This window comes from Paraburkholderia sp. MM5482-R2 (assembly GCF_050436125.1).
GTDB classification, from domain to species: domain Bacteria; phylum Pseudomonadota; class Gammaproteobacteria; order Burkholderiales; family Burkholderiaceae; genus Paraburkholderia; species Paraburkholderia tuberum.
The window spans coordinates 459832-690517 of the sequence record NZ_JBNDLP010000004.1 but is presented as its reverse complement, the minus strand read 5'-3'; the positions used below and the strand labels follow the sequence as shown (position 1 = coordinate 690517).

The window sequence follows — 230686 nt, the reverse complement described above, 5'->3', positions numbered from 1 at the left end:
CCGTGTACACGCCGTTGTCCGCGCTCTCCACTTCGACGTTGGCCACGTTGTGGCTCGTGCGCGTGTCGGGCATCGTCGCGCTCGAACGCTCGGTCTTGATGCGGAACACGCGGTCTTCGAGGCCCTGGCGGTTCGGATAGTAGATCAGCGAAATCTCGCGCTGCGGATCGGTGACGAGCTTGTCCTCGTCGTCCCACGACGGCATCCAGAACGACGCGTCCGGGTGATAGCAGGCGAGCCACTCGTCCCATTGCTCGTCGTCGAGCAGACGGCTTTCGCGAAACAGGAAAGCCTGAATATCGGTGATGGCGATGTTGCTCATGCACGGCTCCCCGGCGCATTCAGCGCCTTTTTCATCGTGTCGATCCAGTAGCGGTGCTGCACCGTGTAGAGGCCCTCGTCCTCGGTCTTCACACCGCTCATCACCGGGTTGAGGCCGATCTTTTGCGCGGCTTCGTCCGCGCCGTCGATCCAGTGCTTCGAACCGCGGCACATGTCGTTCCATTCGACCGCGCGGCCCGCGTAGCCCAACTGGCAGGCGCGGAATTCCTCGAGGTCGTCGGGGGTGGCCATGCCGCTGACGTTGAAGAAGTCCTCGTATTGACGGATGCGGCGCGAGCGCGCTTCGTCGGACTCGCCCTTCGGCGCGATGCAGTAGATCGTCACCTCGGTCCTGTTGACCGACAGCGGCCGCAGCACGCGAATCTGCGAGCCGAACTGGTCCATCAGATACACGTTCGGGTAGAGGCACAGGTTGCGCGAGTTCTGGATCATCCAGTCCGCGCGCTCGGTGCCGCAGCGCGCGGCGAATTCCTCGCGGCGGCTGAAGTTCGGACGGTCTTCGGGATTCGCCCAGCGCGTCCACAGCAGCATGTGACCGTGCTCGAACGCGTAGAAGCCGCCGCCCTGACGGCCCCAGCTGCCGGCATCCATCGCGCGGATCTCGTCTTCGCGCGCGTTCTCTTCCTTGCGATGATTGGTCGTTGCCGCATAGTTCCAGTGCACGGCCGACACGTGATAACCGTCCGCGCCGTTTTCGGCGGTCAGCTTCCAGTTGCCTTCGTACGTATAGGTCGACGAGCCGCGCAGCACTTCGAGACCGTCTTCCGACTGGTCGACGATCATGTCGATGATGCGCGCGGCCTCGCCGAGGAATGTCTCGAGCGGCGGCACGTCATCGCTCAAGCTGCCGAACAGGAAGCCGCGATAGTTGCCGAAGCGCGCGAGCTTCTTCAGGTCGTGCGAGCCTTCCTTGTTGAAGCAGTCGGGATAGCCGGCCTCCGCGGGGTCCTTGACCTTCAGCAGCTTGCCGCTGTTGTTGAAGGTCCAGCCGTGGAACGGGCACGTATAGGTCGCCTTGTTGCCGCGCTTGTGGCGGCACAGCATCGCGCCGCGATGCGTGCACGAGTTGATGAACGCGTTCAGCTCGCCCTGACGATTGCGTGCGATCACGACCGGCTGACGGCCCATGTAGGTCGTGAAGTAATCGTTGTTGTTCGGAATCTGGCTTTCGTGGGCCAGGTAAATCCAGTTGCCCTCGAAAATGTGCTGCATTTCGAGTTCGAACAGACGCTCGTCGGTAAACGCGCTGCGATGCAGGCGGTAATCGCCGCGCTCTCGGTCTTCCACGAGAAAGTCGTCGATGTTCTTCAGTTGCGGAGTGTGATCCGGGTAGATCGGAATCATGCCTGTCTCCTGGTTCGGACTGTTGGTATGCGTGCGACGCACGCGTATAGGGAGCGGCCTGCCTGCCGGGAGGCCGGTGGCCGGTTGGTCTTTCACGTCGGGGAGCGGAGGCGGTGCGCCTCCGTATGGCGTCAGGCCGTGGCGCGCAAGCGCTCGACCTTCGGCACGGGAGGCGGGACCTGGTGCCTGAGGGAATCGGTGGAATCGGTGGACAACCCTTGCATCGGGGTTGCGATATCAGCATGTCTCATTGCTGCTCCTGAACTCTTTCTAGGTCTTGGATTCCATGCGCGCGAGGATTTGCCTGCGCCGTCTCCAGGGGCCGACCGACGCTTCAGACCGGGCCGAGTTATCGATGCTCGGGAGGTATAATTTTGTGGGGCGTCTACGGTAACTGAAGGATAGTTCCACGCCATTTGCATCGTCCAACACTGATTTGGTATCGCGACGATACTTAAAAGGTATTTCTATGGAACTGCGCCATCTGCGCTACTTCGTGGCCGTCGCCGAGGAATGCAATGTCACCAAGGCCGCCAAACGTCTGCATATTGCGCAGCCGCCGCTGAGCCGGCAGATCCAGCAGCTCGAAGACATCCTTGGCGTGCAGTTGTTCGAGCGCAACTCGCGGCCGCTGAAGCTGACCGAGGCTGGCCGCTTCTTCTATTCGCACGCCGTGCAACTGCTCGCGCAAACGACGGAAATCGAGGCGATGACGCGGCGCGTCGGCAAGATCGAGCGCAGTTTGTCGGTGGGCTTCGTCGGCTCGACGCTGTACGGCATGCTGCCGAAAATCATCCGGCGCTTTCGTACCGAGAACAGCACCGTCGAGCTGAGCCTGCACGAGATGTCGACGATGGATCAGATCAAGGCGCTCAAGGAAGGCCGCATCGACGTCGGCTTCGGCCGCATCCGTCACGAAGACCCGAGCATCCGGCGCGTCGTGCTGCGCGAAGAACGGATGATCGTCGCGCTGCCGCTCGGCCATCCGCTGATCGCCGCGAAGCCGGTGCTGTCGCTGCACGACCTGACCGGCGAAACGTTGATCATTTTCCCGAAGGCGCCACGTCCCAGTTACGCGGACCAGGTGCTCGCCGCGTTTCACGATCGCGGTCTGAAGCCGCAGCGGCTCTACGAGACCCGCGAATTGCAGATCGCGCTCGGCCTCGTCGGCGCGGGCGAAGGCATCTCGATCGTGCCGGCGAGCGTGTACGGCTTGCAGCGCGGCGACGTCGCCTACAAGGACCTCGACGATCAGAACCTCGTGTCGCCGATCATCATGAGCATGCGCATGCTCGACGAATCGGCCGACATCCAGCGAATGCTCGAACTGATCTATGCGCTGTACGACGAAGAGCACATGACGTATCTGCCGCCTGCGCATCAATAGCGCGGAATACCCGGTTCGCGGCCGGACGTCCAGACAGCCATCTGACCAAGGTGGGCTTGCCGGCCGCAACGTGTCGAATCATGTCGTGTTCCTGCAGCGGGGCAAGATCGAGGAGCAAGGCGATCCGCATGAGGTGCTGACGAATCCGCATAGCGAGCGGTTGCATCAGTTTTTGGCGGGGCGGTTGAAGTAGTTGCGATGGGACACAGCAAGTCGTCCGTCGCCGGCGAGCGTCGACTACGGGTTCGACACAACCCACGCGTTCCCGTCGACCGCGATCTTCACCGCATCGAGGTTCGCCCCCGCGCACGGTCCCTCGATACAGCGTCCATCTTCGAAGCGGAACAGCGCGCTGTGATGCGCGCACATCAACACCTGCGCGCGATAGCACAGCACCTCGCCACGTCCGATGCACCGGACGCACCCGTTCGCGCACTTCGCGCATGCCGGACTTGTCGGTCGCGAAGACCGCGAAAAAACGTGCCATCGTCATCAACTCCGATCGAGGATGAAGTCGTAGCGCGCTTCGCGGAACGGTCCATCGAAACCGAAGCGGCGCGCGAGTTCGTGATCCGCGGAGCACTCGCGATAGTCGACCATCAGCGAGGGCTTCACGCCGAACACCGCGTCCGAATCCAGATACGGATCCTCGCGATCGAACACATGCGTGACCAGTGTCCGATGCCCCGGCGCATCTATCATGAAGTGCAGATGCGCGGGTCGCCACGGATGCCGTCCGGTCGCTTCGAGCATGCGGCCGACCGGGCCGTCGGTCGGAATCGGATAGCTGACCGGCACGATCGTCGAAATCGCGTAGCGGCCTTCGGCGTCGGTGCGAAAACGTCCGCGCAGATTGCCGTGCGGCTGCTCGGTGTCCTGCCCCGAGTACATGCCGTTATCGGCGGTCTGCCAGACGTCGAGCACCGCGTTGGCGACCGGCTCACCGTCCGTCGACAGCACGCGCCCATGCACGAGTGCGGGCGTGCCCGGCGTGAACGCGATGTTCTCGCCATATGCGCGCTCGGGCATGCCGCGAATATAGAACGGACCGAATACGGTGGTGTCGGTCGCGCCCGTCGCGAGACGGTGATTGATCGCGTCGACGAGCATCGATACGCCGAGCGTATCCGACAACAGGATGAATTCCTGACGCACGAGGTCATCGCACATCTTGCCGGTGTCGGTCAGAAAGCGAATGGCCGACATCCATTCGGCCTCGGTCGGCTCGACTTCACGCACGAACGCATGCATGTGCCGCACGAGGCTTTGCATCAGCGTGCGCAGCCGTTCGTCGGGCGTGCCCGCGAAGCTTGCTACCACCTGCTCGGTCAGGGCCTGCTCGGCTTCTTTGCTGTCTGTCGACATGTCTTCCTCCATCGATTGTTCTGGCGGCGCTGCGTTGGCCGATGCTCAGGCGGGTTCAGCGCCCTGCCACGCACGTTGCAGCGGCGCGCGGATCGCGTCGCGCGCCACGGGACGCGGGTTCGCATACGGATTCTTGCACGCGAGATCGGCCGCTTCGTCGAGTCCCTGCTCGGGCATGCCGATCTGCGCGAGCGCCATCGGAATGCCGAGCGCGCGTGCGACGCGCGCAAGCGCATCGGGCGCGGCGCTGTGGGTGTAGTGTGCCGTATGCGGCAGGTTAAACGTACCGCCCAACGTATGACACAGCTTGTGATGGGAAGTGAATGCTGTTTCGCTGCTAATCGCTGAATCTGTCAATCCGTCACGCTGGATCGCGCAGGTACATGGCTAGCCTGAAAGGCCTGGTTTCCTATCAGCATGGCCCATGCCGTCCGTGCATTCTTTGCCGCGAGCGCCACGGCAGCGATGTTTTTGTGTCGACGTTTGAATGTACGAATGAACGGATTTGGATGTCATAACCGACATGCTAAACGCGCCATACATCAAAGGCCGGTTGCTGATCGTCGCGATGTTCGCGTTGCCCGCGTTCGTGTTCACCAACGGCTGTAAGTCGACGGCGACGGCGACACCGTCCGCGACCGCGCCGGGGGCAATCGCCACTGACGACGCTACGCTCGCCCGCCGGGTGAAGCAGGCGCTTGTCGCGGACCCCGCGCTACGATCGTTACCGATGAGCGTGGCAACGTATCGAGGCGTCGTGCAGTTGTCGGGATACGTGGATTCAGAGGCACAGATTCTGGAAGCACTTGCGGTGACCCACGGCGTGCCGGGGGTGCAATCCGTGAGCAACGATCTGCACCTCAAGCCGCAATGACATGCGTTCGCCGGTAGACGGATGACACGAGAGTAACGCGGCACAGCGCACTCAAGCGAGCGCGGTCTCACAGCCGAAAACTCGGCGCGAGACCCAGGGCCGCTTCTGGAGTTCTCCGGACTTCGCTTTGGTCCGGTTCACAACGATAGCGGGCCGCGCAAGATCATCTTCATATCCCGCTCCTCGTACCGATCAGCTTCTGCGTCACATCCAGTTCCACGATCGACCCTCCGTGGCTCGGTCATGCCTCGGCTTTCAATATATCGCACGTGATATTTCACCCAACAGGCCGGCTGCGAAACTGGTGTTCGACAATCGACAGGTATGCTGATTGCTCATGTTATGACGAGGCGGTTTGCGATTGACCGGTTCACCGTCACTTTGCCACCGTCTGATTGGGTCTCGAAAGGAGTTTCGATCGTGTCGCTCTCTCGCCGTCATTTCATGATACTTGCCGCATCCGTTGCCTCAACGACGGTTCTCTCGACAAAGTCAAACGCGGACGCGCCGGTGCTGTCCGAAAACGATCCGACCGCACTGGCCCTCGGATACAAGATGGACGCATCGAAGGTCGACAAGGCGAAATTCCCTCGGTACCAGACAGGGCAGACCTGCGCCAATTGCCAACTGTATCAAGGCAAACCCGGTTCCACGAATGGGCCGTGTCCGACCTACGGGGGCAAGCTGGTCGACGCAAAAGGGTGGTGTAACGCCTACGTGAAAAAGGCGTAATTTACACGCCGTCGTTGTGCTTCATCGTAGCTCGCGCCGATAGCCGCGTTCCAGTGCGCCGTTATGACAAGGAATAACAAGCTAGCCTCCGTTCAGCACCATCTCACCTGGTCATATCCAACAGGATCGACCGTCTAGTCCGGCCACTTGCGGGTTTTGGGGCGAAGCCCGAGTGTGATGGCAGCATGGCGCCCGACCGTTAGTTGCGCATCCGACAGGAAGACGTTCGGTCATCTGCGCCAACGTATCGGAGGCCGCAGTTCGGCGCGAAGCGGACGAAGTTCGCCGGTCGGATGGCTTTACACGTGTGTCTGGTCATCCCTTGCCGAGCGGCGGCCGACTCGGGAATCCCGCCATATTGCTTAGCTGGGCCAGTTCATTCGCCGCCTCGCGCAGCAGCATCGAGTACTCGTGAATCTTCTCGGTCGTCAGCCGCACCCGCGGACCGGCCAAACTGATGACGCCGACGCAACGCGAGCCGCTCACCACGGGCACCGCCACCGCTGACATGCGCGGGGCAAACACCTCGTCGATCATCGCGTAGCCACGCACGCGCGCAGCGTGCAGGAAGCCCAGCAGCGCCTTGAGCGTCGTCGGCGCATTGGGTCCAAACTCATTGGGCTGTCCAAAACCCTGCTTCAAAACCAGTGCCGCCGCCTGTTCGTCAGTCATTGTCATCAGCCATGCGTGTCCGGTCGACGTGCATGAAAGTCGTGCTGCCTGGCCCATGTCAGGATCGTAGCGAAAGCCGATGCGCTGTCCGTCCGCCTTCCCCACCCAGATGATTGCTTCGCCGTCCACCAACGACAGCCGCGCCAGTTCACCTGTCTGCGCAGCGACGCGTTCGATGATCGGCTGGGCGATATCCGCGATGCCCGTCAGGCTCAGGAATTCCAGCCCGTTCGACGTCATACGCATTGTCAGAATGTAGCGGCTGTGATCGACCAGTTGCCTGACATAGCCGCCTTCGATGAGCTCGGCGAGCACGCGGTGGCACGTGCTGCGGGGCAGGGACAAAGCGTCGGCAATCGCCAGAAGACCCGCGCCTTCGGCTTGCGTCGCCAGGAAATCAAGAATTCTCAGGCCGTTTTTGAGCGACATTTCGCGTGATTTTCATTATGTGCAATGCAGTTCCGGTGCGGAACGCCTCGCTTTCCGAGCGCAAACAATAGCACTTGTTCGTCGCCAGAACGAACGGTTCGACATATGAGGAATTCAGGAGACAACATGTCATTTTTTGCTGATTCAGGCCTTGCCGCGGAACAACAGTCCGCGCAGGCTCACTTGATGGCGCGTCGGGCGGTGGCAGGCGCAACCGTCGGAACGGCGCTCGAATGGTTCGACTTCGCGCTGTATGGTGTGGTCGCGGCCACGATCTTTCCAAAGCTGTTTTTCCCATCGCTGGACCCGACCGCCTCGCTGCTCGCGTCGTTGGCTAGTTTCTGGGCAGGGCTGGCCGCACGCCCGTTAGGCGCGGTGATCTGCGGGATGCTCGGGGACCGTTGGGGACGCCGCAAACTGATGCTTATCACCGTGTCGGTAATGGGAGCTTCATCGTTCCTGATGGGGCTGTTGCCCACTTACCACCAGGTTGGCATCCTCGCGCCGACGTTGCTGGTGACACTGCGCATCATCCAGGGATTCGCGCTTGGCGGCGAGTCGACGGGCGCGCAACTGATGGCGGTCGAGCATGCGTCTGCTAACCGACGCGGTTGGTATTCGGGCCTGCTTGGCATCTGCTCGCCACTCAGCCAGATTCTCGCCAACTTCTCGCTCTTTACACTGGCCGCGTTGCTTTCATCGGACGACTTCGACTCCTGGGGATGGCGAGTCCCGTTCCTCGCAAGCTTTGTGCTGGTGCTGCTGGGTATCTACATCCGCAGGAAGGTTAGCGAGACACCGGCCTTCGAGGCGCTCAGGAAGACTGGCTCGCCCACACGCGCTGCCAATCCGCTAGGCACCGTTTTCAAATATCACTGGCGCACCGCGCTTCGCCTGACGCTGTTCTTCTGTGGCCCGGCCGCACTGTTTTATCTGATCGTGGTTTTCTCGCTCAGCTATCTGACGAAACACCTCGGCGTACCCAAGCAGACCGGTTTCATGCTGCTGATGGTTGCGAATGTCTGTGCCATCGCGGGAGCGCTGGCGGGCGGTTATCTGAGCGATCGGATCGGACGCAAACGTGCGCTGATGATCGGCTCGTTCTGCACGCTGATCTGCTGCCTGATCTACTTTCCGATTCTCAACCAGAACTCGATCGCCATGACGATGGCCGTGATGGGCGCCTTCCTCGGCTTCACACAGTTCCAGAGCGGCATCCAGCCGGTGTGGTTCGCCGAGTCGTTTCCGACCGATGCGCGCTACACGGGGTCCGCACTGTCGTACTCGGGAGCCAACCTGCTCACCGGCGGCCCGATGCCAATCGTCGCCGTGGCGCTGCTCAATGCCTTTAACGGTTCCCCTTGGGCCATCGTAGCGGTCTGCGGCTCGCTGAACCTGATCTCCTTCCTGATGATCGCAATATCTCGGGAAACCAAAGACACGCCCCTGGAACGCTCTTCTACACACTGACACCATGACTCGCAAACTCTACATCCTCAATGGCTCCAACCTGAACATGCTGGGCGCGCGGGAGCCTCATCTTTATGGCAGTACTACGCTGAAGGACATCGAACAGAACTGCCTCGCGCTGGCCGACGCCCTCGAGTTCGACTGCGTATTCCGACAGACGAACAGCGAAAGCGAGTTGATCGACTGGATCCAGGAAGCATTCTTGCAGGACGCCGCGCTGATCATCAATCCAGCCGGCTTTTCATTCGGTCGGATTTCGGTGCTCGACGCAGTCAAGCTCATCCGCCGACCAGTAGTGGAATTGCATATCACCAACATTCACCGACGCTCGGAGGAATATCGTCACTCGACGATTTCGGTGGCGGCTACCGCGGTAATTTGCGGGGCTGGCGCAAACGGATACTTGCTAGCAATCCGCGCGATTGACGATCTGTGGGGCAACCAGACCTGAGCCGGCTCCTCTATCCATGAAGCACGCGGGCTCCTCGATGGAGCCCGAGTTCGGCTGGGGCGTCTTCTACGCAGTGGTGGTTGCCACGTTCGCCTTCCTCATGTTCTTGCGCGAGCGGCGCGTGAATCGCGCGATCGACTCCGAACTGATAGGGCTCGACATCAAGAACTGGCTGATGTCGGCGTGCGTCAGCGCGGCGCTGTTGCTGGCGTTTTCGATTGCATGGCTGCTCGAACGAATCGGGCACGGCCACCTGACACCGTACATCGACCCCGGCGTGCTCGCACTACTGACGCTCGTCCTGATCCCGATGCCGATCGGAACCGTGATCGGCGCGGTCAAGGAAGTGTTGCTGATCACGCCGCCGGATCTGGAGCGCGGGCTGCGCGACCTGATGCAACAACTGACCGCCGACTACGGCTTCGTCAAGCACTCGCACTACGCGACGCGCGTCGGCCGCGGCCTGTTCGTCGAGGTGCATATCGTGTTGCCCGAGGCGATGGAGCACGCCGGCGTCCGCCCGCTCGATCAGATCCGCGACAGGATCTCGCGCGCAATCGGCGAATCGGGCCCGGACCGCTGGCTGACGGTGGCGTCCACGCGCGACCCGCGCTGGTTGTAACTTTCGCGACTAGTCCCCGAACGGGTTGTTGGTGTCCTTCACTTCGGTACTGAGGTTGTATTCCGCACGCATGGCCTTGAGTACGCCCTCGATGTCGCGCTCGAAGCCGATAGCGTTACCGAAGTGGGCCATATTCCAGTTGCAGCCTGTCTTGTCAGCCTCTTGCAATTGCGGCCGCGGCACGCGAATCTTCACGCCATCCTCGACGATTTCCTGCAGTCGATGGAGTCGCCGACTGACCTCCTGCTGAAGCTGCGAGGCATTAAGCGTCTTGCGTATCATCCAGGTCTCCTCCCGGTTGCTCGAGCCAGTCTAACGCAAGTGATGCGTTTCGCGACCTGGCGCTGAAATGCGAAGCGCCAGAGAGAAAGCAGGCGTATCGGTTCGTGGGGGTGCGTCAGCCAGCGCCGACGCGCGAAAGTCTGGCGGCTTTAGACGACGTTGGTTGTGCGTCGCACCACACATTCGTTCGCTTTCTCTGTCGCCGCCTGGATTGTTTCCCCGATAGCCAGACATACGGATTACGAGGAACATAGGCATGCGCTAAAGGTTGCCAACGTGTAAAACCGGTGGGGGTAAGCATGGGACAACTCGACTTCAGTACCTTCGAGCACGAAGGTTGGGAGCGGGTCGCGCAGGCCTATCATGAGTATTTTGGTGATTTGACCGCCCAGTCGAACCAGGCCATGCTCGAGACCCTCTGCATTCGGCGCGGAGCCCGTTTTCTCGACGTCGCCTGCGGCCCGGGCTACCTCGCGGCGGCCGCCGCGCGCAGCGGCGCGGATGTCGCCGGGGTGGATTTCTCGGTCGCGATGGTCGACAAGGCGAGACGCGTCTTTCCGGCACTTGAGTTCCGCGTCGGCGACGCGGAGGATTTGCCATTTCCCGACGCAAGCTTTTCGGCGGTGGGGATCAGCTTCGGAATGTTGCACTTTGCGCACCCCGAGCGCGCACTCGCGGAGGCGTTTCGTGTACTGCAACCTAACGGCAGAATCGCCTTCACGGTATGGGCGACACCGAACAAGGCGGTTGGCTTCGGCATGGTGTTGAAGGCGATCGAGGAGCACGGGACGACCGACGTACCCGTCCCGCCGGGACCACCCTTCTTCCGATTCAGCGATTGGGAGGAATCGAAGCGCCTGTTACTCGATGCCGGGTTCGTCCAACCGGAGGTGCGGGAGTTGGACCTCACGCTCGTGCTTCGTGCTCCCACTACACCTTTTCATGCACTCCTGCGTGGTGGCGTGCGGGTTTCCGCGTTGCTACACGCGCAGACGCCGGCCGCGCTCGCGTCTATTGAACGGGCCGTCGCACACGAGGCGCAGGCGTATCGCAGCGATACTGGGGACCTGCGGCTTCCGATGAGCTGCGTTCTGGCTTCCGCACTCAAGCCTTAGGGCGAGCGGGTTGACTCAACTCAACTCAACTAGACCGTCGCGGCGAGCTTGAATTCATCGAACCTGGCTACTGGTGGCGATAGTTCCTGGACTTCCAGACGGTCCACCAGAGCTGCATGCGCACCGTCAACCAGCCAATCGCAGATTCGCTCGAGTTCTTCAGCGTGTCCTTGCAACACAGCCTCGACCGAACCGTCCATCCGGTTGCGCACCCAACCCGTGATGCCTCGAGCCGTGGCCTCGTTGATGCAAGCCTGCCGGTAACCCACCCCCTGCACGTGACCATATACCCTGACCAGTCTGGTCCGTAAATCGGTATCGAACTGTGGCGTCATGATGCACGTAACTGCAGGTCGGATAAGACGCAGCGCAATTGCCTCTGGTCGCTGTCAGTCCGCAAACAGAAGCGCTGCTCGACACGAATCGCGAATTCGACAGTCAACCTCCGCGCACCTCGTCGGTTTCGCCTGCCGAGTCTGTCGCCTCCCAATCCGCCTTCGTCGTTGCTGCTGGCGTCACCGGCTTGATACGTGTCCACCACGCGGTATTTGCCGGTGCATGGAAGCGGAACTGCGTGCTCCATGCCGCCCAGAACTCCCGCTGTGCGGCCTGGGACGTCGGGAGAACAAAACCTAACTTCTCAGCGAGTGCCGGCAGATAAAGGTCAAACGCTGATTTGACAACGTCGCCCCAGCTTCTTGCCTCAAGAATCGCAAGCCGATACGCAATTGCCGCAATGGCGGCCGCAATCGCAGCGTTCTGAAAAAGATCCGCCAACAGGTAATTACCGGACAGTCCGTCCGCAAGCCAGATGTCAATCGCTCGCACCAAGGTAAAGATGGACGTAAAGGTACCCAGAACGACGAGTCCGACCAGAAAGTCAACTGGAGCTCTCGAATCCGCAATGATTGCCTGATAGTCCTTTGGGATGACTGCAAGAAGACGCGGCCATACGAATATGCTGTCAACCTTATAGACTTCGCTCGAGTAACCCTCGAATGCACGCAACGTGTTCCCAAAGGCCGTAGGAAGAACGAGATTTTCATGCCGGGGGAAATCACGGGCGTTCCGCTCCTGGTTGCGGTACAGCCTCGCCCTTACGGTGGCTCGGTTCGATTCAGCCTTTCTGTATTCCAACGATTCCTTTGAGGCTTTAAGCCGCTCGATTGTACTGTTCTCTGTAGCGAGTTCCGTACGGAGGCGTTCTATGAGGTCCAGCTGACGATTGCGGCGATTTCGCTCATCGCGCTTCCAGGCCTCGCGATTGAATGGCCATTTGTATCCTTCGAGAACCTGATAAAACCAGTTGTTCAATACCAACAGGATCAGCGATAGGACCCATACGATGATGAGGAAAGAGAACAGGCTTCCAACCTTGTCGCTGTCCGAGGTCGCTTTGTGTAGCAAATCGCAAAATGCCGGGATATCGGCGTTTGCCGCGAGAAAGCCTGTAAAGCCAAGCAGGGCCGGCAAAAAGAAGCCGAGGATAAATGCTTTGTCCAGCAGTTTCGATAGGCCCGAGAGCATCGGAGATTATCCCTTGGCAAGTTCAGCGACGCACTGGCGGTGGGTTGTCGTCATCTGGGTCCTGTTGCGACTGTCCCGGAAGACCTCCGAATTGAAGAGCCCGGTGAACCGCATTCAAATCGATGCTTGCCAGTTTGCTCGGCGGCGTTGCTGAGCCGGAGTCGTCTACAAGATGTTGATAGAGGAAATCGACAACCGCACTGAGGGCATTGAGGGCGCTCGCGTAATCTCGTGCAATCGCCAGGTCGTGGACTTCTACGGCCCGCCTCATCACCAATTCGCGTAGTGGTTCCGGTGCTGATTCGTATTGGCGAGCAAACGCGGCGTTCCGTTTGATCTCTTCAAGCCGGTCGATCGCTTTTGAGGCACTGCGGCGGCCCTGCCCCCTGGGTACATGCGTGGCGCTGCGCCCGACCACTTTTGTCAGCAGTTCGACGATTTCACGAGATGAGTTTTCTTTCATCCTGGCTCTCCAAGGGGAAAACACACTCGCTCCCCAGCCCCGCCCGGTCGTCAATGCTCGAACCGTTACTCGATGTTAGTACAGCTGTTCGGTAGGAGGAAACAGTATATCGGTGCGTACGCCGCAGAAGTGTCACGTGGACTTCGCAACAAGTGAACTATCGCCGGGTTCCTCGCTGCCTCGCACATACGGTTGGTCAAGCGAGCGGCACAGGACAATCCCTGAACGCTTGCCGGGCAATGTTCAGGAACACGCGGGCGCAATTCTCCGCAGCGAAGTGTTGGTTTCGGACCGTCGCTGCCCGGTCAAAGTGTAGGGTGAGTCCCACCACCGAGTCCATGTCGCCACTGTCACGCGAGCATTCAACGCCTACGCAGCCCGTTAGCGGCACGCTTGCCTGACAGCCCCTCCGTCGGCACGGTCTTTGCATCCAGAAACTGCGTCAACCGGAGATAGCCATGATGCGATGTTTTGCGGACTTCGCTCCCAAGCAAGCGCTGCGCGGCAGTGCAGCCGTACTTGCTGCCACCATACTCCTAACAGCATGCGGGACGGGAATGGCGGCATTCGCCGGACTGCTTCCGAAATCCGACGGGGTAGCGACCGCAGTGACCGCTACGCCGTTGGTCGAACTGCAGACCACGATGACGAATCTAATCGAATCCGGTTACGAGGACATTTCCGCAGCTGCTGACTAGGCTCGCCCGCAAGCTCGGCGGTGCCGCGCCACGTGATATCACTGTCGGAACCGACTTCACCGTTCATCAGGTGTTGAACACGGTTCGTCTTCAACTCTGTTCTCTGCCATTAGGTATGCTTCTCTCTGTGTCTTGCGCCCGCCGCGAAGCACAGCCACCAAACACCGGCACAGTCGCTTGCGCACGACCCAATGATCGGTCCGACAGGTACCGTTACGTCACCAGCGGGTAGGCACGGTCGCATTGATTGCGTTCGAGCAATCCCCAACTCCTGGCGGACCACCGCGTACTGCACGAACATAGGAGCGAAACGTGGCAAATATTGACTTCGAGAACCTCTGGCAGTTGTTTCCAGTCACCGACGATATTCCCGATTCCGCCCGCCTCGCGGAGCCGATTCATCAGCGCGTCTCGCTCGTCGATGGAGAACTGAAAGCATGGGATGGCGCCTGCAAGAACGTGCAGTCGCCAGTCTGCGTGCGACAAGCCTCCGGCGACGCTGAACAGGTCGTCATTGGCAGTTATCCGGTCATGGGCGAGGTCGAGAGCGATGCCGCGCTGAACGCGGCCGTGCGAGCCTACGATCACGGCCGCGGTGAGTGGCCAACGATGACAGTCGCGCAGCGCATCGGCTGCATGCAAGACTTCATTCGTCTCATGGCGGCCAGGCGCCATGAGATTGTGAATCTGATCATGTGGGAAATCGGCAAGAGCCTTGCCGATTCGCAGAAGGAGTTCGACCGCACCATCAGCTATATGCAAGACACTATCTCGGCGCTCAAGGAGCTAGACAATAGCAACTCGCGCTTTGTCATCGCCGAGGGAACCATCGGCCAGATTCGCCGCACCCCGCTGGGCGTCGTGCTGTGCATGGGGCCTTACAACTATCCGCTGAACGAAACGTTCGCGACGCTCATTCCCGCATTGCTGATGGGCAACACCGTCGTGTTCAAGCCGCCCCAATATGGCACGCTGCTGTTCTTTCCACTGCTCGAGGCTTTCCGCTCTGCTTTCCCGAAAGGCGTCGTCAACACGATTTATGCACCGGGTGCGGTGGTGGTGCCACACATGCTCGCCTCAGGAAAGATCGACGTGCTTGCCCTCATCGGCTCAAGCAAGGTTGCAGACCACCTGAAAAAACAGCACCCAAAGTCGCATCGGCTACGCGCCGTTCTCGGCCTTGACGCCAAAAACGCCGCGATTGTGTTGGCTGACGCCGACATAGACCTCGCCGTGAAGGAATGTCTGCTCGGTACGTTGTCGTTCAATGGTCAACGGTGCACAGCGCTCAAGATATTGATGGTGCACCGCTCGATCGCCGATACGTTTCTTCAGCGCTTTAACGCAGCGCTCAAAAATCTCAAGGTCGGCATGCCGTGGGAACAGGGTGTGTCCATTACACCGCTGCCGGGGATGCATCGCACGGCCTACATGACTCAGGCAATTGACGATGCGAAAGCGAAAGGCGCGGCGGTCGTGAACGAAGGTGGCGGCGTGTTCTGCAAAACTCTTTTCTATCCGGCCGTGGTGTACCCCGTGAAGGAAGGGATGATGCTCTATCGTGAGGAGCAGTTCGGACCGATCATCCCAGTCGTGCCGTTCGATGACATCGATACACCACTCGAGTATGTCATCACTTCGGACCACGGTCAGCAGGTCAGCATTTTCGGCACCGACGCTGCCCAAATTGGCTCCCTGGTCGACCCGCTCGTCAATCAGGTGTGCCGCGTCAATCTCAACAGCCAGTGCCAGCGAGGCCCAGACGTCTTTCCGTTTGCCGGCCGCAAGGATTCTGCGGAAGGTACGCTATCGGTCACCGATGCGTTGCGCGCGTTCTCGATTCGCTCCATGGTCGCGGCCAAGGAGACCGACCTGAACAAGACGCTGCTCGATACGATGGTCACGAATCATCACTCGAAGTTCGTGAATACCGGTTTCATCTTTTAGCGGCTCGATGGGTATCGAGCTCGAGTCCCGGTGCGGAGATTCAGCGCGCGATGCCGTAAAGGTCAGCGCATCGTGCGCATGGTTGAGTGAACGGGTCCATTCGTCAGTTGGAGCGATTTCGCACGACGTCCGGCCAGTCGATGCCCGTAGAAAAGCATAGGTTTAAAAGCGACGAATATTTGCGACCTGCTCGTATTGTTCCACACCGACTACGGCTCGGTATTCCTGCATCAGCCGGATGAGCGCCTGCGACGCCCTGGAAATCACACCGTAGACTTCCGGCTGCTCAGCGTGCACCAGCGCCTGCCCCAAAGTCATGGCCACGTCAGTCGCCTTATTGCAGTTGAACAGCGAGCAAGTCGTTGGCGAACGCGGGTCGGGCGGAGGCGAACTCCATCAGGTCGAGGAAGCCCTCGCTGACCGCAAACTCATGCAGCGCATCATCGCCGCTGTCAGCTTTGATGCGACCGTAGCTTTCGACCATTTTCAGGTCGGTAATCAAGTACATCATCTCAACCTCTTTCTGTCTGGGAATGCCCCGAGTTGTCGCGCTCATACCTCGACGGAAAGAATGCGCCCCGTCGGGCCGTTGTCGTCTCATGCTTCGGTCCGAAGAGTACGTAGCGTGGCTTAATTCAAGCTTAAACAATGCCAACGATGAGAACGCCTCGCCGCAACGGAGATTCGGCGGCGCCCAATCGGAAAACCTCGGGGAATAGCATTCAATCCGTCGCGAAGCGGTTGAACGCTGGACGGTCGTTTGGCGGGGAGAATAAGTGCCCTCGGGTCACTTGCTCGATGGCGGAGCAAGCGGCTGTTATTGAATGTCAGTCTGCAATCTCCGGCTCGACCAGCTTCGCCAGTTGCGCGAGCGACTCCTGCCAGCCGAGGTAACACATCTCGACCGGAATCATCTCGGGGATGCCTTCCTGCACGATGTTCAGTTCGGTCCCGCACGACACCTGCCGCAACGAAACGGTCGTGTGCATCTGACCGGGCAGATTCGGGTCGTCGAAATGGTCCGAATAGCGGATCTTTTCGAACGGCACCAGTTCGATGTACTCGCCGCCGAACGAGTGCCCCTTGCCCGAGCCGAAGTTACGAAACGACATCCTGTAAGTGCCGCCGACGCGCGCATCCATCTGATGCACGTCGCAGGTGAAGCCATACGGCGGTAGCCATTTCGCCATCGCGGCGGGTTCGAGGAATGCGCGATAGATATGCTCGGGCGTCGTGCGCAAAACACGGTGGAATTTGACGGTTCCGGTAGCCATGATGAGTGTGCCTTTAACTGGAGGGGCTGGACATACTGTCACGACGCGCCCGCGTTGCGGGAATCGACATGCACGAGACCAGGCAAAACCCGTAGACGGTTGACACTCGTTTAGCAGATGCATCGCCCCATACGGACTGCGTTGCGGTCGAAGCGTCCCCGGTCGCCATAGCGTCCCCGTCCTTTTTAGATGATCGATGATTGCAACGCATCAGGGACCGCCGGCCTACGCCGGCCATTGAAGTCCGGATGCATGGCTGCAATCGTTACCTTCAATCCGTTGCAAATGAGAACTTGGCAAGCCGGGGGCGTCCATGCATGGTGTATAGGCAACTTGATGAGCAGGGACTTCAGGCGGCGAGTTTCTGCTGAACCGGTTGATCGTCTTTCACCGGTTCGCCATCCCTGAAGGCAATGCCTTCCAGCAACAGCTTGATCTTTTCACGCGGCGCCAGGCTTTCTCGGCTTCCTCGATCAGCTTGAATGCCAGACCAAGGAAGGTGGGTCGCGACACACAGTTGCGCGTGCGCGTCGTACGGTGTCGCACCGTCGCGAACGTCGACTCAATCGCATTCGTGGTCCGCAAATGCTGCCAGTGCTCAGCCGGGAAGTCGTAAAACGCCAGCAGGCTTTCCCGGTCCTTCTTCAACGTTTCCGTTGCCTTCGGATATTTCGCCGCGTAGACCGTCACGAAACGATCAAACGCGCCTTCCATTCGCCATTCGAGGTCTTTGCCCCAACACTTGCTTCAGCAGTTCAACCTCAAGGCTCTAAACATTAACCCCGCCGTTGCGCTTCGACCTTGAAACCGCCGTTTACGTACGGCCATAAAACATAATTCGTATTACATATAGGCAATACCCGCTGAATGATGGCCGAAACTGACGGTGTGATGCGCCCCCGAGAGCACCCGTGTCCCACTATCCTCATCCTCATGGCAGCGTTGTGCAGCACAGCATTCGAAGACCTCCACATCTCGAATCGGGGAAAAAGATGCAAACGTTCGATGTGTTGATTTATGTTGCTCATACCTTGCGTGCGGGAGAGCGCGTAGGTGTTGCCTCTATTCTCTGCGTCGCCGTCGAGATAATGCTGCCGTATGGCAAGGTGTCGTTTGCATCACGCGCGCGCGGTATTCTGTTTCACATTTGTTATTTGTTTATAGGTGGGCTTTTCTTCGAACTTTATCATTCTGTGATCGTCGCACTGCATATCCGACCGCTTTTCTCGATATCGCTTGACGGCGTATTGGATTCGCCGCGGCCAGTCTGGCGCGCCACCAGCATCGCCCTTGCTATCGCTGGGGCGATACTGATTGGTGATTTGCTGTACTACTGGTTCCATCGCGCGCAGCATACGTTCGGTTTCTTATGGCGGTTCCACCAGGTCCACCATTCGATTCGCGAGATGAATGTGTGGAACTGCAATATGCATGTATCCGAGGAGTTGCTCCGTCCCCTCGTTGTCACGCTTCCAATGGCACTACTGATCGACTTCCATCCTCCATTCCTATGGTCGTTGATTGGCATGGTGATACTCATTCAGGGCACCTTCGAGCACGCCGATACACGCATCAGCTTTGGCCCGATTTCCTATCTGTTCCCAGACAATCGATTTCATCGAATTCATCATTCAGTCGAGTTGCGCCATTACAACCGAAATTTCGCTGCAGTCGTGACCTTATGGGACGTATTGTTTGGGACCGCACACTTCCCGAAGAAAGGCGAATGGCCCGAGGTCGGTCTTGACTACACTGATGAGCCTGACGGTCTGGTTGATTATCTGCTGATGCCATTCACCGTCAGGCTACCCGCCACCGCTGTACAAGACCCATCCCCACGGAGGACGGAGTGATGTCCCCACTCGCAACGACACTCGGATCGCGGCTTGCCGATGCGAAAAACAGGCCATCGGGTTTCGACTACATGCGTCTCGTGCTCGCCGTCCTCGTGGTCGCGAGCCACACCATTAACGTCTGTTATGGTCACAAGTTCACTCAAGCGGTATGGTCCGGGCCTGCACGAGCACCGCTCGCGCTAATCTTGCCAATGTTCTTCGCTCTGAGCGGTTTCCTGGTTGCCGGCAGCTTCGAACGTTGCCGCACGATCGTTTCCTTCTGCGGGCTGCGGGTACTGCGGCTGCTACCCGCATTGGCGGTCGACACGCTGATCGCCGCATTGCTGATCGGGCCGTTCTTTACCACGCTTCCACTTCATCAATATTTCACTGATCCCGAGTTCCGGGCGTACTTCCTGAACATTCTCGGAGACGTCCATTTCGCGTTGCCAGGTATGTTCGCCAACGATCCTTGGCCGGATGCAATCAATCAGCAATTGTGGACGTTACCGTTCGAACTAGCCTGTTACGTCGCATTGACTATTGCGTCGTATGCCGGCATGGCACAACGACCGCATCTTTTACTCGCCGCATCAATTGGTGCGAACGTCTTACTCGTTGCGCTTGCGCACCGTTCCGGTTCGGCTGGTATGACCGTACACGGACCGATGCTCGTTCTCTGTTTCTTCTATGGCGTTTGCGCGTACCAGTTCCGCAACCGGATCGTCTGGAGTTCATGGCTCTGTGTGCTATCTGGCCTCGTCGCAGTGATTTGCCTATCCGTTCGCGGCGCGGATTACTTCGCGGCGCTGCCCGCCGCCTATCTGACCGTCTTTCTCGGACTCACGCAACCAAGACGCCACCGCTTTGTCGCAAGCGGTGACTACTCATACGGCATCTTTCTTTACGGTTTCCCGATACAGCAAACTGTGGCCGCGATGCTTGCCCCGGCCGCCCTCACCTGGTACGTTCATTTTCCGATTTCCCTCGCCCTCACACTTCTCTTTGCAATGATGTCGTGGCATGGCGTCGAAAAGCGTGCCCTGAAACTGCGCGGCTTGCTGGACCGTATCGAAACCGGTGCGTTGCATATCGCCGCCGCCGTGCCGGGGGGGCGATATCTCGTACCGGCGCCCGCGGTCCGAATCACGAAGTCGCCGACCCTCGAATGATCGTCAGAAGGCGGGGAGAGGCAGCCGCAGAGATTCAATCTCGCGCAATTCGTAGCGGCGCTGCGGGGCGTCTTTGCTCATCAAGGTCAGATACGGAGCAGCGAAATACCACTTTTCATCCAATACATCCGTTGGGTAGGGCCTGCGTTTTTTCATGCCGCCAGGATGATATGACTTCTCGTGTCAATATGATCGGTTCTGTGTTTTCGATGTTTGAATTTCCTGAGGGCGACGTAGCAGTAAATCTCGACGGTGGATCAAGCTGATATCCGCGGATTGGCTACCGCATTACAGATGTCCGCCCAATGAGCCTTCCGCTACCTACCACCGCAATTCGGATGAGATCCGTTGCCTACCCTGGTCGCGGGTTACTCGTGTGCCGGGCTACGCCGCCTTCAGGAAACTCCTGCACGTGTCGTTACGGTGGATGCAGACGCAGGGCATTGCTGTACATCATGGCATCTGTGTCTCGCGCGGTATGGCCAGCGACAAGGAGAGCCGGCAGATGTCCCAGATGAATCCGCTGAGTTCACGGGCAACTGCGACTACGGCGATATTCTTCTGCTTGCCGCGCGCGACGAGTTTGCGATAGCGTCGGCACAAGCGCACCTGTGCGTCCCAGGCTCGATCTACAATCGGTTTAGGCAGACCTTCGTGACGACGCTGAATATCGGGGCTCACACGCGCAGGGTGGCGATAGCTCCATGCAGCTTCAACTAGCAGCTTTCTTGCATAACTGTTGCCGCTTTTAGTGATGCTGCCCTGACGACGCTTGCCGCCCGATGAGTGCTCGGACGGCGTCACCCCGAGCCACGCCATCAACTGGCGTGGGTGCACGAAGCGTGAGAGATCGCCCAGCTCGGCGAGCATGCCCACTGCCGTGGTGAACTGGACACCGCGCATTGCCTGCAGGCCCAGGACGGCGGGATAGAAGCGCCAGTTGACGACTGCCTCACGCAGCGCGGACTCCAGCCGGTCACATTGGGCGAGCCGGTCTTCGATCGCGCGACGTAGCTCTTCAAACGCAAACTGCTGCCACGCACTGTCGAAGCTGTATGCGCTCAGCCAGCGTCGGTGCGCCGGCCCCCAGTCGGCAGAGCCGGTGTAGCGCACGCCGTGCGACAGCAGAAAGGCTTTTACCCGTTGCCGTGCACGCTTGAGGTCGTCCTTGGCAATCACCCATGCGCGGGCCAGATCCCGGAATGCTTCATCGTCGATGCTGGGGACGTATACGGCCGACAGGTCGCCGGCACGCAGCGATCGGACGAGCTTGACGGCATCACGTCTGTCAGTCTTGATGTGCTCACCTGGCTTGCGGGGAATCAGCGAGGGCGCGCAGACCATGCACTGGAATTCTTTCTGGACAAGCTGCCGGTAAAGCCCATATCCGCACGGACCGGCTTCGTAGACGATGCTGACGCATCGCGCTTTAGATTGCAGTCTCTTGCACAACCGTTCCACGTCGGCCTGCGTAGTACCGATCTTGCCGAGCAGTTCAACCTCGCCCGAACCAATGGCATAGGCGACCGTGATCGAATCCTTATGAACATCAAGACCCACGTAAAGAGTGCTATCGTGCTCCATGCTGGCCTCCGCGTCGGAAATCGCCGGGTGCGGCACGTCCGCACCGTGCGGCTCTGACAGCAATGCTAACCCGCGTTTGATTCCGTTGCGGCAGGCCAGCCTCTGTCCCGCAGGAAGTCATACTGCCTACCAGGTCTGGCGCGAAGTTCCTGACACGCATCTAAGATGGGTGGTTCCTGTCAGAGCCACAAAGGAAGGTCATGGGCATCGACTCGACACATCAAACCGCCATCAAAGCTTTCGTGTTCGATGTCTTCGGAACCGTGGTTGACTGGCGAAGCGGCGTCGCGCGCGAAGCGCAACCGTTTCTGCAGCGGCACGCGCCGAATCTCGACGCATCCGACTTCGCGGACGCATGGCGACGCGAGTATTCGCCCGCGATGGAAGAAGTGCGTAGCGGACGCAGACCGTATGTGCGTCTCGACGTGCTGCACCGTGAAAACCTCGTCAAAGTGCTGGCGCGTTTCGGCATCGCCAACGTTCCCGAACCGGAAATCGATGAGTTGAACCTGGCCTGGCATCGGCTGGACCCCTGGCCCGATGCCGTCGACGCATTGCGGCGCCTGAAGGCGCGCTTCATCATCGCACCGCTATCCAACGGCAACATTCGCCTGATGGTGGACATGGCGAAGCGTGCCGGTCTGCCTTGGGATGCCATTCTCGGTGCCGAAGTCGTCCGCGCTTATAAACCCTCGCCGCTGGTCTATAGCGAAACGGCGGAAATTCTCGGCATTGCGCGACGCGAATTATGCCTCGTGGCCGCGCATAACAACGATCTCGCCGCTGCCCGGCGCGTCGGCTTGAGCACCGCGTTCGTCGTGCGGCCCACCGAGCATGGCCCTCAACAGGCGAGCGATCTGAAGGCGGACGAGGCGTGGGACTTCATCGTCGACGATCTGCACGAACTCGCGACGCAACTAGGCTGCGCGCGCTGACGCAAACCCACGCAAGGCGACGTACTGCAACAGCATGATCGTCTTGCCGTCGACGATTTCCCCTGCGTCTACCGCTTGCAACGCGGCTTGCAACGGCATTTCGATCACCTCGAGATCTTCCCCTTCATCCTCGACGCCGCCGCCGTCGTTGACCCGCATCGACGCGTCGTACTCGCCGACATAGAAGTAGAGCTTTTCGGTTACGGATCCCGGGCTCATGTAGGCCTCGAAAATCTTGTGGACCTGACCCACGCGATACCCCGTTTCCTCCTCGACTTCGAGCCGGATGCGTTCTTCCGGCGAAGCGTTGTCGAGCAACCCGCCCGGCGCTTCGATCATCATGCCGTCGTGACCGTTCACGAACGCGGGCATGCGGAATTGTCGCGTGAGTATCACGTTGCCGGTGCGCGGACTGTGCAGCAGGATCGTCGCGCCGTTGCCGCGATCGTAGGTCTCGCGGTTCTGCCGCTGCCATGTGCCATCGCGACGCAGGAAGTCGAACGTCACCTTCTTCAGCGTGTACCAGTCGTCGGATAGCAAGGTCGTTCCGACGATGCGAACCCGGTCTTTCGTTGCGGTCATGGCGCCTCCTGTCGACCATGGACAATGATTCATGGTATCGTGCAACTTCGTGCAGTTTCAAGATATTTCATGCAAAGCAATGTTGACGACCCAACGCAAGAAAGCGATCCTCGACGAACTCGCGCGCAACGGGCAGGTCCTGGCAGGCGAGCTGAGCGCGGCGTTTGGCGTGTCGGAAGACACGATCCGCCGCGACCTACGCGAACTGGCCGCGCAGGGGCGCTTGCAGCGCGTCCACGGCGGCGCGTTGCCCGCGTCGGTGGCGCTCGCGTCATTCGAGCAGCGTCAGGACATCGAGACGATCGCCAAGCGGCGCATCGCTCGGCGAGCGGTCGAACTGATCGCGCCAGGGCAAACCGTGATCGTCGACGGCGGCACCACGTCGGCGCTATTGGTCCAGGCGCTGCCGTCCGATTTGCACGCGACCATCGTCACGCATAGTCCGAGCGTCGCCACGGCGCTTGCCGCGCATCCTTGTGTCGAGGTGATCCTGATTGGCGGCCGGCTTTACAAACATTCGATCGTGGCCGTCGGCGCCGCGGCGATGGAAGGCATTTCGCGCATCCATGCCGACCTGTACTTCATGGGGGTGACCGGCGTGCATCCCAGCGCTGGGCTGAGCACCGGTGACTTCGAGGAAGCCGCGATCAAGCGCGCGCTCGCCGCGCGGGCGGCGGAAACGGTCGTGCTCGCGTCATCGTCGAAACTGAACGCCGCATCGCGGTTCGTGATCGGCGAGATCAAACTCGCGCAGACCATCGTGGTCGAGAAGAAGACCCGCGCGGAATTGACGAAGCCGATCGAAGCGGCTGGGGTGACTGTGGTGAGAGCGTAGGGGTGGCGCGCCATGGATCACGCGTCCGTCGGGCGTACGCCGCCCGATCACATCCGCGCATGACGGATAGACATAGAAGGCGCCGGTCGGATGAGGACAATAGAGTCCATCGATCGCATTCAGTCTATCCACCACGAGATCGCGCCGCTGCGATTTTTCGAAGCCGGAGTTTCATCCGCGCGCGGCCGCTTCCGAACAAAGATCAAACAGGCGACTTTTGAAGTGCTAGGATGACGCGCGCAACCCGGCTTGTTCCACGAAGCGACACTGCCGGGTTGCCGACACGATGGTGAAATCGTTGCGTTGTGCAGCCTGATACTCAAGTACAGAGGAGACACTCAATGAAACTTTCGAAGCTGCTTATAAACGCGTTGGCGCTCTCGGCTCTTAGCTTTACCGCGGTCGCGGCTCATGCCGAAGATCTCCTCGACTCGGTCAAACAGGCCGGAGTCCTGAAGATCGGTCTCGAAGGCACCTATCCGCCGTTCGACTCGCGCAACAAGGACGGCGAGCTCGAAGGCTTCGACGTCGATGTCGCGAAAGCCGTGGCGGCGAAACTCGGCGTAAAGCCGGTATTCATTCCGACCGAGTGGAGCGGCATTATCGCGGCGCTGCAGAGCGGCAAATTCGACGTGATCATCAATCAGGTCACCATTACCCCGCAACGCAAACAGGTTCTTGATTTCAGCCAGCCGTACACGTACTCGGCCGCGCAGCTGATCCAACGGGCGGACGACAAGCGTGAGTTCAAATCTCTCGACGAATTCAAGGGCGACAAGAAGATCGGCGTGACGCTCGGCACCAACTACGACCAGATGGCCCGAGCGGTACCTGGCATCAACGTGCAAACTTATCCGGGTGCGCCCGAGAAACTGCGCGATCTCGCCGCCAGGCGTATCGATGCGACGATCGACGACCGGCTGATGCTGCCGTACATCATCAAGAACTCGCAGTTGCCGTTGCGTACGGGCGCGGTGCTGAAAGGCGCCGAGCAGGAAATGGGCATCCCGTTCCGCAAGGACAATCCGAAGTTCGCGAAAGCACTCGACGACGCGCTGACCCAAATGAAGCAGGACGGCACGCTCAAGAAGATCTCGATGCACTGGTTCGGCACGGACGTGACTCAGCCTATCGCGCAGTAATTTTCTCGTTGTTCTCGCGTACCCGCGCCGACCTGCCGAATGGTCGACGCGGGTACGCCGCTTGCTCGCTGAGCGGTTTCTGCCGCGCAATCGCTCGCGATCAACGCTTCCATTGCTTCGAATCACGAAGCAAGCGCGGATACGCCATTACGCGCACCTTCTCCCTCGTTCATCACGTTTCATTCTTCGTGCTGAATGCATGCACGCTCTGCTGCGCCGCAGTTGCCTGATGCTTCGAAAGCGTGCGATGCTTTCGGAGCCATTGATCCGGCCACCTCGTGTCGGACTCGCATGTCGCCGGGAGACGACCGCGAATGGCACGCGATGAGACCAGTGAAATGCCCACAACCTTGGAGGCATCATGAGCATTCAATCACTGTCTCGCAGCCGCAACGCATCAACCGCCCATCTCTTCCCCAGCTCAAGTAAGTACTTCGTGCCGCGGCGTTCGCCGATCACGCTCGGCGTCGCCTGCATCGCCTCGCTCGTCTTCTCATCCGCGAGCTGTCTGGCCGATACCCAGGTGGGCGCCACGCTGCCGCCGGCGCCAGACATTCTGTACGGCGATCTGTTCGTCGCCGTGCAAACCGCGCAGATCTTCGCCGACCAGAAGACGTTTGTCGACGCGACGCCGAATGGCAATCCCGTCGCGATCGTCCAGCTATACGAAACGCAGAAGAACCAGCCCGGCTTTTCGCTGCAGAAATTCGTCAGCCAGTACTTCACGCCGCCGCCCGATCAGAGCATCACGCCGCCGCCGAACCAGAGTCTGCGCGAGCACATCGACTGGCTCTGGGACGGCCTCACGCGCACGACGACGAGCGCGCCCGACTACAGCTCGCTGATCCCGCTGCCCAAACCATACGTCGTGCCGGGCGGCCGCTTTCGCGAAGGCTACTACTGGGATACCTATTTCACGATGCTTGGGCTGCAGGAGTCCGGACGTGAAGATCTCGTCGACGATATGCTCGACAACTTCGCGTACATGATCGACACGTTCGGCCACATACCGAACGGCAATCGCACGTACTATCTGAGCCGCTCGCAGCCGCCGTTCTACTCGTATATGGTGGAGCTCGCGGCGCAAAAGGAAGGCAACAAGGTTTATCAGAAGTACCTGCCCGTGCTGCGCAAGGAGTACGCGTACTGGATGCAAGGCTCGTCCAGCACGCCGCGCGGCGGCGCTACGCACAATGTGGTCGTGCTCAACGATGGCACCGTGCTCAACCGCTACTGGGACGATCTGGACACGCCGCGCGACGAGTCGTACCTCGAGGACGTGCAGACCGCGCAGGCGAGCGGCCGGCCGGCCAACCAGGTCTACCGCGATCTGCGCGCGACCGCCGAAAGCGGCTGGGATTTCAGCTCACGCTGGTTCGGCGACAACCAGACGCTCGCAACGGTGCGCACGACATCGATCATCCCGGTCGATCTGAACAGCCTGTTGTTCCATCTGGAGACGACAATCGCGCGCGGCTGCTCGGAGACACGCGACTTCCGTTGCGTCGCGCAGTTCATCGGCTACGCGGCGCGGCGCGCGGAAGGCATCAACCGCTATCTGTGGAATCGCAACGGCTACTACGGCGACTACGACTGGCAACTCGGCAAGTCGCGCGACAACCAGACACCGGCGATGCTGTATCCGCTGATGGCCGGCGTGGCGTGGCCCGATCGCGCGTGGAAGACCGCCCAGACCGTGCAGAATGTGCTGCTCAAGCAGGGCGGCCTCACGACGTCGACCTATAACACCACGCAGCAATGGGACGCGCCGAACGGCTGGGCGCCGTTGCACTGGATCGCGATTCAGGGCCTCAAGCGCTACGGACGCGCCGACCTCGCGCAACCGATCGGCACGCGCTTTCTCGCGGACGTCGAGAACGTCTACAACACGCAGCACAAGCTCGTCGAGAAGTACGTCGTGGAAGGCGCGGGCGAAGGCGGCGGCGGGGGTGGCGAGTATCCGCTGCAGGACGGCTTCGGGTGGACCAATGGCGTAACGTTGATGCTGCTCGATCTGTATGGCAATGGGCAGTGAGTCCTTGCGGCATCGTCAAGCGAGTGTCGTGCGGCTAGTCCCAATGGAAGCGGAATGATCTGGCTCGCCAATATTGTTCTCGTGCTGCACGCGCTGATCGTGGTGTTTATCGTCGGCGGACTGTTCGCCATCTGGATCGCCCACGGTTTGGGACTCCCGTGGGCGCGCAATCGCACATTCCGGACGGTACATGTTCTCGCCATCGGTATCGTGGCGACCCTTGCGGTGCTCAATGTGCCGTGCCCGTTAACCGTTCTGGAGGATCGTCTGCGCACGGGAACGGTCGGTCCGCAAGGGTTCATACAGCGCTGGGTCAGCGCCTGGCTGTATTACGACTTTCCGGGCTGGGTGTTCGTAGTCGCCTATGTCGCGTTCTTGCTGGCAGTGATTGTTACGTGGTACCGAATTCGGCCACGAGCGTGACGGGCGTTCCGCCGCCCCCCTCGCCGAAGCGATCGACGCCGCCCGGACGGAAATTCCCCAGCCCGCTCCTTTTTAATTCTATTGAGGACGCATTTTCACCGGTTAAATTTACCATTAAGTTAATTTATCAAACGCAATTAATTCCGACGACATAGCCACGAAAATCCGCAGTTCCTCGTCGCCATTCAATGCAATTCGGATAAATCCACCAGCGTTTTTCTGCCCCCCATGCGGCGGCGACCGCGCCAGCGCTCGATCTCAAAGCGCTACTCCCCCACAAGATCCGACTTTATTCTGAATCGCATAATTGCCGCTTGATCCTTGACAAAACCGCATTTCGCATCCTATTTTCACTCTTGCTGTAAGCATCGGAAAGATTCAATTTTAAATTTCTCTTGAAATGTCGAGATAAATCGACAGGGAATCCCTTTATCCATTCAATTAGTAATTTCAGAAAGCGAATGGAAATATTAATGAAAGTATTTTGAATTAATGCACTGCGAAAAGCTGTCCATGCAACCGCTGCGTGCCATCGAGTGCGGTGTGCGGGTTATTCGATCTCCAATGCGCGCGACCGGCGAAAAGCGGCCTTTGTGTAGCGGTATCACTCACCAGGGAACGAGATGAAACCAGACAGAAGGAGTACCGACGATGGTCGCGTCCGTCGTCATGGCCGGCTCGCCGCGCTAAGCGCGCTGACACTCGGAATCGTTATGCTCGCCGGATGCGGCGGCAGCGACGGAGGTTCGTCGGCGTCGACGGTACCAAGCGGCATGGCGCAGGTCGCCAATCAAGCGCAAGCGGCGTCGGCGCCGCAGACGCCATCCGCCAATCAGCCCTACACCGATCTCACCACCTATTCGACGAGTGCGACGTCCGGGATAGCCGCGTCGCTGGTCGCGGAGAAAGCGGCGATCATGCATTACCAATGGACGTCCGGCAGCACCACCGTCAATTACACGACGACCACCGGCCACCTGACCGCAATGGATCTGACGAGCGGCGCACCCGAAGCGACGATGTCCTACGTGGCCTACACGGCGCCGAGCACGAATGGCAAACCGCGCCCCGTGACGTTCGTCTATAACGGCGGGCCGGGTTCTTCGTCGATCTGGCTGCGTCTCGGATCGTTCGCGCCGACGCGCGTCGCGACCACCGATCCGCTGCTGAACGGCACCAGCTGGCCGAACTATCCGCTTGTGAACAACACCGAGAGCCTGATCGACACGACCGATCTCGTGTTCATCGATCCGCCGGGCACGGGCCTCTCCGAAGCGATCCTGCCGAACACGAACCAGACCTACTGGAGCACCGATGCCGACGCGAACATCATGCGCGACTTCATCATCCGCTACCTGACGGTCAATTCACGCAGCAGCTCGCCGATCTATCTGTACGGCGAATCGTACGGCACGCCTCGCACCGACATCCTCGCGCTCGCGCTCGAATCGGCCGGCGTGCAACTGACGGGGATCACGCTGCAGTCTTCGATCCTGAACTACTTCGCGGATGCGATCGAGGCGGTGGCAATCACGGGTTCGCCCGACCAGCTCGCGCTCGAAACCGATACATTGAGCGGCTACATGCCTGGCTATGCCGAGGTCGCGGCGTACTACGACCAGGTATCGCCAGCGCCAGTGAGTCAGGCGACCTACGCGCTTCGCAGCGAGGCGTTCGTGACCGCCAACTACAACCTGTTCAAGAATTATTCGCTGTACTGGACCTTGAGCCAGCTCGGCGCGCCCACCTACGCGGGACCGCCGAACTTCCCGCCGACGTGGCTGGAGAAGTTCTGGGACGCCGAATCCGGTCTCACGTTGCAGGCGATGCAGGGCTACTTCAACATCAATCCGTTCAACCTCACGCTGGTGCCAGGCTCGACGATAGGCCGCTACGATGGTCGCGTGTCGTTGCCCAACTCGGACTCGCGTCTGCAGAGCGACGGCGACCCGTCGGACATCCTGATCTCACTGCCATTCACCAATGCATTGGCGACACAGATGCCGGATTACCTCGGCTACACGGCGCCGAACGCGGCGTACATGCCGCTGAACGACGCAATCATCGAGGTGTGGGATTTCTCGCACGGCGGCCAGCCGCTGCCCGACACGATCCCCGATCTGCTCGGCGCGCTAAAGCTGAATCCGCAACTGAAGGTGCTGGCGGAAAACGGCTTCCACGATCTCGCCACGCCGTTCTTCAATACCGAGAAGCAGCTCGCGCGGCTCAAGACGGTCCAGGGTCTCAACCCGAATCTGCAGGTCAACTTCTTCCAGGGCGGACATATGATTTATCTGGATGACGTGGCGCGCCCGCAGATGAAGGCGGATCTCGCGGCCTTCTATGGTGGCACGCCGATAGCGGGCGCGCTGACGCTCGCGACGCTGCCTCAGCCGTGGGCCGACGAAGCGTCAGCCGCTACGCCGACGAGCGAGGCGCTCGCCGCGGCCGCGCCCTGATCGATGGTGGTTTCGCTTCGCGCGAAACCCTCTGACTACTTTTTATGGCGAATGATCATGTCTTCAATCGATATCTTGCGACGCACTCTGGCGTTGATCGTCCTCGGTGTGATCGTCGGCAGTGCGCATGCGTTGCCGCCCCAGCCGGTGGCGCCCGTGACGCTACCCAACGGCGGACACGGCGTGGACGGTCCGTTCTTTCCTCATAACCGTGCCAACGCGGTCGCGCCGACCACCGGCTCGACGCTGCAGCAGCAGGCTCAGCAGCGTGTGGAGAGCAGACTGGGCGCGAAATCGGTGCTCAGCAACGGCTCGTCGATCACCAAGGCCCAGGCGCAAAGCAATGGGCTCGGCTATATCGCCAGGCATTTTGACGAGATCGATACCGCGCATTCGGGCCGTGTGACGTTGAACGACGTTCGGCAGTATCTGCAGCAGCATCAGCAGTGAGAGTGCGGTAGTCCAGTGGTCCGGGATGACGGCCGGCGCTGCGTCGCGATCGTGCGACGCAGCGCCGGCCGTATGCGGCTGCGCGCCGCGCCCGCGCGGCGGATCGCTCACGCTCACTTGCCCGTTGCCGCCTGGATCATCTTCCATCCATTGCCCGCCGGATCGCGAAAGCCCGCATCGACGCTGCCAAAACGATCCACCGGCTCCTGCGTGAATTCCACGCCGCGCGCCTTCAATTGCTCGTAGCTCGCGCGACAGTCGGCAACGGACAGCACCAATGGCGGCATCGCCCCCTTCGCGACCATCGCGCGCAGCGTTTGCGCGGTCGCTTCATCGTGGACCGGGGGCCCCGGCGCGAACAGTCCCAACTGGAAAGTCGGCTGTTCCGGGTGCTGGACCGTGAGCCAGCGGTAAGCACCGTTGCGCACGTCGGTGTGGACGCGAAAGCCGAGTTTGTCGACGTAGAACGAAAGCGCCGCATCCTGATCGTCGACGTACAAACCGACCACATTGATACCCTGATTCATAACTCCTCCCTCGCTGGTTGAGGGTTCGACTGTATCGCTGGCCACGCGGCGGCGCTTCTCCAAAACTGCGATCGGCAGGTTCGGGCGTTTGCCCGGCCTTCGGCACGCTGGCGCGCCGGTTTCGGCGACGACCGCGCGAATCTCGTCCTCCGAGTAACCGAGCGCGCCGATCGGATCGGTCGGCGACGCGACGCCGCCGGAGGCCGCGAGACGCTAAAGCGCTTCGCAAAGGCAGCGGGGCATCGGTGTCGCGGCGCTCGCGCGTCGAACGCGAGCGCTGCGTCCCTTCTGATCGTCGACGTGCGCGCCGACCACATCGATTCCCTCATTCACGACGTCTCGCTGGTAGGAGGCTCGGCAGTGTCGCCGACCGCGCGGCGGCGCTTTTCCAGAACTGCGGTCGTCAGATCGGGGCGTTGCGCGGCCTTCAGCACGCAGGCGGGCACGCGATCGAGTTCAGCGGGATTGGCGCGTGCCTGCACGCGCATCTCGCTCGGGCTCAGGCCGGTAATGTCGCGAAAGACGCGGCCGAACGTGCCGAGGCTTTCCCAGCCGGTCGCGAACGCAATGTCCGTAATGCCGAGGTTGGTGTCACGCAGAAGCGTGGTGGCCTGTTCGATACGCCGCGTCAACAGATAGCGGTGTGGCGGCACGCCGAAGGCCCGCTTGAACGAACGCGCGAAGTGCGCCGCCGACACGCCGCTGACTTCAGCCAGGCGCCACACCGGCCAGGCTTCGTGCGAGGCCGCATCGATGCGGTCTTTCGCACGCAGCAGGCGACGCAGCAGCGCCGGGTCTTCGAGTGCTTCGGCGCCGCCCGAGACGGGGGTCGGCGGGACTGCAGGGTCGTGTGAGCCGGGCATATGTTCGCGTTAGAACCGATAGCCGATGCCCGGCCGCCGCCGCGCCAAGAACGATCGCGGCCATGAGGAGCGTCCAGGCAGGCTTTGTCATCGAGCGGCAGGCCTCGTGTTGATGGAACGACGCACAAGCTGCGGCCCCTGGCCCTGACCGCAACCCGAGGCCATTGTTGCACGGCTTTGCGTGAACCTCGCGTCAAAGGCCGATCGAAAATTTTTCGATTTATAAGAGATGGCAACGGTGCTGTGGACGATACCGCGAGAACACCGACGCGTTCGGCGGCTACCTGAAGAACGTCGTGTTCGCCTACAACATCAGCACCGGCTGACGACCGGCCAGACGTGGCCGGGTTCTTCGCAGTAAGCAGCAAGCGTTAAACGCTGATGGCAACAGCGTGCGGCGGCGGCAAGCCGCACGCGTCGAGATAGACGTGTTTCATTCGACGGCCCGCGCGGACTATTCCGCACGGGCCGTTTTCATTTCATGCGCCGGGTCGATCATATGTCCGCCATGGTGGGCGCTTCACGCGGTCTGTTCGGTCTTGCCGTAAGTGAGCCGGCCGTTTTTCGACAGCAGCACCGCCACCGGCCGCGTCATTTCGAACTCGGAGAAAATGATCGTCATGCTGGCGGTGATCGGCACCGCGAGAAAGGCGCCCGGCACGCCCCACAAAGCCGACCACACGGCCATGCTCGCGAGAATCGCGAACGGGCTCAGGTTCAGGGAGTTGCCCGTCAGATACGGATCGAGAATATTGCCGATCACGAAGTGAATCGCGGTCAGCGACACCAGCACGACCAGGATCGAATTCAGGTCGCCGAACTGCAGCACCGACATCAGCACCGGGAACACGATCGCGAGCACCGAGCCGATATAGGGCACGTAGTTCAGCAGCGCGGTCAGTATCGCCCACAGCCCGGCGAACTCGAGGCCGACGCTGCGCATCGCGAGCCAGCAGATCCCGCCTAGCAGCACGCCGAGGAACGTCTTCAGCGCGAGATAGGCGCCAATGCGCCGGTTGATGTCGGTGACCACGCCCCGGATGCGCGCCGCGTTGGTCGAATTGGCGGTCATGTTCGTCAGCTTGTCGCCGAACGTCCGGCGCTCGACCAGCAGAAAACTCGCATACAGCACGATCACGAACAGGTCGATGATCACCGACGACAGCGACGCCAGCATGCCGGTCACCATCGCCTGAATATTCAACTGTGTGAGCATGTTCCGCCGCAGCGATTCCCACGTCGGCTCGCTTTCGAGGTGCAGCAGCGTCGAAATCTTGTGGATCATCAGCAGGACCGAGTCCTGGTAGCGCGGCGCGAGCGCGACGAGCGCGTCGTAGTTCTCGACGAGCATGTCGACCGCGAAGAAGATCGCGGCGCCGATCAGGAACATCGAGAGTCCGTAGCGCAACTGGACCGGCAGCCGCGGGCCGATCACCGGAATGCGTTGCAGCAGCCGCGTGAAGTCGACCACCACGTATACCGCGATCGCGCCGAACACGATCGGCACGAAAACCGCGCGCCCGATATACAGCACCCAGCCCACAATCAGCAGCAGCACCACTACATATACGGACGCTTGCAATCTGTCGGTCATTGGTCAGTGCTCCATGAATCCGCAAACAGGTGCGCCAGAGAGTCACCCCAAGGTCACCCGAGGACGAAGGCGATGGCCGGGCACGCGCCCGCCGTGCGATCCCCTTACCAGCCGGTCGCGCGATGGACAGCACTGATCTTCGCACAGAACGATGACAGCTCACATAAAAAGCGCGCCAGATCGCTCCGCCGGCAAACTCCGGGTCGACACCTCCAAATGCGCCAGCAGAATGTCGCGAAACGTCGTGATGCGCCGGATTCGCTCGTGAAACCCATCTGCTACGCTGCCCTAATCGGTTTCGATCTCCTGACGTGATCCGAAGCGAGCGCCTGCGTCACGCGGTGGCAGCGCACGGCCGAATCCATGCAGCGAAGCCGCGCCGCGCGTGCCCGTGCGATGTCCGCGCTATATCTGTGCGTGATGTCCGATTGCACGCATCCTCTCACCTCACGACATGGGAGTACGAGATGCTGCAACGGCTGGGGTCGCGATTCGTCGCAGTGGGTCTGATGTGGACATTGTCCGCTTGTGGCGGTGGTGGGGGCGGCAGCGGCGCCGACCCGGCCAGCACCGGCTCGAACGGCGCGGCTGGCGCGACCACGCCAGCATCGAGTCCCGCGCCCGCGTCGAGTCCGACACCGGCATCGAGTCCGGCCCCAGCGTCGAGCCCGTCGAGCGCATCCGACGCGAGCGCCACGACACCGAAGCTCGCCGCCGCGACGCCGATCACCGACGGCACGACACTCGGCGCCGCCATCTGGCCCGCGGGCGTCACGGCTTCGGGCGCAACCGGTCAGCCCGTCAGCGGACTGAACTGCGGGTTGCGCAGTACCGCGTACACGTACGCGCATCTGTCGATCTACCAGAACGGGCAGCTACTGACGCTGCCACCCAACATCGGCATGGTCGAGCCGACCCTGACCACGCCGACTGGCTGCGCATATCCGGTGCACACGGTCGATTCGAGCGGCAAGATCCATATGGACGCGACGACCGGCGCGACCTATACGCTCGGCCAGTTCTTCTCGATCTGGGGCGAGACGCTGAGTGCGTCGAACGTGGCGGGTTTGACCGCCTCGCCAATCGCGATCTACGTGAACGACGGCGGCACGCTCACGCAATATACGGGCGACCCCGCGAGCCTCGTGCTGAAGCCGCACACCGAAATCACGGTCATGGTCGGCACGCCTGTCACCCAAGTGCCCACCTACACCTGGACCGATCCGCCGCCGTTCGACCCGAACCCGATCACGCTCGTCTTCGGAGGCGTGGTCGGCTCGTCGTTCTGGCCGAACGGCACGACCTCGACGGGCGGCACCGGCACGCCGGTCGACGGCCTGACCTGCGCGCCGGACATGAGCGTGCTGTACCACGTGCACGCGCACCTCGCGATCATCAAGGACGGGCAGTGGCTCGCGTTGCCGATGAACGTCGGCATCCTGTCGCAATGCACGTATGAGATGCATACGCACGACAACACCGGCATCATCCATATCGAAGCGCCGAACCTCAAGACCTATACGCTCGGCGAGTTCTTCGATATCTGGGGCGAGCCGCTGACGAACACGAACGTCGCGGGCATCATGGGCGACGTGGTCGCGTATATCAACGACAACGGCGATTCGCGCCGCTATATGGGCGACTTGCGCAGTATCGAGCTGACGTCGTTGCGCGACATCACGCTGCAAATCGGTACGCCGCCGGTAAGCACGTTGGCGACGTATTCGTGGTACGAACCGCAGTGACGTCGGCCGGAGGCCGCGTCACTTCGCCATGGCGCGGCTTCAACGCGACGTACCCGAATGCCCGATACCGCCCGGCCCGCGCGGCACGATGCCCGCGACGGAGCGCGGCGCCGCGTTCGCGACCAGAATCATCGCCGCGCCGGCGAGACCGCTCGCCACGTGCTTCAACGCATGGCCGGCGATCACGTGATGCGTCAGCTCCCATATCTGCCAATCGAGGCTTTCGAAAATCTTCGCGACCCCATAGAAGACGATAACGAGCGTCCATGCGATCACGCCGTCCACCTTGCGCGTGAGCGTCAGGCCGACGATCAGCATGAGCCCGCCGAACTGAAGAATCGCGTAAGGCCACAGGCTGTTGAACACGAGCCAGTAGCCGACGGTGGCGGGCGACACGACCACCATGATCAGCATCTGCGCCCAGCCGACGCGCTGTCCGCTCCACGACGTCCATAGCATGGCGAGGATGCCGGCGAACACGATGGTCATCGGCAGGCGGTCCCAGACGAGCGTCGCATCGTTCGGCGCCATGTGGTAGTAAGCCGAGCCGAACGCGGTGAAGAGCAGCCCGAGCGCGGCGACGACCATGCCGGGAAATTGCGCCGGCTGGTCGGACGCATGGCGCCGAACCCAACGCAGACAGAACACACCGGCGATCAGAATGACGACGTTCGACAGCACGTCCGCAGCATGGTGCAGCGGCCCCAGCGAGCGTTGATCGGCGAAGTGGTGATACGAGGCCGGCTGCGCGAGCGGCCATATCATCTGCAGCGCGGTGCCCACCACGAAAAGCAGCACGCTAGCAAGCAGCAAGCGGGAGATCTTCACGTTGCTCGACTCCACAGTGGGCGAAACGCTCGAAGGCGCCGTGAACCGGACCCTTTATGACCCTTTGCGCTGACACGGAGCGGATCACGCTCGATTGCATGGAAACCATGCGGTCGATGCGCGGCCGGGTTGGCCCCCGTTCGAATTCGCGCAGCCTGCTCGTATCATCGGACAAAGCGCTTTGCGCAACAAGAGCGTCGGGCGGCGCACCGATGGGCATGCGCTCATAGTATTCTTCTCAACCAATGCAAGTTGCGTGCAAGCATGCGCGCGACACCGTCAGTACAGGCGGTCGAGCGAAGCTTTGTCGAGCAACGCCACGCGATGTTCCGATTCTGGAACCGGCCGGCTCGCGCGACCCAAACGAAGACCTGGACTCCATGCAAGCGCAGATACACCACCCGTCGTTCCCGCATCGCCGATGGAGAGGCGCGCTGTGCGCGCTGCTGTGCGCAAGCCTGCTGGCCGGCTGCGCGCCGTTACCGTCGCTCGAGGGTCGCCAGGCGTCGCATGCGTTGTCGCCCGCGGTGGCGGCCACCACGGATCTCGGTCGCGCGGTCGCGCCCGAGCTGGCCGCGCACGCGGGGCTGGCGGGCATTTATCCGCTGGCGGATGCGCATGTCGCGTTTGCCGCGCGCATGGACCTGATCCGTTCCGCGCAACGCACGCTCGACATCCAGTACTACATCTGGCGCGACGATCTGACCGGCACGCTGCTGCTCGAACAGATCCACGAAGCGGCGGACCGGGGCGTGCGGGTGCGCCTGCTGCTTGACGATCTCGGCATCGCCTCCGCGCTCGACCCGACACTGGCGGCGCTCGACGCGCATCCGAACATCGAGGTGCGCCTGTTCAACCCGTTCGTCGTGCGCAGCCCGAAAATCCTCGGCTTCGTGACCGACTTTTCGCGCGCCAATCGGCGCATGCACAACAAGTCCCTGACCGCCGACGCCACCGCGACGATCCTCGGCGGCCGCAACATCGGCGACGAGTACTTCGATGCCACCGACGGCGTCGTCTTCGCCGACCTCGACGTACTCGCGGTCGGACCGGCCGCGACCGACGTCTCGCGCGATTTCGACCGCTACTGGGCAAGCGCGTCGGCGTATCCGGTCGGGAAGATCCTGCCGCACGAGAGCGTCGATGAGCTGGCCACGCTGGAGCGTAATGCGCAGGCGATCGAGCAGGATCCTGCCGCCGCTGAGTATAAGCAAGCGCTGCGCGGCCCGCGCGTCGTGCAGAACCTGCTCGACGACAAGCTGCCACTCGACTGGGCCAAAACGAAGATGATCAGCGACGACCCCGCGAAAGGCCTGAACAACGCGCCGCCGGAAGCGCTGATTTCCCACCAGCTCCGCGAAGTGATGGGCCAGCCGACGAAGTCGCTCGACCTCGTCTCCCCGTACTTCGTGCCGGCAAACACGGGCACGCAGTATCTGAGCGGGCTCGCCGCCCAGGGCGTCGACGTGCGGGTGTTGACGAACGCGCTCGAAGCGACCGATGTCGTCGCCGTGCATTCGGGCTATATGAGGCGGCGCGTCGAGTTGCTGCAAAACGGCGTGCACCTGTATGAATTGCGGCGCGTGGCGGGCGCCACCTACAAGAAAGAACAGTCGCCGGGGCCGTTCGGCAGCTCCGGGTCGAGCTTGCATGCGAAGACTTTCATCGTGGACTCCCAGCGGGTCTTCGTCGGTTCGTTCAACTTCGATCCGCGCTCCGCGCATCTGAATACCGAGCTTGGACTCGTCATCGACAGCACCGAACTCGCGACGCGGGTCGATCGCAAGTTTCTCGCGCTACTGCCGAGCGTCGCGTACGCGGTGCATCTCGACAAAAACGGCAAGCTGTACTGGATCGAAACCAACGGCGACGTCGAAACCCGCCACGACACCGAACCGAATACGACGTGGTACGCACGGCTCGGTGTTTGGATGCTGTCGATTATGCCAATTGAGTCGCTGCTATAGCTCACAGTTCAGAATCGTCGCAAATCGCGATCTCGCACGGGATCGGGCGTGCGCTGCGTCTCGCGCAACACGCCGTTGGTGTCGAACGCGAAATTGAACAACATGTGGTGGATGTTGCTTTCGATATAACGGTATGACCAGACTTCGCGTTGCGAGAGCCGGAAGAACTGCGTTTGCACGGGGCGGCCGAAATTGATCAGCACATCGTCGCGCGTCCATTTGCCGATTTCCGCGCGATTGAATTCGCTCAACTGCAAGACCTGACGCACGTTCACGATCTTGCCTGAAGCGTCGATATCGGCGGCGACGGTGGTCGAGCCCATCGGCTGGGTCGGCCACATCAGTCGGCGGCCGCCCCCCGGCAGGTCATAGACTTCGCGCGGCGGACCCATGCGGGCGACGATCGCCGCTTGATCCTGACCCGCCTGGAATTGCTGCCACGGTTGCGCGCAAGCCGCGAGCATCAACGCCGTCGCGCACGTGAGCGCGGCGCGGCGCAATGCCAGCGGCACGCGCGCGGTTCGCGCGGCAGCGTTCCGAACGTGGGCGAGGCGGGTAAGCAAGGGTTCCTCCCGTTACGTTCGATCGCACGATCCTTCGCCGCGCAAAAGCCGAGGCGACACGGACCACGCGCCCGCTCGCCCATGGCTGCAGTCAGGTAACCGACGCTTACTGCACGAGCTTCGCGCGCAGACGCGAGTGCTCTTCCCCGGAAATCGAACCGGACGCTTTCAGCTTGTCGAGCTTCTCGATTTCGTCGGCGACACTGAAGCCCACCACATTGCGCAGATCTTCGCGCACCTGCTTGGCCCGCGCCTGATCGCGTTCCGCCATGCCGCGATGCTGCGTGAGCAGATACGCGAAGATGCCGATATACGGCAGGATGATGAGAAAAATCACCCACAGAACCTTGCCCCATCCGGACACGTCATGGCGGCGGAACAGGTCGCTCGACACCGTGATCAACAGCCAGAACCACAGGATAAAGATGAAGATGGAGAAAACGTCGGCCAGAAAATTCGGGAATGTGAAACCATCATTAAAGAAAAGCATTGTTGTTCTCCAGTCATTCCGGTTGCAATTGAAAGGCTTAACGGATTTCGACCTATGGTTGCCCCGCTATGGATGACGCATACGATCAGCACGGCAGCGCCGAAAACCTACCATGACCGCATGTCGATTGCGCACGCGCATTCATACTGTATGAAAGACATGCATGAGTTTCAATGGCTCGTTTAAAGCCGCAAACCCGCTGATCGTCACGTCTTTCATTTGTGCTCCTCACTTCGGGCGCCGCAAATGCATGATGCGGATCTTTTTGTCTTTATAGCTTATCCCGATCGTGTAACGCGAGCAATTTTTAAGGATTCCGTTCGATTGACGATTTCTGGTGGTGTGGCGATCATGCCGCGTGGCATTGAACATGCATATGTGAAAATGATGTCAAAAACCAGCGCTTTGGCCCGCAAAAAAATGCCAAAAGAGGCGTTTGCGATGCATCCATGCAGCCCCTGACCGTCCGGCTATCCGCCTCGTCACGCCGCTGCACGATCAACGACTCGTCATTCGCGATGCAGGTCCCCGAGTGCGAAGCCGACTACTCATGGCGGGACGACCGAACCACGAGCGCCTCAACAGGTGCCGCGGCCGGATCGGTCACCTCGATCGTCATATGCGTGAGCGCGCTTTTCGCTGCAAACGCATCGAGCCACTGCCGGGCGAGGCGCGGCAGCACGTGCTGTTCGATGAAGCCGATCAAAAGACGCGCACCGGTCTCCTGCACGAGGCAGCGCCCGACGATGTAGTCGACCACCTCTGCCGCATAACTCAGCGCGATGCGGTTGTTGTCCGCCATCCGCCGAACGACTCGATCGAGATGCAAACGCACGATCCGCGCGAGCGAATCCGAGCCCAGCGGACGATATGGCACCAGCGTCACGCGTCCGAGGAAGGCGGCCGGAAACGCCTTCAGCAATTCCGTCGAAAGCGCGGAACGCAGACCGTCAAAGTCCGGCGCAAGCATTTCGTCCGCGCATAGGCTCGCGCTCAGATCGGAGCCGACATTGCTGGTCATCAGGATGGTCGTATTGCGGAAATCGATATAGCGACCATCGCCGTCTTCCATGTAGCCCTTGTCCAGGACCTGGTAGAACATTTCGTGCACGTCGCCGTGCGCCTTTTCAATCTCGTCGAGCAACACGACCGAGTACGGACGTCGGCGCACCGCTTCGGTCAGCACGCCGCCATCGCCGTACCCGACGTAGCCAGGCGGCGCGCCCTTGAGTCCCGAGACCGTATGCGCCTCCTGGTACTCGCTCATGTTGATCGTGATGAGGTTCTGCTCGCCGCCATAGAGCGCCTCCGCCAATGCGAGCGCGGTTTCCGTCTTGCCGACGCCGGACGGCCCCGCGAGCAGGAAGACGCCGAGTGGCTTGCGCGGGTCCGCGAGCCCGGCGCGCGCCGTCTGCACGCGCTCGCCGATCTGCTGCAACGCGTCGTGCTGGCCGATCACGCGCGCCGCCAGCGTGGCGGGCAGCACCTGAACGGCGCTGACCTCATCGGTGATCATGCGTCCGACTGGAATACCGGTCCAGTCAGAGACGATGTCGGCGACGATCGCTTCGCCGACTTCCGGGAACACGAATGGCGTATCCGCCTGCAGGTTCGATAACGTCCGCTCCAGCTCGCGCAACGTTTCCAGCGCGGTCGCCGCGCGATCGCGCACTTCGGCCTCAGGTCCGGCTGCGGCGGCGCGCTCGCTTTCGACCTCGCGCGCGTGCGCCAGCGCCTTCGCCACATCGGACTGGGCCTGCCAGGCGGCTTCGACAACACGTTCCTCGAGCTCGAGCGTCGCGATGGTCGCCTTGACGTCGGCCAGCGCAGCCTCGCTGCCGAGCCCGATGCGCACCTCGTTACCGAGCAGCTCGGCTTCGACGCGCGCGGCTTGCAAGCGCTCGCGTATCCGCTGCAATTCGCGCGGCGGCGCATGCTGCGATAGCGCGACGCGCGCGCAGGCGGTGTCGAGCAGGCTGATCGCCTTGTCCGGCAACTGACGCGACGGGATGTAGCGATGTGACAGTGTCACGGCTGCGCGAATCGCTTCGTCGAGAACCACGACGCCATGATGGCTCGCGAGCGTGCGCGCGAGTCCGCGGACCATATCGATCGCGGACGGCTCCTCGGGCTCGGCGATCTGCAGCACCTGAAAGCGCCGCGTGAGCGCCGGGTCTTTCTCGATGTGCCGCTTGTACTCGGCCCACGTCGTCGCGCCGATCGTGCGCAACGTGCCGCGGGCGAGCGCCGGTTTCAGCAGGTTCGCCGCGTCGCCGGTGCCGGCCTGGCCGCCGGCGCCGACCAGCGTGTGAATCTCATCGACGAACAGCACGACCGGCGCCGACGACTTCGCCGCCTCCTCGAGTACCGACTTCAGCCTGGCCTCGAACTCGCCCTTCATGCTCGCGCCGGCAAGCAGCGCACCGACGTCGAGGCTCAACAGCCGCACGTCGGCAAGTTTCGGCGGGACTTCGCCGGCCGCGATCGCGCGCGCGAGGCCTTCGACCACCGCCGTCTTGCCAACCCCGGCGTCGCCGGTCAGCAACGGATTGTTCTGACGCCGGCGCAACAGCACGTCGATCATCGTGCGAATCTCGACTTCGCGCCCAACCACCGGATCGATTTCACCGGCGCGCGCGCGTGCGGTCAGATCCGCGCAAAACTGCGCGAGTGCCGCGCCCTTCACCGATGCAGCGAGCGCACCGGACGCCTCGCCCGGCACCGCCGACGAAAAGTCACTCTGGTCGTACGGGGTGTCCTCCGCTTCGGGGGAGCCGGCAATCCACGCCGGCAACGCATCGTGAAGGCCGTCGACGGCAATCTTGCCGAACTCCGGCGAAATGGCCAGCAGCAAGCGCCGCAACTCAGGCGTCTCGACAAGCGCCGCCATCAGCCATGCGCCGCGGATCCGACCGTCGCCGAATGCCAGCGTCGCGACCACCCACGCGCGCTCGATTGCCGTCTCGACGTGATGCGAAAAATCCGTGAGCGCGCTCGCGCCTGACGGCAGCGCGGCAAGCGCGGTCTGCAGGTCCCGCTCGAGCAGTTCGCGGCTGATGCCGCAGTGTCTGACGATGCGGTGCAGGTCGCTATCGGACTGCGCGAGCAACTGGTGCAGCCAGTGCGCGAGCTCGATATACGGGTTGCCGCGCAGCTTGGAAAACGCCGTTGCGGATTCGATGCTCCTGAAGAGCGTTGCGCCGAGCTTGCCGAACAACGCGTGGCGTGAAATGGACATGATGACGTTGCAGGTAAAGATGTTTGTAGCGGAAAGGCGTGGCCTCGCGTCGGCATCTCGCGCTCCGCGGGCAGGTATCCGAAAAAGCGCGCCGGCCAGACTGATCGAGCGACAAAGGATAGCCGGTCGATCGCTGCGTGTATTTGGGCCGTCGCCCATATTCCGCTCAAGGAGCGCGAAGTAGCATTCATATCTTCCACGCGCCAACCCACATTTTCAGTTGGTGATCCTTTTATTTCTGCGGCGAGAGAGTTTTTACAAATGCGCGCTTTCCAGGCAAATCTCATTCGCCGTTGCATACCGGTCAGGCCATGACTGGATATCACGCACGCTGGGACCATTCGCCCTTCGAAGCAAGCGCGCTCAGGACCTTCGCACGAACGATCCAGTCTTTGCGGCTCGCTCCAACCGTTTCGCGAATCGATCTGTCGGAAATGAGTGAGGCAAGCCAGTGGGCCGTCGCACGCGAGAACAGTCACGCCGGCGTGGAGGGTTCGCCTCGCGCTGGGCCGAGCGCGCATACCGACCTTCAGCCTATGCCCGATTTATTACGGAACCCGCCTCTCGAAATAGCGAATACGTCTGGAGACTTTGTCCAGGCACCACCGTCGAGCGTGAATTCTGCCGCGGACCGGATCGAGCCCGTGCTCATGCAGCCGGACGACTTCAGCGACCTGATCGCACTCGCCGACGAGGACGATAACGATCCGCTGCAGTTGCGGCGCGAACCGAATCCAGCGGAACCCGGCGCACACGACGGCATGGCAAAGCTTCTGGCAGCCGACATCGACGCAGCGGACCCGCTCGCCGCGCTCACGCTGGAATATCGTCACGCGCTGTTGAGCCAGAAGAGCGGCAACGCGCACGAGCCCAAGGCGTCGGCCGAAGATCATGGCGAGTCGATCATCGGCTTACCTCACGATCCGTTCGCCGAGCTTGTCGATCCGTCGCGTGCTGAAGCGTCGGTGTTCGACCTGCTGACGAAGGGGAAGAACATCGACACCCTGCTCGATAGCCTTGACTCGTTCAGTGCCGAGCAGATTTTCGAGGCGGACGAAACGCACGAGATCCTCGCGCTGCTCGCGCCGCGCGGAATTCCCGCGCACCGTGCGAGCAGAACCGCGCAGCTTGCGCGCGAAGAACATCACATGATCAGTATGGACAGCCACATCGCCATGCCTGAATCGATCGAATACGAAGAGCCTGAATTTTCAGATGAAAATAACCGCTGACCTGCCCAAGTCGGACACGCCAACACTTCGCAGCCTGCTCGACGCGCAGACTTACTGCGAACTCAAGGAGCAAACCATCGACAACGTGCGCAAGCATCCGTCGAACGTGCGCGAACGCTGGCTGTTGTTCGAGCTGTTGTGCCTCGACGGTGAATGGAAACGCGCGTTACAACAGCTGCAAACCTGGGCCACGCTAGAGCCGGAAGGCACATCGCGCGCCCAGATGTATCGCGGGCTGATTCGCAGCGAGATGTTCCGCGCCGAGGTGTTCGCGGGTCAGCGCGCGCCGGGCGAGATCAATCCGCTGCCCGAGTGGGTGAAATCGCTGCTGCAAGCCAACGTCAAGCTGGGCGAGGGCAACCTCGCCGCCGCCGACGAACTGCGCGGCGCCGCGTTGAACGCCGCGCCGGCCACGCGCGGCGACAGCACGCAGATCGGCGCATTCGAGTGGCTGACCGATAGCGATAGCCGGCTGGGCCCCGTGTGTGAGCTGACGGTCGCGGGCGGGTATCGCTGGGTGCCGTTCGACTCGATGAAATCGCTGACACTCGGTCCGGTCACCGCGCTCACCGACCTCGTCTGGCGCTCGGCCGTCGTGAACCTACGCGACGCGACTATCCTGCGCGGCTACCTGCCGGTGCGCTATCCCGGCTCGGAAAGTGGTCCCGCCGCCACCCGGCTCTCGCGCGAAACTACCTGGAAAGACGTAGGGGAAACCGGCGTGATCGCGCTCGGCCAGAAAACCTGGAGCACCGACAAGGGCGACGTCGGCCTGCTCGACATCGGCGAATGCCGGTTCAATCACGACGAGCACGTATGACCACCTCCGACGCGCCACACCGGCAAGCCTACATGCCGTCGCTGATCGACCGCCTGCTCGACGATGCGCCCGCGCGGCGCAGCGAGCGGCCGGAGGCCTATGCGCCCAATAGCGAAGGCATGCGCCGCATCATCCAGCGTGATCTCGGCCTGCTGCTCAACACCACGAACCTGGACGACGAAATGGACATCGCGCGCTACCCCATGCTAGCCGCGTCGGTCGTCAATTACGGCATTCCCGCGTTGTCCGGTAGCTACCTCACCAGTCGCAACTGGGAAACCGTCGAGAAGACGGTCCGCAACGCGATCGTTCGCTTCGAGCCGCGGCTGATTCCGGAGTCGCTGCGCATCCGGCCGCTCAATAGCAAGAACCCGGTACGCTACAACCAGCTCGCGTTCGAGATTCATGGCCTCATGCGCTGGTCGCCCTATCCACTGGAATTTCGCATCCAGAGTGCATTCGACATCGAAATGAATCACGTCACGTTCGAGCTGGGCTCCGGCAAGGGAAGTTGACATGGACCCACGATTTCTCGACTACTACAGCCGCGAACTGACCTACATGCGGGAAATGGCCGGCGAGTTCGCCGCCCAGCACCCGAAAATCGCGCGCCGCCTTGGCATGGAGGGCATCGACGTTGCCGACCCCTACGTGGAGCGGCTCATCGAGGCGTTTTGCTTCATGTCGGCGCGCACGCAGATCAAACTCGACGCCGAATTTCCGCGCTTTACGCAGCGCCTGCTCGAAGTGGTCTATCCGAACTATGTCGCGCCGACGCCGTCGATCGCCGTCGCGCAGTTGCGTCCGAGCCTGCGCGAAGGCGATTTCACGAGAGGGCTGAAGGTGCCCCGGCAAAGCATGCTGCGCTCGGCGATCCCGCCCGGCGAGCAAACCGCGTGCGAATTCCGCAGCAGCCAGGACGTCACGCTATGGCCTATCGAGATCGCTGAAGCCCGGCTCAGCGCCGTGCCGCCAGATATCCCCGACACCGATCGCCATCTGTTGCCGCACCTGCAATTGCGCGGCGCGTTACGGCTGCGCCTGCGCACAACAGGCGAAGTGAAGTTCAACCAGATGACAGACTTCGACCGGCTGCCCATTTACATCGGTGGCGACGAACGTATCGCTTCGCATCTGTTCGAGCTGATCCACGCCGGTAGCGTCGCCTCCGTCGTGCGCGCGTACGGCGCGTCGAGAGACGAAGGGCACGTGGTCGCGAAAACACCGGTCGAATTTGAAGGTCTGCAAGCGCAACAGGGTCTGCTGCCGCTCACGTGGAATACGTTTCACGGCCACAACCTGCTTCAGGAATACTTCGCATGCCGCCAGCGCTTCTATTTCTTTGCGCTGACGCAGCTCGCGGCGGGTCTCGCGCGCGTGGACAGCAAGGAGGCCGAGGTCGTGCTGCTGCTCGACCGCCTGCCGGAAGAGCTGGCCGCGCACGTCGACGCAGCGCGTTTCCTGCTGTTCTGTACGCCCGTCATCAACCTGTTTCGCAAGCGCACCGACCGCGTCGAAATCAATCGCGCGCAAACCGATTTTCATCTGCTCGCCGACCGCACCCGGCCGCTCGACTACGAGATTTTTTCGGTGTCGCGCGTATTCGGTCAGCGAGCGCAAACATCGCTCGAAGTCGAGTTCAATCCGCTTTATCAGACGCTGCATAGCGACGTGGGCAACCACGGCCGCTATTTTTCGGTGCGCCGTGAGCAGCGCGCGCTGTCGGCCAATGCACGCAAGTACGGCACCCGTACGCCGTATATCGGGACCGAGGTCTACGTGTCGCTCGTCGATCAGGCGGAGGCGCCGTACGCTGACGACATCCGCTACCTGTCGGTCGAAGCGTGGGTCACGAACCGTGACCTGCCGCGCCTGATCCCGCGTAACGGCAAAACCGACCTCACGATGTCGGACTCCGTGCCGATCGAGGGCGTGCGCCTCGTGCATGCACCGAGCGCGCCGCGCGCGCCGTACGCGAGCGGTGAAACGGCGTGGCGTCTGATCAGGCAGCTGAGCTTCAACTACATGCCGCTCGCCGAACTCGACCACGGCGACGGCGGCCAGGCGCTGCGCAACATGCTCGGCCTCTTCATCGCCCCAGGCGAGCGCGAACAGGCACGGCAGATCGAGGCACTCGTCGGCGCACGCACTGAACCGGTGGTCCGGCGTCTGCCGGGCGACGGACTACTCGTGTATGGGCGTGGCGTGCGCTGCGAACTGACGGTCGACGAAACCGGCTTCTCAGGCATCAGCCCGTATCTGCTCGGCCTCGTGCTCGAGCATTACCTCGCGCGCCACGTCTCGATCAACGTGTTCACCGAAACCGAACTTCGTTCGATGCAACGTGGCCTGATCACCCAATGGCGGCCACGCATGGGCGGACGCGGAGCGGTATGAGCATGGATGGGGCAATGGCGAGCGCCGTCGCGCCAACGCGATCATCGCTCGATCCGCAATCGCTCGACGCGTGGTTCGATCCGGACACGCCGTGGCAGTCCGGCTTCCTGAGCCTGCTGCGGGCGATCGCCGCGCGCAATCCGCTGATGCCGTTGCCGGGCACCGCGAGTCTGCCGCAAGAAGAGCCGTTCCGGATCGGTCAGCAACCCACTCTGGCGTTTGCGCCACGCGAAATCGCGTCGCTCGGCATGCGAGACGGTCGCCTCGACGTGCGGCTGTTCGGGCTCGGCCTGTGGGGGCCGCAGGGGCCGCTGCCGCTGCATATGACGGAGCTGGCTCACAGTCGTGTGGAAAGCCACCAGGATCATGCGCTCGTCGGGCTGGTCGATCTGTTCCATCACCGCGCGCTGTCGCAGTTTTATCGCGCGTGGGCATCGGGGCAAGCCACCGCGTCGCTCGACCGTGCCGGCGACGAAACGTTTTCGTTCTACGTCGCCAGTCTGATCGGCGTCGACCCGGCCGAGGCGGAGCGGTCCTGTCTGCCCACGCACTCGCGCTACAGCGCGGCGGCGCACCTCGTGCGCGAGGCGCGGACTCCGCACGGCATCGCGGCGACGCTCTCGCATTACTTCGGTGTTCCGATGACGATCGAAGAATTCGTGCCGCACTGGATCCATCTGTGCGCATCGGAACATACGAGGCTCGGGGTGCCGGGGCCCGCGGCGATCATCGGTGAATGCGCCCAACTCGGCGAGGCAATTCCCGACCGGCAACACAAGTTCCGGCTCGTCGTGGGTCCGCTCGACCTCGATCAGTATTTGCGCCTCACGCCGCACGGCGAGGACTTGCCGACGTTCGTCGAATGGGTGCGAGCGTTCGTCGGCCACGAATACGCGTGGGAGGTCAAGCTGCTCGTCAACCCCCGCGCGGCGCCACCCGCCTGCATCGGCACGTCGCAGAGACTCGGCTACTCGACGTGGCTCGGTGATTCCCTCGACGACCTGCCGGTCGTCGGCATGGTTTTCGAACCTGAACAGTACAACGACCGACCCCGGAGTTCCCTCGCATGAACGCCAACACTCCCGCCGTCGTGCTGCGCTACGCCGATCTGCTCGAACCGGTCTGCGCACACGCGCCTTGCGGTCCCGATCTCGAATACGATCCGGCCTTCGTGATGCTGCAGGCGGCCGCGGCCCCACGCGCCGAAGCGCAGTACGGCGACTTCGTCGACGTGCCGCCAACGGCCAATTGGGCCGACATTGAACGCGACTGCCGCGCGCTGCTGCTGCGGACAAAAGACATCCGCCTCGCGGTGATCCTGCTGCGTTGCCGAACCCGGCTCGACGGCGCGGCTGGCCTGCGCGACGGACTGGCATTGCTGATGGCGATGCTCGAATGCTATGGCGAAGCGCTCCACCCGCTGCCCGTGTTCGAAGGCGAGCGAGACGCGGCGATGTTCGCCAACGCGATCGGCGGACTCGTCGAACCGGATGGCACGCTGGCCGATGCGCGCGACATCCCGATGCCGAGGGCCGCGGGGCTTCAACTGCATTTGCGCGATATCGAAAAATCATTCGCGACGCCGCGCCAGAAGGACGCGCTCGCCCCTGAATCCGTCGCCCGGTTGCTCAAGGAATTGTGGGGCCGACGCGACGCGGCAATGGCCGCACTAGTCGAAGCGCAGTGTCTGACGCAGCGCATTGGCGCATGGTGCGATGAGATGCTCGACACCGACGCGCCCGATCTCGGCGCGTTGTCCCGAGCGCTGGAGCCATTCGCGCAGCATCGGGTGGGCGGCGGCGGGTCCGCGCCAGCGCCCGCCCGAGCCGTCAACGAGCAGGACAACAAGCAGGACAACGACAGCGTGCGCGGATCGGCGTCGGCAATCGTGGCTACGGCGACGCTACCGCAGTCCGACGCTCCCGCCGATCTGCCAATCACTGCGCCTTCTCCAATGGATCGCTGGAGCGCGCTCGCAGCCATTCAGGAAACACGCATATGGTTCGAGCAAAACGAACCGAGCAGTCCTGTCATTGTTTTGCTACGCCAATCGGAACGAATGGTGGGCAAACGGTTTTCAGAACTCGCCCATATCATTCCCGCCGATTTACTCGCTAAATGGGACGTAGCCGACAGTTGAGGCGATGTGCGCGCATGTGCGACTTTCCCCGCTGTCAGCCCATTCAGTCCGCCGGTCAACCAACAACTTCCAATGAAAAGACTCATTCATTTTCTTATCCTGGTTTGCTTCGCGATACCCCATTTCGCGTTCGCCACCTGCATCCAGTTGAAGCCTTCGCAAATTTCCGAACTGCTGTCTCAAGGCTACATCGCGGGACAAACATTAACGGTCAACATACCGTTCCGGGAAAGCTCGGTATCGATCGATCCGGCGTTACCGGTCGGCTCGGTGATCGCCACGGGCTTGTCGCCGGCGTACGCGACCTATGCGAACTTCGCGGACTGCACCAACGGGGGCGCGGTATCAATGCAGTATTCCAACGCAACGCCGTCCGTTGTATTGGGGGCTACCGTCTATAACACGAACGTCCCAGGCATCGGCTTTCGTTTGACCTATCTTCGTGCAACCGGCGTGAACTCGCCACTTCCGTTTACGCCGTCCTTTCCCGCGGGCGAACCCAATCAGGTTATCTATGCGCGCTTCGGCATTGGCTCGCAATTCGAGATCGAACTGGTCAAAACGGGCGACATCGCAAGCAACGTCAACGTGATACTCAACACCGTGGGAGCCGGCTTCGCCGAGGGTGACGGCAATCGGGTCGTGACCATCACGGGCGGCAGCATCAACGTCAAGGTTCTTCCAAGTTGCTCGGTCAATACCAGCACACTGAACATCGATTTCGGCACGTTCGGCCCAAGCGAAGTATCGACCACAAGCGGGCCAACCCGGCCAGTCGACTTTACGGTGCTCTGCACCGGGCCCACGCCACCGGCTTCGATTACTGCCGTACTTTCCGGAACCCCCGATACAGAAGATAGCAGCCTGTTGAAGAACACCGGCGCGACGCATCTCGCGATTCGTTTGCGGGATGTTTCAACCAACACAATCTTCAGGCCCAACGATCCGACGAGCACCCTCGTCCACACACCGCAGGGCGCGATGCAATCGCCGTTTGCACTCGAGGCGACGGTGCTGCGCGTCGGAACAGCAACGCCGAGCGCAGGCAGGATCCAGGCAACCGCAACAGTCACGATGACCATTCTTTGAATCGACTATTCAACGACGAAGGTCCACCAGAATCAACGCGCATGACCCAGTTATCCGTCACACCGCCGCACTCGATCTTCGTGCAAATCGCGAGTTATCGCGACCCGCAGTTGATCCCCACCCTGCTGGATTTGATCCAGAAAGCTAGAAAACCTGATCTACTACGGATCATCGTCTGCTGGCAGCATGCGCACGACGAGACGATGATCCAGTTCTGGCAGCACGGCTTTGGCAATTGGCGAACCGAGCATACCGACGGTTGGACCATCCAACATCTCAGTCATCGTGAAGCGAAAATCGAATTGATCGACGTGCCCCACATGATGACGCAGGGCGCATGCTGGGCTCGCAATCTGGTCCAACAGCGATACGGCGGCGAGCGCTACACGCTGCAACTCGATTCGCACCACCGCTTCGTCGATGCATGGGACACGCTCGCAATCGAGATGCTGGAGTCTTTGCGCGATGCAAGTCCGAAACCCGTGCTGACCGCCTACCTTCCGATGTACGACCCCGAGAACGACGACGCTCGATCCAGCGACGAGCCGGGGATATTGGCCTATGCAAGGTTTTCCAGGGAAGGGGTGGTCCTGTTTCGCTTGAAGACACTCTCCGACTGGGGAACGCGCATTCGCCCGGTCCGTTCGCGCTTCTTCAGCGCGCACTTCGCATTTGCCGACGGTCACTTTGCCCAGGCGGTCCAGCACGATCCTGACTATTTCTTTCACGGCGAGGAGATTTCGCTTGCCGTCCGTGCGTTCACCCACGGCTATGACCTGTACAGTCCGCACAGGCTGATCGGTTGGCACGAATATCTGCGCTCATACCGCGTCAAGATGTGGAACGACCACAATCACGAGGCCAAGGAACGGGGTGAAATCGACGAGCCTTGGCACGCGCGCAACGAGCGCTCGTTGCAGCGCAATCGTGCTCTGCTCGGTATCGACGGAGAAACGTTGGCTGGCATTGAGTTCGGCAAGTATGGACTCGGAGCGGAACGCACGCTCGCCGATTACGAGGCCTACGCGGGCATCGGCTTCAAGTGGCGCGGTGTCCAGCAGTCGGTATTGAATGATGTTCCACCAGTCGCGGGCACGCAACGTCCCGACGAAGCGACATGGAAAGCTTCTCTGCTACGCGCAAACGACGTCCGTGTGTGCGTACATCAGAATGGATTCGACAGGCATCTGGTCACGCCCGGCGTCGAGCAGGCGCTGCGGGCCGCGACGTCAGGCACCGTCGTGATTTACGGCAACGACGAGACGGTACTGCGCCGCGAGACCGTCGACGGCAGCGGTCTTTCCCGATACCGGAAAAACGGCTGGCTCGACTTCCATGTGATTTTCGAATCAGAACTTGGCCAGCTCCCAGCCTGCTACGTCGTGGAGTTGTTCGACGACGCCGGCAAGGTATTGAGCCGGGTCCGGTGCGCCATCGATGCATGACGCATCCGCGACGACGACGCGCGGAAACGCCTCCGGCGTCGCGCGGCCGACAGGATTGCACCACGTCAGCGGATTCGGCGCGTAGCGATACGGACTGGCTCCGCCTTCGCCGTTGCGATCGGGGCTGATGTAGCGGCCCGCGTGAGGATCATAAAAACGCGCACCGTTGTAGCACAGCGTGGTTTCATCGTCCGCGTATTGGCCGGCATAACGAAGCGGCTGCGCAAACGCGTCGCTGCTTGGCCACTCCGGCGTCACGAGACTGCCCCACGCCCGGTAACGCCCGCGCCATACCACCTGGCCGGTCTCATCCGTGAGCGCGACGGCCGTACCGGCGACGTCAGTGTGATAGTGATAGACCTGCGTGTTCTTGATCGCGCCATCATCGGTGAGGGTCTGGTCCACGCAAGCGAGCGGCGCGAAGCCGGTTGAGCGGTCGGGCTCGGGTTGATACAGGTACGTGCGCAGTTCCATCGCGCGCTGCTGCTGGATCAGTCTGTGTCCTTGCCACAAATATCGCGTGAGCTCGTCCTGTTCCGGCGTCGATGACTGCTGCGCGCGCCGTGACGAAGCGGGTTCGACACGCCTGCCGATACGCCGACCGATTGCGTCATACTGATAGCGCACGGTATAGCCCTTGCGATGCGCAGCGATGACGTGCCCCTCCGCATCCCAATCGAGCGATAGCGTATGGTTGCGGCCACGCCTACGCACCAATTGCCCCCACACATCATAGTCATAACGATGTCCGCGGCACTCCCGTAACCGGTGGTCGGGATACACGGCCGGGAACCAGCTGCCGCCAGGCGTATCGAGCAGATTGCCAGCGGCGTCCCACGTGAAATACTCGATGTCCCCCTTCTCCGACACCGAGCGCAACAGACAGCCACGCCGGTCGTAGTCGTACCACGTCTGACCGTCGGCCTCGGCGCCCGTCCTGACGATCACGTCAGCGAGACTGTAATCGGCTTCGCGCCACAATCCGGCGACAGGTTCTGTCGCGCAGCCCGGCGTATCCACGTCGCGCCCCGTCACCGAACGCCACCACACCGGCAAGCCGAGCGGCGAATAGCCCGTATGCGTGCGCAAACGGCCTTGCGTGCGCGCAACCGGACGCCTCATCGCGTCATACCAGAAGCGCGCAATCTGTCGATCGTCCAGTTCGACGAACGCGACAGCGCCAGTTTCGAAGCGACGCATACGCAACTCCTGCCCCTGTGGCAGCTGAATCGCGACAAGGCGGCCAACGACGTCGTACGTGTAGCGCAGTGTGCCGTTTGCGCCGTGCTCGGCGATCAGACGGTCACCGGCGTCGTGTTCGAAGCGGATCTCATCCGCTCCGATTCCGAGTAGCTCGCCTTCTCGTGTTGGCTCGCGGCTCACGCAGTCGAGCAATCCGCGCGGCGCGTAGCGATACATATAGCGGTTGTGCGCGGTCTCACGCCGGATCAGACGGCCCGCGCGGTCGTAGTCGAACGTTTCGCGACGCTGTTGCGCGCCCGCCTTCCACGTGAGACAACGGACCTGACCGGTATCCGCATAGTCGAAGTTGCGTTCCACGCCATCGGCATCCGTAATCGACAGGCAACTGCTCGCATTCCACCGAAGCAACTGCAACGCGCCGTTCGCGCTTTCGATTCGAACCGGGCGCCCATGCGCATCGTATCGACGCACGATCACGTGCCCCTCTTCGTCGACCGCGCGTACGACATTGCCGCGCCGGTCTCGATACCAGTGCCGGCTTCGGTCACTCGGGCCGACGAACGACGTCCGCTGGCCAGCCGCATTCCACACATGACGCTCGGCCTGTCCGTCCGGACGCGTGATGGTCAACGGTCGGCCGAGGCCATCGCGCTCGATTCGCGTGACCGCGCCGAGCGCGTCGGTCACACTGACCACGTAACCATTGACGTCATACTCGTAGTCCGTCGTGCTTCCGCCAACTCCGGTGCGACGTGTCACCTGCCCCCACGCGTTATGCGCGAAGGTCGTGGCGACCCCCTGCGCATCCGTCGAGCACACGACATCGCCATCGTCACCATATTCGAAACGCGTGAATTCTCCAGACGGGGTTTGATAGTGCAACGGCTGCAAGCGATCGTTGCGTGCCCACATCCACACACGGCCATCGCTCAACGCGACTGACACCGGCTCGCGTGACGCAAACGCATACTGCGTCGAGCGGGTTGCGCCCTGGAGATCCGTCTCACACGCGACGCGTCCGAGCCCGTCGTATTCGACATGAACCACCCGCTCGCCGGGCAGTTGCATGGTGAGCGGCGCGACAGCGTCGCCGTAGTCGAACCGGTAGCGCCGGTCGTCGAAGTCCGTGTGCGACAGCACGCGGCCCTGCTCGTCGTATTGCCAATGCGCCCTGTTGCCGAAGACGTCGCTGACCTCACTGGTCCGGCTATCGAAGTCGTAGGCGAAGCGCTCACGCGCGCCTTCTGACGTGACTCGTCGAATCACCCGCGCGGCGCCGCCGATCGTCTGCCACACATAGCGTGTCGCCATTCCGAGCGCGTCTGCTTCTTCGACGATCCGCCCATCGCGGTATGCAAAGCGACGCACGATTTCGCCGACCCGGTTGCGTACCTCGGTGAGTTCGCCGCGCTGGCTGTAGCCGTACTGGACCAGCGCGCCGGTGGGACCGCCGTCGACACACTCGACAGCGCTCAGACGCGCGCCCATCCGCGCTTCGTAGTGCATGCGCAGCTCGTGGCCGCAGGTCCCACGCATGCGCAGCAAGCGCCCGCCGGGATCCCAGATCAGGCCGATGCGCTGCTGACGAAGATCCTCGACGTATTTGAGCCGTGCGATTCCGTTCGCGTCGAAGTCGCCGAACACGCGGTAATGCGGCGTCAGATCCGCGACGACGAGGCGTCCGTCGCTCAGATGCGCGATGTGCAACTGCGCAGCCGACGCAATTACCTGCGACCCGCGCTCGGGAAACGGCACGCTGAGCGTGCTGCCGCATTCGTCGGTGTAGAGCAGTTGATCGTCCCGCTTGTGCAGCGTGACTTCCCAACTCGTGCGCCAACCGACGCCGAGCAGCCCGAGCGCGTGCTGCTCGCTCGAATAACAACGCGACCATACGAGCGGAAGACGGCCTCGCAGCCTGAAGTCGGTTTCGTCGGTAGGTAGGCAGACTTTGCTGCCGCTGATTACCTCGACCGAGCCGCACAGAATGCCCGACAGCGCACGACGCATCCGCAAGCGGTCGACGACGTCGCCGAGCCGCTCACAGCGATCGAGCAACGGTCCGACACTGGCGAGGGGCAATACGACGCCGGGCAAACCGACCAGCTCGCCGCCGATTCCCGCGAGTCCCGTCGTCACATGGCCCCCATCGTCATCATGAACCGATGCGCACGTCTGGCGAGCCAGCGGAACACGGCGCGCCACACGAAACCTTGCCGCCAACCAATGCCGCCGGCACGTTGTTGATCAACACCGTACCCGAACCCGCGACCACAGCTTGCGAGCACGGGTGCAGCGCGCAAACGGCAGAGCTCATACCGACGAGCGCCGCAGGCAATCGATTGATGAAGACCGTCGGGGAGCCCGAGACGATCGAACCGCCATGTCCGATCGCATCGCCTTTGCGAGCCGCTGGAAACATGATCGATTTTCTCCTCATGGAAACTGAACGTCCGTGCAGGGCGATGCGCGAAGGCATTCGCCGTCTGCACGGTATTGCGAAATACGCTGTTACAAGTCAATGCCGGTTTTCGGCGGCTCTTCGGACGGCGGCGGCTCCTCCGACGGTGCCGGCTCTTCCGATGGCGCCGGCTCTTCCGATGGCGGCGGCTCTTCCGACGGCGGCGGCTCTTCCGATGGCGGCGGCTCTTCCGATGGCGGCGGCTCTTCCGATGGCGGCGGCTCTTCCGATGGCGGCGGCTCTTCCGATGGCGGCGGCTCTTCCGAGGGCGGCGGACATATCGTCGGAAGCGGACATATCGTCGGAAGCGGCTCGTCCGATGGAGGTGACGGAATAACTGGAACGTCCAGCGCATCGAGCACCACTACAGGAACTGGCACCGTCACTGAGCTGCCGCATTCCTTGTCACCGGGGTTAAGGTCCAGCGGCGTGCCTTGCACCACGACACGGGTGTCACCCTGGATGCGGATCGACTTACCGATGAGCTTGATCTCGCCATCCTTGTTCATGGTCAGCGAGGACTTGCCGCACACGATAGACAGCGCCTTCCCGGCCGACAGCGAATAGGCTCCGCCTACCGCGTGCGTCGACGCGCCACCAACCGTGACCGTACGTGCACCGCCCACCGTCAGAAGGGAGGCACCCCCAACCGCGGTCTCCTCCGCCCCGCCAATCGAGACAAAGTGTGCAAGACCCACGGAATAGAAGGCGACACCCTTCACCCTTACCGAGTACTTGCCGCCGACGATCGTGCTGGACGTCGCGCCGACGGTCATGCTGTGCGCCGCGGCCACGCCGATCGTGTAGTCGGCACCGACGACGTGTGACTCATTCAGCTTCGTCAGGCGGTTCATGTCCCGTTCCGCCTGCAACGTGAATTCCTCGGCACCCGCCTTGTCCTCGAAGCGGATGCTGTTGTAGTTCTGCAGGCCCCCTTCCATCGACCGGCTCATGAAACCGCTCTGCGTCGCGTTGCCTGGCAAGTCATAGGGCGGACGCGTCGCCGCGTTGTACAGGCTCCCGGTGATCAGCGGACGATCCGGGTCGCCGTTCCAGAAGTCGACGATGACTTCCTGGCCGATGCGCGGAATGTAGATGCCACCGAAACCCTGACCGGCCCACGCCTGGCTCACACGGACCCAGCAGGAGTCGGTTTCGACGTTTTGGCCGTAACGGTCCCAGACGAAGCGGACCTTCACGCGGCCGAATTCGTCGGTCCACAGTTCCTTGCCCTCGGGACCCACGACGACAGCCGACTGCGGCCCGTTGACGACCGGCTTCGAGGTCTCCCGCGGCAGTCTGAACACTTCGCTTGTCGGTTGCGCGTCGAACTTGTTGCTGCAGGTGTATTCGTAGCCGCTACCCGATTCGTCCGGCGTACCGGTCAGGTCGAGCTTCGTACCGATGACGAGGTATTCGCAGTTCGCGGCCGTATAGTCGTAGTTGGTCAACACGAACGTCTGCCCGCACGCGAGTCCCCGTACGTTACCTTCGCCTTTCGCTCGCGTACCCGGCGCGCGCAGTGCTTCCATGCGCGTACGCGCCAGCAGTTCACCGTGGCTGCTGTCGGTGTAGTCGCCCGGCCAGTCGTAGCGCTCGAGCAGGTTCCAACTGGTGTCGCGCGGTTGCTGATTGATCGCCCGCATGTCGGCGCGCGAACGCGTGAAGTCGAAGTCGCTCGTCACGTAGTGACCGGTGCACAAGACTTCGGCCGTCGAAAACGCGCTGATGTATTCGGTGTCGGTCTTGCCGCCCTGCGGTTGGAACGCCAGCGTCCGGTATGACGGGTTCGGCGAGTGGCGGTGCGCGCCAATGTGGTCGCACAGCACGAGCCGGTGCTTGCCGTCGGCATGCTCGAAAAACCAGTAGATGCCCCACTCTTCCATCAGACGATGAATGAAGTCGTAATCGGTCTCGCCGTACTGGACCTGGAACGTGCGCGGTTCGTTGGTCGGACTCTCACCCTCGAGCGCATAGCGGCTCACGTCGAGGCGCTTTTCGACCGGGTACGGATAGTCCTTCAGCACCTCGTCGATGATCTCGATGACCGTCCTGTTCTGGAAAATCTTGTAGTCGGTCGTCAGGGTCGCCAGCCACAGCCACGGCTTCAGCACGACACGATAGACGTTGTAGCGGCCGTCCCGACGCAGGTATTGCGCGGCGACGACGAGTCCGGTGATTTCGCGCTGACATGCTTCGGTGTCGGCGCTCGGCTGGAGGTCGATCGCGACGGTCATTTCCTTGCCTAGCAGCGCCTTCAGGTCGAGGTTGGCACTGACGGCAAGCGGTACCGTGTAATCGTCAGGCGTGCGCAACAGCAGTTCGTACTCAAACAGCTTGCCGAGATGCTCGTCGCCGTTCAGTGACATGAACTCCAGCGCCGGCTGCGTCTGTCCGTCCGCGGTCTGCCCCGGCCACCGCGGTATCGCCGCGCTGGATACGGTCACTGCGCGGCTTTGCACACTTATCGCGTTCAAGGGATTACTTGACATGCACTCCTCTAAATTCTCTATATCGAAAAGACGCTAGACGCTACAGTTCGTCGGCGAATGCGGAGCCTGACGACGCGTCCGCTCGCCTTCCCATCGCGTTTCCGCTACCGGGACAACGAAAATCGCGCAGCAACGCCGTGAGTTGCGGTCCTGACTGTCCGCCCGATGTCAGTTCGATGACCGCGTGCCGGTCGTCGAAATTGAAGTCCACCGCCGAGCGGCTCGACGACAACGTCGACGTCACGCGGCCCCGGTCGATCAGACGGAACAGCGCCCACGGACCTTCGGTCATGACGGTCGACGTGTCCGGACGCACGCGCGGATTCGCGGTGAGGCCGGCCATCGAACCGCCGCGCGGCCCCGGCCAGGTGATCGGGGACGTCGTGACCGGACCATGCGCATAGCGCAGGTTTTGCCCGTCGACGTCGATGAGCAGATCGGTAATCTCGGGGTCCAGCGACACGACCTTGAGGCCCGCGTTCCACGACATCCGGGTCGCGCCGGGATCGCGGAAAAATGTCTGACGGATCGCCGCGGCGCGCTCGAACGGTTCGAGGCCCGGTCCCTGCATGGGCGGCATGCCGGGGCTGACCGGCTTATAGCGCCATGGCCGCATGCTCGTATCGACGCGGCTGGCGAGCGTCTTGTGGAAAAAGTCGTCGAGCAGGCCGCCGGCCGCGAACACGCGATTGAAATCGTCGATGTCGACTTCCTGGGCGCTCGCGGCAAACGGATATTTGCCTTCGACAGCACGTCGGCATTGCGCGCCAACGCTCGATTCGACCTGCATCGTGAGCAAGGAGCCGACATTGCGGTCCACCTTGCGCATCGACTGCGACGCGAGGCCCACGAGCACGGCCCGAAACGGCGGCGGAAGCTTCTGCGCCTCGAGCTGCAGCGTGGAGCCGAGGTCGTCCGTGGGCGGCATGCTGTTGGTGGCGAGCACGTCGCCGGCCGTCATCAATCGCGTGTACTGCTCGTTGATCAGCCCGATGACGCCGCCCAGCTGCAGCACGCCGCTGCCGCCGGGCAGCGCGCTCCCGCTATCGGCCTGGCCGGTCACGACTTCGCGCAGCGCGGCAAAGCGTCTGTCGACCAGTTCACGTTCCATCTTCTGTTGCGCGAGCTGACCGATCGTGGCGGTTGCGGCCACGGCGCTCGCCGCGCGCGCCGCCTGCGAGCGACGCATGATCACGTTCATGGCACTACCGGCGGCCGACGGCTCGTCCGCGCCATCCACGATCGACAGCGACGTCTCGCGCGCGGCCGTTCGCGCGAGTCTCGCCAGCGGCGAATCCGGCGCAGCCAGCGTACGCAGCGTCTGCAGATCGGGCGCCAGGGTGCCTTCGCTGCCGGACACCGGTCTCACGTCGTCGAGAAACTGGCTCCAGTAATTGCCATAGTCGGTCAGGTATTGGCGACGGATATCGTCGGCGAGCCTGTCCTTGCGCGGTGCGTTGCCGTTTGCCATCCGCCGCCGCCGCGCCGATGCATCGGCCTCGCCCATCACCCAAGTGTCCTGTTTTCGCGCCTGCTCGAGAAAATCAGGGAGGCGCTTGTTAAAAACGGCGTGATAGCCGTCGTAGGTATAGAGACCGGGGATACCTCGCGCGAGCGTCGAACCGCCGGCCAGCATGAACACGGTAGTGGCCTGCGGACCCGCGGCGCTCAGCAGCGTGACGTTCTCGGGCGCCTCGGGAGCCATCGCGTTCATCGCACGTTCGTAGAGCCGTCCGGACGCCGGATTGCGGCCAAGGAACTCGCGCGCGCGGCGCACGAGCTGCGCATTCACCGGTCTTGCCGGCACCGCGGGCACCCCTTCCACGATCAGCGCATCGAGGTGACGCGCCATCACGTTGCGCTCGCCGAGCGATGCGACGCTGTTGGCGTGTTCCCAGTCGCCGAGCACCCATGCCTTGACCGCTTTCGCGTCGTAGTGCGAGCCATCGAACAGCATCAGGTAGACCATCAGCGTGCGATAAACGCCGTCCGCGTCCTGTACGCCGATTTGCGTATCGAGCACCGTTTCGAGCCGGCCGACGACTTGCGGCAGCAGCATCTGTTTCAGCAGATTGTTGTAAGTCTCGCCGGCGGCGGCGCGGATGGCGGGCGCCGTGTAGAGCCCGTAGTGCCATGCGGCACCGGGACTGTCGAGGTCCATGCCGTCGAACTGAGGCAGGTCACGCGACGCCGACAGAAGCGTCCCCATCGTCCCGGGCTGCGGCGCCTTCCGTTGCGACAAGACCCGCGCGGCGAGCGCATTGGCCTTGCCATCGATCGCGGCGAGATACTCGCGGTTGTTGCCGAAGCTCACGACGAGCGCACCAATCAGCCACACCGCCACGACGATCGCGAGCAGATGTCCGATAAGACGCAACGCGCGGAAGCGGACTTCCCAGTACAGGTTCGGCCGCACCAGATGCGCTTCGGCCAGGATCACGCGCTGAAACAGATTGCGCAAGAAATAGCCGCGATAGCCGGTAGGCGTCGCGTCGCCGGACGACGGCGAGACCGTATTCGGCGCGGCACCAAATAAACCCGCGAGCCCGCGACGCAGCCGCTGCAAGAGCGTGGAGCTGTCGGCGGACACGGCCTCGTGAGTTTGCGCCGCGCTCGTGAAATAGACGCCGCGCAGCGTGCTGTTCAACTGCGAGTCGTCGTACTTCGAATCGAGAAACACCAGCGCGAGCAATTCATTGAGTTCCGCACACAGGCTACGAAATTCTGACGGCAGCGCATAAAGTTTCTTGCGCAGATCGACCTCGTACACCTCTTGCAGCCTCGTGTTGACGCCGTCTTCGAGTCCCTGCTCCAGCTCACGCATTTCGGCCGCGCAGTTCAGGCGCAGTGTGTCGCGGCCGTGTTCTTCCGCCGCTTCCTGATAAGGCAGTGTGAAGCCGAAAATCTGCGCGCGGCTTTCCGCCGTCAACGACTGGAAATACTCCCCGAAGCCGGGCAGCAGATCGAGCTTCGTGACGAGCACGTAGACGGGGAATCGAATCCCCAACTGCTGGCGCAACTCGCCGAGCCGAGCGCGCATGGACGCGGCGAGCGCCTTTCGTTCGGGCGCTGGGCGCGTCAACAACTCTTCGATTGAAACGACCAGCAACGCACCGTTGATCGGCGCGCGCGGGCGCCGCTTGCGAAGCAGCCCCAGAAGGCCGCGCCACTCGGCCTCGTTCACGCTCTTCAGGTCTTCCGGATCGACGTCAACCTTCGCGGCGTCTTGCGACGCTGCGTCCTGAACCGTATAGCGGCCAGCGGTGTCGATCAGCACCGCCTCGTTCGCGAACCACCAGTCGCAGTTCGCCGTTTCGACGCGGCTTCTCAGCGACGCCGCGACCATCTGATCCGCCTCCGGAAAATCCAGACCCGAGTTCAGGACCAACGTCGTCTTGCCGGCGCCTGGCGAGCCCACCACCATGTACCACGGAAGTTCGTACAGGTAGCGTTGGCTTTCGAGCAGACGACGCAACCCTGCCGGTCCGCCGCGCATGCGTTTGAGCTTGTCGATGGCCTTCGCGACGACCGCGTGAAGCGCGCGGATTTCGTCTCGTGCGACAGGGGTCGCGGCCGACTTCTTCGTGAACGGGTTCAGAACGCGCTGCAGCAGCACGTCATCGCTGCGCACTGCCCGCCACAGACGATACAGCCCATAGATCGCGTAGCAGGCAAGCAGCACCGAGATCAGCAGCACGCGGGACCAGGTGGTGCCGAGTGGATGCGTTTGGCCGAACGCGAGTATCGGTCCGAAATACCAGAGCGCGAGACACAGCAACGCGACGCCGATGACGCCAGGCGACCAGCCGAGCAGCCAGAACAGCAGCAGCAATAACAGCACGACGATCGACAGCGTGCGCGAGAGCACGCTCTCGAGTGGGCGGTAGTCGCCAAATGCAATCAGAGGTCCCACGAACCAGACGGCCACAGCCGTCACGAGGATCGCGGCGAGCACCAGCGTCTGGCGCGTGAGCACAAGTTTCGATAAGCGGTTCAAATAAGACATCAAGGCTTTCCCGTTAATGCGTGACGAAGACTTCCACGCGTCGATTGCGGGAACGACCTTCCGCTGTACTGTTGTCCGCGACAGGTTGTGTATCGCCCTTGCCGACAGCCTCGATGCGATTGCCGGGCATGCCGTGCGCCTTCAATACGTCGGCGACGAACGCGGCGCGCTTTTCCGATAGCACCAGGTTGTCAGGAAACTCCGCCGTATGAATCGGCTGGTTGTCGGTGTGCCCGGTCACCGTGACATTGCCGCCGACCCGGACGACCTCCTGCGCGACCTTGGTCAACACCGGATCCAGTTCCGGTCGAATGCGGCTTTGCCCCGGCAGGAACACGTAGTCGCCACGGAACACGACCCGGCTGCTGCTCGCGGTCTCTTCGACGGAGACCTGGCCGCGAGCGATCTCGTCTTTCAGCAAAATCGACAGGCGCAAGCGCTCGTGAACGACCGGAGCGGCGACCTTGATCGGCTCTCCGATCGCGAGAATCTTCGCTTCCAGCGCATTGCTTTGCGCCAGAAGCCGATACTTGTACCAGGCGAACAGCGAGAATACACATAGCGCAGCGACGCCCGCCGTCGCCCAGACCGGCACGCTTTTCAGCAGCCGCATCCTGCCCGGCTCCTCGCCGCGCCAGTGCGGCGACAGTTCGAGCCGCATCGTGTCCCGCGTGCCGCTGATAAGCGTCAGCATTCGCTGCCGGATCTGCTCCAGATGACGTGGACCGTCCGCGGCAACGCTGTAGCGTCCTTCGAATCCAAGGCTGAGAATGCGATACAACACCTCGAGGACGTCGATGTACTCCTGGGGATCCGTTGCCATGCGGCCTATCAGCAGGAAGAACTTCTCGCCGCCGTCCACTTCTCCTTCGAACTTGAGCAGCAGCCCCCCCGCGGCCCAAATTCCACCGTTCCCCCAACGCGTGCGGTTGGCGGCTTCGTCGAGCGCGGTGCACAGCGCGTAACGGACAGCCGCCACGTGCTTCCACGGCAAACTCGCTTTGTCGCAGACCTTCTGGAATGCGGCGACCTCACGCACCAGCAGCGAGCGCAAGCTCGCGACCGCAGCCAACGAATCGAGCGAAGCCGGCATGTCCGCCAGCATGCGCAACAAAGGCTGCGCGGCTTCACACAACGGATTGCGCGCAGCCTTCATGCGCTCCAGACGCGTCTGCACTTGTTCCGGCGGATCGAACGCGGCCGCATCGACCACCGGTTCCTGATTGGCGACACCCGCGGTTGTGGGACGCCCAGCGGGAACGGCAGACGGCTGGCTCTGGCCAGAAGCAGAGTTGTCGGGGTTCAACAGAAACTCGAACGCGTCGTCCCCGTATGCACCGGTACTCATTTTTGACGCACGCCCCACAGCTCAAGCTTGAGTTCCGGGAAGTGCCCGGCGACATGCATGGCAAGCCCTCCGTGCCGCGCAATCTGTTCCCGGAACGGTCCGGTACGCGACAGTTCGAAATAGATAAAGCCCGAGTTGAACGGAATCTGGCGCGGAGGAACCGGCAGCGCCGCTACTGCCAGACCCGGCAGGTGCGAACGGATCAATTCCGGCAAGCGCTGCGGATGACTGATCTTCGTTTGGGCAAGAAACTGCTGCTGCAGCAATTCGGAAGGCATCTGCGCGCCCACGGCGAGCACGAGGCTCGAATAGCCGGCCAATTCGTTCGGCAGCATGGCGGCCGTACGAATGCCATGCGCCTGCTCCGTAAGCGGAATGGGCTGCGCACCACGAATCAACACCTGGTTCAACAGATAGTGAACCTCCTCGACGAGGGGCCTGATACTGCGGTAGAGCTGCGCATGGTCATAGCCCGGCGCCGCCCGCGGACGCCGCGTTTGCGGACGCACGAAGGTCGAAAGCTCGCCCGCGAAAAGCGCGAGCTCGCGATACACGGTCACCGGCGCGGTCTCCTCGAGTTGGCAAATATGCTCCAGCAGCGGCTCATAGCGATTGAGCACCTGGAGCAGCAGATAGTCGGCCACTTCGGCCGCCGCGCCCGTACGGCCATCAGCACCTGACAGACGGGCGGCGAGCGCGTCGGCGCGTAGTCGCGCGAGGCCGTGCAGCTGCATCGCCCATTCCCGCAGCAGTGGATTCGCGCCGTAACCGGTCACGGGCGGAATGTGGTCGGCGCTGTGCAGCGACACGGCGCCGTCGGCGTGCAGCGCCTTCACGCGCGTCAGCGCAAGCCCGATCCACGACTGCGTCAGCTCTTTCTCGGGCAACAGCCGCAAGCGCAGATTCGAGAGTTGGACGGGCTTCGGACCTTGGCCGATCGCGTTGCTGTCGCGCAGTTCGGCGTCGTACGCATGGTAACGGGCGAGCGATCCGCTCTGCTCGGTGAAGGCGGTTTCCTCGGTGTTAGGCAAGCGAAGCGGGACCGCCAGGTAAATCACCTGCTCCTGATGTTCCGGTCCGATCGTCAGTGGGGGCGGGGGCAGCGTCAGGCCAGGCACCTCGAACGGTGTGCCGTCTGGAAATACGCCGAGCCCGCTCTTGAACACCAGCTTGCCGAACGCGAGCGATTCCTGATCGATTTCATAACGGCTGAAGCCCCAGAAAAACGGGCTCAGCGGCGCGCTCCGGCGATGCGCGAACGACTCGAAATACCGCTCCTGCTGCTGAAACAATTGCGGGCGCAGGAAGAGTCCTTCGCTCCAAACAACTTTGCTATACCAACTCATCGAAATTAGTCTGACTTTGAAATCGAAACAGTGCGCTGATCGAGCTGGATCGTCAGCTTCTGTTCCTTGTCTGGAAGAGCCATCCTGTACCATGCGGCGTCGGGCGCGATTGGCAACCGGTAAACCGCGCGCCAGACCGATTTCCCGAGATTCCGGTAGCCGGCCAGCACGCCAATTGCGGTAGTGGCGGGGTTCGACTTCCGGACGATCTCGCGTGTATCGCCGGGACGCAGAATAAATTCGTCAACGACCAGCACGTCGTCGCCAAGGATTTTTTTGTCGTCGCTTTGCAGCGTGAAAAAGTCGCCGGTTTGAAACGCCGTCGGCGACTTCAGTTCGTAGACCCGCACGAGGATCGGCGCCGCCGTTCCCCACTCGTTCGGATTGACGTTCTCGTTTGCCGCGATCTGAAGCCGGAGGGTCGTTCGCTCCTTGACAACGGGAGCCGACGCGGTAGCGCACCCGGACAGCCATGCGCTCGCCCCGCTTAGGGCTAGCCAGCCTCCGATACGCAGCCATATCGCGAAGCGGGAAAAAAAGATCGAAACCATCTGACGGTATCAAGGTGATCTCGCACATCGCCCTGAATGAACCAGGATGCCTGCATCCAGCCGGGCATCCCGGTTAACAACCTTGACACGGCGTCCCGGACAAAAGGGTCGTCGTGCCAAGATTCAGGAAAATGTGCGATTTAGGCTGTGTTCTTCTTGATATCGAAGGTCGCCGTGATCGCACCACCGCTACCGCCTTGCGCGTTCTGCACCACATATTCCTGCTTCAGGCGAGCAAAGGACAGACGCACCGTTTCGCACGGACGCGATTCACTGTCGCTGACGCCGGACGGATGCACCGAGGTAACCAGCACGTCGTTCATCGTGAATTTGATGTATTCGAGCGGATTACCGCCAGCCTTGCGCACGACGAGTTTGGCTTCGTCGATGTGCTTACCGGTCAGGCAGTATTGCGTCAGGTTGGGCGTTGCACGATCGATGAAATGCTCAAACGTGAAGTCGTCGACCGTAGCTCGGCCAGCGCCACCACCGGAACCAACGTGCATATTCGATTGCTGCGTAACGCCCCACGCCCAGCTCAGAACATCGATTTCGTCCTTGTGGTTAGCGTCTGCCGACTCACCATCAATCCCGTTAATCTTGAGAAAGATGTCTTGCGCCATAAAAATACTCCTTGATACCGATTAGTTTTAAAGATGCTCAATGAAAGTCAGGCATATTTAGTGAGCGCCTGTCCGTCGCTCAATCACCGAATGAACGGTAGACGTCAGGTCAGGCTGCATCCTTCACGAGCGGCAGCTTCGCGACGAGACGCAAAGAAACCGTCAGACCTTCAAGTTGGAAATGCGGACGCAGGAAGAACTTCGCCTGGTAATATCCCGGGTTTCCCTCGACGTCCTCGACGACCACTTCGGCCGCGGCCAGCGGTCGACGTGCCTTGGTTTCCTGCGACGAATTCGCGGGATCGGCGTCAACGTAGTTCATGACCCATTCGTTGAGCCATTGCTGCATTTCGTCCCGCTCCTTGAATGCGCCGATCTTGTCGCGCACGATGCACTTCAGGTAATGCGCAAAGCGCGAGCACGCGAACAGATACGGAAGACGTGCCGATAGATTCGCGTTCGCAGTTGCGTCGGGATCGTGGTACTCGACCGGCTTCTGCAACGATTGCGCGCCGATGAACGCCGCGTAGTCAGTGTTCTTGCGGTGAATGAGCGGTATGAAACCACTCTTCGACAATTCCGCTTCGCGGCGGTCGGAGATCGCAATTTCCGTCGGGCACTTCATGTCGATGCCACCGTCATCCGTCGGGAACGTGTGACACGGCAGGTTTTCAACTACCCCACCGCTTTCCACGCCGCGAATCAGCGTGCACCAACCGTAGTTCTTGAACGAACGGTTGATGTTCACCGCCATTGCGTAGGCCGCGTTCGACCATACATAGCGTTGATGATCCGCGCCGGCGGTCGCCTCTTCGAAATTGAATTCGTCGACCGGATTCGTCTTGACGCCATACGGCAGACGTGCAAGGAAACGCGGCATTGCGAGGCCGATGTAGCGCGCGTCTTCCGAACTACGCAGCGAGTTCCAAGGTGCGTACTCGAGGTTTTGCGTAAAAATCTTCGTCAGGTCGCGCGGGTTGGCGAGTTCCTGCCACGAGTCCATCTGCAGCACGGACGGTGCCGCGCCTGTAATGAACGGCGCATGCGACGCTGCCGCCACCTTTGCAATCGAGCCTAGTAGGTCGACGTCGGCGGGCGTGTGATCGAAGTAGTAGTCAGCGACGAGACAGCCGTACGGCTCGCCACCCAACTGCCCGTACTCTTCCTCGTAAATTTGCTTGAAGAACGGACTCTGGTCCCACGCAATCCCTTTATAGCGCTTCATCGTGCGACGCAGGTCGTCCTTCGACACATCCATAAAGCGGATCTTCAGCTTCTCATCCGTTTCCGTGTTCGCGACGAGGTGATGAAGCCCACGCCATGCGCTTTCAAGACTCTGAAAATCTTCATGGTGGAGAATCAGGTTGATCTGTTCGGATAATTTGCGATCGATCTCCCCAATAATTGACTCAATGTTTTTGTATGCGTCGTCGGACACCGTTGCCGATGTAAGCAGTGCTTGTTGAGCGAGCGTCCGGACAGCCCCCTCGACAGCCTCGCGCGCGCGCTCCGTTTTGGGCTTGAATTCGCGCGATAGGAGTGCGTTGAAATCGGACTGACTGGTCACGCTCGCCGTTGCCTTGGCGCGCGTGTTCGCTTGAAGTTCGGCCATCATTTCCCCATTGTTTCAGGCTGTGCTTTCGTGCGGAAAGCAAAAATCATTCGTTGGTCACCGGTTCGCCGGCGGATGCCGCTTCCGGCTTTGGCGCCTTTGCGAGCGCTTCGAGTAACGCTGGGTCTCTCAACACCTTGCTGACCAGGTTTTCCGCGCCACTTTTGCCATCCATATACGTTTGCAGATTGGCGAGTTGCGTACGCGCCTCGAGTAGCTGCGCAAGCGCGTCAACCTTCTTCGCGACGGCTGCGGGCGAGAAGTCGTCCATGCTTTCGAACGTGATATCGACCATCAGCTGACCTTCGTTCGTCAGCGTGTTGGGCACCGCGAACGCGACACGCGGTTTCATGGCCTTCATTCGCTCATCGAAGTTCTCGATGTCGATATCGAAGAACTTACGGTCGCCAACGGCGGGCAACGGTTCGAGCGGCTTGCCCGACAAGTCGGCGAGGACGCCCATCACGAACGGGAGTTCGACTCTCTTTTCCGAACCGTAAATTTCGACGTCGTATTCAATCTGGACGCGGGGGGCACGATTACGTGCGATGAATTTTTGAGAACTGGTAGAAGCCGACATAGTGCTCTGAGGTTGTTCGCTCAAGTAAAAGAAGGAGCGGCGACACCGCTCGCTTTCGTATGAAGTCCGCAAGCTGAAGATGTTATGTCTCGGAACAGCGCGGCGATATGGGCGGTTGCCCAAAAGTCTGTCCCGTTCGCAAAAGCGAGGCCGGGTTGGCGTGCGCGAACGCTGGCTCCCAGAGGGTTACCCGCGACGAGTACTTTCAGTGCGTGCCTGAATCGGGAACAACGGTGATTTCGACACGACGATTCATCTCGCGCCCCTGACTAGTTTCGTTGCCGGCGATCGGCCGGGTATCGCCATACCCCTGAATTGCGAAACGTGTGACGGGCAACGTAGCCGTGTTGACGAACCAATCGCGGATGGCCCGCGCGCGTGCCTCGGAGAGCTTTTGATTCGCGACGCTGGCACCCACGTTGTCAGTATGACCCGCGATGAGAATTCGCTTGTCGGGATTCGCGCGAATCAGATCGAGAACCGCGTGGAGCCTTGGCTCTGCACCTGACTTGAGCGTCGTCTTGCCGCTGTCGAATAACAAGAGGCTGTCGATCGTCACAGCAAGGGGCGGGGAATGCGCGGCGATCGTGGGGGAATGCGATGTCGCGGTCACGCGTTCAAGCGCGACTTGCAACTGCTTGCCCCGATACAGTCCCCAGCCGAGCCCGGTCGGCACACCGTTGCTCGCATAGCGAGCCAGCTCGGCGGATTGTCTGCGCAACGATTCGAATCGCTCACGCTTCGCATCCGCACGGGCTGTGGGTATATGCGTGTAGACCTCGAGGTCGTCGGCGACTCGCGTGACCAACCTGCTGTTCGACCATGCGGAGACACCAATCGACACCATCAGGACGACCACCGACGCAGCCAACGCGTGCAAGCTTCCGGAATACGACCGGGCCCACTCGCTCTTCGAAACCCGGAATCTGTCGTTCCGCGCGATGGTCTTAAGTAAAGGCAGAGACAGCGGCTTCGGTTGAGCCTTCGGCCTCGTCAGCAGCGGCCGCAGCGCGGTCTTGCCGGTGAGCCATCGCGTCCATGCGCCTGGACGCATCGGCGGGTGTCCTATGTCGGCCAACAGCAAGCCGCGCAGCGAGAACGGCGCGGTGTTCGCGAGCGATGAAAGTATCGATAGCAGCGCCTCATCTTCTAGCCAGTCGAACACTGCATGCCCCAGACCGGCACGCGACGCACGTTCCGGGTGGGCGACAGCGAGCCAAGCCTGATCCAGCTGTTGCCTGAGCGCTTGCACATGTTGCCGCGCGGTTGCGGTCGCGGGTTGCATCGTCGAGATATTCATGGCATCGCCGAACCAGACCGGTTCCACTGCGTGGTCGCTATTCGAGCCGAGGTACGCGTAGATCGCGATATAGCAGGGTAATACGAACGCCCGGGGACCGATGCAAGCGTCGATTTGATGCTTCCAGCGGGAAAATTCGCGGCGAATCACAGCATCGTCGCACTCACCGTCGGGAACAACGGGCATCAACACGGCATCCGGCGGACGTTGATGCGACTCCATCACCGTGGCCAACACGCTGGACAACTGCTGCGGGGACCGGACACGCAACCACAGCGCATCACCGTTACGTCGCAGTGTGGATGTCTGGCCATCGCGTGCAAACAACGCGCCGGCATGCGGCCCGACGACGAGAACGATCGATAACTGACGCACGTTCCCGAGCTGAAAATCCTGATCCTCGTGGGTCGGATGCGATCGCCCGTAAGCTGGCAAAACGGCGGCGCCCACCGCCGTCAACAGAACAAGACTGAGCACAACGGGCCACGATGGTTGGAGAGCAAGCGGCAAACATAGCCATATCAGTCCAACTACGGAGACGGCGATCCAGATCAGCGCCGCCCGGTAGCTGTTTCCGGAAATCATTGCGAACGCTCCGTCTGCATAGGACTACTCTGCGGCGACGACGTTTGAGGTAGACCGCGTGTCGCAAAGTCCAGACTAAGGTCCATCGCCGTCCACAGTGACGCGATGGCAACCGCACCAGCAATCACCCCGCCGGCGGTTCTGCGTGAATGTGAGATGCGTGACACGTCCGACGGCCGAAGCGAATTGGTCAGTGGCATGGCGTTATCCGGTGCGTCGGGTATGGAGAACGCCGCCTTATGACGCAGATGCCCGTTCAACGCCGATTTCGCACGCTCCAGATATGCGTTGGCGTTTTCGCGTCCGCCGTCGAAGCCCAGCCCCAGCAACATGGTGTAGAACTCAAGTCCGGCGGGGTCCGGATCGCCGCCGTCCACCACCGCCGCGATCCGGTGCCATACCCATGCGGCGCCGTCACGCACGCCATGAAAACGCATCTGCAGCGGCTCACGCAACCATTCCTCGCGCTGCCTGGACGGCAATGCATGCAACGTCAGTTCATCTAGCAGAACGCATTGTGCGAGGCTGACTTCCCGGATATCCGTTTCCGGAAAAGTTCGATCCAGCATTTGCTGCTGTAGCGTCTCGACCAACGTACTGCAACGCGCGCGCCAAAAAGGAATAGCCGGCAGCTCCGCGCCGTCGGACAGCAGTGCTGCATGCAACGCAGTCGCTCGCATGAGCGCGACTGTTGAGTCAAACATAATAAGAAACGTATTCGCGCCGGCACCCTCAGGGCATTTCGACGACATAGGTGACGAATGTATTGACGGTGCCAGCCGTGGCTCGACCGGTTGCGTAGTAGCTGGCAATGAAATCCACCGGCGTCGGATCCGTGGACGTGATCGGAACGACTCTCATCGTAGACCGGTCGCCGACCTTGATCCGCGATCCGTCCGCATTGGCCAGCATGACCTGTACATTCGTTGCCGACGCCGCCCCGCTCGCATTCTGCAGGTCCAGATTCCCGGTGTTGGGATCGGTCGACGAACCGCTCTCGAAATACACGCGCGCCCCCGTTACACCGCTTGGACATTGGATTGTGATGGTAAAGAACTTTGAGCCATCTATAACTCCGGCCGTCGGCAGCGATCGCGTCGAAAGCGTTGGCAACGTGACCGTCATGTCGGGCGAACTCACCAGCGCACACGTCTCCGCGTTATAGGTGCCACTAAAATTGAGCGTGACCGAAGGCGAGCCTTGCGCATGTACGCAAACCGATCCCAACAGCGCACCTGCGATCAATCCGGAAATTAGTCCGGCAATCCGAAAGTATCTGCAAATATTTTTCATTTTCTGACCTCTACTGTCGGCGGAATCATCTAAGCCGCAGCGCTGGCGCTGACCGGGTATCGACCTTCGCACTTCAGCGAAGCGAACTGACAAGCGCCGCGCCCGCTGAACGTCGCGCTACGGACTTTGCCGGCGGAGACCAGATTAGCGCTGGATCACAGCTCAGCTTGATGCGCGCAACGATCCCCGCGCGCTGACCGCTGTCCGCCTTGTCGTCGTCCGGCATCGTGTAGGGCATCATGCACTGCTCCGCTGCGCGATTGCCCCAGCGCACCAGCAGCTTGCCTTCGTGCTCGAGGCCGCGCAGGTACGAGAGGCCACCCTGACCGACGATGCCCACCGATTTCTCGGACTCGTCGAATAACTCGGTGCCCATCGGCATGGCTTTGCCTTCCCGATCCAAAACCTCGGCGAAAATCGCCGTGCCCTGCGTGGTCGCAATCTTCACCTTGACGAGCGAACTCGCGCGCGGCACGACTTCCTCACTCGTGTTGCCCAGTTCAACGTCGAGCGACACGTCGCTCGGATCCAGCGCGACCGTGTTGACCCGGTATGGCATCAGCGAAGACACCACCGCATAGCCGTTAGCGTCAATCCTTGCACCCTGGCCATTGATGATCCGGCCGCCTTCCGCGCCTTTCGCTTCGACGAGCGCGAACGCCTGCCCAAGCGGCGGGCTCAGCGTCATGCCGCCACTGTGAACGACGACCGCGCCGTCGGCGTTGAACGCGGCTTGACGGGTCTGATTGCTGATCGATGCATTGACGTTGTAAGTAGCGAACGGCGCGCGATACATCGCGTAACCACCCGCGGAAACGGTCCGATTGTCGCCGGCGACGATCCGTGACGCGTTGACACCGTAGGTGATCGGCGTGGTTCCACTCGTGTTGCCCGACGCAGTGGCCTGAATTGTGCTATCCCCGTTCGAGCCGCGCGAAACGTTGGTGGTCAGATAGTCGAACATATGATGCTCGTTCGAGTCGACCTTGCCGAGCGGAATCGTCAGGTTCAAACCTACCTGCGTGCTGATCTTCGAGTTTTGCAGGCGCGTGCGTTGCGCATATAGCGAGTAGGACACCCGCTTGTACGCGCTGTTGAAACCAACCTGATATTGCAGATCGTAGCCCTTCGACGCGCCCCAGTAGTTCTGCGAACTGCCGGCGATATAAAAAGAACTCGACTCGCCGATTGGCTGGTTGATATTCAGCTGCAGACGGCTGCGCGTGCGGTAGTCATACTGACCCGTGGTGTCTCGGGAGCCATATCGCGCGTACATCGCGTCATGCAGGCTATAGAAGCGTGAGGTCGAGTATCGGTAAGCCGCAACCGAAAAATTCGTGTTGGGCCCTGGAAGGAGCTTGCTGTAGCTGATCCGCGTACTGTAGCCGGGACGACCACCAGACACGCCGGGAATATTCGTTCCCGCCGCCGTTACGTCAAACGCGAATGCGCCGAGCGGCGTATTGAGCGCGACACCCATCAGGCCAGCCCAGTAACCTTCCGCAAACTGTGCACCGGTGTAGGCGGTCAACAGGTTTGTCAGGCCGCGCTGATAAACCGCCTGCGCCACCCACGGATGGTTATTCAGCACGGTATCGCGATAGACACCGGTCGTCAGATTGAAACGTGCAACACCAGGCCGCAGCAACTGCGGGACGGACGCAAACGGCACCAGAAAAGTCCGCTGACGGCCGTCGGATTCTGTAATAGTGACCTGAAGGTCGCCGCCATAACCCGTAGCCGGCAGGTCGTTCAGTTCAAACGGCCCCGGCGGCACGCTGGTCTCGGCCACGATGATGTTGTTCTGCCGCACGATGATGCGTGCATTGGTATCAGCCACGCCACGCACAACCGGCGAGTAGGAGCGCATGGAATCCGGCAACATGCGGTCGTCGCTCGAAAGCTGGACGCCACGCACGTTGAATGAGTCGAAGACGTCACCGCTCGTCGAGCTGTCGCCGATCGTCAGTTGGCTCTTAAGCGCCGTGACATCGTGTTGCGCAAACAGCGCGACACTTTGCCAATGCGTGCCGGAACCCCGGTTCTGCGAGCTTACCGTGGACCACTGGCGGAAACGCCAGCCGTTCACGTTGAATCCGCTTTGCAGACCGAGGTAGACACTGCTGAAGTCTCCGCTACCATTGTTCTGGTGAGTCGTATAGCCGGCGAGACTGTATTGCACGAAGCCTGCGTTGATCCCGTTGTCCCAACGGGACGGATCAACGTAACCGGCAGCCTCCTTGCGCAATTCGATCTGTGGAATCGACAGATCGAGTTGCAGATCGGCGGTGTTGAACGATGCAACCGATCCCGGTACGGCTTCAACCAGTGGGACGCATTGCACTGACGCGTCCGTATCGTCGAAGTCGCCCTTTCCTGCTTCCTTCAACCGCTGGGCCACGCGCTCGGTATCTACGCCAGCGCGGTCCAGGCCAGCCATCGTAAAACAGGGCGCTGCGATATCCGAGCCCGGCACTGCCTGAAACAGGACATCGAAGCGTCCACGCTTCTTACCATTGACCAGCAGTTCGAGCGGATAAACACCGGGAGCAACAGGATTGCCTCGCGTATAGCGTGACAAATCGGCGACGTTGCCCGTAAAGAATGCTGGATTGAACTCGACTTCTTGCGGAACTTCCGCAGCGGGCGCATTTGATGTCGCCGTGGTAGATGACGCATCCGTACGCGCAGCCTCTCCGTCGACACCGGCTGCCTGTTGCGGCAACTCGGACGCCGAGCAGTCGCTGGATGGCGCCGCCGCTGGGTCCGGCGCGCACGCGGCGACCGCGGAATTTGAGCAAAAGACCCAGCCCGACGCTATGATTGCCGCCCAAGCCAGTGGATGAAACCGGAAAGGGACATTACTGAATACTCTTTCAACCGCCGTCTTACTATTCCGCACGCCCGACATCCCGTATTTCAATTATTGATTCTTTTGCGCTTCCGCGCTTTGAGCACCTGTCACTTCCGCCGAGTCCTTGATCGCTGTACCGAAGTCGTTCAGAACCGTATAGGAAACGGTGGCAGGAGCTTTGATATCCAGCTTTCCATCTTGTGGACGGAGATCGACGTGCCCGAACGGCGGTGCCATATCGGGCAAAAGAGCGACTTTCCTGCCTGCCGTTTCTACCTCTGCCGTGCCGACGGAAATGTAGTAGGGCGATGGGTTGTCCAGACGAACGATGCTCTGACCTTTGTCATTTGCCTCGACATGCCACTTCAGCTGGGTCCGCCCCGCCGTTGGGTCATCGAGCAACGATACCGGCCGGTAGAACATCTTGATACGCGTTCGGAACGCGAGCTGAATCATGTTCCGGTCATCAGCGTCCTTGGGCTTCGGCGGAATTTCGAGAACGTTCAGCCAATAGACAGCCTCACGGTCCTTCGGCATGTCGCCGCCTGTGAACATGATGCGCAAAGCCTGCCCTCTGTGAGGCTCGACCCGAAATACCGCCGGCAGTAACGTGAACGGCACCTTGATTTCATTCGGGGCAGCTGCCGCATCGCCGTCGTCCAGCCATGCCTGGACCAGGACCGGACGGCTGTCAACATTGTTCAAACGAACATTGACTTCACGGTTTTGCGCCGGATAAATAACTCGGGTACCGGTAATGGTGATAGCAGCTTGTGCAGCAAACGAGGTCACACTTAGGGCGACAGCTGCGGCGAACAACATTGGAAACTTCATTGAAGACACTCGCTCCTCCACGCGACAGATAAGCGGAATGCCACTTCGGGTTGCCTTCGAACTAGAAGAGCAACCCGATGCCATTCGGCTTAGATTCGCTTACTGGTATGCCAACGTGTAGCGAACAACAGCCGTCACGTTACCGGCCGTGGCTCTGTCTGTTGCATAGTACTGGCCGGCGTAGTACATCGTTGCCGTACCGTCGTTCCCAACATCAACGAACTCGCCCGTGCTGCCCAGCGGAAGCACCCGCGCCGCGCCATTCGTGAAATTGTGGTCAAGCAATTGCACTTCGACGTACTCGGCCGGCGAGGTAGTTGCCTGGTTAATGGCATTACGCGTAACCGGGTCCATGTTCGTGGTCTCGAAATGCGCCGCGACCTGTTTCAGCGTTGCCGGGCACTGCGACACCGAAATGTTGAAAGGCGTGGACCCGCCGACTACGCCAGCCGCAGGCAGCGTCTGCGAAGACACCCGAGGCAGCGTGACCGTTTGGTCCTCGTCACCCGACTTGATCACACAGGTGTCGTCATACAGCTCTCCATTGAACGTTACCTGACCTGTGCCTGCAGCTTGAGCGAAAACCATCGGCGCGACGGACAGGCCCATCAGCGCGATCATGAGTTGCGTTACTTGTTTTTTCATGAGATTCCTCTTTGTTGCATTTCAGAACTACAAACCCTTGTGAAGCCGGGACGTCCAGCGATCGTCAAGGCAGAGGAATGATCTCATTGAAGAAGATCGGTGTTAATGGGCCAATACCCAAAATGAAAGACCAAATAGGTCAGTCGAGAAACGGCGTGTCGATTCCTCGAACTGAACAGGTCACAGGACCACCCTATGATAGGGAGAAGGCGCCACGAGAACGACAGAATCCGCCTGAGAATCGCGGCAATTGCTACGAGCAGGACCACTCGCGCATGATCGTGACGAGTTCTACGTCGTTTCTGGCACCGAGCTTCTTCATGCCAGCGTTCTTCTGATTGCTCACGGTCTTCGGACTGCGATTGAGCCGCTCGGCAATTGTTGCGATCGACATCCCGTCGCAGATCATTCGCACGACCGTCGATTCTTTTTCAGATAGCAAATTGAGAGAAGATCCGCCTTGCGCTGCGCGCCCCGTTGCGCGCAACATCTTGTCCGCAATGGAATCAGGCAGAAACACGCTTTTATTTTTGGCAACGCGAACGGCAGCGGTAAGGCTGACAAAGCCCTCGGGACCCTTACCGACGAAGCCGGCCGCCCCCGCGTTGAGCGCAGCTGAAATGATGTGCGTGGAAGAATGCGTGCTCAGAAAAACGACTCGTATGGCTGGGGCGACACGCCGGATCCGGTCAAGAAGGTTGAGACCGTCGGCATACGGATCGCCTTCGAATTCGTAGTCGCATACAAGAACATCGACTGGCACTTCAACCAACCGCTGGAGAAGCAGGCCAATACTGTCGCTTTTGAAGCAGACCTGGATGTCAGGACAACGCTGAAGAAGATGCTCGACGCCGAGGAGAATAAATGGATGATCGTCGGCGATACCCACTCTTATTTTGTTCACTTACACTCCATACCACGCAGGTGAATACCTTTTCCTTGCCGAAACACCCTGCATGATTTGTCACCAAAGTACCATGTCATTTCACGCCGTTACATGATGAGAAAGGCGCAGGGCATCTCGTCCCATCCACTCGTCGACACCCCTGATCCTGTGTGTCGCCACGGGACGCTGCGTTTGCGTGGGCCTAGCCGCACACCTCAGCAGCAAGATCGAGAGCCGCAACCTTCCTGCTTCTAATGAAGCGAACGGCGTCGGGAACGCCTATCATCTAAGCGCACCAGTCGGTGCAGTCCAAATAGCGCATATCAAATTGTCTTGATCGTTCCACAAAAGCATTTTGGCACCACGCAAATAGAAGTTTTCGAACTACTGTTTTTTAAAACGATGCAAAATCGGTGAGAAAGCCGGTGTGCTTTGGTAAAGACAAAGCAATTTTTGGGCATACGACCTAGCATGGATCAATCATGAAGATGGGATAGCGCAACGCACCCCAACTCGTCGGCGACGAATTAAAACATCTTCGCCTTGCGCAGAGGCGGATTGTACGATGCGCTAACAAGAAAAAAGTCAGCAGAGTCCTATATGCGTCATAGGTGCAAGAAGTGCTTTCAAGATCCAGCCCAGTCGGCCCGTCGCAATGCCCCATCGCCGCTGGCGTCACCGCCGTGTTTCTTCTAGCGGACCGCGCGACAGCAGGTCCGCCCTCGCGGGCCGATTTGAACCGAAACCGCTAGTTGCTGCCCGCGTGCTGAATTCCGTTGAAGATGAAAAAGCTCGATTTCATTGAAACGTCGCGCACGGCGAGACTGCATCTGATGCAGCGCGAAGGCGCGATTCACACGCGCCCGGCCGACTGTTTCATCCGCTGCATTCGCCAGGCCGCGATCATGTGAGCCGCGCGGCGCGCGAGCGGGAGCAGGAGCGGAAGCCTTAGGCCGCAAAATGATTGCGCACGAGATCGACGAACGCGACCAGCCCGGTAAGCAGAACCACAATGAACAGCCAGCGTTCGAGCAGCGTAAACACAGGCCGTTTCCCCTTGCGACGCTCGGCGATGTAAAACCACACGGTCGCCGCCGTATAGAGCACGGTCGACATCAACAGATAATGCAGGCCGCCTGCGTACACGAGAAAGAGCGCGTAGCCGCAGCCCAGCAGCGCGAGCATGAAATCGATGCGCCGTGACCACGGCTGCCCCGCATACGATTCGCCGCTCGCTGCGAGCTTCAACCCATAGCCGGCGACGAGCAGATACGGGATCAGGTTCATCGACGTCGTGAACTCCTTGGCCAGCGTGAACGCTTCTTTCGAAAACAGCGTCACGATCAGAAAGGCCTGAATCACGAGGCTCGTCATCCACAGTGCGGCGACCGGTACGTGGTTGCGGTTTTCTCGCCCGAGAAACGCGGGCATCGTGCGGCTCTTGCCCGCCGCGTGCAGAATTTCGGCGGCGAGCAACGTCCATGCGAGATAAGAACCGAGTACCGATATCAACAGGCCGAGCTTGACCGCGACCGCGCCCCAGGCGCCGACCGCGGCGCTCAGCACGCCAGCCATCGACGGATTTTTCAGCGTGCCCAACTGCTCGAGCGGCAACACGCCATACGACAACAACGTGACCATGACCATCAACGCAAGCACGCAGAGAAAGCCGAGGACGGTCGCGACCCCGACGTCGCGCCGTTCGCGTGCATGCCGTGAATAGACACTTGCGCCTTCGACGCCGAGAAACACGAATACCGTGCCCAACATCGTCTTGCGCACCTCGCCGAACAGACCGGTCGCCGACGGCTCGGGAACGGTCCACAGGTTCGCGAGGAACAACTGCCACTTGACACTCGATAGCACGAGCACCGCGAACAGTCCAAGCGCGAACAACTTGGCGGCCGTCATCGACGCATTCACTACCGACGAGCCCTTCACGCCGCGCAGTATCAGAAAGTGAAACACCCAGATCATCAGCGAGGAACTGACGATCGCGCTAAATGTATTGCCAGCGCCGAATGAAGGCGCGACGATCGCGAGCGCGGACTTGATCAGCACGAGATAGGCCACGTTGCCGAGACAGCTGGCGCACCAGTAGCCGAACGCCGACAGAAATCCCGTGTAGCGTCCAAACCCGACGCGCGCATACGTGTAGACGCCAGCGTCGAGTTCCGGCTTGCGCCATGCGAGCCGTTGAAAGATCAGCGCTAGTATCAGCATGCCGGAGCCGGTGATGGTCCAGCTGATCAACGAACCGACTACGCCGGTATATTTGCCGAGCGCCTGCGGCAGCGAAAAGACGCCCACCCCGACCATCGAGCCGATCACCATCGCCATCAGGCCCGGCGCTGAAAGTCTGACGCGCTTGTCCATTGCTGCGATCGCTCTCCCGCGAACACGTTCCGATCGAGCCGCGCTCGTGCGACTACGATGATCGACCGCTCAGATGACGATCGTGCCGGTCGCGAGGCCGATCAGCGCGCCAATCGCGCCGCAGGCCGCGACGGCAAAGATGACCCACTCGACTTTCGAAAACACCCGATGGCCGCGCTCGCGTTTGGCCACCACATACAGCACCGTACCGGGCGCATAAAGCAGCGCCGATAGCATCAGGAACTTCAGGCCGCCCGCGAACAGCAGAAAGGCCGTATACAACGTCGCGAACATCGCGACGAAATACTCGGTGCGCAACGCGCCGCTCAAGGTGCCGCCATTCTGTCCACTATCGTCACGCGCGGCCTTGATGCCGTATGCGGCCACGAGAAAATAAGGAATCAGCACCATCGAGCTCGTGAGATTGAGCATCAGCGCAAACGCGTCGGTCGACCAGTACGTGCTGATTACGAAACACTGCACCACGGTACTCGTGAGCCAGATCGCGGCGACCGGCAGCTTGCGCTCGTTTTGTCGCGCGAAGATACGCGGCATCGTCTCGAGACGCGCGGCGGCGAACAGCACCTCGGCACAGATCAGCGACCATGCGAGGTACGCGCCGAGGATCGAAATGATCAGACCGGCGCTGACGAACACGACACCGAATGGGCCGAGCAGCGCGCCGAGTACCGCGGCCATCGACGGCTGGCGCATCACCGCAATATCGGCGCGCGGCAAGCTCGCGTAAGGCAGCAGCGTCACCAGCACCAGCAGACACAGCACGGCGACGAAGCCGGTGATCGTCGCGGCGCCGACGTCCGAGCGCTTTTTCGCATAGCGCGAGTACACGCTCGCACCTTCGATACCGACGAACACGAAGACGGTGACGAGCATCGTCGCGCGAACCTGCGAGAACAAGCCCTTGCCGATCTGATCGCTGCGTTCCCACACATTCGCGCGAAACATGTCGGCGCGAAACAACGCGATCAGCATCACGATGAACAGCACGATTGGAATCAACTTCGCGACCGTGACGATCGTGTTGATCATCGTGGCCTGCTGGACGCCGCGCAGCATCACCAGATGAAACAGCCAGATGCCCACCGACGACACGAGGATCGCGCTCGCCGTATTGCCGTTGCCGAAGGCCGGCACGAAAGCGCCAAGCGTCGATTTGATCAGCACCCAGTACGATACGTTTCCGAAGCAGCCGGCCATCCAGTAGCCGAATGCGGATAGAAAGCCCGCATAATCGCCGTAGCCCGCTCGCGCGTATGCGAACACCCCCGCATCGAGCTCGGGCCGTCGCTGCGCGAGCGCCTGAAAGACGCGCGCCAGCGCATACATGCCGATGCCCGCCACGCACCATGCAATGACCGCGCCGAACGGTCCGGTCGCGCGCGCGAAATTGCGCGGCAACGAGAAAATCCCTGCGCCCACCATTGAGCCGACGACCATCGCGGTCAATGCGGGCAACGACAGTTTCGTCTCGACCTGGGTTGCCATCGTCCACCCTTCAGAGAAGCTGATTTCCTCCAGAAATGGACTGACGCGGAGCAGGTACGCGTGCATTGCGCATCTCCTGTCAGTCCTCGCGACTGAAGCCAACGGCCTTGCGAGTACCGGACCGCACTCCTCCTGGTCGTTCACTGTGCGGGCGGTGCCGGTGCGGTGGCGGGCGCGGCTTCCGTCGGCGCTCGTGTATTCGAGGCCACTGGCGGATTGGCCAACCAACCGCCTCCCAACGCCCTGAACAGCGCGAACTGTGCCTGCAGTTCGCCGACCTCTTCCCTCGCCTGCGACGACTGGCTTTCGAGCAGCGCAACCCGCACCTGATCGATATCGACGCGGCCGGTATCGCCGAGTTCGTAGCGACGTCGCACCTGGCTCAACTGCGTGGTGCGACGCGTGACTCCTTCATTGCGTGCCTTGAACAACTCGTCCTGCCGGTTCAAACGCGCCAGCGCACGGTCGACGTCATAGAACGCGCCGAGCGCGGTCTTTTCGTAGTTCGACATGGCCTGCTGCGCCTGCGCGTCCGACGACTCCACCTGCGAGCGCCGCGCGCCAAAGTCGATCAGCGGCAGCGCCATCGCCGCGCCGAATAGCCAGAACGTGCTGGCCCCGAGGCTTTGACCCGCGATCTCCCAACCATTGCGTGCAAGCAAACCGCTCAACGACATGGTCGGCCAGTAGTTGAGCCGTGCGACATCCGACTGCCTGAGCGCCGCATTCACGCGTGCCTGCGCCGCGATCAGATCCGGGCGCCGCATCAGCAGATCGACCGGCTGGCCGGGCTCGATATGCGGCAGCGCGGTCATCAGCGTGTCGCTTTCATCGAGAATCCCCGCGAATTCCGCGGGCTGCACGCCGCATAGATTCTGCAAATTGAGTCGTGCCTGTGCGATGCCGTTCTCCACGTCCTGCAAACGCGCATCGACCTGCGCGCGGCCGGCGCGCGCTGCTTCGATGTCCGTACTCAGCACGAGACCCGCGTTAAAGCTCTTCTCGGCGATGTTGACGAAGTCGTCCGCGATCGCGCGGCTCTGCAGCAAAATCGCGCGCTGACGCAGCAGCCCGCGATAGGTGACGTACAGATCCGCGACTCCCGACACCACGCTCAGGCGTACCGCCTCCGCGTCGCCCGCGGCCGCGCGTGCCTGTTCGCGTGCCGCCGAGAGCCTTGCGCGTCCCTGACCGAACAGGTCGATCTCCCATTGCGCCTGCAAGCCGACACGCCAGAACTGCGCATCGGTATTGTTGATGCCGAGGAATTCCGCGAATTCGAGCTGCGTCTCGGCGCCGTGATACTTCGCGGCGCTCACGCTTGCACCGACCGACGGCAACAGTTGCGAGCGGGCCAGGCGGATGCCGGCCTGCACCTGATCGACGCGTGCGTAAGCGGTCGCGATGTCGAAGTTGTGCGCGAGCGCGAGATCGATCAGTCTGTTCAGCGTCGGGTCGTTGTACCGGGTCCACCATGCCGCGAGCTGCTGCCCGGACATCGGTGTCGCCACGCCCGGTTGCGCTTCCGAATACTGCGGCGGAAACGCGGCGGGCTTTTGCAGCTGCAATGAACCCGTACAGCCGGCTTCGAGCAGCAGGGCCGCGATGGCGAGAAGACAAGGGCGCGCGCGGATCATTTTGCTTCCGGGTGTCGACCCGGCTCCCATTCCGCCTGCCTGATCGAGAACAGCATCGCATACAGCGCCGGCACGGCGACCAACGTCAGCACGGTGGCAAAAACAAGGCCCGCCATAATCGTGATCGCCATGTCCTTGAAGAAAGGATCCCACAACAACGGCGCCATGCCGAGCGCCGTCGTACCGCCCCCCAGTATCACCGGCCGCAGACGGTTCATCGCGCCGTGGGTCACCGCCTGCATGCGCGGCACGCCCGCGGCGATCTGCGAATCCATCTCTTCGACAAGCACCACGCCGTTCTTGATCAGCATGCCGATCAGACTCAATAGACCGAGCAACGCCATGAAGCCGAACGCGCCGCGAAATAGCAGCAGACCGAGCGTGACGCCGACGATCGACATCGGCACGACGAGCAGCACGACGAGCGCCGGCTTCAGGCGTCCGAACATCATCAGCACGAGCAGCGCCATGCCGATGAAGCCGAGCGGCAGTTGACGGAACAGGCTCTGCTGCGCGCGCGTCGACGATTCGTGCTCGCCGCCCCATTCGAAGCTATAGCCCGGTGGCAGCTTGATGTTCTCGATGCTGGAGCGTATGCGGTTGAACGCGTCGACACTGTTCTGCCCATAGATCGGGTTGGCCGAAACCGTCAGCGTGCGAATCCGGTTTTCGCGCGCGATCTGGCCTTCCTCGGTACCGACCGCGAAGCCGTTGACCACGTCGCCGAGCGGCACGTAACGGCGCAGCCCCGCGCTGAACACCTGCAGGTCCTGCAGACCCGCGACGCCACGCGTGTAGTCGGGCGAACGCAGCACGATCGGCAGTAGCTGATCGCCTTCGCGATAGATGCCCACCCGCAGGCCTTCGCTTGCATAAGCCATCGTGTCGCTAACCTGACGGCGCGTCACACCGAGCGAGCGCGCCCGCGATTCGTCGAATTCCGGCCGCACGATGCTGATCGGGTCCTCCCAGTCGTCGCGAATCGCGATGATGCGGCCGTCCGCCTTCAGCACATTCTGTGCTTCTTGAGACAAGCGGCGCAGCACGGCCGGATCGGGTCCGGAGAAGCGTGCCTGAATGGCCGCGCCACCGCCGGGACCGAACTTCGGCCGCGTGACCGTCCAATGCTGTTCTGGGAAGCGCCTCTTCAGGTCCGCTTCGATGTCCGGAATCATGTCGTCGATCAGGCTCTGGTCCTTCGCGCCGACGATGAACTGCGCGTACGACGGATTGCGCGTTTCCGGATCGTAGACGAGGGAGAAGCGCGTCGCGCCCGAGCCAATATACGTCTGCACGTTGGTGACGTCCGCATGCTCGAGCAGCACCTTCTCCACCGCGCGGCTCTTTTCGACCACCGCGCGAATATCGGCGCCGCGCGGCAAACGCATGTCGACATAGAAGATCGGCGTGGTCGACGCGGGGAAGAAGCTCCGCTCGACGAAACGGAACGCCCACCCGGCCAGCACGGTCAGCGCGACGAGGCCGATTACCACGAACACGCGCTGTCGGGTGACCCATGACAACAGCTCGCCGTAACGCTTGTACAGCTTCGACTTGAACGGGTCGTCATCGATGATGTCCGCGGGCTTGAAAAGATACGTGCCGAACAGCGGTGTCAGGGCGATGGCGATCACCCAGCTGAATAGCAGCGAAATCGCAGCGACGGCGAACAACGACGCACAGAATTCGCCGACCGAATCCGGCGACAGGCCGATGCCCGAGAAAGCCAGAATCCCCACAATGGTCGACGCGAGCAGAAGCCATTGGCTTTGTTTGAGAATCTCGGTCGCCGCCTGGAGATGCGACATGCCTCGTTGAACCTTCACGAGCATCCCCTCGACCACCACGATGCTGTTGTCGGTCAGCATGCCCATCACGATGATCAGCGCGCCGAGTGAGATACGCTGCAGCTCGATGCCTGCCGCGTACATCACCAGCAGCGTGCCGAGGATCGACAGGAACAGCTCGACGCCCAGCACGACGCCCGCGCGCCAGCCGAGCGCAATGCCCAGCGCGACACCGACGATCGCCACGGACAGGAACACGTCGAAGATAAAGCCGCGCACGCTCTCGTCGACGACCTGCGGCTGATCGTAAAGCGAGTGCAGGTTGATGCCGATCGGGAGGTCACGCTCGAGTTCGGCAAGCCTCGCCTTGAGCTCCTCGCCGACCCTCACCACATTGACGCGCGGCCGCGCGCTGATACCGATCGTAACCGCGGGCTGGCCGTTATAGTGAATGACCTGGTTCGGAATCGTCGCGTAGCCGTGGCTTACGCGCGCGATGTCGCCGAGCAGCAGAGGGGCGGGCGTATTGTTGACAGGCAGCGAACGAATGGCCTGCAACGAATCGAGCGAGCCGGACGGCGCAATCCGCAACGACAGGTCGCCGACACGTTCGCGTCCCGCGGGCCGAACCTCGTTCTGCACGAACAGCGTCTGCGCAAGATCGTCGGTGGACAGATCGTTGGCGATCAGTTGCGACTGGTCGACGTCGACCGAGATCTGCTCCTGCTGCTCACCGGCGATCACGATGTCGGACACGTCGCCGAGTGTCAGCAGTTGGCGGCGCAGTTCGCGCGCGTACTCATACAGTTGCGCCTGCGTGTAGCCCTCGCCGGTCAGCGCGTAGAACATCCCGTAGACGTCGCCGAAACGGTCGAGCACGAGTGACGGTCCCGCGCCCGGCGGAAGCCGGGGCTGTGCATCCGATACCGACTTGCGCACCTCGTCCCACACCTGCGGCAATTGCGCCGACGTGTACTGGTCGCGAATCTCGACGCGGACTTCAGAGTAGCCCGGTGTGGAACGCGAGGTCAGCCTGTCGACCTGCGGCATCTGCTGGATCGCGCTTTCGAGCCGGTCCGTCACTTCCTGCTCGACCTCGTGCGCACTCGCGCCCGGATACAGCGTCACGACGACCGCAGTCTTGATCGTGAACTTCGGGTCTTCGAGCCGCCCGATGTTGTAGTACGCGAAGATGCCGCCCAACAGCGAGATGAGCGTCAGAACCCACGCGATCAGCGGCTTTTCGATAAGGGGGCGCGCGAGATTCATTGAGGCGCATCCATTGGACGGACCGCCATTCCCTCTTTCATGAACTGCGAGCCGCCGGCCACCACGCGGTCGCCCGCCGCAACCGCCCCCGCGACGACCACATCGTCATTGCGAATTTCGCGCACGCTGACCGGCACCGCATGCACACAGCCGGACGCGGCGTCGTAGCGCCACAGACTGCGCTGACCGTCCGCGCCGATCGACACCGCGGCGATCGGAATCGCGAAGTACCCTTTGTTGTCGTTTTGCGCGACCTGACGCGCCGTTTCGGAAATCTGTACGCGCAGCGCCATGCCGGGGAACAGCATCGCGCTTTGCGGTCCTTCGATCGAGAACACGAGCCGGTAGGCCGCCGAAGTCGGCGAGGTCTGCGTGGTCCGTTCGCGGAACACGAGCGGGAAGCGGTTCTGCGGCCGCCCGGGCAGCCACGCCTCGGCTCTCAGCGTCTTGTCGACGAACAGCCGTTCGGCAATGCTCTGAGGCAGATCGACGCCGACATCGGCACGGCCGATGTTTTCCAGATTGAACGCGGGCGCCCCAGCCTGCACGACCTGCTGGATCTCGATGTTGCGGCGAGCGATCCGGCCGTCGAATGGCGCGACGAGCTGGGTATTGCGCAGGTCGCGGCCCGCCAGGTCGCGTGCCGCGCGTGCGGCATCGGTGGAAGCCGACAACTGCTCATAGGCAGCCTGAGACAGAATCCCGTCCTTGCGCAGCACCGCCTGGCGCTTCAGGTTGTCGCTCAGCTGCTGATACTGCGCGTTCGCGCGTTGCAGTTGCAGCTTGTAGGGTTCCTCGTCGATCCGCGCGATCAGTTGCCCGCGTTTCACCGACGCGCCTTCGAGCACCGCGATCTGCACGACGCGGCCCGATACTTCGAAGGCGAGCGGCGAGATGCTGGTCTGCTCGACCCGCCCGGTAAAAATGCGAATGGCGGAAGCGTCGGCAGGTTCGACCCTGGTGAGCTGCACGGCTGGCCTCGTATCGCCACTCTGTGTTTCGGTCTGCCGTTGGCAGCCCGACAGTGAAACGACAAGCGCGCAGGTCAACGCGCACGACACTGCGCCGGTCAGTGCGACTCCGCCTGATCGGCGAGGCCGCGGTGCATCGGAGCGGTTTGCATTCATGACGTTCTCGGCTGACTGCTGGCGCAACCCATGTCATAAGCCCAGCGGCAACGTAGCTCACGGGCCGGCGAATACGAGACCCTACAGGTTGCTCAGCAATTCATAGGGGCCCATAACAGTGGACCGATGGGTGCATCCGCTTCGACTTCCACGGCCAGGTCAGACTCGAGGAACAGCGGCATCCCTTCTGTCGGACCGGCAACGTCGTTCAAACCAGTCCATCGGCGACAATGGTGTTGTGGCCGTCGGGACTACAGCCGCGACCCATGTGTCGTCATTCCGGCTCCGTTCGTCAGGCATCCTGTCGAACTGCCAAACTGCTTCGCCATGCCGAAGCAAGACTGAGGAAATTGCCGAACCCGCCCTGTATGGAATGCACGACGATTCCGCAAAACCTGAAGACGAATGAATATGCGGGCGGATTGCAGCGTTGAATCAGATCCCTTCGATGGAACCTTGCTGCAAAATTATTAAAGTTCCCAAACAATTCGCTGTCAAGAGCCTCACAGGCGCAGCACGATCGTATCGATTGCTTACCTTAAGCGGTATATCAAAGCCGTCATAGGCGTTCATGACTTCGCGCAGTTCACTGGTGGTTTGCCCGTGTCATGCGTGCGTCATTGCCCCTTTCAGTTCGTCACAGGCATCATGGCCGAACAATGCGCAAGCCGTCAATCGATTCGCGACTTGCTACGGTCATACCGACTCGTTCTATGGTTGCTTCGGCTTCTGTTGATGAAATATAAGCATGGCTATTCTGCTGTACTAGTCACGAAATGCCATGGGGAAAAGTACTATAGGTTTCAAGGAATTTTTGTTTCGCCGATGGGTGACGCAACTCTGCGTGAAAAGAAAGTTGGCAATTGCGACGTCGCGGGCCGCCGCCAGCGTTCATCGCTTGCATCGGCGTAGCGCGGCTGCCCTCTCGCACGAACCGGTTCGACGCATCATGACGCGCTCGCTCGCATCGTGGACATCGCGGTGCGCGGCACTCGCGCTGCTCACTGGCAGTCTTCTGTGCGGTTGCGCGATGGTCACCGTCAGCTCGCAAGGCCCGGAGCAGTACATCGCGATGCGCCGCGGCGACATTCTATCGACCGGCCGTCTGAGCGCCGCGACGCGAGCACGCTGCACATCGCGGCACTCGATGGGAACACCTGCCAACGTGAGCCGCTCGCTTGCATCAATACGATCTTGACCGTCGGCGGAATCAATACCGACCGGCGATTGTCGAGCCTCGCTGAACTGTCGTTGCAGATGGCCATCACCAACACGCCGGCCAACGCCAGCGATTGGAGCGACGCAATTCGATCTGTGGCTCAGGGCCGCGCGATTCGCGTATGCATTTCTGTTCCTCGGTGAACGCACTGCTGGCGAACGTGCATTCGAAGATCGTCAGACCCAGGTCCGTGACTACTACAACTACGCGGTGCAAGAACTTGCCCACGCGCTGCTTCTGCGTGGCGCGCTCGCTACCGATGCCGGCAACGGCGTGCCGGGTACGCAGTACATGGCAGGCTGGTCCATTCATCCCGACCTGAGCCGAACCCGGCTACCCGAAGGCGTGCGCGAACCGCGCGAAGTCATCCCGGCGTCGCGGCTGTCGTTCGCGGGGATACGTAGCATTTATCGACGCGATGGTTTGGGGGCGGAACTCGTTGCTGTGATGAACGTGCCGCCGCCTGAAGATGATGTCGATGCGGGTGGCAATGCCAGCGCCGACACGCGTGTGTCCGCCCGCGTCGATGGTCCCGCGAGCGCACCGTTCAACCTCGGCGTGTCGTCGGCAGCCGCGGGACGGCCAAGGCCGGCGTCGCGCTTTTTCCGCGAGATGCCGTCGCCGAACGTGACCGCGTCGATCCTGTTCAGCCAGGGCATGCTCGAACAGGTGCTTGCCTCGCATGAGGTCGTGCTGTTCGTCTATGATCCGTATCGCGAAGACAGTGTCGAGCGACACGGCCAGACTGTGCCACTTTCGGCCAACTTCAGCGCGGGCTACGGCATCTGGCTCGCGCGCTCGGGCTTCGCCGGGCAATCGTTGCGCACGCTGTTTGGACGCGCACACGGTATCGATACGCCCGCATCTACATGATGCAACCGTTCGATCCCAATCGACGGATCATTCTGATGCTGCACGGCCTCGCGAGCAGCCCCGAGGCATGGGTCAACGTCGCCAACGATATTCAGGGCGATGAAGTGCTTCGCCAGCATTTCCAGGTGTGGCAGGTCTACTACCCGACCAACGTGCCGATTCTGGTCAACCTCGCGCGCATCCGCCGCGCCACGCAACAGACGCTCGCGCACTTCGATCCAGACGGTACTGCGCCGGCGTCGCATGGCATGGTGTTGATTGGGTCATAGCATGGGCGGCATTCTGGCGCGGCTGCTCGTGTCGACTTCCGGCGACGCGCTTTGGGCGACGTTCGAGGACAAGTACGTGCCCGAGGGCACCGATATCGATCGCGAGGACGAGCGGCTCGATCGGCTACTGAACTTCACGCCGATGCCGCAAATCGAGCGCGCCATATTTATCGCGGCCCCCCATCGAGGCACGCCGTTCGCGAGCAACCGGCTGTCGCGCTGGGCGGCCAACCTCGTGCGTCTGCCGCTTGCCCTGCTGAACGAGATCGAGGAAGTGATGCAGACGGCGACGAACATCGAACCGCAGGGACGGACCTTCCATGTGCCTAGCAGCATCGAACAGCTGCGCGAAAACGGGCCGCCCGAAGATTCCGACGATGGCGTGGTCCCTTATCGCAGCGCGCATCTCGTGGGCGCGCTGTCGGAGAAGGTGATTGTTGCTGGACACAGTGTGCAGGAGACGCCGCGGGCGATCCTCGAGATTCGGCGGATCTTGCATGAGGATATTGCGCAGATCGATCAGCGCGGGGAGGTTTGCGGGGAGGCTCGGATAGCGAAGTGATGGCGGCGGGGCCAGCTGTCTTTTGCGGCGGCTCGGACTTGGGCTCGGACTTGACGAGCTTGCTGTTGCTGGGCTCTGTTCGAATCACTGGTACAGCGTTCCGAATCAAGCCAGCGTGATCGAGGCAGGCGCGGAAGATTGGTTCGAATGAGCGGTCAGGTCAGCGGAACGCTCGAAATTCTTTCGCTACAAATTACGTATTGAATGTTACGGATTGGCGGGGCACGTGTGTTCATTCTGGCGTGTTGTCGCCGTTTGGTGGGAGTGATGGGGTATCGTGCACCAATTTGACTGATTGGCGTGAAACAATGGCGTGCATTGGCGAAAAAAGTCTTTTAAAACAATAGGTTGACACGCATAGAAGACGTTTCGCTATGTTTCACGCCGTGTCGGTTGGCGAGATTGGCCGAAGAATCGAAAATTCTCGCTCGTATTGGCTAAGAGTCACTCGTTTTTCGATATTTAGTTCGCAAAAGTTGACCGTATGTTCGGTCCCCGTATATTGTTAGGTTGCCGATGCGCGACTGCTGCATCTGCTGAAGTTCAAGTTGGCCACACGCCTGGCGACTGACAGTCGCTCGCATTGCGGATGCGCGATCGTCCTGCTAATCAATATCACAGGGCGGGCCGGGAGAGACTCTTTACGTTCGCGAGATTTGCGCGCTTGCCCTCACCTATCCTGCCGTCCATCGTCCGACGGATTTCTTGCGGATGATCTGAGAGCAGCGATGTTGATTTCGCGCTGAACGAGTGGTCTGACGCAGGCCCATCCGGGTGGCGTGAGATCCGATCGGACGGAGATCATTCGTTGCGGTCGAGTCACTCATTACTCCGGTGCTTGCCCAAAAATGATCGGCGCGGTTGCGATGCATCCCTTCGAATACTTCTATCTGGGTGTCTCCCCGGCGGGTGGGTAGATCGGTAGGCGTGACGACCGACATCAACTACCTTTAGAGTGTCCTCTCTTGACGACGGTGGGATGTTGGTTTAACGCGATTACGACCAATTCATCGCGGCCGGCAGGCGTTCGCGATTGACTTTCTGGTCGTCGATCGAGACGCTGGATCAGCAACAGGATCTGATTTGAGGACAAGCTTGCGCCGTGGCGAACACCGTTTGCGAAACGGCGATGCATCGTTTGAGAGAACGCGCGATACATGATTCGGGGTTCCTTAACGCGACGTTCCAGTAATAACTGGCTCCCGCCGGATCTTGACGCATGTCGTCTGTTCGCTGAGGCAAGCCCCATTCACAGCCCTTCCTTTGCGCGTTTGTTCGTGCCGCTTTCATTGCTAATCGTACGGAACAGCTTTTCCGGCAGAACGACTGCCGACTTTGCGGTCGATAAGCGGTGGCCTCAACGCTGCGCGCGTTCATTGCCTGAGGTACACCGGGAGAGTGAAGCATTCTTGCGGGACGTCGACGATCTTCGCCGAGGTTTGCTGCGGCCGACAGCGCCATCATGAACACAGCTGTTCATGGACAACCATGTGCAATGCATGTCGCGCACTAAGGGCCGCGGCCTTTCTCATTGAGAAGATTGGGACCGACGATAGCGGAGTCGAGTCGTCTCGGGGAAACGCGCTGATGCGGCGTTGGGTTGAGAATGACCGTGGATGGTCTGCCGGAATAGAGTTTACGTTTATAGGACAGAGGGCTGGCCCTTCATCCCGTCCGTCATATGTCGCCTGTGCGATTTTGTATGTGCTCCGGGTAATGTGACCGTCAACGAAGCAGCCGAACCCGGCTCAATGGATGCATCAGAAATCCCCAGTCATTGGCTGTCTCGCTCATGGCGAGCGGCTGCCCCGCCGCAGGTGCCTGCGAGATCGCTGCGAACGCAATACTGCGTGAATCGCTCCACGGGTCGTGCAAGGCACAAAGGATGTGCGTTCGCGCGGACGCGGCACGCTTTCATCGGCATCGGGGGTGCGTCGTCAAGAATGTCTAGAGTCTAGACACCGGATGGCGCAAAGGTAGGGCTGCGGGGTGAGTGTCTAGACTCTAGACACTCTTCGAGGTGGACCGATTTGATTGACCCAAAAAAAAGCCCGCACTAAGCGGGCCTTTTAACACTACAACCGAACCACCGATTAGCTCGTCTTCGGCTGCGATTGGAACATCTGTCCGATCAACTGTCGTATCTGAACTTCTTGCGCCTCGGTGATCACTCCGGTCTTGATCTTGATCGTGAAGTTACTCACATCCTTGGTGATGCTCCCAGCGTGCTCTCGTCCCGCGAAAAATTTCTCGATGCTGCGTCCGCTGGTACCACCCGACGTCGTCTGCCGGGTCGCCAGGGCGGTGATTGCCGCCGCGACCTTGCCCTGATCCATTTCGCCTCTCACCAACAGAGGCCAAATTTCGCGAGCGGCTTTAACGCCATCCTCGCCATGCTTTTTGATAGCCGCTGCAATTGCTTGCGCCGCAGTCCCGCCCAATAGTCGCGGTTGAATATCGAGATCTTTCTTGATGAAGTCCGGCAGATTGTCGAACGACAAGAACTGATACAGACCTGCCCGCGACAATCCCATCGCTTCCGCCAGTCGCTTGCGATTCGGGAACTCTGTTTCCGATCGACGAATCGCCACGCCGATTTCATAGTCAGCAAGGTCGTCGCGGCTAATGTTTTCGACCATTGCGAGCACGGCCATATCCGAGTCGGAGCAATCCGCGACCACGGCCTTGATCGTGTCCAGCCCCAACATTTTGTGCGCACGCCAGCGTCGTTCGCCGGCGACGATCTGATAGTCGTCCGCGACACGACGGACCACGATCGGCTGCATCAGTCCAACTTCGCGGATCGACTCCGCGAGCTCGGCTAACTTTGCTTCGTTGAACACGCGACGCGGCTGCCAAGGGTTCGGCAAGATGCCTGCAACCGCCAGTTGCGATGCGACGCCAGTCGATTCCAGTTCCTGCACGCGAAGTTGCGCAACGGCCAGCGCGCCGGCAAGGCCGGGCGCCGTTTGCGTGCGGTTGCTGCGCTTCACCTCGTCCTCGTTGATCGACGAAGTTTTGCGAATGCCCGAGGTCTTGGCCAGCAACTGTTCTCGCATATTGCTCATTGCGCGTTCCTCCATTTTTCCGAATAGATCTCGTCGATCCAGCGACAGTAGTCGACGAGAGGTTGCCGCACGCGTTGCAACGACTTGGCCGCGCTGTGATTGCTGCTGATGTCGAAGACGGTCGAGAACGCCAACGCCCCGGTGCTCATCACCGAGCTCGCCGGTACCTCGATCGAATGCAGCCAGTTTTCGTACGCGCTTTGCGCCCACGCGCGCACGATCGGCGCCGACGAGTTCCGCCCATAATCGACCCGCGACAACACCAGCGACACGAAGTCGTACTTCTTGTCCGTCTCGAATTTGATAAAGCTTTTGGACACGTCCGAGAAAAGTCGCCAGAACGACAGCGAGCTGATGAAGTCCAGGTTTTCCGGCACCATCGGCATCACCATGGCATCCGCGGCCATCAGCGCGTTCAGATTGAGGTACGACAGCGACGGCGACGTATCCATGAGAATGTAGTCGTACTTCTTGCGCAGCGGCTCGAGCCCTTGACGAAGCACGGTCCAGAAGCGAAAACCCGGTCGCATCTTTTGCATCGCCGGCAGATGGAACTCTGCTCCAATCAGTTCCGTGTGCGCAGGAATCACGTCGATGCCATCCCAGTACGTCGACTGGACCCGCCCCTCGAGGCCACCTTCGCTGTCCTGGTCGTAGACGTACGGCAATACTGTGTCTTCAGGCGTCACGTCTTTTTCCGCGTACAGTCCACACAGCTCCGAAAGCGACGCCTGCGGGTCGAGATCAACCACCAACACTTTGCGTCCCCGCAGCGACAGCCCCTGGGCGAGGCACATCGTCGTCGTCGTCTTGGCGGAGCCACCTTTGAGCTGCGCGGTGATAATGATCTTCCCGTCTGGCTCCTTCAGGCGCGTGACCAGCGGAGTCTGGTAGATGTCGGAAATCTTTTGTACCCAGATCCGCGCCTCTTCCAGCGTGAAGGTCCGGGTACGGCCCGTGCCTGCCGCCGTGCCCGAAGGCAGTTCTCCGTCGCCTTTTGTCGCGAGATACTGAACCTGCGAGTGTGAGACGTTGCACATCTCGGCAATCTCGCCGGTCTTGAAAACGGGAGCCGTTTTTCGAGGACGCGGAGCCAGAATCGTGTCACGCAGCTCATTAGTGAAAATGGTGACTTTTTCTGCGAACTCACTGATCTGCTCAAAGTGAACGGTTCGGTCTACGGCAGGAAGTTGGCTCGTTCTGACCATTCTGAGGTTTTTCCATAAAATTCCAGAAACCTCAGAATACAGGAAATACTTGAAAATAGCTTTTTAAATTACTGTTTTTATGCGGATTTTCTGCAAATTTCTGTATTTCCAGACCGTTTTCGGTTGCGGAATCGCCGTGGAAACTAAACGAGCCTAGAAACACTGCGTCCTCGAAGGCACAAATGACCTCACCTTTCTTCGCAATCTGGGTAGCGGAGTCGGCACTCCTGCTCGAGACTTAGGCACTTGGTGAGGTCATTTGTGCACTTTCTCATTTCCTGAAAGACCGGTCCGGCGATCTTTTGCACAACCGACCTCACCATTGTTAGATTTTCGCCACCCCCCCTGCGAGCGCTCCCCGAACTTAGAACGCAAATGCACAATCAACCTCACCCACAGAAGCGGCGACACACCGGCGCCAAGTCGTCAGCCAGACGGTTCAGCTCATCGCCAAGGGTTGCCAATCACCGTAGCAGCACAACCAACCTCACCTTGGCAACAGCTCTTCCAAACCCGCTCAACGTTTCGCACAATCAACCTCACCATGCTGCATCGCGCAATCTTCAGCCGCATTTATTTCTGTGTGCCGGGTTGGTAAGTTTTTTTAAAACCGAGAACAAACCCACAAACCAACGCAACCAAACACTATTCAATCTGTTCAAGCACTTAAGTTCCAAAAGGTGAGGTGCGTTGTGTCGAAGGTGAGGTTCGCTGTGCTCAGAGGTGCGGTTGGTTGTGCAGCAAGGTGAGACCGATTCCCCACCAAGGTGCGGTTCGATGTGTTTGCCGCTGCGTCAAATCGCGAAGGTGAGGTGGGTTGTGCAGCTACTGGGAACGAGGTTGAAAGGGCCGTCGCATAAGGCTTTGCATCGCGAACGCCCGCCCGCAAGGTGAGGTTCTTTGTGAGCATGGTGAGGTTCTGTGTGCCGAAACGCGGAAGGGACGCCGAAACGGCCTCCGCCGCGGTCGTTTGATGGTGAGGTTCTGTGTGTTGACAGCTCACCACCGCATGCTTACAGTCCCGGGAGCAAAAAAGTGGATGAAGAACATGGCCGCGGACAATCCGGAAGAGGGCAGGTCGAAAGCGACGTCACGCCAGATGGCGCTCGCGCTGTTCGAAGACATGTTCGATCAGGGATTGCGCATCAACGAGGCCAATCGCGAGATCGGTTATCAGCGCAACGATTTCTTCACCGAAATCGTCAATATGGGGCTGCCGGCGCGGCGCTTTCTCGATGCCGCGTACTTCATCGTCGCACAGGAGCCCGAGCAGCGCGATCAGTACGACGTCGAACTCAACTACTTCAAGTGGCTGATGCGTTACGACAGCCGCAACCTGAAGCACTTGCGCACGATCGCCGACGAAGCTCAGAACGCGAAAGTTCGCGTGACGAATACGCCCGCGGACCGCGATCCCAACGAAAACGATCTGTGGGTGCAGGTTCAGTTGATCGGCATGGTCGGTTTTCATCGCGGACGTATGCGTTTCGACGTCCATCCGCGGCTGGTGCCGCATATCCGCGATCCGCAGAAATCGCATTGGCTGAGCTTGCGCATTTCCACCGCGTTCACGCGCAGTCTAGCGCGCGCGATCTACGACAAAGTTTTGCCCAACGTGCCCGCGGGACGCACCGACTGGATCCAGCTCGAGGAAATGCGCAACTGGCCCGGCAAAATGGGCGCGAATGCCGCCATCTTCAAATACTTCAAGCGCGATTGGCTCGAGCCGGCGGTGCGCGAGATCAACGAAGTGTCGGACGTCGAGATGTCCTATGAGACGCGGACTGCATCCACGACGTCGAAGAAAATCGACCGCATCCGTTTCCTGCTCAAGCGCAAGGACACAGCCGACGCGGTACTCGCGAGCCTCGCCGACGCGAGCCATCTGTACAAGATTCTCACCGACGAATTCGGGCTCTCGACCAAGCAGTTCAGCGAGATTTCGGAGAACCGCGAACTCTGGACCGACGAACGTATCCAGCAGGCCGTCGAATACACGCGCTTCAGGGTCAAGCGCGGCCAGGTCAAGAAGAGCCCCGCGGGCTACCTGATGCGCGCGCTACGCGACAACTGGAAGATCTCCGACGCCGAGCGCACGATGGTCGACGTACAGGCCAAACTGCTCGCCGACGAAACGCAGGAACAGGCGGTCAAGACCGAAACGAGAAAGACCGTGGCGCACAGCATCGCGACGCGCGAAGAAGAAGTGCGCGCGCGCATGAACGAGGATTCGCGCAAGGGCCGCGACCATTTCAACGCCGCCGATGCGAAGACGCGCAAGGAACTGATGCATGCGTGGACGACGTCGCGCGAAGGCAAGCTGATGCTGCGTCGGATGAAGCTCGAACCGTCAACGGTCACCGAAGATGCGATTTTCGCGAATACCGAGCTGGTCTGGTATCTGGGGCAGTTCGTGTTCGGCCGGATGAATGCGGCGCGCGCGGCGGCGTGAAGTGAGCCGGAAATCGGCTGCAAAGCAGCCCAAACTGAGCCGACCGGCAAATAGAAAGGGGTCTTGCACTGACGGATAGCAACGTCAGTGCAAGACCCCTTGCTACTTCAGACGCTCAGAACGCTCAGAACGACCCGAACAGCGAGCCCAGCACGATCACCACCACCAGCGCGAGTAACGCGCCGAGAATCCCGACGATCACGATGTCGCGATAGCTTTCGCGGTGGTTCGACCCACACACGGCAAGCAGCGTCACGACCGCGCCGTTATGCGGCAGGCTGTCGAGTGTGCCTGAGGAAATCACGGCGACCCGATGCAGCAGCGCCGGGTCGATGCCGTATTGCGCAGCCAGTTGCAGATAGGTGCTGCCGAGCGCGTCGAGCGCAATGGTGAGACCGCCCGAGGCCGAGCCGGTCAGCGCCGCGAGCAGATTGGTGGCGACCGCGAGCGATACGAGCGGACCACCGCCGATACCCAGCACCCATTCGCGCACGAGCGCGAACGCTGGCAGCGCGGCGATCACCGCGCCATAGCCGACCAGACTGCCGACGCTGAGCACCGGCAGCACCGATGCATTCGCGCCCGCATCGATCGTCTCACGCAGCGCTGGCAGGCGATGCCGATTGAGCAGCACGAGCACGACGATCGCGACGGTGAGCGCCACGCACACGCCCCACACACCGCCGACCGCCGCAAGCGACGTCTCGCCCCAACGGACCTCGGTCAGATAGTCGGCGTCGATGCGCGGCAGCACGATCACGTTCATCACGAAGTTCGTCAGCACGACGAGCACGAGCGGCGTGAGCGCGACGCCGAACGAGGGCAGACTCTCGCTGACATGCCCGCGCTTCGCTTCCTCCGGATCGAAACTCTGCGATACGCTTGCGCGCTCGCGCACGAGGTTGTCGCTGGCCGGCGCCCCGGTGGATTTCACCGCCGCCTCGAGTCCGTCGAATCCTTCATTGGCCGCCTTCGCGCGCGATTGCTGCAAGGACAACCACCAGAGCCCGAACACCACCATCACGATACTCGCGATGATGCCAAGCCCAGGCGCCGCAAACGGCGTCGTACCAAAGAACGGCATCGGGATCGCGTTCTGGATAGCCGGTGTGCCGGGCAGCGCGGACATCGTGAACGTCGACGTGCCGAGCGCGATCGCGGCCGGCATCAGACGGCGCGGAATATTGGCGGCCTGGAAGAGGGCGGTGGCCATCGGCGCGAGCACGAAGAACGCCACGAAGAGGCTGACGCCGCCATAGGTGACGAGTGCGCCACCGATCACGACCGCGAGAATCGCCCGATGCGCGCCAAGCTTCTCCGTCATGTAACTGGCGATCGCCTTCACGGAGCCGCTGTCTTCCATCAGCTTGCCGAACAGCGCGCCGAGCAGGAACAACGGAAAGAACTGCGCGAGAAAGCGCGCGGCGCTGAGCATGAAGGTCTGGGTCCAATGCGCGAGAATCGGTTCGCCCGAAATCGCGGCGGCCAGCATCGCGGCGAACGGCGCGAGCAGCAGCACGGTCCAGCCGCGGTACGCGAAGCCGATCAGCAGCGCGAGACTCGCGAGCATGCCGAAAAGCCCTAGACCGATCGCGAGCGGTGACAGGGTGATGACTTCCATGGTCAGACTCCGTCGAGCAACGCGTCGAGATCCAGCGAGGAGCGCACGCCGATCGAATCGCCGTGCTCGGCGAGGAACGCTTCGGCGGCACGCCGGCCTTCGTCGCGCAGCATCGTCAGAAAGCTCCACTCAGCGTTCAGCTTCGACGAGTAGCCGAGTTCGGTCATCAGCTCGCTCGCGATCCGATGGATGCGCATCGCCGCCCAATGGCGGCCTTCGTCGCTGCCGGGGTCCGCCGCGCGGCGCAGCAGCGCGATCATGCGCAGCTCTTTCAGCAGCGGCGCGTTGAAGGCAACTTCGTTCAGGCGACTGATGATGTCGCGCGCGGTGCGCGGGGTTTCGTCCCGCACGACGGGATTGACCTGGATCAGCAGCGTGTCGCTCGACGTGCATTCGCGTACCAGCGGCGTCATGGTCGGATTACCGGCATAGCCGCCGTCCCAGTAGTCTTCACCGTCGATCTGCACGGCCTGAAACAGCGTGGGCAGGCAGCCGGAGGCGAGCAGCACGTCAGGCGTCAGGTCGCCATTGCGAAACACACGCGCCTGGCCCGTGCGCACGCGCGTCGCGGTGATGAACAGCTTGATCGGCGCGTCGCGCAGATGCGCGAAATCGATCGAGTCCTGCAGAATCTTCGCCAGCGGATGTACGCCGCGCGGGTTCAGGTCGTAGGGAGAAAACACGCGCGCCGCGAGGTCCATCGCGATGAAGAGCGGCGAGTAGTCGAGCGTCCAGCGGCCCATCAACACGTCGAACGGGGTACGGCGAAACGGGCTGTACACCGATGCTTCGAATACTCGCCGCCAGAAGGCTTCGAGCGCGGCGCGCGCGCCGGCCGCGCCGTCTGCCTGATAGCCGCTCACCAGCACCGCGGCGTTCATCGCGCCAGCCGACGTACCCGATATTCCTTCGATCCGCAGCCACGACTCTTCGAGCAAACGGTCGAGGACGCCCCATGTAAAAGCACCGTGCGATCCGCCGCCTTGCAATGCGAGGTCGATAAGGGCGGGTTCGCGGTGGGTGGGTTGGTTTTTTGTTGCAGCCAAGACGACTCCGGTAGTGAGGAGTGCTCCATTTCGCGAGCTGACGCCGCATGCACGGCGGACGAATGAACTGCTGGCCAATGCTGTGAACTACCGAATGAGGTGAGGCGTGTTTCAAAGGCGAAACATCGCACTGCACCATTGGTATTGGAAGTGGCCGGTGACTAAAAGTCAAGCGTATTCAACTTGATTCACGGAGCTTGCGAGCAACCGGCTCGTGGCCGTCATCGCCCGCTTGCTGGTCACGCGCGATTGTGCCTGGCAATGCCGGCCATTCAAGCGGAATATAGAAAATCCGATTGGTCACGCCGAGGTCAAAAACAGCGTGTAAGGAGGCCGGCCGGCGCGCCCCGTCGTGCCGCTTAAATGCTAACTCGCGTGTATATCTTCGCTGTTTCGCCTTGCGCTAATCGCCGCGGCGTATTGCAATGTAATGTATCGTCTCGGCCGCCGGATACATTACGACATAATTCGACTGATGAACCGGGCTATAAAGCAGGCATCGTCAAATCACGGAGAGCATCATGAACGCCGGGTTGCTGCAAGGGTCCTGCCACTGCGGGGCCGTCAAGTTCGAAGTTCGCACCGAAATCGTTCCGGCTGGTCGTTGCAACTGCAGCCTGTGCCGCCGCAAGGGCGCGCTGATGACGCCGCTCTTTCCCGCCAGTCAGTTGAAGATTCTGAGTGGCGAGGATTCGCTGACGCTATACCAGTTCAACACGAAGGTCGCGAAACACTACTTCTGCAAGCATTGCGGCATCTATCCTTTTCATCAGACGCGCAAGGATCCGCAGCAATGGCGCGTCAATATCGGCTGCCTCGACGGGTTCGATCCTTACGCGCTCGAAGCCGGCGTGGCCGATGGCGCGAGTCTTTCCGTGCTGGAGGACGCATGAGACGCCTGTTTGCCATCGCTGTGTTCGTGGCGGGCGGCTTCGCGGCCGAACTCGCGCATCCGTTGCAGTGTTCATTGATCCAGTCGAGCGGCGTGCAACTCAAACGCCGCAGCAGATAATCCGTCGATGGAAACCTCCGACCACGTACTGATCGTCGATGACGATCGCGGTATCCGTGAACTGCTCGCGGGATACCTCGAGAAAAACGGCGTGCGTGTCTCGCTCGCGGCCAATGGCCGCCAGATGCGCGCCGCGCTCGAGAACGGCGCGCCCGACCTGATCGTGCTCGACCTGATGCTGCCCGGCGAAGACGGCCTCGTGCTGTGCCGTGAGTTGCGCGCGGGCAAGTTCCGCACAGTGCCGATCCTGATGCTGACGGCGCGCAGCGAGGAAGCGGACCGGATCGTCGGCCTCGAAATGGGCGCCGACGATTACCTGATCAAACCGTTCGCCGCACGCGAGTTGCTCGCGCGAATCCGTTCGGTGCTGCGCCGCGCGCGCATGCTGCCGCCCGGCATGGAGGTGACGGAGTCGGCGCCGATGCTGTGCTTCGGCGACTGGCGGCTCGACACGACCGCGCGCCATCTGCTCGACGCGGACGGAACCGAGGTGGCGTTGAGCGGCGCGGAGTACCGTCTGTTGCGTGTGTTTCTCGATCATCCGCAGCGCGTGCTCACGCGCGATCAGTTGCTGAACCTCACCCAGGGACGCCAGGCCGATCCGTTCGACCGCTCGATCGATCTGATGGTGAGCCGCCTGCGTCAACGCCTGCGGGACGGCGCGCGCGAGCCGCGCTACATCAAGACGCTGCGCAGCGAGGGCTATGTGTTTTCAGCGGCCGTGACCGCGATCGGAGATCCGCAATGAGCGCATCTCCATCACCGTCGTTGCTGCGCTGGCCGCATTGGCCGCGCACGCTGTTCGCGCGGCTCGCGGTGATTTTGTTCGTCGGGCTCGCGCTTGCGCAGGCGCTGTCGTTCTGGCTCACGATGACCGAGCGCGACCAGACGATGACCAACATCATGATGGGCTACATCGAGCGCGAGGTGGCGAGCTCGGTCGCGCTGCTCGATCATCTGCCGCCCGACGAGCGCGCCCAGTGGCTGCCGCGGCTCGCGCGGCGCAGCTATGAGTTCGTGCTCGGCCCGGGCGTGCCAGGCACCCCGGTCGACGCGAGCCTGTCGGCACGCGTCGCGCAGTCGATCGGCGATGGCATCGGCACGCGTTATCCGTTGACCGTCAACGCAGTGCCGGGCGATCGCGAGCGTCTGCAGGTGCACCTGAAACTGAGCGACGGCACGCCGCTCACCATCGACCTGCGGCCGATGCCCGGCGCCCCGTTGTCGCGCTGGCTGCCGCTCGTGCTGACGCTGCAGCTGCTCGTGCTCGCGGCCTGCTGCTGGCTGGCGGTACGGCTCGCGACGCGCCCGCTCAATCAGCTCGCAGTCGCGGCCGACACGCTCGGCCCCGACCTGAAGGCCGCGCGTCTGCGCGAAGCCGGTCCGTCCGAAGTGGCGCGCGCCGCGCGCGCGTTCAACGCGATGCAGGACCGGATCGCCACGTACATGACCGAGCGCATGCAGATTCTCGCGGCGATTTCGCACGATTTGCAGACGCCGATCACGCGCATGCGTCTGCGTGTCGACACGATGGACAACGACAGCGAGGCCGCAAAGCTGCGCCAGGATCTGCAGGAAATGGAGGCGCTGGTCAAGGAAGGGGTCACCTATGCGCGCACGATGCATGGCACGACCGAGGTGCCGCGCCGCATCGATCCCGATGCACTGTTCGACAGCCTGGTGTGCGATTACGTCGACGCGGGTCAGCAAGTGTCACTGCAGGGCCACTTCGGCCAGTCGCTGACGATGCGTCCGCAGGCGTTGAAGCGCATCGTCGGCAATCTGGTCGATAACGCGCTGAGGTACGGCGGCGCCGCGCAGATCGATATCGGGGCGTTGCACGATGGCGAGGCTACCGTGTCGGTGCTCGATCGCGGTCCCGGCATTCCGGTCGAGTCGCTGGAGACGGTGTTCGAGCCGTTCGTGCGGCTCGAAGGGTCGCGCAATCGTCAAACGGGCGGCACGGGGCTGGGGCTCGCGATCGCGCGGCAACTCGCGCTCGCGATGGATGCGACGCTCACGCTGCACAACCGCGTCGGCGGCGGTCTCGAAGCGCGGCTGACGTTGAGGAAGTTGCGCGAGTCATAGTTGGACCTCTTGCGGCGCGGACACGCGGACGATTCCGTCAGAAAAATTCACAAAGCCCGCCATTACGAAATCGTCGTCGGGTTTGGGACTATTAATGATCCCCGCGCGCCAATTTCGAGCTGTCGCTCTGGTGCTTCTCAGTAGTTCTGAACGACCACCGGTTCAGCTCGCTTCAGCGATTCCCCATCATTTGAGAAAACCGCGGCGGTGATGCGGCAGGTCGCATCATTGTTAAATCATCGATATTCAAAGCGGCTTATCGATGCGAGCGATTCAGATGCGTGGTGAATTGTTAATTCGCAAATTCAACCAGATTCGGCAACGCAGCATCGATGGATTCGATCGCATCGCGAGCCACAGTCCGTTACCTTGTCTTCGATAAATTGACAAACGCCAATGGACAGACCATTCTTTTCGTGTGGTGGTTGCAGAGTAGCGCGGCTGATCAACAGCAAGATTGGCCGAGAGACACGTTTCGTTCGAATCTGATTAAAGATCCTTGTTAAAAAGGTAACTAAAAGGAATCCGAATGGCGTCCACTCCACAAAAGATGTCAAAAATGCAACTCACCGGGATGGTGGTGGGCGGCATGGTCGGAGCCGGAATATTTTCCCTGCCGCGCACTTTTGCCAATGCCACCGGTCCGGTGGGTGCCGTGATTGCCTGGCTGATTGCGGGCACGGGCATGTATATGCTGGCGCGCGTATTTCAGGCGCTGGCGGAACGCAAGCCCGAACTGGACGCCGGCGTGTTTGCGTATGCGAAAGCGGGCTTTGGCGATTATCCGGGCTTTCTCTCCGCATTTGGCTATTGGATCGGTAGCTGTATCGGCAACGTTTCTTACTGGGTGCTGATCAAGTCGACACTCGGCGCGTTTTTTCCCGTGTTCGGCGACGGCAATACGGTCGTCGCGATCGTCGTTGCATCGATCGGCATCTGGCTATTTCATTTCATGATCCTGAAGGGCGTGCAGCAGGCGGCCTTCATCAACAGTATCGTCACGGTCGCCAAGATCATTCCGATTCTGGTGTTCATCTTGATCCTGATCTTCGGCTTCCGGTTGGACCTGTTCCAGGCCAACCTCTACGGCGGAGGACTCGAAGGCAATATCCTCGAGCAGGTGCGGGCCACGATGCTGGTCACGGTGTTCGTGTTCATCGGTATCGAAGGGGCGAGCGTTTATTCCCGTTATGCGAAGAAGCGTTCCGATGTCGGCCAGTCGACGATTCTCGGCTTCGTCGTCGTGACCTCGCTGATGGTGCTCGTGACGATGCTGCCTTACGCAGTGCTCCAGCGCGCCGACATCGCGGCCATGCGGCAGCCGTCGATGGCGGCGGTGCTCGAAGCGGTGGTCGGTCATTGGGGCGCGGTTTTCGTCAGCATAGGTTTGCTGATTTCGGTACTGGGCGCTTATCTCGCCTGGTCGCTGATCTGCGCCGAAGTGTTGTTCACGGCGGCAAAGACCGAAGACATGCCCGCTGTATTCGCGAGGGAAAACGCCAACAAGGTACCTGCCAATGCATTGTGGCTGACCAACATCGTGGTGCAGCTGCTCGTCATCAGCACCTACTTCTCGCGCGATGCATTCGCGCTGATGCTGAATCTGACGAGCGCGATGTCGTTGATTCCGTACCTCTTCGTCGCGGCGTTCGGCTGCATGAACGCGAATCGCGGCGACGGTTACGACGTGCGCGCCGACGAGCGCCGGCGTGACTTCATCATGGCCGCAATCGCCTCGATCTATACGGTCTTCATGATCTGGGCGGGTGGCCTGAAATTCATTCTGCTTTCCGCCGTGCTGTATGCGCCAGGAACGGCGCTTTATGTCTGGGCTCGGCGCGAGCAGAACAAGAATGTCTTCATCGTTTCCGACTGGATCATTTTCATCGTTGCGATCATTGGCGCGATCATCGGCATCTATGGCCTCGTAACCGGAAGGATCGCGATTTAGCTTTAATGAAATCCGATTGAACGGAGCGGGCCAACATTGGCATTCAGGAGATCATCATGGCGAACACGGACGCGAAAGCGGGTGAATTGGGTGTCTACTCGGAAGTCGGGCAGCTGCGCAAAGTGATGGTCTGCGCACCGGGGCTCGCGCATCAGCGTCTTACCCCGAGCAATTGCGATGAACTGCTGTTCGACGACGTACTGTGGGTCGAGAACGCGAAGCGCGACCACTTCGACTTCGTCACGAAGATGCGCGACCGCGGCGTCGAAGTGGTGGAGATGCACAATCTGCTCGCCGAAACGGTCGCGGTGCCCGAAGGCAAGAAGTGGATTCTCGACAACCAGGTGGTGCCGAATCAGGTCGGCCTCGGCTTTATCGATGAATTGAGAAGCTATCTGGAAGGGCTCGACAATCGCAAGCTGGCCGAAACGCTGATTGGCGGGCTATCCACTCACGACTTCCCGGAAGCGCACGGCGGCAAGGCGCTGGAGGTCGCGAAAGAAGCGGCGGGCGGCACCGAATATCTGCTGCCGCCGCTGCCGAACACGCTGTACACGCGTGACACGACGTGCTGGATCTATGGCGGCGTCACGCTGAATGCGCTGTACTGGCCGGCCCGCCACGAGGAGACGATCCTGACCACGGCGATCTACAAGTTCCACCCCGATTTCGCGGGCAAGGTCAACGTGTGGTGGGGCGACCCGACTCAGGACCACGGTCTCGCCACGCTGGAAGGCGGCGATGTGATGCCGATCGGCAAGGGCGTCGTGCTGATCGGCATGAGCGAGCGCACCTCGCGGCAGGCCATCAGTCAACTGGCTGCAATGCTGTTCAAGAAGGGCGCGGCCGAGCGCGTGATCGTCGCGGCGATGCCGAAGATTCGCGCGGCAATGCACCTCGATACCGTGTTCACGTTCGCCGATCGCGATTGCGTACTGGTCGCCCCGGACTTCATGGCGAAGACGCGCACCTATTCGTATCGGCCGAGCAGCCATCCGAGCGGCGTCGAGTTGCACGCCGAAAACAAGCCGTTCACCGACGTCGTCGCCGAGGCGCTCGGGCTGAAGCATCTGCGCGTGGTCGAGGCGGGCGGCAGCGACTATCAACGCGAGCGCACGCAGTGGGATAGCGGTGCGAACCTCGTGTGCGCGTCCCCGGGCGTCGTCTATGCATACGACCGCAACACGTACACGAACACGCTGTTGCGCAAGCAGGGCATCGAGGTGATTACGATCGTCGGTGCGGAGCTGGGCCGTGGACGTGGCGGCGGTCACTGCATGACCTGCCCGATCATCCGCGATGCGGTCGACTATTGATCAGTCAAGCGAATCAATCTGGCCGGTGACTGGCAAAGTGTCGCCCGCTCGTTGAAGTGGCGAGCGGGCGACAGCGCCGCGCGCGCGTCCGCCGCCGCCAGGAACGGCGCGATCCGTCCAGACGATCGACGCGACGAATCGAATCGCCCCGCTAATCGCCGGGTTGACGCACGCGGTCGTGGTGGGCAGGTCCGGCTTGAAGTCGAACTTCCTTTTACTATACTTTTTAACGACTTCGCGCCTGAATTATCGAATTTGATATCTCGCGATTTGCAAGGATTACATTCGATAGACCAGCGATCGCTGCAATGAAGTTCGAGTTAATGAATCTGCGAGTAGCTGGACGATCACTTTTCACGTCAATCGCGTGAATGCTCGGAGCTTTCATCCACCGCACGGAGGTTCGAATATGAATAATCGCTTTGTTGCGCAACTCGTCGCCTTGTCGTTTGCCGGTATGTCCGCGCTCGCGATTGCGGCTGGGCCCATGAAGGACCAGGGCGGCGGCCAGATGGCCGGTACGGGCCGTCAGCAGGTGATGCCGACGATTCCGCACCGTGACTGGCATAAAGGTCAACGTGTGCCGGCCGAATACCGTAACTACAACTTCATGATGGACGACTGGCGCGGACATGGCCTCAATGCGCCGCCGCGCGGGCACAAATGGCTGGGTGTCAATGGCGACTATGTGCTCGTAACGACGAACAACTGGACCATTTCAGACATTGTCGCCGGAACGCAGTAATGCTTCCTCGTGGTGCCCGGGCTATCCGGCGACCAGTTTTAGCGCCGGAACCTGGGCCATTCATCGACACGACATGATTTCGTCATTTTCGCGTCGATTTAATGCTGCGTGTCGTATAGCCGGTCGGGAACGAACAATGCAGTCACGCCGCTCAAAAAGAACACCGCGCCGACCACGAGAAAGCCAAGTCCGATCGAGAACTGCGTCGCGATAAAACCGATGACGATCGGCGCCGCCCCCGAACAGAAGCGCCCGAGATTATACGAGCCGCCCACCGCGGTGCCGCGCACCGACGTCGCAAAACTCTCCGACATGAATGTGCCGATCGTGCCGAGTGGCACGCCGTACAGAAAGCCGAAGACAAGCATCAGCGTGGAAATGTTGTCGTGGGTGTGCCAGAAAATGATCACGGGCAGAAAGAGTGCCGCACCGATACAGCCGAGCACGTACACGCCGCGCCGGCTCCAGCGGTCACCGAGCCAGCCCGCGAAGATCTTGCCGATGAAGGCGACCACGTATGTGCCGATCATATAGCCGGTCAGCGAGCTGAACTTGATGTGCAATTCCTTCTCGAGATACGTCGGCAGCCAGTTGTTCAGGCCGTAAAAGCCGGACAGCACGAAGGTCGACGCGAAGGTCCACAGGATGAACATCGTGCGCGCCTGGCGGTCGCGGAAAATCTGCGCGTAGCGATTGTCGGCGAGCCGCGTTTTGCTCGCACGGTCGGCAGCCCGGCTCGCGAGCCATGCCGCCGGTTCGGGCACCGCGAACTTGATCACGAATGCGAGCAGCACCGGCACGGCAGACACGTAGTACAGCGTGCGCCAGCCGTACTGCGGCAGGATCCAGTTGCTGAGTGCGATCACGACGATATAGCCGGCCGAAATGCCGGTTTGCAGCATGCCGAGTACCAGCGAGCGCCGTTCGGTCGGCACATATTCGGCTACGAGCGTGGTGACCAGCACCATGCAGCCAATGCCGAGCGAACTGATAAAGCGCACCGCCGCGAATTCGACGAAGCTGTGCGTGAACCCGAGCATCCCCGCGCCGAGCGAGAACAGCGCGAGCGCCCATGCGATGACCCGCACGCGGCCGAGACGATCGCTCGCCCAGCCGCCGACAATGCCGCCGATCGCCATGCCGAGCAAGGTCAGACTGCCGAGCGCGCCCGCTTCGACATTGGTCAGCCCGAAGTCGTCCTTGATGCGCGACAGGGTGAGGCCGTACATCATCACGTCGGCGCCATCGGCGATCAGCGCGAGGTAGGCGAGCACGAAGACCAGCACCCAGCGGCCTTGCGAGACGGCGGAATGGGTCACCGCTCGATAGTTTTGCAGGTCGGATGGTGTTTTCATGACCGGGCGGCGCAAGCGGGGGATGCCGTATTCTGCTTGAGCAGAGCGGGGACAAGGAAGGCGCCGATCAGGAGGCCTATGCTTTCATGACGGCTGGTGTACCAGCCTTCCTTGTGGGTCAGGTTCATCGTACCGATGCACACGCCATCATAGGCGATCGGAATGTTGAGGATCGAGCCGAGACCGATACCCGTCATCACCGCATGATCGTCGAAGGCCTCGCGAATGCCTTGCGACGTGGCGGCACGAAACGGCTTCAGATCCTGAAGTATCTGTCGCGCCCACGCGGTGCCTTGCTTCTTTTTGCGGCCGCCCAGTGGATAGATGTCCGGCAGGTTCGTGTAGACCCGTTCGACCTCGTGACGCCGCGCATCGTAGGACATGATCGTGAACAGGCTTAGGCCTATCGCCTTTGCCGCCACCGCGTGAACCGCGCGGAACAGCTCGAGCGGTTGGTTCTTCAGGCGCATCGCCAGCGCGAGACGCTCGAGGTCTGCGATATCCAGCATCTGCGTATCGTGCGGTGCGGGTTCGGTCAGGTTGCCTTGCATCATTTGCATCGCGTTTGCATCGGAAAGTGTGAAAAGTCGCAGTGCGTTTAGCCGTGCATGCGGGTGGAGTTCAGCTGGCCTCGCGCGTCGCGAGCCGGTTCGAGTTCGCTCGCCTCGATATCTTCGAGCGAGCGGTTGCGCGTTTCGATGCCGAGGAAGAACACCACGCATGCGCCGATCACCAGCACCGTCGTGGTCATCGCGAATACACCGAGGAAACCGGACAGCGGATAAACGAGGCCGACGAGGATCGGCGCGCTGACCGAGCCGATGCGGCCGAACGATGACGACGAGCCCGTGCCCGTCGTGCGTACCGCGGTGGGAAACACTTCCGGCGTGTAAGCGTAGACGCCGGCGAACGCGCCGTTCATGAAGAACGACAGCGCGATGCCCGCGGTCATGATCTGTATGCCGGTGTGAGAAAACGCGAGCGTGATCGCGGCGATGCCGCCGAACAGCATGTAGGAAGCGACCACCGCCTTGCGGCCGATCTTTTCGTTGAGCCACGCCGCCGAGAAGTAACCGGGAATCTGCGCGCCATAGATTGCAATCGAATAGCCGAAGCTCTTCGTCATCGTCAGCCCTTCCTTGACGAGCAGGCTCGGGATCCACGCGAAGAACGAGTAGTACGCGAACGCGACCGAGAACCACATCAGCCAGCTGACCGCGGTCGTGCGCGCGAGTCGCGGCGACCACAGCGTGAGCACGTTGCGCCACGCGTTGCCGCGCGCCGGCGTCGAGGCCGGCGTGGGCAGCGCGTGTAGCGCGTGGTTCGCAGTCACGGGCGCAAGCGCAATGCCGCGCTCGACGAACGCCGCTTCGATGCGGCCGACGATGCCGTTCGCTTCGGCCGCGCGGCCCTGGCTTTCGAGCCAGCGCGGCGATTCCGGCAGCGTCCGGCGCCACCACAGCAGCATCACGACGGGCAGCGACGTGATCACGGCCAGATAGCGCCAGCCGTCGACGAAGTTGCGCACCACCGCGAAGCCGAGAATCGACGAGGTCAGATAGCCGAACGACATGAAGCCGACCAGCGCGCCGCAGAAAATGCCGCGATAGCGGCGCGGCACGAACTCGGCGAGAAACGGCGCGATCACGACCGTCTCCGCGCCCGAACCGAAGCCCGCGACGACGCGCAGCGCGAAGAACGTGTGCCAGTCGTGCGCGGTCGCGCTCGCGAGAGACGCGACGCAATAGATGGCGAGCGCGCTCATCATGATGCGGCGCCGGCCGATCACGTCGGCGAGCACACCCGACAGGAACGCGCCGAAAAAGTAGCCGATATAGGTGCTGCTCGCGACGAGCCCGGTCTCAGCGCTCGTCAATTGCCACAGCTTGCTGACGACCGGCAGCAGGAACGCGAGCGACGACGAATCGAGCCCGTCGAACATGTACCCGAGCCCGCCGATCAGCAGCAGTCTGCGGTGAAAGCTCGACAGGGGAAGTCTTTCAAGACGGGCGGCGACGGCGGACACGGCAACTTCTCCTGAAGGAAATGGCGCGGCGAGGCCGCGCGTTCTGCGCTGATGGATGCTTCGAGCCGCTTATCGGCCGATTGCGTAGGCCTGCATCTGACGCGGTGTAGCGGCGCCTCGCATCAAACCGTTGCGGATCGCGACCGCGCAGACCCGGCCGAGCGCCCACGGTTCCGCGACGGTGAGGTCGTGGCCCCGCGCGTGCAGTTCGGCGATCGTGCTGTCCGGAAAACGCGACTCGGCCGACATCTTGCCGAGCTGCATCGCGCGCGGATAGAACGAGCCGGGGAAGTGCGCGGTCTGGAACGAGGGCGCATCGGCGGCGGCCTGGAAGTTCATGCCGCCATGCACGTGCTTGAGGAACAGCTGCAGCGACCACTGATCCTGCTGGTCGCCACCCGGCGTGCCGAAGGCCGCGTACGGTTTGCCGTCGCGCGTGACGAGCGTCGGCGACAGCGTGGTGCGCGGCCGGCGGCCCGGGCCGAGTGACGAAGGCAGGCCTTCTTCCATCCAGAACATCTGCGCGCGCGTGGTGACGTTGAAGCCAAGCCCCGGCACCGCCGGCGACGCCTGCAGCCAGCCGCCCGACGGCGTAGCCGACACCATGTTGCCCCAGCGGTCGACCACGTCGAGATGCACGGTATCGCCGCGCAATTCGGGCAGCGGCGCGAACGTCGGCTCACCCTGGCCAAAGCCGCCGGCCTGCTCGCGCCCGGCATTCGCGACGATGCGCGCGGCGCGCTGCTCGCTGTCGCCGAGCAGCCCGGGGCGGAATTCGAACGACGCGCGGCGCGGATCGATGAGGCGGCGCCGGTCGTCGTTGTACGCGTCGCTGAGCAGCACGTCCATCGGCACATGCGAAAACGCCGGGTCGCCGTAGAACACTTCGCGATCGGCGAATGCGAGCTTCGAGCACTCGATCACCGTGTGCACGAAATCGGGCCCGAGGGGGTCCATCGCGCCGAGATCGAAACCCTTCAGCAGCGCGAGCTGTTGCAGGAACATCGGGCCCTGGCCCCACGGGCCGGTTTTGTGCACGCGCATGCCCGCGTAGTCGTAAGACACCGGGTCTTCGTAGGTTGGCTCCCAGCGCGCGAGATCGCCCGCATCGAGCAGACCGCTATTGCGCAGGCCCGAGGTGTCGAGCACGGCGGTCGAACGGAAGTACTGGTCGATCGCGTCGGCGACGAAGCCGCGATAGAAGACATCACGCGCGCGTTCGCACTGCTCGGCGCGATCGCTGCGCGTATTCGCCTCGCGCAGGATGCGCTTGTAGGTTTCGGCGATCGCGGGATTCGCGAACAACTGGTTCGGCATCGGCGCCTCGCCGTTGCGCAGCCATTGCTCGGCCGAGGTCGTCCATTCGGTGCGGAAGAAGTCCTGAATCGCGAGAATCGACGATGCCATGCGTGGCAGCACCGGATAGCCGTTTTCCGCGTAGCCGATCGCATAGCTCAGCACTTCTTCGAGCGGCAACTGGCCATAGTCGCGCAGCAGCGCCATCCACGCGCCGAATGCGCCCGGCACGACCGCGGGCAGCAGGCCCGTGCCCGGCACCACGTCGAGCCCCATCTTGCGCATCCGCTCGATCGTCATGCGCGCGGGCGTCACGCCTTGTCCGCACAGCACGCGCACGCGTTCTTCGCGCGCGCTGTAGAACACCACCGGCAGCTCGCCACCCGGACCGTTCAGATGCGGCTCGACGATCTGCAGGACGAAGCCGGCTGCTGCGGCGGCGTCGAACGCATTGCCGCCTTTTTCGAGGACCGCCATCGCCGATGCGCTCGCGAGCCAGTGCGTCGAGGCCACCATGCCGAAGGTGCCGATCAGTTCTGGACGGGTTGTAAACGACATGCGCGACTCCTTGGCGACGACGGTCCGAATGGAAGAACCAATATGGAGTGGTTCAATTGGAGAAAATGAAAGCGTAAAACTAACGAAGCCGGGTTGCACCCGGTGTTAACCATCAATATGCGACCCAGTATAGCGAATCAAAAATCACCCGGGTGCTGCTATGTCATGCCGCCGCGATTCTGGTATCGTTGGGACCAATACAAATTGGTTCAGTGGATAACATGGACAAACCGGTACTGGATGCGCTGCTCGACTACATCGCCGATCATCAGTTGAAGGACGGCGACGCGCTGCCGCCCGAACGAAAGCTCGCCGAGGAACTGGACGTGAGCCGCCGCGAGCTGCGCGCGGCGCTCGCTTCGCTCGAGGCGTCGGGGCGCGTGTGGCGCGGCGTCGGCCGCGGCACCTATCTGGGCGCGCGGCCGCTGAAGTTTGCGCCGACGCTGCGCGGCTTGCGCGCCGGCACCAGTCCCGCGGATATCGCCGAAATGCGGCTGCTGTTCGAGCCGGCGCTGGCCGCGCTGGCCGCGACGAAAGCGAGTGGCGACGACCTGCAGGAACTGGAGAAATGCGCACGCAAAAATGCCGCCGCGAAAAACGACGACGAGTGGCAGCAATGGGATCATCGCTTTCATTTGCTGATCGGACATGCCACGCGTAATCCCGCGTTGATTGCGTTGATGGAGGTGATCAACGGTATGCGGGTGAAGCCGGAGGTGCGCGAGAAAACGTCCGCGCAGGAGACGCGGCAGTTTTTCGCGCAACAGCATCAGGCGATCGTCAATGCGCTGAAAGCGCGCGATGCGGATGCGGCCGCGCAATGCATGCGCGAGCATCTGCTGAGCGTGCAGTGGCGTGCGTCGGCGAAGACCGATGGTGCGGCGGCGCGGCGGGCGTGAGGTTGCCGTGGTGCCGCGCGTCGGTCAGGATGGCGGCGCTTTACTGCGCGAGCTTCCGGTTCAGCCGGCGCATGCCGTCGAAGACCGCATCGGCCACGTCCAGCGGAAAGGCGGCGGGCAGTTGCGACGAGACTGCGTCGATCACCGTCTCCGTTTGCGCGGCCAACTGATCGATCAGCGTATCGACGTCCGCGGCGGAAAAACCGACGCGCTGTCCTTCGGCCACCCAATGCCGGCGCTGGATCTGATTGAGCAGGTAGTGGACGTTCTTGCCGCGAACCGCCATCGCCAGTTTCACTTTTTGCGCCGCGAGGCGCCCCGCGCCGCTGCCGATGATCGGATGCGCGGACAGCACGTCATAAAGCGGCGTGGATTCGTAGCGATTGCCGGGCAGATGCGCAATGCTGAAGTTCTTCGCGTGGCCATCGGTCGCGGCGAGCAGCCAGAAAACCAGCTGCGTCGCGAAGAAGTTGCGCCGGTCCGTCGTCGCGCGCGTGGACCTCGCGAGTATCTCCATGATCGCCTCGATGCCCGGACCGCCATCGGACTCGTACTTGTGCAGCGCCGACGTGCCAGTGGCCTGGCACATGTCCTCTTGCGGCAGACGCACGATCCACGTGGCGTCGCTCGACAAACGGCGATCGAAGCGCTCGACGATCAATACCTTCTGCTCATCGAATCGCGCGATTTCGCAACGCGCGACGGGCAGCCCGTAGGCCGCGACGATCTGCGAGCACAGCCATTCGTTTTCCACCGACGTGCGCATATCGGCGCGCATGTTGCCGACGAGCCCGAGCGGCAGCTTGAAGATGTGCGTGGTCGGCGTGCTGCCTTCGGGCAGCAGCCAGCGATTGCGATGACGGAGCAGCGCGGTTTTTTCCTGCGCGCCGGCGATCGACAGACGCAGGTCTTCGAGCGGATCGTGCTGCCCGAGCGGCGGCGCTGTCGTCGTGCCGCGTAGCAACGCCGCGATGTCGCTGTCGCTGAGTTCGCGACCGTGGATGCTCGTCAGATCGCTCGGCTCTTCGTCCGGCGACAGCAGTTGCAATGCGCCGACGCAGTCGCGTCCGAGCGCGGTGAGCAACGCAAACGGCGCGGCGCTGCCGGTCCGGTAGCGCGCGGCGATGCGGCGCCGGATCGGTTCGCTGTCGGGCAGCAGGTTGTCGAAATAGTCGGCGACGATCTGGCCGCGATACGCCTGATTGCCCGGTGTGAACGGCAGCGACAGCGATAGCGGTCGTCCTTGCGGATCGTCGATCCATTCGTCGGCATAGCTCAGACGTTCGCCGCTGCGTGTCGTTTCCCAGGCGCCGACCCGCAGGCCGTTCATCCACAGATTCAGACGGTTCGGTGTGCTGCGCGCCATGCTTACCAGTCCTCCCGTTTCTTGCTGGTGCTGGCCGCTTTGGTTGCCTTGGCGGGTTTGACCGCTTTGGGCTTTTGCGCCGACGGTCCCGGTTTGAGCGGCACGCGCGTGGCGCGTTTAGCGTTGCTTTTTGCGTCGACCGGCGCTCCGGCGGCCGGCGTTCCGCTCCCGGCGCGGCGGGAGCGGTTCGGCGCCGGCGCGGCGTCTTCCACGGCCATGCTTTGCGTCGATCCGCTCTGCGCGAGCTTCAGATCGACCTGCAAGACCCGCAACACCCTGAAGAGCCGTTCGACGCTGACGGTCGCCGGATTCGCTTCGAGTTGCGCGTAGGTCTGTTGCGTGACCCCGAGATGCGCGGCCATCGCGGCCTGAGTGAGGCCGGCGGCCTTCCTGAAGCCCTGCAGGATCGGTCTGAGCTGGCTCAGTGTCTTGATGGCGTAGTCCACGGTCGATCTCCGGTTCGGCTGCGGCGGCGTAACAGCCCAAAACCTGTAAATAACAGATACAGTCTATACTCTGTATTTAGCAAATACAAGCTAGAGACTGTTAATGACGAGCACGAACGCAATTGAAACGGCGTCCCGTCACGCTACTCATCACGCAACTAACGGTCAACCGCGCACCGCCACCCCCTTCGCTGCTGCGCAGCCCCTCCGCCGCAGGCAACATGTGATCCACCGAAAATAAAGATGATCGACAAACGCATTCATAAAATCGCATCTGTTTTCACTGCTGGTTGGTGCTGCCACCAGAAGAAGCAACGCCTCGACCAGAAATAGATAAATCCGAATCGTTTTCGATTGACGATCTAATCAGGAAGCCGAACATTCAGGCAAAACAAAAGCTGTTTTTTCGCATCGCGTGGCTAGAACACTGAATGGCCGTCGATAACGAATCGCTAGCAATATCACGGGCGCTCAAATCGAGCGCAGGATAACTGACGAGTGTTGACGCGCATTGCATCGTATCCTTTCGCTCGGTGAATGAAATTTGACACAAATGTCACGCGCCGCGCATCGAGCGGAAACGGGCTTGGAAATTACAGAAAAGGCTGTAGACTCTATAGCGTGTATTACGCGGCGAGGCCAACACGAGTCCAATCGTTGCGCGCCTACAGCATGTGTGCAAATCACTCCAATCCGCCATGAGATTTTCCGCCATCAAGGTGTCTATTCGCTGATACGACCCAACGCCAATAGAAGCCGAACCGGCGAACCACGCCGACCGGTGAACCTGAAAGGAGATTCGACGAGACACACAGACCATTCTTCCAAATAACGCGATCGACGCCGCCGGATGCGGTCGCCGGCGGGCCGCTGGAGAACATAACTTCTTTGGAGTATGTGATGGCAAGCAAACCACAATGGCGAACGCTGTTATCTCTGACTTTTCTATCGCTGGCAATGATGGGCAACGTGGCGCGTGCGGAGAGCATTCCAATTGTCACAGGCCAGCAATGGATGCAGTCGACCGATGAGCAGAAGAAAGCGTATCTGGTCGGCATCTCGAATTTGATCGACGTCGAGCGCGCCTATGCCGGCAACATGGCGAACAGCAATGACATCGCACAGCGCTTCGGCAAGGGCATGCAAGGCCAGACACTGGACAGCGTGCGTCAAGGCCTCGACGGCTACTACGCCGCCAATCCCACGATGATCCAACACCCGGTGATCGAGACCCTCTGGTTTCAGATGGTCATGCCCGGCCTGAAGAAAAATCAGTAAGGAGAACGATCATGAAACGACTTGGGTGGATCGTCAGTATTGGCGCACTGGCTGCGATGATCGGTTGCACGGACATGAGCCCGCAGACGCAGGGAACGGTGAGCGGCGCGGCACTTGGCGCGGGCGCCGGTGCGGGCATCGCGGCGATCTCCGGCGGCGATGCGTGGACCGGCGCGATCATCGGCGGCGCGGCGGGCGGCGTGGCCGGCAATATCCGCGGCCGTCAGTAATTACCGGCGAGCAGGAAAGGCTGGGGCGCGACCTGGGTCACGTCCCGGCTTCGTTACTGAAGCGCACGGCCCGATCAGGCCTTGATCAGGCATTCCACGGCCGTCGAGTGAAGCGATTTCCGAGGCGTCGCTGAAGGACCGTTCTTCCATGGGGCACCTCTCACTTCCCCGCGACGCCGTATGCATTCCGTGCCATTTTCCTCACGTCGAATGTCAAGTAGCGAAGCGAATGGGGCGAATTCATTCGCGCTCGCGACATCGCGCATCCCCAGTTCGTCATGAAAATAATCCGTTCATACTCGAGCCGCTGTCGACGTCGCGTTGCCCGCCCGGCCGACAAAGTTTGAACCGATGATTAAAAGCCCTTAGGATATCCACATCGGAAGCCGCCGCGATGGCGGCATGCGCACACCACGCAGAGAGCAGCCTGCGCGCGGTGCAACCTTCATCTCATCAAGAGAACACGAATGCTGCGCACGTCACTGAAGGTAATAAAGATAAGTGCATGGGTTCTGGTGCTGCTGGCGGTGCTCGCATTGGGGCTACGCGCGTGGTATTCGCAGCGCGGGCCGGAGCTGTCGGTATGGCACACCTATGTGCCGCGCGAAATGACCGTCGAGGAAATGGACACCGCCGACTGGAACGCATACATCAAAGCGGAAAATCGGATTTTCGACGACGTGCGCGTCAATGTCGTCGAAAAGCTGCGGCCGTCCGAGCGCATTCCGGCGAACCGCTATTACGAGGGCTCGCCGATTTTTCCGTGGCATTTCGCCGAAAACTGGAATCACTCGTACATTCTCGAGCCGTCGGGGCCACCCGTCGGCGCGGTCGTGCTGCTGCACGGCATGACGGATGCGCCGTACAGCATGCGGCATATCGCGCGTCGATATCGTGATCGCGGTTTCGTCGCAATCGGCATCCGCTTACCAGGACATGGCACGGTGCCGGCGGGGCTCGTGGACGTGCACTGGCAGGACTGGACCGCGGCCACTCGGCTCGCGGTGCGTGAAGCGCGCCGTCGCGTGGGGCCGGACAAGCCGATCGAGCTGGTCGGGTTTTCGAACGGCGGCGCGCTCGCACTGCAATATGCGCTCGATGCGATCGAGAATCCCGCGCTCGCGCGTCCGACGCGCGTCGTGCTGATCTCGCCGATGATCGGCGTCACGCGTTACGCACGCTTTGCCGGTCTCGCCGGATTACCCGCGGTGCTGCCGGCCTTCGCGCGCGCCGCGTGGCTCGGCATCGTGCCGGAGTTCAACCCGTTCAAGTACAACTCGTTTCCTGTGAATGGCGCGCGACAGTCCTTTCTCCTCACGAGCGTGATTCAGGAACAGATTGCGCGGCTCGAGCGCGAGAACCGGCTCGATAAGTTGCCGCCTATCCTGACGTTCCAGTCGGTGACGGATTTCACGGTCAGCACGCCAGCGGTGATGTCGGCGCTCTACGACAAGCTGCCTGAGAACGGCAGCGAGGTCGTGCTGTTCGACGTGAACCGCAGCGTGCGCTTCAGGACCTTCCTGCGCTCCGCGTCGTACACGGCGCTCTCGCGCCTACTGCGCATCGGTCCGCAGAACTATCGCACGACGGTGATCGCCAACGTGTCGCCGGATTCAGCGCATACTGTCGAGCGCAGCGTTTATGCGGGCGAAGTGCAAACGCGTGTCAAGCCGCTGGATATCGACTATCCGCAGGATATTTTCTCGTTGTCGCACGTCGCGATTCCATTCCCGATCACCGACGCGCTGTACGGCATCGCGCCGGACGATTCGGAGAACTTCAACGAGAACCTCGGCACGCTCGCGCCGCGCGGCGAACGCGGCACACTGATTCTGACGCTCGATTCGATGTTCCGCATCGCGTCGAATCCGTTCTTCCCGTATCTGCTGCAGCGTATCGACGAAGGCATCGGCAAGATGCCGCCGCCGGTCGTCAAGTCACCGCCGCGCACGCATGAAACCGCCGACGGTTCGCCCGACGATTTCCCCGAAAATCTGAATGCGCTCGAGCAGGTCGGCTCGGACGAGCCTTGAAATCTTGATGCTTTGAATCAAGCTGACGGCAATTGCACTGCCACCCTCGTGAGATGTGACCAGACGGACCGCACCTTCCGCGGGCCGCCTGCTTTTCGGCTCGAAGATCGACGTTACGGCTGATACGACGAATCGACGATCGTCCACAGCGCCGCTTTCGGCTGCAGGTTCGCATCGAACGGCAGCGGCAGGTTGTTGCGCGGCACCGGCGTCGACGTCAGCCACGTGTGCTTGTCCGAATAGCCCCAGAACGTGACCGCCTTGATGCTCGGCTCCTGTTCGAACAGAGTGAACACGGCGCGATAACGCTCGGCCTGCGCGCGCATGATGTCGTTCGGCACTGGATGCCCGAGGTCCGGCAGACATGCATGCGGATCGCTCCAGCATTCACCGGGATCGGCATAGAGACTCACGTCGAGCTCGGTCACCTGGTTTTCGAGGCCGAGCGCGGCGACGTCGTCGAACGCCTGCTTGATGTTCGGCAGCGGCGGCCAATTTACGCTGATATGCATCTGATGCCCGACACCGTCGATCGGCACGCCCTGCGCGCGCAAATCGCGAATCACCGCGAGCAGCTTTGCGCGCTTGCCCGGATCGTCGGTGTTGTACTCGTTGATATAGAGCTTCACGTTCGGGTCCGCCGCGCGCGCCGCGCGGAAGGCGATCGCGATGTAGTCCTTGCCGAGCGTCCGATACCACGGACTATCTTCGCGATACACCTGATGCGGATCGTCGCTGATTACTTCGTTGACTACGTCCCACGCGTAGACCTTGCCTCGGAAATGTGTGACGACGTCGGTTACATATCGATCGAGCCGCTTCGCGACGATGTCGTGATAGAGCGGATCTTTCGGATCGCCGGCGAAGAACCAGTCCGGCGCCTCGGTCCAGTCGCCGGCCTTGAAGTGCCACACGAGCGTGTGCCCGCGCACCGCAATGCCGTGCGCTTGCGCGAACGCGACGATCCTGTCGGCCGGTTCGAAGTTGTACTTGCCTTCCGCGACGCCGATCGTGCCCGGCTTCATCTTGTTCTCGGCGGTCAGGCTCGAGAACTGGGCGGCGACCAGCGCCGCGTCGGCGGGACTGTCGATTGAATCAGGTTCAATCGCCGCGCCGACCTTGAAGTGCGCGGCCATCACACTGCGCAATGACGGCAGCGCCTCAGCGGGCGCCGCGGCGAGCGGCTGGCCGTCATGAGCGACGGCGGCCTGGTTGTGCGCGCAGCCTGCGGTTGCGAGCGCGCAAACGGCGACGGCTGCGCAGAGCATGCGCATTGAAGTCCTCAAAGGACGCACTCCTAGTCTCCTTGTGACGGAATGCCGGTTCGGATGTCTTCTCTAACTATGTTCATCGTTACCGGTAACAGCGGGAAATGTTAAGCAGCCTCTGTCAGCCCCGCTATGAGGGATTTACCTGACATATCGACGAGACATGGATGGTGAATCAGCGTTGAGTCGACCGGCTTGACACGGCGTGGGTTGAAAGCGCTTTCAGATGGGGATTGCACGGAACCGCCGCGCGGCTAACGGCGCGAAACAGGGCGCCAGTCACTGAATCCCAACTGGCGAGACAGGAAAACCGAATCCGTTCAACGCGCGGGTCTGCTTCAATCGTCGTCCGCGCCGCGATTCAGTTTGATTTCAATGCCCGTTCAGCGAGCCAGCGTCGGGCGAGAGCCGGTTGTCCACCGAGGTGACACCCGGTACCGACATCGCACTCTGCTCGGCACGCGCGACATGGTCCCGCTCTGGCACCCATCCGACCAGCGTGATCCGCCCCGAGTGGGCAAAGACGAACACATGTGACATCCCGACTCCGCTGTGCGCCTCCGCGATCCGCACGCTATGGGCGAGTTGTTGGTCGGTGGCTTGCGAATCCTGGGCATGGGCCGCCGGCGCTATTGCGCTTGAAATCAGCAGCGCGAGTGTAGAAACAAGGGCTGTTTTCACAATACCTCCTTAGAGTGCCAAGGTGTGCCGGCAAAATCCGCCGGCAAATCTTCCGGTTCGACTCGATGCGAGGCGTCGGAAGTGCACTGGACAAAATCCTCATTCCACTGCATGCGTCGCGGTTATCGCGGTTGCGCGCCGAGGTTTTGCCAGTCGGGGCGATGGGCGGTCGTGCCGTCGCCCGCAGAAAAGTTGCAAGGGCAGCGTGTTCGAGCGGGACGTCGCACGTGCGGCGTGGCGGGGGAACAGCGAGAGCCGGGGATGGAAGCTGGTTGGAGCGTTCGTATTGGAGCGCGAGAGCCAGACGGATGAGCTGACAATCCCGCACTCAGCCTGCTACGCGGCTGAGCCCGGCTCGTTGCCCGACATCGTATGCATTGATGATAGTCGCTAATGTCCACCACTGCTGGCGGCTCCTGCGCCAGTTCGTCAAGCCCAAACCGGCAATGCAAGCGAGACGGCTCGTTGCATCTTCGCAACATCAAGCGCGAAATTTTGCTTGCGTTCGAGCGTGTTTTCCTTGTTAAGCAAGCGCTGAGCGACGCGCGAGACGGATTCGCCCATCGTTTCGGTGCATGAGTTCAAACGGATTTCCGACGCTTGTGACCATCACGTAATGGTCACAAAGCAGGGCGCTACTGCGGGATCATCCGGCGCGCAACTGTTATCGATAACAGCGTTTTCCCTGAGCAGTTAGTTTGATGCGCGGCGCAAGGCCATCCCTATAATCGCCTCGAAATGTGAAGCGAATAAGTAGCGAACATTTCGGCAAGAGGGAAAACGTGTGAGAACGCGTGCGTCCTGTGCGGCTTGGAGACGCCAAAATATATATATAAGGATATCTAAATGAAGAAGAAGCTTATTGCTGTGTCGGTGATGGCAGCCGCGACGACGGTGGCCCATGCGCAGAGCAGCGTCACGTTGTACGGCCGTATCGACAACGGCATCCAGTTTGAAACCGGCCTCCCGGGCGGCCACGCGTGGTCAGCGCAAAGCGGCGATTGGGGTTGCTCGTGGTTCGGCCTGCAGGGCGCCGAAGATATCGGCGGCGGCACGAAGACGGTCTTCCAGCTCGAAGGACAGCTCAACACGATGACCGGTGCATCGGCCGGCAATCTGTTCGGCCGCCACGCGACGGTGGGCCTGACGAACGACCACTGGGGTTTGTTCAAGATCGGTAACCTCGGCGCCGGCGAACTTTCGCAGGACAGCTGGGGCACCGACCCGCAGGTGATGCAGCGCTACGCGATCTCGACACTGGTGCGCGGTCGCAACTGGGCGAGCACCAGCAACGGCGCGGAGTACAACTCTCCGGTGCTGCTCGGCGGCCTCGTGCTGAAGGGCCAGTATTCGCTGACCAACAACACGAGCTGGAACTCGGCGCCTGTCAACTCGGCTGGCGTGCCGACCGGCCAGGGTCGTACGAACGCGGTCGAAGGTGTGTACACGTGGGGCAACGGCGACGTCCGCGTGATCTATGACGAAGTGCGCGGCGCCAACGGCTCGTTCAACAACGTCTACTCTGCTTCGCGGATGGCCCTTGTCGGCGGCACGTACGTGCTAGGTCCGGTCAAGCTGTACGCGGGCTACCAGCACCTGAGCGCGCCTGACGCGACCAACGCGAGCGTGGGCGTAACCGATGCGTCGCAGCCTCTCGGCGTGAGCGCGCCGACCAGTGTGAACCACGAATGGGTCGGCGCTGCATGGCAGGTCACGTCGCCCACGCTGTTGACGGCTGCGGTCTACCACGCGAACGCGAACAACGGCAACGGCAATGGAACGCTGTTCACGCTCGCCGCAACCTACGCGCTGTCCAAGCGCACGTTCCTGTACACGGAAGCCGGCTACGTGCACAACAGCTCGACGTCGAACCTGAACCTCGGCAACGGGCCGTACGGCAACAACAACTTCGATGCGGTGACGGGCACGTCGTCGAACAGCAACCCGAACTATGGTCATAGCCAGACCGGCGTGTTCGCCGGGATCATGACCTCGTTCTGAGTTGAGGTTGCCTGATCAGCAATCGCAGTGATCTCTTTGTTTCAAGGACTGTTTATTTCTCTTTCATAGAGAGGCCGGTGCGACGCCTCCTCCACCCTCGTCGCATCGGCTGCTTTTTCTTTTTTTCGAATTCATCACCGGACGTAGTGCGCCTCTTCATATCTGAGAGCGCTTTCATCACAGGATTCAGGCAGAACTCATGACCCACGACGGCTCCAACGATAAACCCGGCGCGCCCAAGGTATCCGACGTACCCGCTGCGCCCAACGTGACGCTCGAAGCCATCGCGCGCGCGGCTGGTGTTTCTCCGAGCACCGTATCGCGGATCCTGAACGGTTCTGCGCGCGTGCTTCCCGCCAAGCAGCAGGCGGTGGAAGCGGCGATCGCGCGTTTCAACTATCGGCCGAACGTGCTCGCGCGCAGTCTCGCGAGCGGGCGGACCGAAACGATCGGCGTATTGACGCAGGCGGTGTCGAGCCCGTTTTACGCCGAGTGGCTGCGCGGCATCGAGGAGTCGTTGTACGAACCGGGCTTTACGCCGATCTTCGTGAGCAGCCGCTGGAACATCGACGACGAAAAGGCGCGCCTCGAGCAGTTCATCGCGCGGCGCGTCGATGGAATCATCTTGCTGCACGCGCAACTCGATGAGTCGACGTTGACCGACTACTCGCGGCACGCGCCAATGCTCGTACTCGGCCGCTCGGTACAAAACAGCGCGACGCTCGCTGGCCTGCCGATCGACAACATGCAGGGCGCACGCGACGCGACCCATCATCTGATCGAGCAAGGCCATCGCGAGATCGCCTTCATCGCCGGGCCGGCAAGTCACGAGGATGCGATCGAGCGCCTCGTCGGCTACCGGACCGCGCTCGAGGAAGCGGGCATCGGCTTCGATGCCGATCTCGTCGAGCAGGGCGATTACCTCGAAACGGGCGGCGTCGCAGCGATGGAGCGCCTGATGGCGCGCCATCCATCGTTCAGCGCGGTATTCTGCGCAAACGATCAAACCGCGTACGGCGCGCGCCTCGCGATGTTCCGCCGCGGCGTGCGGGTGCCCGACGACGTGTCGCTGGTCGGCTTCGACGATTTGCCGACATCGTCGTACATGACGCCGCCTTTGACGACAGTCCGCCAGCCGACTTACGAAATCGGCCGCCTCGCCGCACAGGGCATCGTGCAGATGATCCGCAAGCAGTCGATCGCGCTAAGCCCGATTCCGCTCACGCTCGTGACGCGTGAAACCACGCGGCGAATCACGCCGCCGGTAAAACGGGGGGATACGCCTACGTAGCGGCTGTTTTTTCGCCTCAACGTGAAAGCGCTTTCAGGTATCGGCAGTCAAGCAGAAATTCAGCAGCGCATTCAGCGCCAGGCAAAGCAGCACCGAGCAAAGCAGCAACAAAGACAACAGGGGAAGTAGGTCGCAGCAACCGGGTATTCATCGAATGCAATTCAAACAGGGTTCTTCAGGAGACGAGTAATGAAATTCCGCTTTTCAGGCTCTGCCGCCGCCGTTCTGCTCAGCCTGGCCGCAGTCGGCGCGCACGCCAACACCACGTTGACGGTCGCGGTCTTTCCGAAGCTGGATCAGGAAATCAAGGACGCGCTTCCGGCGTGGAAGAAGCTGCATCCGGACGTCGACATCAAGGTCTCGTCGCTCGCGATCGCCGATCACCACAACGCAATGACCACCGCACTCGCGACGAGCTCCAATCTGCCCGACGTGATGGCGGTCGAGGTCGGCTTTATCGGCCGCTTCGCCTCGGGCGGCGGTCTCGAAGATCTGTCGAAGGCGCCGTATAACGCGGGCCAGTACAAGAGCCAGTTCATCAACTACACGTTCGCGCAGGCGACCACGCAGGACGGCACGATCGTCGGCATGCCGGCCGATATCGGTCCGGGCACGCTGTTCTATCGCAAGGACCTTCTCGACAAGGCGGGCGTGACCGAAGCCGACCTGACGAACTCGTGGGACTCGTACCTGGCGGCGGGCGTGAAGATCAAGAAGGCGACGGGTGCGTACCTGATGGCATCGTCGCGCGATATCGAGGACATCTACATTCGCGCCGACCTGAAGGAAGGCGATGGCGTGTACTTCGACAAGGCCGGCAATCCGGTCGTCACGTCGCCGCGTTTCGTGAAGGCGTTCGAGCTCGCGAAGAAAGCACGCGACCTCGGTCTCGACGCGAAGATCACGCCCTGGTCGAACGAATGGGCCGAAAGCTTCAAGCGCGGGACCGTCTCGACGCAGATGATGGGCGCGTGGCTCGGTGGCCACCTGTCGTCGTGGATCGCCCCGGACACGAAGGGTCTGTGGCGCGCGGCCAATCTGCCGAACAACGCGTACGCATCGTTCGGCGGCACGTTCTACTCGATCCCGGCGAAGGCGACGCAAAAGCCGATGTCGTGGGAATTCATCAAGTTCCTGACGACGCGCCAGGACACGCAGCTCGCATCGTTCCGTTCGATCGACGCATTCCCCGCGCTGCTCGCCGCGCAGAACGATACGTTCTTCGCGGAGCCGGTTGCATTCCTCGGCAACGAGAAAGCGCGTCTGATCTGGCGTGACGCAGCCTCCCACATCCCGGCGATCCAGCGTAGCAAGTACGACCAGGTCGCCGAGGAAGCGGTGCACTCGGCGCTCGACAAGGTCGTCGACGACGACGCAGACGTGCATACGGCGCTCCAGGAAGCGCAGGACCAGATCGCGCATCGGGTGCGCCGTTAAGCGGTATCGATGCAAGGTCGCGGCACGCTGCGTGCCGCGACCGAAGTGTGTCGCAGTGCGCTGCAAGTCTGCTGCAAACAGCGTGGCCGGTCATCGATCCCGGCTACGCCCGACTGGACGGAACCATTGATGAACACCCCGCTGCCCACGACCCCAGAGGTCGCCCGCGATGCGCGCGCGAGCGACGTGCTGAGCTCGCCCGCGCCGTTCGCCGCGCCGCGCAGAACTTCGCGGCTCGATCCGGTGAAAGTCGCACCCTACCTGTTTCTCGGGCCATTTTTCCTGCTGTTCGCGCTATTCATGGCGTTCCCGCTGCTGTTTTCGCTGTATCTGTCGTTCCAGAGCTGGGACGCGACGGCGGGGCTCGCGAGCATGAAGTGGGTGGGTCTGTCGAACTTCACGTTCACGCTGACCGACCCGTGGTACTGGAAGTCGCTGTACAACACCGCGTCGATGGCGATCATGTCCGGCGTGCCGCAGCATCTGGTGGCGCTGCCGCTCGCGTTCTTTCTGCAAACCGCGTTTCGCCGCTGGCGCAACCTGGTGGTCGGCCTGTACTTCCTGCCGTTCATCACGTCGAGCGTCGCGATCGCGCTGATCTTCTCGTCGCTGTATTCGACCGACTTCGGCATGATCAACCTCGCGATCGCCGAGCTCGGCAAGCTGCCCGGCCTGCACTGGATCGTCCCTGCGCATCCGATCGAGTGGCTCTATAACCCGAAGAACGTCAAGCCGGCGGTGTCGGTGGTGATCTTCTGGCGCTATGTTGGCTGGAACACGGTGCTGTATCTGTCGGCGCTGCAAACCATTCCGCAGGACCTTTACGAGGCCGCGCGCATCGACGGCGCGAACGGCTGGCAACAGTTCACCCGCATCACGATTCCGCTGATCAAGCCGATGATTTTCTTCGCGGTCACGCTGTCGATCATCGGTGGGCTGCAACTGTTCGAAGAGCCGTTCATCCTGCTGCCGAACGAAGGCATGGGTACCAGCCAGTCCGGTCTGACCACGGCCGTCTATATGTATCGCACCGCGTTCCACGACGGCGATTTCGGCACTGCGAGTTCGATCGCATGGCTGCTGTTCATTTCGATCGGCGCGTTGATGTGGTTGAACACGCGGATCTTTCACCGCAGCGGCATGAACGAGGAGACACAGCGATGAAATCGTCGAGCAACAAGGGCCGTTATATCGGCTACGCGATCGTGGTGGCCGGTGCGCGTGCTGATGTTCTCGCCGTTCTACTTCATGTTCGTGTTCGCGACGCACACGAGTTCCGAGATTTTCTCGATGCCGCCCCCGCTGTGGTTCGGCAGCGCGTTTCTCGACAACATGGCCTCGCTGATGCGGCACATTCCGTTCTGGCGCAATCTCGGCTGGAGCTTCTATACGGCCACGATGCAAACCGTGCTGACGCTGCTCGTCACGTCGATGGCCGGCTACGCGTTCGCGATGTACGAATTCCGCTTCAAGAAGACGCTGTTCGCGATCGCGCTGACCGCAATGCTGGTGCCGCCGTTCCTCGGCATGATTCCGACCTTCATGACGATGAACCTGCTCGGCTGGATCGATCAGCCGCGCGCGCTGTACGTACCTGGCGCGGCCGCCGCGCTCGGCGTGTTCCTGATGCGCCAGTACGTCGCGGCGGCGATTCCGTCCGAACTGATCGAGGCGGCGCGCATCGACGGCTGCGGTGAATTCCGCATCTACTGGAGCATCGTGATGCCGCTGCTCGGACCGGCGCTGGGTACGCTTGGACTGATCAGCTTCATTCAGGCGTGGAACAACTTTCTGTCGGCGCTCGTCGTGCTGCGTTCGCCGTCGATGTACACGCTGCCGCTCGCTCTGCGCATTCTGCAAAGTCCGACCAATTCGGATTGGGGCGCGGTGATGGCGGGCTCCGCGGTCGCGGTGCTGCCGTTGCTGGTGCTGTTTGCATTCACCTCGCGGCGTCTGATCGACGGTCTGACGACCGGCGCGGTCAAGGCTTGAGATTCTCTCTTTCATTTTTCACGCCCTAGCAGGCGTGACGATTCAGGACAACATCATCTATGTCGACGTATCGATTCAACGGAGACTTCGTCTGGGGCGTCGCCACCAGTTCCTACCAGATCGAAGGCGCAGCGCATGAGGACGGCCGCGGCCCGTCGATCTGGGACGCGTTCTGCAACGTGCCGGGCAAGGTCCTGAACGGCGAGAACGGCGATGTCGCATGCGATCACTATCACCTGGTCGAGGAAGACCTCGACCTGATGGCCGAACTCGGGGTCAAGGCTTATCGCTTTTCGATCGCCTGGCCGCGCGTGCAGCCGACTGGCCGCGGCGCATTCAACGACAAGGGCCTCGCGTTTTACGAGCGCCTCATCGACGGTTTGCTCGAGCGCGACATCCAGCCGTTCGCAACGCTGTATCACTGGGACCTGCCGTTGTCGCTGCAGCATACGCAAAACGGCTGGGAAAGCCGCGACACCGCTTATCGCTTCGCGGACTACGCGCGCAAGATCGGCAGCGTGCTCGGCGATCGCGTTGCATCGATCGCGACGCACAACGAACCGTGGTGCACCGCGTGGCTCGGCAACGCAACCGGCTATTTCGCGCCGGGCAACGCCGATCTGAAGAAGGCCGCGCATGTCGCGCACCATCTGCTGCTGTCGCACGGTCTCGCGTTGCAGGCACTACGCGCCGATGGCGTGAAGGCGCCGCTCGGCATCGTGCTGAACCAGTCGCCGGCGCATGGCGCGACGGATGCGCCCGACGATCAGGCCGCCGCGTCGCTCGAATACGCGAAGTTCGTGCGCTGGTACATGGACCCGTTGTTCAAGGGCGAGTATCCGGCCGAGGCGCTGGAATGGTATGGCGCGAACGGTCCGCAAGACGTGATCCGGAGCGGCGATTTCGACGTGATCGGCACGCCGATGGACTTCCTCGGCGTCAACTACTACACGCGGATCTTCGCGAGCGCATCGGGCGAGAAGCGTCCGCCGGGCGCGCTCGGCTTCACCGACATGGATTGGGAAGTCTATCCGCAAGGTCTCACCGAATTGCTGACGCGCATCAACGCCGACTACAAGTTGCCGCCGATCTACATCACCGAGAACGGCTGCGCGGCGAAAGACGTGCTCGATAACGGCCGCGTGCACGACGCCGAGCGCGTGCGCTTCTACGACCTGCATCTCGCCGCCTTGTCGGACGCGGTGAAACAGGGCGTCGACGTGGCGGGCTATTTCGCCTGGAGCCTGATGGACAACTTCGAATGGGCGTCGGGCTACGACAAGCGCTTCGGCATGGTCTACGTCGACTACGCGAGCCAGGAGCGCACGCTGAAGGACAGCGCGTTGTGGTATCGCGACGTGATCGCGCAACACGCCGGCGTCGCGGCCGTGCGCTGAGGCGCACGCCCGGCGACGGGCGCATCGAACCTCGCGTGGCGCGACAGTAGTGCGGCAGTGGGATAGCGTCACGCGGGGTCTGCAAGTACAAGGATCGAGGAGGAGGCATCAAATGGGCGAACTCGTATTGCGCAACGTCACGAAGACGTATGGCGAAGGACCGCAGGTGATCCAGGGCATCGACTTGCGCATCCCGGACGGCCAGTTCACGGTGTTCGTGGGACCGTCGGGCTGCGGCAAGTCGACGATGCTGCGCATGATCGCGGGGCTCGAGTCGGTGACGGGCGGCGACATTCTGATCGACGGCGTACGCGTCAACGATCTGCAGCCCACGGACCGCGGCATCTCGATGGTGTTCCAGAGCTACGCGCTCTACCCGCACATGACGGTCGCGGAAAACATGGGCTTTTCGCTGAAGCTGTCGGGCAAGTCGAAAAAGGAAGTGCGCGAGGCGGTGGGCCGTGCCGCCGAGATCCTGCAGATCACACATCTGCTGGAGCGCAAACCGAAGGCGCTGTCGGGCGGCCAGCGCCAGCGCGTCGCGATCGGACGGGCGATCGTGCGCAAGCCGCGCGTGTTCCTGTTCGACGAACCGCTGTCGAATCTCGATGCGGCGCTGCGCGTGCAGATGCGTATCGAACTCGCGAAGCTGCATCGCGAACTCGGCACGACGATGATCTACGTCACGCACGATCAGGTCGAGGCGATGACGCTGGGCCAGCAGATCGTCGTGTTCAACAAAGGCCGCATCGAGCAGACCGGCGCGCCGCTCGACCTGTATGAGCGGCCGTCGAACCGCTTCGTTGGCGGCTTCATCGGCTCGCCGCAGATGAACATGCTGGCCGCGACGCTGGTGTCGCGAAGCGATGCGCAAACCGTCGTGGCGCTCGCCGGCGCGAGCCAGCGCATCGTGCTGCCCGGCCGACTGGCGCAGCCGGTCAGTGGCGAGTTGACGCTCGGGGTGCGCGCCGAGCATCTGGGCATCGGCTCGCTCGACGAAGGTCTCGCCGCGCGTGTCGAACTGGTCGAGCATCTCGGCGACGTCTCGATCCTGCATGCTCGACTCGATGGCATGGCGCACGCGATTGCGCTGAAGCTCGACAAGAAGGACGCGGAGCACGCGGTCGGCGCGCGTGTCGGGATCAAGGTGGCGTCGTCGTCGGTCACGCTGTTCGATGCGAACGGCGCCGCGGTGAGCCTCGCGCGACCCGAAGTCGGCGAGGACGTCGGCGCGGTGGTTTGACAGGCCGATGTCGACGAGTGAGCAACGGTAAAGCCGCGCGAATCGTTGCATGCGTGGATCCTGCATTTCGATGCGGAGCCTTCATCAGGGCTCCCTGCATCGAACGACGAAGACTGACGCAAGCAGCGATGATGTTAGCCAGTTCGCATTAAATATTGCGCGGTACCTTCGACGCCTTGCATCGAGCTTTCTCCTTGCCGGGCTTGATTTAGCGGGTCCAGTCGAGGGGTCGGATAGTGGTTCGGAGCTTAGGTAAACTCCGCATGGCGGCCGCGAACATGCGCCATTAACATCCGCTAACGTTAAGGGTAACGTTCTGGCAAGTTTGCATCTATTCGAAGATCTATAACACGGGGCAAAACATTGCAAGCCAAGACGCGCCGCGCCGCTATCCGGCGCGACCCGGTATGGCAAGAGCGGTCTGTGTAAAACCAATTGATTAGGTGAAAGTGCAGCGGTTGCGCGCAGGAATTGGCGCGACCGTTGCAGGCTGTGTCGCGGTTACGGTAGTTGTCGCCGCGAGTTGGATTGGAGCTTGAGGGAGCTCCTGGCGGTAGGCTAGGAAGCAACGACTGAGAGCAAGGTTGATAAAGAATGTCGGGCACGCATCGCGGGTGTTCGCCTGCGGGCGCACCGGCCCGATACAAAAAATACCGTTGGATTTTTGCTGGGTGGAGAGCGTCATGGAAAAGCGAGTATCTAAAGCCATTTTCAAGTCCCGGGCCTGCGAGCTGTTCCGTCAGGTCGAGGCATTGGGCGAAACCGTGGTCGTCACCGACCGCGGGCAACCCACCATCGAAATCCGGCCGTATCGCAGCAAGCAGGAAAATCCGCTCGAGCTGCTGCGCGCGTCGATTACGCATTTCAACCTGAAGCACGCGTTGCAGCCTGTCACTGCCGAGCAGGACGAGTAATGATCACGCTCGACACGCTTGCGCTCGTGTGCTGGCTCGGCAGGCAGAAAGCGCTGAGCCAGGCCGCGCACGATGCGATCGATCGGGAGCTCGCCGGCGGCGAGATCCTGATTTCGGCAATCAGTGCGTTCGAAATCGCGGAGTTCGTGAAGGTCGGCAGTCTCGGACTGTCGATGGACGCGCGCAGCTGGATGTCGACGTTTCTGTCGCTCGACGGCGTGCGGATGATTCCGGTCGACACCGAGATCGCGTTTCGCGCGGCCACGCTACCGCCCACGCTCGCCTTGCATCAACGCCTGATCGTCGCGACCGCGCGCACGCATGGCGGCGCGCTCGTGACTTCGGATGCGAAAGTGCGCGCGTCGACTTACGTCGAAACGATCTGGTGACGGACGCGGCGCTGCCTGGTGCGGACGGGGCCGGTGGAATCGCGCACCACCAGTTCCGCCGGCAGCGTGATGCGCTGCGAAGCGGCGTCGATCCCGGCGATCTGCGCGAGCAGCGTGTTGACCGCCGAGCGCGCCATTTGCTGGAACGGTTGGCGGATCGTGGTGAGCGCCGGGTGAAACTGCTCGGACATCGGGATGTCGTCGAAGCCGATCACCGAGATGTCGTCCGGCACGCGCAGTCCCGCTTCGCGGATGGCGGCGATCACGCCGAACGCGCTCTGGTCGTTGGCCGTGAAGATCGCGGTGGGCGGCTCGGCGAGGTTCAGCAGGTCGAACGTGACGTCGAACGCCATCATTTGCGAGAGGTCGCCCGCGGCGACCAGCGCGTCTTCGCGCGGCAGGCCGAGGCGAGCCAGCGTGTCGTGATAGCCGCGTTGCCGGTCGCGCACGCCTTCGATCGTTTCGTCGCCGGCCAGAAACGCGATGCGCTTGTGACCGAGCTCGGCGAGGTGCTCGACCGCGAGACAGGCGCCGCCGTAGTTGTCGACCGACACCGACGGGAAGCCCGTCAGCGTGCCGCGCTGATCAACGACGACGACCGGTACCTTCGCGGTGGCGAGCGCCTCGAGGCACAGCGACTCGCGCGGAAGAATGGCGAGGATACCGTCGGAGAATTGCTGGATGAGCCCAAGCAGGTCGTGATGCGTATGACGATCTTCGTCGAACACCGTGTAGACCAGCATCTCGCAGCCCGCGCCACGCGCCGCGCGGCCCGCGCCGAGAATCAGTTCGCTGGAGAATTGCGTGTCGAGTGTCGGCGTGATGATGCCGATGATGCCGTTGCGGCCGCCCGACAGTTTCTGCGCGGTGCGGTTGACGACGTAACCGATGTCCGACGCGATTCTCAGGACTTCGTCGCGGGTTTCGCGCGACACGCCGGGACGGCCGTTGAGAGCGCGCGACGCGGTCATCTGGGACACCCCGGCAAGCTTGGCAACGTGCTCAAGCGTTGGGGTCTGTCTTGCCATGCGGGTCGAAGGTGTGCGAGAGGTCATTGGATGGGTCGACTCGCTAATCGCGTTAGCGATACCGTTTATGTAGTCGTTATTCTAGCAGAACCCTTTATATTTCAGCTTTCCCGCAATCGGTCCATCTTATCCGGCCGTTGCGTCGCAGCCCGCCGGGACCAGGTAAAATCCCGCATAGCCTTACTTCACGCATCGACCTAACATTCACTAACGTTAAGGCTAACGTTAATGTTTCGGTGATTTCTTATAAATCCAGAAGAGGGGACACACCCATGGCGTACCCGGCTTTGTTTAAAGCGCGGTCCATCATCGGCGCGACGGCGCTGCTGTTTTCGTTGTCTGCAGTTGTTTCGAACGCCGTAGCGGCGGACTCCAAGACGATCACGGTATGGGACCAGCAGACCAATGCGTCGTCGAGCAAGATCATTCGCGACGCGTCGGATCGATTCGAAAAGGCGGTTCCGGGCTACAAGGTCGAGAATTCGCACGTCCTGAACGAGGCGTACAAGACTAAGCTGAAGGTCGCTTTCGGCGCGAACCAGCCGCCGTGCGTGTTCGAGAACTGGGGCGGCGGCGGGCTGCACGAGTACGTGAAATCCGGCCAGATCGCCGACCTCACGCCGTACCTGGAGAAGGATCCGGCGTACCGCAGCCGCTTCATGCAAGCGTCGTGGAATGTCACGACGTTCGACGGCAAGACCTACGGTGTTGCCGCCGAAAACGCGGCGGCCGCGGTGATCTTCTACAACAAGGAAGTCTTCAAGAAGTACGGCATCACGCCGCCGAAGACGTGGGATGAACTGATGCACGTCGTTGAAGTGCTGAAGTCGCACAACGTTGCAGCGTTCTCGCTCGCGAACAAGAACAAGTGGACCGGTTCGATGTACTACATGTACCTCGTCGACCGTATCGGCGGTCCGCAAGTCGTGAAGGACGCGATCGAAGGCAAGGGCAAGGGCTTCGAAGATCCGGCGTTCGTCGAAGCCGGCAAGCGCATTCAGGAACTCGTGAAGGCTGGCGCGTTCGCACCGGGCATCAACGGTCTCGATTACGACTCGGGCGCCTCGCGCCGCCTGCTGTACACGGGCAAGGCCGCCATGGAGCTGATGGGCGCCTGGGAAGCTTCGACGATCGCGAACGAAAATCCGACGTTCTCGAAGGATCTCGACTTCTTCGCGTTCCCGAGCGTGCCGGGTGGCAAGGGTGATCCGCGCGACCTGATCGGCACGGTCGGCGACGGCTTCCTCAGCATCTCGACCGAGTGCAAGACGCCGGACGCAGCGTTCAAGCTGATCCAGGCACTGACCGACGAGCAGGCGATGCAGGCTCGCGCGTCGGATGACCACAAGCTCCCGCCGGTCAATAACGTCAAGATCGACGATCCGTTCACGCAGCGTCTGCAGCAAATGCTTGCCGCCGCTCCGAGCGTGCAGCTCTGGTACGACCAGGCACTGCCGCCGGCCCTCGGTGAATTGCACAAGGACACGACGCAAGCACTGTTCGGTCTGTCGCTGACGCCTGAGGCTGCTGCGCAGCAAATGGAAGCCGCTTCGAAGAAGGGCGGCTGATCTCCAGTCTTAAAGAAAAGTCCGACCGGCACCGCGAGGTGCCGGTCGGCATACAAGCCCGTGAATATCGCACTTTCCGCTACACCCGAACGCCGGCTGAGATTTTCATCGCAAACGCTCGTCACGGTTGTGTTTCTTGCGCCGTCGCTGCTGCTGCTGGCCGTGTTCCTGCTTTATCCGCTCGTCTCCAGCCTGCGGCTGTCGCTGCTCGACTGGAACGGCCTCGGCAACACTGCCCGTTATATCGGGCTCGCGAACTGGGCGCGGCTCGTGCACGACATGGTGTTCTGGCAATCGCTGAAGAACAACGTGATTCTTGCTGTCGCGTCGATCGTCGTCCAGCTTCCGATCGCGCTCGCGCTCGCCGTGCTGCTGGAGAAGGCCGGTCGTGGCTCGCGCTTGCTCAAGGTTCTCTATTTCCTGCCGCTGCTGATGTCGAGCGTGGCGATCGGTGTGCTGTTCAAGCAAATCTACGATCCGAATTTCGGTCCGATCAACGTCGCGCTGCAGGCATTCGGGCTTGATGGCCTCGCGAAGGACTGGCTGGGCGATCCGCATTTTTCGCTGGCTGCGACCATCGCCGTGATCATCTGGCAGAACGCGCCTTTCTACATGATTCTGTTTCTCGCCGGCCTCTCGTCGATGCCGGCCGAGGTCAACGAGGCTGCGCTCCTCGACGGCGCATCCGAGTGGACCATTTTCTGGCGCATCAAGCTGCCGCACCTGCAAGGCACGGTGCGCACCGCTGTGCTGCTGTCGGTGCTCGGGTCGCTGCGTTACTTCGATCTCGTCTTCGTCATGACCGGTGGCGGCCCCGAAGGCTCGTCCGAGGTGATGGCCACCTACATGTATCGCACGGTGTTCAGTTCGTTTCAACTCGGCTACGGCAGCACCATCGGCTCGGCGATGTTCCTTATCGTCATCACGGTGGCGGCGGTGTCGATGTACTTCACCCGCCGTTATGCAACCGAGGTCTGAACCATGAACAAGAAACTACGCTTCCCCCGCGTGGGGGTTCCGCTGCTGGCACTGATCTGGCTGGCCGTCACGACGATTCCGTTTCTCTTCATGGTCGCATCGAGCTTCAAGAGCCAGGAAGAGACCTTCGCGACGTCAGTGTGGGCGCCGCCGAGCCACCTGTATTGGGGTAACTACGCGGCTGTGCTGCAGGGGCCGTTTTTCACTTATTTTCGTAACAGCGTGTTCACGGTGGGCGTGTCGGTGCTGCTGATCGTCATCATCAGTGCGATGGCGGCCTACGTGTTTGCGCGCTTGCGCTTCTCGCTGAACAAGACGCTGTTCGGTCTGGTGGTCGCCGGCATGATCGTGCCGCTGCATGCGACGCTCGTGCCGATCTATCTGCTCACGCGCAACCTCGGCCTTTACGACACCGCGTTCGCGCTGCTCGGCCCTTATGTTGCCCTCAGTCTGCCGGTGTCGATCTTCATCCTGACCGAGTTCATGCGCCAGATTCCGCGCGAGCTCGAAGAAGCGGCGCAGCTCGACGGCTGCAGTCCGTTCCGCATCTTCTGGCGTATTTTCTTCCCGCTTTCGGCACCGGGGCTCGCCACCGTGACGATCTTCAACGGCATTGGTCTGTGGAACGAGTTCATCTTCGCGTACATGCTCACTTCGACGGCCGAGCACCGTACGCTGCCGCTCGCGATTTGGGACTTCATGGGGCAATACGCGTCGAACATACCCTCGATGCTGTCTGTCCTCGTTCTCACGTCGTTGCCGCTGATCGTTGCCTACGCGTTCGGTCAGGAGCGCGTGATCAAGGGGATGATGGCCGGCTCGCTCAAGGGCTGATCCGCATCGCACCTCACCTCGAATCGTGTGGGCCAAAGTGGCCCGCACACCGAACTTCGCATAAACGATATGGCAAGCATCTCTCTCACTAACATACAGAAGTCCTATACGAGCGGTAACTCGGTGATCCGCGACGCCAACCTCGAAGTCGGCAGGGACGAATTCTGCGTGTTCCTCGGGCCGTCGGGCTGCGGCAAGTCTACGCTGCTGCGCATGATCGCCGGTCTCGAATCGATCACCGACGGCGAACTGCGCATCGACGGTCAACTGATGAACAACGTCGAACCCGCGAAGCGCCAGGTCGCGATGGTGTTCCAGAACTACGCGCTCTATCCGCATATGAGCGTGTACGAGAACATGGCATTCGGCCTGCGTCAGGCGAAGGTCGATAAGGCCACCATCGACAAGAAGGTGCGCAGCGCCGCTGCCGCGCTGCAACTCGACAGCTACCTCGAACGCCGCCCCGCTGCGCTGTCCGGCGGCCAGCGCCAGCGCGTGGCGATCGGGCGCGCCATCGTGCGCGAGCCGGGCGTGTTCCTGTTCGACGAGCCGCTGTCGAATCTCGACGCCGCGCTGCGCGTGCAGACGCGCACCGAAATCGCCCGTTTGCATCGCGAGTTCAACCGCGCGAGCGCGGTGTACGTCACGCACGACCAGATCGAAGCGATGGCGCTCGCCGACAAGATCGTGCTGCTGCACGCCGGCGCGGACATGGAAAAGCACGGCAGCATCGCGCAGATCGGCGCGCCGCTCGATCTGTACCACCGGCCGAAGAGCCGCTTCGTCGCTGGCTTCATCGGTTCGCCGAAGATGAACTTCATGCCGGCCACGGTGCTCGCGGTCGACGACAAGGGCATTCAGGTCGAGCTGACCACGGGCGAGCGCGTGCGCGCCGAGGTCGACGGCCGCAGGCAACGCGTCGGTTCGCAGGTCACGCTCGGCATCCGGCCGGAGCATCTTGCCCTGCCGTCGGCGCAGGCCGGCGTGCAGACAATCCGCTGCGCCGTGCGCCTGGTCGAACGGATGGGCGAGCACAGCTACGTGCATGTGGACGGTGGCGTGCGCGACGGCAACACGATGATCGCCAAGCTGCCCGGCGACGGTGGCGTGACGCACGACGAACGCGTCGAACTGGCGTTCGCACCGCGCACGTGCCACGTGTTCGACGACAAGGATTTCGCGCTGCCGCGTCTGCACTGATCCGCTTGCGATCGCGCTGCTTGCACGACGCGAGCAAGCGCGGTCCCATTGCATCGCGTCGCCAGGAGCAACGAACGACCCGTAGTCGATCAAACACGGCGAATTCGAGTCGCGGCTGCGTTCGATCGATTAGCAGGACTACGAAGTCTGGAAAGGTATCTGAAATAGAAGGGATGGCATCCGGGCTGAAGCAACGCCATGCCGCACGCTTGTCAGAAACAACGGATTTGTCGGCGCTTCATGCGCTTCGTACACCACGATAAAAAAAGGAGTTTTCGATGTTGCTTCGCCAAAGTGAGGTCCCGCTCTACCGCAATCCAGCCGCAGCCGTGGAAGAGCGCGTGGCCGATCTGCTCGCGCGCATGACACTCGACGAAAAGATTGCACAGCTTCACGCCGCGTGGCTGAAGCTGTCGGCCGATGGCAATCACAAGGCGCGTAGCATCGATTTCGCACAGAGCGCCAACCAGATCACGGTCGACGAGATCCTGCAGCACGGCCTCGGCCAGATCACGCGTCCGCTCGGCACGCATACGGTCGATCCGAAAGAAGGCGTACGCGCGCTCAACGAGCTGCAGCGCAAGATGGTCGAAGACACGCGCCTCGGCATTCCGGTGATGTCACACGAGGAATGCCTCGTCGGGCTCATGATCAAGGACGCGACGCTGTTCCCGTCGCCGTTGAACTATGCGGCGACGTGGAATCCGCGACTGGTCGGCGAAGTGGGCACGATCATCGGCGAGCAGGCACGCTCGATCGGCTGTCATCAGGGGCTCGCGCCGGTGCTCGACGTGTCGCGCGACCCGCGGTGGGGCCGCACCGAGGAGACGCTCGGCGAAGACCCGTATCTGGTTGGCGTGCTCGCGTGTCATTACGTGAAGGGCCTGCAGGGCGAACAGCGCGATCTGCTCGCGACGCTCAAGCATTTCGTCGGTCATTCGGCGAGCGAAGGCGGCCGCAATCATGCGCCGGTGCATGTCGGTCCGCGTGAGCTCAACGACGTGTTCATGCTGCCTTTCGAAATGGCCGTGAAGCTCGCGAACGCGGGCTCGGTGATGCCCGCCTATCACGACGTCGACGGCGTACCCTGTCATGGCGATCGCGCGCTGCTGCACGACACGCTGCGAGAGAAATGGGGCTTCGACGGTCTCGTCGTCGCCGATTACGCGGGCGTCGACCTGCTGTTCAGCCATCATGCGGTGGCGCGCGACAGCGCGTCGGCCGCGGCCCTCGCGTTCAACTCCGGCCTCGACGTCGAGCTGCCGGGTCACGAGTGCGCGGTGCATCTGAAGGAAGCGCTCGAGCGCAACGAGATCAGCGAAGCGACGATCGACACCGCCGTCTCGCGCGTGCTGCGCGTGAAATTCCAGCTCGGCCTGTTCGAGAATCCGTACGTCGATCCCGAACGCGTCGACGTGAAAAGCGCGACCGCGGGCGATACCGCATATCAGGTTGCGCTCGAATCGGCGGTGCTGCTGCGCAATCAAGGCGACGTGCTGCCGCTCGACGCGCACGGCCCGGACAAGATCGCGGTGATCGGCCCGACCGCCGACGATCCGCTCGCGCTGCTCGCCGGCTACAGCTTCCCGGTGCACCTGATCAACAGCGGCGAGCAGTCCACTGCTTCGATCGCGACGCCGCTGCGTTCGCTGCGTGCGTTGCTCGGCGACGAGCGCGTAATTCACGCGCAGGGTTGCGACATCATCAAGGAGCGCCGCGCGGGCGCGCCGGTGTTCCCGGGCGACGTGTCGCTCGATCTGACCGGCGACGCGCATTGCGACGAGCTGATCAGCAAGGACACCGACGGCATCGCGGCCGCGGTCGAGGCCGCGCGGCAAGCGGGCGTCGCGCTGGTGTTCGTCGGCGATCTGGCGGGCCTGTTCCAGTCCGGCACGGTCGGCGAAGGGTCCGATACCGACAGCCTCGACCTGCCGGGTGTGCAGCAGGCGTTGCTGCAGGCGGTGGTCGATAGCGGCACGCCGACGGTCGTCGTGATGACGGGCGGCCGTCCGTACAATCTCGGCGGCCTCGAAGAGCGCATCGCCGCGCAGATCATGGCGTTCGCGCCGGGCGAGCGCGGCGCCGAGGCGCTGGCCGATCTGCTGGTGGGCCGCGCCAATTTCAGCGGCCGTCTGCCGCTGTCGGTGCCGAAGAGCGCGGGCGCCGTGCCGTACGTGTATAACCATCGTCTGAAGAGCGCGGGAACGCCGATTGCATACCATTTCGGCTGCCGCTATCCGTTCGGTTTCGGTATCGGCTATACGCAGTTCCGTTACGGCGATCTCGCGCTCGCGCACAGCGAAGTGCCGATCGAAAGCGGTACGATCGAGTTGAGCTTCACGGTCGACAACATCGGCGCGCGCGACGGCACCGAGATCGTGCAGATCTACGTGCGCGACCGGCACGCGTCGGTCGCGCGGCCGGTCCGCGAGCTGAAGGCGTTTGCGCGCGTGCCGCTCGCGGCCGGTGCGTCGGCGCGTGTGCGCGTGAAACTGCCGGTGGACATGCTGAACTTCACCGACGCGTGCGGCGAGCGTATCGTCGAGCCTGGTGACTTCGATCTGCTGGTCGGCAGCTCGAGCCGCGACATTCATCTGAGCGGCACGGTCGCCGTCGCGGGCTCCGCGACGAGAACGCTCGAACGCAACTGGCGCATGCTGAGCGAGGTCGAGATCGTGGCCTGAGCGGCGGGTCAGGGCGGCGAGCGCCGTCCTCTATGTGGTCCTACTCGTAACAAGTGGAAAATCTGATGTCGTACGCAACCTATCCAAGTCTGTCGGACAAAACCATCGTCGTGACCGGCGGCGGCGGCGGGATCGGCGCCGCGATCGTCGAGGCCTTCGCGCAGCAAGGCGCGCGCGTGTTCTTCCTCGACGTCGCCGAGCACGATTCGCTCGCGCTGCAGGAAACGCTTCGCCACGCGAAGCATCCGCCGCTGTTTCGCCGCTGCGACCTGAAAAATGTCGACGCGATCGAAAACACGTTCGCCGACATCGTCCATGCGGTGGGCCCGATCGACGTGCTCGTCAACAACGCCGGCAACGACGACCGGCACGAAATCGGTGAGCTCACCGCGAGCTACTGGGACGACCGTATCGCGGTGAATCTGCGCCACCAGTTCTTCTGCGCGCAGGCCGCCGCGAACGGTATGCGTCGCGCGGGGCGCGGCGTGATCCTGAATCTGGGCTCGGTGTCGTGGCATGTCGCGCTGCCGAACCTTGCGATCTATATGACCGCCAAGGCCGGCATCGAAGGGCTCACGCGTGGTCTCGCGCGTGATCTCGGCAGCGCGGGCATCCGCGTGAATTGCATCATCCCCGGGGCGGTGAAGACGCCGCGGCAGATGCAACTGTGGCAATCGGCTGAGAGCGAAGCGAAGGTCGTCGCGAGTCAATGTCTGCAACTGCGCATCGAGCCCGAGCACGTCGCGCGTATGGCGCTGTTCCTCGCGTCCGACGACGCGTCACGCTGCTCCGGCCGCGATTACTTCGTCGACGCAGGGTGGTACGGAGAATGAGCATGCCGGTCCCAGTGTGCGTATGGGCGGTCGGCGCCGAACTGGCCGAAGGGCCGCTATGGCAGGCCGCCGAAAACGCGGTGTATTTCGTCGATATCAAGGGGCGCCGGATTCATCGGCTGTCCGTCGCGACCGGCGAGCAGCAGACGTGGCAGGCGCCCGACCAGCCCGGTTTTCTGGCGCCGCTCGCGGACGGCACGTTCGTATGTGGGCTGCCATCCGGCTTGCATTGCTTCGATCCGGCGAGCGGCGAGTTCAGCAAGCTCGCCGAGGTCGAACCGCATCTGCCGGGCAACCGCCTCAACGACGGTTTCGTCGATGCACGGGGACGCCTGTGGTTCGGCTCGATGGACGATGCGGAAGAGGCGCCGAGCGGCACGCTGTATCGCGTGAACGAGCAAGGCGCGGCAATCGCGCAGGACGACGACTACGTGATCACGAACGGCCCGGCGATGAGCCCGGACGGCCGCACGCTGTATCACAACGACACGATGCGGCGCGTGGTTTATGCCTTCGACGTCGCCGCGGACGGCACGCTGTCGGGCAAGCGCATCTTCGCCGCCATCTCCGGCGACGGCCATCCCGACGGCATGGCAGTCGATGCCGACGGCTTCGTGTGGATCGCGCTGTTCGGCGGCTGGCGGATCGAGCGTTACTCGCCGGCGGGCGAGCTGGTCGATCAGGTGCCGTTGCCGTGCGCGAACGTGACGAAGCTCGCGTTCGGCGGCGACGATCTGCAAACCGTCTATGTGTCCACCGCATGGAAGGGACTGACGGCGGTCGAGCGCCAGCATCAACCGCAGGCGGGCGGGCTGTTCTCGTTCCGCGCGCCGGCGGCGGGGCAGGCTCAGGCGCGCTGCACGGTGGGCTTCGAGCGCTAGACGACAAAAACACAGCGACAGGACAAGCCGCAAAACGCAACCCTGACGTTGCCTGGTCGCTCCGCAAGGAGCGGCCCGCTATCATGTGCGTTCCATGACTTTCGCGCATTCGCCCCGATACCTATCATGACGTCCAGGCCGCCAGTCCCGCCCCGCATGTCCGATGTTGCCGAACGCGCGGGCGTCTCGAAGATGACCGTGTCGCGCGTGCTCGCCGGCCGCAACGTGTCGCAGGCGACTCGCGAACGCGTGCAGAAGGTCATCGACGAACTCGGCTACGTCGCCGATGCGGCGGCAGGCGCGCTGTCGTCGGGACGCTCGGCGTTCGTCGCGGTGCTGGTGCCGTCGCTGTCCAGCTCGAACTTCTCCGACACCGTGCGCGGACTGAATGCCGCGCTGGGCCCGCACGGTCTGCAACTGCTGCTCGGCGACACGGACTACCGTCTGGAACAGGAAGAACTGCTGGTGCGCTCGATGCTGCGTCACCAGCCGCGCTGCGTCGCGTTGACGGGCGGCCGGCACACCGAGGCGACGCGCATGCTGTTGCAGCGCGCCGGCATTCCGGTCGTCGAAATGTGGGATCTGCCCAGCGATCCAATCGATACGGTCGTCGGCTTTTCGAACTCGGCGGCGGCGCGCGCGATGGTCCGGCATCTGCACGAGCGCGGTTATCGGCGGATCGGCTTCATCGCGGGTGCCAGCGAGCGCGACCGGCGCGGGCACGACCGGATGCGCGGCTACGTCGCCGAAATCAAGGCGCTCGGCCTCGGCGAGCCGCGCGTGATCCGGCTCGGCGACTCGCCGATCACGATGAGCCACGGCGCACCGGCGATCGGCGCATTGCTCGACGCGTGGCCCGATACCGAGGCCGTGATGTGCGTGAGCGACATGTCGGCGTTCGGCGCGATCATGGAGTGTCACCGGCGCGGGCTGTCGGTGCCGGGCGACATCGCGGTCGCCGGGTTCGGCAACTTCGAGGTGTCGTGGTGCTGTCAGCCGAGCATCACGACGGTGTCGGTCGACGCGTACGGCATCGGCCTGCGCGCTGGCGAAACGCTGCTCGCGGCGCTCGCCGGTCGCGAAGCGGGTGAGGTGCAGCGCAGGAAAGCGGTGAAGATCGATTTCACGGTGATTGCACGCGATAGCGCGTAGATGGCGCACTAGCACTCCCCTTAATTAAACAGATCAGGGATATCCCTCGGTTGTCCGGCTGGTAAGCCGGGCGTAACATCCACAGCTAGAAATGTTACCGGTAACTTAACTGGCGGTGCCAAATCGCACGAACCGCGAGGCAACGGCATTTCCGACCAAAAATACGCTGATGGAGATACGAATGACCGCTGTACCGCCCGCCATCGTCGCGCCCGCCGCGCGCGTCGACGAGTTCGAGGAAAGGACCTATCGCAAGGTCGTGCGCCGGCTGCTGCCGGTACTGTTGCTGTGCTATGTGGTTGCGTATCTGGATCGCGTGAACGTCGGCTTCGCGAAGCTGCAGATGCTCGACGATCTCGGCCTGTCCGACACGATGTACGCGATCGGCGCGAGCGTGTTCTTCTGGGGCTATTTCATCTTCGAAGTGCCCAGCAACGTGTTCCTGCATCGCTACGGCGCGCGCTTCTGGATCGCGCGGATCATGTTCACGTGGGGGCTCGTGTCGATGGCGCTCGCGTTCGTCGCGCCGCTCGCGCGCGTCGCGCACGTCGAAACCGCGACGATGTTCTACATCCTGCGCTTTCTGCTCGGGCTCTGCGAGGCCGGCTTCTTCCCCGGCGTGATTCTGTACCTGAACTTCTGGTTTCCGTCGCAGCGCCAAAGTCGCGTGATGTCAGGCTTTCTGATCGCAATGCCGGTCAGCCTGATGCTCGGCGGCATCGTGTCGGGCTGGCTGATGGACCATACGGCCGGCCTGCTCGGCTATCAGGGCTGGCAATGGATGCTGCTGATCGAAGGCGTGCCGTCGCTCCTGACCGCGTTCGTGGTGTACTTCTCGCTCGACGACGGCATTGACCGCGCGCGCTGGCTCACGCCGCAGGAGAAGAGCCTGCTCGCGGCGAATCTGCAGCGCGAAAGCGCGCACAAGACAGCGCGCTTCGGCTCGGCGGTGCGCGATCCGCGCGTCTGGCTGCTGGTCGCGATTTTGCTCACGTTCAATACCGGCTTCTACGGCCTCGCGTTCTGGCTGCCGTCGATCATCAAGGCGACCGGCGTGCAGGATCCGCTGCATATCGGCCTGTTGACCGCGATTCCGTACGGCGTGGCCATCATTGCGACGCTCGCGAACGCCGCGCATTCGAAGAAAACCGGCGAGCGGCGCCTGCATGCGGCGATTCCCGCGCTGATCGGCGGAATCGGTCTGATCATGAGCGCGGCTTTGGCGCATCATGTGGTGTGGGCGATCACGTTTCTGACGATCGCCACCGCCGGCATCCTTGCGCTGATGCCGATTTACTGGACGTTCCCGGGACAGCTGCTGTCGGGCGCCGCCGCGGCGGCCGGCATCGCGATGATCAACGCGATCGGCAATCTGTCCGGCTTTACCGGTTCGATGATCACCGCCGTGGCGAAAGATTTGACCGGCGACATCAACAACGGCACTTACGCACTCGGTGCGTGTCTGCTGGTCAGTTGCGTGCTGATCCTGCTCGTGCCGCGCACGATGCTGACGCGGGCCGCCTCGAATGAAGGCAGCGGCCCCGGCCGCGAGACAGCGCGGGCACAGAAACACGCAGAGCACGCATAAGAAACCCTTACCCAGACAGAGAGACAAGCATCATGTCAGTATCCACCCCGCGCCGGCTGCGCAGCCAGGAATGGTTCGACGATCCCTCGCATGCGGATATGACGGCACTGTACGTCGAGCGTTTCATGAACTACGGTCTGACGCGCGAAGAGCTGCAGTCGGGCCGGCCGATCATCGGCATCGCGCAGACCGGCAGCGATCTCGCGCCGTGCAACCGGCATCACATCGAGCTCGCGGCGCGCACGAAGGCCGGTATTCGCGACGCGGGGGGCATTCCGATGGAGTTTCCGGTGCATCCGCTCGCCGAGCAGAGCCGCCGGCCGACCGCCGCGCTCGATCGCAATCTCGCGTATCTGGGCCTCGTCGAAATCCTGCACGGCTTCCCGCTCGACGGCGTCGTGCTGACCACCGGCTGCGACAAGACCACGCCCGCGTGCCTGATGGCGGCGGCCACCGTCGATATGCCGGCGATCGTGCTGTCCGGCGGCCCCATGCTCGACGGCTGGCACGACGGCAAGCGCGTCGGGTCAGGCACCGTGATCTGGCATGCACGCAATCTGCTGGCGGCCGGCGAGATCGACTACGAAGGCTTCATGGAGCTGACTACCGCGTCGTCGCCGTCGATCGGTCACTGCAACACGATGGGCACCGCGCTGTCGATGAACAGCCTCGCCGAAGCGCTCGGCATGTCGCTGCCCGGCTGCGCGAGCATTCCGGCCGCTTACCGCGAGCGCGGCCAGATGGCCTACGCGACCGGCAAGCGCATCGTCGACCTCGTGCGCGAGGACCTGCGGCCGTCGAAGATCATGACGAAAAAAGCGTTCGAAAACGCGATCGTCGTCGCATCGGCGCTCGGCGCGTCGACCAACTGCCCGCCGCATCTGATCGCGATTGCGCGGCACATGGGCGTCGAGCTGAGTCTCGAAGACTGGCAGCGCGTCGGCGAGCAGGTGCCGCTGATCGTCAACTGCATGCCCGCCGGCGAATATCTCGGCGAGAGCTTCCATCGCGCGGGCGGCGTACCGGCCGTGATGCGCGAGCTCGCGAAAGGCGGCCTCGTGCACGAGGATTGCCTGACCGTGTCGGGCCGCACGATGGGCGAAATCGCGGCCGCCGCACCCGCGCCGGATCGCGAGGTCATCAAGACGACCGACGATCCGCTGAAGCACGGCGCGGGCTTCATGGTGCTGTCCGGCAACTTCTTCGACAGCGCGATCATGAAGATGTCGGTGGTCGGCGATGCGTTCCGCAAGACCTACCTGAGCGAGCCAGGCGCAGAAAACAGCTTCGAAGCGCGCGCCATCGTGTTCGACGGCCCCGAGGATTATCACGCGCGCATCAACGACCCGTCGCTTGAAATCGACGAGCATTGCATCCTCGTGATTCGCGGCACGGGTACGGTCGGCTATCCGGGCAGCGCCGAGGTCGTCAACATGGCGCCGCCGGCGGCGCTCGTGCGCCAGGGCATCACGTCGCTGCCGACGCTCGGCGACGGCCGTCAGAGCGGCACGTCGGCGAGCCCGTCGATTCTGAACATGTCGCCGGAAGCGGCGGTGGGCGGCGGCCTTGCGCTGTTGCGCACGAACGACCGCATCCGCGTCGATCTGAACTCGCGTAGCGTCAAAGTGCTGGTCGACGAAGCAGAACTCGCGCGACGTCGCGAAACCGTGCACTTCGAGATTCCGCCCGCGCAAACGCCGTGGCAGGAGCTGTATCGCAAGACGGTCGGCCAGCTTTCGACCGGCGGCTGCCTCGAACCGGCGACGCTGTATCTGAAGGTGATTGCCGAGCGCGGCAACCCACGGCATTCGCATTGACCCGCGGGTGACAAGGCCGGGCTTCGCACGCAACGCGACGCCCGGCCTTGCCCGTTTTCCCACTTATCCGAAAGAGCCCATCCCATGTCCGCAATTTCCCCCTCCAGCTTTCTTCCCGGCGATCTGAACGACGCACTGCTGATCGGCCGCGTGTGGCGCAAGACCGAGCAACATGAAGGACCGTGCGTGGTCGTCGTGCGCGGCGGCGAGGTGTTCGACATCACCGCGGTCGTGCCGACTACCGCCGACCTGTTCGAGCGCGACGATGCCGCGCAATTTGCGCGCAGCGCGCCGGGCGTGCCGCTCGGGCCGGTCGCGCAGCTGATCGAGGCGAACCTGCCGGGCGCGAGCGCGCCGGCCGTGCGCGTGCTCGCGCCGTGCGACGTGCAGGCGATCAAGGCCTGCGGCGTCACGTTCGCGGTGAGCCTGATCGAGCGCGTGATCGAGGAGCAGGCCGGCGGCGATCCGGCGAAGGCGAAGGAAGTGCGCGAGACGATCGCGTCGACGATCGGCACCGATCTGTCGAAGATCAAGCCGGGATCGGAAGCGGCGATGAAGCTGAAGGCCGAGCTCGAGCGTCGCGATGCGTGGTCGCAATACATGGAAGTCGGCATCGGTCCGGACGCCGAAGTATTTTCGAAATCGCAGCCGATGTCGGCTGTCGGCTTCGGCGCGGACGTCGGTCTGCTCGCCGCGTCGGTGTGGAACAACCCGGAGCCGGAGATCGTGCTCGCGGTGAATAGCCGCGGCGGCATCGTCGGCGCGACGCTCGGCAACGACGTGAACCTGCGCGACATCGAAGGCCGCTCGGCGCTGTTGCTCGGCAAGTGTAAGGACAACAACGGCTCGTGCGCGATCGGCCCATTCGTGCGGCTGTTCGACGACACCTTCTCGCTCGACTCGGTGCGCGCCGCAAGCGTGTCGCTGCGCGTCGAAGGCGCCGACGACGACTTCGTGCTCGACGGCGTGAGCCACATGAGCGAGATCAGCCGCGACCCGGCCGACCTCGTCGCGCAGACCTGCGGCCGCCACCACCAGTACCCGGACGGCTTCATGCTGTTCCTCGGCACGATGTTCTCGCCGATCAAGGACCGCGACGCGCCCGGCGGCGGCTTCACCCACCACCTCGGCGATCGCGTGACGATTTCGACGCCGCAGCTCGGCGCGCTGACCAACACGGTGCGCCTGTCCACCGAAATCGAGCCGTGGACGTTCGGCGTGCGCGCGCTCTATCGCAATCTCGCGGCCCGTGGCCTGCTCGTTGCTGAATAACCGGATTGTCGCTGCAATTTTCGAAAGGAGGATCAGGACATGAGTCAGTTCGCAAACTACATCGACGGACAGTGGGTCGACGGCGCGAGCGTGTCGCGCAACGTCAATCCGTCGAATCTCGACGACGTGATCGGCGAATTCGCGCAAGCCGACGCCGAGCAGACGCATCGCGCGATCAGCGCCGCGCGCAAGGCCTTCGCGCAGTGGTCGTTGTCCACGCCGCAGCAGCGCTTCGACGTGCTCGACCAGGCGGGCAGCGCGATCCTCGCGCGCAAGGCGGAACTCGGCAAGGTGCTCGCGCGTGAAGAGGGCAAGACGCTGCCCGAGGCGATCGGCGAAGTGGGCCGCGCCGGGCAGATCTTCAAGTTCTTCGCGGGCGAAGCGCTGCGCGTCGGCGGCGAAGTGATGCCGTCGGTGCGGCCGGGCATGACGGTCGAAATGACGCGTGAGCCGGTCGGCGTGGTCGGCCTGATTACGCCGTGGAATTTTCCGATTGCGATTCCGGCGTGGAAGATCGCGCCGGCGCTTGCCTACGGCAACACGGTCGTGATCAAGCCGGCCGATCTGGTGCCGGGCAGCACGTGGGAGCTGGTCAAGATCATCGCCGAGGCGGGCGCGCCGGCGGGTGTGATCAATCTCGTGATGGGGCGCGGTTCGGTGGTTGGCGAGGCGCTCGTGTCGTCGCCGGATGTCGATGCGATCAGCTTCACCGGTTCCGTTTCGACGGGCCGCGCGATCGGCGCGAAGTGCTTCGATTCGGGCAAGAAATTCCAGCTGGAAATGGGCGGCAAGAACCCGATGGTCGTGCTCGACGACGCTGATCTCAATGTCGCGATCGAAGCGTGCATCAACGGCGCGTTCTATTCGACGGGCCAGCGTTGCACGGCATCGAGCCGGCTGATCGTGACCGCGGGGATCTATGACCGCTTCATCGACGGCATGAAGGCGCGCATGCGCGCGCTGAAGGTCGGCGATGCGCTCGCGGACGGCACGCACATCGGCCCGGTCGTCGACGACAAGCAGTTGGCACAGGACGAGCGCTATCTGGCGATCGCGCGCGACGAGGGCGGCACGGTGTTCGGCGGCGAGCGCGTCGAAGGCTCGACGCGCGGCTATTTCCTCGCGCCGGCGCTGGTCACGGAGACGACCCCGGCTATGCGCATCAACCGTGAAGAGGTATTCGGGCCGGTGGCGTCGGTCATCAAGGTCAAGGACTACCAGGAAGCGCTCGCGGTTGCCAACGGCACCGAGTTCGGGTTGTCGGCCGGCATCTGCACGACATCGCTGAAGTACGCGAGTCATTTCCGCCGCCATGTGCAGGCCGGCATGGTGATGGTCAACACCGCGACGGCGGGGGTCGATTATCACGTGCCGTTTGGCGGGCGGAAGGGGTCGAGCTACGGTCCGCGCGAGCAGGGTGCCTACGCCCGCGAGTTCTATACGTCGGTGAAGACCGCGTATATCAACCCGGGCGCGGTCTGACGCAGAACTAACAGAGCTCCCCAAAACGGAACTGGCCCGCCATCGCATTCAATCGCGATGGCGGGCCAGTAGGGGAAGCTGCGAGAGCGCTAAGCCGAGCGCTCCGGCAGGTACAGCTACATCAACAGCAACTTGCCAACCTGCAACGCCTTACTGCGCTGCGTGACCTTGCTGCGACGAACCGCTGGTCACGCCGCCGACCGCGGCGTTTTGCGCCGCGACGCGGGCTTCGGCAGCCTGAATGTTCGACGGATATTCGTTCGGGTTCGAACGTGCCGGGTTGTAGCCGGCTTTTTCGATCTGAGCCAGCTCTTCACGGACTTGCGCGCGGGTCAGCGGCTGGTTCGATTGAGCGAAAACGGCAACCGGAGCAGCGAGGGTAGCGGCGATAAAGACAGCTTGAACGAGCGATTTCATTTTTACTACCTCCAGATTTTGTCTTGTTAGGCTGCGAAACCATTTGTTTGCAGCAGTGATGACAGTCTAGGGGGAGCGGAAAGTAGGGTAAATACCTAATTTCTGAACTCACTGTTTCCGAAACCAAAACAATAATGAGACAGCAAGGCCGTCGAGCGTCGATTTGCGAAGCGATCCGCGACAGTTGGCGCGCATGAGTCAGCCGGCTGATAGGGCCTGGATGAGCAGCAAGCCCGCGCCGGCGACGGCTATGGCGCCGCTCGCCCAGGCGACGAGTGCGCCGTCTGGCGCAAGTCGCTCGGCCGTAATGGCGGCCGTCACGGCGGCCATCAGGCGCAAATCCGTCATGCCGACGACCAGCAGAATTGCCGTGAGACCCCCGCAGCAACCGGCGCAATCGATGCCGATGCGCAGACCGTATCTCCATGCGCTCGGCGCATCGGCGGGAAGGCTGGGTGTCGTGCGGCTGCAGGCGAGGCGGCGGGCTTTCCATGTGCTGAACTGCAACGCGCCCGCGAGCAATACGACCACGCTGACCGCCAGCGGCATCGAACGCGCGAGCGCTGGCCACCGCAACTCGAGCGCCGCGAGCGACGCGCCCAGTGCGAACACGGCCACGCCGAGCACCGTCCATACGACCGCATACGCGCCACTCACGAGCATCGTCAGCAGGGCCAGTCGCTGCGCACTTGCGCGCGAGCCGATCGCGTCGCGATAGCGCAGCAGCGTCGGCATCAACGACGGCAGCATCATCGCCGCCATCATCACGATCCACATGCCGATGAACGATGCCGCGGCGCGGGCCCACGTGCGCCCGCAGGTCGGCATCCACAGCGTCGACATCGACCAGCCGCCGGGCATCGGCAACGCGCCCATCGCGGACATCGACGCGCCGTGGGCCAATGTCGCCGCGACGCTCGCGCCGAACACCAGTGCGCAGACGCCGACGAACACGCGCTGCCCGCTCGTGCAGACAGCGCGCACGAGCGGGCTCATGACCGCTCGTACTCGTCGTGACGGCGCCACCAGATGCCCGTCTCGTTGCGCCCCTTCGGCGCGCGATCGAGCCACTGGTACATGCCCCACAGCGCATCGACACCGCGCGCGTAAGTCGAGTACGTGTGATAGACGACGCCGTCTTCGAGCACGAACGCGCTCATGCCTGGCCGGTCGCGCGAATAGGTGGCCGCGTCGGTGCCGCAGGTCGCCGCGAACTGCGCGACCGGTTCGGGCGCGGGACTCACGTCCATCGCGTGACTGTTGCGCGCGTAGTTGTACTCGATATCGCCATCGCGCTGCTGTGTCTCGGTGAACGAGACGTTGAAGTCGAAATTGAAATCGCCGCCGGCCGACGACGCCCATGGAAACGTCCAGCCCATGCGCTGCTTGTACGTCTGCAGCTTGTCGAGCGGCGCGCGCGACACCGCCGTCAGCATCACGTCGTGATGCGCGAGATGCACAGCGAAGCCGGCGAAGCCGTCCGCGATCGACGAGCATGACGGGCAGCCCGCCTTGTAGTCGGGGCCGAACATGAAGTGGTAGACGAGCAGCTGCGAACGTCCTTTGAACAGATCGGCGAGCGACGCGCTGCCTTGGTCGGTATCGAAGCGGTAGGCCTTGTCGACCCTGACCCACGGCAGCGCCTGGCGTTGCCGCGCGAGCTCGTCGCCTTGTCGCGTGTGGGCTTTTTCCGCGTCGAGCAGCGCGCGTCGCGCGGCGAGCCACTGTTCGCGTGTTCCGATCGGATGCGTAGTCATCGTGGGTACCTCCGTGAGTCGTGCCGCGCCGCGCGAACCCTTGCCCGACGGCGTCGGTGACGGTTGATGGTCGTGCTAGATTAGGGCCGGGCATCGATCGGGTGGGAGTGACAAGTGTGGCGGGATTCACTTGATGCATTGACGTGCTACGCGCGGACTCGCACGCCGTGGACGCGCTGATTTCGGCGGCGGCGCGCGCGCTCGCGGCCGGCGATCCACTTGGCGCGCTCGACCACGTCGCGTTACGCGACGACGCGCCGGCGCTCGCGCTGCGCGGCATCGCGATGGCGCAGCTCGGCGATTTCGGCCGCGCAAAGGCGCTGGTGCGCGACGCCGCGCGCGCGTTCGGCGCGCAGCATGCGGTGGCGCGCGCGAGATGCGTGGTCGCCGAAGCGGAGATCGCGCTGGCGTCGCGCGATCTCGCGTGGCCCGCCAAAACACTCGACGCCGCGACCGCCACGCTCGACGCGTACGGCGATCGCGTCAATGCCGCGCATGCGCGGTATCTCGCGGCGCGGCGTCTGCTGCTGATCGGCCGTCTCGACGAAGCGGAGCGCAAGCTTGCCGCGCTCGATCCCCGGCCGTTTCCGCCCGCACTGCGTGCCGCGCATGAACTGGTGGTCGCGGGAGTCGCGCTGCGGCGTTTGCGCAGCGGCGCCGCCCGTGCCGCGCTGGCGCGGGCCGGACGCGCGGCACGCGAGGCCGGCATTCCGGCGTTGATCGCGGAAGTCGAAAGCGCGTCGGTGGCACTGGGCAAACCGGCGGCGCGCATGATCGCGCATGGCGAAGAAGAACCGATCCTGCTCGATGAAGTCGAGAAGCTGTTGACCTCGAATCGCGCTGGCGGCGCGTTGATCGTCGACGCTTGCCGCTACGCGATCCGCGATGCGAACGCGGCGGTTGCGCTCGCGAGCCGACCGGTGCTGTTTGCGCTCGCCCGCATGCTCGGCGAGGCATGGCCCAATGACGTGCCGCGCGACGCGCTCGTCGCACGGGCGTTCCGCGCCAAACGCGCCGACGAATCGCACCGCGCGCGGCTGCGCGTCGAGATCGGCCGGCTGCGCACGGCGCTCGGCACGCTCGCGAGCGTCAGCGCGACGACGCGCGGCTTCGCGCTCGCGCCGCGTCACGCTCGCGAGGTCGTCGTGCTGGCGCCGCCGGTCGAAGGCGAGCATGCGGCGCTGCTCGCGTTTCTGTCGGATGGCCAAGCGTGGTCGAGTTCCGCGCTTGCCCTCGTGCTCGGCGCGAGTCAGCGCACCGTGCAGCGCTCACTCGACTCGCTCGCCGCGGCCGGCAAGGTGCAGCCAGTGGGCGAGGGGCGCGCGCGCCGCTGGATGACGCCGCCCCTGGCCGGATTCGCGACGGCTTTGTTACTCCCTTCCCCGTTCCCTTCATGATTAGGATGGCCACCATGAACCGCTCTGCCGCCAGAATCGTCCGTGAATATGGGCCCTTTACGGGCGTCGATAAAGTGCATGGCGTCACCTACGACGGCCGACAGGTGTGGATCGCGACCGGCGAACGGCTCGACGCGTTCGATCCGGCGAGCGGCGAGACGCTGCGCTCGATCGCGGTGTCCGCCGACGCGGGCACGGCCTTCGACGGCGAACACCTGTTCCAGATCGCGCACGGCCGCATCCAGAAGATCGACCCGCAGAGCGGCCGCGTGCTGTCGACGATCGCGGCGCCCGGCGACGGCGGCCAGTCGGGGCTGACATGGGCCGAAGGTTCGCTATGGGTCGGTCAGTATCCCGAACGAAAAATCTATCAGGTCGATCCGGACACTGGCGCGGTGCTGCGCACGATCGAATCGAATCGCTTCGTGACCGGGATCACGTGGGTCGACGGCGAGCTATGGCATGGCACGTGGGAAGGTGACGAGAGCGAGCTGCGGCATCTCGATCCGCGTAGCGGCGAGGTGCTCGAGCGCGTCGAGATGCCGGCCGGCGCGGGCATTTCCGGACTCGAATCGAACGGCGCGGATCTGTTCTTCTGCGGAGGCGGCGGCAGCGGGCTCGTTCGCGCCGTGCAGCGTCCCTTGCGAGAGAGCGACTCGCAATTGCCGGTCGATTCGACGAGCGAGTGATTCGTCATGCAAGCAGCGCGTCCTCGTTATCCGGCGCTGGTATTTGGCTTACTTGTACTCGCCGATAACGTAAGTCATCGTTGGTAAACGAAGTATTCCATTGCGTTACTCTTATCGCGAGACTACTCCCCATACGCGGGCCGCCTGCAGCGACTTCTAGCAGGCCGTGGCAAAGCACTCAGCCACCGCCGGATAGCGGTCAGGTCATCTCGCTTCTTCAGCCTCGCCCACCAGTGCTCGCATCAGACCCACCGACGCGGCGCATGCGCCACCACCCGGTACTCGAAAGTCCAAACCGCAACACACTCGGATGCTGCACTGCACACGCGAAGTATTCCGAGTGTTTTTCAATAGTAGCGGGGAATTGAGAGCATTTTCGCTGCATCCGCAACAACTACGACGGTTGGTTCTCAACTTTATTTTCGTCTTCGTTGCTTGCCCGTGCATTGCGGCTTTTCGAGAAGATGTGATCAGAACCAAGCCAGGTTCTCACTCCAATCCTTATCGCGTGCAGACATACCGTTTACACAATCCCTTCATATTATTCGCTGGTTTTACCAAGTGTTGCCCCACACAAGCGGTTGCCGATACAACTAACAAAGGGTCCCCAAATGTCATCGCATCACAAAATGCGCCCAGCGCTTTGTCTAACGTCCGTTGCCGCTGCCTGCGTGCTCGCAGCTTGCGGCGGAAATTCGGATAGCCCCTCTGCCAGCAACAACAACGGTGGCACGACCGCCGGCACGACTTACTCGGGCGTGGTCGCCGCAGCTGCCTTCGTCCCGGGCAGCTCGAGCGGCAACCCGACCTTGAAGGCCGGCTACTACTCAGGCGCCACCGTGTTCGTCGATGCCAATGGCAACGGCGTGCTCGACAGCGGCGAAGCCTCCGCGAAGACCGACAGCAACGGCCATTTCTCGTTGACCACGACCGCCACGGGTCCGCTCGTCGCTGACATCACGACCTCGGCCACCAACACGGCATCGGCCGCCAAGGTCGCCAGCCACCTGATCCTGCGCGCTTCGGCCGACCAGATTGCCGACCAGGGCGCCACCAAAGTCGTGATCAGCCCGATGTCGAGCGAAGTGCAGCGCCTCGTCGAAGCCAACGGCAGCAAGTACGCGACCGAGAAGGCTAATCTGTCGACCCGTCTGTCCGGCCCGGCATTCAACGACGCCTCCGTGACGGTTCCCGCCGGCGACGTCCTGGCCGACGCCAACACCCTGTCCGGCGCCGAGCAGTACGCGGTGCTGTTCGAAGAAAACGCACTGACGAACCGCTACACGTACGCCACCACGAAGCTCGATCGTGGCGACAAGTACCCCGATGCGCTGGCCGTTGCCGGTGGCGACCCCACCCTGACCGGCGTTTCCGGCATCACCGCCGGCGAAACCATCCCGACGGATACGCGTAAGGCGATCACCTTCGCACAAGCCCAGCAGGCTGCGTTCAACGTCGAAGCGATTCCGCGTTACGACAACGTCTTCGTGATCATGCTGGAGAACAGCAGCACGAACCGCGTCAAGGGTTCGGCGTACATGCCGGCGGTCAACTCGATGATCACCAACGGCAACTACTTCTCGACCTACTTCGCGACCGGCAGCCCCTCCGAGCCGAACTACACCGCCCTGGGCGGCGCCGACGACTTCGGTATCGGCGACGACAACTGGTGGGGTTGCGCCGCGACCGGCGCCAACGCCCCGACGGACAAGGCTTTCGCCGGCGGCACGGCTTCCGACGGCCAGCCCCTGCCGTCCCACGTCGCGCTGACGCCGAACGACCCGATCATCGGTACCACCGCCGGCGGCGCCACCGTGGCCGTTGGATCGCTGCTGTCCAATTACACGGCGGCCAGCAACCAGGCGTGCTCGACGGACGGCACCGGTTCCGTCGCCAACCACAACATCATGACCGCGCCGAACCTGTTCACGCAGATTTCGAACGCGGGCCTGACGTGGCGTACCTACAGCGAATCCATGAACCCGGGTCAGGATCCGCGCGGCGACAGCCTCGGTGACACCGGTGTATCGCAGGCCTACAACCAGACGGACGGTAGCATCACCGTGACGGGCACGCCGTTCGCCATGCCCGGTTCGCTCTACAAGACCAAGCACCATCCGGGCATGGCCTACCAGAACGTGCGTAACCAGCCGGAGTTCTTCGCGAACAACCGCACGATCTTCGGTACCCAGTACTACACGAACGCGGCCGACCTGACCAACACCACGCTCTACAAGGTTCCGACCGGCTACAACGTCGACCAGTTCAGCACCGACCTGGCCAAGGGCGACATCGGCACCCTGAACTTCATCATGCCTGACCAGTGTGATGACCTGCACGGCACCGGCAGCGACGGCACCTGTAAGGACAGCGCGACCGCCTCGGGTACCGTTCCGGCTCACGCGCTGCTGACCCGCGCCGACTACTACACCAACGCCGTGGTGCAGAAGATCAAGGCCTCGCCGCTGTGGCAGAACAAGCAGCGCAACGTTGCCATCGTGGTCATGTTCGACGAAGGCAATGGCACGTCCAACGGTGCCGGCAGCTCGTGCTGCGGCTGGGACGTGGGTGGCAAGGCTACGCAGATGCAGAACGCGGACGGCAGCTGGACTCCGGTTCAGGCGAAGTACGGCAACGGCAACAAGGGCCATGGCAACTCGATCTTCGTCCTGATGACCAACCAGCAAGACGTGGGCTCCGCGCCGAAGGGCGTCGCCGACAGCGATACGTACAGCCACTTCTCGTTCGTGCGCACGGTGCAGGACATGTTCCAGCTGGCCGACCCGACTGTTCCGACCTCGTACGCCAACCGTTCGAAGTACACGGAATCGTACATTGCGCAGAACATCGCCAACCTGCCTGAGTACGCTGGCAGCGCCGACACGCACTACGACGCGGTTCGTCCGATGAACCACGCCTACGTGATTCCGGCCGGTTACACGCAGAAGTTCCAGACGGGTGACGTGAGCGATCCGGCGCAAGTTGGTCCGGACGCGACCCAGAAGAACCTGTGGGCGACGAAGTAATAAAAAGCACTAAACGGCAAGCACGCGCAAGCGTGCCATTCATCAAGCAGTAGCCTGCGCGGGGGAGCGGTTCGGCCGCTCCCCCGCCAGCTGTCTTATCGAACAAAGCCGGGGGGAGTAGCGATGCGCAAGGTTTATGCGGGGGCGCTTTATGTCATCTTGTCGACACTGGCCGCTTGTGGGGGCGGGGGCTCGTCACAGTCTGCTTCGACGGATGCAGGCACGGGCTCCACGGGATCCTCGGGATCCACGGGGTCGGCGCCCACGAGCAAGCTGAGCGCTGCGGCCCAGATCGGTCAGCAAATGTTCTTCGACAAGAACCTGTCCGGCGGCAAGAACGAGGCATGCGCGAGCTGCCACGATCCGGCGTATGCCTACGGCCCGCCCAACAGCCTGGCGGTGCAGCTGGGTTCCGATGGCGTATCGGAAGGCCAGCGTGCGGTTCCCTCGCTGCGCTACAAGGCCATGACGCCCGCCTACGACGACAACGCCTCGAACCCCGACGGCATCACGGCGAACGCGCCGGGCGGCGGATTCATGTGGGACGGCCGCGGCAAGACGCTGGCCGACCAGGTGGCGCTGCCCCTGCTCAATCCCATCGAGATGAACAACGGCTCCAAGGACGCGGTGGTGCAGGCGGTGAAGAGCTCCTCGTATGCCGCACAGTTCACGGCGGTGTACGGCCCGGCCGTGTTCGGCGATACGGACACGGCGTTCCAGGACATCGGACTCGCGCTGCAGGCCTACCAGAACGAGGACCCGAGCTTTGCGCCGTATTCCAGCAAGTTCGACCTGTATGCGAACAACAAGATCGGCGGCACGTTGACGCCGGCCGAATTGCGCGGGATGAACCTGTTCAACGATACCGATCACGGGGCCGGCTGCGTGGCCTGCCATTTCATGGGCGCCAACTTCAACGGCTCGAACGCGCTGGGGACCGACTTCACCTATCAGGCGATCGGTGCGCCGCGCAACGACACGTCGATCCCGGACAATCCGAACCCCATCGCGGCCAACCTGAACGCGAGCTACTACGACATGGGGCTGTGCGGCCCGATCAATAACGGCAGCTATGACAGCCACACGCCGCTTTCGGCCACCAGCGGCGCCGGCCCGGACCCCTTTACGGGCGTGAACAACCCGGATCCGTATTGCGGTCGCTTCAAGGTGCCGACGCTGCGCAACGTCGCCGCGCGCAGCGCCTTCTTCCACAACGGCGTGTTCCACTCGCTGGAGCAGGTGGTGCGCTTCTACAACACGCGCGACACCAACCCCGAGTACTGGTATCCGTCCACGGGTGGCGATTCGACCAAGCTGACCAGCAACCCGAGCTATGCGCTGCAACCCACCTATGCAGCGGGCGCGACGGTGAACATGTTCAACGATCTGCCGGCCGCCTACCAGGGCAATATCGACGAGGAACTGCCGCTGGGGCAGGGCCAGACCGACGCGGGCGGCACCACCGCGTTGAACGGTGCGCAGCCGCGTGCTGTCCATTCGGCGCCGCAACTATCGGATCAGGACGTGCAGGACGTGATCTGCTTCCTGAATACTTTGAGCGACGGCTACCAGCCTCCCGCGACCCAGCCCACGAGCGGTAGCTGCGTAAATTGATCTCTTTGAATACTTGAACTATCCACGATGATGCATTTTTCGAATCCGGTGCGCGGCACTGCCATTGCGGTTTCCCTGACGGCGTCGTTCCTGCTGGGCGGTTGCCAGAACAAGGCCGAGCCTACCGCGGAGAACTTTACCAACACCATCACGCACTACCTGGCCGATCGCGGCCACCTGTGCGTGGCGAAATACGATTGGCCCATCCACGTGGCCGATCAGGACATCGTGGTCACGCATTCCCGCGATGCGCTGCAATTGCCGGTGATGGAAAAGCTGGGCCTCGTCAAGAGCACCGTCATGACGGTCGAGCGCACTGGCGAGGACGGGGCCAGGATCGAGGCGCCGGGACGCGAGTATGCGCTGACCGACGAAGGCAAGAAGTTCTACCTGCACAAGCCGGTGGTGGTGGCGACGCCCGGCAAGACGGTCACGCACGACGCCGATTTTTGCGTAGCCACGCTGACCCTGGACAAGGTGGTGGGCTGGGAGCCGCCCCAGACTCACGACGGGGAGACCAGGACCTCGGTGCTCTACACCTATAAGATCGACCCGGCGCCTTTTGCCAGGACTCCTGAGTTCCAGCGAGTGTTTCCCATGGTGGCGCGCGTGATCGAAGGCGCGGGCACCATGCAACTGCGCGAAGGCGTGCGCTTGACCAAGGACGGCTGGGTAGCGGAAGAATATCTCGTTCGATGATCGTTGAGTTCGCCGACGCCGTGCTCCGAGGCGATCGTTCCCGCACGTGGGCCGGTCCATGCCGCTGCGCCAGGACCAGGTGCACCCTTACGGTGTCCTCGCTGGACTCAGCCCCGTGCTCGCAAAATAGATCGCGAGAAAATACAGCAGCACATAGAGCGCGTAGGTCTGCCCGTTGCCGGTATAGACGCGGCGTATCCGAGCCGCCGCCACGAGCGCGAAGTGCGATATGCCGCGCCAGAACATCTGCGCGACCGGCGGCACCGTGCGGCTCAGGAGCGGCCGGTAGAAGTGGTAAAAATCCGGGGCGTTGCGCGCATTGCCGCGCCGGCTGCGGTAGTACAGCACACCTAGCCCGAACACGATCGCCGTGACGATCAGCACGACGATCACGACCGGCGTCGGATTCCAGAACCCGTAGATGCTTTCGAGCGACATGCCGCCCCACACCAGTGTCGCCGCGAACTGCGGATCGATCGCGGCCGACACCGGTTCGAGCAACACCTTCGGAAAGAACGACAGGATCACGATACCGACCACGAACAGCAACTGCGGCACCAGCAGCATCACAGGCGCTTCGCGCACCTGCGGCCGCTGCGGCGGGCGCGGTTTGAGGAAGACACCGTTCAGCAGGCGCAGCATGTACAGAAAGCCGGCGCAGGTCGCGATCAGCCCGCACACGGCGAGCCCGTACCAACCCTTGTCGGTCATTGCGCTCAGCAGCAGCCATTTGCCGCCGAAGCCCATCAGCGGCGGCAGGCCCGACATCGAGACGAGCGCGATCACGACCATCGCGAACGTGAGCGGCATCTCGCGCGCGAGGCCGCCCACATCGGCGAAGTTGCGCGTGCCGGTGCGCGAGATCACGCCTGCGAGCGCGAGGAACAGGATGCCCTTCACGAACATGTGATTGGCGACCAGATACAGCGCGGTGACCCAGCCGAGATGGCTCATCAGGCCGATCGCGGCGACGATATAGCCGGTCTGGCTCATGCTCGACAGCGCGAGCATCCGTTTGAAGTCGTTCTGCCGCAACGCCATCAGCGCGCCGAACAGGGCCGTCAGCATGCCTATCCAGGTCATCGCGTGCGCGAGTTCGAGGCCGACCTCCGAGCGTATCGTCAGATAGGTGCCGATCAACAGGCCGAACATCGCGACCTTGCTGACCACCGCCGACAGCATCGCGGTCACGTCGTCTTCCGCTTCGGTGTAGGCGCCCGGCAGCCATACGTGCACGCCGATCGCGCCGGCCTTGATCAGGAAGCCGGCCGCGAGCAGCACGAACGCGCGGTTCGCCTCCGGTCCCGAATGGATCAGCGCCGACAGCGCGATGCTGTCGTCGATCGCCGCGACGTTGGCGAAGCCCGCCAGCAGGAAGAACGCAGCCAGCAGCGAAAACAGCAGGAAGGTCAGCACGTGCGGTCCCGCGCGCCGGCACTTCGCGATCAGGAAGCACGACGACAGCGTGATGATTTCCCAGCTATAGAAGAACTCGAGCGAGGTGGATGAGCGCAGCAGCGCCGGAATCGACAGCGATAGCACGACGAGCATCGGATAGAAGCCGGCGCGCACGTCGTCGCGATAGAGGCTCGCCGCTGCGATCACGAGGCTGCCCGCGAGCAGCAGCCAGGCGAATAGTCCGGCGATACCGCGCGAGCCCTCGCAGAGCAGACTGCCGATCAATCCAATCGCGATCACCGCGAGCACGCCTTTCACGCGCCCCGGCAGACGATCGGCCGCATAGAACAGCGCACCCGCCGCGAGCGGCGAGAAGATCCACGCCGACACGACGCCCGAGAACACGGCTGCCATATAGGCCGCCGCGATCAGCAGCACGGCGACGCCGAACAGCGGCAACAGCGCGGCGATGTTCGGCCGGGCTTTGGCCTCGAGCTCGGACGGAGCCAGCGCGCGCACGAACCAGTGGAACATATAACCCGCTTCGAGCAGCGAGCCGGTCAGGATCAACACGATCCAGTACGGCTTGCCAGCGGCGGTCAGGCGCATCACGAGTTCCCACTTCGCCCAGAAGCCGGGGAATGGCGGCAGTCCCGCGATCGCGACCAGGAAGAGACCGAGCAGGCCGATCAGCAACGGGCTGCGCGACAGGATCGCGCGTGCATCGTCGCCGTGCCGCCGCAGCACGCCGATTAGCCAGAACAGCCCGGCCTTCGCGAACAGATGGTTGATGAAGAGCCCGCCGACGACGAGCGGGATCGATGCGTCCGCGCCGATCTGGCGCAACAACGCGAGCGACAGCATCAACAGCGCCATCTGCCCGATCGACGAATAGCCGAGCAAGCGTTGCGGCTTCGTCTGCTTGATCGCGAGCAGGTTCGAGAACAGGAACGTGACGCCGCCCGAGACGGCGAGCAGCGTCAGCAGGCCGTCGAACAGCGGCAGCAATTTCAGCAGCGCGAAAAACACGCCCGCCGATACGCCGACCGATACCATCGCGCCGACGCCGCTCGGCGCGGTCTCGTAGACGTCGAGCCCCCAGCCGTTGGCCGGAAACGGCTTCAGCTCGATCACGAGACTCGCGAACACGAGCAGGATCGCGGTCGTGCCGATCGGGCCGCCGAGCTGGTCGCGCAGCGACAGCAGTTCGTCGATGTTGAGGGTGCCGCTCACGTAGTAGAGCAGCACCGCGCCGAGCAGAAAGAGCGTCGACGCGATCACGGTCGCAAAGATGTACTTGAACGCGGCGGCGAGCGCGGCGGGCGTGCGCTCGAGCCCGAACAGGCCGTACGTCGCGATCGACACGATCTCGAGAAACACGAACAGGTTGAACAGGTCGCGGGTCATCACCATGCCGTCGATGCCCATCACCAGAATCAGGTACAGCAGCAACGCCGCGTAGTTGCCGCGCAGACGGTCCCACAGATGCAATGCGCCGAGCAGCGCGACCACATTGACGCTGAACGTGAAGAAGCCTTCCCACAGGCCGAAGCGCAGATTGATCGACACCGGCGGCAGCGCGCCCGCGGTCAGCACCTCGATCGTGTCGCCGCCGTCGAGCAGGCCGTAGAACGACACGCCGGAGACGAACACGATGCCGCACAGCGCGATGAAAAAGCCGAGCGTGAGCCATGGCTTGCCGAGCCGGTACAGCAGCGGAATGGCGAAGCCGCCGCCGAGCCCGAGAATGAAGATGTGCAGCGGATGAAACAGCGCGGCTACCATTTCGACTCGGTGAAGGCGTCGATGGAAAGCGTCTTTCTGGCGGCATGAAGACGGATCGCGAACGACAGCATGATGGCGGTGACCGATAGCCCGATCACGATCGCCGTGACGACGAGTGCCGACGGAATCGGATCGATCGCGCGGTGCGCGGCGGCGGATTTGCTGAGCGCTGCGTCGATGATCGGCGCGGTGCCGCCCGTGACGTAACCGGTTGCGACCATCACGATGTGCAGGCCCGTGTCGATCACCGCGAAGCCGATGATGATGCGCAGGATGTTGCGGTGGGTCAGCATGCCCCACAGGCCGATCAAGGAAAGGCAGAAGCCCGTGATCAGCAGGATCTTCGAAACCGGGATGCCGGTGCTCATGCGCTCTCCTTCTCGTTCAGCTTCTGAACCGGTCGATGATGACACTCAGCTCCGCGCCGACCTTGACGCCGAGCAGCGTGGAAATCAGCGGGATCGCGCCGGCGCTGAAGAACGCGCCGAACTCGCCGCGCGGCAGAAAGCGCGGGTCGAGAAAACCGCCCGCGAGCACGAGGCCGAGAATGCCGATGCACACGTAGATCACGCCCGCGAGCGACTCGACGACGCTCAGCAGCGCGACGTTCAGCGTCGAGCGGGGCCGCGCGAGCAGCATCAGCATCACGGCGGACGCGACGATCGCGCCGCCCTGGAAACCGCCGCCCGCCGACAGATGGCCGTTGACGATCACGTAGCCGCCGAAGGTGAGGATCATCGGCAGCAGCACCTGCTTGCCGGTATGTACGATCTCGCCGGCTGGGCGGCGCGCGGGCGCGGATTCGTCTGCCGCAGCGGCGGAGGTCGCGTTGATTTCCTCTTTCAGCAGCACGCCGACGCTCGCCGCGACCATGAACAGCACCGCGACTTCGCCGAGTGTGTCGAAGCCGCGAAAGGTGATCAGAATGCCGGTCACGATGTTCGGCGCGCCGAGTTCGAGCGGCCCTCTGACGACGTAGTACCAGGCGAGCGGGCGCAGCGCCTGCAACTCCGTGTAGCCGCCGACCAGCCGCCAGAACACGACCGCGAACAGCAGCACCGTCAGCAGCGCAAACGCGCGACGCATCATGATTCGGCCTCCCCCGCGGTGCGCCCGCCTTCGTCGGCGAGTGCGTCGGTGATCGTGGACGGGGTCATCGGCGTGCGGATCAGCCAGGCGGCGCGCGATAGCGCATGCGAGGACACCGGGTTGGTCACGAGCACGAAGTAGATCAGCAGGATCAGACGGAAGGTCCAGTTCGGGTGATAGAACGCGAGGCCGATCAGCACGAGCGTGTTGCCGAGCGTCGACGCCTTGGTGCCGGCCTGAATGCGCGTATACGCATCCGGCATGCGCAGCAGCCCGAGGCCGGCGGAGAACAGAAAGACGGCGCCCACCAGGATGAACACGCTGCCGATCAGTTCGAACATGCGCTAGCCCTTCTGATAACCGGTTTTGCGGATCGCGTACAGAAAGATGAAGGTCGCGAGTCCGGAACCGATCGCGGCTTCGGCCATCGCGACGTCGGGCGCGGCGAGCAGCAGGAAGGCTATCGCGGCGAACAGGCTCGCGAGCCCCGAGCTCACCATCGCGGCCAGCAGATTCTTCAGGCAGACGGCCAGTACGCCGCTCACGAGGATGCTCGCGCACATCAGCAGCAGGAGCAGTTCGAGCATGGCTCACAGCCCCCTTTCGAGAAAGCGCGCAATCGCGAGCACCGCGAGAAAGCTCAGCAGTGCATAGACAAGTGCGACGTCGATATAGACGAAACGACCGGAGACTTGCGCGTACAGCGCGATCAGCGACAGCGAGACGACCGTCAGCATGTCGATCGCGACGATGCGGTCGACGAGGGTCTTGCCGATCACGAGACGGATCACGCCGAACAGGATCGCGAAGAAGATCAGCACGGCGGCGATCCGGAGCATGATCTCAGCCAAAGACTTTCTCCAGATGCTTTTCGAACGGTGCGACGAGTGCCTCGGTCGCTGCGTCGATATCGGTCGTCTTCACGTCGAGCAAGTGAATGAATAGTATGTCGTCCCGAATATCCATGACGAGCGAGCCCGGCGTGAGCGCAATCGAATTGGCGAGCGCGAGACGGCCAAGCGGTGTTTGGAGGCGCGTGCGAACCTTGACGATGCCGGGCTTGATGTCGATACGCGGCGAGTACACCAGCGCCATCACGTTCAGATTGGCGCGTACGAGCTCGACGACGAAGGTCGCGCTATACGCGGCGAAGTGATACGGTGCGCCTGGCGTTAGACGTAGGCGCTGCCATGCTTCGCCCGATGATACGAAGACACGCGCGATGACGAAGGTAATGACGAGACCGACGAGTGCGGGTTCGACGGCGAGCGATGCATTGGCGATCATCCAGATGACGAACAGGACGACCCAGAGGCCAGGCATTCCCCGAGGAACGAACGACGACACCGGTTTTCCGTTGTTCGAAGCCATGTCATCGGTTCCTCAGGAGGCCTTGCGGAAAATTCTAAGTGACAACTTATGGCAAAGCAACCGGCGCACGGTTGTCCGTTGGTGGTCGTTTTGTGTGCGTCAATCCGCGCGGCGCTTATCGGCTGCTCATCGAGTGAATTAGTGTCATTGCGATCTTTTCAATAAAATGGCGCGCGAAAAGCCGACGCCGATCGGCGCGCATTTATTTTGAAACAGACTGCGTTGCCGCGATAAGACACGACGTTGTATCTCTAAGCGGCGCCGTACCGTTTTTTAATCACCTGTGACTGATCGGAATCTGGAAGTCTAGTCGCCAATCTATGCGTGTGCTGCATAAATTGATTTTTTTAATGAATTTGCGCCGGCGACCAGATCCCGGTCGAATGTCGGGTTTCGCGCGGTTTGAATTCTTCGAATGACCAATAAAGGAGCAACGATGAAAGCCATGCTGGCAACCCTGACGATTGCGCTGCTGGCCGTCTCGTCCGGAAGCGCAATCGCCAAGGATTGGTCGACCGTGCGGTTCGGGGTCGACGCGAGCTACCCACCGTTCGAATCGAAAGCCGCCGACGGCAAGCTCGTCGGCTTCGATATCGATCTCGGCAATGAGATCTGCCGCCGGCTCAACGCGAAATGCGTGTGGATCGAGAATTCGTTCGACGGCATGATTCCCGCGCTGAAAGGCCGCAAATTCGACGGCGTGCTGTCGACGATGTCGATGACGCCCGCGCGCCAGGCGCAGATCGCGTTCTCGTCGAAGGTGTTCCGCATTCCGACGCGTCTGGTCGCGAAGAAGGGCTCGCCGATCGAGCCGACGCCGGAAGCGCTGAAGGGCAAGCGCATCGGCGTCGAGCAGGGCTCGATTCAGGAAACCTATGCGAAGACGTATTGGGAGCCGGCCGGCGCCACGATCGTGCCGTATCAGGATCAGGATCTGGTGTATTCGGATCTGCTTGCCGGCCGTATCGACGCGTCACTGCAAAACGCGGTGCAAGCCGATATCGGCTTTTTGCGCACCGCGCGCGGCAAGGACTTCGGATTTGCCGGCAATCCGCTTTACGACGCGAAAACGCTCGGCAGCGGCACAGCGATTGGTTTGCGTAAAGAAGATACCGATCTGCAGGAAAAGATCGACAAAGCCATTGCCGAGATCCGCGCCGATGGCACTTACGACCGCATTGCGAAAAAGTATTTCGATTTCGACGTGTACGGTCAGTGAGCCGAGGCCGCGCCGCACGTGACCAGTTTCGACCTGGCACTCGCGCGGCCCGACACCTAAACTTGTGTCATGACCGTCCTGAGCCGTGCTGCGGCAAGCGGGGATGCCCGAATCGGTTGCAACCGGCGCCTCACGCGGCGCTGCAGGTTTCCGCTTACAAAAGTCAGCGGGCACGGGACGGCGCAATGCGGCCACCGGCTCGCGTGCGGATCGCCTTGCGCACACGGCGCGATCCGCATTGGGGGGCACCGACATGCACGGCTTTCAGATCACGTTCTTCACCCAGCAGGGGCGCAGCCATCATGGCAAGCCGCTTGCCGACTGGCTCGTGCGTCTCGCGAGCGAACTCGGCCTGCGCGGCGCGACCCTGATCCCGGCTAGCGAAGGCATCGGCCATCATCATCGCATTCACTCCGCGCACTTCTTCGAGCTTGCCGATCAGCCGTTGTCCGTCGTGATGGCGATGACGAGCGACGAAGCCGATCGGCTGTTCGATCGACTGCGCGCGGAAGGTTTGCATCTGTTCTACGTGAAGACGACCGCCGAGTTCGGCGTCGTCGGCGAGGCCGACGGGGCTTGAACGACCGGGCCTCGATGGCAAGCCCCACGCCTCGCTCGTCCAGGCGACGAAGTCGGCCGCCATGTCGGAATCGGTGCGTGCTTCCAGCTTGCCGCTGCGGCACGCGTGGCGGAACACCTCGTAGTCCTTCTCGACCTGGTCCGCGTACGCGCGCGAGTAGACGCGCGCCCGGTGTGGCTATTGGGCATGGCGCATGCTCCGCTGCAAGAGGCGAGTCATCCCAGGGAGAGCGAATCATGCTGCAGGTTTCGGCAAACATGCTGATCGCGCTGTCGGCCGTTGCGTTGCTGGCGGGCGCGTCCGGCTGCAAGCGGACGGCCGGGAATGGCGGTATCTCGACGGGCCAGGTGAGCAGCGGTGTCATGAGCAATTCGGCGAGCCCGCGCGGCACACCGGGCGATAGCGACGCGGCAAATCGTGCGAACGCCGAGGCGGGCGCGGCGGCGAGCGCAGCGCCCGCCGCGAGCGACGCCGCGTCGGTCCACAGCACGCCGGCGAGCACGGCGTCCGCGACGCAGTAAGCGTCGCTTAGGCGCGACGGCGCATTGGTCGCCGTTCCATGCGCGCAGGCTTGCTCTCGGTCCTGCGCATGGCGACGCCGCGCGCAGCAGGCGCCGCCTTCCTGGCAGACGTGACTCATTGAAAGACGGACCGGACAGGTATTCGCGCCGCGGCGAAGCGGCGCTCGCGTGTGCGTGTGATATGGAACGCCGGCCCGCTTCAATGCTATGCCGTGGGCTCCTCGTGCCGCACATTGACCATCCACGGCACGCCGAAGCGGTCGATCAACGTGCCGAAGCCGCTGGTCCAGAAGGTCTGCTGGAATGGCATCGTGATCTGTCCGCCGTCCGCCAGCGCGTTGAAGTATTTTTCGCCGGACGTCTGGTCGTCGGCGGTGACCGACAGGCTGAAGCCGGCATGCACGGCGTTGCCGCCGCGGCAATCGCCATCCGACATCAGCACGTGCGTGTTACCGATGACGAGCGTCGCGTGCAGGATCTTGTCGGCGTGTTCGGGCTCCACCGGGCGAGCGGGATCGGGCGGCGCGTCTTTCGCGCGCAGCTTCAGCAACTCCTGCGCGCCGAGCGCCGAACGATAGAACTCAATGGCTTCCTCACAACGGCCATTGAAGAACAGATAGGGCTGGATTTCCATGCTGATTTCCTGAGACGGGGGAGGGTCGGGCGGACGATTCTATCAGCGTGATCTCGCGGATGGACGGCTGTCGAACCTGCGATGCATCGATCGGCCCCACGATGAAGCCACACACCTGATGCTCTACAGCTTATCCCCGCATCAGGCCTTCCCGGCATGACTCCCGCCATTGGCCGGATAAGCCTCCTGCAACGCGATCGAGCCTGTCTCCAGCAGCGATTTGAGGTTGGACATGATCTTCGGCCAGCCACCCGACACCGCCTCGATGAATTTCGATGGATCACGCTCGATCGTATGCGTGAGCGTCAACTTGACCGCCGTTCCGCTCGGTTCGAGCTCCATCGTGCAGCGCGAATCGCCTTCGGCCTGCAACTCGGGACGAATCTGGTGCTGCCAGCGGATCACCAGACGCCGCGGCGGATCGGCCTCGACGATCTCGCCCGCGTCGAAAATCTGGCCGCCGCTCGACACGAGTTTCCACGACGAGCCCGCCGTCCATTCGCTTTCGCAGTGCATGCCGAACCAGTACTGCTTGATGAACTCCGCGTCGGTGAGCGCCGACCACAACTGTTCCGGCGTAGTGCGGATATAGGTCACATAGACGAACGTCGATCTAGTCATTGCCTTTCTCCAGGCGTCGTTTCAGGGTCGAGAGCGCCTTCAGGCGCGGCTTTTCGAACTTGGCAATCCAACGCTCGTAGATCTGCTGCAGCGGCACCGGATTGAGGAAGTGCAACTTTTCGCGCCCGCTGCGTACGGTAACGACGAGGTTAGCCGCTTCCAGCAGGCCCAGATGCTGGGTCACGCCTTGCCGCGTCATGTCGAGGTGGTCGCACAGGTCGTTCAGAGTCTGGCCGTCGTGCGCGTGCAGCACATCCAGCAGCTTGCGCCGGCTCGGATCGGCGAGGGCTTTGAATAGCACGTCGGTGTCGTCGGGGCGCTCGGCCATGAACGGCTACAGGCAAGTAATTTATTGCATTTACTATAGGCAAGAAATTGCTTGCCTGTCAAGGCGACGTGAGGGACGCTCCGCAGGTTCGACACAAGCGCCGACTACCGTTTACGAGGCGCTCAAGTACGTTTCGGAATGTTGCCGCCATGCAAAGGACCGAACAGCCGCGCACAGAGCACGCCCATCGCCAGGATACCGAGGCCGAATGGCACGGCATCACCCGTTGCCTCGATCCGAAAGTCGCCAACACGAAAAACCAGAAGATAGCCGACGACCATATTGAAGAAGCCCCACAGTACATTGACGGTCGATGACGACAGCCCTTTTCCGGACGGCTTCGCGAACGGGCTCTGAAACGGCTCGCCCATCACACCGCTGACGAAATGCGGCACGGCATTCGCGAACAGGACACCGCCGAAAAAATGAGAGACGACATGCGGCCAATCCATTTTAGTTGCTCCTTGAATCGAGTAAATCGATGAGGTCGCGGGCTGTGCCCGTTTCGATGCCGGTTCGGATGAAGTACCTGCAAACGTTCAGGAGTCGGCGAGCCGCTGCAGCAGTTCCACCGCGGCGGCGAGCGTGGCCTGTTCTCGCGGCGATAGCTGCGCTTGCAAGGCACCGATCAGCCAGTCCTCTTTGGCCGCCCGACTTGCCTTGAGCGTTCGTCTGAACGTGGGGGTGAGATCGATAAGAGTTTTGCGTCCGTCGGTTGGATCCGCTTCGCCTTTGACGACGCCCAGCGTCTCCAGACCGGCAACGGTAATGCGCATGGACTGTGGTTTTACGCGCTGCGCTCGCGCTAGCGCGGAAACTGTGGCTGGGCCGCCGCGCTCCAGATGAAACAGCGCCGACTTCTGCGCCGACGTAAAGTCGCTCGATTGCGAATGTTCTCGCGCGCGGCGAACCAGTTTGCTCACGGCAATGCGCAGTTCGCCCGCAAGGGCGGCTAGATCGGTAGATTGGGAAGACGGTGATTGTCGTGACATGCCGAGAACATAGCAGATATACAGTTTAACTGTACAAGTAAACTGAAGATATTTTCGCCGTCGAGTCCGCACGAACCCAGCATAAACAAGCGCCTGTGAGATACTTCCTCATTCACGAATAATCCCCGAGTCCACCGCGTCTCAACCGGCCCAGGCATGCAAGCCCATCCCCTCCGACTCGCGCCCGGCGACGACCTTCGCGTCGCCGTCGAAGACGCGCTTCGTCAACGCGACCTGCAAGCGGCCTTCGTCGTCCAGGGCATCGGCAGCCTCCACGTTGCGGCATTGAGGTTCGCTGGCGCGCAAGCGCCGACGGAAATTCGCGGCGACCTCGAAATATTGACCCTCGCAGGCTCCGTCTCGCCCGATGGCGCTCATCTGCACATGTCGATCGCGGATGCGCGCGGGCAGGTGTTCGGCGGTCATGTGGCGCGCGGCTGCACGGTACGCACGACCGTCGAGTTGTTGCTCGTGTCGGTTCCGGGCTATTCGTTCGCGCGGGAGCCTGATCCGCAGACGGGTTTTATGGAACTCGTGATTCGCGGCGGCGGCGCTCCGCAGTCCGGCTCCGCCTGATCACGCAAAGGCGCTATCGCTTCGCGCGCCGGTAGCCGCTCAACGCCCCGCCAACATCCGCCCGCCGACCCCCACCAACAGCATACCCGCTGCCGTATCCAGCACGGCCTTGCGCCGAACCAGCGTGCGCCGAACCGACGGATGCGAGGCAAGCAACGCCATCGCGCAGTACCACGCGCACGAAATGCCGATCGACAGCGCCACGACCGCGATATCGAGCCACAACGGCGCATGCGCGGGCACCATCAACGCAAAGATGCTGCCGTAGAACGCGATCGACTTCGGGTTGGTCATGCTGACGAAATAGCCTTTCTTCGTCGCAGCCCAGCCGGACGCGGCGGCGAGCCCAAGGCCGGTCATCATGCCGGCGCTTAGCAACAGGACGCCCGCAAGCGCAAGCAGGATGTTGGCGGAATGCAAGATGAATCCTCCGTGGCGGGCCGGTATGGGTCCGAGCGATCGCTCCGACGCTTTCATCATACCGGCGCGCTTCGGGCCCGGCTGACCGTGTCCTGATATGGGGAGGTCGGGTTTACTGTAATTGAAAGAGTGTGCCCTTCCGAAGCATGATTCGTCGTACGTTGTACGATGAATTTCAACGTTGCCCGACAACTTGGTTCGCGAGCTCGCGGAGTCGGTTGCCGGCGAGGCTGCCGCATGGTCGGCTCGCAGCCAGAAAATAACCTTCGAGACCCAGTCCCATGCTGGGCAAAGCATTTCTCTTGCAATGCGTTCTCGAGATCCGGCCGGGAGCCGGATGGTTGCGTCGAAATAAGTTGGGTGATCTTTGGTTTTCCGCCCTCGCGCGTCGGCAGTGGAAGCTCCCGATTTCAGGTTGTACCTTATACGATGTCTTATAACAAATATTGATGGTCCACATGCCCTGACGCTTTCCCCGCCGCATCCGCGCGAAGGGCGAGGCCTGCCAGGAACACGCAGTGGATCCACTCCCAAGGAGATAACTTATGAAGATGCGCTCAGTCCGAGAGCTTGCGGTCCTCGGCCTGTTTGTTCTGACCGTCGCCGGTTGCGGTGAGGGTAATAACATTTCAGGTCCAGGTACGAGCTCGACCACGCCACCCACCAACCCGACTTCGCCGACCTCCCCGGTCTGGACGCCCGGCCGCTACGCTGGCGACACGAACCTGCCGGATTCGCCGTCTTTGCCGGCGGACACCCAGGTTTGCTCGACGCTTCAGGCAAGCAATAACCTGGTGAAGAACGCGGACGGCTCGCTGCCGCTCACCTCGGATCCGACGCCGGTCACCTACGGCGGCGCAACCACGGCGCTGAACAACCCCGACCAGGCGCGTATCCAGGCCGCGCTCGACGCGTGCGGCGCCGCCGTGGACGCGGAAGTCGGCGCGAAGATTACGCAGGCCGATCAGCAGGCAGCCGCTACGCAACAGGCGGCCAATAATCCGAACGTCAACATCGCGGGTGCATCGAGCGAAACGCTGTCGAACCCGACCTACAAGGCCACCAAGTTCGCGGTGCGTCTCGTCAAGAACAGCGGCGGCGCCGGCAATGCGTTCCTGAGCGGTCCGCTCGTTCTGCCGTCGGGGGTCACGCTGTGGATCGACGACGGCGTCACGCTGTTCGCGAGCCGCGACGTGGTCGTCTACGACAAAACCGCGCAGGATCGGCCGAACGCGATCACCTGCGGCGCCGCGATCAACAACCCGGCCGGGCTGCCCGCGCCTGTCGGCACCGCCAACGCGGGCGCGGCGACCATCGCGGGCACGAGCGGCATGCAGAACTGCTATCCGCTGATCCGCGGCACGCATACGGTCAACGCGTCGATCATGGGCACGGGCTCGATCGATGCGCGTGGCTATATGCCGCTGATCAGCTCGTCGCCGCAATATCCGACGATCCGCTGGGCCACCGGCGTCACCGAGGCGTTCACGTATTCGGGCAACAACATCACGGGCGTGACGACGCCGAAGTTCAGCTGCACGAACACGATCGCCGCTTACCGCGCGGGCACGCTTGCGCCGGAAGGCACCGCTTGCGATGTGGTCACCGCGATGGGCAAGACGACGCTGACCACGCCGGCCGTCACCTATGTGGTGAACCGCCAGGCAACCAGCATCCCAGGCGGCTACACGGTTACGGGCGGCGGCTGTACCGCTGGCACGGGCGGTTGCGCACGCTGGGTGCCGGCAAGCTGGTGGGATATCTCGTACCACGGCAACAAGGACATCGGCGGCGGCCCGTACAGCTTCCAGGGCAACCCCGGCGTGCTGTGGATGCAGCAGTCGAAGAACCTGTCGCTGTATCAGATCACGTTGCGCAACAGCACGTTCTTCACCGTCGAAGCCGACGGCGTGGACGGCCTCACCGTGTGGGGCATCAAGATCATCACGCCGTTGCTGCCGGATGCGGCGAACCAGGCGAGCGTCGGCATGAACAACGACGGCTTCGACGGCGTCAGCGGTTCGTACTCGCACCTCTATACGGGCGCGACGATCGATGCCAGCTCGACGGGCGTGAAGAACACCGACGGTGTCGACCCGAGCGTTGCAGCGGGTCCGGAACACGCGGCTCTCGGCACGGGCAGCAAGACGACGTCAGCAGGCCAGGTGTACTTCGACGGCTACGTGAAGAACGTCGCGATCGTGTACAACTTCCTGAGCCCGTCCGACGACAACGTCGCGTTCAAGGGCGGTCTGCAGGATCCGCGTCCGGCGGCGGCACAGGGCGCGACGACGCCGGCCAACATGCTGTGGGCCATCGACGGTAACCGCGACGTTTCGTCGAACCGCACGTACGGCATCACGGTGGCGCACAACCACAACTACAACGGCCATGGTCTGTCGATCGGCAGCCCGACGAATGCAGGTGTCCGAAACATTCACTTCTACGACAACTACTTCGACAATATCTACGACGGCACCAATTCGTCGACGGATATGGGCGTCGTGGGGCTGCGTATCAAAAGCGGTCAGGCACGCGGCGGCGACGTCAGCAACATCTACTATGACGGCGCATGTATGCGTGGCGTGAAGGATTTCCTCGTGTTCGACATGTACTACACGGGCCCGAGTGCCGATCCGATCTCGTACACGGGGTTGGGGTGGCTGGTGCCGAGCTTCCACGACATCAACCTCAGCAACATCCGCATGATGAACATCCCGGCCAACAAGACTGCGGGCAAGAACGGCGGCGGCGGCCTGACCTTCCGCGGTCTGCATGCCGACACGGCATACGCCAATACGCAGAGCGTTATCCAGCTGAACCTGGATAACGTGGTCGCGGACAAGGATGTCACGATGTCGATTGCGAACCTGAGCAAGCCTGTCGTGAACATTGGCGCGCTCGATGGCTCGACGCAATCGAAGGCCGCCAACGCCACGCTGAACCTGGGCGCGAACGTGAGCCTGATTGGCTCGTCGATGGCTCACGGCACGGGCGGTATCCTGACGAACACGTCGAGCGGCGCGGGCAAGTACACGACCCCGACGAACACGTTGAACCTGACCGTCAATGGCAGCGACGACGCCGGCGCCGCGGGCGACACGAATCCGGCGGCCACGATCGTCTCGCAGAATGCGAAGCTGTCGCTGTGCGATCAGGCTTCGTCCTGGCCGGTCTTCCCGAATGTGAAGTAAGCGTGGTTGCTTGAAAGACCAGGACTCGCGGTGTCAGGCTGCGGGTTTTTTTTAAGCCTCACGGGTGACTGTGGGGCTTATTTTCTTTTGGGCTGGCGCGGGAAGTCATCATTCCGCGGTATTGCCATGCGCTCGAACCAGCTTGTGCAGCAGGTTGGCCGGATCGTCGGCGCAGCCCGCATTGGTGCGTTCGCGAAAACGCGTCATCGATACCGACAAGCCGAGGCCGAATAACAGCAGCCCCAACACCGCGACGCATCCGAGAGCAATGTTGTTCATGGCAGCGGCTCCTTGTCAGGCAATCGACGCACGCCTGTTTGGCGAGAATCAGGCGGCCCCCATTCTCGCACGGGCCGGCACGCGAGGTCCGCGCGGCTGGACCCCGCAAAAACGACGGCGCCGCGATCGTTCCAACACCGATCGCGGCGCAGCTTACTACTCAAATACGTGGACTACGGCCATGCTTAGTCTTTGTGATCGAATTCCGGCAGCGCACGCGTTCCTTCAATCGCGACCGAATGCAGCAGCTCAGGCTTCAGATCGAGCAGACGCAAGATCGTCGGCGCGACCTGCGTGGTCAGCACCGGCTCGTCATTGACCTGCCCGGCGTGATGCGTGTGAGGCACGTACATCACGAGGCCGAGATGGCTGTCGTCGGGCGCGTTGCCGCCATGCTCTTCGTCCTTGGACGTGCTCGACGTATAGATGACGCCCGGGTTCGGTTGAACGATGATGTCGGGCGTACGGCCGCGCGACGGGTCGCCGAACCGGTTAGCCAGTTGCGGGCCGGACAGGATGTACGCCTGAGGGCCGTCCGCGCAAATGCCGGGTGCGTTGCAGCTCAGATTGGCTTTCAGCGTCTTCACGACCGAAGACACCTGGCTTTGATCGCGCAGCCAGATCAGGCCGACGTCGTCGGTCTGCACGAAACCCGTGCCGACAAGTCCGGTGCCGTCGTTGAGGTTGCCGCTCTTCGTAGCGGCCTGCCCGAAATTGCCGCCCGAATCCAGGTAGTTGTTGGCTTCGAGCAACTTGGTCAGCGTATCGCCGTTCTTCACGAGCTTCGAATGATCGGTCGGCGACTGGCCATGCTTCGCGGTCACGATGATCGCCGTCGACGAATAGAGATTGCGTTGCTTCAGTTCGGACACGACGCGTCCCAACGCGTCGTCGATATACGCGATCGCGCCGGCGACTTGCGGACCCGGCGTGAAGCTCGCATCCAGATAGCCGCCGCCCGACGCGACCGTGGCCTTCTGCGCGACGCTCAGCGTCTGGAAGTTGGCGCCGAACACGGTCGGCACCGCGACGTTCTTTTGACCTGTCGAATCCTGGCCATCGATTTCATGGATCAGCGATTGCACGTGGTAGTTGTCGAACTTCTCCGTGTGCGTGTACGTGTCGAGGTAGTAGGTATTGGTATCTGGATCGATCGAATTTATTTCGGTGCGCGAAAGGTCGTCGACGCCCGCGCCCGACGGTCCGTTGAGCCAGTCGTAGCCCCACGCGTGTTTGTCCGCCCACGCGGTGCGCGCGCCGTTGACGTTGCCCTTGATAACTTCGAAAACCGTGTTGGTCTTCAGATAGTTGTGCGGATAGACGGACGTACAGACGCCATTGACGAGCGCATGCGGAATCGCCTGCGGATTGAACGCGCCGCCGCCGTCGAGATGGATCAGCGCGCCGCCGTTCTCGCCGTCGATGCCGGTCGTTTCATCGAAAACGACATTCCAGCCGGTCGGGCCCGTGCAATGGGTATCGGAAGGCGCATAGAGCGTGCGGTCGTAGGAGACGTCGTAGAACAGCCCCGCGGACTTCGGCGAGCCGCCGGTCACGAGCGCGGCGAGGCCCGGAAACGAATCCGACAGTCCCGGTGTATGCGCGTTCGTATAGGTGGTGCCTGACTTCGCGAGCAGCGCCAGGTTAGGGCACGTATTCGCGCCGATGCAACGCGCGACGTCCTGCTCATGCAGACCGTCGAAGCTGATCAGCAGCACATGCTTGACGGACGCGCGATCGCGATCGTGATCGTGATCGCAGCCGGCTGTTGCGACTGCCGAGTACAACCCGGCGAGCAGTGCGACGGCAGCGCACATTGCGCTTTGCTTACGCTTCCATTTCGTGATCGGTTTCATGTCTCGTCCTTTTGTTTGACAACGAATTTGGGTAGTGCGGGACGAATTTGAACCGTAAAAAAGTCATTTGCGTGACCTGAAATTAATATTTGGCAATACTGAGGTGTTAAGGTCTTGTTAAGCTTGGGGTGATCCATTCGACGCGCATGCGCTGTGAACCTGATTCGATTCCGCGCGTGATTTTTCGCGAGTCGGCAAGCATAAAAATGGCACGGGCTATTGCAGACCCTGCCGTTTCGCCGGTCGGGTAGTCGAATACCGCCAGGCGTCATCCCAGTGAATGAATCAAGGCCTGATCCGTCACCTGCACCGGGCCTGACCTTGATCGATTGACTATAAAGCGGCGGCAGCGTCGAGCAAAACTCGTCGAGGTCTCCTTGTGGCATGCCGGGCTTAACGTATTGCAAAGGCGACGGGTTTACGTGGGGCAGTGGACTTTCCATCGTCGAACCGTACGCGCCGAGTTCAAGCAGGCCTTGCGAACCGCTGTCGGGGCCGAGCGCCATCACGAACGTGCAGTATTGGTGGAAGCAGCGGCCGCCGCGCGGCGGCGCCGCCGTCCGTGCCGCTCGCGCCATGCCGGTCGCCGCGATCGCCGCGCCCGCACGCGGCATGACGCGCGCGCGTTCGCCTAGTGCGCGGCCGGCTCCTGCGTGATGGAATCCACGCGGTCGGGATAGAACGCAAGGTGCTCGCGGATCGGCGCGACAGCGTCGTATGGGTGCTCGTAGGTCCACACCGCGTTGGTGCCGCGCTCGCCGGCCGAAGGAATCGAGAAGTATGCGCATTCGCCCTTGTACGGACAATAAGTGGCGTGCGCCGTGCGTTCGAGCCGGGTCATGTCGACGTCCTTGCGCGGGATGTACAGCACGGCCAGATAGCGGGCTTCGAGCAGCGTCAATGCGTCGTGCGTATCGGCAATCACGTGACCGCCTGCCATGACGATCACGCGCGCGTGGTGGTGCTCGATCATGATTGGATGATCCGGGCCGGGGATCTTGACGGGTTTGTCGTTCGGGACCGAATGAGTGGACATAACGAGGCTCCCTGCGAAAGTGGGGCTGCGAGGTTTCGTGAGTCGACGGCGATGTTCGTCGCCGAACGCCACGCAAGCGACTGAAGATCGCCCGTATTGCCGTACTACTTCCTTTCAGGTATTTCTATCACATACTAACGCAGACCTTCCAGGTGCTGTGAGCGGCGCAATGCCCGTCGGAATTGCATCAGTTGCGTGCGCGTGCTTTTGTGCAACGGGATGGCGACTTCGCGGAAGACGAACACGATCAGCCGACTGACAGGAGCGCGTCATGCTCGTTGGATATGCCGTGTATGACCCTGCAAGTGAGCCTGCAATCTCGTCGACAAATGGCGAGGTTGTTTGACTATGCCGGCGCTTCGGAAGTGTTGGTCACTTCGCGCATTTGGGGCGTGTGCCGCTCTAACCTTGAACCTGTTGTCCTGCCCTTCGCACGCACAGGTCGCGCCGAGGCAATTGTCGAGCAATACCGTGATTGGCGGCAATGTAAAGCAGCACGCAGACGCTGTGCTCGCGATCATGACCTACACGACAGTCCCGGACGTTACGACCAGTAACCTGTCGGTCAACAACGGCCTGACGGGTAATCCCGGCTTTGGGCAGACGCAATTTGGCGGCGGCTTCACCCTCAGCAGGTCGTTTCCGTTGTACATGGAGGGCACGCTCGCCTACAGCCGCTACGATCCGATCTTCATTGCCACGGATGGCGCCCAGCAGCGTGCGGTGCCGACGAAGTGGAACACCTTCAGTGGCACGGTCGGCCTGGGGTGGGATTTCCGCATCACGGACGAACTGGTATTCCGTCCGATCTTGAACGGCACGATTGGGCGTGTCTCGAGTGACCTGAAGGTAGGGCAGACCCTCTTCAATCGTGTCACCGACAGCAACCTGCAGTTCCTCGAAAACGGCTCGCTGAACGCCTACGGCTATGGTGGCTCCCTGATGCTCGACTACGAGCATTACCGCGAAAACTACGAAATCGACGCCGAACTGCGGGCAACCGATATTTACCTGCGCAGCTTCGGCGGTTCGTCGGAGGCCGTTCAGGGCTCGGCCATGGCGCAGCAGGTGAGCCTATGGACGCGCTGGCGCGCGCCCACCGGCTGGCACGCGCTGGACCGGCCGGTCCGCTATGTGCTGGAAGCCGCTTACTCGCATTATTTCGGCGATAGTGCCGGCGTGCTGGGTTTCAACGACCTCACGTCGCTGGGAGTCGGCCTCGAACTCGACAGCAGCAGGTATCCCGTCATCGTCACCCGTACGCGGGCGATGGTGCGCTATGTGTTCGGTCGCAACGTGCACGGGGTGTCGTTCGGATTCGCGATGAGTTTCTAGCCGGGCCAGCTTGCCGGTCCAGCAACGAGGCTCGAACCCATGCGCGCGATCCAATGCTTCTCGTTCTCGCGCGGCCATGCGGTATAGCGCTTGCTCGGCCCAGACATGAATCGATCAAGGGAGCCGTGATGAACGACAAACCGAAACAGCCCGATGCCGGCGGCAATCTGCCGGGCACGTTGTAGCAGAACCAGGCCCTGAACGAAGGGCCAAAACGAAGGGCCAAAACGAAGGGCCAAAACGAAGGACCTCCTGCCATGCGTACACTCGGACAGAGCCGGTCGACGAAGCGGATCGACAGCGAGCCGGACATGCGCCTGCAGAAGATAGAGATTGCCGACTTCCTCGTAAGCTGGACCGTCATCCGGGATTCGGAAGGCGCCTTCCAGTGGGTCGTGGTCGTGACGGAGCGTGGCGGCGAGCATCACACGATCTTCGAGCGACGCGGGACGTGCGGCCACGTGTCATGGGACGACGCGCTCGACATCGCGGCCGAAACCGCGCGCCGCGTTGCGGCCGGGCTCGTCGAGCCGGGTGAGCCGGCGAAGACGAAACAGCGGCGCGGGCGCACGCCGGGTGCATCGCGCCCTAATCGTTGATGCGCGATCGCGGGCGGCGCCCCGTGGTGTCAGTAGTGTGTGCTAGTTCCATTGACGCCGCGTCTGTGCCGCGCGACGCGACCTCGGCAGCCAATGCCGCAACGCGAACAATACAGTCGATCCCAGCAGCAGCGTGGCGATCGGAAACGTGCCCGCGGCATTCACCGCAATGTCCATCGGGCGCTCTCCGAGCAACTGCATCCGGCGGCGCGTCATCGCGGCGCCGAGCGACTGCAGTTCGTTCTTCAGCACGCGCTCGGCGTCGGGCAGCAGGATGGTTTCCTCGTCGGCGACATGATGAGCGACTTCGCGGATCAGTTGATAAAAGAGCCCGTCGTAGGCGGCGTTTTCGGGGCCCATCCCGCGCAGCTTCGCGATCGTTGCGCGCATCTCGTCGTGCTCGGGACGGCTTTTTCTCAGTGCCTCGTCATTGCCGAGCGCGCGGTCGAGCGCCGGGTAGAAAATTTCCTCCTCGAGCTGCGCGTGGATATCGAGCGCGTCGCACACGCCGTTGACGATCGCGCGTTTGCGCCACCACGGCGTGGACGCGTGGTATCGGTGCGAAGCGGCGAGCACGTGCATATGGTCGAGGCGGATCATCGACGTAATCGACGGCGACAGCGATGAGGCGTCATTGGACATGGCGTTTCTCCAGGGAAAGGGTGCCGGCGGATACCGCATGCGCCATTCCCGCTGCCCAGCAATCGATCAACGCGGTGCCGGCTGCCGCGAGCGGAGTGCGTTGCTGCTCGTGAGGGCGCTCAACGCGGAGTCCGCGGCATCCGCCGCACGGGCGAACAGGTCGTCGACGATTCGCCGCGCCGCGCTATATCCGCCCATCAACGCATCGGCCTCGGTGTCGAACGGCCGGCTGCCTCCAATGTCGACGCGCAGCGGCGAGAACGTTGCGACCGCAGCGCCCGCCTGATAGATGTGAACGACCGCCGCGTAGCGTGTGCGTACCGCCGCGCGCCCGGCGGGGCGCAACGTGAAATCCGCCTCGACGGTCACCTCGATCGTGAACCCGTGGTATTCGTAGGTCCGCCTCATCATCATGTCCTTCGTCGCGTGAGTGTGTGATCGTGCCGGTGCGCGATGATCATGCGCGACGGGCGCGGCGCTAATTGCCGCCTTGCGCGCTCGAGCGGCGCTGGCTCCGTGCTTCGAGCGTAGCGAGCCGCGCTTGCGGCTGCAGCGCCGGGGGCAGTTCGGCGTTGGCCTCGATGCGCGCGCGCCAGTAAGCCGGCGTCGCAATTCCCGTGCCCTGCCAGTCGACTCGGTCGCATTGAACGAGTCGTTCGAGGCGCTGGACAATCGCGCTGATGTGCGTCAATTTCGTTGTGACGTCGTTGTGATTACGCGCAGCTTTCACAGGTTCTCTCCCCGTTTTGTTATCTCCAGCTTACTCGTCGTTCACAGTAAGTCATACCGGCTTGATGACATGTCCGAAAACGCCGGATTCAGCATGCTCGCATTTGCAAAAAAAAAAGTACATCGCAGTGAGTTGTCGGAGACAGCCGCATTGTGGACCGCCCCGTCCACTCTCGCGCCGCAGTTTGCGGGACCCACATTCGACGAACCGACGCGCCGGATTGCTTCTACGCTCGACTGTTGGTGTGACGTCGTGATGACAGCGTGTGCAAATGAAGTTCGCGCCGTCGTCGGTTAGCCGGTCGACTTCTGATCTGGATCAAAATAGCAAAAGGCGGTGTGGTGATCGCGCCGGCGCTCGGGTACCCTCGTTGGAAATCCCTTTGTGCGTGGCACGATGAACGTGGTGACTATCGCGAGGGAGAGCGAAATGCCTGATGTCGGACAAGGCTCGTGCGCTACCGATGCACGCAAGCGCGGCGCATCCGCGCGTTGCGATGGTGATCGCAACGCGGCTCACGCAGCGAAGAATCGGCGCGCGGCAGCGCTGCGCGGAACGCTCGTGATGACATTTGCCGTCGCCATGATGGGTGGATGCGCGACGTCGGCCGAGCGCACCGATGTGCAGCCTTCGGGTCAACAGACGTGCAATGTGGCCGGCAAATTCTGCAACACGTTTTTCGGACCTTGACGGAAACGCTCCCAGCGCGTGTCGGCGCGCACGGCACGTTCCTGACCGGCCCGCGTTCGTCTGCAATCGGACGACCGATGTTGGACGTGTCGCGGCGCGCGCGTTTGCTCGGGCGTGTCCATGGCCTTCAGCTTGTGGACAGCGAGCATCGGTTGGAGGAGCATGGTCGCCTGGATACGCTTGAAGGGGTATGCGGCGATCGGACAATTCCACCCCACCATTTACGCGCACGAGCGAGGCAACCAGTCGTCCTATTGCAGGAGGAAAGAAATGCTCACGCGGAAAACCAAGGACATCGTCAAGGCCACGGCCCCGGTTCTGGCCGCGCACGGCTATACGATCATTCAACTTTTCTGCAGACGGCACTTCGAGGCGCCAACAAGCACGCGAGCCTCGACGTGAAAGCGGAGCACTATCCGATCGTCGGCGAACATTTGCCTGGCGCGATCAAGGACGTGCTCGGTGACGCCGCGACCGACGACATCCCCGCGTGGGCGCAGGCATACGGCAATCTCGCGGACGTGCTGATGGGCATGGAATCCGAATTGCGCGAAACGCGCGCATCGCAGCCAGGCGGCTGGACCGGATGGCGCACGTTCGTCGTCAAGGAGAAGCGGCCCGAGAGCAGCGTCATCACGTCGTTCATTCTCGAACCGAAGGACGAACAGCCGGTCGCGAACTTCGAGCCGGGCCAGTACATCGGCATTGCGGTCGATGTGCCCGCGCTCGGCCTGCAGCAGATCCGGCAATACAGCTTGTCCGACGTGCCGAACGGCCATAGCTATCGAATTTCGGTCAAGCGCGAGAGCGGCGAGGCCGGGCGGCCGCCGGGCTATGTGTCGTCGCTGCTGCACGATCACGTCGAGGTATTCGGACTGGATCTGTTCGCTGAATGACGCATACGGTCGTGCCGCGCGACGGCTGCCGCGGAAGCGACAAGCAGGAATGCAGTCACCGTGACCGGGAGTGCGGCATGAAAGTGCACCATCTGAACTGCATTTCGACTTGCCCGCTGTGCGGCAAGCTGTTCAACGGCCACCCCGATTCGCTGATCCGCCGCGGGCATCTGACCTGCCATTGTCTGCTCGTCGAAAGTCCGGCGGGGCTCGTGCTCGTCGATACCGGTTTCGGTTTGCGCGATGTCGCCGATCCCTATTCGCGCCTCGGCAAATTCTTCCTGAGGCTGCTGAAGCCTGAGTTCCGAAATGAAATGACGGCGATCAGGCAGATCGAGCGGCTCGGTTTCGACCCGGCCGACGTGCGCCATATCGTGATGACGCACCTCGATTCCGACCATGCGGGCGGGCTCGACGACTTTCCGCACGCGACGGTGCACATGCTCGCGAGCGAGCGCCAATACGCGGCGCAGCAGAAGACGTGGCTGGACCGGCAGCGCTTCAGGCCGCAGCAGTGGTCGTATCAGAACATGTGGCGCGTGCATTCGCCGCAGTACACCGAGCGTTGGGAGGGCTTCGCCAAGGTCCATCCCATCGAAGAACTCGCGAGCGAGATCGCGCTCGTGCCGTTGCGAGGCCATACCTATGGTCACGCGGGCGTCGCGGTACACGGCGATGGCGGCTGGTTGCTGCTCGCGGGCGACGCCTATTTCGACAGCGGCGAGCTCGACCCGGTGCGCCCGCATTGCGCACCCGGTTTGCGCTTCTATCAGTGCATGCTCGAAAAGGATCGCGCGGCGCGACTGTACAACCAGCGCCGCCTGCGTGATCTGGCGAAGCGGGCGAGCCCCGCGTTGACGATTTTTTGCAGCCACGACGTCGACGAGTTCGAGCGGCTCGCGGGACGTTCGGTGGCGGTGCCGGCGGAGCAGATGGCGTGATGCTCGCAGGCTTGCGCGCGCGCCCGGTGCTTCGCGGATCGCTCACGTCTTGCGCCTCGCCGAGGCATCGTGCGCGGCGGGGCGCGTTTCCTATACTGCCTTTGTCCTCCGTTTGGATTCCAGGGGACATCGTTCTCAAATGCGCTTGCGGCGACCATGCCGGTTGAAGGCTGGTGGCTCTTTTTTGCGCGAGCGCATTTCATCGATCCGGCCGCCGCAGCAGCGCGGCCGCGAGCAGGCCCGCGCCGAGCGCCACGTAGACGTTCCCGAGCGAGCGGCACGACAGGTGCGCCTCGAATCCAGGGGTAAGCCTGTTGGGCACCACCTTGTAGTCGACCACATACGCGCTCGCCACGGTCGTGGCCGCGGCCACCGCGGTCGCGCCGGGCCGTCGCGACGGGTCGGGGCCGGCCATCCGGTCAACCAGTTGCTCGAACATCATTGCCCAGAAGATCGCGGCTGCCTGATGGATCGCGAAGCCGGTCACCGTATGCCGGATGCTGAAGCCGCGTTCACGCAGCGCGCGTTGCGGCCACAGGCAGTGGGTGACGGCATTGATCGGCGCGAGCGGGCTGCCCGATGCGTCCGTGGATGCCGCCGCGGCTGTTGCCGCCGACATGCAGCCGGCCAACAGCCCCGATGGGACGGCTCGGCGTAGCGTCGCACGGGTGGCCTGATACCACGGAGAACCGATTTTGTACTCAAGCGTTTTCATGGCAGGGCTCCGGTTCGGGCGCGCAAACGCACGCCCCATGATCGCGGACAGCGGTACGCGCGAGGAGCAGCATGGCGCGTTCCGCGCGGACGATGCGCAGGAATGCCGGCCGAAAATCGTGGCCCCACTGCGATACGTAGTGCGCTTCATCGACGACGACGAGTTCGATGCGTTGCCGGGAACGCGCCCGCAATGACGCTGCGGATGATGTCCCGTTGGCCCGGGCGCAGCCGGCTGATCCCGAACACTTCGCGCAACGTCCTGCGCATCGCGTTCAGACGGTCGGACGTGTCGCGCGGGATGGAGGTGTCGGTCATGAAGTTGGCGGTTGGCTTGCGGCACGGCGAGTCAGCCTGCGACGCAGCAAACATCGTACCGCGACGCGCCGCCGCAGCCGGGAACGCGATGTGCTAATACGTCATGACGTGACATTTATGGCCAAACGGGTGGACTCATGAACAAGGAAGACAAAAGCGACGCGTATCCCTACGCGTCGGGCGGATGGGGGTCGGTCAAGGCGGTGGCGACAATCCTGCTGCAGGAAAAAGCACCGCTGAAGGATAGCCAGGTTCTGATGCATCAGAATAAGCCCGACGGTTTCATGTGTGTCAGCTGCTCGTGGGCGAAGCCGGCCGATCCGCATACGTTCGAGTTTTGCGAAAGCGGTGCGAAAGCGACCGCGTGGGATCTGACGGCCAAACGTGTAACGCCCGATTTCTTCGAGGTCCACACGGTCAGCGAGCTCGCCAAATGGCACGACCACGATCTCGAGGAAGCGGGGCGGTTGACCGAGCCGCTGCGCTACGACCCGGCTACCGACCGCTACGTGCCGGTGCCGTGGCAGCAAGCATTCGATGCGATCGGCGCCGAACTGCGCACGCTGGACCCGGCCAGCGTGGTGTTCTACACGTCGGGCCGCGCTTCGCTGGAAACCTCGTACATGCTGCAGCTTTTCGCGCGCATGTACGGCACGAACAATCTGCCCGACAGCTCGAACATGTGCCACGAAAGCACCAGCGTCGGCCTCAAGGAAGCGATTGGCGTGGGCGTCGGTACGGTCTCGCTCGACGACTTCGAGAAGACCGACCTGATGTTTTTCTTCGGCCAGAACGTCGGGACGAATAGCCCGCGCATGCTGCATCAGTTGCAGGACGCGCGCAAACGCGGCGTGCCGATCATCACGTTCAATCCGCTACGCGAGCCGGGGCTGCTGCATTTCGCAAACCCGCAGTCAGCGTTGGAGATGCTCACACCCAGCGATACGCAGATCAGCACGCAATATCACCAGGTGAAGACGGGTGGCGATACCGCCGCGATCCTCGGCATCTGCAAGCTCGTCATCGAAGCGGACGATCGCGCGGTGAGCACGGGCGACGCGCGCGTCGTCGACGTCGATTTCATCCGCGAGCATACGAACGGCTACGAGCAATTCGCTCAGTACGCGCGCGACGCGAACTGGGACGACATCGAGCGAGTGAGCGGATTGCCGCGCGACGCGCTCCAGGCCGCCGCCGACGAGTACATGAAGGCAAACGCGGTGATCATCCATTACGGCATGGGGCTCACGCAGCATCGAATGGGCGTGCAGAACGTGCGCATGCTGTGCAATCTGCTGCTGCTGCGCGGCAATATCGGCAAGCCGGGCGCGGGGCCGTCGCCGGTGCGGGGGCATTCGAACGTGCAAGGGCAGCGCACGGTCGGCATCACCGAAAAGCCGGAGCTCGCGCCGCTCGATCAACTGGCCAGCCAGTTTTCGTTCGAGCCGCCGCGCGAGAAAGGCATGAACATCGTCGAGGCCTTCGAGGCGATGCTCGACGGCAAGGTCAACGCGATGATCAACCTCGGCGGCAACCTCGTGCGCTCGGTGCCCGACCGGGTGCGCACCGAACCGGCGTGGGCCGCGCTCGGGTTGACCGTCAACGTGGCGACCAAGCTCAATCGCAGCCATCTGGTGCACGGCCAGCGCTCGTATCTGCTGCCGTGTCTGAGCCGTATCGAGATCGACCGGCAGGCGGGCGGCGCGCAGGCGGTGTCGATGGAAGACAGCACGGCGCACTTTCATGGCTCGCGTGGCATGGCCGAACCGGCCGCGCCGACGATCCGCTCGGAGCCGTTCATCGTCGCGGGCATCGCGAAGGCGACGCTCGGCGAGCGTTCGAGCGTCGACTGGGATGCATGGCGCGACGACTATTCGCGCGTGCGTCTGGAGATGTCGAAGACATGGCCCGAGATGTTCGGTGATTTCGAGGCGCGCATGTGGACACCCGGCGGCGTGATCCGGCCGCTGCCGGCGCGGGAGCGCAAGTGGAAGACCAAAAGCGGCAAGGCCGAATTCATGGTGCCGACTGCGATCGGCGAAGATCCGGACATGCCCGCGCGTGAGCCCGATTCGCTGCGGTTGATGACCTTGCGCAGCGACAGCCAGTTCAACACGACCATCTATGGCCTCGACGACCGCTTCAGAGGCATCAAGGGTTCGCGCATGGTGATTCTGATGAATCGGGCCGACATGGAGAAGCGCGGACTCGCGCACGGCGACCGCATCTGCCTCGAGACGATCGCGGACGACGGCGTCGAGCGGCACGTCGACGGACTGACCGTCGTGCCGTTCGACGTGCCGCAGGGATGCATCGGCGGCTATTACCCGGAATGCAATCCGCTGCTGCCGCTATGGCACTACGCGAAAGAGAGCAAGGTGCCGGGCGCGAAGTCGATTCCGGTGCGCGTACTGGCGGCCACACCGGTGATCAGTGCTTCGTAGATACAAAGAGGCCGGCATCGTTACCTGTGCCGGCCGCTGAATTACACCCGGGCAGCGCGTGAAGGGCATGATAAGCGCGTGCCCATCTCCATCATAGTCGGGCCAGGGGCCCTTAACGGGCGCGCAGGGTGTTGGTAATGCATGAGTTGCGTACAGAGCCGAACCAGCAAGCTGGCAAAGGACGAGAGCCTAAAGTTTCGCACCGGCTGTGGCGCGCGCAGCGCTATCCGTGATGTCCGTTACCCGGCATTGAAGGACAGCGCACGACGCCACATAGTGTTCGGATACTGCGACGTCCCCTACGGATTTCGGGGACAGCGTTTCTCCAGAAGCGCTCATGGCATTCCATCGCTGCCTCCGGGCTGTGGTTCGATTTGCCGGCAACCCGGCATCGTCCGTTTCATCGCGTCGGCAGCCCTCGCACGCGACACGCAGTCCATGCGTGATGTCCGCGACCTGTGCGCGCGCCTCATCGAATTGCTGAGGAAGGGTTGAGAGCAGTCTATTGCTCAACCAACCAGGGTCTCGCGGCCAGCGATTTGCCGACGTCATGAACGAATCGCCGGCAAACGCCGTCGTGCATCACATGCGCCTACGGCGATGAACAGAATCCGGGTAGCCGCGACAATCGCCGGTCTCCCAGGTATGGCTGCGCGGGTTGCGCAGCCATACGGGGTTATTTCGAAAGCTGGGTCGGGACTTGCGTCGACGCTTGTGTCGGAAGTTGCGGAATCTGTGGAAGCTGTGGAGGTTGCGGAAGCTGCGGTCCACCCTGTGAAAGCTGCTTCGTGGACGGTTGCCCGGCGGACGCTGGCTGCTGCGACGGCAATTGCTGCGGCAGATTGCTTTGCGCAAGCACGGATGTGCTGGTAAGGAAGGCGAACAGTACAAGGAAGGTCTTTTTCATTTCAATTCTCTACAGTTGGTTGTCTTGGTTTTGACGCGAATAGCAGCCGCGAGCCGTATCAACGCGCGGCCAAGGTTGCCTTGTAACGCCAGGACGCTGTTGCGGTACTGAAGTCGACGGGGCTACCCGACGCTACGTTGTCTGACGGGAGGAAAGCCGACGAACTAGTCACCCCGCCGTAGTTGTTGAACGCTTGCCGCTGGGCTTCCACGCGGGCTAACACCGCCTGAAAGTCCATTGCATGTTGTGTATTGGCGCCCGTGTGGTCATGGTAGCCGACCGTTTGACGCTGAACCGGTTGCACAGCCGCTTGCTCATAGGTTTGGGGACCGCTGCTGCTAGCGAATGCGGCGGTCGAGAAGGACAAGATCGACGCGACAACAGGGACGGGGATGAAGGTCTTCGACTTTGGCATGATCAGACTCAATATCGAGCGTCGGATTCAGGAGACGCGGTGTTTGGGGAACAACGGTCTGGCGAGGCATGAGTGCTGTTTGCCAGTTCGTTGGTGCCAGTCTAGTCATTTACGGTCGGCTTACAAGCATCTACGGGGCAACGGATAGTTGCCGTCGCTGCAAGCTTGTAGCCGATTGCGCTGAAGCAGTGTGTGCTTCTTTAGTGTGTCCGGAGGCAAGGGCGGTGCGGACTGTCTGAATGACACGCAGCAATTCGCTTCGACGGTATCCGCTGGTCGTTGCACAAACGAGATCAGCCGTCGAGCATGCGCGTTTCCATCGCCGTTCGTCGACAAGACGCTACTTGGGTATCGGAATACGTCCGCTTGCTGTTCTTATGTCAGCGATTCGCGATTCACGCAAACCGTGTATTGAAGATCTCGCAACTCATAATTGCGCGCGTCGAATGGCGGCGCGCTTTGCTTATACTGCGTCCACACGAAACGGGCTTCGTTTTTACGCAGGAATACTTATGGCACACCAACTTACGCTCCACGCCGGTTCATCGAACACGGACGTCATTCACGACATCGTTCAGCACGCGTTGCGCAGCGCTGCTACGGCCTCCACCACGAATGGAGCTATCGATGTGCTTGGTCAGGCGCTACTCGAGGTCGAGCGCCTCGCCGCGCACCCGAGCGTCCTGACGCACTGAGCCCGCTGCGCGTCTGCGAACTGGCCGGGAGTCGGACCGGCAGCGCAGCGCACGGCGTACCGCCGATGGCGGATGCAGCGCGGCTCGATTTTTAGAATCAATATTGACCAATCGCGCGAATGTGATAATATTATCACATAATGGCCCGTCCCCGAAGTTGCTGTAGGCGAGTCGCCGCAATGCCAGCGCACGCTGAATCAACCGTGGAGATGTCACCCATGACTGCTCAACCAGACCTGAACGATTCGCTGCATCGGCGGCAGGAATGACGCGCCGATCGCGCTTCTTTTTCGCCTTGCTGTGCTCGTTCCCGCTTGTTGCGACGGTCTGCGGTTGTTCCACGACCGTGATGCCCACGCCGCGCGTCATCGCGATTGTCGTTCCCGCGATGCCAGCACCGGCAATGATGTCGCCGCCCGATCCGATGGCGCGTCCATTGTGGATCGAAGTCACCGGGCAACCCGGCGGCCAATCGCAGACAGGCACCAGTAAACCGGCGACGCCGCAAGACCCGTCGCGCCAGCACGGTGACGACAGGCGTACCCACAGCGCGGCTAGCGGCGCGACGCCGATCTGACGGATGCGCCGCGCGGCGACCCGGCATCGCCGGCTCCTGCGGTTAAGACAAACACTTCCGCCGATGCTTCGGCTCAACGACGAAAGCCACTCGATCACTCGCCCAGTGGGGGCGCTTATGACTGTATACCATCGTCAATCTCTGTTTTGGGGCGCCGTTGCGTTAGCGGCCGGCGTGTTGCTATGGAACCTGCGTGCCGTTCTCACGCCGTTTCTGCTCGGTGCGCTCGTCGCATACATTTTGCAGCCGGGCGTGGAGTGGCTGGTACGCCATCGCGTTCCGCGCGGCCTTGCGGCGCTGGTGATGATGTCTTTGTTTGCTCTGTCCGTCGCACTCGTCATGCTGCTCATGTGCGTAGTTGTCCAGAAGGAAGGGCCGGAACTCATCAGGCAAATTCCATTTATCGTCGCAAAACTCGATGGATGGCTGAAGCCGCGTCTGGCTTTTCTGGGACTGAATTATTCGCTCGATGTGACGAATATCCGCGAGGTGCTGGCGGCCCGTCTCAAAGCGGACGGGCAGGGCGCGATGCTTGCCGTATGGCAGTACCTGCGCACCAGCAGCAACGTGATGATCAATGTCGTGAGCAATGCGGTGCTGCTGCCACTCGTCCTGTTCTATCTGCTCTATGACAGGCACGAGGCGTTCGCGCGCATGGCGAGCTTCGTGCCGCGGCGCTGGCTCGGCAAGACACGGGAATTCGTCGGAGAGATCGATTGCATGATGTCGCAGTACCTTCGCGGGCAACTGCTGGTGATTGCAGTGCTCGCGGTGTTCTACCCGGCTGTGCTGACGATTGCAGGGTTGGATCTGGCGGTGCCCGTCGGCCTGTTTAGCGCGCTTGCCGTATTCGTTCCCTACATCGGCTTTGCGACCGGCCTCGCGTTCGCGCTCCTCGCGGCGCTGCTGCAATTCGGTGACTGGTATGGCCTGGCCGTGGTGGTCGCGGTGTATGGCGTCGGCCAGATTCTTGAAAGCTTTGTGCTGACGCCGAGACTGGTTGGCGAGCGCATCGGCCTTCATCCGCTCGCGGTCATCTTTGCGTTGCTGGCGTTTGGGCGGCTGTTCGGATTCTTCGGCGTGCTGCTCGCGTTGCCGGTCAGCGCCATCCTCGCATCGGCATTGCGGGAACTGCGCCACCGCTATCTCGCGAGTGCGCTTTACCAGGGCTGACCGGCATCGCGATCGCCCGATTCGATGTCCGGGCACCTGCCCCGCCTACCCACCAACCCGACACCGCACCGGGCGGCCGCACCTGCGATGGCGCGGAAACGCCGCGCTAGTTGCACTGTCACGGCAAGGTCGGAGCATCGGGAACGGTGGGCAGTGGACGTCGCGCGATCCGCTCGGCCTCTACACGTGTGAGACCGAACGCCTGCAACACAATGGCGGCGGTTCGCTGGGCAAACTTCTCCTCCTTCGAGCGAAGCACCTTTCGCGCACGAACGGTCCGCTTCGACGAGATGGCCAGTTGCAGTTCGGCGGCAATTCCCGCGAGCACCGTGCCAATCACGGTGATAACGGACATGAACCGGTCCGCGATCACAAAACGCCTTTCTGAAATGCCCTTCTCGCTATCGCGCAGCAGGCGCAGGCCGAGACCCCTGCTGAGCAGGCGCGACGACAAACCTTCGCGAATGAGAAGTTGCCCCCAAACTGGCTCGCGGTAGGCCCGCAGGAGCGTGTGACGGACTGAGACGGCGATCACTTCCGCTGGATCGGACAACCCCGCGGCGAGGCGATCGAGCGTATCCGCAAATTCCTCGAACAGCCATTCGATGAGCGCCGTGAAGATGCCTTCCTTGGATTCGAAGTGGTTATAGAAGGAGCCGAACCCGACGTCGGCTGCCTCGGTGATTTCGTTAATCGTGACGGAGCTCAAACCCTTGGCCGCGACCAGTTTCAGCGCAGCGTCGAGCAGGCGCGCGCGCGTCTCGCGTTTGCGACGGGCACCGCGCGGATAGCTTCGATTGATCGGGTCGCGGGACGCACTTGGCGCCTTGAGAGAGCGTCCGCGGCTCGCGCGCGGTTTGGGGGCTTGTGGCATGTCGGCTCCGTAGTCGTGGTTATTCGATGTCTGGATTCTAGATTTTTATGTCATAGTTGACAATATGCTCAGTATTGGGTCTAATCTCATCCGAGCCGCCGACAACCGGACGAACGAAGGACCCAACGATGCCGACGGAGCGAAAAAATTCCGTTAGCGGTCGATCCCAAGTCCTCGGCCGGAACTGACAGACCAGCAGATCACCGGGCGGTACGCATGAACGGGCGCTGCCCCACGTACTGGTTGCGTGGCGGCACATCGAGATGGCAAGTACCGACATGCACGTCGATAAGTAGCACTAACGTATCAACGAAGCTTGTTTTATGCGTCCGCGCTGATAGCGAACCGTGCTTGCTGGCACTCGGGTTTGCACGGCATCGGGAAACTTTCTTACCTGGGTTATCACCCGTCTTGTGAACATCGTGAAACATTCCGGCCCTATCGCGCAGGCGCCTGCGCGTCGCTTCTTACCTTCCCTCGTCCAATCTCCGCAGTGCGCACGCATGGTGCTTGCGGCTTGCTGCGCGGTCATGCTCGCGGCATGCCACCAGCGCGAAGCCGCCGCTCCAGAGCTGAAGCCCGTGGTCGCCCTGGCCGTCCACGCTGACGGACGCACGGCAAGTGCGTCGCTGCCGGCTCAGGTGCAGGCGCGCTACTCCACGGCGCTTTCATTCAGAGTGGGCGGCAAGATCATCGAACGGCGCGTTCGCCTCGGCGACGCCGTCAAGGCGGGGCAGGTTGTTGCGCTGCTCGACCCGACCGATCTGCGCAGTAACCTGGCCAACGCGCGAGCGCAGCTCGATGCCGCCGAACACCGGTTCGTCTACGCGAAGCAGCAGCTCGATCGCGATCAGGCGCAGGCGCAGGCAAACCTGATTGCACCGGCGCAGCTCGAACAGACGCAGGACGCGTACGCATCCGCTGTTGCGCAGCGCGACTCGGCGCTCGCCCAGATGGCGCTCGCCTCGGACAATCTGCGCTATGCGACGCTGACTGCGGACCACGACGGCGTGATTACCTCGGAGGACGCCGACACGGGCCAGAACGTTCAGGCAACCCAATCCATCTATCACCTCGACTGGACGGGCGACGTAGACATCGTCTGCGACGCGCCCGAGCGCACGCTGAGCTCGCTGACAGTCGGCAGCATGGCGCGCGTAACGCTGCCCGCGCTACCCGGCAAGACCTTCGAGGCCCGCGTGCGCGAGGTGTCGCCTAGCGCTGATCCGCAAAGCCGCACCTGGCGCGTCAAGCTCACCCTGAACGCGCCCAGCCCTGCAGTGCGCCTCGGCATGACGGCCACCGTTGCGTTCGATGTCGCCGGTGACGCGTCGGGCGCACAGCCGTTCACTGTGCCGGTGACGGCGCTCTTTCATCAGGGCGAGCACCCCGCTGTCTGGGTGGTGCGTACCGGCACCGACACACTCGAGCTGCGTCCTGTGACGGTGCAGCGATACGACGAGCGCACGGTCTCCATCGCATCGGGCCTCCGCGACGGCGACCGCGTCGTGGTGCAGGGCGTACACGCCGTTAGCACGGGCCAGCACGTGCAGGTGGTGGCGCCCCTGCATCGGGAGGATTTCCCGTCATGAACTCCCGTGACCAAGAACCCGTGCGCGAGAGCGCGCCTGTCCCGTCTTCCGGCGCAGACAAATCTGGCGAAGGCAGCTTCAATCTTTCCGCCTGGGCGCTGCGTCACCAGCAGCTCGTGATCTTTCTGATCGGGCTCGCCACGCTGTTCGGCGTGATCGGCTATACGAAACTCGCGCAGTCGGAGGACCCGCCGTTCACCTTCCGCACGATGGTGATCAAGACCTATTGGCCTGGTGCGAGTGCGCGCGAGGTGCAGGAACAGATCACGGACCGGATCGGCCGCCAGCTACAGGCCGCGCCGAACATCGACAACATCAAGAGCTACTCGCGGCCTGGCGAGTCGATGATCTTCTTCGCCATGAAGGACTCCGCGCCCGTCAAGGAAGTGCCGGAAACCTGGTATCAGGTGCGCAAGAAGGTCGGCGACATTGCCGCGACGCTGCCGAAGGGAACCGTCGGCCCGTTTTTCAACGACGAATTCGGTGACGTCTACACCAACATCTATGCGCTTGAAGGCGACGGCTTTTCGCCGGCGCAACTGCACGACTACGCTGACGAGCTGCGCACAGTCCTGCTGCGCGTACCCGGTGTGGCGAAGGTCGATTATTTTGGCGACCCCGATCAGCACATCTTCGTCGAGATATCGAATGCGCAGCTCACGCGGCTTTCGATCACGCCGCAACAGCTCGCGCAGGCGATCGACGCACAGAATGCCGTGGCGCCCGTCGGCACCATCACGACCGCGGACGACCGCGTGTTCGTGCGGCCGAGCGGCGCGCTCAAGGATGTGCAGGCGCTCTCCGACATGCTGATCACCATCAACAAGCGCACGTTCCGGCTGGGCGACATCGCGAAGATCACACGCGGTTATGACGACCCGCCGGCGACCCAGATGCGCGTCGGCGGCCAGGCGGTGCTCGGCATCGGCGTGACGATGCAAAAGGGCGGCGACGTGATCGACCTCGGCAAGGCGCTCGACGCAAAAGCCGCCGAACTGCAGGCCACGTTGCCGGCGGGTCTGAAACTCGCGGCGGTTTCGAGCATGCCGCACGCGGTCAAGCACTCGGTGGATGAGTTCGTGAGATCGGTTGGCGAAGCGGTGGCGATCGTGCTGGTCGTGAGCCTCGTCTCGCTCGGCTTGCGCACCGGTATGGTCGTCGTGATCACGATTCCGATCGTGCTGGCGGTGACGGCGCTTTGCATGCACATGTTCAATATCGGGTTGGACAAGGTTTCGCTCGGTACGCTCGTGCTCGCGCTGGGCCTGCTCGTCGACGACGCGATCATCGCCGTCGAAATGATGGCGGTGAAGCTGGAGCAAGGCTGGAGCCGGGCGCGCTCGGCAGCGTTCGCGTATACCAGCACGGCGTTTCCGATGCTCACAGGCACGCTCGTCACCGTATGCGGCTTCCTGCCGATTGCGCTCGCCAAATCGAGCACGGGCGAATACACGCGTTCGATCTTCGAAGTGTCGGCCATCGCGCTGATCGTTTCGTGGTTTGCGGCCGTCGTGCTGGTGCCGTTGCTGGGTTATCACCTGCTGCCGGAACGCAAGCCTGAACCCGGCGGTGCGCACCATGATCCGCATGAAATCGGCAACACCGGCTTCTACCGGCACCTGTCGGGATGGGTTGCGTGGTGCGTCGAGCGTCGATGGGTCGTGCTCGGCGTCACCGTCGTGCTTTTCGCGATTTCCATGCTGGCCTTCACGCGCGTGCCGCAGCAGTTCTTCCCGAACTCGGAACGGCCGGAACTGCTGGTCGATCTGCGATTGCCGGAAGGCGCCTCGTTCGAAGCGACGCTGCGTGAAGCGAAGCGCCTGGAAAAGGTGCTCGACGGCAAAGCCGAGATCGACCACTTCGTCGACTTCGTCGGCACCGGCGCGCCGCGTTTTTACCTGACGCTCGACCAGCAGCTTCAACAACCGAATTTCGCGCAGTTCGTGATTACCGCAAAAAGCGTGGAAAACCGCGAGGAACTGATGCGTTGGCTCGACGGCAAACTCGAGAAGGACTTCTCCGGCGTGCGAGCGCGCGTCTCCCGGCTCGAGAACGGTCCGCCGGTCGGCTTCCCGATCAAGTTCCGCGTGAGCGGCGACGATATCGCGACCGTCCGATCGATTGCGCAGACGGTGTCGGACAAGGTCCGCGCCGATCCCCGCACGCGCAACGTCCAGTTCGACTGGGACGAGCCGGCGGAGCGCTCGATCTCGTTCGAGATCGATCAGAACCGCGCGCGCCAGCTTGGTGTCACGTCGGAAGACGTGTCGAACTTCCTCGCGATGACGCTATCGGGCTACACGGTGACGCAGTACCGCGAGCGCGACAAGCTGATCAACGTCGATCTGCGTGCGCCAAAGAGCGAACGTGTCAATCCGGCGCAGCTGACCAGTCTCGCGATTCCGACGCCCAACGGCCCGGTGCCGCTCGGTTCGCTCGGCCACGTGCGCAATACGCTCGAGTACGGCGTCATCTGGCAACGCGACCGCCAGCCGACCATCACGGTGCAGGCGGACGTGCGCGGCGACGCGCAGGGCATCGACGTGACCCACGACATTGAACGTGCGCTCGCGGCGGAAACCGCCCGGCTGCCGGTCGGCTATCGCATTCAGGTGGGCGGCGCGGTCGAAGAAAGCGTGAAGGGCCAGACGTCGATCAATGCCGAAATGCCGTTGATGATCATCGCCGTGCTGCTGTTGCTGATGATCCAGCTCAAGAACTTCGCGCGGACCTTCATCGTCGTGCTGACGGCGCCGCTCGGCCTGATTGGCGTCGTGGCCGCGCTGCTGCTGTTCGGCAAGCCCTTCGGCTTCGTCGCGCTGCTGGGCGTGATTGCCATGTTCGGCATCATCATGCGCAACTCCGTGATTCTGGTCGATCAGATCGATCAGGATATCGCGGCAGGGCAGCCGCGCTTCGACGCGATTATCGGCGCAACGATAAGGCGTTTCAGGCCGATCATGCTGACTGCCGCCGCCGCCGTCCTCGCGCTGATTCCGCTGCTGCGCTCGGGCTTCTTCGGTCCGATGGCGACCGCACTGATGGGCGGTATCACGATTGCCACGGTACTGACCGTGTTCTTCCTGCCCGCGCTGTACGCGGCGTGCTTCAGGGTCCGGCACGACGAGCGCGGAACGCAACCGGTCGTCGCCGAGCAGATGGAGGTTTGATGATGAGCTTCGCCTACAAGACATCCGTGATGGCCGTGGCTGTGGCCATCGCACTGACGGCCTGCACGTTCGGCCCGAACGGCGCACCCCCGGCGATGCCTTCGCCTGCGCACTACGGTGCCGGGGCACAGCCGGCGAAGACCGTCGCAGCGGGCGGCGTGGCGCAGCAGTTCGATATCGGCGCAGTGGGCGTTCCGCAATGGTGGCAGCTTTACCGGTCGGACGCGCTGAGTGCACTGGTCGAGGAAGGCTTGCGCAACAGCCCCACGCTCGGGGCCGCGCAGCGGACGCTCGCAGCCGCGCAGCAGGAGCTGCGCGCCCAGGTCGGCGCATCGACGCTGCCTTCAATCGATGCTGCCGCACAAGTCGATCGCGGGCGTTCACCGCTTGTGCCCGGCATTGGCCCCAGCGAGGTTCGCTATAACTTTTTTGCCGGACAGGTTCTCGCGTCCTACACCTTTGACCTGTTCGGTGCGACGCGTTCGGCGAATGCGGCCAGCGCCGCTCGCGTAGACGTACAGGCGTATCAACTGGAGGCGGCGCGGCGCGCGCTGGCGGCAAACATCGTCGGTACGACGATCAGCGTGGCGGCACTCGATCGCCAGATCGCGCTCACCGAACGGCTCGTCGCCGTGGCCAGGACGGCCGCGGACGAGGACCAGCACCGCTATGCACTCGGCTCGGTCTCGCGTGCGCAGGCGCTTGCGTCGACGCAGGATGCGGCTTCGGCTGCGGCGAGTCTTCCTGCGTTACGCCAGCAGCGCGCCACAGCCCTCCATGCGCTCGCGGTGCTGATGGGCCGCACGCCGGACAACGCCCCGGCCGTTCCCGATCTCGACAGCCTGACGTTGCCCGAACACGTGCCCGTCGTGGTGCCGTCGGACCTGCTGCGTTCGCGCCCCGACGTTCAGGCAGCCGACGCCGCCGTGAAGGCCGCTGCCGCCGATGTCGGCGCTGCGACCGCGCAGCTCTTTCCGAGCCTGTCGCTGACGGCCTCGATGGGCCGCGGCGGCTTTAGCTGGCCGGCGGTGCTCTCAGGAGCGGGCGGACTCTGGGCCATTGGTGCGAGCCTGTCGCAACCGATCTTCCATGGCGGCGCGCTGTTCGCGCACCGCAAGGCGTCGATCGATGCTTACGATGCGGCGGTGCTGAACTACAAGTCCACCGTTCTGTCGGCGTTCCAGAATGTCGCGGATTCGCTTGCCGCGCTGGATAACGACGCACAGACACTCGCGTCGACTGAAGCAGCGGCACAGGCAGCGCAGGCGGGATTCGACGATACCGCGTCGCGCCGCCGCATGGGTTCGCTGCCGTCAACGGCGGAGCATGCCAGCGAGCAGCGCTTTCTCAACGCACGGATCGGCGCCGTGCGCGCGGCAAGCCAGCGCATGAACGATACCGTCGCACTGTTCCAGGCGATGGGCGAACTGCCGCCGGGCCAGCCGCAAACAGCGTCGTCGCAATGATCGCGTGTCGGTGAAGACGGGAAGAGCGACCTGCCGATCAGGCCGCTCTTCCTCGACTGTACCGGCGGGTATCGGAGCAGTCGTTTGCTATCCGAAATAAGAATGCGCCCACGCACGGGAAGGTCAAGCCGGACTTCACGTGCATCGAACGCGCCAGAACTTCAGGTTGTCCAGTTCCCTGTATGGAATATAAGAAACTGATCGCCTGTCACGAGTGCGATCTGCTGTTTCGCAAGCCTCTGCTGCGGGGCGGGCAGACTGCGAGCTGCTCGCGCTGCCGTGCGGGCCTGGAAGGAACGCAGGGAGCGAGCGTGCCGCTCGACCGGATTGGTGCGCTCACCGTTGCAGCTTTGATCACATTCTGTATTGCGCAGGCTTTCCCGGTCATACAACTGCAGACCAACGGTATGACGTCGGAGGCGACGCTATTCGGCGCGGTGCGCTCGTTGTGGACGGGGCACATGCGCATCGTCGCAACGATGGTCTTTTGCTCGGCGATCCTGTTTCCGCTGATCGAACTCCTCGCCCTTCTCTATGTGCTCGTTCCGCTGCGCCTTGGCAAGGTAGTACGTCATTTCAATCGAATGCTTCGCGTCGTGCAGCTCATCCGTCCATGGGGCATGATCGAAGTGTTCATGCTCGGCGTGGTCATCACGATCGTGAAAATGGTCAGCATGGCGCAGGTGATCCCTGGGCCAGGACTGTTTGCATTCGGTGCACTCACGTTGATGTTGGCGTTTCTCGCCACTTTCGACCCGCGCGTGCTCTGGTCGACGCGGGACGAAATAAAGTTTCGACAACCCGCTGAGATCCGCTGGACCAGAGTGAAGCGCAGGTGCGCCCCGCGAGCCCCGACGTTCTTCGGCCTTAAGCCCGCGCCGGCGGCGCATATGACGGCGCGCAGCGCCGGGCTCATAGCCTGTCATACCTGTGGACTGGTGCAGAAGCACATCGCGGCGTCGTCAGAGCAGCGCTGCTCGCGGTGCGAATCGGTGCTGCACACGCGCCATCCCGATAGCGTGACGCGCACGTCGAGTCTGGTTCTTGCCGCCGCGCTCGCCTACATACCCGCGAATCTGTTGCCGATCATGCACGCGTCATCCCTCGGCCACTCGGAGGACGACACGATCCTCGGCGGCGTGGCGTACTTCTGGACTTCAGGCGACTGGCCACTCGCCGTCGTCGTGTTCGTAGCCAGCGTCGTGGTGCCGATGCTCAAACTCGCCATTCTCACGCTGCAAATCGTAGCGGCCCGTCGCAGTCCGGACTGGCAGCCGCTCGAACGCGCGAGGCTGCATCGGCTCGTCGAGTGCGTGGGCCGGTGGTCGATGCTCGATGTCTTCGTCGTCGCTCTGACGGTCGCGCTGGTGCATTTCGGTTCGTTTGCGGTTGTCACTGCCGGTCCGGGCGCGCTGGCTTTCGGCGCGGTGGTGATTCTCACCATGCTCGCGTCGCATCAATTCGATCCGCGGCTGATCTGGGACAACGTCCGCTGCGGGCCAGCGCGTGCTTCACGGCGATGAACGAATACCGTGCTAGCGGCGTCCGCACTCCTAAATAACCTCATATTTGCGAACTACTCTCCGAGCGATGCATCTTCCCACGCCACCCAGACCTGACATCAAGCCACGAAAACGCTGGATTCCCTCCCTCATCTGGTTAGTGCCGCTCATCTGTGCGCTGATCGGTGTGGCGCTGGTAGTCAAATCCGTCACCGACAAGGGACCGACAGTGACGGTCACGTTCAGCAACGCTGAGGGCATGGAGGCGGGCAAAACGAAGGTCAAATACAAGGACGTGGAGATCGGTTCGGTACAGGCGGTCGCGCTGTCAAAGGACCTGCAGCACGTCATCGTCACGATCGAGCTGACCAAACAGGCAGAAAAATTCGCAAGCCGCGGCACGCGCTTCTGGGTGGTTCGCCCGCGCGTGGGCGCTAACGGAATCTCGGGCCTCGGTACGCTGCTCTCCGGCGCGTATATCGGTGTCGACGTCGGGCAGTCTTCGGAAAGGCAAACCGCATTTGTCGGCCTCGAAAGTCCGCCGATCGTCACGTCCGGGCAGCCGGGGCATCAATATACGTTGAGGGGCGACTCCCTGGGCTCCGTCGATATCGGCGCGCCGATCTTCTACCGTCGCATCCAGGTGGGCCAGGTGGTCGGCTTCTCGCTCGATCCGACCGGCGCGGGCGTGGTTGTCAATGTTTTCGTCAATGCCCCGTTTGACCGGTATGTCGGCACCAATACACGGTGGTGGCACGCAAGCGGTGTTGACCTCCGTCTCGATTCGAATGGATTGAAGCTCAATACACAATCTCTGGCGACGGTGGTCGTCGGAGGCCTGGCGTTCCAGTCGCCGCCGGGTCAGGACGCCGGACAACCGGCCGCTGACAAGGCGGCGTTCCGACTCGCATCGGACGAGTCGGACGCGATGCGCGAGCCCGACGGCGCGCCGCTCAATGTCGTGATGCGGTTCAACCAGTCGCTGCGCGGCCTGTCTGTCGGCGCTCCCGTCGACCTTCGAGGCATCGCGCTGGGGCAGGTGACGGACATCGGTATCGAATATAACGAAAAGGAGAAGAGTTTCAGCATGAAGGTATCGATGGCGCTGTATCCCGACAGGCTCAGCCGGCGCTCCAACGAAGCGCTACCGGCTCCGAACTCGCAGGGTGGTCATGAGTTGCTGGAAAACCTCGTCATGGAGGGAATGCGCGGTCAGTTGCGAACCGGCAACCTGCTGACAGGCCAGCTATTCGTGGCGCTCGACATGTTTCCGAAAGCGCCTCGGGCGAGCGTCGATGTTCATCGCAATCCTATTGAACTGCCGACTGTGCCTAACACCCTCGACGAACTTCAGGTGCAGATTGCCGATATTGCGAGGAAGCTGAATCAGGTGCCGTTCGACAAGATCGGAGCCAACCTTAACGGCGCACTTGAAAACGCCAACAAGCTGTTCGGGCACATGGACACGGAGGTCGTTCCGCAAGCCCGCGACACACTGGCGGCCGCGCAGAAAACCTTCAGTACCGCCGAAACGACGCTCCGGCAGACCGCGCCCCTGCAGTCGGACATCCAGGATGCGATGCAGGAAATGACACGCACCCTGCAATCCCTCAATGCGCTCGCCGATTATCTGGAACGTCATCCCCAGGCGCTCCTGTTCGGCAAGAAAGGAGACCAACGGTGAAACTGATCCAATCCCGCGCGCGGCGCGCGATCGCCCGTATTGCGACCGTCATGGGTCTGGCCGCGCTGAGCGCCTGTGCTTCCCCGCCGGCCCGCTTCTATACCCTCGGCACTGACAGCGAACCGACGCGTGCAAACGTTTCGGTCAGTCCGGCCTTCCGGATCGACATGCGCACAGTGAAGGTGCCGGTTTCAGTCGCAAGGAGCCAGTTCGTCGTACACGTCGATGCGGCGCGCGTCAGGATTCTGGAAAACGAGCGCTGGGCATCGCCGCTTGCAGACGAGATCCGCAATGCGCTGCTCGCGGCCGCGACTCGACAGGCGGGCGGCCCCGACACGTACCAGCCTGGTCACGCCGAGGACGCTCGCACGTATCAGGTCTCCGTCGACGTGCAGCGTTTTGAATCGTGGCCGGGCTCACACGCGCTGCTTGACGTCACCTGGAGTGTACGCAAGTCGAACGACTCACGAACATTGACCTGCCGCAGCATAGTCAGCCAGCCCGTATCGGCCGGCTACGATGCACTCGTCAACGGCCATCGAATCGCAGTGAGAAGGATAGGCACTCAAATTGGCGAAGTCGTCCGGGAATTTTCGGCGGCGCCGTTCGAGTCCGCCGTTGCACCGGCGCGCATCCCTGCGAGTACGAGAAGTTCGGCGTTGTTATGCCCGGCTCTAGCAGGCTGAACCGATACAGGAATTGGTGCCTCACGCACCGGGATGGAAATGGAACGAAACCGCCACCGCAACTATGTGGGAACATTCAAGATCGTCGGGACCGATGCTTGCAACAGCAGCGGGAACGACGATTCCTGTTTGCGCAAGGAGCGCGAGCCGATTGCTAGCGTCGAGGCTTTAGCAGGTGATTGAGTTTAATCGCTAGCGGCCCGACCGGGCTTCTCCGCCGGGCCGCACCCGGCTGACTTCAGGCCGATCAGACCGATGGCGCCGGACCTCTTGATTCAATCGGCGTCGACAGTCTCCTCCACGACCGGCAGCGGACGCGCTGCAATCTTCTCCGCCTCCGCGCGCTTGAGTCCGAGTGTCTGCAGCAGCATTGCTGCAGTACGCTCAGGGAAGTGCTCCCCGCTAAAGCCAAGCTCCTTGAGTACGCTTGCCGCGGGCGCACCCGGTGCGACGAAGTTCAGCTCGGCGGCGATTGCACAGAGGACCGTACCGGCTACCGCAAGAAATCCGATGAACGGGTCGGCGACCACAAAGCGCTTCGCGGCAATGCCATTCACAATGTCGCGCAGCAGCCGCTGGCCCAGTCCGCGGCTCATCGCATGCGTTGGAATAAACCCTTCACGTACCAGGAAACGTCCCCACACGGGGTCTTGCTGCGCACGCAGGACCGTATGACGCACGGAGACAGCGATCACCTCGGCCGGGTCGGAAAGGCCAGCGGCGAGGCGATCCATCATGTTAGCGAAATCCTCGAACACCTCGTCGACAAGCGTCGCGTAAATCGCCTCCTTCGATTCAAAGTGGTTGTAGAACGAGCCAAAGCCGACATCAGCGGCTTCGGTGATTTCATTGATCGCCACGCCCTCCATGCCTTTTTCGGCCATCAGCCTGAGGGCGGCGTCGAGCAGACGGGCACGCGTCTCGCGCTTGCGACGCGCACCGCGCGGCTCGCGTTGTTCGGGAATGGCAACGGGGGCGATTGGCGCCGCACGGGTAGGACGCTTTGTAGTGTTCGGCATGATGGATCCAAGCTTTGGTTATGCCTAAGTATAGATCGTAATGTCTAGGTTGACAAAACGCTCACGAATGACTTTAATGTCATTAAAGGCGACCCGAAGGCCGGCCTTACATACAAGTACAACAGACAACATCTGGAGTGACTGTGGAGACAGCAGCAAAGGACGGCGCCGCGCCGTCGAGCCGGCATGAACAGGTTCGTCCGCCGATTGGCGCATTACCGTCGGTGGTTGACGTCTTACTGGTGGGTTGCGGACCCGTCGGTGCAACGATTGTCAATCTACTGGCGCGCTACGGCGTGCATGTATTGATTGTCGACAAGTCAACCGAGGTTTCCATCGCGCGCCAGGCAATCGAGTTGGATAACGACGCGCTGCGCATCCTTCAGCTTGCGGGCATTCGGGAGCACCGTGCGCAGCCCGAGGAATCGCAGATCCAGCCGAAAAAAACAACTAGAAGAGGTGTGTTTGTCAAAGGCCGCTCGCCGACGAAGCTTGTGCGCGGCGCAGTCATTGGACAGGGGCGGGTACGTGGTTCGGATGGCAAGGCGCGTCCGAGCGACGAGGTGTTCGGGCAGGGCCTGGCGCTGATTGGATTTGGCACAGATGCCCGAGCCTCGCTCGATTTTTCTGAGGCAGCAGCTTTCGCGCGTGCCGGCGGAAGTACTGTGCAGATCGCACACCGTGGAGAGCGGCCGCATCTCGCTCGGCATGACAGCTGGGAGGACCTCGACGGTGTGTTCCTTCCGCGTCTCGTACCGGTTGGTTGGGCCGCCGTGGTGCGGCCCGACAAGACCGTCGTTCACGATGGCCCGGCGACCGATGCATCGCGGCTCGTGCGCGAGAGTCTTTCCTTGCTCGGTCAGCACTGCTGGGTCATGCAGTGATCGCGAAGCCGCATGCCGTCTCGAAACCCCATTCACACCGTGTGATTTCTTATCGCCATGAACCTGACCACTGTACAACCAGCCCGTCACCCCGATCCTACGACGAAAGCGTCGGCATTGGCCTATCTGATATTCGACCGGCCAGATCTCGAGAAAGCCGAGCAATTTCTCAGTGACTTCGGGCTCCGAACGGTATCGCGCGGTGAAGCGCTCCTGCTGCTGCGGGGAACGGGTGCTTCACACTTCTGCTATCTCGTCCGGAAGGCCTCGAAATCCCGGTTCGTTGGTTTTGGGCTACAGGTCGACAACAGGGCCGAGCTTGATGCACTTGCAAAACTGCCGGGCGCCTCGGACGTCGAACGCTCGCCCCTGCCCGGCGGCGGCTATACGGTACGGCTGACCGATCCTTCAGGCTTTCGCGTCGACGCGATATGGGGCCAGCAGCCAGCTTCGACGTTGTTTCATCGGCCACCTTTGCCGTTCAACTCCGTGGATGCGACGGTCCGGATCAACGGCACGCAGCGACCGCCCGAAGGCGCGCCGGAAATTATCCGGCTCGGACACGTCGTGCTCGAACTCGTTGACTATCAGGAAACCTGCGCGTGGTATACGCGGCATTTCGGCTTCATCCCCAGCGATGTGCAGGTGCTTCCCGATGGTTCGCCCGCCGTCGCGTTCATGCGGCTCGATCTCGGCGACAAGCCAGCCGATCACCATACGCTCGCGCTTGCACAAGGCTTCGTGCCCACCTACAGCCATAGCGCGTACGAAGTCGTTGACGCCGACGCGGTTGGCATGGGCCAACGCATTCTGCGCGACGAAGGTTGGACGCACGCGTGGGGGATCGGCCGGCATAAGCTGGGCAGCCAGATCTTCGATTACTGGCAAGACCCATGGGGCGACAAGCACGAGCACTATTGCGACGGCGACCTCTTTACGGCGGACGCGCCGACGGGTGTCCATGCGGTGAGCCGCGAGGCGATGGCCCAATGGGGACCGACGATGCCACGCAGCTTCACGAAGCCCAGGTTCACACCCGCGAGCGTCGTGGCACTTTTCAGAAACCTGCGCCGCAGCCCCGACCTGACGTTGAGCAAGCTGCGCACGTTGGCGAAGCTTTTCGCCTGAACCACCCCACTTTCATAGAATCCGGAGATCGATAAATGGCACTTCACGTTCTGCATTACCTTCATGATGGCCGCGCCCAGTGGGGCGTAGTCGCCAATGGCGCCATCACGCCGATTCATGGCGAATTCAAGTCGACGGCCGAGTTTATTGAAGCCAATCCCGTCGAACGGCTGGCGGTACTGGACGGTTCTCCGATTCCCGAATCGGATGTGCAATGGCTGTCGCCCGTGACGGCCAACCAGCAGTTCATCTGCCAGGGCGCGAATTATCGCCAGCATATGATCGACTCGGGCATGGACCCGGACGTGAAGAAATTCAACATGATCTTCACGAAGGCGACGAGCTGCATCGTTCCTGCCGACTCGCCCCTCGTGAAGCCCAGGGAGGTGCAGTTCCTCGACTACGAGATCGAACTCGGTCTGGTGCTCAAACGCGACGTCACCTCCCGCGAAACGGTCACCGACGAGAACCTGCATGAGTACATTGCTGGCGCCGTGATCGTCAACGACTACTCCGCGCGCGATATCCAGATTCCGCAGATGCAGTTCTACAAGGGCAAGAGCTACCGCACGTTTGGCCCTGTCGGCCCTTACCTTTGCCTCCTTGAGAAACATGATATTCCGAAGTTGAAAGAGCTCGTGCTGACACTGACGGTCAATGGAACTGTCCGCCAGAATGACACGACTGCGGGTCTCGTCTATGGACCGGCAGAGACCTTGACGGAGCTTTCCGGCGTGCATGATCTGCGCATCGGTGACCTGCTCGCGACGGGCACGCCATCTGGCTGTGCACTGAGCATTCCGTCGCCCGAAAAGCAACGCGCCGCGGCGCAGCTGCCTGAAGCGGAAAAATGGCGTCTTTTCCTGAAGATGCAGGCGGACAGGCCGCAGTACCTGAAGGTGGGGGACGTCGTGGAGGCGCATATCGTCAGCCACGATCGCTCGATCAATCTGGGCGTGCAGCATAACGTCGTTGTGGAAGAGGCAGCATGAAAGGCATCGCAAACGTAGACGAAGTCCTTGCCATCGAAACGCAAGGGCTGCCGGCGGATCTCCCGTCGAGCACCTACGAGATGATCTGCCGGGGCGCGGCGATTAATCCATCGGCACCGGCACTTTCGTTCTTTGCAACGGCCGACGACTATCGGAACGCCGAGTGCTGGACATATGGTGAACTCGTCCGAGATATCACGCGCACCGCGAACATGTTCTCGCGCCTCGGAGTACAACGCGACTCAGTCGTCGCATATGTTCTGCCCAACCTCCCTGAAACGCACTTCGTGATCTGGGGTGGGGAGGCCGCCGGAATTGTCTGCGCGATCAATCCATTGCTTGAGCAGGAAGCCATCGGCCAACTCCTCAACGCTGCAGGCGCCAGCGTGCTGGTAACGCTGGCGCCGTTTCCCGGAACTGATCTTTGGCAAAAGGTACAAGCGGTGCTGCACAAGGTTTCTTCGCTGAAGGATCTGGTGCTCGTGAATCCGGCCGAACGTGTGACGGGTTCAAAACAGTCCGCGACGCGGATGCTGCAGCGTAACGAGTGCTCAAGGCTGCACGGCGAGGGCGGCGTGCGAGGCGCGGTTCCTGCGCATATCGAGATCCACGACTTCGGCGTTGCCATCGCGCAGGAGTCGGGAACGGTACTTCAAGGCGCGCGGCACTTTGGCGCCGACGACGTGTCGTCGTACTTCTGTACGGGCGGGACGACCGGCCTGCCGAAAATTGCGATGCGCCGCCACGGCAATGAGGTGGCGAATGCCTGGAGCACGGGTCAATTCTTCGGCGACAGCGTCGGGCCAGGCAAGACGCTTTTCTGCGGACTGCCACTCTTCCACGTGAATGCCGTCATGGCAACGGGTCTCCTGCCTTTTTCAAAAGGCGCCCAGGTCGTGCTCGGCACGCCACAAGGCTATCGCGGCGATGGCGTTGTCAAACGTTTCTGGGAAATCGTCGAGCATCACCGCATCAATTTCTTCAGCGGTGTCCCGACGCTTTATGCGGCGTTACTCGATATTCCAGTCGGCGAGCACGATGTGAGTTCGCTGGAGTACGGACTGTGCGGTGCGGCTCCCATGCCGGTCGAAGTTTTCCGGACTTTTCAGGAAAGGACGCGCATCCGGATTCTCGAGGGCTATGGCCTGACCGAGGGGACCTGCGTGAGCAGCGCCAACCCGCCGCTGGGGGAGCGCAGGCTGGGCTCAATCGGGCTCCGCATTCCGGGCCAGGCGATGAAAGCCGTCATCGTCGACGCTGACGGGCGATATGTACGGGATTGCGAGATCGATGAGGTCGGCCTGCTGACTATTTCCGGCCCGAACATTTTCCTCGGGTATATCGTGCCCGAGCAGAACAAGGGGCTCTGGCTGGACCTCGGCGATGGCAGGTGCTGGCTCAATACCGGCGACCTCGGTCGATGCGATGTCGATGGTTATTTCTGGCTTACTGGTCGCAAAAAGGAAGTGATCATTCGTGGCGGTCACAACATCGATCCGGCAGCGATCGAGGAACCGCTCTATCGCCATCCCGCCGTCAAGATCGCGGCGGCGGTCGGTCGTCCCGATGCACACGCCGGGGAGTTGCCGATTGCCTATGTCCAGCTCAAACCGGGTGCAACCGCGACTGAGGACGAACTCGCCGAGTTCGTGCGACTCGAGATAGGCGAGCGCGCGGCACTGCCTAAACGGATCAGAATCCTGGATGCGATGCCGTTGACAGGCGTGGGCAAGATTTTCAAGCCGGGGCTGAAACAGCGCGAAACGGTAGACGCGTTACAGTCGGCACTCGTGGAGGCTGGCGTCGAGGGAGCAACCGTTAGGATCATTGAAGATACTTCGCGCGGGCTTTCGCTTCACGTCGAACTTCCCGACCCCGCGCTCGAAGCAGTGGCGACTTCCGCGCTCGGGCGCTTTCCGTTCGCATTTTCGCTTTCGGTTGCCGCGAGGCCATCGCGGAGCGAGCAATGTTGATGTACCAGCGGCGATAGAGACGCACAGCAGGTCAAGGTGATAGGAGCCTGACATCAGCGGGGGCGTTCAGTCCCGCGCACGCGGCTCGATGCGGCGTTTCAAACGCCAGTGTCATGAGTTAAACGCTCGCGTCGGTTTAGAGGAAAGAGGATGAATACTGCCTCAGAAAGGTCCTTGCGCTCGCTTGTTGAAAAATGGCTCGGGCCAATATCGGCGACTGCGTGGTAAGGATAACGCGAAAGCGTATTTCCACATAACGTGTACGAGGCAGTAGCGGTGTTCTAAGCATTCGTGCCTATTTCATGTCATTTAGTAAAACTACCTAATCAGACATAACCGGCGGACCCGATAAGCGGTCGAAGCCTATGAGGAACGACGCAACGACCCCAGACGGAGCGCCGCATCGGTTCCACAGGAAGCACCACGGGTTCACAAAAATGCCCGGGCAACGAGACAGGAGAAGACACGTGAGGAATTACCGACGAATGATCAGCTCTGCCGGTATGGCGGCTTGCCTCTGCTCGGCTGCGCTGACCGACAATGCAAACGCCCAGTCGGCGGGAAGCATTACGCTGTCCACAGGATGGCTTCACATCGCGCCACAGGGCGACGCAACGCCACTCACCGTGGAGAGTATTGGCGGCGAAACGGTGAATCGCCAGCTAGCCGGTAGTGGGGCGCATGCGACGTCAACGAATACGGTGGGAATTACCACCGAGTACTACGTCACGGACAACATTGGCGTCGCGATGCTTCTGGGACTGCCATTGACAGTAAATCTGGTTGGCGATGGGACGCTGGAGAAGTATGGCAACCTCGGCTCGACGAGGCCAATGCCGCCCGCCATCGAACTTCGATACCACCTGTTTTCGGCCGGCTCGAAATTCCGTCCATTCATCGGTTTGGGTGTGAACTATACGTGGTTCACCCAGGTTCGGACAACCAATAGCCAGTTTGTCACTGATAGCGTTGGTCCAGGTGGTTCGGCACACGCAACACTCAGTTCATCGTGGAGTCCGGTATTCGAGATCGGGGCAAGTTACGCCATTACAAAACACTGGTCTGTCGGAACCTCTGTGAACTATATGCCGGTGAAGACCAACCTTACGTTAGACGGACACACCGCGACTGGAACGCAGATCGTTTCCAAATCGACGCTCCGGCTCGATCCGCTTAGCGTCTTCCTGAACGTCGCCTACACGTTCTAGCGCGTACGACTCGTTAATGCACCGATCGAGAGATTTGAATGCCCATCGAAGACATCGACTACGTTATTTTTCGCGCCCCGGGCCTGGCTGCGGTCCGCGACGTCATGCCACCGCTAGCGCACCCCGCTTCCCTTTGGATCGAATAATGAAACGACAGGTCCTCAAGACTATTCTTTTTGCTTTGCCCAAGGTTCTTGGCCTGACGGCACGCCGCTTTCCCGCTTATCGTGATCGCCTGAAGGAGCGCGATCTCGTGGCCTGGATCGGACTCGCGGACCAAAGCATCGGTCGCGTCATCAGATTAAAGAACGGACGTGTTCGGTCCAGCGCCGGCAGGCATCCGCGGCCCGACGTGAGCATGGTCTTCAAGGACGTCGCCACCGCCCTGAAGTTCCTTTCTCCCAATCCGGACCAAGGCGAAATCATCCACGCTGCCAAGAACTTCAAGGTGGTCACCGAGGGCGAGGACGAACTGCTGGTTTGGCTCATGCAGACCCTGAGCATGATGCGGACCGTCGGCCTGCCGATGGGCACGCCTTTGCGCGACGGCACCCGCCGCTTCACCACTTGCACCAACGGCGGGCCTCTGTTCGTCTACGTCAAGGATGGCCGCGTCGTTCGGGTGACGCCCATCGAGCTGGACAGCACGGATGCGCCAAGTTATGTGATCGAGGCGCGCGGCCGCCGTTTCAGCCCGCCACGGCGTGGCCTGGTCGCGCCCCACGCGTTGACGCTCAAGTCGCTGGTCTATTCCGACAAGCGCATCCTTCACCCCATGAAGCGGGTCGACTTCGACCCTGACGGCGAACGCAATCCCCAGAACCGGGGCAAATCCGGCTATGTGCGTATCAGTTGGGACGAGGCCCTGGACATTGTCGCCAGGGAAATCAACCGGCAGAAGCGCGTTCACGGTCCCGGTTCCATCACCTTCCCGATGTCGTCCCATCACCAGTGGGGCAACGTGGGTTACTACCTCAGCGCGCTGACGCGCTTTGCCAACCTGATCGGCTTTACCCGGGTTGCGGCCAATCCGGATAGCTGGGAAGGCTGGTACTGGGGTGCCATGCATCATTTCGGCAACTCGATGCGCGTCGGCGTGCCATCCGGCTATGGTGGCGTCGAGGATTGCCTGAAGGAAGCCGACATGATCGTCTTCTGGTCCTGCGACCCCGAAAGTACCAACGGGGCCTATGCGGGATTCGAGGGGACTCCGCGGCGCCTGTGGGCCAAGGAACTCGGCATTGAGTTCGTTCATATCGACCCACACTGCAACCCGACCGCGCAGTTGCTGGGCGGGCGCTGGATTCCGGTCCGACCGCAAACCGATGCTGCTCTCGCCACCGCCATCATGTACGTGTGGGCCGTGGAGGGCCTGTACGACGAGGATTACATCGCCACCCGCACGACCGGTTTCGACGAGTGGAGGGCCTATCTTCTGGGCGAATCCGACGGCGTTCCCAAGACGCCCGAGTGGCAGGAGGGCGAAACCGGCGTGCCCGCCAAGGACGTCCGTGCGCTTGCGCGCCGATGGGGGAACAGGAAGGTCCATCTCGCGGTCGGGATGACCGGCGCGGGATTCGGCGGCGCGGGCCGCGGTGCGACCGGAGCGCAATGGGCGCGCTGCATGATCATGATGATGGCGATGCAGGGCTGGGGCAAACCGGGGGTCAATTTCGGCTGCCTTGAAGCCGGGGTGCCCCACGACCTCCATTTCTATTTCCCCGGCTACGCGGACGGCGGTATATCCGGCGACTTGGCGTGGACCGCCAATGCGGTGAACAATTACCAGCGCATGCCGCACATTCTGTCCATGAATCCGGTCAAGCAAATGGTCCCGCGGCAGCAACTGCCCGACGCCATCATCAACGGCCATGCGACGGGCTACCTTTGGGACGGCATGTCCCAGGAAGCCCAGTTCGCGCCGTTCAGCTACCCCATGCCCGGATATTCGCCGATCCACATGATCTACCGCTACGGCGGGTCCGCCTTCAGCACGGTGACGAATTCCGGACGCTGGGCTGAAGCCTACCGGCACCCGAGCATCGAGTTCGTGGTCAACCAGTCGATCTGGATGGAGGGCGAGGCCCAGTTCGCCGACATCATCCTGCCGGCGTGCACCGCGCTGGAGCGCTGGGACATCGGCGAATGGGCGAATTCCGGCGGCTACGCCCATCATGGGTTTAGCACGGTCAATCATCGCGTGATGACGCTGCAGCACAAGTGCATCGAGCCTTTGGGCGAGTCCCGTTCCGACTACGACATCTTCACTGCCATCCTGACCCGGCTGGGCCTTGGCGGGGTGTTCACCGAGGGATGCAGCGAGCTGGACTGGGTCAAGCGGGTCTTCGACTCGTCGGATCTGCCCGATCGCATTTCGTGGCGCGAGTTCTGCCGCAAGGCCTATTTCGTCGTGCCGCCCGAAAAGCCCGAGTTGCGCCATCCGGTGGACATGCGCTGGTTCGCGGAGGGACGGCGCAAGGACCTGCAGGAACCCCATCCGCTGCCGTCCCAGTTCGCCGAAAAATTCGGCATGGGCCTGCAGACGCCGAGCGGCAAGCTGGAGTTCGTGCCCGAGTTGCTGAAGCGGCACACTGCGGACAATCCCGAGCGACCACCGCTCAACCGATACATCCCGTCCTGGGAGGGGCTGCGTTCGGACCTGGCCCAGCGTTATCCGCTGCAGTTGATCGCCACTCACAGCCGTTACAGCTTCCATACCCATTGTGATGGCAAGAACTCCTCGGTCAACAGCATCGATGACCATCGCGCGCTGATTGGCGGGCACCGCTTCTGGCTGCTGAGGCTTGGTCCGGCCGACGCGGCTATTCGAGGCATTGCCCATCGCGACCTCGTCAAGGTGTACAACGACCGCGGCGCGGTGATTTGCGCAGCCGACGTCTCGCCGCTGGTTAGCGCGGGAGTGGTCAAGTCGTATGAGGCGAGCGCCGAATTTCAGCTGGTCGAAATAGACGGCGAGTGCGTCGAGATTGGCGGTTGCATGAACATGCTCACCCCTGACCGGCCTCAAACCGCCGGCACGAGCAGCATGAGCCCAAATTCCTGCCTGGTGCAGGTCGAGAAGTGGCAAGGCACCGAAGCGTTCATGCTCGGTCGCGCCGCGTGAGGAATTTCGAATGAGCAAGTGGAACCTGATTATCAAAGTGGGGCGTTGCGAGAACTGCCAGAACTGCGTGATCGCCGCGCGGGACGAGCATGTCGGCAACGACTTCCCCGGTTATGCCGCGCCCGCCGCCGCCAATGCCGACAGCCCGATCCAGATCCTGCGCCGCGTCCAGGGCGACTCGCATATGGTCGAAACCACGTATCTGCCGGTCATGTGCAACCACTGCGACGAAGCGCCTTGCTTGCGGGTGGGCGGCGACGCCATTCGCAAGCGCGCCGACGGCGTCGTCATCATCGATCCGGACAAGGCTCGAGGCCGCAAGGACATCGTGAAGTCCTGCCCGTACAAGGCGATCGTCTGGAACGATGAGCTGCAACTGCCGCAGACCTGGATTTTCGATGCCCATCTACTCGACCAGGGCTGGCCGCAGCCGCGTTGCCAGCAGTCGTGCCCCACCGACGTCTTCGAGACGGTCAAGCTCGATGACGCTGCGATGGCCGAGAAGGCCCAGCGCGAGGGGCTCAAGGTCTTGCGGCCTAACCTGGGCACGAAGCCGCGCGTGTGGTACAGCGACCTCGAGCGCTGGGAAACCTGCTTCATCGGCGGAAGCGTCAGCGCGCGGATGGGAGATGTGGTCGAGTGCGTCACGGATGCGGTCGTAGCCCTTTACCTCGGCAATCAGAAGGTGGCGGAGACTGTCTCTGACTGCTTCGGCGATTTCCGCTTCGGTGGTCTCACCAAGGGAAGCGGTCTTTACAGAGTCGAAATCCGTCATGCCCTCGGCAGCGCCTGGCGCAAATGCGAATTGGGCGAAAGCGTTTACCTTGGGGAGCTCAGCCTCGCACAGTCGACAAACGGTATGGAAGTCGCGTGATCATGGGCACCGCAACGAAGCTGCTTGGCATGAGACGGGCGGACCGCTCACGCTTCAGGATGGGCGACGTATGCAGTCGCCGGCCGACTCAAGGCCGCACGCTATCGCCCGAAGATCTTCCAACCGGACGAAGGAAGCTCACGACGTCCTCGCGAAGCGCGCCTCTGCGCTTTTTCGAAGGGCTTTGGATGCCTTGGTCCGGAATACCAGTGCCGGTATGACGGTTCCGATTTCCTCTCACGTGTGCCATATTCCGTTGACTTTATTGACAATAAAATCAGATATGAGTCTAATGTCACATAAACCGCGAGACGGCCTGATCGGGCGTCGACGGATCATTGCGAAACCCGTCATCTGACAAGCATGCCGATCTGGCGGCACCGCAGATGTCGGCCTGACCGGTACTTTATGCCATGAAGCGGGAACGCCTGACACGGGCACAGCGCAGAGAGCAGACGCGCGAATGCCTGCTCGAGGCTGCGCGGAAGATGTTCGTTAAAAAGGGTGGTGCGCGACAATTGGGAAGTCCGCTTTTGCGACAACTATGATGGCCGGTGGTGAGGAGTCGAAGGCGGCGTAGCCGCCGCAGACGACGAGCCACCGGCAGCGCCGATTCGGCGGGGGCTTAGGATGGCTGACTGAAGCTAAAAGAACAGTCAACCAATGCCTGGTACTCACATTACCGATCGACAGGTTCATCTCTACATGACCAAGCGCAAAGATCACACCCAGGAAGTTGCCGCCGCGAAAGCGGGTATGAGCGTGCGCACTGCACGTCGCGCGACGAACGCCACTGAGTTGCCCTCGCAGAAGCCAGAACGTCAATGGCGCACGCGCGCCAATCCGTTCGCTGATGTTTGGGATAGCGAAGTCGTGCCATTACTACGCAGTTTCCCGAAACTCAAAGCGGTCACCTTGCTGCGCAAACTGCAGGAAGACCATTCTGGTCGCTTCCCCGACGGAATGCGGCGCACGTTGGAGCGGCATGTCAGCCGGTGGCGTGCGCTGGAAGGGCCCAGCAAGGAAGTGTTCTTCCCCCAGACGTATCAGCCCGGCGTACGGGGCTTGTCCGACTTCACGCATATGGAGAAACTGGGTGTGACGATCGCCGGCGTCGCGTTCGGACACATGCTCTATCACTTTGTGCTGGCGTTCTCGCGCTGGGAGTACGCCAGCGTCGTTGATAGCGGAGAGAGCTTCCAGGCTCTTGCGGCAGGTTTGCAAAACGCTCTATGGCAGGCGGGGGGCTGCCCGAGCGAACACCGCTCTGACAGCCTGTCGGCCGCCTTTAAGAATCTTCAGGAAGAAGAAGACTTCACGGTTCGCTATAAGGCCTTGCTTGAGCACTATGGGATGGAAGGCACGCGCAACAATCGAGGCTTGGGCCACGAGAACGGTAGTGTCGAATCCTCGCATCGATGGCTGAAGGAAGCGGTCGATCAGGCCTTGTTACTGCGCGGTCATCGGGATTTCGACGACCGGCCAGCCTATGACGAATTTGTGCGCAGTGTGGTGATGCGCCGCAACCGGCGCAATGCCGCCGCATTCCAGGTCGAGCGTGAGTACCTGCGGGATCTGCCTGAGCACCGTACCACCGACTTCGTCGAGGACGAGGCGCGCGTGACGCGCTGTGGCACTTTTACGGTGGACAACAGCCTCTACAGCGCGCCGTCACGCCTGATCGGACATCGCCTGAAGGTGCGGCTCTATAACGATCGGCTTGACTGCTATCTGTCTGGCGCGCTGGTACACAGCACGGCGCGCGTCACACGCACGAGCAAAGGCCGCGGACGCGCCATTGACTACCGGCATTTTATTGAGTCGCTCAAACGCAAACCTCAGGCCTTCAGGGGTCTCGTGTTTCGTGACGATCTGTTTCCGCGCGAAGCTTACCGCCGGACATGGGAACGCCTGGATCAAGCGCTGAGCCCGCGCAACGCCTGCAAGACCATGGTGGGCCTGCTCGATCTGGCCGGGAACCACGGCGTGGAGGCTCAACTGGCAGAACGGCTCGACGCCTTGCTCGCGCTCGGGAAACTGCCCGATCTGAAGGCGCTCTTCGACGAATTCGCGCCGCGTGAGGCCGAATGTCCCGTTGTGTCGGTCGAGATGCCGGATGCCTCGATCTACGACGCGTTGCTTGATGAAGAGGTGTTCGCATGAGCGCACCAACTTACGACATCGGCCGCATGGGACTGATGCTCAATGAACTGCGTCTGCCAACGATTGGTCGGCTGTGGTCTGACTTCGCCCAGCGCTCGGATAAAGAAGGCTGGCAAGCCTCGCAACTGTTGGGCGTATTGTTCGAGCATGAACTGGCTGAACGGGCGAAACGCAGACTGGAACGTCATCGTGTCGAATCACAATTGGACCCGACCAAGACTCTTGCCACGTTCGACTTCAGTGTCGTGCCCATGGTATCGAAGGCACACGTCATGGCGCTGGCCACCGGCGATGCGTGGCTCGAGAAGGGCGCCACGATCCTCCTGTTTGGGCCACCTGGCGGGGGCAAGAGCCATCTTGGAAGCGCCATCGGACACGCGCTGATCGATGCAGGGTACCGCGTTCTATGCACGCGTACCAGTGACTTGGTGCAGAAACTTCAGGCTGCGCGAAAGAGTCTGCAATTGCCCTCGGCACTCGCCAAACTCGACCGCTTCGATCTGATCATCCTGGACGATCTGTCCTACGTCAGGAAGGACCAGGCTGAAACCAGCGTGCTGTTCGAGTTGATAGCTGAAAGGTATGAGCGCAAAAGTCTTCTCATAACGGCAAATCAGCCGTTCTCGGGCTGGCATAACGTCTTCCCGGACCCCGGCATGACGGTGGCCGCCATAGACAGGCTTGTTCATCACTCGACGATCTTCGAGCTGAATGTCGAAAGCTATCGGCGCCGCAACGCCAGCGACAAACAGAAAGAGCGGCGGCGTCAATTACCCACGGACGACCACAACGGAGCGACAACTATAGCCAATTGACAGCGACAATTACCCCCGTCGACCGGCCATCATAGTTGTCGCGCAACCGGACATCGTAGTTGACGATATCCAAAAAGGGATTCGCAGCGACAAGCGTGGAGGACATCGCTGAGGCGGCTGGCTATACGCGCGGCGCGTTCTACTCAAACTTCGGCGGCAAGCCGGATCTGCTGATCAGGTTGTTGCGCCGCGATGACGATAGGGCGCGGACGAATCTCCTGGCGATGGTGGAGAAGGGCGGCACGCCCGATGAAATGAAGGACCGCGCCATCGCGTACTACAGCCAATCTATTGTTGAACACGATTGCTTTCCACTTTGGGTCGAGGCCCAGTTGCTCGCGTGCCGGGACACCCCGTTTCGGGAGCGCATTGACGCCTTCCGGCAGGAGAAGCTGGAACAGATCAGCGTCTACATCCGCATGCTTTCGGAGCGCAACTGCAGGCCGTTTCCCCGGCAGGCCGAGGCTCTCGCGGTTGGCTTGGTGAGCCTGTGCGAGGGCGTGCAGTTCTTCAGGATGTGCAGTCCGCAAACGGTGAGCGACAAGGTGCTTCAGACAGTGCTTGCCGGATTTTTTTCGTGCGTGTTGTCGCGACAGCCGGAAGAAACAGTCTACGACAATCATCGCCCGGACGTACCCATGGGCGCACCATAGCGACTCATATGACTGAATGGACTGGCACAGCCCAATTCCCGCGGCAGCCCCTTCCGGGTGAACGCGGCATGGCGGCGCCGAGCTGTCGCCAAGGCGACGCAACCGCTCGATAAGTTACCGCGGGCATCAGTCGGAGGCATCGACAGGTGCCACTCCACCCCCGCTCGCCACAACAGCACATTGGCCGCACGCCAAGCGCCTTCGGCTGTTGATCGAGACGACCCGAAAGGCACGGCGTCAAGTCTTGTTGTAGCGGGCTAGACGTACCGCTACCTCCATTTTCAGGCAGCGCACAGCATTTCAATTCCCGACGTGCAAGAAAGAACCGGATGAGTTCGGGCCAACCCGCCGTTCGCGCTTTTTGCATCTGTCACTCATAGATGACATACAAACCATATATGATTGTATTGTCAGTAGTGACGCGAAGGCATACAATCCACGCGTCGATGAAACGTGCGATCCGAAAGTCGTTATGACTGACGGCGCGCGGGTCGTCAACGCTACTCGTGATGGGCGCGGAGGTCTCGATACGTGGGTGAGTCAGTGAAGGATAAAGTCTCCGGACAGGCGCTCGGGTTGCGCCAGATGTTCGCCAAAAGTGCTACGCGTGTGGTCGCTGTCACAGGCGGCTCGAAAGGAGTCGGCCGTACGGCTGCCGTTGTCAACCTCGCGATGGCGCTGACCAGACAGGGTATGGACGTGCTGGTGGTGGACGAATGTCCTGGCGCGCGGTCGGCGAGCACAATGCTTCGAGACATTCACGCCGCAGGCGTGTTCGCTCCCGCGATACATCGCAACTTGCCGCGCGTGCTGGCCGTTGACCGTGGTCGACGTCAGTTCCACTCGACTGGCACCGGCCATACGGATCACGAAAACTTCGCTGGCCTGCAGTACGACGCGGTGCTCACGAGCCCGCCGAACATCGTGCTGATTGATGCCGCGCTTGCTGGCAACGGCGCGTTTTCACCACTTGCGTTGCAAGCCCACCACGTCATCGTCGTCATGCACATGTCGGCCGCTGCAGTAGCAGACACTTACGTTTGCATGAAGCGCCTGCGTCTCGCACAGGGCATCGAGGAATTCCGCATCATTGTGAATCTGTTCGATGGTGAAGCGGACACTCACGCGCTGCTGGAAAGTCTCGGAGCCATTGCCCGCGATTATCTGGCTGTCTCGGTTCTCAAGGCAGGCTGCATCTCGATCGATCCGTGTATCGCGCAAGCGGCAGAGCTTTCGCGCTGTGTCGTCGATGCGTTTCCTGGGTCCCCGGCGGCGAGCGATTTTGCACGCGTTGCTGCCGATATGCAGTCCTGGTCGAGGCGGCCCGCAGCGTCCTGGCTGCTACCTGCGACAACGCACATGGCGGCACGGGGGCAGCGCACGCATAGGACTTTGGGCCCGGCAGCAGCATACCGGTAAAGCCTCGAAGAACGATCTCCCCGACCCGGGGGACTTGCCGGGGCCACGGTGTTTTTCGGGTAGGCGCCGTTCATGAAAGCGTGACTATGTTCGCAGGGGCAAAGACATCAAAAAGCTCTTTGCCGACGCAATCGGACCGGTAATTTTCGACGGAAGAGAGCAGCTATGGTGGGCAGCGCTCACGCGAAGCGCAAGCGTTCGAGCTTGCACAGAGGGAGCCAGGTTATGAATCGTGCTGTTGATCCGTGGAGTATGACCGTCAGAAGGCTTGGCGATTGGAGACTTAACGAACGAGCCACTGCGCACGGATCTGCCTTGAACGGTTCCTCTGTTCGACAGTCGATCGCTTCGACCGATAAGCCAATCATACGGGTACTCGACCAACCGAGCGCGCAAACACTGATCGTTTCTTGGTGCGATGCGCGCTCCGGACACTATGGATACCAGACATGGTGCGAAGTCGTCGCGCGGGTGCCAGGCATCTGTGCGCTGACCGGTCGGCTAATCGAAGTCGGAGATGCCATCTACAGGCCGCGCCTCACTGGGCCCACACCGGCTAATGCTCACGCAATGATCTGTGCGAGAAGCGTTAGCCTGATAGAACAGCCGATCTGATGCGATTCGGTTCTCTGGTGTCTTTACCGCAGAATGCTCAGCGCTTTCATGTGCGGCAGTGACACCAGGCGCATCCACGCGCGCGAGGCGTGACCGGACAGTACCCCTGGTCGCGGTTGCACGGCATTGGACTATGTTCCACAGCGTGCGGTGCGGTACAGGTCCACGAACAGGACTGATATCCAAAGGATATCTACACAAGTCGTCAGATAGCAGATGGGACGTGAACCATGGAATACATTGAAAGCTTGCGCCTGTTCCGGAGTATCGTCGAAGTCAAACACTTCAGACGTGCCGGGGAAATGATGGATCTCTCGCCATCGGTCGTTTCGCGGGCGATCGCGTCGCTGGAAGAGCGCCTGGGCACGCGACTCTTCCATCGCTCGACCCGACAGTTTTCGCTGACGGAAGCCGCGGAGCGCTTTTACGAGGGATGTTGTCGCATCCTGGATGACCTCGATTGCCTGGAAGCCAGTGCGGCGGGCCACGGTCGACTGCCGGCGGGCATGCTGCGACTGGTCGCACATACGACCACCGCATTGACGTGGCTCGCACCGCTGATTGCGTCCTTTAAACGCAAGCATCCGAACGTCACCCTGGATATCACATTGACCGAGCGACCCGTGGATCTGACGGCCGACGGTTACGATCTGGGTATCGTCCTGCCTTTCATGCTGGCGACGGATCTGGCTGTGACGCGGCTGCTCCAGCGGTTGCCGCTGGTCGTTGTCACAACGGAAGCTTATCTGGGCAGACGTCCTCGGCCCCGGCATCCGGCTGAGCTGGCCGACCATGTGTTCGTCACGGTCCCTCCTTCGATGCACAAACCCTGCGTCACCTTTCGAATGGATCAGGAAAACATCGCGGTCCCGATCAGCTACGAAATTGCGTCGAACAATCCCATATTCAATCGCGACATCGTACTCGAAGGATTCGGTATTGGTCTGCTTCCAATCGCCCTTGTTGAGCAGGACATAAAGGCCGGACGGCTCGTTCGTCTGCTGGAAGACTTCGAGATCGCCGATACTTTGGCCGAGGTCCGCCTGGCATACATCGGACGCGCACTGTTGCCCGCGAAAGTCAGGGCGTTTATCGACCATACCGCGGAGTTCTTCGAGCAGGGCATGGGACCTTCCACTGCTGGTTAGGTGGCGCACGCGGGTGAAGTCCGCGGCTTGCGACGCAGCACACACGCGGCGCGCACGAGCTCATCCGAGACGTTGGCGCGCTGCGCGATCGCGGCGAGCTTCTCATCGAGCACGCCGGCGAACGCGAGCAGGTCATCGCGCCGGTTCTGCAGCGCGATGCGCACCGGGCGGATGCGGCGCGCATCCAGCGCTTCGCGCACGCCCAATTCCTCGACGATGCAAGCTTCTCTGCAACCAGGCAACGGAATGAGCAGTTGTGCCGGGTTAGTCGCTTCGCTTAAGGAGATTCATGAGATGGACCAGGTTACCCAGCTGACACGCAATCACGAGATCGCATTGAAAATCCTGCGCCTGTTGCACAATCGCCTGGAAGAGGCCCGGCAACGGTTCGGGCAGAGGACGAGCGACGCAATCAAGGGGGGCGACGGCACGTCCGAGCTCACCATTCCCAACCTGGCGCAGTTCACACCATGGGGTGCCTGGCACTATACGGCCGATTTCGCGCAGCGCTCCGTCCTGTTCTGGGATGCCTTGCGTCAACGCGGCAACGAGTTCATCGAGCGCAACAAGGCCGGGATCAAGCCGGCGTTGCATTTCGACTATGACATGGTGCTCGACGCGAGGCACTTTGAGCGGCCCGTCAACTACGCTCTGCTGTCGATACGGCCGCCGGAGGGTGTCGTGGTCGACGTGAAGAAGCGCCCGTATCTGATCATCGATCCGCGCGCCGGGCACGGTCCCGGCATCGGGGGCTTCAAGGACGATTCGCAGGTCGGCGTTGCCCTGCGCGCCGGTCATCCCGTCTACTTCGTCGTGTTCTCCCAGGAGCCACAGCCCGGCCAGACCCTGCTCGACGTGTGCGCGGCCGAGCAGCAGTTCGTACGGAAGGTGCGCGAACTGCATTCAGACAGCCCAAAGCCCGCGATCGTCGGAAATTGCCAGGGCGGCTGGGCCGCGATGATGCTTGCCAGTTCGTCGCCGGAAGACACCGGTCCCATCCTGGTCAACGGCGCGCCCATGTCTTACTGGAGCGGGGCGTGGAGCGAGAGCGAGGTGCCCAATCCAATGCGTTATGCCGGAGGCATTCTGGGCGGCACGTGGCTCTCGTCCCTGGCGGCGGATCTTGGCAACGGCAAGTTCGACGGCGCGCATCTCGTGAACAACTTCGAGTATTTGAACCCCGCCAACACGTTCTGGGACAAGTACTACAACGTGTTCGCCAACATCGATACGGAACCGGCGCGCTTTATCGAGTTCGAGCGGTGGTGGGGCAGCTACTACCTGATGAACCGGGAGGAGATCGAGTGGATCACCCGTAACCTCTTCATCGGCAACAAACTGTGGTCCGGCGAAGTGTCGGGCCCGTCGGGCAAATCCTTCGATCTGCGTGCCATCCGCTCGCCCATCATCCTTTTCGCATCGATGGGCGACAACATCACGCCGCCGCAACAGGCGTTCAACTGGGTCGCTGACATATACAGCAGCACCGAGGAGATCAAGGCGCGCGGCCAGGTCATCGTCGCCCTGATGCACGAGGACGTCGGCCATCTCGGCATCTTTGTTTCCGGCAAGGTGGCGAAGAAGGAATACACGCAAATCTTCAACGTGCTGGAGACAATCGAGACGCTCGCGCCGGGCCTCTACGGCATGTCGATCAAGGAGGGAAAGGGCGCAGACGGCAAAACGGAATACGAGGTCTCGCTCACCGAACACCGGCTGGAAGAAGCCGTCGAGCATTTCAACGAGTTGCGGCGCGAGGACGAAAAGCCGTTCAAGGCCGTGGCGGTGGTGTCGGAGTTCAACCAGCGAGCCTACGAGCTGTTCGTTCAACCCTTCGTGCAGCATGCGTCGAACGAGATGACCGCGCGGTTGCTGCGCGATTTTCATCCGTTGCGTCTGCAGCGCTGGGCATTCTCGGACCTGAATCCGTGGGTGGCCGCGCTGCGTCCGATGGCCGATGCTGTCAGAGCCAGCCGGCAGCCCTCGAGCGACCTCGAACCGTGGCGCAAGGTGGAGCAGCGCGGCTCAGAACTGATCAGCGCCTCGCTCGACCAGTTCCGGGCGGTAAGAGACGCCAGCATCGAAGCACTGTTCTTCTCCATCTACGCGAATCTTTTCGCAATGTACGACCCGGACCGCCTCGGCGAGCATGGGGCCGGCACGTCCGCCGCCGCCGATCCTCGCAGCCTGCCGTTCGTCCAGGCGGCGCTCGCCTCGCTGAGGCAGGGCGGCTACAACGAGGCGGTCGCGCGCACCGCGTTCCTGCTCGCGCCAAAGGGCGAGCCGCTGCCGCTATCGCGCATCGAGACAGTCAAGCAACTGGTCGATGAATATGCCGACGACCTGCCGCATTTGCCTCCTGCCGACTGGCGGCGCATTCGCGGGGAGCAGGAACTCATCGCGACTTTTGAGCCGCAACAGTCTATCCAGACGTTGCCCGATCTGCTCGCCAGCCCGGAAGACCGAAACCGGCTCCTGACCTTGCTCGACAAGCTGCTGGCCGACCGGCGGGTGCTGCGCATCCCGCCGACACCCGCGCAGGAAGAGGCGCTGCGCGCCATCCGGTCAGTGCTCGGCGCGACAACCGCGCTCGAGTCGCAGCCCCAAAAGGCCCACGCACCGCGCGTTCGGGCCACGGCATCGTGAGTGCCGCCACCCCGTCAGTGAGGGAACCCGCCATGGAATCCAGACACGTCAAGTACCACGAGGCAGATCCCTTTCGCGTTCAGGCGGCGCCGCCCCAAAGCTACCATCGCGAGTTTCCGAAAACCGTCATTCCCGTCACGACGGCGGACGCGCCGGGCGCCTGGCGAGGGCAACCTCGATGTCGAGTCGAAGTCAGCATGCAAGTGCCTTCACAACCTCGAACAACTGACCGCGGCCGCCTTGCTTCGTCAGTCGCAGCGGCCGATTGAACTGGCGTCAATCGGAAGGCCTTGGTCGAAAATCGTGGACCTCGATCGCGACGAGAGTCGGAGCTGGCAATGGAGCATTGCCAACCGGCAGCGGCTTTACCGTCCTGCGAGTCGGTACCAGGAATCCATCGAATTCGCGAAAGTCCTCGCAGATGTGAGCGGCCCGCGCCCAGCGTCCGATAACCATGGCGGTGTAATCGATCCTGCAAAGGCGATGTTGCCTATCGAAATGGAAATCCTGGACCCGGCTGTGCGTTGGAATGTCGCTGGGAAAGGTAGCCCGGATTCTTGGCCATATCCCGGCCGAAGTCGCCAGTGGCGGAAGTTCTTTGAACGTAAAGCCGCCGCGCAAGAATAAGAAAGGTGCTGTCAGATAGTTCCAGAACGCGTAGGCGCCGAAATAGACAAAGTCGAGGTCGTCACAGTAGATTTGCCGTCGCCAGCCACGAAATGCGGTTCGCGGTCCGTCGCGGCGAGCCAGGATAGCCCCGTCTCGCCCGACGACGCGAACAAGTGCTTCTCCTTGAAGTTCACTCGTTTCGCCAACCTGCGGAAAATCGTTGAAAGCGAAACGAGGCTCGTGTGTCGACGCGCGAACCTGCACCTGTCGCAGTATTGGCCGTCGCTTTGCGGTGAACAGAAGGCCGCAGGCGGAAACCGTCGCCTCGATCTCCGCCAGTTCGGCCCATCGCGCTGCACCGCCGTGCGCCTCAATCGCTGCTCGGATCGAATCCGGCAATGCGTTGCTCTGTTCCATGTCGATGCTCCTCCATTACCGCGTTGCCTGCGCGCCTACCGGTGAGTCCAGGAAACGATGGTTTGATAGATGCCAATTAGTCGGGAGCCCGATATCGCGGGAAGCCTTGTAAAAAGCATCCAAGATCAGCTTCCATCTTTCAACGTCCCGCTATACCGAACGTTTCTCGCCCAAACTGGATAGCGCACGCCGGTGCTCAAGCGGCCCCCATCGCACATCAGCGGGCCAGGCGCTGACCGTGCACCCACCTTTCATATTTGCAGTATCGATCATATATGATATTATAATCACGTATGATTCATTAGGCTTGCTCTCCTACCGCAGTGCGGCTCCCTCATTTCACGCCCGGCCGCGACCGAATGCAACACCGCTTACATAGGTATCGCGTGCATGAGCCAGATCTCTCAAATGCATACTCTTCGCCGCGCTTGCACCGCGCGACAAATAGTTGCAGTCATTTTTCACCTATGGGGTGTCCATTTGACCGGAGTTAAGCGTAGACTGGGGCAATGGAACGCGCCCACGCCAGCATCCACTACCCTAAGTCCCTTGGGGAGTTTCAGGCCTGGTTCCCGACTGATGCAGACTGCCTGGACTACCTCGAATGGCTGCGATGGCCTTGCGGCTTCGTCTGCCCGTCCTGTGGGCATCACGGAGGATGGCGGCTTGGGGACAACCGGTTCATGTGTACTGGATGCGGTAGCCGCACATCGGTGATGGCTGGCACCATCTTTGACCGGACACGTACTCCGCTCACGGTTTGGTTTTCGGTCTGTTGGCATTTTGCTACCGCTAAAGATGGGATCTCCGCGCTGAGTTTGAAGCGGACCTTGGAGATCGGCTCCTACCAGACGGTGTGGGCTATTCTTCATCGCCTGCGGTCTGTTCTGATTCGCCCCGATCGGGAGCGCCTTTGCGGGAAGGTGGAGGTGGACGAAACCTACATCGGAGGCAAAGAATCCGGACTTTCGGGAGGCCGTGCCAAAGGGAAGAAGATCCTGACGTGTATCGCGATCGAGATCGTGGAGCCGAAGGGATTCGGGCGCTGTCGAATGGCGCCCGTGGCGGATGCCTCCTCGGAATCGCTTCGCTCCTTCGTGTTGGATAACGTCGAGCCCGGGGCGACGGTCATCACCGATGCCTGGCAGGGTTACCGGTGGCTGGAGAAGAATGGTTACATCCATGACCGCCGTAGCCAGCGGGCCGCGTCGGCGCGGGGCGAGGACCCCGAAGAACTTCTGCCAGGTGTGCATCGAATAGCGTCCCTTGCAAAACGTTGGCTCCTGGGCACCCACCAGGGAGCGGTGGATTCTGCACACTTGCCCAGTTACCTGGACGAGTTCGTGTTCCGTTTCAACCGCCGCCGCTCACGTAGCCGAGGGATGCTGTTCTATCGGGTCATGGAGCTTGCTGTCGCCCATGGACCGGTTCGTTACCAAGACCTTGTTATGACCCAGCGCCCAAAGGCTGTTCCTCCAAAGCCGCCGGGGCAACGCGGACATCCGCCCAGCTTGGAGCGACCTTCGCCGAGCCGCCCGTGGAGGCAAAACGCTAACTCCGGTTAAATGGACACCCCATTTTCACCTTATCGCGCTGACGATGTTCGGCCTGATTCCGGTTGCCTCCAACGCAGCGACGCTGCCGCCCCTTAGCATAGATGCTCCTGCTGATTTTTCGCCATCCATGGGCGCGGGCTCCGAGGCATTACAAAGGCTCGGTGCGCTTCAGGAAAAACAGGACCAGATCCGGCAGCGTGCTTCGACGGCAACAAGCGACGCGCAGCTGTCCGGGCTGGACGCATTGAGCCGGCGCGTTGCCGAAGACGTCGACAGGCTGATAACCACGTCGCTGGAGCCCGATCGCGCGAAAACGCATGCCCAGCTCGACGTACTCGGAACAGCACCCGCTTCCGAATCCGCCGCGGAAACTCCCGCGGTCGCCGAACAGCGCAGCGTTCTCGCTGCTCAGCAATTGCAACTCGATGCCGAACTCAAGCAGGCGGCAACGGTCAAGGAGAACCTTGCCAACCTGAGCGCCCAGATCACGCGACTGCTGCAAAACCATCTGAAAGATCAACTGGCCCTTCGGGCCGACAGCATAGTCAGCGCCGCGTTCTGGGCGTCGGCGCTCCACCCGGACACGGCTGACTATCAACGTCTGCGAGACTTCAAGGCGCAGATCGACAGGCAGATTCAAACCACATGGCAACCGGGGCAGCGGGTTGCAACCGCCCTGCTTGTGCTGCTCGCCCTGGCCGTTGCAACGATTGGAACGCGGCTTCTTGACAGAGCATCAGAACGGTTCTGCCTACGCCGCCTTCCGGAAGGCCGGATACGGCGCAGCGCGATGGCGATCTCGACCGTGTTCGCGTCTTTGGTGACCACCATATGTGCCGTTGATCTGCTCTACTTCGCGTTGACCCGTCAGCAGGCGCTGCCTCCTGCGCTGCAAGGCTTCGCCAGCGAAATCATCAAACATGTTGTGACCTGCGCGCTGGTCGCTGCTCTCGGCCGGGCATTGCTTTGCACACGACATCCGTCATGGCGGTTGCCGGCCATCGCGGATCCCGTCGCTCGCGCGCTACGCCCTTTCCCACGGACACTGGCCGCACTGCTGCTGTTTTCAGGAGCCATCGAGCAGATCAACCGGGCCGTCGATACCAGCGTGCAACTTACGCTCTTTACTCGCGGCGTGGTGGCGTTGGTGGTCGCTCTGACCATCGGGATGTCGCTTTTACGCGCAAACCGGGTACTCACTGCGCTCGCCGCTGCCGGAGAATCGCCTGAGGCGCGTTCTACCCTCGCTGGCATTATTCATGCCGCCGTCAGTCTTGCCGTCGGAGCTTCTCTGATTGCATTGCTCTGTGGTTATGTTTCGTTCGCGCGGTTCCTGACTTACGAACTGGTCTGGTTCGATCTCGTACTGAGCAGCGTTTATCTGCTGACGAAGCTCGCTCATGATGTTTGCGAAGCCGTATTTTCGCCATGCCACGCCAGCGGCAAAACAATCAGGCATCTATTCGGGCTGCAAGATGTTCATCTCGAACAGGTGGCAACGGTACTCTCCGCCATTCTTCGCAGCGCATTGATGCTCGCCGCAGTCATCGCACTGCTAACGGGCGGCCTCGGGACAACGCCCCGAGATCTGGTCGATAGCATTCTCGACGTATTCGGTGGCGAGCGATTACATGCGCTCAATATCGTTCCCGCCCATATCTTCAGCGCTATCTTTACCTGTGCAGTGTGCCTGTATCTGGTTGGGCTCATGCGCAAATGGCTGGACGCCGAGTTTCTGCCCAAGACGCAAATGAGTTCGGGTATGCGCGCGTCGCTGGTGACGGTCTTCGCCAACGTCTGCTATGTCCTCGTCGCGCTGCAAACCTTGTCCGTACTCGGCGTGAAATGGCATAACCTGGCGTGGATCGTCAGCGCATTGTCGGTAGGCATCGGCTTTGGTCTGCAGGAAATCGTTAAAAACTTCATTTCCGGGCTGATATTGCTTGCTGAACGGCCGGTCAAAGTAGGCGACATGATCAGTATCACCGGCATTGAAGGCGATATCCGGCGCATCAGTGTACGTGCGACCGAAATACAGCTCGCAGACAGATCAACGGTGATCGTTCCGAATTCGCACCTGATTTCTCAGAATGTGCGCAACGTGACAATGGGAAACAAAACGCAGGGGGTTGTCACACTGGCCCTTACTTTTGCGCTGGACGTCGATCCGGAGCAGGTGCGCGATGTTCTTCTGCAAGCTTACGTGGATCACCCATCGGTTCTCGATCGTCCCGCGCCATCGGTGATCTTTAGCCAGTTGACGCCTGACGGTATGACATTGACTGTTACCGGCTATGTCGGTAGCCCGAGAATCGCCGGGGATACCAGAAGCGATCTGCTATTTGAAATCCTGAAGCGACTACGTGCTGCGGAAATACCGCTGTCGATCTCTCGAACCGTCGTGGTCCGAAGTACGAGCGATATCATCTCGAACCAGGAACCCACCGATCGCAATTCCGGTCCGGTAGAGCTCCGTGTCCTGTCTGCAATCAGCGAGAATAGATAGTCGTCGAAGTGATTTCTCGCGGTCGTGGGACTGGTAAAAGCCGTTATCGGTGGCTTGCTGGCCCTCGTTACACCGGTGATCGCAGCTCTACGCTATCGCCCACGCGGAACCGCTTTCCGCCGGGCGAATCCAGCGAAACGCGTTCCTTGGTATAGGTTCCGTTCGCTTGCAGGCATTCCGAGTAACTGATAACTGTCATCCAGTCATAGACTTTTCCGTCCTGGGTCAGTGCAGCGATGCGCTCTGCCATGCCACGCGGCGCACGAGCAGTCTGCTGCAGTACACCGTAATAACGGCACTTGCTGTCCGCTGACCGTAGCGCGACGAAGCCGCCGACCTGATTCGTACCTGCGACGTTTTCAACCGTTGCGTTCATCGAGGAATCGCCGGCTGCATGCGAACTCGCTGCGAATGAAATCAGCAGCGCGGCAAACCACTTTTGCATTAAAGACTCCTATGGGTTAAAGGAAGAATAGCGGCTGCTTTTGCGCCGACGGCATCGGTGGCGCGACCGGGAGCGTGAGTGTCGATTGCTGCCGGACCTATACCAATCAGTGCATCAGTGTAAATAACGGAGCCGGTATCCACCGCAAAACCGAGCACATGCTGTGTCAGATGTGGGTTGCAGTATAACGACAGCGCGTCGTTATTCGACGCGCGCAATTGTGAGTTGCCATTTCATGAACATGGAGGTTGGGTGGCTCGCGAATCGTTGACCTGCCCTGTCGTTTCGCGACCGCTGCGCGCGGATAGATGCCTCTCGACGTTGCAAGCACGGAAACAATGTATTGAAGAGAGCTATTTCTAATTAAACGATAAGAAGATGACGGACCTCAACGGAACGGGCACACGGGCTTCAAGGACCTTGCCTGGTCGTTGTTTCGCTAACCCGGCGCCTGTTGTTCCTGGCGCCCGAGACTGGAAGCTTCATCATGGCTAAAGCGTTCATGCCCGTTCTCACTGTCGTGTCAGTCATCGCTCTCCCCACGGGCACCTCTGCTCAGGGCAACGGTCCTCTGACGCGTGAGCTAGTGCACGAAGAAGTCATCCGACTGCAGCTAGCGGGCTCTGACCATCCCAACGGTGACGCACACTATCCGGCGAACATCCACGCGGCTCTGGCGAGCGTGGCGGCTCAACAGCAGGCGTTCAGTGGGCACGGTGGCGTGAAATTGGGCTCCGCAGTTTCGGGGGTACCGGCAATGGCTGAGTTGGCCTCGTATCGTTCTATCTACAACGAAAGTTGATTGGACATCACGGCGGGGCAAGCCGCAGCCTTGTCTGGCTTTCCATGGCGACGTCGGCGTACCCCCTCCGGACGCGAGGTTCAGCGCAAGGCGTAGATCTCGGGAATCTGCATTCGGGGTCGGCCGGCCCCGGAATCACCAGGTTCGGCCACGCGGGATTCACTTCAACCAGCACCAACGAGATCCCTTTTTTGTCGCGCAGCGGAATTCGCCCGGTTGAACCCGTTCGGTTTTTTGCGCCATGGCCTTACCGTTTTGCGCCGGGTCGCGGCAGGCCCGCTTCATCGAATAGGAGAAAGTTTGTGAGATCCAGGATAGTTTTGCTTGCGCTGATCGCGACTACGGCCGTATGCCTGAATAGCACCGCGCAAGCGCATGTGAGAGTCGGTGTCCTTGTGGGCATCCCGCCCCCCATAATCATGGCGCCCCCCCGCCGTCGTCTACGCTGCGCCCGCCCCACTCGTCGTCCAGTCGGTCCAGCCAAACCCGACCACCGTCTACGTCGAAAAAACGCAGACGAGTCCGCCGTCGGGTACCTGGTGGTATTGCCCGGTGACAAAAAAGTATTACCCGTACGTGAAGGGGTGTTCGAGCGGCTGGGTGGAAGTGCCGGTGAGGCCAACCGGGCCGAAATGACATGAGCAAAATGAATTCTCTTTCTCTGGCAATGCGAACGAAACGGGGCGTATCCGCGCTAGTCACCGCCGCGGTCAGCCTGAGCTGCATCATCGCGCTCGACGGCTGTGCAAGCATGCCGATGGGTCCCACAGTGATGGCCCTGCCCGGCACCGGCAAGTCCTTCGATCAATTCCGCGCCGACGACGCGACATGCCAGCAATTTGCTTCCCAGCAGACCGGCGGCGTGAGCACCCAACAGGCCACAGCGACGGGCGCCCTGGGCGGTATGGCCGTCGGTACCGCGCTCGGCGCGGCGGCCGGTGCGGCGTTCAACGGCCGCCGCGGCGCAGCGGTCGGCGCAGGCGCAGGTCTGCTCGGCGGCAGCATGATCGGCGCCGGCATGGCGCAAAGCTCGGCCGCCAGCCTTCAACACCGCTACGACCAGGCGTACGTTCAGTGCATGTATGGCAATGGCCACCGGGTGCCTGTGCCGCGCAGCGCCGCCGATGCGTACCGGACGCACGACGAAGCGACGCCTCCGCCGCCGGCCTACGATACGGCGCCTCCGCCAGGTTACTGAACCAGGCACGCCGACCACGCTCGCGTTGTCGACGGGGAGCGAGCGCTTGAGCGCGGTGGCCTGTGGAAAAGCCGACAGTTGTTCTCTCATCCTGTACGACGACTCTTGCAGTACGAGCTTTCCGCTCAACCAGAGTCGGTCTGACACGGCAGAAGGGCAGGGCCGTCGTTCACGCCGCGGTCGCCTGTTGTGGTTTGAGACAAACGGCATGAGGGCACGCATTACGCGGCATGGTGTGGGCGTCTGGCCGGGCTGCTTCTCGGTGTATTGGGCGATATCGCGTTGCAGGGGATTTGAGAGAAGAGGTATAGAGGGTCGGCCGGGATTCGTTAATATCTGAAGCTTAAGATATTCACGAGCCGAGCTTTGAGCAGGGCGCTACCTGCCTTCCCGTCAGACGGATTCCGCGGTCGTCCCCGATTGCGGTTCCGCGATGGGCGGCCGTCACTTGCCGCGCCTCCACCGCCCACGTAATGACAGTTCAATCGCGCCAATACCGACGCCAACCGTATTGGACGTTCAACGCGATTGATACACTTTGAAAATTCCTCCACCGGGCTGCTTGCATCGCCAGCGGAAGCGTCATAGCCAGGCGCTTGCATGCCCGCGCCGCAACGCTCTGGCGCGGGCAGGACCGGGAACAGTGGTTGCGGCTTGATCACGATGGCCGCGGTTAGCCACGGTCACCCGCAATCTCACATAGGAGAGCGTCATGACTTCGGACAAGAATTCGAATCGTCAGCCGTCGAATCCGGCGCAGCCCGGCCGCGACAGCGGACAGCAGCAACAGAACCAGACTCCTCCGACGCATCAAGGCGGCCAGCGGCAGCCCTGAGCGCGATGAGTGACGGCGTGACCAGGCGTCGTCGCTCGAAAAACCGGAACCCCGACGTAATAGCGCCGCTAATGGCGGATCGTGACTACGAAGGCGAAGTGGAAAAACTACACATCTATCTGTTCGGCGCGCACGATGCGGTTCGGCACGAGCAGGCGCTGATCCGGCTCGACAAGGCCGGCTACATGGTCACGCTCGCGCGGGTCGTGGTCGAAGATCTGCCGACCTATGCGCAGGCGCGCGACCGCCGCGAGCTGCAGAGTCTGATCCGACGAATCGCGCCGCGCGACACGCTCGTCGTGCTCGAGCTGGCCGCGCTCGGCTGCAACGCGCGCGACATCCTCGCCACCGTGATGCAGTGCCGGAAGGCCGGCGTGGCGCTGCGTTGCGTCGAAGTCGGCCATACCGATCTGGCCGGGCGCCCCGAGCCCTCGGCGGTGAAGGCATTGCGCGCGCTGGTGCGGCTCGACGCCGCGTGCCGCAGCCTGCGCAGCCGCGACAGTCTCGCGGCCGTTCGCGCGAGCGGCAAGCACACGGGCAGGCCACCGTCGCTTTCCGAGCAGCAGCGTCAACGCGTGCTGCAATCGCTCGGCAGAGGACAGTCGGTCAGCGAGGTCGCGCGGCGCTTCGGCACGTCGCGTCAGACCGTGATGCGCATTCGCGCGGACACGCCAGCCGTGTAGAAATTGCGTGCCGGAGCCGTTTGCGTCACCTTCTTACCGGATCTCTCATCGTGCAGCCCGCGCGGCGCGTTTCGCACGACTAATCGCGTGAAACGCGCCACTCCGTTCTGACATGTGCGCAGATGCCCCTGTCCGTAAAATTGTTACGGTCAGGGGCATCTGCTTTGCTTTGAAAGTTCATACGTCTAACCTCAACGTACAACAACCATATCAATGCCCGAGATCCGAACCCGAGGCGCGGCGCGCTGCCGTGTGAAAGCCATGAACGTAAAACGTCTGACTGTTTATGCAAGCCCGGGATCACTGCGAGTCGTCGAGGTCTGGAAAAGCCTGATCGAACATCGTGCGCAAGTGTGCGGCTGGTCCGCCCACGTGAACAACGAGGGCGGACGCGAGTCGCTGAGCGTCGATCTGGTCGATTGCCCTGCGGATCGCCTCGCGATTATCTCGGCCGCGTTGAGCTCGGGACCGATGACCGTGCTGGCGACCGACACTGAGTCGACCATCCGTTCCTCCTGAATGCGCAAGACCTCTGCGCCAGAGCTTTACCCTATGCCATAGCGCGCTCGCCCTTCGCGGCACGGCTTTTGAGCGGCCTCCGTGGCACTGCTCTCTAAGCGGCCCTTGTGGCCGCTTCTTTTTTTGGTGCGCCAGGCATGGCGCGCAGCGCCGTGAAAGGCGCTATCTGGATCGCTGTGGTGGCGAACTGGATGACTTGGGGGTGAGAGTCCCCTACACACCCGGCAAGGGGAAGTGTTAGCGGACGGCAAGGGTGTCCATCGTGAGGTGGAATCTGAAGGAAGCCGAAGGCAAAGCGCTGGCCTGACGAACAGGAAGCGGATATTAGGCGGTATGGCGGGGTGAGCAGGCCAAAATCTGTAAAGCCCGATACTTGCACGGAACGCCATGACGTAGATCCGACAGGCCTAAGCGTGAAGGTCGCGCGTATTACCCTGGGAGATCTGCCATCCTGCCTTGTGCTACTGGCATCGAGAGGTGTCGGAATGGGGTGGCAGAAGTCAGCAGAGGTCGTAGTAGCCGTTGAAATCGGAGCGGCGAAGGGCCAAACCTGTCACGAGTGGCAAGTCACGCGTGATCTCTGCGTATCTGGACAGAAACCTCGGCCATGCCGGGGGCCTGCAGCCATTCTGGAGGGGCCGGAAGCCCCGAGAGAGGCTGAGGTGTCCATCGGATGCCAGGCGACACGACGCACGAAACAAGCTCACGCCGACGACCGATCCGGTCCGAGGCCGACGGGAAACGCCGGATACGTGAACCGTACGTCCGGTGTTGTGGGAGGACGGCGGGGCAACCCCGCCTCCTACCCGATCGCGTCGCGGGATTTGCAAGGCCGCCCGCTTTCAACGGTATGGGGCGCGCCACGCCTGCTTACGCAAGCGTCGGAAATGAAATGCGTTGAAGGGTAGATGCCTTGCTCGATCGTCGGCACCTCGATGAAGGAGAAGCCGATGTCCAAGGGGCCGCCGTGATCGCGTGAAAAACGGCGCCGCGACGTCGGCAGTGCTGCGCCGCTGGCTCAATGAAGGCGAGCGGACGTGGCTCCGGCGCCGTCCATGCCCGCAGGCGGCGGCGTGTGCTGACTCGCCTCGATGCGCGCGCGGAAATAACGCGCGGTGCGCGGCAGCCCTTCGTCAAGCGACGTGCCCGGCTGCCAGCCGAGCAGTTTTGTCGCCAACGAGATGTCCGGCTGTCGATGCCATGGATCGTCGGCCGGCAGCGGCCGTGATTCGAGCGGCGACGCGGAGCCGGTCACCGCGACGATGCGCTGCGCGATCTCGCGCATCGACACTTCGTGCGGATTGCCGAGGTTGACCGGGCCGCCTGGATCCTCGGCGCTGTTCATCAGCAGGATGAAGGCGTCGATCATGTCGTCGACATAGCAGAACGAACGCGTCTGCGAGCCGTCGCCATAGACGGTCAGCGGCTCGCCGCGCAACGCCTGCATCATGAAGTTCGACACCACCCGGCCATCGGCCGGATGCATGCGCGGGCCGTAGGTGTTGAAGATGCGCGCGATGCGGATCGACAGACCATGCTGGCGGTGATAGTCCATGAACAGCGTTTCCGCGCAGCGCTTGCCTTCGTCGTAGCACGAGCGCGGACCGATGGGATTCACGTGGCCCCAGTAGTCTTCTTTCTGCGGATGGACGAGCGCGTCGCCATACACCTCGCTCGTCGACGCCTGGAAAATCCGCGCTTTCACGCGTTTGGCGAGCCCGAGCATATTGATCGCGCCATGCACGCTGGTCTTCGTAGTCTGCACCGGATCGTGCTGGTAGTGGATTGGTGACGCGGGGCACGCGAGGTTATAAATTTCATCGACTTCCACATACAACGGGAACGTTACGTCGTGACGCATCAGTTCGAAGTTCGCGCAGTCGAGTAGATGGGCGATGTTGTCCTTCGTACCGGTATAGAAGTTGTCGACGCATAGCACGTCGTGTCCCTGCGCGACGAGCCGTTCGCACAGGTGCGAGCCGAGAAAGCCGGCGCCGCCGGTGACCAGAATGCGCTTGCGGGTAAGTTCTTTCATGGTGCGTGATCCTGTGGTTGGACCGCATGAACGTTGAAAAGGAGCGTGGCATCACGCCGTGACGTGCAGCAGCGCGTCGTGCCAGTCCTGCGCGAAACGGTCGATATGAAAGCGTTCGAGCGCCGTGCGCCGCGCGCCTTGGCCGAGCCGCCGCGCTTCGCCGGGATCGCGCAGCAGCCCGAGCATGGCGTCGACGAGCGCGTCGACGTCGGTATGCACGAAGCCGTTTTCGCCGTTGCGGATCACGGTGGCGAGCTCGGTCGTCGCGAGACCGACGATCGGCATGCCGATCGTCATCGCCTCGACGATCGCGAGGCCGAGGC

General features: G+C 62.0%; 197 protein-coding genes and 9 pseudogenes (2 of these 206 running past the window's edge). 110 read left to right on the top strand and 96 right to left on the bottom strand.

What is annotated here, in order from left to right; genetic code table 11:
- Positions 1 to 322: the 5' portion of a benzoate 1,2-dioxygenase small subunit gene (gene benB / locus OKW37_RS39210; protein WP_184061809.1), read on the bottom strand. The gene continues 170 nt to the left of window position 1, outside the view; 322 of the gene's 492 nt are visible here — the first part of the coding sequence; the start codon lies at positions 320 to 322; its stop codon lies beyond the left edge, outside the window.
- Positions 319 to 1686, bottom strand: a complete 1368-nt coding sequence (gene benA, locus OKW37_RS39205) for a benzoate 1,2-dioxygenase large subunit (RefSeq protein ID WP_429401973.1) — start codon at positions 1684 to 1686, stop codon at positions 319 to 321. Before benA ends, benB begins: the two co-directional genes overlap by 4 nt.
- A gap of 469 nt (positions 1687 to 2155) precedes the next feature.
- Here benA and OKW37_RS39200 point away from each other — a divergent pair, with 469 nt between their 5' ends.
- Together OKW37_RS39200 and OKW37_RS39195 are read left to right on the top strand one after the other, a co-directional pair.
- On the top strand, positions 2156 to 3073 hold the full coding sequence (locus OKW37_RS39200; RefSeq protein ID WP_429401975.1) for a LysR family transcriptional regulator: 918 nt from the start codon (positions 2156 to 2158) through the stop codon (positions 3071 to 3073).
- 52 nt (positions 3074 to 3125) lie between these two features.
- Positions 3126 to 3266: pseudogene (locus tag OKW37_RS39195) on the top strand (histidine/lysine/arginine/ornithine ABC transporter ATP-binding protein); the annotation flags it as partial.
- Positions 3267 to 3310: 44 nt separating this feature from the next.
- On the opposite strand, the pseudogene OKW37_RS39190 reads toward OKW37_RS39195, so the two are convergent.
- The 4 genes and pseudogenes from OKW37_RS39190 to OKW37_RS39175 form a co-directional block, all read right to left on the bottom strand.
- Positions 3311 to 3475 (bottom strand): annotated as a pseudogene (locus OKW37_RS39190) (Rieske (2Fe-2S) protein); the annotation flags it as partial.
- Positions 3474 to 3560 (bottom strand): annotated as a pseudogene (locus tag OKW37_RS39185) (YciI family protein); the annotation flags it as partial. The pseudogenes OKW37_RS39185 and OKW37_RS39190, both read right to left, overlap by 2 nt.
- A 5-nt stretch (positions 3561 to 3565) precedes the next feature.
- Positions 3566 to 4438, bottom strand: coding sequence for an intradiol ring-cleavage dioxygenase (locus tag OKW37_RS39180; RefSeq protein WP_429401977.1), 873 nt, complete (start codon positions 4436 to 4438; stop codon positions 3566 to 3568).
- 45 nt (positions 4439 to 4483) lie between these two features.
- Positions 4484 to 4753 (bottom strand): annotated as a pseudogene (locus tag OKW37_RS39175) (maleylacetate reductase); the annotation flags it as partial.
- A 208-nt stretch (positions 4754 to 4961) separates the two neighbouring features.
- On the opposite strand from OKW37_RS39175, the gene OKW37_RS39170 reads away from it, so the two are divergent.
- Positions 4962 to 5312 carry a BON domain-containing protein gene (locus OKW37_RS39170; RefSeq protein WP_429401979.1) on the top strand — a complete coding sequence of 117 codons (351 nt, stop codon included), beginning with the start codon at positions 4962 to 4964 and terminating at the stop codon, positions 5310 to 5312.
- Between the two features lie 444 nt (positions 5313 to 5756).
- Positions 5757 to 6044 carry a high-potential iron-sulfur protein gene (locus OKW37_RS39165; protein ID WP_221309201.1) on the top strand — a complete coding sequence of 96 codons (288 nt, stop codon included), beginning with the start codon at positions 5757 to 5759 and terminating at the stop codon, positions 6042 to 6044.
- A gap of 315 nt (positions 6045 to 6359) precedes the next feature.
- On the opposite strand, the gene OKW37_RS39160 is transcribed toward OKW37_RS39165, so the two are convergent.
- Positions 6360 to 7145 carry an IclR family transcriptional regulator gene (locus OKW37_RS39160; RefSeq protein WP_018422624.1) on the bottom strand — a complete coding sequence of 262 codons (786 nt, stop codon included), beginning with the start codon at positions 7143 to 7145 and terminating at the stop codon, positions 6360 to 6362.
- A 186-nt stretch (positions 7146 to 7331) separates the two neighbouring features.
- Between OKW37_RS39160 and OKW37_RS39155 the strand changes: the two genes are divergently transcribed.
- Genes OKW37_RS39155 through OKW37_RS39145 form a run of 3 tightly spaced genes read left to right on the top strand, consistent with a single transcriptional unit; the run spans position 7332 to position 9688 of the window.
- Positions 7332 to 8615, top strand: coding sequence for an MFS transporter (locus tag OKW37_RS39155; protein WP_429402515.1), 1284 nt, complete (start codon positions 7332 to 7334; stop codon positions 8613 to 8615).
- Between the two features lie 4 nt (positions 8616 to 8619).
- Positions 8620 to 9066 (top strand): type II 3-dehydroquinate dehydratase, encoded by a 447-nt coding sequence (locus OKW37_RS39150; protein ID WP_429401981.1) that lies wholly within the window; start codon positions 8620 to 8622, stop codon positions 9064 to 9066.
- A 16-nt stretch (positions 9067 to 9082) separates the two neighbouring features.
- The gene (locus OKW37_RS39145; protein WP_429401983.1) at positions 9083 to 9688 is read left to right on the top strand and encodes a cation diffusion facilitator family transporter; all 606 of its coding nucleotides are present in this window, start codon (positions 9083 to 9085) and stop codon (positions 9686 to 9688) included.
- A 9-nt stretch (positions 9689 to 9697) separates the two neighbouring features.
- Here OKW37_RS39145 and OKW37_RS39140 read toward each other — a convergent pair whose 3' ends face one another.
- Entirely contained in the window at positions 9698 to 9970 is a 273-nt protein-coding gene (locus tag OKW37_RS39140; protein WP_429355186.1) for a hypothetical protein, read from the bottom strand.
- A gap of 299 nt (positions 9971 to 10269) precedes the next feature.
- Here OKW37_RS39140 and OKW37_RS39135 point away from each other — a divergent pair, with 299 nt between their 5' ends.
- On the top strand, positions 10270 to 11085 hold the full coding sequence (locus OKW37_RS39135; RefSeq protein ID WP_429332636.1) for a class I SAM-dependent methyltransferase: 816 nt from the start codon (positions 10270 to 10272) through the stop codon (positions 11083 to 11085).
- 29 nt (positions 11086 to 11114) lie between these two features.
- Here OKW37_RS39135 and OKW37_RS39130 read toward each other — a convergent pair whose 3' ends face one another.
- The 3 genes from OKW37_RS39130 to OKW37_RS39120 all read right to left on the bottom strand — a co-directional run bounded on the left by OKW37_RS39130 (position 11115) and on the right by OKW37_RS39120 (position 13075).
- Positions 11115 to 11420 (bottom strand): acylphosphatase, encoded by a 306-nt coding sequence (locus OKW37_RS39130; protein ID WP_090810768.1) that lies wholly within the window; start codon positions 11418 to 11420, stop codon positions 11115 to 11117.
- 103 nt (positions 11421 to 11523) lie between these two features.
- Positions 11524 to 12612 carry a hypothetical protein gene (locus OKW37_RS39125; RefSeq protein ID WP_184061801.1) on the bottom strand — a complete coding sequence of 363 codons (1089 nt, stop codon included), beginning with the start codon at positions 12610 to 12612 and terminating at the stop codon, positions 11524 to 11526.
- A gap of 22 nt (positions 12613 to 12634) precedes the next feature.
- Positions 12635 to 13075, bottom strand: coding sequence for a hypothetical protein (locus OKW37_RS39120; RefSeq protein WP_429401987.1), 441 nt, complete (start codon positions 13073 to 13075; stop codon positions 12635 to 12637).
- A 1010-nt stretch (positions 13076 to 14085) separates the two neighbouring features.
- On the opposite strand from OKW37_RS39120, the gene OKW37_RS39115 reads away from it, so the two are divergent.
- A complete protein-coding gene (locus OKW37_RS39115) occupies positions 14086 to 15720 on the top strand; it encodes an NADP-dependent glyceraldehyde-3-phosphate dehydrogenase (protein WP_316251985.1) in 1635 nt (544 codons plus the stop codon).
- Between the two features lie 162 nt (positions 15721 to 15882).
- Here OKW37_RS39115 and OKW37_RS39110 read toward each other — a convergent pair whose 3' ends face one another.
- The 4 genes and pseudogenes from OKW37_RS39110 to OKW37_RS39095 all read right to left on the bottom strand — a co-directional run.
- The gene (locus OKW37_RS39110; RefSeq protein ID WP_429402548.1) at positions 15883 to 16044 is read right to left on the bottom strand and encodes a hypothetical protein; all 162 of its coding nucleotides are present in this window, start codon (positions 16042 to 16044) and stop codon (positions 15883 to 15885) included.
- Positions 16045 to 16054: 10 nt separating this feature from the next.
- Positions 16055 to 16231 carry a hypothetical protein gene (locus OKW37_RS39105; protein ID WP_184005448.1) on the bottom strand — a complete coding sequence of 59 codons (177 nt, stop codon included), beginning with the start codon at positions 16229 to 16231 and terminating at the stop codon, positions 16055 to 16057.
- 316 nt (positions 16232 to 16547) lie between these two features.
- Positions 16548 to 16994, bottom strand: coding sequence for an SRPBCC family protein (locus OKW37_RS39100; protein ID WP_429401989.1), 447 nt, complete (start codon positions 16992 to 16994; stop codon positions 16548 to 16550).
- 349 nt (positions 16995 to 17343) lie between these two features.
- A pseudogene (locus OKW37_RS39095) lies at positions 17344 to 17699 on the bottom strand (transposase); the annotation flags it as partial.
- Positions 17700 to 17905: 206 nt separating this feature from the next.
- Here OKW37_RS39095 and OKW37_RS39090 point away from each other — a divergent pair.
- On the top strand, positions 17906 to 18847 hold the full coding sequence (locus tag OKW37_RS39090) for a sterol desaturase family protein (RefSeq protein WP_429401991.1): 942 nt from the start codon (positions 17906 to 17908) through the stop codon (positions 18845 to 18847).
- Complete coding sequence (locus tag OKW37_RS39085) at positions 18847 to 20001, top strand: acyltransferase family protein (protein ID WP_429401993.1); 1155 nt, start codon at positions 18847 to 18849, stop codon at positions 19999 to 20001. Before OKW37_RS39090 ends, OKW37_RS39085 begins: the two co-directional genes overlap by 1 nt.
- Positions 20002 to 20037: 36 nt before the next feature.
- Here OKW37_RS39085 and OKW37_RS39080 read toward each other — a convergent pair.
- A pseudogene (locus tag OKW37_RS39080) lies at positions 20038 to 20157 on the bottom strand (IS5/IS1182 family transposase); the annotation flags it as partial.
- 297 nt (positions 20158 to 20454) lie between these two features.
- Positions 20455 to 21585 (bottom strand): IS110 family transposase, encoded by a 1131-nt coding sequence (locus tag OKW37_RS39075; RefSeq protein ID WP_090812607.1) that lies wholly within the window; start codon positions 21583 to 21585, stop codon positions 20455 to 20457.
- A 200-nt stretch (positions 21586 to 21785) separates the two neighbouring features.
- On the opposite strand from OKW37_RS39075, the gene OKW37_RS39070 reads away from it, so the two are divergent.
- Complete coding sequence (locus OKW37_RS39070) at positions 21786 to 22520, top strand: haloacid dehalogenase type II (RefSeq protein ID WP_429401996.1); 735 nt, start codon at positions 21786 to 21788, stop codon at positions 22518 to 22520.
- Here OKW37_RS39070 and OKW37_RS39065 read toward each other — a convergent pair.
- Positions 22503 to 23102, bottom strand: a complete 600-nt coding sequence (locus tag OKW37_RS39065; RefSeq protein ID WP_429401998.1) for an NUDIX domain-containing protein — start codon at positions 23100 to 23102, stop codon at positions 22503 to 22505. The two genes, OKW37_RS39070 and OKW37_RS39065, sit on opposite strands and share 18 nt — an antisense overlap.
- Before the next feature lie 79 nt (positions 23103 to 23181).
- On the opposite strand from OKW37_RS39065, the gene OKW37_RS39060 reads away from it, so the two are divergent.
- The 6 genes from OKW37_RS39060 to OKW37_RS39035 all read left to right on the top strand — a co-directional run bounded on the left by OKW37_RS39060 (position 23182) and on the right by OKW37_RS39035 (position 30446).
- Entirely contained in the window at positions 23182 to 23937 is a 756-nt protein-coding gene (locus OKW37_RS39060; RefSeq protein ID WP_429402000.1) for a DeoR/GlpR family DNA-binding transcription regulator, read from the top strand.
- Between the two features lie 341 nt (positions 23938 to 24278).
- A complete protein-coding gene (locus OKW37_RS39055; RefSeq protein WP_018422645.1) occupies positions 24279 to 25079 on the top strand; it encodes a transporter substrate-binding domain-containing protein in 801 nt (266 codons plus the stop codon).
- A gap of 361 nt (positions 25080 to 25440) precedes the next feature.
- Positions 25441 to 27114, top strand: coding sequence for an alpha,alpha-trehalase TreA (treA, locus tag OKW37_RS39050; protein ID WP_429402002.1), 1674 nt, complete (start codon positions 25441 to 25443; stop codon positions 27112 to 27114).
- A gap of 54 nt (positions 27115 to 27168) precedes the next feature.
- A complete protein-coding gene (locus OKW37_RS39045; RefSeq protein ID WP_187612313.1) occupies positions 27169 to 27537 on the top strand; it encodes a DUF2784 domain-containing protein in 369 nt (122 codons plus the stop codon).
- 623 nt (positions 27538 to 28160) lie between these two features.
- Positions 28161 to 29996, top strand: a complete 1836-nt coding sequence (locus tag OKW37_RS39040; RefSeq protein WP_429402005.1) for a S10 family serine carboxypeptidase-like protein — start codon at positions 28161 to 28163, stop codon at positions 29994 to 29996.
- Positions 29997 to 30047: 51 nt separating this feature from the next.
- Entirely contained in the window at positions 30048 to 30446 is a 399-nt protein-coding gene (locus OKW37_RS39035) for a 2-oxoglutarate dehydrogenase (RefSeq protein ID WP_184061791.1), read from the top strand.
- A 113-nt stretch (positions 30447 to 30559) separates the two neighbouring features.
- Here the strand turns inward: OKW37_RS39035 and OKW37_RS39030 are convergent, their stop codons facing one another.
- The 3 genes from OKW37_RS39030 to OKW37_RS39020 form a co-directional block, all read right to left on the bottom strand.
- Positions 30560 to 30973 carry a VOC family protein gene (locus OKW37_RS39030; RefSeq protein WP_090810736.1) on the bottom strand — a complete coding sequence of 138 codons (414 nt, stop codon included), beginning with the start codon at positions 30971 to 30973 and terminating at the stop codon, positions 30560 to 30562.
- Between the two features lie 329 nt (positions 30974 to 31302).
- Positions 31303 to 31836 (bottom strand): helix-turn-helix transcriptional regulator, encoded by a 534-nt coding sequence (locus OKW37_RS39025; protein WP_429402007.1) that lies wholly within the window; start codon positions 31834 to 31836, stop codon positions 31303 to 31305.
- 520 nt (positions 31837 to 32356) lie between these two features.
- The gene (locus OKW37_RS39020) at positions 32357 to 33430 is read right to left on the bottom strand and encodes an AI-2E family transporter (RefSeq protein WP_184061789.1); all 1074 of its coding nucleotides are present in this window, start codon (positions 33428 to 33430) and stop codon (positions 32357 to 32359) included.
- 467 nt (positions 33431 to 33897) lie between these two features.
- Here OKW37_RS39020 and OKW37_RS39015 point away from each other — a divergent pair, with 467 nt between their 5' ends.
- Positions 33898 to 35175, top strand: a complete 1278-nt coding sequence (locus tag OKW37_RS39015; protein WP_429402009.1) for a hypothetical protein — start codon at positions 33898 to 33900, stop codon at positions 35173 to 35175.
- Between the two features lie 39 nt (positions 35176 to 35214).
- On the opposite strand, the gene OKW37_RS39010 is transcribed toward OKW37_RS39015, so the two are convergent.
- Positions 35215 to 36003, bottom strand: coding sequence for a hypothetical protein (locus OKW37_RS39010; protein ID WP_187616462.1), 789 nt, complete (start codon positions 36001 to 36003; stop codon positions 35215 to 35217).
- Positions 36004 to 36383: 380 nt separating this feature from the next.
- Between OKW37_RS39010 and OKW37_RS39005 the strand changes: the two genes are divergently transcribed.
- The gene (locus OKW37_RS39005) at positions 36384 to 37970 is read left to right on the top strand and encodes a phospholipase D family protein (RefSeq protein ID WP_184061786.1); all 1587 of its coding nucleotides are present in this window, start codon (positions 36384 to 36386) and stop codon (positions 37968 to 37970) included.
- A gap of 8 nt (positions 37971 to 37978) precedes the next feature.
- Here the strand turns inward: OKW37_RS39005 and OKW37_RS39000 are convergent, their stop codons facing one another.
- Both OKW37_RS39000 and OKW37_RS38995 read right to left on the bottom strand, forming a co-directional pair.
- Positions 37979 to 38533, bottom strand: coding sequence for a hypothetical protein (locus OKW37_RS39000; RefSeq protein ID WP_429402012.1), 555 nt, complete (start codon positions 38531 to 38533; stop codon positions 37979 to 37981).
- A gap of 106 nt (positions 38534 to 38639) precedes the next feature.
- On the bottom strand, positions 38640 to 39023 hold the full coding sequence (locus OKW37_RS38995; protein ID WP_184045085.1) for an SHOCT domain-containing protein: 384 nt from the start codon (positions 39021 to 39023) through the stop codon (positions 38640 to 38642).
- A 246-nt stretch (positions 39024 to 39269) separates the two neighbouring features.
- Here OKW37_RS38995 and OKW37_RS38990 point away from each other — a divergent pair, with 246 nt between their 5' ends.
- Positions 39270 to 39485 (top strand): hypothetical protein, encoded by a 216-nt coding sequence (locus OKW37_RS38990; RefSeq protein WP_187616464.1) that lies wholly within the window; start codon positions 39270 to 39272, stop codon positions 39483 to 39485.
- 82 nt (positions 39486 to 39567) lie between these two features.
- Here the strand turns inward: OKW37_RS38990 and tssH are convergent, their stop codons facing one another.
- A complete protein-coding gene (gene tssH, locus OKW37_RS38985; RefSeq protein ID WP_429402014.1) occupies positions 39568 to 42261 on the bottom strand; it encodes a type VI secretion system ATPase TssH in 2694 nt (897 codons plus the stop codon).
- 614 nt (positions 42262 to 42875) lie between these two features.
- Here tssH and OKW37_RS38980 point away from each other — a divergent pair.
- The 8 genes from OKW37_RS38980 (at position 42876) to OKW37_RS38945 (ending at position 51384) form a co-directional block, all read left to right on the top strand.
- Positions 42876 to 43493, top strand: coding sequence for a TagK domain-containing protein (locus OKW37_RS38980; protein WP_429510117.1), 618 nt, complete (start codon positions 42876 to 42878; stop codon positions 43491 to 43493).
- Positions 43477 to 44313, top strand: a complete 837-nt coding sequence (locus OKW37_RS38975) for a type VI secretion system accessory protein TagJ (protein ID WP_429402018.1) — start codon at positions 43477 to 43479, stop codon at positions 44311 to 44313. Before OKW37_RS38980 ends, OKW37_RS38975 begins: the two co-directional genes overlap by 17 nt.
- Positions 44310 to 44828 (top strand): type VI secretion system baseplate subunit TssE, encoded by a 519-nt coding sequence (gene tssE, locus OKW37_RS38970; RefSeq protein WP_429402020.1) that lies wholly within the window; start codon positions 44310 to 44312, stop codon positions 44826 to 44828. Before OKW37_RS38975 ends, tssE begins: the two co-directional genes overlap by 4 nt.
- Position 44829: 1 nt before the next feature.
- Positions 44830 to 46710 (top strand): type VI secretion system baseplate subunit TssF, encoded by a 1881-nt coding sequence (gene tssF, locus OKW37_RS38965; protein WP_090810718.1) that lies wholly within the window; start codon positions 44830 to 44832, stop codon positions 46708 to 46710.
- 2 nt (positions 46711 to 46712) lie between these two features.
- Positions 46713 to 47780 carry a type VI secretion system baseplate subunit TssG gene (gene tssG, locus OKW37_RS38960; RefSeq protein WP_429355274.1) on the top strand — a complete coding sequence of 356 codons (1068 nt, stop codon included), beginning with the start codon at positions 46713 to 46715 and terminating at the stop codon, positions 47778 to 47780.
- Positions 47777 to 48850 (top strand): ImpA family type VI secretion system protein, encoded by a 1074-nt coding sequence (locus OKW37_RS38955; RefSeq protein ID WP_429402022.1) that lies wholly within the window; start codon positions 47777 to 47779, stop codon positions 48848 to 48850. Before tssG ends, OKW37_RS38955 begins: the two co-directional genes overlap by 4 nt.
- A gap of 72 nt (positions 48851 to 48922) precedes the next feature.
- Positions 48923 to 49939: a fimbrial protein gene (locus OKW37_RS38950; RefSeq protein WP_429402024.1), complete on the top strand. Its 1017-nt coding sequence runs from the start codon at positions 48923 to 48925 to the stop codon at positions 49937 to 49939.
- A 41-nt stretch (positions 49940 to 49980) separates the two neighbouring features.
- Positions 49981 to 51384 carry a GlcNAc-transferase family protein gene (locus tag OKW37_RS38945; protein WP_429402026.1) on the top strand — a complete coding sequence of 468 codons (1404 nt, stop codon included), beginning with the start codon at positions 49981 to 49983 and terminating at the stop codon, positions 51382 to 51384.
- On the opposite strand, the gene OKW37_RS38940 is transcribed toward OKW37_RS38945, so the two are convergent.
- The 17 genes from OKW37_RS38940 to OKW37_RS38860 form a co-directional block, all read right to left on the bottom strand.
- Entirely contained in the window at positions 51289 to 54723 is a 3435-nt protein-coding gene (locus OKW37_RS38940) for an RHS repeat-associated core domain-containing protein (protein WP_429402028.1), read from the bottom strand. The genes OKW37_RS38945 and OKW37_RS38940 overlap by 96 nt on opposite strands.
- Positions 54724 to 54739: 16 nt before the next feature.
- Positions 54740 to 55006, bottom strand: coding sequence for a PAAR domain-containing protein (locus tag OKW37_RS38935; protein WP_090810707.1), 267 nt, complete (start codon positions 55004 to 55006; stop codon positions 54740 to 54742).
- A gap of 89 nt (positions 55007 to 55095) precedes the next feature.
- Positions 55096 to 57537 (bottom strand): type VI secretion system Vgr family protein, encoded by a 2442-nt coding sequence (locus tag OKW37_RS38930; protein WP_429402030.1) that lies wholly within the window; start codon positions 57535 to 57537, stop codon positions 55096 to 55098.
- Between the two features lie 40 nt (positions 57538 to 57577).
- The gene (tssM, locus tag OKW37_RS38925) at positions 57578 to 61543 is read right to left on the bottom strand and encodes a type VI secretion system membrane subunit TssM (RefSeq protein ID WP_429402032.1); all 3966 of its coding nucleotides are present in this window, start codon (positions 61541 to 61543) and stop codon (positions 57578 to 57580) included.
- 13 nt (positions 61544 to 61556) lie between these two features.
- Positions 61557 to 62891: a type VI secretion system protein TssL, long form gene (tssL, locus tag OKW37_RS38920; protein WP_429402034.1), complete on the bottom strand. Its 1335-nt coding sequence runs from the start codon at positions 62889 to 62891 to the stop codon at positions 61557 to 61559.
- Complete coding sequence (tssK, locus tag OKW37_RS38915; protein ID WP_429402036.1) at positions 62888 to 64237, bottom strand: type VI secretion system baseplate subunit TssK; 1350 nt, start codon at positions 64235 to 64237, stop codon at positions 62888 to 62890. The genes tssL and tssK overlap by 4 nt, the downstream gene beginning before the upstream one ends.
- Positions 64238 to 64242: 5 nt before the next feature.
- Positions 64243 to 64788: a type VI secretion system lipoprotein TssJ gene (tssJ, locus tag OKW37_RS38910; protein WP_429402038.1), complete on the bottom strand. Its 546-nt coding sequence runs from the start codon at positions 64786 to 64788 to the stop codon at positions 64243 to 64245.
- A 140-nt stretch (positions 64789 to 64928) separates the two neighbouring features.
- Positions 64929 to 65411: an Hcp family type VI secretion system effector gene (locus tag OKW37_RS38905; RefSeq protein ID WP_184023663.1), complete on the bottom strand. Its 483-nt coding sequence runs from the start codon at positions 65409 to 65411 to the stop codon at positions 64929 to 64931.
- Between the two features lie 109 nt (positions 65412 to 65520).
- Complete coding sequence (gene tssC, locus OKW37_RS38900; protein WP_187616474.1) at positions 65521 to 67023, bottom strand: type VI secretion system contractile sheath large subunit; 1503 nt, start codon at positions 67021 to 67023, stop codon at positions 65521 to 65523.
- A 46-nt stretch (positions 67024 to 67069) separates the two neighbouring features.
- A complete protein-coding gene (gene tssB, locus OKW37_RS38895) occupies positions 67070 to 67603 on the bottom strand; it encodes a type VI secretion system contractile sheath small subunit (protein ID WP_429402041.1) in 534 nt (177 codons plus the stop codon).
- A 205-nt stretch (positions 67604 to 67808) separates the two neighbouring features.
- Positions 67809 to 69488 (bottom strand): OmpA family protein, encoded by a 1680-nt coding sequence (locus OKW37_RS38890; RefSeq protein ID WP_429402043.1) that lies wholly within the window; start codon positions 69486 to 69488, stop codon positions 67809 to 67811.
- Positions 69485 to 70168: a DotU family type IV/VI secretion system protein gene (locus OKW37_RS38885; RefSeq protein WP_429510115.1), complete on the bottom strand. Its 684-nt coding sequence runs from the start codon at positions 70166 to 70168 to the stop codon at positions 69485 to 69487. Before OKW37_RS38885 ends, OKW37_RS38890 begins: the two co-directional genes overlap by 4 nt.
- A 52-nt stretch (positions 70169 to 70220) precedes the next feature.
- Positions 70221 to 70781, bottom strand: coding sequence for a fimbrial protein (locus tag OKW37_RS38880; RefSeq protein ID WP_262413785.1), 561 nt, complete (start codon positions 70779 to 70781; stop codon positions 70221 to 70223).
- Positions 70782 to 70854: 73 nt separating this feature from the next.
- Positions 70855 to 73692, bottom strand: coding sequence for a fimbria/pilus outer membrane usher protein (locus tag OKW37_RS38875; protein WP_429402516.1), 2838 nt, complete (start codon positions 73690 to 73692; stop codon positions 70855 to 70857).
- Between the two features lie 12 nt (positions 73693 to 73704).
- On the bottom strand, positions 73705 to 74457 hold the full coding sequence (locus OKW37_RS38870) for a fimbria/pilus periplasmic chaperone (protein ID WP_429510114.1): 753 nt from the start codon (positions 74455 to 74457) through the stop codon (positions 73705 to 73707).
- Positions 74458 to 74568: 111 nt separating this feature from the next.
- Positions 74569 to 75114: a fimbrial protein gene (locus OKW37_RS38865; protein ID WP_429402049.1), complete on the bottom strand. Its 546-nt coding sequence runs from the start codon at positions 75112 to 75114 to the stop codon at positions 74569 to 74571.
- A 253-nt stretch (positions 75115 to 75367) separates the two neighbouring features.
- Positions 75368 to 76018: a response regulator gene (locus OKW37_RS38860; RefSeq protein ID WP_429402051.1), complete on the bottom strand. Its 651-nt coding sequence runs from the start codon at positions 76016 to 76018 to the stop codon at positions 75368 to 75370.
- Positions 76019 to 76782: 764 nt separating this feature from the next.
- On the opposite strand from OKW37_RS38860, the gene OKW37_RS38855 reads away from it, so the two are divergent.
- Entirely contained in the window at positions 76783 to 76911 is a 129-nt protein-coding gene (locus OKW37_RS38855) for a hypothetical protein (protein ID WP_429402054.1), read from the top strand.
- A 37-nt stretch (positions 76912 to 76948) separates the two neighbouring features.
- Here the strand turns inward: OKW37_RS38855 and OKW37_RS38850 are convergent, their stop codons facing one another.
- From OKW37_RS38850 to OKW37_RS38830, 5 genes are all read right to left on the bottom strand, one after another.
- Positions 76949 to 78376, bottom strand: coding sequence for a basic amino acid/polyamine antiporter (locus OKW37_RS38850; RefSeq protein ID WP_187616480.1), 1428 nt, complete (start codon positions 78374 to 78376; stop codon positions 76949 to 76951).
- 69 nt (positions 78377 to 78445) lie between these two features.
- Positions 78446 to 79882 carry a basic amino acid/polyamine antiporter gene (locus tag OKW37_RS38845; protein WP_429402517.1) on the bottom strand — a complete coding sequence of 479 codons (1437 nt, stop codon included), beginning with the start codon at positions 79880 to 79882 and terminating at the stop codon, positions 78446 to 78448.
- A 140-nt stretch (positions 79883 to 80022) separates the two neighbouring features.
- The gene (locus OKW37_RS38840; RefSeq protein ID WP_429402056.1) at positions 80023 to 81519 is read right to left on the bottom strand and encodes an efflux transporter outer membrane subunit; all 1497 of its coding nucleotides are present in this window, start codon (positions 81517 to 81519) and stop codon (positions 80023 to 80025) included.
- Complete coding sequence (locus OKW37_RS38835; protein ID WP_429402058.1) at positions 81516 to 84575, bottom strand: efflux RND transporter permease subunit; 3060 nt, start codon at positions 84573 to 84575, stop codon at positions 81516 to 81518. The genes OKW37_RS38840 and OKW37_RS38835 overlap by 4 nt, the downstream gene beginning before the upstream one ends.
- Positions 84572 to 85546 (bottom strand): efflux RND transporter periplasmic adaptor subunit, encoded by a 975-nt coding sequence (locus OKW37_RS38830; RefSeq protein WP_429402060.1) that lies wholly within the window; start codon positions 85544 to 85546, stop codon positions 84572 to 84574. The genes OKW37_RS38835 and OKW37_RS38830 overlap by 4 nt, the downstream gene beginning before the upstream one ends.
- A gap of 1125 nt (positions 85547 to 86671) precedes the next feature.
- Between OKW37_RS38830 and OKW37_RS38825 the strand changes: the two genes are divergently transcribed.
- The 4 genes from OKW37_RS38825 to OKW37_RS38810 all read left to right on the top strand — a co-directional run bounded on the left by OKW37_RS38825 (position 86672) and on the right by OKW37_RS38810 (position 88625).
- Positions 86672 to 87064 carry a hypothetical protein gene (locus OKW37_RS38825; protein ID WP_221309191.1) on the top strand — a complete coding sequence of 131 codons (393 nt, stop codon included), beginning with the start codon at positions 86672 to 86674 and terminating at the stop codon, positions 87062 to 87064.
- 67 nt (positions 87065 to 87131) lie between these two features.
- Positions 87132 to 87794, top strand: a complete 663-nt coding sequence (locus OKW37_RS38820; protein ID WP_429402062.1) for a hypothetical protein — start codon at positions 87132 to 87134, stop codon at positions 87792 to 87794.
- Positions 87791 to 88063, top strand: a complete 273-nt coding sequence (locus OKW37_RS38815; protein WP_429402064.1) for a hypothetical protein — start codon at positions 87791 to 87793, stop codon at positions 88061 to 88063. The genes OKW37_RS38820 and OKW37_RS38815 overlap by 4 nt, the downstream gene beginning before the upstream one ends.
- 1 nt (position 88064) lies before the next feature.
- Positions 88065 to 88625, top strand: coding sequence for a hypothetical protein (locus OKW37_RS38810; RefSeq protein WP_429402066.1), 561 nt, complete (start codon positions 88065 to 88067; stop codon positions 88623 to 88625).
- Between the two features lie 2093 nt (positions 88626 to 90718).
- Here OKW37_RS38810 and OKW37_RS38805 read toward each other — a convergent pair.
- Positions 90719 to 91693 (bottom strand): ParB/RepB/Spo0J family partition protein, encoded by a 975-nt coding sequence (locus OKW37_RS38805; protein ID WP_184061763.1) that lies wholly within the window; start codon positions 91691 to 91693, stop codon positions 90719 to 90721.
- Complete coding sequence (locus OKW37_RS38800) at positions 91690 to 92901, bottom strand: ParA family protein (protein WP_184061762.1); 1212 nt, start codon at positions 92899 to 92901, stop codon at positions 91690 to 91692. Before OKW37_RS38800 ends, OKW37_RS38805 begins: the two co-directional genes overlap by 4 nt.
- Before the next feature lie 1048 nt (positions 92902 to 93949).
- On the opposite strand from OKW37_RS38800, the gene OKW37_RS38795 reads away from it, so the two are divergent.
- The gene (locus OKW37_RS38795; protein ID WP_167368809.1) at positions 93950 to 95353 is read left to right on the top strand and encodes a replication initiation protein; all 1404 of its coding nucleotides are present in this window, start codon (positions 93950 to 93952) and stop codon (positions 95351 to 95353) included.
- Positions 95354 to 95477: 124 nt separating this feature from the next.
- On the opposite strand, the gene OKW37_RS38790 is transcribed toward OKW37_RS38795, so the two are convergent.
- Together OKW37_RS38790 and OKW37_RS38785 are read right to left on the bottom strand one after the other, a co-directional pair.
- Complete coding sequence (locus tag OKW37_RS38790; RefSeq protein WP_429402068.1) at positions 95478 to 96974, bottom strand: GntP family permease; 1497 nt, start codon at positions 96972 to 96974, stop codon at positions 95478 to 95480.
- A 2-nt stretch (positions 96975 to 96976) separates the two neighbouring features.
- Entirely contained in the window at positions 96977 to 98020 is a 1044-nt protein-coding gene (locus tag OKW37_RS38785; protein ID WP_184061761.1) for a patatin-like phospholipase family protein, read from the bottom strand.
- 521 nt (positions 98021 to 98541) lie between these two features.
- Here OKW37_RS38785 and OKW37_RS38780 point away from each other — a divergent pair.
- From OKW37_RS38780 to OKW37_RS38750, 7 genes are all read left to right on the top strand, one after another.
- Positions 98542 to 98913: a GFA family protein gene (locus tag OKW37_RS38780; protein WP_429402071.1), complete on the top strand. Its 372-nt coding sequence runs from the start codon at positions 98542 to 98544 to the stop codon at positions 98911 to 98913.
- A complete protein-coding gene (locus tag OKW37_RS38775; RefSeq protein WP_429355143.1) occupies positions 98910 to 99032 on the top strand; it encodes a hypothetical protein in 123 nt (40 codons plus the stop codon). Before OKW37_RS38780 ends, OKW37_RS38775 begins: the two co-directional genes overlap by 4 nt.
- 7 nt (positions 99033 to 99039) lie before the next feature.
- Positions 99040 to 99780, top strand: coding sequence for a response regulator (locus OKW37_RS38770; RefSeq protein WP_429355142.1), 741 nt, complete (start codon positions 99040 to 99042; stop codon positions 99778 to 99780).
- A complete protein-coding gene (locus OKW37_RS38765) occupies positions 99777 to 101120 on the top strand; it encodes an ATP-binding protein (protein ID WP_090810663.1) in 1344 nt (447 codons plus the stop codon). Before OKW37_RS38770 ends, OKW37_RS38765 begins: the two co-directional genes overlap by 4 nt.
- A gap of 529 nt (positions 101121 to 101649) precedes the next feature.
- Positions 101650 to 103071, top strand: coding sequence for a basic amino acid/polyamine antiporter (locus tag OKW37_RS38760; RefSeq protein WP_429487717.1), 1422 nt, complete (start codon positions 101650 to 101652; stop codon positions 103069 to 103071).
- A gap of 56 nt (positions 103072 to 103127) precedes the next feature.
- On the top strand, positions 103128 to 104387 hold the full coding sequence (gene arcA / locus OKW37_RS38755) for an arginine deiminase (RefSeq protein ID WP_184061759.1): 1260 nt from the start codon (positions 103128 to 103130) through the stop codon (positions 104385 to 104387).
- A 409-nt stretch (positions 104388 to 104796) separates the two neighbouring features.
- Entirely contained in the window at positions 104797 to 105132 is a 336-nt protein-coding gene (locus tag OKW37_RS38750) for an RcnB family protein (protein ID WP_184061758.1), read from the top strand.
- 98 nt (positions 105133 to 105230) lie between these two features.
- On the opposite strand, the gene OKW37_RS38745 is transcribed toward OKW37_RS38750, so the two are convergent.
- The 4 genes from OKW37_RS38745 to OKW37_RS38730 form a co-directional block, all read right to left on the bottom strand.
- Positions 105231 to 106487, bottom strand: a complete 1257-nt coding sequence (locus OKW37_RS38745) for an MFS transporter (RefSeq protein ID WP_429402075.1) — start codon at positions 106485 to 106487, stop codon at positions 105231 to 105233.
- Positions 106484 to 107047, bottom strand: a complete 564-nt coding sequence (locus OKW37_RS38740; RefSeq protein WP_429402077.1) for a GAF domain-containing protein — start codon at positions 107045 to 107047, stop codon at positions 106484 to 106486. The genes OKW37_RS38745 and OKW37_RS38740 overlap by 4 nt, the downstream gene beginning before the upstream one ends.
- 38 nt (positions 107048 to 107085) lie before the next feature.
- Positions 107086 to 108513, bottom strand: coding sequence for an MFS transporter (locus OKW37_RS38735; RefSeq protein ID WP_184023600.1), 1428 nt, complete (start codon positions 108511 to 108513; stop codon positions 107086 to 107088).
- A 69-nt stretch (positions 108514 to 108582) separates the two neighbouring features.
- A complete protein-coding gene (locus tag OKW37_RS38730; protein WP_429402080.1) occupies positions 108583 to 110367 on the bottom strand; it encodes a gamma-glutamyltransferase family protein in 1785 nt (594 codons plus the stop codon).
- 221 nt (positions 110368 to 110588) lie between these two features.
- On the opposite strand from OKW37_RS38730, the gene OKW37_RS38725 reads away from it, so the two are divergent.
- Positions 110589 to 111266: a FadR/GntR family transcriptional regulator gene (locus tag OKW37_RS38725; protein WP_184045149.1), complete on the top strand. Its 678-nt coding sequence runs from the start codon at positions 110589 to 110591 to the stop codon at positions 111264 to 111266.
- A 40-nt stretch (positions 111267 to 111306) separates the two neighbouring features.
- Here OKW37_RS38725 and OKW37_RS38720 read toward each other — a convergent pair whose 3' ends face one another.
- Both OKW37_RS38720 and OKW37_RS38715 read right to left on the bottom strand, forming a co-directional pair.
- The gene (locus OKW37_RS38720) at positions 111307 to 112632 is read right to left on the bottom strand and encodes a type II toxin-antitoxin system HipA family toxin (protein ID WP_429402082.1); all 1326 of its coding nucleotides are present in this window, start codon (positions 112630 to 112632) and stop codon (positions 111307 to 111309) included.
- A gap of 2 nt (positions 112633 to 112634) precedes the next feature.
- A complete protein-coding gene (locus OKW37_RS38715; protein WP_429402084.1) occupies positions 112635 to 113078 on the bottom strand; it encodes a helix-turn-helix domain-containing protein in 444 nt (147 codons plus the stop codon).
- Between the two features lie 900 nt (positions 113079 to 113978).
- On the opposite strand from OKW37_RS38715, the gene OKW37_RS38710 reads away from it, so the two are divergent.
- The 3 genes from OKW37_RS38710 (at position 113979) to OKW37_RS38700 (ending at position 116619) form a co-directional block, all read left to right on the top strand.
- Positions 113979 to 114356, top strand: coding sequence for a hypothetical protein (locus OKW37_RS38710; RefSeq protein ID WP_090810644.1), 378 nt, complete (start codon positions 113979 to 113981; stop codon positions 114354 to 114356).
- An 11-nt stretch (positions 114357 to 114367) separates the two neighbouring features.
- On the top strand, positions 114368 to 114586 hold the full coding sequence (locus OKW37_RS38705; RefSeq protein ID WP_018422694.1) for a YMGG-like glycine zipper-containing protein: 219 nt from the start codon (positions 114368 to 114370) through the stop codon (positions 114584 to 114586).
- Between the two features lie 467 nt (positions 114587 to 115053).
- Positions 115054 to 116619 (top strand): alpha/beta hydrolase, encoded by a 1566-nt coding sequence (locus OKW37_RS38700; RefSeq protein WP_429402086.1) that lies wholly within the window; start codon positions 115054 to 115056, stop codon positions 116617 to 116619.
- Positions 116620 to 116732: 113 nt separating this feature from the next.
- Here OKW37_RS38700 and OKW37_RS38695 read toward each other — a convergent pair whose 3' ends face one another.
- From OKW37_RS38695 to OKW37_RS38685, 3 genes are all read right to left on the bottom strand, one after another.
- Positions 116733 to 117893: an endo-1,4-beta-xylanase gene (locus OKW37_RS38695; RefSeq protein ID WP_429402088.1), complete on the bottom strand. Its 1161-nt coding sequence runs from the start codon at positions 117891 to 117893 to the stop codon at positions 116733 to 116735.
- A gap of 366 nt (positions 117894 to 118259) precedes the next feature.
- The gene (locus tag OKW37_RS38690) at positions 118260 to 118568 is read right to left on the bottom strand and encodes a BON domain-containing protein (protein WP_429402091.1); all 309 of its coding nucleotides are present in this window, start codon (positions 118566 to 118568) and stop codon (positions 118260 to 118262) included.
- 429 nt (positions 118569 to 118997) lie between these two features.
- A complete protein-coding gene (locus OKW37_RS38685) occupies positions 118998 to 119132 on the bottom strand; it encodes a hypothetical protein (RefSeq protein WP_260321232.1) in 135 nt (44 codons plus the stop codon).
- Between the two features lie 282 nt (positions 119133 to 119414).
- Here OKW37_RS38685 and OKW37_RS38680 point away from each other — a divergent pair, with 282 nt between their 5' ends.
- The 9 genes from OKW37_RS38680 to OKW37_RS38640 all read left to right on the top strand — a co-directional run bounded on the left by OKW37_RS38680 (position 119415) and on the right by OKW37_RS38640 (position 129232).
- Positions 119415 to 120569 (top strand): porin, encoded by a 1155-nt coding sequence (locus tag OKW37_RS38680; protein ID WP_187613297.1) that lies wholly within the window; start codon positions 119415 to 119417, stop codon positions 120567 to 120569.
- 199 nt (positions 120570 to 120768) lie between these two features.
- Entirely contained in the window at positions 120769 to 121860 is a 1092-nt protein-coding gene (locus OKW37_RS38675; RefSeq protein WP_429402094.1) for a LacI family DNA-binding transcriptional regulator, read from the top strand.
- 189 nt (positions 121861 to 122049) lie between these two features.
- Entirely contained in the window at positions 122050 to 123297 is a 1248-nt protein-coding gene (locus tag OKW37_RS38670; protein ID WP_429402096.1) for an ABC transporter substrate-binding protein, read from the top strand.
- Positions 123298 to 123426: 129 nt separating this feature from the next.
- Positions 123427 to 124461, top strand: a complete 1035-nt coding sequence (locus tag OKW37_RS38665; RefSeq protein ID WP_429402098.1) for a carbohydrate ABC transporter permease — start codon at positions 123427 to 123429, stop codon at positions 124459 to 124461.
- Positions 124462 to 124512: 51 nt separating this feature from the next.
- The gene (locus tag OKW37_RS38660; protein ID WP_429510111.1) at positions 124513 to 125289 is read left to right on the top strand and encodes a carbohydrate ABC transporter permease; all 777 of its coding nucleotides are present in this window, start codon (positions 124513 to 124515) and stop codon (positions 125287 to 125289) included.
- 59 nt (positions 125290 to 125348) lie between these two features.
- Positions 125349 to 126686 carry a GH1 family beta-glucosidase gene (locus OKW37_RS38655; protein ID WP_429402102.1) on the top strand — a complete coding sequence of 446 codons (1338 nt, stop codon included), beginning with the start codon at positions 125349 to 125351 and terminating at the stop codon, positions 126684 to 126686.
- A 112-nt stretch (positions 126687 to 126798) separates the two neighbouring features.
- Positions 126799 to 127929, top strand: a complete 1131-nt coding sequence (locus tag OKW37_RS38650; RefSeq protein ID WP_429402104.1) for an ABC transporter ATP-binding protein — start codon at positions 126799 to 126801, stop codon at positions 127927 to 127929.
- Positions 127930 to 128513: 584 nt separating this feature from the next.
- Positions 128514 to 128843, top strand: a complete 330-nt coding sequence (locus OKW37_RS38645; protein ID WP_409259442.1) for a type II toxin-antitoxin system Phd/YefM family antitoxin — start codon at positions 128514 to 128516, stop codon at positions 128841 to 128843.
- A complete protein-coding gene (locus OKW37_RS38640) occupies positions 128843 to 129232 on the top strand; it encodes a type II toxin-antitoxin system VapC family toxin (protein WP_090810623.1) in 390 nt (129 codons plus the stop codon). The genes OKW37_RS38645 and OKW37_RS38640 overlap by 1 nt, the downstream gene beginning before the upstream one ends.
- On the opposite strand, the gene OKW37_RS38635 is transcribed toward OKW37_RS38640, so the two are convergent.
- Positions 129211 to 130260, bottom strand: coding sequence for a LacI family DNA-binding transcriptional regulator (locus OKW37_RS38635; protein ID WP_026226194.1), 1050 nt, complete (start codon positions 130258 to 130260; stop codon positions 129211 to 129213). The two genes, OKW37_RS38640 and OKW37_RS38635, sit on opposite strands and share 22 nt — an antisense overlap.
- A 272-nt stretch (positions 130261 to 130532) precedes the next feature.
- Here OKW37_RS38635 and OKW37_RS38630 point away from each other — a divergent pair, with 272 nt between their 5' ends.
- The 12 genes from OKW37_RS38630 (at position 130533) to OKW37_RS38575 (ending at position 146549) form a co-directional block, all read left to right on the top strand.
- Positions 130533 to 131828: an extracellular solute-binding protein gene (locus tag OKW37_RS38630; RefSeq protein ID WP_429402107.1), complete on the top strand. Its 1296-nt coding sequence runs from the start codon at positions 130533 to 130535 to the stop codon at positions 131826 to 131828.
- A gap of 60 nt (positions 131829 to 131888) precedes the next feature.
- The gene (locus tag OKW37_RS38625; RefSeq protein ID WP_429402109.1) at positions 131889 to 132806 is read left to right on the top strand and encodes a carbohydrate ABC transporter permease; all 918 of its coding nucleotides are present in this window, start codon (positions 131889 to 131891) and stop codon (positions 132804 to 132806) included.
- A 3-nt stretch (positions 132807 to 132809) separates the two neighbouring features.
- The gene (locus OKW37_RS38620; RefSeq protein WP_184023548.1) at positions 132810 to 133640 is read left to right on the top strand and encodes a carbohydrate ABC transporter permease; all 831 of its coding nucleotides are present in this window, start codon (positions 132810 to 132812) and stop codon (positions 133638 to 133640) included.
- Between the two features lie 69 nt (positions 133641 to 133709).
- Positions 133710 to 134840 carry an ABC transporter ATP-binding protein gene (locus OKW37_RS38615; protein WP_429402111.1) on the top strand — a complete coding sequence of 377 codons (1131 nt, stop codon included), beginning with the start codon at positions 133710 to 133712 and terminating at the stop codon, positions 134838 to 134840.
- 278 nt (positions 134841 to 135118) lie between these two features.
- Complete coding sequence (locus tag OKW37_RS38610) at positions 135119 to 137524, top strand: glycoside hydrolase family 3 N-terminal domain-containing protein (RefSeq protein WP_429402113.1); 2406 nt, start codon at positions 135119 to 135121, stop codon at positions 137522 to 137524.
- A 65-nt stretch (positions 137525 to 137589) separates the two neighbouring features.
- On the top strand, positions 137590 to 138357 hold the full coding sequence (locus OKW37_RS38605; protein WP_429402115.1) for an SDR family NAD(P)-dependent oxidoreductase: 768 nt from the start codon (positions 137590 to 137592) through the stop codon (positions 138355 to 138357).
- Positions 138354 to 139238, top strand: coding sequence for an SMP-30/gluconolactonase/LRE family protein (locus tag OKW37_RS38600; RefSeq protein WP_090810614.1), 885 nt, complete (start codon positions 138354 to 138356; stop codon positions 139236 to 139238). The genes OKW37_RS38605 and OKW37_RS38600 overlap by 4 nt, the downstream gene beginning before the upstream one ends.
- Before the next feature lie 156 nt (positions 139239 to 139394).
- Complete coding sequence (locus OKW37_RS38595) at positions 139395 to 140390, top strand: LacI family DNA-binding transcriptional regulator (RefSeq protein ID WP_429402118.1); 996 nt, start codon at positions 139395 to 139397, stop codon at positions 140388 to 140390.
- Positions 140391 to 140571: 181 nt separating this feature from the next.
- Positions 140572 to 141978: an MFS transporter gene (locus OKW37_RS38590; RefSeq protein ID WP_184059190.1), complete on the top strand. Its 1407-nt coding sequence runs from the start codon at positions 140572 to 140574 to the stop codon at positions 141976 to 141978.
- Positions 141979 to 142010: 32 nt separating this feature from the next.
- A complete protein-coding gene (locus OKW37_RS38585; protein WP_429402120.1) occupies positions 142011 to 143795 on the top strand; it encodes an IlvD/Edd family dehydratase in 1785 nt (594 codons plus the stop codon).
- Positions 143796 to 143879: 84 nt separating this feature from the next.
- Positions 143880 to 145067 (top strand): fumarylacetoacetate hydrolase family protein, encoded by a 1188-nt coding sequence (locus OKW37_RS38580; protein WP_429402122.1) that lies wholly within the window; start codon positions 143880 to 143882, stop codon positions 145065 to 145067.
- A gap of 39 nt (positions 145068 to 145106) precedes the next feature.
- A complete protein-coding gene (locus tag OKW37_RS38575; RefSeq protein ID WP_090810605.1) occupies positions 145107 to 146549 on the top strand; it encodes an aldehyde dehydrogenase family protein in 1443 nt (480 codons plus the stop codon).
- Between the two features lie 150 nt (positions 146550 to 146699).
- Here OKW37_RS38575 and OKW37_RS38570 read toward each other — a convergent pair whose 3' ends face one another.
- The 3 genes from OKW37_RS38570 to OKW37_RS38560 form a co-directional block, all read right to left on the bottom strand.
- Positions 146700 to 146966, bottom strand: a complete 267-nt coding sequence (locus OKW37_RS38570; protein ID WP_429402124.1) for a DUF4148 domain-containing protein — start codon at positions 146964 to 146966, stop codon at positions 146700 to 146702.
- A 198-nt stretch (positions 146967 to 147164) separates the two neighbouring features.
- Positions 147165 to 147962 (bottom strand): DUF2182 domain-containing protein, encoded by a 798-nt coding sequence (locus tag OKW37_RS38565; RefSeq protein WP_429402126.1) that lies wholly within the window; start codon positions 147960 to 147962, stop codon positions 147165 to 147167.
- Positions 147959 to 148723: a DUF899 domain-containing protein gene (locus OKW37_RS38560; RefSeq protein WP_429354807.1), complete on the bottom strand. Its 765-nt coding sequence runs from the start codon at positions 148721 to 148723 to the stop codon at positions 147959 to 147961. Before OKW37_RS38560 ends, OKW37_RS38565 begins: the two co-directional genes overlap by 4 nt.
- Positions 148724 to 148890: 167 nt before the next feature.
- Between OKW37_RS38560 and OKW37_RS38555 the strand changes: the two genes are divergently transcribed.
- The 5 genes from OKW37_RS38555 to OKW37_RS38535 all read left to right on the top strand — a co-directional run bounded on the left by OKW37_RS38555 (position 148891) and on the right by OKW37_RS38535 (position 156148).
- Positions 148891 to 150120 carry a helix-turn-helix domain-containing protein gene (locus OKW37_RS38555; RefSeq protein WP_429510109.1) on the top strand — a complete coding sequence of 410 codons (1230 nt, stop codon included), beginning with the start codon at positions 148891 to 148893 and terminating at the stop codon, positions 150118 to 150120.
- Between the two features lie 14 nt (positions 150121 to 150134).
- Entirely contained in the window at positions 150135 to 150809 is a 675-nt protein-coding gene (locus tag OKW37_RS38550) for a glutamine cyclotransferase (protein WP_429402128.1), read from the top strand.
- A gap of 629 nt (positions 150810 to 151438) precedes the next feature.
- Positions 151439 to 153835 (top strand): alkaline phosphatase family protein, encoded by a 2397-nt coding sequence (locus tag OKW37_RS38545; protein WP_429402130.1) that lies wholly within the window; start codon positions 151439 to 151441, stop codon positions 153833 to 153835.
- Between the two features lie 123 nt (positions 153836 to 153958).
- Positions 153959 to 155449, top strand: a complete 1491-nt coding sequence (locus OKW37_RS38540) for a cytochrome-c peroxidase (RefSeq protein ID WP_429402132.1) — start codon at positions 153959 to 153961, stop codon at positions 155447 to 155449.
- A 27-nt stretch (positions 155450 to 155476) separates the two neighbouring features.
- The gene (locus OKW37_RS38535) at positions 155477 to 156148 is read left to right on the top strand and encodes a hypothetical protein (RefSeq protein WP_184059175.1); all 672 of its coding nucleotides are present in this window, start codon (positions 155477 to 155479) and stop codon (positions 156146 to 156148) included.
- 87 nt (positions 156149 to 156235) lie between these two features.
- Here the strand turns inward: OKW37_RS38535 and OKW37_RS38530 are convergent, their stop codons facing one another.
- The 7 genes from OKW37_RS38530 to OKW37_RS38500 are packed head-to-tail and all read right to left on the bottom strand — an operon-like array spanning position 156236 to position 161791.
- Positions 156236 to 159331 (bottom strand): complex I subunit 5 family protein, encoded by a 3096-nt coding sequence (locus OKW37_RS38530; protein ID WP_429402134.1) that lies wholly within the window; start codon positions 159329 to 159331, stop codon positions 156236 to 156238.
- Positions 159325 to 159699, bottom strand: a complete 375-nt coding sequence (locus tag OKW37_RS38525; RefSeq protein WP_090810587.1) for a sodium:proton antiporter — start codon at positions 159697 to 159699, stop codon at positions 159325 to 159327. The genes OKW37_RS38530 and OKW37_RS38525 overlap by 7 nt, the downstream gene beginning before the upstream one ends.
- Before the next feature lie 16 nt (positions 159700 to 159715).
- Positions 159716 to 160420, bottom strand: coding sequence for a Na(+)/H(+) antiporter subunit B (locus tag OKW37_RS38520; RefSeq protein ID WP_429402136.1), 705 nt, complete (start codon positions 160418 to 160420; stop codon positions 159716 to 159718).
- Positions 160417 to 160761, bottom strand: coding sequence for a monovalent cation/H(+) antiporter subunit G (gene mnhG, locus OKW37_RS38515; RefSeq protein WP_429402138.1), 345 nt, complete (start codon positions 160759 to 160761; stop codon positions 160417 to 160419). The genes OKW37_RS38520 and mnhG overlap by 4 nt, the downstream gene beginning before the upstream one ends.
- A gap of 3 nt (positions 160762 to 160764) precedes the next feature.
- Positions 160765 to 161007 carry a hydrogenase subunit MbhD domain-containing protein gene (locus OKW37_RS38510; RefSeq protein WP_018422732.1) on the bottom strand — a complete coding sequence of 81 codons (243 nt, stop codon included), beginning with the start codon at positions 161005 to 161007 and terminating at the stop codon, positions 160765 to 160767.
- Positions 161008 to 161010: 3 nt separating this feature from the next.
- Complete coding sequence (locus tag OKW37_RS38505) at positions 161011 to 161271, bottom strand: monovalent cation/H+ antiporter complex subunit F (RefSeq protein ID WP_018422733.1); 261 nt, start codon at positions 161269 to 161271, stop codon at positions 161011 to 161013.
- Positions 161264 to 161791: a Na+/H+ antiporter subunit E gene (locus tag OKW37_RS38500; protein ID WP_429354799.1), complete on the bottom strand. Its 528-nt coding sequence runs from the start codon at positions 161789 to 161791 to the stop codon at positions 161264 to 161266. The genes OKW37_RS38505 and OKW37_RS38500 overlap by 8 nt, the downstream gene beginning before the upstream one ends.
- A gap of 436 nt (positions 161792 to 162227) precedes the next feature.
- On the opposite strand from OKW37_RS38500, the gene OKW37_RS38495 reads away from it, so the two are divergent.
- The 3 genes from OKW37_RS38495 (at position 162228) to OKW37_RS38485 (ending at position 164111) form a co-directional block, all read left to right on the top strand.
- Positions 162228 to 163010 carry an ABC transporter substrate-binding protein gene (locus OKW37_RS38495; protein ID WP_429402140.1) on the top strand — a complete coding sequence of 261 codons (783 nt, stop codon included), beginning with the start codon at positions 162228 to 162230 and terminating at the stop codon, positions 163008 to 163010.
- 253 nt (positions 163011 to 163263) lie between these two features.
- Complete coding sequence (locus OKW37_RS38490) at positions 163264 to 163590, top strand: DUF190 domain-containing protein (protein ID WP_429402518.1); 327 nt, start codon at positions 163264 to 163266, stop codon at positions 163588 to 163590.
- A gap of 236 nt (positions 163591 to 163826) precedes the next feature.
- Positions 163827 to 164111 (top strand): hypothetical protein, encoded by a 285-nt coding sequence (locus tag OKW37_RS38485; protein ID WP_429402142.1) that lies wholly within the window; start codon positions 163827 to 163829, stop codon positions 164109 to 164111.
- Between the two features lie 205 nt (positions 164112 to 164316).
- Here OKW37_RS38485 and OKW37_RS38480 read toward each other — a convergent pair whose 3' ends face one another.
- From OKW37_RS38480 to OKW37_RS38460, 5 genes are all read right to left on the bottom strand, one after another.
- Entirely contained in the window at positions 164317 to 164745 is a 429-nt protein-coding gene (locus OKW37_RS38480) for a VOC family protein (protein ID WP_429402144.1), read from the bottom strand.
- A 141-nt stretch (positions 164746 to 164886) separates the two neighbouring features.
- Entirely contained in the window at positions 164887 to 165366 is a 480-nt protein-coding gene (locus OKW37_RS38475; protein WP_090810571.1) for an SRPBCC family protein, read from the bottom strand.
- Positions 165359 to 165694: an ArsR/SmtB family transcription factor gene (locus OKW37_RS38470; protein WP_018422741.1), complete on the bottom strand. Its 336-nt coding sequence runs from the start codon at positions 165692 to 165694 to the stop codon at positions 165359 to 165361. The genes OKW37_RS38475 and OKW37_RS38470 overlap by 8 nt, the downstream gene beginning before the upstream one ends.
- 122 nt (positions 165695 to 165816) lie before the next feature.
- Positions 165817 to 166146 carry a hypothetical protein gene (locus OKW37_RS38465; protein ID WP_429402146.1) on the bottom strand — a complete coding sequence of 110 codons (330 nt, stop codon included), beginning with the start codon at positions 166144 to 166146 and terminating at the stop codon, positions 165817 to 165819.
- An 87-nt stretch (positions 166147 to 166233) separates the two neighbouring features.
- Positions 166234 to 166686 (bottom strand): MarR family winged helix-turn-helix transcriptional regulator, encoded by a 453-nt coding sequence (locus tag OKW37_RS38460; RefSeq protein WP_184059273.1) that lies wholly within the window; start codon positions 166684 to 166686, stop codon positions 166234 to 166236.
- Positions 166687 to 166842: 156 nt separating this feature from the next.
- On the opposite strand from OKW37_RS38460, the gene OKW37_RS38455 reads away from it, so the two are divergent.
- A complete protein-coding gene (locus OKW37_RS38455; RefSeq protein ID WP_184023491.1) occupies positions 166843 to 167262 on the top strand; it encodes a PPC domain-containing DNA-binding protein in 420 nt (139 codons plus the stop codon).
- Positions 167263 to 167301: 39 nt separating this feature from the next.
- Here the strand turns inward: OKW37_RS38455 and OKW37_RS38450 are convergent, their stop codons facing one another.
- A complete protein-coding gene (locus tag OKW37_RS38450; RefSeq protein ID WP_429402519.1) occupies positions 167302 to 167685 on the bottom strand; it encodes a LysE family translocator in 384 nt (127 codons plus the stop codon).
- A 542-nt stretch (positions 167686 to 168227) separates the two neighbouring features.
- On the opposite strand from OKW37_RS38450, the gene OKW37_RS38445 reads away from it, so the two are divergent.
- Positions 168228 to 170876 (top strand): glycosyl hydrolase family 28 protein, encoded by a 2649-nt coding sequence (locus OKW37_RS38445; protein ID WP_429402149.1) that lies wholly within the window; start codon positions 168228 to 168230, stop codon positions 170874 to 170876.
- A 111-nt stretch (positions 170877 to 170987) separates the two neighbouring features.
- Here the strand turns inward: OKW37_RS38445 and OKW37_RS38440 are convergent.
- The 4 genes and pseudogenes from OKW37_RS38440 to OKW37_RS38425 form a co-directional block, all read right to left on the bottom strand.
- Positions 170988 to 171155, bottom strand: a pseudogene (locus tag OKW37_RS38440) (MAPEG family protein); the annotation flags it as partial.
- A gap of 185 nt (positions 171156 to 171340) precedes the next feature.
- Positions 171341 to 173011 carry an alkaline phosphatase family protein gene (locus OKW37_RS38435; RefSeq protein ID WP_429402151.1) on the bottom strand — a complete coding sequence of 557 codons (1671 nt, stop codon included), beginning with the start codon at positions 173009 to 173011 and terminating at the stop codon, positions 171341 to 171343.
- Entirely contained in the window at positions 173008 to 173625 is a 618-nt protein-coding gene (locus OKW37_RS38430) for a hypothetical protein (RefSeq protein WP_429402153.1), read from the bottom strand. Before OKW37_RS38430 ends, OKW37_RS38435 begins: the two co-directional genes overlap by 4 nt.
- Before the next feature lie 17 nt (positions 173626 to 173642).
- Entirely contained in the window at positions 173643 to 174047 is a 405-nt protein-coding gene (locus tag OKW37_RS38425; protein ID WP_184059155.1) for a DUF427 domain-containing protein, read from the bottom strand.
- Between the two features lie 348 nt (positions 174048 to 174395).
- Between OKW37_RS38425 and OKW37_RS38420 the strand changes: the two genes are divergently transcribed.
- Together OKW37_RS38420 and OKW37_RS38415 are read left to right on the top strand one after the other, a co-directional pair.
- Complete coding sequence (locus OKW37_RS38420; RefSeq protein WP_184059269.1) at positions 174396 to 175382, top strand: hypothetical protein; 987 nt, start codon at positions 174396 to 174398, stop codon at positions 175380 to 175382.
- Positions 175383 to 175639: 257 nt separating this feature from the next.
- Positions 175640 to 175981 (top strand): hypothetical protein, encoded by a 342-nt coding sequence (locus tag OKW37_RS38415; protein ID WP_244144713.1) that lies wholly within the window; start codon positions 175640 to 175642, stop codon positions 175979 to 175981.
- Positions 175982 to 176023: 42 nt separating this feature from the next.
- Here OKW37_RS38415 and OKW37_RS38410 read toward each other — a convergent pair whose 3' ends face one another.
- From OKW37_RS38410 to OKW37_RS38400, 3 genes are all read right to left on the bottom strand, one after another.
- Complete coding sequence (locus OKW37_RS38410) at positions 176024 to 176623, bottom strand: hemerythrin domain-containing protein (RefSeq protein WP_184059153.1); 600 nt, start codon at positions 176621 to 176623, stop codon at positions 176024 to 176026.
- 66 nt (positions 176624 to 176689) lie between these two features.
- On the bottom strand, positions 176690 to 177031 hold the full coding sequence (locus OKW37_RS38405) for a hypothetical protein (RefSeq protein ID WP_260321081.1): 342 nt from the start codon (positions 177029 to 177031) through the stop codon (positions 176690 to 176692).
- Between the two features lie 70 nt (positions 177032 to 177101).
- A complete protein-coding gene (locus tag OKW37_RS38400; RefSeq protein WP_184059151.1) occupies positions 177102 to 177353 on the bottom strand; it encodes a hypothetical protein in 252 nt (83 codons plus the stop codon).
- Between the two features lie 960 nt (positions 177354 to 178313).
- Here OKW37_RS38400 and OKW37_RS38395 point away from each other — a divergent pair.
- Positions 178314 to 178912 (top strand): annotated as a pseudogene (locus OKW37_RS38395) (nitric oxide dioxygenase); the annotation flags it as partial.
- 104 nt (positions 178913 to 179016) lie between these two features.
- Positions 179017 to 179880, top strand: a complete 864-nt coding sequence (locus OKW37_RS38390) for an MBL fold metallo-hydrolase (RefSeq protein WP_429402158.1) — start codon at positions 179017 to 179019, stop codon at positions 179878 to 179880.
- A gap of 199 nt (positions 179881 to 180079) precedes the next feature.
- Here the strand turns inward: OKW37_RS38390 and OKW37_RS38385 are convergent, their stop codons facing one another.
- Both OKW37_RS38385 and OKW37_RS38380 read right to left on the bottom strand, forming a co-directional pair.
- Positions 180080 to 180595: a hypothetical protein gene (locus OKW37_RS38385; RefSeq protein WP_184059265.1), complete on the bottom strand. Its 516-nt coding sequence runs from the start codon at positions 180593 to 180595 to the stop codon at positions 180080 to 180082.
- Between the two features lie 146 nt (positions 180596 to 180741).
- The gene (locus OKW37_RS38380; protein ID WP_409259280.1) at positions 180742 to 180912 is read right to left on the bottom strand and encodes a hypothetical protein; all 171 of its coding nucleotides are present in this window, start codon (positions 180910 to 180912) and stop codon (positions 180742 to 180744) included.
- Between the two features lie 137 nt (positions 180913 to 181049).
- Here OKW37_RS38380 and OKW37_RS38375 point away from each other — a divergent pair, with 137 nt between their 5' ends.
- Complete coding sequence (locus OKW37_RS38375) at positions 181050 to 183356, top strand: FdhF/YdeP family oxidoreductase (RefSeq protein ID WP_429402161.1); 2307 nt, start codon at positions 181050 to 181052, stop codon at positions 183354 to 183356.
- A 676-nt stretch (positions 183357 to 184032) separates the two neighbouring features.
- Here OKW37_RS38375 and OKW37_RS38370 read toward each other — a convergent pair.
- The 3 genes from OKW37_RS38370 to OKW37_RS38360 all read right to left on the bottom strand — a co-directional run bounded on the left by OKW37_RS38370 (position 184033) and on the right by OKW37_RS38360 (position 186027).
- Positions 184033 to 184263, bottom strand: coding sequence for a hypothetical protein (locus OKW37_RS38370; RefSeq protein WP_184059279.1), 231 nt, complete (start codon positions 184261 to 184263; stop codon positions 184033 to 184035).
- 58 nt (positions 184264 to 184321) lie between these two features.
- Positions 184322 to 184678 carry a hypothetical protein gene (locus tag OKW37_RS38365; RefSeq protein WP_429487798.1) on the bottom strand — a complete coding sequence of 119 codons (357 nt, stop codon included), beginning with the start codon at positions 184676 to 184678 and terminating at the stop codon, positions 184322 to 184324.
- A 644-nt stretch (positions 184679 to 185322) separates the two neighbouring features.
- Positions 185323 to 186027 carry a hypothetical protein gene (locus OKW37_RS38360; RefSeq protein WP_429402163.1) on the bottom strand — a complete coding sequence of 235 codons (705 nt, stop codon included), beginning with the start codon at positions 186025 to 186027 and terminating at the stop codon, positions 185323 to 185325.
- 40 nt (positions 186028 to 186067) lie between these two features.
- Between OKW37_RS38360 and OKW37_RS38355 the strand changes: the two genes are divergently transcribed.
- Complete coding sequence (locus tag OKW37_RS38355; RefSeq protein ID WP_429402520.1) at positions 186068 to 187123, top strand: AI-2E family transporter; 1056 nt, start codon at positions 186068 to 186070, stop codon at positions 187121 to 187123.
- A 118-nt stretch (positions 187124 to 187241) separates the two neighbouring features.
- Here the strand turns inward: OKW37_RS38355 and OKW37_RS38350 are convergent, their stop codons facing one another.
- The gene (locus tag OKW37_RS38350) at positions 187242 to 187997 is read right to left on the bottom strand and encodes a TetR/AcrR family transcriptional regulator (RefSeq protein WP_429354785.1); all 756 of its coding nucleotides are present in this window, start codon (positions 187995 to 187997) and stop codon (positions 187242 to 187244) included.
- A gap of 503 nt (positions 187998 to 188500) precedes the next feature.
- On the opposite strand from OKW37_RS38350, the gene OKW37_RS38345 reads away from it, so the two are divergent.
- The 6 genes from OKW37_RS38345 to OKW37_RS38320 all read left to right on the top strand — a co-directional run bounded on the left by OKW37_RS38345 (position 188501) and on the right by OKW37_RS38320 (position 198097).
- Positions 188501 to 189589, top strand: a complete 1089-nt coding sequence (locus tag OKW37_RS38345) for an efflux RND transporter periplasmic adaptor subunit (protein WP_429402521.1) — start codon at positions 188501 to 188503, stop codon at positions 189587 to 189589.
- Positions 189586 to 192759, top strand: a complete 3174-nt coding sequence (locus tag OKW37_RS38340) for an efflux RND transporter permease subunit (protein ID WP_429402165.1) — start codon at positions 189586 to 189588, stop codon at positions 192757 to 192759. The genes OKW37_RS38345 and OKW37_RS38340 overlap by 4 nt, the downstream gene beginning before the upstream one ends.
- A gap of 2 nt (positions 192760 to 192761) precedes the next feature.
- The gene (locus OKW37_RS38335; RefSeq protein ID WP_429402522.1) at positions 192762 to 194225 is read left to right on the top strand and encodes an efflux transporter outer membrane subunit; all 1464 of its coding nucleotides are present in this window, start codon (positions 192762 to 192764) and stop codon (positions 194223 to 194225) included.
- Positions 194226 to 194407: 182 nt separating this feature from the next.
- Positions 194408 to 195748: a paraquat-inducible protein A gene (locus OKW37_RS38330; protein ID WP_429402167.1), complete on the top strand. Its 1341-nt coding sequence runs from the start codon at positions 194408 to 194410 to the stop codon at positions 195746 to 195748.
- Positions 195749 to 195815: 67 nt separating this feature from the next.
- Positions 195816 to 197411, top strand: a complete 1596-nt coding sequence (locus OKW37_RS38325) for an intermembrane transport protein PqiB (RefSeq protein WP_429354780.1) — start codon at positions 195816 to 195818, stop codon at positions 197409 to 197411.
- Positions 197412 to 197461: 50 nt separating this feature from the next.
- Complete coding sequence (locus tag OKW37_RS38320) at positions 197462 to 198097, top strand: PqiC family protein (RefSeq protein ID WP_429402169.1); 636 nt, start codon at positions 197462 to 197464, stop codon at positions 198095 to 198097.
- A 275-nt stretch (positions 198098 to 198372) separates the two neighbouring features.
- On the opposite strand, the gene OKW37_RS38315 is transcribed toward OKW37_RS38320, so the two are convergent.
- Entirely contained in the window at positions 198373 to 199116 is a 744-nt protein-coding gene (locus tag OKW37_RS38315; protein WP_184059133.1) for a TetR/AcrR family transcriptional regulator, read from the bottom strand.
- A gap of 143 nt (positions 199117 to 199259) precedes the next feature.
- On the opposite strand from OKW37_RS38315, the gene OKW37_RS38310 reads away from it, so the two are divergent.
- From OKW37_RS38310 to OKW37_RS38250, 13 genes are all read left to right on the top strand, one after another.
- The gene (locus tag OKW37_RS38310) at positions 199260 to 200000 is read left to right on the top strand and encodes an FAD-dependent monooxygenase (RefSeq protein ID WP_429402172.1); all 741 of its coding nucleotides are present in this window, start codon (positions 199260 to 199262) and stop codon (positions 199998 to 200000) included.
- Between the two features lie 57 nt (positions 200001 to 200057).
- Positions 200058 to 201128 carry a VOC family protein gene (locus tag OKW37_RS38305; RefSeq protein WP_429402174.1) on the top strand — a complete coding sequence of 357 codons (1071 nt, stop codon included), beginning with the start codon at positions 200058 to 200060 and terminating at the stop codon, positions 201126 to 201128.
- Positions 201129 to 201163: 35 nt separating this feature from the next.
- Entirely contained in the window at positions 201164 to 202120 is a 957-nt protein-coding gene (locus tag OKW37_RS38300; protein ID WP_090811777.1) for a fumarylacetoacetate hydrolase family protein, read from the top strand.
- Positions 202117 to 204093, top strand: coding sequence for an acyl-CoA synthetase (locus tag OKW37_RS38295; RefSeq protein WP_429402176.1), 1977 nt, complete (start codon positions 202117 to 202119; stop codon positions 204091 to 204093). Before OKW37_RS38300 ends, OKW37_RS38295 begins: the two co-directional genes overlap by 4 nt.
- A 485-nt stretch (positions 204094 to 204578) precedes the next feature.
- Positions 204579 to 205301, top strand: a complete 723-nt coding sequence (locus OKW37_RS38290; protein ID WP_429402178.1) for an OmpW/AlkL family protein — start codon at positions 204579 to 204581, stop codon at positions 205299 to 205301.
- Between the two features lie 145 nt (positions 205302 to 205446).
- The gene (locus OKW37_RS38285; RefSeq protein WP_429402180.1) at positions 205447 to 208425 is read left to right on the top strand and encodes a molybdopterin-dependent oxidoreductase; all 2979 of its coding nucleotides are present in this window, start codon (positions 205447 to 205449) and stop codon (positions 208423 to 208425) included.
- Positions 208426 to 208435: 10 nt separating this feature from the next.
- Entirely contained in the window at positions 208436 to 209299 is an 864-nt protein-coding gene (locus tag OKW37_RS38280) for a 4Fe-4S dicluster domain-containing protein (protein WP_429360330.1), read from the top strand.
- Between the two features lie 663 nt (positions 209300 to 209962).
- Positions 209963 to 211462, top strand: a complete 1500-nt coding sequence (gene istA / locus OKW37_RS38275) for an IS21 family transposase (protein ID WP_429401526.1) — start codon at positions 209963 to 209965, stop codon at positions 211460 to 211462.
- Entirely contained in the window at positions 211459 to 212277 is an 819-nt protein-coding gene (istB, locus tag OKW37_RS38270) for an IS21-like element helper ATPase IstB (RefSeq protein WP_063500950.1), read from the top strand. The genes istA and istB overlap by 4 nt, the downstream gene beginning before the upstream one ends.
- Positions 212278 to 212336: 59 nt before the next feature.
- Positions 212337 to 212930, top strand: coding sequence for a TetR/AcrR family transcriptional regulator (locus OKW37_RS38265; protein WP_429402182.1), 594 nt, complete (start codon positions 212337 to 212339; stop codon positions 212928 to 212930).
- 531 nt (positions 212931 to 213461) lie between these two features.
- Entirely contained in the window at positions 213462 to 214349 is an 888-nt protein-coding gene (locus OKW37_RS38260) for a MinD/ParA family protein (RefSeq protein WP_429510107.1), read from the top strand.
- Positions 214350 to 214514: 165 nt separating this feature from the next.
- A complete protein-coding gene (locus tag OKW37_RS38255; protein ID WP_429510105.1) occupies positions 214515 to 214964 on the top strand; it encodes a DUF3331 domain-containing protein in 450 nt (149 codons plus the stop codon).
- 230 nt (positions 214965 to 215194) lie between these two features.
- Positions 215195 to 216112 (top strand): LysR family transcriptional regulator, encoded by a 918-nt coding sequence (locus tag OKW37_RS38250; RefSeq protein WP_429510103.1) that lies wholly within the window; start codon positions 215195 to 215197, stop codon positions 216110 to 216112.
- On the opposite strand, the gene OKW37_RS38245 is transcribed toward OKW37_RS38250, so the two are convergent.
- Complete coding sequence (locus OKW37_RS38245) at positions 216109 to 216312, bottom strand: hypothetical protein (protein ID WP_184059109.1); 204 nt, start codon at positions 216310 to 216312, stop codon at positions 216109 to 216111. The two genes, OKW37_RS38250 and OKW37_RS38245, sit on opposite strands and share 4 nt — an antisense overlap.
- Positions 216313 to 216406: 94 nt before the next feature.
- Between OKW37_RS38245 and OKW37_RS38240 the strand changes: the two genes are divergently transcribed.
- A complete protein-coding gene (locus OKW37_RS38240) occupies positions 216407 to 218758 on the top strand; it encodes a DUF3141 domain-containing protein (RefSeq protein ID WP_429402525.1) in 2352 nt (783 codons plus the stop codon).
- Positions 218759 to 219034: 276 nt separating this feature from the next.
- On the opposite strand, the gene OKW37_RS38235 is transcribed toward OKW37_RS38240, so the two are convergent.
- Positions 219035 to 219784 carry a hypothetical protein gene (locus OKW37_RS38235; protein WP_429402185.1) on the bottom strand — a complete coding sequence of 250 codons (750 nt, stop codon included), beginning with the start codon at positions 219782 to 219784 and terminating at the stop codon, positions 219035 to 219037.
- Between the two features lie 509 nt (positions 219785 to 220293).
- Here OKW37_RS38235 and OKW37_RS38230 point away from each other — a divergent pair.
- Positions 220294 to 221232: pseudogene (locus OKW37_RS38230) on the top strand (IS1595 family transposase); the annotation flags it as partial.
- A 151-nt stretch (positions 221233 to 221383) separates the two neighbouring features.
- Complete coding sequence (locus tag OKW37_RS38225) at positions 221384 to 223846, top strand: DUF3772 domain-containing protein (protein WP_429402187.1); 2463 nt, start codon at positions 221384 to 221386, stop codon at positions 223844 to 223846.
- 67 nt (positions 223847 to 223913) lie between these two features.
- On the opposite strand, the gene OKW37_RS38220 is transcribed toward OKW37_RS38225, so the two are convergent.
- The gene (locus OKW37_RS38220) at positions 223914 to 224291 is read right to left on the bottom strand and encodes a hypothetical protein (protein ID WP_429402189.1); all 378 of its coding nucleotides are present in this window, start codon (positions 224289 to 224291) and stop codon (positions 223914 to 223916) included.
- 487 nt (positions 224292 to 224778) lie between these two features.
- Between OKW37_RS38220 and OKW37_RS38215 the strand changes: the two genes are divergently transcribed.
- The 5 genes from OKW37_RS38215 to OKW37_RS38195 all read left to right on the top strand — a co-directional run bounded on the left by OKW37_RS38215 (position 224779) and on the right by OKW37_RS38195 (position 228328).
- On the top strand, positions 224779 to 225093 hold the full coding sequence (locus tag OKW37_RS38215; RefSeq protein WP_429402191.1) for a DUF4148 domain-containing protein: 315 nt from the start codon (positions 224779 to 224781) through the stop codon (positions 225091 to 225093).
- Between the two features lie 637 nt (positions 225094 to 225730).
- Positions 225731 to 226291, top strand: coding sequence for a YMGG-like glycine zipper-containing protein (locus tag OKW37_RS38210; protein WP_260321080.1), 561 nt, complete (start codon positions 225731 to 225733; stop codon positions 226289 to 226291).
- Positions 226292 to 227003: 712 nt separating this feature from the next.
- Positions 227004 to 227126 carry a hypothetical protein gene (locus OKW37_RS38205; RefSeq protein ID WP_013094087.1) on the top strand — a complete coding sequence of 41 codons (123 nt, stop codon included), beginning with the start codon at positions 227004 to 227006 and terminating at the stop codon, positions 227124 to 227126.
- A gap of 71 nt (positions 227127 to 227197) precedes the next feature.
- Positions 227198 to 227809, top strand: a complete 612-nt coding sequence (locus tag OKW37_RS38200) for a recombinase family protein (RefSeq protein WP_184059101.1) — start codon at positions 227198 to 227200, stop codon at positions 227807 to 227809.
- A gap of 261 nt (positions 227810 to 228070) precedes the next feature.
- Positions 228071 to 228328 carry a hypothetical protein gene (locus OKW37_RS38195; protein WP_429332528.1) on the top strand — a complete coding sequence of 86 codons (258 nt, stop codon included), beginning with the start codon at positions 228071 to 228073 and terminating at the stop codon, positions 228326 to 228328.
- Positions 228329 to 229346: 1018 nt separating this feature from the next.
- Here the strand turns inward: OKW37_RS38195 and OKW37_RS38190 are convergent.
- Both OKW37_RS38190 and OKW37_RS38185 read right to left on the bottom strand, forming a co-directional pair.
- Positions 229347 to 230363 (bottom strand): UDP-glucuronic acid decarboxylase family protein, encoded by a 1017-nt coding sequence (locus OKW37_RS38190; protein ID WP_429402194.1) that lies wholly within the window; start codon positions 230361 to 230363, stop codon positions 229347 to 229349.
- 51 nt (positions 230364 to 230414) lie between these two features.
- Positions 230415 to 230686, bottom strand: the 3' portion of a protein-coding gene (locus tag OKW37_RS38185) for a glycosyltransferase family 4 protein (protein WP_429402196.1). The gene runs 685 nt beyond the window's last position; the window shows 272 of its 957 coding nt (coding positions 686-957); the start codon falls outside the window, past its right edge — the gene reads right to left on this strand; it ends in the stop codon at positions 230415 to 230417.

What these genes read in the sequence shown, in the direction of transcription:
- OKW37_RS38640 (WP_090810623.1), top strand. Translation starts at nt 128,843, where the DNA reads ATGATCACGCTCGACACGCTTGCGCTCGTGTGCTGGCTCGGCAGGCAG.
- OKW37_RS38495 (WP_429402140.1), top strand. Translation starts at nt 162,228, where the DNA reads ATGAAAGCCATGCTGGCAACCCTGACGATTGCGCTGCTGGCCGTCTCG.
- OKW37_RS38535 (WP_184059175.1), top strand. Translation starts at nt 155,477, where the DNA reads ATGATGCATTTTTCGAATCCGGTGCGCGGCACTGCCATTGCGGTTTCC.
- OKW37_RS39005 (WP_184061786.1), top strand. Translation starts at nt 36,384, where the DNA reads ATGCAAGCGCAGATACACCACCCGTCGTTCCCGCATCGCCGATGGAGA.
- OKW37_RS38880 (WP_262413785.1), bottom strand. Translation starts at nt 70,781, where the DNA reads ATGAAAAATATTTGCAGATACTTTCGGATTGCCGGACTAATTTCCGGA.
- OKW37_RS38540 (WP_429402132.1), top strand. Translation starts at nt 153,959, where the DNA reads ATGCGCAAGGTTTATGCGGGGGCGCTTTATGTCATCTTGTCGACACTG.
- OKW37_RS38705 (WP_018422694.1), top strand. Translation starts at nt 114,368, where the DNA reads ATGAAACGACTTGGGTGGATCGTCAGTATTGGCGCACTGGCTGCGATG.
- OKW37_RS38220 (WP_429402189.1), bottom strand. Translation starts at nt 224,291, where the DNA reads ATGCAAAAGTGGTTTGCCGCGCTGCTGATTTCATTCGCAGCGAGTTCG.
- OKW37_RS38525 (WP_090810587.1), bottom strand. Translation starts at nt 159,699, where the DNA reads ATGAGCACCGGCATCCCGGTTTCGAAGATCCTGCTGATCACGGGCTTC.
- OKW37_RS38550 (WP_429402128.1), top strand. Translation starts at nt 150,135, where the DNA reads ATGAACCGCTCTGCCGCCAGAATCGTCCGTGAATATGGGCCCTTTACG.
- OKW37_RS38425 (WP_184059155.1), bottom strand. Translation starts at nt 174,047, where the DNA reads ATGTCCACTCATTCGGTCCCGAACGACAAACCCGTCAAGATCCCCGGC.
- OKW37_RS38905 (WP_184023663.1), bottom strand. Translation starts at nt 65,411, where the DNA reads ATGGCGCAAGACATCTTTCTCAAGATTAACGGGATTGATGGTGAGTCG.
- OKW37_RS38725 (WP_184045149.1), top strand. Translation starts at nt 110,589, where the DNA reads ATGGACAAACCGGTACTGGATGCGCTGCTCGACTACATCGCCGATCAT.
- OKW37_RS39180 (WP_429401977.1), bottom strand. Translation starts at nt 4,438, where the DNA reads ATGTCGACAGACAGCAAAGAAGCCGAGCAGGCCCTGACCGAGCAGGTG.
- OKW37_RS38790 (WP_429402068.1), bottom strand. Translation starts at nt 96,974, where the DNA reads ATGGAAGTCATCACCCTGTCACCGCTCGCGATCGGTCTAGGGCTTTTC.
- OKW37_RS38350 (WP_429354785.1), bottom strand. Translation starts at nt 187,997, where the DNA reads ATGCCACAAGCCCCCAAACCGCGCGCGAGCCGCGGACGCTCTCTCAAG.
- OKW37_RS38405 (WP_260321081.1), bottom strand. Translation starts at nt 177,031, where the DNA reads ATGAGGCGGACCTACGAATACCACGGGTTCACGATCGAGGTGACCGTC.
- OKW37_RS38765 (WP_090810663.1), top strand. Translation starts at nt 99,777, where the DNA reads ATGAGCGCATCTCCATCACCGTCGTTGCTGCGCTGGCCGCATTGGCCG.
- OKW37_RS39150 (WP_429401981.1), top strand. Translation starts at nt 8,620, where the DNA reads ATGACTCGCAAACTCTACATCCTCAATGGCTCCAACCTGAACATGCTG.
- OKW37_RS38605 (WP_429402115.1), top strand. Translation starts at nt 137,590, where the DNA reads ATGTCGTACGCAACCTATCCAAGTCTGTCGGACAAAACCATCGTCGTG.
- OKW37_RS38730 (WP_429402080.1), bottom strand. Translation starts at nt 110,367, where the DNA reads ATGTCGTTTACAACCCGTCCAGAACTGATCGGCACCTTCGGCATGGTG.
- OKW37_RS38480 (WP_429402144.1), bottom strand. Translation starts at nt 164,745, where the DNA reads ATGGAAATCCAGCCCTATCTGTTCTTCAATGGCCGTTGTGAGGAAGCC.
- OKW37_RS39040 (WP_429402005.1), top strand. Translation starts at nt 28,161, where the DNA reads ATGAAACCAGACAGAAGGAGTACCGACGATGGTCGCGTCCGTCGTCAT.
- OKW37_RS38745 (WP_429402075.1), bottom strand. Translation starts at nt 106,487, where the DNA reads ATGAAAACACCATCCGACCTGCAAAACTATCGAGCGGTGACCCATTCC.
- OKW37_RS38570 (WP_429402124.1), bottom strand. Translation starts at nt 146,966, where the DNA reads ATGAAATCGCTCGTTCAAGCTGTCTTTATCGCCGCTACCCTCGCTGCT.
- OKW37_RS38500 (WP_429354799.1), bottom strand. Translation starts at nt 161,791, where the DNA reads ATGGCTTCGAACAACGGAAAACCGGTGTCGTCGTTCGTTCCTCGGGGA.
- istA (WP_429401526.1), top strand. Translation starts at nt 209,963, where the DNA reads ATGCCTGGTACTCACATTACCGATCGACAGGTTCATCTCTACATGACC.
- OKW37_RS39155 (WP_429402515.1), top strand. Translation starts at nt 7,332, where the DNA reads ATGGCGCGTCGGGCGGTGGCAGGCGCAACCGTCGGAACGGCGCTCGAA.
- benA (WP_429401973.1), bottom strand. Translation starts at nt 1,686, where the DNA reads ATGATTCCGATCTACCCGGATCACACTCCGCAACTGAAGAACATCGAC.
- OKW37_RS38600 (WP_090810614.1), top strand. Translation starts at nt 138,354, where the DNA reads ATGAGCATGCCGGTCCCAGTGTGCGTATGGGCGGTCGGCGCCGAACTG.
- OKW37_RS39165 (WP_221309201.1), top strand. Translation starts at nt 5,757, where the DNA reads ATGATACTTGCCGCATCCGTTGCCTCAACGACGGTTCTCTCGACAAAG.
- OKW37_RS38325 (WP_429354780.1), top strand. Translation starts at nt 195,816, where the DNA reads ATGCATCTTCCCACGCCACCCAGACCTGACATCAAGCCACGAAAACGC.
- OKW37_RS38490 (WP_429402518.1), top strand. Translation starts at nt 163,264, where the DNA reads ATGCACGGCTTTCAGATCACGTTCTTCACCCAGCAGGGGCGCAGCCAT.
- OKW37_RS38575 (WP_090810605.1), top strand. Translation starts at nt 145,107, where the DNA reads ATGAGTCAGTTCGCAAACTACATCGACGGACAGTGGGTCGACGGCGCG.
- OKW37_RS38650 (WP_429402104.1), top strand. Translation starts at nt 126,799, where the DNA reads ATGGGCGAACTCGTATTGCGCAACGTCACGAAGACGTATGGCGAAGGA.
- OKW37_RS39145 (WP_429401983.1), top strand. Translation starts at nt 9,083, where the DNA reads ATGAAGCACGCGGGCTCCTCGATGGAGCCCGAGTTCGGCTGGGGCGTC.
- OKW37_RS39015 (WP_429402009.1), top strand. Translation starts at nt 33,898, where the DNA reads ATGCTGCAACGGCTGGGGTCGCGATTCGTCGCAGTGGGTCTGATGTGG.
- OKW37_RS39020 (WP_184061789.1), bottom strand. Translation starts at nt 33,430, where the DNA reads ATGACCGACAGATTGCAAGCGTCCGTATATGTAGTGGTGCTGCTGCTG.
- tssK (WP_429402036.1), bottom strand. Translation starts at nt 64,237, where the DNA reads ATGAGTTGGTATAGCAAAGTTGTTTGGAGCGAAGGACTCTTCCTGCGC.
- tssE (WP_429402020.1), top strand. Translation starts at nt 44,310, where the DNA reads ATGACCACCTCCGACGCGCCACACCGGCAAGCCTACATGCCGTCGCTG.
- OKW37_RS39170 (WP_429401979.1), top strand. Translation starts at nt 4,962, where the DNA reads ATGCTAAACGCGCCATACATCAAAGGCCGGTTGCTGATCGTCGCGATG.
- OKW37_RS39140 (WP_429355186.1), bottom strand. Translation starts at nt 9,970, where the DNA reads ATGATACGCAAGACGCTTAATGCCTCGCAGCTTCAGCAGGAGGTCAGT.
- OKW37_RS38865 (WP_429402049.1), bottom strand. Translation starts at nt 75,114, where the DNA reads ATGAAAAAACAAGTAACGCAACTCATGATCGCGCTGATGGGCCTGTCC.
- OKW37_RS38460 (WP_184059273.1), bottom strand. Translation starts at nt 166,686, where the DNA reads ATGTCACGACAATCACCGTCTTCCCAATCTACCGATCTAGCCGCCCTT.
- OKW37_RS38780 (WP_429402071.1), top strand. Translation starts at nt 98,542, where the DNA reads ATGAACGCCGGGTTGCTGCAAGGGTCCTGCCACTGCGGGGCCGTCAAG.
- OKW37_RS38370 (WP_184059279.1), bottom strand. Translation starts at nt 184,263, where the DNA reads ATGAAAAAGACCTTCCTTGTACTGTTCGCCTTCCTTACCAGCACATCC.
- OKW37_RS38455 (WP_184023491.1), top strand. Translation starts at nt 166,843, where the DNA reads ATGCAAGCCCATCCCCTCCGACTCGCGCCCGGCGACGACCTTCGCGTC.
- OKW37_RS38795 (WP_167368809.1), top strand. Translation starts at nt 93,950, where the DNA reads ATGGCCGCGGACAATCCGGAAGAGGGCAGGTCGAAAGCGACGTCACGC.
- OKW37_RS38885 (WP_429510115.1), bottom strand. Translation starts at nt 70,168, where the DNA reads ATGCGAGCGACTGCGTTGCATGCAGCACTGCTGTCCGACGGCGCGGAG.
- OKW37_RS38870 (WP_429510114.1), bottom strand. Translation starts at nt 74,457, where the DNA reads ATGTTGTTCGCCGCAGCTGTCGCCCTAAGTGTGACCTCGTTTGCTGCA.
- OKW37_RS39035 (WP_184061791.1), top strand. Translation starts at nt 30,048, where the DNA reads ATGATCATGTCTTCAATCGATATCTTGCGACGCACTCTGGCGTTGATC.
- OKW37_RS38530 (WP_429402134.1), bottom strand. Translation starts at nt 159,331, where the DNA reads ATGGTAGCCGCGCTGTTTCATCCGCTGCACATCTTCATTCTCGGGCTC.
- OKW37_RS38320 (WP_429402169.1), top strand. Translation starts at nt 197,462, where the DNA reads ATGGGTCTGGCCGCGCTGAGCGCCTGTGCTTCCCCGCCGGCCCGCTTC.
- tssB (WP_429402041.1), bottom strand. Translation starts at nt 67,603, where the DNA reads ATGTCGGCTTCTACCAGTTCTCAAAAATTCATCGCACGTAATCGTGCC.
- OKW37_RS38365 (WP_429487798.1), bottom strand. Translation starts at nt 184,678, where the DNA reads ATGCCAAAGTCGAAGACCTTCATCCCCGTCCCTGTTGTCGCGTCGATC.
- OKW37_RS38430 (WP_429402153.1), bottom strand. Translation starts at nt 173,625, where the DNA reads ATGCCGCGTGCGGGCGCGGCGATCGCGGCGACCGGCATGGCGCGAGCG.
- tssC (WP_187616474.1), bottom strand. Translation starts at nt 67,023, where the DNA reads ATGGCCGAACTTCAAGCGAACACGCGCGCCAAGGCAACGGCGAGCGTG.
- OKW37_RS38485 (WP_429402142.1), top strand. Translation starts at nt 163,827, where the DNA reads ATGCTGCAGGTTTCGGCAAACATGCTGATCGCGCTGTCGGCCGTTGCG.
- OKW37_RS38590 (WP_184059190.1), top strand. Translation starts at nt 140,572, where the DNA reads ATGACCGCTGTACCGCCCGCCATCGTCGCGCCCGCCGCGCGCGTCGAC.
- OKW37_RS38760 (WP_429487717.1), top strand. Translation starts at nt 101,650, where the DNA reads ATGGCGTCCACTCCACAAAAGATGTCAAAAATGCAACTCACCGGGATG.
- OKW37_RS38805 (WP_184061763.1), bottom strand. Translation starts at nt 91,693, where the DNA reads ATGAGCAATATGCGAGAACAGTTGCTGGCCAAGACCTCGGGCATTCGC.
- OKW37_RS38665 (WP_429402098.1), top strand. Translation starts at nt 123,427, where the DNA reads ATGAACACCCCGCTGCCCACGACCCCAGAGGTCGCCCGCGATGCGCGC.
- tssL (WP_429402034.1), bottom strand. Translation starts at nt 62,891, where the DNA reads ATGAGTACCGGTGCATACGGGGACGACGCGTTCGAGTTTCTGTTGAAC.
- OKW37_RS38520 (WP_429402136.1), bottom strand. Translation starts at nt 160,420, where the DNA reads ATGATGCGTCGCGCGTTTGCGCTGCTGACGGTGCTGCTGTTCGCGGTC.
- OKW37_RS39025 (WP_429402007.1), bottom strand. Translation starts at nt 31,836, where the DNA reads ATGCCCGGCTCACACGACCCTGCAGTCCCGCCGACCCCCGTCTCGGGC.
- OKW37_RS39030 (WP_090810736.1), bottom strand. Translation starts at nt 30,973, where the DNA reads ATGAATCAGGGTATCAATGTGGTCGGTTTGTACGTCGACGATCAGGAT.
- OKW37_RS38580 (WP_429402122.1), top strand. Translation starts at nt 143,880, where the DNA reads ATGTCCGCAATTTCCCCCTCCAGCTTTCTTCCCGGCGATCTGAACGAC.
- tssF (WP_090810718.1), top strand. Translation starts at nt 44,830, where the DNA reads ATGGACCCACGATTTCTCGACTACTACAGCCGCGAACTGACCTACATG.
- OKW37_RS38280 (WP_429360330.1), top strand. Translation starts at nt 208,436, where the DNA reads ATGAGCAAGTGGAACCTGATTATCAAAGTGGGGCGTTGCGAGAACTGC.
- OKW37_RS38565 (WP_429402126.1), bottom strand. Translation starts at nt 147,962, where the DNA reads ATGAGCCCGCTCGTGCGCGCTGTCTGCACGAGCGGGCAGCGCGTGTTC.
- tssM (WP_429402032.1), bottom strand. Translation starts at nt 61,543, where the DNA reads ATGTCTTATTTGAACCGCTTATCGAAACTTGTGCTCACGCGCCAGACG.
- OKW37_RS38680 (WP_187613297.1), top strand. Translation starts at nt 119,415, where the DNA reads ATGAAGAAGAAGCTTATTGCTGTGTCGGTGATGGCAGCCGCGACGACG.
- OKW37_RS38695 (WP_429402088.1), bottom strand. Translation starts at nt 117,893, where the DNA reads ATGCGCATGCTCTGCGCAGCCGTCGCCGTTTGCGCGCTCGCAACCGCA.
- OKW37_RS38630 (WP_429402107.1), top strand. Translation starts at nt 130,533, where the DNA reads ATGGCGTACCCGGCTTTGTTTAAAGCGCGGTCCATCATCGGCGCGACG.
- OKW37_RS38740 (WP_429402077.1), bottom strand. Translation starts at nt 107,047, where the DNA reads ATGCAAATGATGCAAGGCAACCTGACCGAACCCGCACCGCACGATACG.
- OKW37_RS39085 (WP_429401993.1), top strand. Translation starts at nt 18,847, where the DNA reads ATGTCCCCACTCGCAACGACACTCGGATCGCGGCTTGCCGATGCGAAA.
- mnhG (WP_429402138.1), bottom strand. Translation starts at nt 160,761, where the DNA reads ATGTTCGAACTGATCGGCAGCGTGTTCATCCTGGTGGGCGCCGTCTTT.
- OKW37_RS38470 (WP_018422741.1), bottom strand. Translation starts at nt 165,694, where the DNA reads ATGGCCGAGCGCCCCGACGACACCGACGTGCTATTCAAAGCCCTCGCC.
- tssJ (WP_429402038.1), bottom strand. Translation starts at nt 64,788, where the DNA reads ATGGTTTCGATCTTTTTTTCCCGCTTCGCGATATGGCTGCGTATCGGA.
- OKW37_RS38815 (WP_429402064.1), top strand. Translation starts at nt 87,791, where the DNA reads ATGATGCAACCGTTCGATCCCAATCGACGGATCATTCTGATGCTGCAC.
- OKW37_RS38775 (WP_429355143.1), top strand. Translation starts at nt 98,910, where the DNA reads ATGAGACGCCTGTTTGCCATCGCTGTGTTCGTGGCGGGCGGCTTCGCG.
- OKW37_RS39160 (WP_018422624.1), bottom strand. Translation starts at nt 7,145, where the DNA reads ATGTCGCTCAAAAACGGCCTGAGAATTCTTGATTTCCTGGCGACGCAA.
- OKW37_RS38410 (WP_184059153.1), bottom strand. Translation starts at nt 176,623, where the DNA reads ATGTCCAATGACGCCTCATCGCTGTCGCCGTCGATTACGTCGATGATC.
- OKW37_RS38390 (WP_429402158.1), top strand. Translation starts at nt 179,017, where the DNA reads ATGAAAGTGCACCATCTGAACTGCATTTCGACTTGCCCGCTGTGCGGC.
- OKW37_RS38855 (WP_429402054.1), top strand. Translation starts at nt 76,783, where the DNA reads ATGAAAAAGCTCGATTTCATTGAAACGTCGCGCACGGCGAGACTGCAT.
- OKW37_RS39200 (WP_429401975.1), top strand. Translation starts at nt 2,156, where the DNA reads ATGGAACTGCGCCATCTGCGCTACTTCGTGGCCGTCGCCGAGGAATGC.
- OKW37_RS38375 (WP_429402161.1), top strand. Translation starts at nt 181,050, where the DNA reads ATGAACAAGGAAGACAAAAGCGACGCGTATCCCTACGCGTCGGGCGGA.
- OKW37_RS38975 (WP_429402018.1), top strand. Translation starts at nt 43,477, where the DNA reads ATGAAAATAACCGCTGACCTGCCCAAGTCGGACACGCCAACACTTCGC.
- OKW37_RS38595 (WP_429402118.1), top strand. Translation starts at nt 139,395, where the DNA reads ATGTCCGATGTTGCCGAACGCGCGGGCGTCTCGAAGATGACCGTGTCG.
- OKW37_RS39045 (WP_187612313.1), top strand. Translation starts at nt 27,169, where the DNA reads ATGATCTGGCTCGCCAATATTGTTCTCGTGCTGCACGCGCTGATCGTG.
- OKW37_RS38255 (WP_429510105.1), top strand. Translation starts at nt 214,515, where the DNA reads ATGGTGGGCAGCGCTCACGCGAAGCGCAAGCGTTCGAGCTTGCACAGA.
- OKW37_RS38875 (WP_429402516.1), bottom strand. Translation starts at nt 73,692, where the DNA reads ATGTCGGGCGTGCGGAATAGTAAGACGGCGGTTGAAAGAGTATTCAGT.
- OKW37_RS38225 (WP_429402187.1), top strand. Translation starts at nt 221,384, where the DNA reads ATGTTCGGCCTGATTCCGGTTGCCTCCAACGCAGCGACGCTGCCGCCC.
- OKW37_RS39055 (WP_018422645.1), top strand. Translation starts at nt 24,279, where the DNA reads ATGAAACTTTCGAAGCTGCTTATAAACGCGTTGGCGCTCTCGGCTCTT.
- OKW37_RS38380 (WP_409259280.1), bottom strand. Translation starts at nt 180,912, where the DNA reads ATGACCGACACCTCCATCCCGCGCGACACGTCCGACCGTCTGAACGCG.
- OKW37_RS38420 (WP_184059269.1), top strand. Translation starts at nt 174,396, where the DNA reads ATGCCGGCGCTTCGGAAGTGTTGGTCACTTCGCGCATTTGGGGCGTGT.
- OKW37_RS38840 (WP_429402056.1), bottom strand. Translation starts at nt 81,519, where the DNA reads ATGATCCGCGCGCGCCCTTGTCTTCTCGCCATCGCGGCCCTGCTGCTC.
- OKW37_RS38810 (WP_429402066.1), top strand. Translation starts at nt 88,065, where the DNA reads ATGGGCGGCATTCTGGCGCGGCTGCTCGTGTCGACTTCCGGCGACGCG.
- OKW37_RS38670 (WP_429402096.1), top strand. Translation starts at nt 122,050, where the DNA reads ATGAAATTCCGCTTTTCAGGCTCTGCCGCCGCCGTTCTGCTCAGCCTG.
- OKW37_RS38635 (WP_026226194.1), bottom strand. Translation starts at nt 130,260, where the DNA reads ATGGCAAGACAGACCCCAACGCTTGAGCACGTTGCCAAGCTTGCCGGG.
- OKW37_RS38770 (WP_429355142.1), top strand. Translation starts at nt 99,040, where the DNA reads ATGGAAACCTCCGACCACGTACTGATCGTCGATGACGATCGCGGTATC.
- OKW37_RS38655 (WP_429402102.1), top strand. Translation starts at nt 125,349, where the DNA reads ATGTCGACGTATCGATTCAACGGAGACTTCGTCTGGGGCGTCGCCACC.
- OKW37_RS38475 (WP_090810571.1), bottom strand. Translation starts at nt 165,366, where the DNA reads ATGACTAGATCGACGTTCGTCTATGTGACCTATATCCGCACTACGCCG.
- OKW37_RS38435 (WP_429402151.1), bottom strand. Translation starts at nt 173,011, where the DNA reads ATGAAACCGATCACGAAATGGAAGCGTAAGCAAAGCGCAATGTGCGCT.
- OKW37_RS38345 (WP_429402521.1), top strand. Translation starts at nt 188,501, where the DNA reads ATGGTGCTTGCGGCTTGCTGCGCGGTCATGCTCGCGGCATGCCACCAG.
- OKW37_RS38465 (WP_429402146.1), bottom strand. Translation starts at nt 166,146, where the DNA reads ATGGATTGGCCGCATGTCGTCTCTCATTTTTTCGGCGGTGTCCTGTTC.
- OKW37_RS38945 (WP_429402026.1), top strand. Translation starts at nt 49,981, where the DNA reads ATGACCCAGTTATCCGTCACACCGCCGCACTCGATCTTCGTGCAAATC.
- tssH (WP_429402014.1), bottom strand. Translation starts at nt 42,261, where the DNA reads ATGTCCATTTCACGCCACGCGTTGTTCGGCAAGCTCGGCGCAACGCTC.
- OKW37_RS39135 (WP_429332636.1), top strand. Translation starts at nt 10,270, where the DNA reads ATGGGACAACTCGACTTCAGTACCTTCGAGCACGAAGGTTGGGAGCGG.
- OKW37_RS38620 (WP_184023548.1), top strand. Translation starts at nt 132,810, where the DNA reads ATGAACAAGAAACTACGCTTCCCCCGCGTGGGGGTTCCGCTGCTGGCA.
- treA (WP_429402002.1), top strand. Translation starts at nt 25,441, where the DNA reads ATGAGCATTCAATCACTGTCTCGCAGCCGCAACGCATCAACCGCCCAT.
- OKW37_RS38285 (WP_429402180.1), top strand. Translation starts at nt 205,447, where the DNA reads ATGAAACGACAGGTCCTCAAGACTATTCTTTTTGCTTTGCCCAAGGTT.
- OKW37_RS38935 (WP_090810707.1), bottom strand. Translation starts at nt 55,006, where the DNA reads ATGTTTCCAGCGGCTCGCAAAGGCGATGCGATCGGACATGGCGGTTCG.
- OKW37_RS39065 (WP_429401998.1), bottom strand. Translation starts at nt 23,102, where the DNA reads ATGACCGCAACGAAAGACCGGGTTCGCATCGTCGGAACGACCTTGCTA.
- OKW37_RS38545 (WP_429402130.1), top strand. Translation starts at nt 151,439, where the DNA reads ATGCGCCCAGCGCTTTGTCTAACGTCCGTTGCCGCTGCCTGCGTGCTC.
- OKW37_RS38995 (WP_184045085.1), bottom strand. Translation starts at nt 39,023, where the DNA reads ATGCTTTTCTTTAATGATGGTTTCACATTCCCGAATTTTCTGGCCGAC.
- OKW37_RS38205 (WP_013094087.1), top strand. Translation starts at nt 227,004, where the DNA reads ATGACTTCGGACAAGAATTCGAATCGTCAGCCGTCGAATCCGGCGCAG.
- OKW37_RS38355 (WP_429402520.1), top strand. Translation starts at nt 186,068, where the DNA reads ATGACTGTATACCATCGTCAATCTCTGTTTTGGGGCGCCGTTGCGTTA.
- OKW37_RS38335 (WP_429402522.1), top strand. Translation starts at nt 192,762, where the DNA reads ATGAGCTTCGCCTACAAGACATCCGTGATGGCCGTGGCTGTGGCCATC.
- OKW37_RS38305 (WP_429402174.1), top strand. Translation starts at nt 200,058, where the DNA reads ATGAACCTGACCACTGTACAACCAGCCCGTCACCCCGATCCTACGACG.
- OKW37_RS38890 (WP_429402043.1), bottom strand. Translation starts at nt 69,488, where the DNA reads ATGATTTCCGGAAACAGCTACCGGGCGGCGCTGATCTGGATCGCCGTC.
- OKW37_RS38240 (WP_429402525.1), top strand. Translation starts at nt 216,407, where the DNA reads ATGGACCAGGTTACCCAGCTGACACGCAATCACGAGATCGCATTGAAA.
- OKW37_RS38750 (WP_184061758.1), top strand. Translation starts at nt 104,797, where the DNA reads ATGAATAATCGCTTTGTTGCGCAACTCGTCGCCTTGTCGTTTGCCGGT.
- arcA (WP_184061759.1), top strand. Translation starts at nt 103,128, where the DNA reads ATGGCGAACACGGACGCGAAAGCGGGTGAATTGGGTGTCTACTCGGAA.
- OKW37_RS38950 (WP_429402024.1), top strand. Translation starts at nt 48,923, where the DNA reads ATGAAAAGACTCATTCATTTTCTTATCCTGGTTTGCTTCGCGATACCC.
- OKW37_RS38675 (WP_429402094.1), top strand. Translation starts at nt 120,769, where the DNA reads ATGACCCACGACGGCTCCAACGATAAACCCGGCGCGCCCAAGGTATCC.
- OKW37_RS38250 (WP_429510103.1), top strand. Translation starts at nt 215,195, where the DNA reads ATGGAATACATTGAAAGCTTGCGCCTGTTCCGGAGTATCGTCGAAGTC.
- OKW37_RS38300 (WP_090811777.1), top strand. Translation starts at nt 201,164, where the DNA reads ATGGCACTTCACGTTCTGCATTACCTTCATGATGGCCGCGCCCAGTGG.
- OKW37_RS38315 (WP_184059133.1), bottom strand. Translation starts at nt 199,116, where the DNA reads ATGCCGAACACTACAAAGCGTCCTACCCGTGCGGCGCCAATCGCCCCC.
- OKW37_RS38710 (WP_090810644.1), top strand. Translation starts at nt 113,979, where the DNA reads ATGGCAAGCAAACCACAATGGCGAACGCTGTTATCTCTGACTTTTCTA.
- OKW37_RS38295 (WP_429402176.1), top strand. Translation starts at nt 202,117, where the DNA reads ATGAAAGGCATCGCAAACGTAGACGAAGTCCTTGCCATCGAAACGCAA.
- OKW37_RS39125 (WP_184061801.1), bottom strand. Translation starts at nt 12,612, where the DNA reads ATGCTCTCGGGCCTATCGAAACTGCTGGACAAAGCATTTATCCTCGGC.
- OKW37_RS39105 (WP_184005448.1), bottom strand. Translation starts at nt 16,231, where the DNA reads ATGATGTACTTGATTACCGACCTGAAAATGGTCGAAAGCTACGGTCGC.
- OKW37_RS38385 (WP_184059265.1), bottom strand. Translation starts at nt 180,595, where the DNA reads ATGAAAACGCTTGAGTACAAAATCGGTTCTCCGTGGTATCAGGCCACC.
- OKW37_RS38290 (WP_429402178.1), top strand. Translation starts at nt 204,579, where the DNA reads ATGATCAGCTCTGCCGGTATGGCGGCTTGCCTCTGCTCGGCTGCGCTG.
- OKW37_RS38560 (WP_429354807.1), bottom strand. Translation starts at nt 148,723, where the DNA reads ATGACTACGCATCCGATCGGAACACGCGAACAGTGGCTCGCCGCGCGA.
- OKW37_RS38200 (WP_184059101.1), top strand. Translation starts at nt 227,198, where the DNA reads ATGGCGGATCGTGACTACGAAGGCGAAGTGGAAAAACTACACATCTAT.
- OKW37_RS38685 (WP_260321232.1), bottom strand. Translation starts at nt 119,132, where the DNA reads ATGGGCGAATCCGTCTCGCGCGTCGCTCAGCGCTTGCTTAACAAGGAA.
- OKW37_RS39075 (WP_090812607.1), bottom strand. Translation starts at nt 21,585, where the DNA reads ATGGAGCACGATAGCACTCTTTACGTGGGTCTTGATGTTCATAAGGAT.
- OKW37_RS38585 (WP_429402120.1), top strand. Translation starts at nt 142,011, where the DNA reads ATGTCAGTATCCACCCCGCGCCGGCTGCGCAGCCAGGAATGGTTCGAC.
- OKW37_RS38340 (WP_429402165.1), top strand. Translation starts at nt 189,586, where the DNA reads ATGAACTCCCGTGACCAAGAACCCGTGCGCGAGAGCGCGCCTGTCCCG.
- OKW37_RS38800 (WP_184061762.1), bottom strand. Translation starts at nt 92,901, where the DNA reads ATGGTCAGAACGAGCCAACTTCCTGCCGTAGACCGAACCGTTCACTTT.
- OKW37_RS38330 (WP_429402167.1), top strand. Translation starts at nt 194,408, where the DNA reads ATGGAATATAAGAAACTGATCGCCTGTCACGAGTGCGATCTGCTGTTT.
- OKW37_RS38930 (WP_429402030.1), bottom strand. Translation starts at nt 57,537, where the DNA reads ATGTCAAGTAATCCCTTGAACGCGATAAGTGTGCAAAGCCGCGCAGTG.
- OKW37_RS38850 (WP_187616480.1), bottom strand. Translation starts at nt 78,376, where the DNA reads ATGGACAAGCGCGTCAGACTTTCAGCGCCGGGCCTGATGGCGATGGTG.
- OKW37_RS38215 (WP_429402191.1), top strand. Translation starts at nt 224,779, where the DNA reads ATGGCTAAAGCGTTCATGCCCGTTCTCACTGTCGTGTCAGTCATCGCT.
- OKW37_RS38835 (WP_429402058.1), bottom strand. Translation starts at nt 84,575, where the DNA reads ATGAATCTCGCGCGCCCCCTTATCGAAAAGCCGCTGATCGCGTGGGTT.
- OKW37_RS38700 (WP_429402086.1), top strand. Translation starts at nt 115,054, where the DNA reads ATGCTGCGCACGTCACTGAAGGTAATAAAGATAAGTGCATGGGTTCTG.
- OKW37_RS39070 (WP_429401996.1), top strand. Translation starts at nt 21,786, where the DNA reads ATGGGCATCGACTCGACACATCAAACCGCCATCAAAGCTTTCGTGTTC.
- OKW37_RS39130 (WP_090810768.1), bottom strand. Translation starts at nt 11,420, where the DNA reads ATGACGCCACAGTTCGATACCGATTTACGGACCAGACTGGTCAGGGTA.
- OKW37_RS38445 (WP_429402149.1), top strand. Translation starts at nt 168,228, where the DNA reads ATGAAGATGCGCTCAGTCCGAGAGCTTGCGGTCCTCGGCCTGTTTGTT.
- OKW37_RS38235 (WP_429402185.1), bottom strand. Translation starts at nt 219,784, where the DNA reads ATGGAACAGAGCAACGCATTGCCGGATTCGATCCGAGCAGCGATTGAG.
- OKW37_RS39060 (WP_429402000.1), top strand. Translation starts at nt 23,182, where the DNA reads ATGTTGACGACCCAACGCAAGAAAGCGATCCTCGACGAACTCGCGCGC.
- OKW37_RS38190 (WP_429402194.1), bottom strand. Translation starts at nt 230,363, where the DNA reads ATGAAAGAACTTACCCGCAAGCGCATTCTGGTCACCGGCGGCGCCGGC.
- OKW37_RS38210 (WP_260321080.1), top strand. Translation starts at nt 225,731, where the DNA reads ATGAGCAAAATGAATTCTCTTTCTCTGGCAATGCGAACGAAACGGGGC.
- OKW37_RS38845 (WP_429402517.1), bottom strand. Translation starts at nt 79,882, where the DNA reads ATGGCAACCCAGGTCGAGACGAAACTGTCGTTGCCCGCATTGACCGCG.
- OKW37_RS38990 (WP_187616464.1), top strand. Translation starts at nt 39,270, where the DNA reads ATGCATGATGCGGATCTTTTTGTCTTTATAGCTTATCCCGATCGTGTA.
- OKW37_RS38195 (WP_429332528.1), top strand. Translation starts at nt 228,071, where the DNA reads ATGAACGTAAAACGTCTGACTGTTTATGCAAGCCCGGGATCACTGCGA.
- OKW37_RS38415 (WP_244144713.1), top strand. Translation starts at nt 175,640, where the DNA reads ATGCGTACACTCGGACAGAGCCGGTCGACGAAGCGGATCGACAGCGAG.
- OKW37_RS38610 (WP_429402113.1), top strand. Translation starts at nt 135,119, where the DNA reads ATGTTGCTTCGCCAAAGTGAGGTCCCGCTCTACCGCAATCCAGCCGCA.
- OKW37_RS38510 (WP_018422732.1), bottom strand. Translation starts at nt 161,007, where the DNA reads ATGCTCGAACTGCTCCTGCTGCTGATGTGCGCGAGCATCCTCGTGAGC.
- OKW37_RS38955 (WP_429402022.1), top strand. Translation starts at nt 47,777, where the DNA reads ATGAACGCCAACACTCCCGCCGTCGTGCTGCGCTACGCCGATCTGCTC.
- istB (WP_063500950.1), top strand. Translation starts at nt 211,459, where the DNA reads ATGAGCGCACCAACTTACGACATCGGCCGCATGGGACTGATGCTCAAT.
- OKW37_RS39100 (WP_429401989.1), bottom strand. Translation starts at nt 16,994, where the DNA reads ATGGCTACCGGAACCGTCAAATTCCACCGTGTTTTGCGCACGACGCCC.
- OKW37_RS38720 (WP_429402082.1), bottom strand. Translation starts at nt 112,632, where the DNA reads ATGGCGCGCAGCACACCGAACCGTCTGAATCTGTGGATGAACGGCCTG.
- OKW37_RS39120 (WP_429401987.1), bottom strand. Translation starts at nt 13,075, where the DNA reads ATGAAAGAAAACTCATCTCGTGAAATCGTCGAACTGCTGACAAAAGTG.
- tssG (WP_429355274.1), top strand. Translation starts at nt 46,713, where the DNA reads ATGGATGGGGCAATGGCGAGCGCCGTCGCGCCAACGCGATCATCGCTC.
- OKW37_RS38615 (WP_429402111.1), top strand. Translation starts at nt 133,710, where the DNA reads ATGGCAAGCATCTCTCTCACTAACATACAGAAGTCCTATACGAGCGGT.